Source organism: Actinomycetospora callitridis, assembly GCF_028737265.1.
Lineage (GTDB): Bacteria > Actinomycetota > Actinomycetes > Mycobacteriales > Pseudonocardiaceae > Actinomycetospora > Actinomycetospora callitridis.
This window is the reverse complement of the sequence record NZ_JAQZAK010000012.1, coordinates 1-183996: the sequence shown is the minus strand read 5'-3', so window position 1 is coordinate 183996 and position 183996 is coordinate 1. Positions and strand designations below refer to the sequence as shown.

General features: G+C 72.6%; 178 protein-coding genes, 2 tRNA genes and 2 pseudogenes. 94 read left to right on the top strand and 88 right to left on the bottom strand.

Annotated elements, in window-relative coordinates:
- From PH191_RS27245 to PH191_RS27235, 3 genes are all read right to left on the bottom strand, one after another.
- Nucleotides 1-424: class II glutamine amidotransferase domain-containing protein (locus PH191_RS27245; protein ID WP_476294663.1), on the bottom strand; the 424-nt coding region annotated here is incomplete at its 3' end.
- 251 nt (nt 425-675) lie between these two features.
- Nucleotides 676-1293, bottom strand: a complete 618-nt coding sequence (locus PH191_RS27240; RefSeq protein ID WP_274197760.1) for an NUDIX hydrolase — start codon at nt 1291-1293, stop codon at nt 676-678.
- Nucleotides 1290-1628 (bottom strand): DUF3024 domain-containing protein, encoded by a 339-nt coding sequence (locus tag PH191_RS27235; protein WP_274189005.1) that lies wholly within the window; start codon nt 1626-1628, stop codon nt 1290-1292. The genes PH191_RS27240 and PH191_RS27235 overlap by 4 nt, the downstream gene beginning before the upstream one ends.
- Before the next feature lie 182 nt (nt 1629-1810).
- Between PH191_RS27235 and PH191_RS27230 the strand changes: the two genes are divergently transcribed.
- From PH191_RS27230 to PH191_RS27220, 3 genes are all read left to right on the top strand, one after another.
- A complete protein-coding gene (locus tag PH191_RS27230) occupies nt 1811-2311 on the top strand; it encodes a hypothetical protein (protein ID WP_274197759.1) in 501 nt (166 codons plus the stop codon).
- Between the two features lie 123 nt (nt 2312-2434).
- On the top strand, nt 2435-3013 hold the full coding sequence (locus PH191_RS27225) for a peroxidase-related enzyme (protein ID WP_274197758.1): 579 nt from the start codon (nt 2435-2437) through the stop codon (nt 3011-3013).
- Between the two features lie 9 nt (nt 3014-3022).
- Complete coding sequence (locus tag PH191_RS27220; RefSeq protein WP_274197757.1) at nt 3023-3877, top strand: NAD(P)-dependent oxidoreductase; 855 nt, start codon at nt 3023-3025, stop codon at nt 3875-3877.
- A gap of 81 nt (nt 3878-3958) precedes the next feature.
- Here the strand turns inward: PH191_RS27220 and PH191_RS27215 are convergent, their stop codons facing one another.
- The 5 genes from PH191_RS27215 to PH191_RS27195 all read right to left on the bottom strand — a co-directional run bounded on the left by PH191_RS27215 (nt 3959) and on the right by PH191_RS27195 (nt 11515).
- The gene (locus PH191_RS27215; RefSeq protein ID WP_274197756.1) at nt 3959-5146 is read right to left on the bottom strand and encodes a glycoside hydrolase family 6 protein; all 1188 of its coding nucleotides are present in this window, start codon (nt 5144-5146) and stop codon (nt 3959-3961) included.
- 210 nt (nt 5147-5356) lie between these two features.
- Nucleotides 5357-7315 carry a radical copper oxidase GlxA gene (gene glxA / locus PH191_RS27210; protein WP_274197755.1) on the bottom strand — a complete coding sequence of 653 codons (1959 nt, stop codon included), beginning with the start codon at nt 7313-7315 and terminating at the stop codon, nt 5357-5359.
- Nucleotides 7312-10227 carry a glycosyltransferase family 2 protein gene (locus PH191_RS27205; protein ID WP_274197754.1) on the bottom strand — a complete coding sequence of 972 codons (2916 nt, stop codon included), beginning with the start codon at nt 10225-10227 and terminating at the stop codon, nt 7312-7314. The genes glxA and PH191_RS27205 overlap by 4 nt, the downstream gene beginning before the upstream one ends.
- Before the next feature lie 329 nt (nt 10228-10556).
- A complete protein-coding gene (locus PH191_RS27200; protein ID WP_274197753.1) occupies nt 10557-11120 on the bottom strand; it encodes a metallophosphoesterase family protein in 564 nt (187 codons plus the stop codon).
- Nucleotides 11117-11515, bottom strand: a complete 399-nt coding sequence (locus PH191_RS27195; protein ID WP_274197752.1) for an SRPBCC family protein — start codon at nt 11513-11515, stop codon at nt 11117-11119. The genes PH191_RS27200 and PH191_RS27195 overlap by 4 nt, the downstream gene beginning before the upstream one ends.
- A gap of 107 nt (nt 11516-11622) precedes the next feature.
- Here PH191_RS27195 and PH191_RS27190 point away from each other — a divergent pair, with 107 nt between their 5' ends.
- Nucleotides 11623-13026, top strand: a complete 1404-nt coding sequence (locus PH191_RS27190; RefSeq protein ID WP_274197751.1) for a cytochrome P450 — start codon at nt 11623-11625, stop codon at nt 13024-13026.
- On the opposite strand, the gene PH191_RS27185 is transcribed toward PH191_RS27190, so the two are convergent.
- Nucleotides 13019-14215: an acyl-CoA dehydrogenase family protein gene (locus tag PH191_RS27185; RefSeq protein WP_274197750.1), complete on the bottom strand. Its 1197-nt coding sequence runs from the start codon at nt 14213-14215 to the stop codon at nt 13019-13021. The genes PH191_RS27190 and PH191_RS27185 overlap by 8 nt on opposite strands.
- Nucleotides 14216-14314: 99 nt before the next feature.
- Here PH191_RS27185 and PH191_RS27180 point away from each other — a divergent pair, with 99 nt between their 5' ends.
- From PH191_RS27180 to PH191_RS27170, 3 genes are all read left to right on the top strand, one after another.
- Nucleotides 14315-14743 carry a limonene-1,2-epoxide hydrolase family protein gene (locus tag PH191_RS27180; protein WP_274197749.1) on the top strand — a complete coding sequence of 143 codons (429 nt, stop codon included), beginning with the start codon at nt 14315-14317 and terminating at the stop codon, nt 14741-14743.
- A 146-nt stretch (nt 14744-14889) separates the two neighbouring features.
- Nucleotides 14890-15069 (top strand): YegP family protein, encoded by a 180-nt coding sequence (locus PH191_RS27175; protein ID WP_274197748.1) that lies wholly within the window; start codon nt 14890-14892, stop codon nt 15067-15069.
- A gap of 304 nt (nt 15070-15373) precedes the next feature.
- Nucleotides 15374-15628, top strand: a complete 255-nt coding sequence (locus tag PH191_RS27170; protein WP_274197747.1) for a hypothetical protein — start codon at nt 15374-15376, stop codon at nt 15626-15628.
- A gap of 42 nt (nt 15629-15670) precedes the next feature.
- On the opposite strand, the gene PH191_RS27165 is transcribed toward PH191_RS27170, so the two are convergent.
- Together PH191_RS27165 and PH191_RS27160 are read right to left on the bottom strand one after the other, a co-directional pair.
- The gene (locus PH191_RS27165; RefSeq protein ID WP_274197746.1) at nt 15671-16882 is read right to left on the bottom strand and encodes an acyl-CoA dehydrogenase family protein; all 1212 of its coding nucleotides are present in this window, start codon (nt 16880-16882) and stop codon (nt 15671-15673) included.
- A gap of 13 nt (nt 16883-16895) precedes the next feature.
- Complete coding sequence (locus PH191_RS27160; RefSeq protein WP_274197745.1) at nt 16896-17447, bottom strand: SCP2 sterol-binding domain-containing protein; 552 nt, start codon at nt 17445-17447, stop codon at nt 16896-16898.
- A 75-nt stretch (nt 17448-17522) separates the two neighbouring features.
- Here PH191_RS27160 and PH191_RS27155 point away from each other — a divergent pair, with 75 nt between their 5' ends.
- From PH191_RS27155 to PH191_RS27135, 5 genes are all read left to right on the top strand, one after another.
- Nucleotides 17523-18239, top strand: a complete 717-nt coding sequence (locus PH191_RS27155; RefSeq protein ID WP_274197744.1) for a TetR/AcrR family transcriptional regulator — start codon at nt 17523-17525, stop codon at nt 18237-18239.
- A gap of 170 nt (nt 18240-18409) precedes the next feature.
- Nucleotides 18410-19600: an ATP-binding protein gene (locus tag PH191_RS27150; RefSeq protein WP_274197743.1), complete on the top strand. Its 1191-nt coding sequence runs from the start codon at nt 18410-18412 to the stop codon at nt 19598-19600.
- Between the two features lie 217 nt (nt 19601-19817).
- On the top strand, nt 19818-20153 hold the full coding sequence (locus PH191_RS27145) for a GroES family chaperonin (RefSeq protein WP_274192158.1): 336 nt from the start codon (nt 19818-19820) through the stop codon (nt 20151-20153).
- Nucleotides 20150-22168, top strand: a complete 2019-nt coding sequence (locus PH191_RS27140) for a VanW family protein (RefSeq protein WP_274197742.1) — start codon at nt 20150-20152, stop codon at nt 22166-22168. Before PH191_RS27145 ends, PH191_RS27140 begins: the two co-directional genes overlap by 4 nt.
- Nucleotides 22165-23106, top strand: a complete 942-nt coding sequence (locus PH191_RS27135) for a DUF1206 domain-containing protein (protein ID WP_274197741.1) — start codon at nt 22165-22167, stop codon at nt 23104-23106. Before PH191_RS27140 ends, PH191_RS27135 begins: the two co-directional genes overlap by 4 nt.
- Nucleotides 23107-23113: 7 nt before the next feature.
- Here PH191_RS27135 and PH191_RS27130 read toward each other — a convergent pair whose 3' ends face one another.
- Nucleotides 23114-24001, bottom strand: a complete 888-nt coding sequence (locus tag PH191_RS27130; RefSeq protein ID WP_274197740.1) for a DUF72 domain-containing protein — start codon at nt 23999-24001, stop codon at nt 23114-23116.
- Between the two features lie 31 nt (nt 24002-24032).
- The gene (locus PH191_RS27125) at nt 24033-25892 is read right to left on the bottom strand and encodes an acyl-CoA dehydrogenase (RefSeq protein ID WP_274197739.1); all 1860 of its coding nucleotides are present in this window, start codon (nt 25890-25892) and stop codon (nt 24033-24035) included.
- A 151-nt stretch (nt 25893-26043) separates the two neighbouring features.
- Between PH191_RS27125 and PH191_RS27120 the strand changes: the two genes are divergently transcribed.
- Nucleotides 26044-28428: an FUSC family protein gene (locus PH191_RS27120; protein WP_274197738.1), complete on the top strand. Its 2385-nt coding sequence runs from the start codon at nt 26044-26046 to the stop codon at nt 28426-28428.
- Here PH191_RS27120 and PH191_RS27115 read toward each other — a convergent pair.
- From PH191_RS27115 to PH191_RS27105, 3 genes are all read right to left on the bottom strand, one after another.
- The gene (locus tag PH191_RS27115; RefSeq protein WP_274197737.1) at nt 28371-29681 is read right to left on the bottom strand and encodes a D-arabinono-1,4-lactone oxidase; all 1311 of its coding nucleotides are present in this window, start codon (nt 29679-29681) and stop codon (nt 28371-28373) included. The genes PH191_RS27120 and PH191_RS27115 overlap by 58 nt on opposite strands.
- Nucleotides 29682-29791: 110 nt before the next feature.
- Nucleotides 29792-30340, bottom strand: coding sequence for a DoxX family protein (locus PH191_RS27110; protein WP_274197736.1), 549 nt, complete (start codon nt 30338-30340; stop codon nt 29792-29794).
- Between the two features lie 177 nt (nt 30341-30517).
- Entirely contained in the window at nt 30518-31129 is a 612-nt protein-coding gene (locus PH191_RS27105; protein WP_274197735.1) for a hypothetical protein, read from the bottom strand.
- Between the two features lie 295 nt (nt 31130-31424).
- Between PH191_RS27105 and PH191_RS27100 the strand changes: the two genes are divergently transcribed.
- Nucleotides 31425-33032: an SDR family oxidoreductase gene (locus PH191_RS27100; protein WP_274197734.1), complete on the top strand. Its 1608-nt coding sequence runs from the start codon at nt 31425-31427 to the stop codon at nt 33030-33032.
- A 34-nt stretch (nt 33033-33066) separates the two neighbouring features.
- On the opposite strand, the gene PH191_RS27095 is transcribed toward PH191_RS27100, so the two are convergent.
- A complete protein-coding gene (locus tag PH191_RS27095; protein ID WP_274197733.1) occupies nt 33067-33945 on the bottom strand; it encodes an aldo/keto reductase in 879 nt (292 codons plus the stop codon).
- Between the two features lie 122 nt (nt 33946-34067).
- A complete protein-coding gene (locus PH191_RS27090; protein ID WP_274197732.1) occupies nt 34068-35000 on the bottom strand; it encodes an NAD-dependent epimerase/dehydratase family protein in 933 nt (310 codons plus the stop codon).
- Nucleotides 35001-35069: 69 nt separating this feature from the next.
- On the opposite strand from PH191_RS27090, the gene cutA reads away from it, so the two are divergent.
- Together cutA and PH191_RS27080 are read left to right on the top strand one after the other, a co-directional pair.
- A complete protein-coding gene (cutA, locus tag PH191_RS27085) occupies nt 35070-35417 on the top strand; it encodes a divalent-cation tolerance protein CutA (protein ID WP_274197731.1) in 348 nt (115 codons plus the stop codon).
- A gap of 86 nt (nt 35418-35503) precedes the next feature.
- On the top strand, nt 35504-36727 hold the full coding sequence (locus PH191_RS27080; protein WP_274197730.1) for an MFS transporter: 1224 nt from the start codon (nt 35504-35506) through the stop codon (nt 36725-36727).
- On the opposite strand, the gene dnaB is transcribed toward PH191_RS27080, so the two are convergent.
- The 9 genes from dnaB to PH191_RS27035 all read right to left on the bottom strand — a co-directional run bounded on the left by dnaB (nt 36724) and on the right by PH191_RS27035 (nt 46514).
- Nucleotides 36724-38115 (bottom strand): replicative DNA helicase, encoded by a 1392-nt coding sequence (gene dnaB, locus PH191_RS27075; protein ID WP_420791853.1) that lies wholly within the window; start codon nt 38113-38115, stop codon nt 36724-36726. The two genes, PH191_RS27080 and dnaB, sit on opposite strands and share 4 nt — an antisense overlap.
- 552 nt (nt 38116-38667) lie before the next feature.
- Nucleotides 38668-39117, bottom strand: a complete 450-nt coding sequence (gene rplI, locus PH191_RS27070; RefSeq protein ID WP_274192143.1) for a 50S ribosomal protein L9 — start codon at nt 39115-39117, stop codon at nt 38668-38670.
- Between the two features lie 11 nt (nt 39118-39128).
- Nucleotides 39129-39365: a 30S ribosomal protein S18 gene (gene rpsR, locus PH191_RS27065; protein ID WP_274192142.1), complete on the bottom strand. Its 237-nt coding sequence runs from the start codon at nt 39363-39365 to the stop codon at nt 39129-39131.
- Between the two features lie 90 nt (nt 39366-39455).
- The gene (locus tag PH191_RS27060) at nt 39456-40010 is read right to left on the bottom strand and encodes a single-stranded DNA-binding protein (protein WP_274197729.1); all 555 of its coding nucleotides are present in this window, start codon (nt 40008-40010) and stop codon (nt 39456-39458) included.
- A complete protein-coding gene (gene rpsF, locus PH191_RS27055) occupies nt 40010-40342 on the bottom strand; it encodes a 30S ribosomal protein S6 (protein ID WP_274197728.1) in 333 nt (110 codons plus the stop codon). Before rpsF ends, PH191_RS27060 begins: the two co-directional genes overlap by 1 nt.
- Nucleotides 40343-40478: 136 nt before the next feature.
- On the bottom strand, nt 40479-41441 hold the full coding sequence (locus PH191_RS27050; protein ID WP_274197727.1) for a hypothetical protein: 963 nt from the start codon (nt 41439-41441) through the stop codon (nt 40479-40481).
- A 172-nt stretch (nt 41442-41613) separates the two neighbouring features.
- On the bottom strand, nt 41614-43245 hold the full coding sequence (locus PH191_RS27045) for a glycosyltransferase family 87 protein (protein WP_274197726.1): 1632 nt from the start codon (nt 43243-43245) through the stop codon (nt 41614-41616).
- Between the two features lie 24 nt (nt 43246-43269).
- A complete protein-coding gene (locus PH191_RS27040; RefSeq protein WP_274197725.1) occupies nt 43270-45786 on the bottom strand; it encodes a transglycosylase domain-containing protein in 2517 nt (838 codons plus the stop codon).
- Between the two features lie 320 nt (nt 45787-46106).
- On the bottom strand, nt 46107-46514 hold the full coding sequence (locus PH191_RS27035; RefSeq protein WP_274197724.1) for a DUF5318 family protein: 408 nt from the start codon (nt 46512-46514) through the stop codon (nt 46107-46109).
- Nucleotides 46515-46687: 173 nt separating this feature from the next.
- Here PH191_RS27035 and PH191_RS27030 point away from each other — a divergent pair, with 173 nt between their 5' ends.
- Both PH191_RS27030 and PH191_RS27025 read left to right on the top strand, forming a co-directional pair.
- Nucleotides 46688-47395, top strand: coding sequence for a PadR family transcriptional regulator (locus PH191_RS27030; protein ID WP_274197768.1), 708 nt, complete (start codon nt 46688-46690; stop codon nt 47393-47395).
- A gap of 54 nt (nt 47396-47449) precedes the next feature.
- On the top strand, nt 47450-48526 hold the full coding sequence (locus PH191_RS27025; protein ID WP_274197723.1) for an inositol-3-phosphate synthase: 1077 nt from the start codon (nt 47450-47452) through the stop codon (nt 48524-48526).
- A 317-nt stretch (nt 48527-48843) separates the two neighbouring features.
- Here PH191_RS27025 and PH191_RS27020 read toward each other — a convergent pair whose 3' ends face one another.
- Entirely contained in the window at nt 48844-51747 is a 2904-nt protein-coding gene (locus PH191_RS27020; RefSeq protein WP_420791852.1) for a leucine--tRNA ligase, read from the bottom strand.
- Between the two features lie 152 nt (nt 51748-51899).
- Here PH191_RS27020 and PH191_RS27015 point away from each other — a divergent pair, with 152 nt between their 5' ends.
- Nucleotides 51900-52370, top strand: coding sequence for an SdpI family protein (locus PH191_RS27015; protein WP_274197722.1), 471 nt, complete (start codon nt 51900-51902; stop codon nt 52368-52370).
- A 1-nt stretch (nt 52371) separates the two neighbouring features.
- Here PH191_RS27015 and PH191_RS27010 read toward each other — a convergent pair whose 3' ends face one another.
- A complete protein-coding gene (locus PH191_RS27010) occupies nt 52372-52860 on the bottom strand; it encodes a DUF427 domain-containing protein (protein WP_274197721.1) in 489 nt (162 codons plus the stop codon).
- Nucleotides 52861-52960: 100 nt separating this feature from the next.
- Complete coding sequence (locus tag PH191_RS27005; RefSeq protein ID WP_274192131.1) at nt 52961-53551, bottom strand: YqgE/AlgH family protein; 591 nt, start codon at nt 53549-53551, stop codon at nt 52961-52963.
- Between the two features lie 204 nt (nt 53552-53755).
- Here PH191_RS27005 and PH191_RS27000 point away from each other — a divergent pair, with 204 nt between their 5' ends.
- A complete protein-coding gene (locus tag PH191_RS27000; RefSeq protein WP_274197720.1) occupies nt 53756-55222 on the top strand; it encodes an MFS transporter in 1467 nt (488 codons plus the stop codon).
- Between the two features lie 545 nt (nt 55223-55767).
- On the opposite strand, the gene PH191_RS26995 is transcribed toward PH191_RS27000, so the two are convergent.
- Nucleotides 55768-57243: a CCA tRNA nucleotidyltransferase gene (locus tag PH191_RS26995; protein ID WP_274197719.1), complete on the bottom strand. Its 1476-nt coding sequence runs from the start codon at nt 57241-57243 to the stop codon at nt 55768-55770.
- Nucleotides 57244-57434: 191 nt separating this feature from the next.
- Here PH191_RS26995 and PH191_RS26990 point away from each other — a divergent pair, with 191 nt between their 5' ends.
- The 9 genes from PH191_RS26990 to PH191_RS26950 all read left to right on the top strand — a co-directional run bounded on the left by PH191_RS26990 (nt 57435) and on the right by PH191_RS26950 (nt 69062).
- On the top strand, nt 57435-57863 hold the full coding sequence (locus PH191_RS26990; protein WP_274197766.1) for an NUDIX hydrolase: 429 nt from the start codon (nt 57435-57437) through the stop codon (nt 57861-57863).
- A complete protein-coding gene (locus tag PH191_RS26985; RefSeq protein ID WP_274197718.1) occupies nt 57860-60175 on the top strand; it encodes a DUF6049 family protein in 2316 nt (771 codons plus the stop codon). Before PH191_RS26990 ends, PH191_RS26985 begins: the two co-directional genes overlap by 4 nt.
- 677 nt (nt 60176-60852) lie before the next feature.
- The gene (murJ, locus tag PH191_RS26980; RefSeq protein ID WP_274197717.1) at nt 60853-62652 is read left to right on the top strand and encodes a murein biosynthesis integral membrane protein MurJ; all 1800 of its coding nucleotides are present in this window, start codon (nt 60853-60855) and stop codon (nt 62650-62652) included.
- A 131-nt stretch (nt 62653-62783) separates the two neighbouring features.
- Complete coding sequence (locus PH191_RS26975) at nt 62784-64760, top strand: protein kinase family protein (RefSeq protein ID WP_274197716.1); 1977 nt, start codon at nt 62784-62786, stop codon at nt 64758-64760.
- 61 nt (nt 64761-64821) lie between these two features.
- A complete protein-coding gene (gene sigM / locus PH191_RS26970; RefSeq protein ID WP_274197715.1) occupies nt 64822-65472 on the top strand; it encodes an RNA polymerase sigma factor SigM in 651 nt (216 codons plus the stop codon).
- Nucleotides 65469-66155 (top strand): hypothetical protein, encoded by a 687-nt coding sequence (locus PH191_RS26965; RefSeq protein ID WP_274197714.1) that lies wholly within the window; start codon nt 65469-65471, stop codon nt 66153-66155. The genes sigM and PH191_RS26965 overlap by 4 nt, the downstream gene beginning before the upstream one ends.
- 49 nt (nt 66156-66204) lie before the next feature.
- Nucleotides 66205-67311 (top strand): thioredoxin-disulfide reductase, encoded by a 1107-nt coding sequence (trxB, locus tag PH191_RS26960; protein WP_274197713.1) that lies wholly within the window; start codon nt 66205-66207, stop codon nt 67309-67311.
- Between the two features lie 37 nt (nt 67312-67348).
- Nucleotides 67349-67675 carry a thioredoxin gene (gene trxA / locus PH191_RS26955; protein ID WP_274197712.1) on the top strand — a complete coding sequence of 109 codons (327 nt, stop codon included), beginning with the start codon at nt 67349-67351 and terminating at the stop codon, nt 67673-67675.
- Between the two features lie 229 nt (nt 67676-67904).
- Nucleotides 67905-69062, top strand: a complete 1158-nt coding sequence (locus tag PH191_RS26950; RefSeq protein ID WP_274197711.1) for an N-acetylmuramoyl-L-alanine amidase — start codon at nt 67905-67907, stop codon at nt 69060-69062.
- Between the two features lie 27 nt (nt 69063-69089).
- On the opposite strand, the gene PH191_RS26945 is transcribed toward PH191_RS26950, so the two are convergent.
- The 7 genes from PH191_RS26945 to yidD all read right to left on the bottom strand — a co-directional run bounded on the left by PH191_RS26945 (nt 69090) and on the right by yidD (nt 75351).
- Nucleotides 69090-69773 (bottom strand): GNAT family N-acetyltransferase, encoded by a 684-nt coding sequence (locus PH191_RS26945; protein ID WP_274197710.1) that lies wholly within the window; start codon nt 69771-69773, stop codon nt 69090-69092.
- Between the two features lie 198 nt (nt 69774-69971).
- Entirely contained in the window at nt 69972-71108 is a 1137-nt protein-coding gene (locus PH191_RS26940) for a ParB/RepB/Spo0J family partition protein (RefSeq protein WP_274197709.1), read from the bottom strand.
- On the bottom strand, nt 71105-72022 hold the full coding sequence (locus PH191_RS26935; RefSeq protein ID WP_274197765.1) for a ParA family protein: 918 nt from the start codon (nt 72020-72022) through the stop codon (nt 71105-71107). The genes PH191_RS26940 and PH191_RS26935 overlap by 4 nt, the downstream gene beginning before the upstream one ends.
- Nucleotides 72023-72122: 100 nt before the next feature.
- Nucleotides 72123-72914: a 16S rRNA (guanine(527)-N(7))-methyltransferase RsmG gene (gene rsmG / locus PH191_RS26930; RefSeq protein ID WP_274197708.1), complete on the bottom strand. Its 792-nt coding sequence runs from the start codon at nt 72912-72914 to the stop codon at nt 72123-72125.
- Between the two features lie 57 nt (nt 72915-72971).
- Nucleotides 72972-73556, bottom strand: a complete 585-nt coding sequence (locus PH191_RS26925) for a Jag family protein (RefSeq protein ID WP_274197707.1) — start codon at nt 73554-73556, stop codon at nt 72972-72974.
- Nucleotides 73557-73705: 149 nt separating this feature from the next.
- Nucleotides 73706-74935, bottom strand: coding sequence for a membrane protein insertase YidC (gene yidC, locus PH191_RS26920; protein WP_274197706.1), 1230 nt, complete (start codon nt 74933-74935; stop codon nt 73706-73708).
- Nucleotides 74929-75351, bottom strand: a complete 423-nt coding sequence (yidD, locus tag PH191_RS26915; RefSeq protein WP_274197705.1) for a membrane protein insertion efficiency factor YidD — start codon at nt 75349-75351, stop codon at nt 74929-74931. The genes yidC and yidD overlap by 7 nt, the downstream gene beginning before the upstream one ends.
- A 135-nt stretch (nt 75352-75486) precedes the next feature.
- Here yidD and PH191_RS26910 point away from each other — a divergent pair, with 135 nt between their 5' ends.
- The gene (locus PH191_RS26910; RefSeq protein WP_274197704.1) at nt 75487-76275 is read left to right on the top strand and encodes an FkbM family methyltransferase; all 789 of its coding nucleotides are present in this window, start codon (nt 75487-75489) and stop codon (nt 76273-76275) included.
- Here PH191_RS26910 and rnpA read toward each other — a convergent pair.
- Both rnpA and rpmH read right to left on the bottom strand, forming a co-directional pair.
- Nucleotides 76265-76642, bottom strand: a complete 378-nt coding sequence (gene rnpA, locus PH191_RS26905) for a ribonuclease P protein component (protein WP_274197703.1) — start codon at nt 76640-76642, stop codon at nt 76265-76267. The two genes, PH191_RS26910 and rnpA, sit on opposite strands and share 11 nt — an antisense overlap.
- Nucleotides 76643-76782: 140 nt before the next feature.
- Nucleotides 76783-76926: a 50S ribosomal protein L34 gene (gene rpmH, locus PH191_RS26900; RefSeq protein WP_274197702.1), complete on the bottom strand. Its 144-nt coding sequence runs from the start codon at nt 76924-76926 to the stop codon at nt 76783-76785.
- Nucleotides 76927-77322: 396 nt separating this feature from the next.
- Here rpmH and dnaA point away from each other — a divergent pair, with 396 nt between their 5' ends.
- The 10 genes and pseudogenes from dnaA (at nt 77323) to PH191_RS26850 (ending at nt 91805) form a co-directional block, all read left to right on the top strand.
- The gene (dnaA, locus tag PH191_RS26895; protein WP_274197701.1) at nt 77323-78972 is read left to right on the top strand and encodes a chromosomal replication initiator protein DnaA; all 1650 of its coding nucleotides are present in this window, start codon (nt 77323-77325) and stop codon (nt 78970-78972) included.
- Between the two features lie 730 nt (nt 78973-79702).
- Nucleotides 79703-80941, top strand: coding sequence for a DNA polymerase III subunit beta (gene dnaN / locus PH191_RS26890; RefSeq protein WP_274187559.1), 1239 nt, complete (start codon nt 79703-79705; stop codon nt 80939-80941).
- Between the two features lie 55 nt (nt 80942-80996).
- Nucleotides 80997-81926: pseudogene (gene gnd, locus PH191_RS26885) on the top strand (phosphogluconate dehydrogenase (NAD(+)-dependent, decarboxylating)); the annotation flags it as partial.
- Nucleotides 81927-82026: 100 nt separating this feature from the next.
- The gene (gene recF, locus PH191_RS26880; RefSeq protein WP_274197700.1) at nt 82027-83202 is read left to right on the top strand and encodes a DNA replication/repair protein RecF; all 1176 of its coding nucleotides are present in this window, start codon (nt 82027-82029) and stop codon (nt 83200-83202) included.
- Nucleotides 83203-83230: 28 nt separating this feature from the next.
- Nucleotides 83231-83932, top strand: a complete 702-nt coding sequence (locus tag PH191_RS30010) for a DciA family protein (RefSeq protein WP_337994106.1) — start codon at nt 83231-83233, stop codon at nt 83930-83932.
- 215 nt (nt 83933-84147) lie between these two features.
- Nucleotides 84148-86169: a DNA topoisomerase (ATP-hydrolyzing) subunit B gene (gene gyrB, locus PH191_RS26870; protein ID WP_274197699.1), complete on the top strand. Its 2022-nt coding sequence runs from the start codon at nt 84148-84150 to the stop codon at nt 86167-86169.
- Nucleotides 86170-86356: 187 nt separating this feature from the next.
- The gene (locus tag PH191_RS26865; RefSeq protein ID WP_274197698.1) at nt 86357-87757 is read left to right on the top strand and encodes an MFS transporter; all 1401 of its coding nucleotides are present in this window, start codon (nt 86357-86359) and stop codon (nt 87755-87757) included.
- 190 nt (nt 87758-87947) lie between these two features.
- The gene (gene gyrA / locus PH191_RS26860; protein ID WP_274197697.1) at nt 87948-90455 is read left to right on the top strand and encodes a DNA gyrase subunit A; all 2508 of its coding nucleotides are present in this window, start codon (nt 87948-87950) and stop codon (nt 90453-90455) included.
- Between the two features lie 403 nt (nt 90456-90858).
- The gene (locus PH191_RS26855) at nt 90859-91656 is read left to right on the top strand and encodes a DUF3566 domain-containing protein (RefSeq protein WP_274197763.1); all 798 of its coding nucleotides are present in this window, start codon (nt 90859-90861) and stop codon (nt 91654-91656) included.
- A gap of 75 nt (nt 91657-91731) precedes the next feature.
- A tRNA-Ile gene (locus PH191_RS26850) sits at nt 91732-91805 on the top strand.
- A 91-nt stretch (nt 91806-91896) separates the two neighbouring features.
- Here the strand turns inward: PH191_RS26850 and PH191_RS26845 are convergent.
- The 4 genes from PH191_RS26845 to PH191_RS26830 all read right to left on the bottom strand — a co-directional run bounded on the left by PH191_RS26845 (nt 91897) and on the right by PH191_RS26830 (nt 94931).
- A complete protein-coding gene (locus PH191_RS26845; protein ID WP_274197696.1) occupies nt 91897-92310 on the bottom strand; it encodes a histone-like nucleoid-structuring protein Lsr2 in 414 nt (137 codons plus the stop codon).
- A gap of 115 nt (nt 92311-92425) precedes the next feature.
- Entirely contained in the window at nt 92426-92869 is a 444-nt protein-coding gene (locus PH191_RS26840; RefSeq protein ID WP_274197695.1) for an SRPBCC family protein, read from the bottom strand.
- Complete coding sequence (locus PH191_RS26835) at nt 92869-93741, bottom strand: phosphoenolpyruvate hydrolase family protein (protein ID WP_274197694.1); 873 nt, start codon at nt 93739-93741, stop codon at nt 92869-92871. The genes PH191_RS26840 and PH191_RS26835 overlap by 1 nt, the downstream gene beginning before the upstream one ends.
- Nucleotides 93738-94931, bottom strand: coding sequence for a Tm-1-like ATP-binding domain-containing protein (locus tag PH191_RS26830; protein ID WP_274197693.1), 1194 nt, complete (start codon nt 94929-94931; stop codon nt 93738-93740). The genes PH191_RS26835 and PH191_RS26830 overlap by 4 nt, the downstream gene beginning before the upstream one ends.
- A 128-nt stretch (nt 94932-95059) precedes the next feature.
- Between PH191_RS26830 and PH191_RS26825 the strand changes: the two genes are divergently transcribed.
- The 4 genes from PH191_RS26825 (at nt 95060) to PH191_RS26810 (ending at nt 97438) form a co-directional block, all read left to right on the top strand.
- The gene (locus PH191_RS26825; RefSeq protein WP_274197692.1) at nt 95060-95182 is read left to right on the top strand and encodes a DLW-39 family protein; all 123 of its coding nucleotides are present in this window, start codon (nt 95060-95062) and stop codon (nt 95180-95182) included.
- 7 nt (nt 95183-95189) lie between these two features.
- Nucleotides 95190-95262, top strand: a tRNA-Ala gene (locus tag PH191_RS26820).
- A gap of 92 nt (nt 95263-95354) precedes the next feature.
- Nucleotides 95355-97118, top strand: a complete 1764-nt coding sequence (locus tag PH191_RS26815) for a tyrosine-type recombinase/integrase (RefSeq protein WP_274197691.1) — start codon at nt 95355-95357, stop codon at nt 97116-97118.
- An 89-nt stretch (nt 97119-97207) separates the two neighbouring features.
- Nucleotides 97208-97438, top strand: coding sequence for a DF family (seleno)protein (locus tag PH191_RS26810; protein WP_274197690.1), 231 nt, complete (start codon nt 97208-97210; stop codon nt 97436-97438).
- A gap of 14 nt (nt 97439-97452) precedes the next feature.
- Here PH191_RS26810 and PH191_RS26805 read toward each other — a convergent pair whose 3' ends face one another.
- The 4 genes from PH191_RS26805 to PH191_RS26790 are packed head-to-tail and all read right to left on the bottom strand — an operon-like array spanning nt 97453 to nt 99670.
- Nucleotides 97453-97806 (bottom strand): VOC family protein, encoded by a 354-nt coding sequence (locus tag PH191_RS26805; protein WP_274197689.1) that lies wholly within the window; start codon nt 97804-97806, stop codon nt 97453-97455.
- Nucleotides 97807-97854: 48 nt separating this feature from the next.
- Complete coding sequence (locus tag PH191_RS26800) at nt 97855-98382, bottom strand: DinB family protein (protein WP_274197688.1); 528 nt, start codon at nt 98380-98382, stop codon at nt 97855-97857.
- Between the two features lie 24 nt (nt 98383-98406).
- On the bottom strand, nt 98407-99144 hold the full coding sequence (locus PH191_RS26795; RefSeq protein ID WP_274197687.1) for a methyltransferase domain-containing protein: 738 nt from the start codon (nt 99142-99144) through the stop codon (nt 98407-98409).
- Between the two features lies 1 nt (nt 99145).
- On the bottom strand, nt 99146-99670 hold the full coding sequence (locus PH191_RS26790; RefSeq protein ID WP_274197686.1) for an ArsI/CadI family heavy metal resistance metalloenzyme: 525 nt from the start codon (nt 99668-99670) through the stop codon (nt 99146-99148).
- Between the two features lie 89 nt (nt 99671-99759).
- Here PH191_RS26790 and PH191_RS26785 point away from each other — a divergent pair, with 89 nt between their 5' ends.
- From PH191_RS26785 to PH191_RS26755, 8 genes and pseudogenes are all read left to right on the top strand, one after another.
- Nucleotides 99760-100188 carry an ArsR/SmtB family transcription factor gene (locus tag PH191_RS26785; RefSeq protein WP_274197685.1) on the top strand — a complete coding sequence of 143 codons (429 nt, stop codon included), beginning with the start codon at nt 99760-99762 and terminating at the stop codon, nt 100186-100188.
- The gene (arsB, locus tag PH191_RS26780) at nt 100185-101306 is read left to right on the top strand and encodes an ACR3 family arsenite efflux transporter (protein ID WP_420791850.1); all 1122 of its coding nucleotides are present in this window, start codon (nt 100185-100187) and stop codon (nt 101304-101306) included. The genes PH191_RS26785 and arsB overlap by 4 nt, the downstream gene beginning before the upstream one ends.
- A pseudogene (locus PH191_RS30160) lies at nt 101303-101524 on the top strand (three-helix bundle dimerization domain-containing protein); the annotation flags it as partial. The gene arsB and the pseudogene PH191_RS30160, both read left to right, overlap by 4 nt.
- A gap of 135 nt (nt 101525-101659) precedes the next feature.
- Nucleotides 101660-102016, top strand: coding sequence for an arsenate reductase/protein-tyrosine-phosphatase family protein (locus PH191_RS30155; RefSeq protein WP_420791855.1), 357 nt, complete (start codon nt 101660-101662; stop codon nt 102014-102016).
- 3 nt (nt 102017-102019) lie between these two features.
- Nucleotides 102020-103180: an MFS transporter gene (locus PH191_RS26770; protein WP_274197683.1), complete on the top strand. Its 1161-nt coding sequence runs from the start codon at nt 102020-102022 to the stop codon at nt 103178-103180.
- The gene (locus tag PH191_RS26765; RefSeq protein WP_274197682.1) at nt 103177-103968 is read left to right on the top strand and encodes a helix-turn-helix domain-containing protein; all 792 of its coding nucleotides are present in this window, start codon (nt 103177-103179) and stop codon (nt 103966-103968) included. Before PH191_RS26770 ends, PH191_RS26765 begins: the two co-directional genes overlap by 4 nt.
- Nucleotides 103965-104291 (top strand): YnfA family protein, encoded by a 327-nt coding sequence (locus PH191_RS26760; RefSeq protein ID WP_274197681.1) that lies wholly within the window; start codon nt 103965-103967, stop codon nt 104289-104291. The genes PH191_RS26765 and PH191_RS26760 overlap by 4 nt, the downstream gene beginning before the upstream one ends.
- A 159-nt stretch (nt 104292-104450) precedes the next feature.
- Nucleotides 104451-105014 carry an HD domain-containing protein gene (locus PH191_RS26755; RefSeq protein WP_274197680.1) on the top strand — a complete coding sequence of 188 codons (564 nt, stop codon included), beginning with the start codon at nt 104451-104453 and terminating at the stop codon, nt 105012-105014.
- On the opposite strand, the gene PH191_RS26750 is transcribed toward PH191_RS26755, so the two are convergent.
- Together PH191_RS26750 and PH191_RS26745 are read right to left on the bottom strand one after the other, a co-directional pair.
- Nucleotides 105005-105475, bottom strand: a complete 471-nt coding sequence (locus PH191_RS26750) for an NUDIX hydrolase (protein ID WP_274197679.1) — start codon at nt 105473-105475, stop codon at nt 105005-105007. The two genes, PH191_RS26755 and PH191_RS26750, sit on opposite strands and share 10 nt — an antisense overlap.
- A 4-nt stretch (nt 105476-105479) precedes the next feature.
- Nucleotides 105480-106223 carry an XRE family transcriptional regulator gene (locus tag PH191_RS26745; RefSeq protein WP_274197678.1) on the bottom strand — a complete coding sequence of 248 codons (744 nt, stop codon included), beginning with the start codon at nt 106221-106223 and terminating at the stop codon, nt 105480-105482.
- A 153-nt stretch (nt 106224-106376) separates the two neighbouring features.
- On the opposite strand from PH191_RS26745, the gene PH191_RS26740 reads away from it, so the two are divergent.
- From PH191_RS26740 to mobF, 12 genes are all read left to right on the top strand, one after another.
- Nucleotides 106377-106622 carry a helix-turn-helix domain-containing protein gene (locus PH191_RS26740; RefSeq protein WP_274197677.1) on the top strand — a complete coding sequence of 82 codons (246 nt, stop codon included), beginning with the start codon at nt 106377-106379 and terminating at the stop codon, nt 106620-106622.
- The gene (locus PH191_RS26735; RefSeq protein ID WP_274197676.1) at nt 106622-106849 is read left to right on the top strand and encodes a hypothetical protein; all 228 of its coding nucleotides are present in this window, start codon (nt 106622-106624) and stop codon (nt 106847-106849) included. The genes PH191_RS26740 and PH191_RS26735 overlap by 1 nt, the downstream gene beginning before the upstream one ends.
- Nucleotides 106850-107149: 300 nt before the next feature.
- Nucleotides 107150-107584, top strand: coding sequence for a single-stranded DNA-binding protein (gene ssb / locus PH191_RS26730; RefSeq protein WP_274197675.1), 435 nt, complete (start codon nt 107150-107152; stop codon nt 107582-107584).
- On the top strand, nt 107481-107978 hold the full coding sequence (locus tag PH191_RS30005; RefSeq protein WP_337994105.1) for a WhiB family transcriptional regulator: 498 nt from the start codon (nt 107481-107483) through the stop codon (nt 107976-107978). Before ssb ends, PH191_RS30005 begins: the two co-directional genes overlap by 104 nt.
- A complete protein-coding gene (locus PH191_RS26720) occupies nt 107975-108511 on the top strand; it encodes a hypothetical protein (protein WP_274187525.1) in 537 nt (178 codons plus the stop codon). The genes PH191_RS30005 and PH191_RS26720 overlap by 4 nt, the downstream gene beginning before the upstream one ends.
- Nucleotides 108504-108863, top strand: a complete 360-nt coding sequence (locus tag PH191_RS26715; RefSeq protein ID WP_274197674.1) for a hypothetical protein — start codon at nt 108504-108506, stop codon at nt 108861-108863. The genes PH191_RS26720 and PH191_RS26715 overlap by 8 nt, the downstream gene beginning before the upstream one ends.
- Nucleotides 108864-108889: 26 nt before the next feature.
- Nucleotides 108890-110764, top strand: coding sequence for a type IV secretory system conjugative DNA transfer family protein (locus tag PH191_RS26710; protein WP_274197673.1), 1875 nt, complete (start codon nt 108890-108892; stop codon nt 110762-110764).
- Complete coding sequence (locus PH191_RS26705) at nt 110761-111474, top strand: hypothetical protein (protein ID WP_274197672.1); 714 nt, start codon at nt 110761-110763, stop codon at nt 111472-111474. Before PH191_RS26710 ends, PH191_RS26705 begins: the two co-directional genes overlap by 4 nt.
- Nucleotides 111471-112199, top strand: a complete 729-nt coding sequence (locus PH191_RS26700) for a hypothetical protein (RefSeq protein WP_274197671.1) — start codon at nt 111471-111473, stop codon at nt 112197-112199. The genes PH191_RS26705 and PH191_RS26700 overlap by 4 nt, the downstream gene beginning before the upstream one ends.
- Nucleotides 112196-112552 (top strand): hypothetical protein, encoded by a 357-nt coding sequence (locus PH191_RS26695; protein ID WP_274197670.1) that lies wholly within the window; start codon nt 112196-112198, stop codon nt 112550-112552. Before PH191_RS26700 ends, PH191_RS26695 begins: the two co-directional genes overlap by 4 nt.
- A 5-nt stretch (nt 112553-112557) precedes the next feature.
- A complete protein-coding gene (locus PH191_RS26690; protein WP_274197669.1) occupies nt 112558-113424 on the top strand; it encodes a hypothetical protein in 867 nt (288 codons plus the stop codon).
- 289 nt (nt 113425-113713) lie between these two features.
- Nucleotides 113714-118144 (top strand): MobF family relaxase, encoded by a 4431-nt coding sequence (gene mobF, locus PH191_RS26685; RefSeq protein ID WP_274197668.1) that lies wholly within the window; start codon nt 113714-113716, stop codon nt 118142-118144.
- A gap of 605 nt (nt 118145-118749) precedes the next feature.
- Here the strand turns inward: mobF and PH191_RS26680 are convergent.
- The 3 genes from PH191_RS26680 to PH191_RS26670 are packed head-to-tail and all read right to left on the bottom strand — an operon-like array spanning nt 118750 to nt 119689.
- Nucleotides 118750-118965 carry a copper chaperone gene (locus tag PH191_RS26680; RefSeq protein WP_274197667.1) on the bottom strand — a complete coding sequence of 72 codons (216 nt, stop codon included), beginning with the start codon at nt 118963-118965 and terminating at the stop codon, nt 118750-118752.
- A complete protein-coding gene (locus PH191_RS26675) occupies nt 118962-119447 on the bottom strand; it encodes a DUF2269 family protein (protein WP_274197666.1) in 486 nt (161 codons plus the stop codon). Before PH191_RS26675 ends, PH191_RS26680 begins: the two co-directional genes overlap by 4 nt.
- A 14-nt stretch (nt 119448-119461) precedes the next feature.
- Nucleotides 119462-119689, bottom strand: a complete 228-nt coding sequence (locus tag PH191_RS26670; protein WP_274197665.1) for a hypothetical protein — start codon at nt 119687-119689, stop codon at nt 119462-119464.
- A gap of 93 nt (nt 119690-119782) precedes the next feature.
- On the opposite strand from PH191_RS26670, the gene PH191_RS26665 reads away from it, so the two are divergent.
- From PH191_RS26665 to PH191_RS26655, 3 genes are all read left to right on the top strand, one after another.
- Nucleotides 119783-120385, top strand: a complete 603-nt coding sequence (locus PH191_RS26665) for a TetR/AcrR family transcriptional regulator (RefSeq protein ID WP_274197664.1) — start codon at nt 119783-119785, stop codon at nt 120383-120385.
- Nucleotides 120382-120702: a ferredoxin gene (gene fdxA / locus PH191_RS26660; protein ID WP_274197663.1), complete on the top strand. Its 321-nt coding sequence runs from the start codon at nt 120382-120384 to the stop codon at nt 120700-120702. The genes PH191_RS26665 and fdxA overlap by 4 nt, the downstream gene beginning before the upstream one ends.
- A 344-nt stretch (nt 120703-121046) precedes the next feature.
- A complete protein-coding gene (locus PH191_RS26655) occupies nt 121047-122420 on the top strand; it encodes a phenylacetate--CoA ligase family protein (RefSeq protein ID WP_274197662.1) in 1374 nt (457 codons plus the stop codon).
- Here PH191_RS26655 and PH191_RS26650 read toward each other — a convergent pair.
- Complete coding sequence (locus tag PH191_RS26650; protein ID WP_274197661.1) at nt 122417-122680, bottom strand: SHOCT domain-containing protein; 264 nt, start codon at nt 122678-122680, stop codon at nt 122417-122419. The two genes, PH191_RS26655 and PH191_RS26650, sit on opposite strands and share 4 nt — an antisense overlap.
- Before the next feature lie 202 nt (nt 122681-122882).
- On the opposite strand from PH191_RS26650, the gene PH191_RS26645 reads away from it, so the two are divergent.
- Nucleotides 122883-122996, top strand: a complete 114-nt coding sequence (locus PH191_RS26645; protein WP_274197660.1) for a DUF302 domain-containing protein — start codon at nt 122883-122885, stop codon at nt 122994-122996.
- Between the two features lie 185 nt (nt 122997-123181).
- Here the strand turns inward: PH191_RS26645 and PH191_RS26640 are convergent, their stop codons facing one another.
- The 7 genes from PH191_RS26640 to PH191_RS26610 form a co-directional block, all read right to left on the bottom strand.
- Nucleotides 123182-124678: a multicopper oxidase family protein gene (locus PH191_RS26640; protein WP_274197659.1), complete on the bottom strand. Its 1497-nt coding sequence runs from the start codon at nt 124676-124678 to the stop codon at nt 123182-123184.
- Nucleotides 124675-124890, bottom strand: a complete 216-nt coding sequence (locus PH191_RS26635; RefSeq protein WP_274197658.1) for an SHOCT domain-containing protein — start codon at nt 124888-124890, stop codon at nt 124675-124677. Before PH191_RS26635 ends, PH191_RS26640 begins: the two co-directional genes overlap by 4 nt.
- Nucleotides 124887-125252 (bottom strand): rhodanese-like domain-containing protein, encoded by a 366-nt coding sequence (locus tag PH191_RS26630; RefSeq protein ID WP_274197657.1) that lies wholly within the window; start codon nt 125250-125252, stop codon nt 124887-124889. Before PH191_RS26630 ends, PH191_RS26635 begins: the two co-directional genes overlap by 4 nt.
- Nucleotides 125253-125274: 22 nt before the next feature.
- Nucleotides 125275-126060 (bottom strand): sulfite exporter TauE/SafE family protein, encoded by a 786-nt coding sequence (locus PH191_RS26625; protein ID WP_274197656.1) that lies wholly within the window; start codon nt 126058-126060, stop codon nt 125275-125277.
- Nucleotides 126061-126063: 3 nt separating this feature from the next.
- Complete coding sequence (locus tag PH191_RS26620) at nt 126064-126699, bottom strand: rhodanese-like domain-containing protein (protein WP_274197655.1); 636 nt, start codon at nt 126697-126699, stop codon at nt 126064-126066.
- Nucleotides 126700-126806: 107 nt separating this feature from the next.
- Nucleotides 126807-128216, bottom strand: a complete 1410-nt coding sequence (locus PH191_RS26615; RefSeq protein WP_274197654.1) for an MBL fold metallo-hydrolase — start codon at nt 128214-128216, stop codon at nt 126807-126809.
- Nucleotides 128217-128326: 110 nt separating this feature from the next.
- Entirely contained in the window at nt 128327-128593 is a 267-nt protein-coding gene (locus PH191_RS26610; protein ID WP_274197653.1) for a metal-sensitive transcriptional regulator, read from the bottom strand.
- A gap of 151 nt (nt 128594-128744) precedes the next feature.
- Between PH191_RS26610 and PH191_RS26605 the strand changes: the two genes are divergently transcribed.
- On the top strand, nt 128745-129155 hold the full coding sequence (locus PH191_RS26605) for a DUF302 domain-containing protein (protein ID WP_274197652.1): 411 nt from the start codon (nt 128745-128747) through the stop codon (nt 129153-129155).
- Nucleotides 129156-129162: 7 nt separating this feature from the next.
- Here PH191_RS26605 and PH191_RS26600 read toward each other — a convergent pair whose 3' ends face one another.
- The 7 genes from PH191_RS26600 to PH191_RS26570 are packed head-to-tail and all read right to left on the bottom strand — an operon-like array spanning nt 129163 to nt 136370.
- Nucleotides 129163-130566: an NADH-quinone oxidoreductase subunit N gene (locus PH191_RS26600; protein WP_274197651.1), complete on the bottom strand. Its 1404-nt coding sequence runs from the start codon at nt 130564-130566 to the stop codon at nt 129163-129165.
- 43 nt (nt 130567-130609) lie between these two features.
- Nucleotides 130610-132115 (bottom strand): complex I subunit 4 family protein, encoded by a 1506-nt coding sequence (locus tag PH191_RS26595; protein WP_274197650.1) that lies wholly within the window; start codon nt 132113-132115, stop codon nt 130610-130612.
- A gap of 2 nt (nt 132116-132117) precedes the next feature.
- Nucleotides 132118-133932, bottom strand: a complete 1815-nt coding sequence (locus tag PH191_RS26590; protein WP_274197649.1) for an NADH-quinone oxidoreductase subunit 5 family protein — start codon at nt 133930-133932, stop codon at nt 132118-132120.
- 2 nt (nt 133933-133934) lie between these two features.
- Nucleotides 133935-134240 (bottom strand): NADH-quinone oxidoreductase subunit NuoK, encoded by a 306-nt coding sequence (locus PH191_RS26585; RefSeq protein WP_274197648.1) that lies wholly within the window; start codon nt 134238-134240, stop codon nt 133935-133937.
- Complete coding sequence (locus tag PH191_RS26580) at nt 134237-134797, bottom strand: NADH-quinone oxidoreductase subunit J (RefSeq protein WP_274197647.1); 561 nt, start codon at nt 134795-134797, stop codon at nt 134237-134239. Before PH191_RS26580 ends, PH191_RS26585 begins: the two co-directional genes overlap by 4 nt.
- Nucleotides 134794-135738 carry an NADH-quinone oxidoreductase subunit H gene (locus PH191_RS26575; RefSeq protein WP_274197646.1) on the bottom strand — a complete coding sequence of 315 codons (945 nt, stop codon included), beginning with the start codon at nt 135736-135738 and terminating at the stop codon, nt 134794-134796. Before PH191_RS26575 ends, PH191_RS26580 begins: the two co-directional genes overlap by 4 nt.
- The gene (locus tag PH191_RS26570) at nt 135735-136370 is read right to left on the bottom strand and encodes a hypothetical protein (RefSeq protein WP_274197645.1); all 636 of its coding nucleotides are present in this window, start codon (nt 136368-136370) and stop codon (nt 135735-135737) included. The genes PH191_RS26575 and PH191_RS26570 overlap by 4 nt, the downstream gene beginning before the upstream one ends.
- A gap of 69 nt (nt 136371-136439) precedes the next feature.
- On the opposite strand from PH191_RS26570, the gene PH191_RS26565 reads away from it, so the two are divergent.
- On the top strand, nt 136440-136856 hold the full coding sequence (locus PH191_RS26565) for a hypothetical protein (RefSeq protein ID WP_274197644.1): 417 nt from the start codon (nt 136440-136442) through the stop codon (nt 136854-136856).
- On the opposite strand, the gene PH191_RS26560 is transcribed toward PH191_RS26565, so the two are convergent.
- On the bottom strand, nt 136820-137161 hold the full coding sequence (locus PH191_RS26560) for an NADH-quinone oxidoreductase subunit A (RefSeq protein WP_420791854.1): 342 nt from the start codon (nt 137159-137161) through the stop codon (nt 136820-136822). The genes PH191_RS26565 and PH191_RS26560 overlap by 37 nt on opposite strands.
- A gap of 265 nt (nt 137162-137426) precedes the next feature.
- Between PH191_RS26560 and PH191_RS26555 the strand changes: the two genes are divergently transcribed.
- The 4 genes from PH191_RS26555 to PH191_RS26540 all read left to right on the top strand — a co-directional run bounded on the left by PH191_RS26555 (nt 137427) and on the right by PH191_RS26540 (nt 141469).
- Nucleotides 137427-137708 (top strand): metal-sensitive transcriptional regulator, encoded by a 282-nt coding sequence (locus PH191_RS26555; protein WP_274197642.1) that lies wholly within the window; start codon nt 137427-137429, stop codon nt 137706-137708.
- 126 nt (nt 137709-137834) lie between these two features.
- Nucleotides 137835-138059: a heavy-metal-associated domain-containing protein gene (locus PH191_RS26550; RefSeq protein WP_274197641.1), complete on the top strand. Its 225-nt coding sequence runs from the start codon at nt 137835-137837 to the stop codon at nt 138057-138059.
- Complete coding sequence (locus PH191_RS26545) at nt 138056-139111, top strand: hypothetical protein (RefSeq protein WP_274197640.1); 1056 nt, start codon at nt 138056-138058, stop codon at nt 139109-139111. The genes PH191_RS26550 and PH191_RS26545 overlap by 4 nt, the downstream gene beginning before the upstream one ends.
- A gap of 90 nt (nt 139112-139201) precedes the next feature.
- Nucleotides 139202-141469, top strand: a complete 2268-nt coding sequence (locus PH191_RS26540) for a heavy metal translocating P-type ATPase (protein ID WP_274197761.1) — start codon at nt 139202-139204, stop codon at nt 141467-141469.
- A gap of 71 nt (nt 141470-141540) precedes the next feature.
- Here PH191_RS26540 and PH191_RS26535 read toward each other — a convergent pair whose 3' ends face one another.
- The 3 genes from PH191_RS26535 to PH191_RS26525 all read right to left on the bottom strand — a co-directional run bounded on the left by PH191_RS26535 (nt 141541) and on the right by PH191_RS26525 (nt 143932).
- Nucleotides 141541-142395, bottom strand: coding sequence for a F510_1955 family glycosylhydrolase (locus PH191_RS26535; RefSeq protein ID WP_274197639.1), 855 nt, complete (start codon nt 142393-142395; stop codon nt 141541-141543).
- A 186-nt stretch (nt 142396-142581) separates the two neighbouring features.
- Nucleotides 142582-143229, bottom strand: a complete 648-nt coding sequence (locus PH191_RS26530) for a DUF305 domain-containing protein (RefSeq protein ID WP_274197638.1) — start codon at nt 143227-143229, stop codon at nt 142582-142584.
- 115 nt (nt 143230-143344) lie between these two features.
- Nucleotides 143345-143932 (bottom strand): DUF6153 family protein, encoded by a 588-nt coding sequence (locus PH191_RS26525; RefSeq protein ID WP_274197637.1) that lies wholly within the window; start codon nt 143930-143932, stop codon nt 143345-143347.
- Nucleotides 143933-144039: 107 nt separating this feature from the next.
- On the opposite strand from PH191_RS26525, the gene PH191_RS26520 reads away from it, so the two are divergent.
- From PH191_RS26520 to PH191_RS26505, 4 genes are all read left to right on the top strand, one after another.
- Nucleotides 144040-144612: a hypothetical protein gene (locus PH191_RS26520; protein ID WP_274197636.1), complete on the top strand. Its 573-nt coding sequence runs from the start codon at nt 144040-144042 to the stop codon at nt 144610-144612.
- Nucleotides 144613-144875: 263 nt separating this feature from the next.
- Nucleotides 144876-145904 (top strand): NAD-dependent epimerase/dehydratase family protein, encoded by a 1029-nt coding sequence (locus PH191_RS26515; RefSeq protein ID WP_274197635.1) that lies wholly within the window; start codon nt 144876-144878, stop codon nt 145902-145904.
- Between the two features lie 272 nt (nt 145905-146176).
- Complete coding sequence (locus PH191_RS26510) at nt 146177-146953, top strand: N-acetylmuramoyl-L-alanine amidase family protein (protein WP_274197634.1); 777 nt, start codon at nt 146177-146179, stop codon at nt 146951-146953.
- Entirely contained in the window at nt 146950-147399 is a 450-nt protein-coding gene (locus tag PH191_RS26505; protein ID WP_274197633.1) for a cupredoxin domain-containing protein, read from the top strand. Before PH191_RS26510 ends, PH191_RS26505 begins: the two co-directional genes overlap by 4 nt.
- Before the next feature lie 141 nt (nt 147400-147540).
- Here the strand turns inward: PH191_RS26505 and PH191_RS26500 are convergent, their stop codons facing one another.
- From PH191_RS26500 to PH191_RS26480, 5 genes are all read right to left on the bottom strand, one after another.
- Nucleotides 147541-149196: a DUF418 domain-containing protein gene (locus PH191_RS26500; protein ID WP_274197632.1), complete on the bottom strand. Its 1656-nt coding sequence runs from the start codon at nt 149194-149196 to the stop codon at nt 147541-147543.
- A 161-nt stretch (nt 149197-149357) separates the two neighbouring features.
- Entirely contained in the window at nt 149358-153482 is a 4125-nt protein-coding gene (locus PH191_RS26495) for a Pls/PosA family non-ribosomal peptide synthetase (RefSeq protein ID WP_274197631.1), read from the bottom strand.
- 526 nt (nt 153483-154008) lie between these two features.
- A complete protein-coding gene (locus tag PH191_RS26490) occupies nt 154009-154503 on the bottom strand; it encodes a hypothetical protein (protein WP_274197630.1) in 495 nt (164 codons plus the stop codon).
- Between the two features lie 258 nt (nt 154504-154761).
- Nucleotides 154762-156528, bottom strand: coding sequence for a copper resistance CopC/CopD family protein (locus PH191_RS26485; RefSeq protein ID WP_274197629.1), 1767 nt, complete (start codon nt 156526-156528; stop codon nt 154762-154764).
- Nucleotides 156529-156728: 200 nt separating this feature from the next.
- Nucleotides 156729-157694, bottom strand: coding sequence for an ATP-dependent DNA ligase (locus tag PH191_RS26480; RefSeq protein WP_274197628.1), 966 nt, complete (start codon nt 157692-157694; stop codon nt 156729-156731).
- A gap of 819 nt (nt 157695-158513) precedes the next feature.
- Here PH191_RS26480 and PH191_RS26475 point away from each other — a divergent pair.
- The 4 genes from PH191_RS26475 to PH191_RS26460 all read left to right on the top strand — a co-directional run bounded on the left by PH191_RS26475 (nt 158514) and on the right by PH191_RS26460 (nt 161579).
- Nucleotides 158514-159236, top strand: coding sequence for an RNA polymerase sigma factor (locus tag PH191_RS26475; protein WP_274197627.1), 723 nt, complete (start codon nt 158514-158516; stop codon nt 159234-159236).
- A 70-nt stretch (nt 159237-159306) separates the two neighbouring features.
- Complete coding sequence (locus PH191_RS26470) at nt 159307-159591, top strand: hypothetical protein (RefSeq protein ID WP_274197626.1); 285 nt, start codon at nt 159307-159309, stop codon at nt 159589-159591.
- A gap of 242 nt (nt 159592-159833) precedes the next feature.
- Complete coding sequence (locus PH191_RS26465) at nt 159834-160043, top strand: hypothetical protein (RefSeq protein WP_274197625.1); 210 nt, start codon at nt 159834-159836, stop codon at nt 160041-160043.
- Nucleotides 160044-160526: 483 nt separating this feature from the next.
- A complete protein-coding gene (locus tag PH191_RS26460) occupies nt 160527-161579 on the top strand; it encodes a hypothetical protein (protein WP_274197624.1) in 1053 nt (350 codons plus the stop codon).
- 440 nt (nt 161580-162019) lie between these two features.
- Here PH191_RS26460 and PH191_RS26455 read toward each other — a convergent pair whose 3' ends face one another.
- From PH191_RS26455 to PH191_RS26440, 4 genes are all read right to left on the bottom strand, one after another.
- Nucleotides 162020-162214 (bottom strand): hypothetical protein, encoded by a 195-nt coding sequence (locus PH191_RS26455; protein ID WP_274197623.1) that lies wholly within the window; start codon nt 162212-162214, stop codon nt 162020-162022.
- Nucleotides 162215-162353: 139 nt separating this feature from the next.
- Entirely contained in the window at nt 162354-162785 is a 432-nt protein-coding gene (locus PH191_RS26450) for a hypothetical protein (RefSeq protein WP_274197622.1), read from the bottom strand.
- A 12-nt stretch (nt 162786-162797) separates the two neighbouring features.
- Nucleotides 162798-163421, bottom strand: coding sequence for an ImmA/IrrE family metallo-endopeptidase (locus PH191_RS26445; RefSeq protein ID WP_274197621.1), 624 nt, complete (start codon nt 163419-163421; stop codon nt 162798-162800).
- A 6-nt stretch (nt 163422-163427) separates the two neighbouring features.
- On the bottom strand, nt 163428-163922 hold the full coding sequence (locus PH191_RS26440) for a helix-turn-helix domain-containing protein (RefSeq protein WP_274197620.1): 495 nt from the start codon (nt 163920-163922) through the stop codon (nt 163428-163430).
- Nucleotides 163923-164160: 238 nt separating this feature from the next.
- Here PH191_RS26440 and PH191_RS26435 point away from each other — a divergent pair, with 238 nt between their 5' ends.
- Together PH191_RS26435 and PH191_RS26430 are read left to right on the top strand one after the other, a co-directional pair.
- Nucleotides 164161-164358: a hypothetical protein gene (locus PH191_RS26435; protein WP_274197619.1), complete on the top strand. Its 198-nt coding sequence runs from the start codon at nt 164161-164163 to the stop codon at nt 164356-164358.
- An 80-nt stretch (nt 164359-164438) separates the two neighbouring features.
- Nucleotides 164439-165155 (top strand): toll/interleukin-1 receptor domain-containing protein, encoded by a 717-nt coding sequence (locus PH191_RS26430; RefSeq protein WP_274197618.1) that lies wholly within the window; start codon nt 164439-164441, stop codon nt 165153-165155.
- A gap of 456 nt (nt 165156-165611) precedes the next feature.
- On the opposite strand, the gene PH191_RS26425 is transcribed toward PH191_RS26430, so the two are convergent.
- Both PH191_RS26425 and PH191_RS26420 read right to left on the bottom strand, forming a co-directional pair.
- Nucleotides 165612-167519, bottom strand: a complete 1908-nt coding sequence (locus PH191_RS26425) for an alkyl/aryl-sulfatase (protein ID WP_274197617.1) — start codon at nt 167517-167519, stop codon at nt 165612-165614.
- 282 nt (nt 167520-167801) lie between these two features.
- Complete coding sequence (locus PH191_RS26420) at nt 167802-168215, bottom strand: GtrA family protein (protein ID WP_274197616.1); 414 nt, start codon at nt 168213-168215, stop codon at nt 167802-167804.
- Nucleotides 168216-168303: 88 nt separating this feature from the next.
- On the opposite strand from PH191_RS26420, the gene PH191_RS26415 reads away from it, so the two are divergent.
- A complete protein-coding gene (locus PH191_RS26415; protein WP_274197615.1) occupies nt 168304-169779 on the top strand; it encodes a glycosyltransferase family protein in 1476 nt (491 codons plus the stop codon).
- On the opposite strand, the gene PH191_RS26410 is transcribed toward PH191_RS26415, so the two are convergent.
- Genes PH191_RS26410 through PH191_RS26400 form a run of 3 tightly spaced genes read right to left on the bottom strand, consistent with a single transcriptional unit; the run spans nt 169722 to nt 172148 of the window.
- Nucleotides 169722-170450 (bottom strand): glycosyltransferase, encoded by a 729-nt coding sequence (locus PH191_RS26410; protein ID WP_274197614.1) that lies wholly within the window; start codon nt 170448-170450, stop codon nt 169722-169724. The two genes, PH191_RS26415 and PH191_RS26410, sit on opposite strands and share 58 nt — an antisense overlap.
- Nucleotides 170447-171313 (bottom strand): NAD-dependent epimerase/dehydratase family protein, encoded by an 867-nt coding sequence (locus tag PH191_RS26405; protein WP_274197613.1) that lies wholly within the window; start codon nt 171311-171313, stop codon nt 170447-170449. Before PH191_RS26405 ends, PH191_RS26410 begins: the two co-directional genes overlap by 4 nt.
- 10 nt (nt 171314-171323) lie before the next feature.
- On the bottom strand, nt 171324-172148 hold the full coding sequence (locus tag PH191_RS26400; RefSeq protein ID WP_274197612.1) for an aldolase/citrate lyase family protein: 825 nt from the start codon (nt 172146-172148) through the stop codon (nt 171324-171326).
- Nucleotides 172149-172352: 204 nt separating this feature from the next.
- On the opposite strand from PH191_RS26400, the gene PH191_RS26395 reads away from it, so the two are divergent.
- Genes PH191_RS26395 through PH191_RS26385 form a run of 3 tightly spaced genes read left to right on the top strand, consistent with a single transcriptional unit; the run spans nt 172353 to nt 175974 of the window.
- Complete coding sequence (locus tag PH191_RS26395; RefSeq protein WP_274197611.1) at nt 172353-173390, top strand: iron ABC transporter substrate-binding protein; 1038 nt, start codon at nt 172353-172355, stop codon at nt 173388-173390.
- The gene (locus tag PH191_RS26390) at nt 173387-174928 is read left to right on the top strand and encodes an ABC transporter permease (protein WP_274197610.1); all 1542 of its coding nucleotides are present in this window, start codon (nt 173387-173389) and stop codon (nt 174926-174928) included. The genes PH191_RS26395 and PH191_RS26390 overlap by 4 nt, the downstream gene beginning before the upstream one ends.
- Nucleotides 174925-175974 carry an ABC transporter ATP-binding protein gene (locus tag PH191_RS26385; RefSeq protein ID WP_274197609.1) on the top strand — a complete coding sequence of 350 codons (1050 nt, stop codon included), beginning with the start codon at nt 174925-174927 and terminating at the stop codon, nt 175972-175974. Before PH191_RS26390 ends, PH191_RS26385 begins: the two co-directional genes overlap by 4 nt.
- Here PH191_RS26385 and PH191_RS26380 read toward each other — a convergent pair.
- Complete coding sequence (locus PH191_RS26380) at nt 175962-176717, bottom strand: metal-dependent transcriptional regulator (protein ID WP_274197608.1); 756 nt, start codon at nt 176715-176717, stop codon at nt 175962-175964. The two genes, PH191_RS26385 and PH191_RS26380, sit on opposite strands and share 13 nt — an antisense overlap.
- Nucleotides 176718-176900: 183 nt before the next feature.
- Here PH191_RS26380 and PH191_RS26375 point away from each other — a divergent pair, with 183 nt between their 5' ends.
- Entirely contained in the window at nt 176901-177551 is a 651-nt protein-coding gene (locus tag PH191_RS26375; protein ID WP_274197607.1) for a response regulator transcription factor, read from the top strand.
- Between the two features lie 2 nt (nt 177552-177553).
- The gene (locus tag PH191_RS26370) at nt 177554-178891 is read left to right on the top strand and encodes a sensor histidine kinase (RefSeq protein WP_274197606.1); all 1338 of its coding nucleotides are present in this window, start codon (nt 177554-177556) and stop codon (nt 178889-178891) included.
- A 284-nt stretch (nt 178892-179175) separates the two neighbouring features.
- On the opposite strand, the gene PH191_RS26365 is transcribed toward PH191_RS26370, so the two are convergent.
- Complete coding sequence (locus PH191_RS26365; RefSeq protein WP_274197605.1) at nt 179176-179874, bottom strand: hypothetical protein; 699 nt, start codon at nt 179872-179874, stop codon at nt 179176-179178.
- Between the two features lie 928 nt (nt 179875-180802).
- Between PH191_RS26365 and PH191_RS26360 the strand changes: the two genes are divergently transcribed.
- The 4 genes from PH191_RS26360 to PH191_RS26345 are packed head-to-tail and all read left to right on the top strand — an operon-like array spanning nt 180803 to nt 183767.
- Entirely contained in the window at nt 180803-181963 is a 1161-nt protein-coding gene (locus PH191_RS26360) for a glycosyltransferase family 2 protein (protein ID WP_274197604.1), read from the top strand.
- 17 nt (nt 181964-181980) lie between these two features.
- The gene (locus tag PH191_RS26355) at nt 181981-182202 is read left to right on the top strand and encodes a hypothetical protein (RefSeq protein ID WP_274197603.1); all 222 of its coding nucleotides are present in this window, start codon (nt 181981-181983) and stop codon (nt 182200-182202) included.
- Complete coding sequence (locus PH191_RS26350) at nt 182189-182971, top strand: polysaccharide deacetylase family protein (RefSeq protein WP_274197602.1); 783 nt, start codon at nt 182189-182191, stop codon at nt 182969-182971. The genes PH191_RS26355 and PH191_RS26350 overlap by 14 nt, the downstream gene beginning before the upstream one ends.
- Entirely contained in the window at nt 182922-183767 is an 846-nt protein-coding gene (locus PH191_RS26345; protein WP_337994104.1) for a glycoside hydrolase family 16 protein, read from the top strand. Before PH191_RS26350 ends, PH191_RS26345 begins: the two co-directional genes overlap by 50 nt.
- Nucleotides 183768-183996 lie beyond the last annotated feature (229 nt).

Sequence of the window (183996 nt, the reverse complement as noted above, 5' to 3'; positions counted from 1 at the left end):
GGACCATCGCGCCCTCGGCGACGTCGTGCCCGGCGATGCCCGGGGTCCACACGTGTCCGGGCGGGAACGCCTCCACGTAGGGCTGGTCCTCGGGGTCGAACGCGCGCAGCTCACTGGCGAAGATCGTCGTCCCGCCCAGCCGCGCCCAGTACAGCGGCTTGATCCCGATCGGGTCGCGCGCCACCGCGCCGCGCCCGTCGGTGTGGGCCATCGCCAACGCGAACATCCCGCGCACCTCGTGCAGCGCCGCCGAGCCGTCGCGCAGCACCAGCCGGAACGCCGACTCGGTGTCCGAATCGGTGGCGAACCGGACCTCCGAGAGCACGTCCCGGATGTCCTCGTGGTTGTAGATCTCGCCGTTGCCGACCACGTAGGCCGAGTCCGTGTCATCGGCGATCGGCTGCTTGCCACCCGTCACGTCCATGATCGACAGACGCTGGTGGCCCAGCCACGCGTTCTCCAACTGGATCCGGCCGGTGTCGTCAGGCCCTCGGTGGTGGATTCGAGCGAGCATCCGCTCGCACTTCTCGGCATCGATCGAACCGTAGGCAGCGACGATTCCGCACACGTGTGCTCACGCATCCTCGTATCGGGGTCGTTGTCCAGACAACCACGATCTACGCCGCGACACGCCGTATCGGGGCACGCGTCACGTGGCCTTAACGGTCAAGGTCGTCAGCGCCAGGCGAACACCGGCTGCTCGAGCCCGTCGACGCGCGTGGTCCGCCCGTGCAGCGCGACCTCGCGGAACTGCAGCAGCACGGCGCCGGTGGGGGCGTGGATGTAGTGGCCGACGAGCGGCATCTGCACCACCGGGCGCGGCGATTCCTCGATCGTCAGGTAGCGCGGCTCGACGTCGAGCTCGTCGAACGTGATGTGGAAGAGCTCGGAGACCTCGTCCGGCGAGGGCACGAGGTCGGCGACCGCGCCGGGCCCGGCCATCACCACCGGGGTGATCACGAAGCCGGAGCGGGTCGGGTAGTCGTCGAGCATCCCGAGGACCGCGTCGGGATCGAGGGTGAGCCCGAGCTCCTCGTCCAGCTCGCGGAGCGCTGCGGTGACCGTGTCCTCGCCGGGGTCGACCGAGCCGCCGGGCAGCGCGAACTGACCCGGGTGGTCGCGCAGCTTCGAGGTGCGCCGGGTCAGCAGCACCCCCGGCCCGCGCTCCGGGTCGTCGAGGACGACGACGGCAACGGCCGCCCGGCGCAGGTCGGGGCGCTCGGCGACGCGCCGGTCGTCGCGGTCGTGGCCGCGGACCCGCGCGGCCACCTCGGCCGCGGTGGGAGGCGTCATCCCCAGAAGATGCCGGTCGGATCGGCGTCGATGATGTCGAGCAGCGGCGCGGGCGAGCCGGCCTTCGTCTCGTCCGGGTAGCGGTGCCAGCGTCCGCTGGAGTCCGGCCAGAGCAGGATCCAGCGGTCCTCGTCGGGCACCAGGCGCAGCTGGGCGAGGGGCTCGGTGGTCCAGTTGGTGCCCAGCTCGGGGAACACGGGCGCCCGCCGGACCGAGATCGTGATGCGGCCGGCGCGCTCGGTGTACGAGATGCGCAGCGAGTCCCGCTGCGCTTCGGGCACGCGACGGGCGCACCACTGCCGCACGAGAGCGCGGTGTTCGTCGGGGACCTCCACGGGCGTCACTGTGACACGCCCGCCCCGGCGCCCGGGAGTGCCCCGCACCACTGATCAGCCAACACCCGACGGCAGGGGCCCGACGACCACCCGGTCCGCGCCGGACCGGCGCGGCCTGCCAGCATGCGCCGTCGAGCAGGGCGGGCGAGGCGGGACGACGACCGGGACGAGAGGGGCGAGGCGTGAGCGCTGGGACACGCCGCGGGAGGGCTGCGCGGACCGGTGCCGGCGCGGTCCTCGGGATCGGGCTCGTGCTCGGTGCGGCCGCGTGCGGCGGCGCCGCCCCGCAGCCCGGCGCGGCCCCGCCGGCCGCCGCGACCTCCGCGGCACCCGCGACGCCGGACCCCGCCGTGCGCCCCTACTGCGACACCGTCACGCGCGTGCAGGGCGAGCAGGCCGCACCCGGCGCGGGCCAGGGCGGGGTGCCGACGTCCTCGGCCGCCGCCCGCCAGCAGGTCGCCGACCTCGTCGCCGTCGCCCCGCCCGAGATCGCCGGCGACTGGCGCACGGTGCAGTCGCTGACCGACCAGGCGCTGGCCTCGCTCGCCGACACCGGCGGCGACCCGTCCCGCATCGACCGCGCGACCCTCGACCGTCTCCAGCGCGAGGCCCAGCCCGCGGTGACCCGCATCCAGGAGGTCACCCAGCAGCGCTGCGGCATCACCTTCCGCCCGCCGGGCTGAGGCAGCGCCGCCGCAGCGAGGGTCACCCTCGCTGCGTCACACGCAGCCGAGGCGTCCCTCGCTCCGGACCCCGAGCCCCGCTGACACTGGCCGCCGAGGCGGCGGGGACCTACGGTCGCGCCCGTGACCGATCCCGTCAGCCGCTTCCCCGTCGTCGAGCTCGACGAGCTCCCCGACGACCTCCGCGAGCGCGTCGGCGCCATCGCCGAGCGCTCGGGGTTCGTGCCCAACATCTTCCGCGCCCTCGGCCACCGGCCGGCGGAGCTGCGGGCGTTCCTCGATTACCACGACGCGCTCATGGAGCGGGAGTCCCCGCTGTCGAAGGCCGAGCGCGAGCTGGTGATCGTCGCGACGTCCGGCGCCAACCACTGCACCTACTGCGTGGTCGCCCACGGCGCGATCCTGCGCATCCGCAGCAAGGAGCCCGAGCTCGCCGACCACGTCGGGATCAACCCCTACGGCGCGGATCTCGACCCGCGTCGGCGCGCGATCGTCGACCTGGCGCTGTCGCTGGCCCTCGAGTCGGCCTCGCTCAGCGAGGACGACCTCGACGACGCCCGTGACGCCGGCCTGTCCGACGAGGAGATCTGGGACATCGGGGCGATCACCGCGCTGTTCGCGATGTCCAACCGTCTCGCGCACCTCACCGCGCTGCGCCCCAACGCCGAGTTCTTCGGCATGGGCCGCGAGCCACGGGGGTAGGCCGCGTCCATGAGCACCACGGTCGCAGTACTCGGCACCGGGATCATGGGCGCGGGGATGACCCGCAGCCTGCTCCGCGAGGGGCTCGAGGTCACGGTCTGGAACCGCAGCACCGAGAAGGCGAAGCCCCTCGCCGACGACGGTGCGCGGGTGGCGGAGACGGCGGCCGACGCGGTCGCCGACGCCGACGTCGTGATCACGATGCTCTTCGACACCGACGCCGTGGCGCAGACGATCGAGCCGGTCCTGCCGCGCTTCCGCGACGGCGCCGTGTGGGTGCAGGCCAGCACGGTGGGCATCGAGGGCACCGACCGGCTCGCCGCGCTCGCGCGCGACGCCGGCGTGCACTACCTCGACACCCCGATGCTGGGCACCAAGGCGCCCGCCGAGAACGGTCAGCTGGTGGTGCTGGCCTCGGGTCCGTCGTCGCTGCGGGACACCGTGGCGCCGGTGTTCGACGCGATCGGCTCACGCACCCAGTGGGTGAGCGAGACGATCGGCGACGCCAGCAGGCTCAAGCTCGCCATCAACGCCTGGATCGGCGTCATGGTCAACGGCATCGCGCAGTCGATCGCGCTCGCCCGCGGGCTGGGGGTCGACCCGCAGCAGTTCCTCGACGCCGTCGACGGCGGCGCGGTGAACGCGCCGTACGTGCAGCTGAAGGGCAAGGCGATGATCGACGGCGACTACACGCCGTCGTTCGAGCTCGACGGCGTCATCAAGGACACCGACCTGATCACCGCGGCGCTGCGCGCGGCCGGCGTGGACACCACGCTGGCCACCGCGGTGCGCGACCGCCTCGCCGCCGCGTCGTCCGACGGCCACGGCAGCGAGGACATGGCCGCCGTCGTCCACGCCTACTAGTCCGTCGCGCCAAGGCGTGCAGCACCTGACGCTCCTTCGTCGCGTCATGTGCTCGAACCGCCGGCGCGCTCCGGTGGTCGCCTACGCTCCGGGGGTGTTGCGGGCCAGGTCGAGGGCGTACTGCGGCCAGAACTCGCCGGCCGCGGGGGCGCCGCGGCAGTCGCCGTCGGAGTCGCCCGGCTCCTTGACCCAGAGGAACGCCGCGACCTGCGGCGACCCGGTGTCGCGGGTGGGCGGGGTGCCGAGCGCACGGCCCGGCGGGTTGCACCAGGTCGGCTGCTCGGGCCCGTTGTAGGTGCCGTTGCCGTTGCGGCTGGTGTCGATGACGTAGCGGGCGCCGCCGAGCTGGTCGGAGACCTGGTTGCCGTAGGCCTCGACCTGCTCGGTCTCCATGAAGTTCGCGACGTTCAGGGCGAAGCCGGCGGCGTCCGAGACCCCCGCCTTGCGCAGCCCGTCGGCGAGCTTGCCGATGTCGGTGACGAAGCCCGGGTTGCCGGCGTCGATGTAGACCTCGCCGCCCGCGCCCTTGAGCGTGCGCACCGCCTCGGCCAGCAGCTCCTCGCGGCCCTCCTGCTCGCCCTGGCCCTCGCAGTTGGTCAGCGTCTGCGGGAGCGCGTCGGGCTCGAGGATCACCACCGAGCGGGTGCCGCCCATGCCGCGGGCGAAGGCGTCCAGCCACTCGCGGTAGGCGCCCTCGTCCCCGGCGCCGCCGCTGGAGTACTGGCCGCAGTCGCGGTTGGGGATGTTGTAGGCCGTGAGGACCGGGGTGCGGCCGGCCGCGCGGGCCTGCGACACCACGCCGGCCACCTCGCCCTCGACGCCGCCGGTCTCGCCGGTGGGCCAGATCGCGAGGGGCTGGCGAGCGATCTTCTCGAGTGCCGCGGCGTCCTCGGTCCGTCCCTCGGAGCGCCACTGCTCGATCTGACGAGCGGCGGACGACGACGGGTCCACCCAGAACTCCGAGGCGGCCGGGGAGACCGGCGGGCCGCCCTCGGACCCTCCCTCGCCGGAGTCACCGCTGCAGGCGGCGACGCCGAGGGCGGTGGCGACGACGGTCACGGCGGCCACCCCGGCCACGAGCCATCCGCGGCGGGGCCTGCGGGAGCCACCGCGGCGCTCGGCGGCGCGGGTCTCGCCACCGCGGGCCTCACTGCGCGGCTCGGCACCGCTCGTCTCGGCACCGCGCGGCTCGGCACCGCGCGGCTCGATCCGGATGGGCTCGGTGTCGGCTTCGGGCATCCCCGGCATCTTCTCCGGCAACTTCGACACCTCCGCTCCACCGCGTCGTCCGTGCGTCTCACGTGCCACCGTCGTGCCACCCCCGGGCCGGTCGTCCATTCGGACCTAGGCTCCCAGGCCACCTCGTGACGCCGGTGTGGGGGGAGGCGCCGCCCGTCGCGGCCGGCCGTCCACTCACCCGTCCGTACTGCGCATCGCGACCGTCGAGGTCCCCGACCCGCCGGGAGCGAGCGACCGAGGTCACGATGCGGCCGCCGGCCCGGCCTCCGGTACCTCGACCCAGCGCGCCTGGGACGGCACACCGCGGTCGTCCACGAGGAAGAGCATGTAGCGGCCCGCGGGCGCGATCGTGCGGTCCTCCGGCATGGTCACCGAGACGCCGGTGTCGGTCTTCGTCATGTCCAGCGCGATCGAGCGCTGCCCGACGTCGGTGACGTGCGTCGACGCCATCGGCGCCATGAGTCGGGCGCTGGTGATGCGCGCGGCGTCGGGCGTCGGGACCTCGGCGGTGCGCCCGAGCGCGAGCGTCGTGGGGGCCTCGCCGACCGTCGGCTGCGCGCCGCGGAACAGGTAGGGCGGCGTGTAGATCTCGATGCGCTGCTCGAACGTGCCCGGGATGGTGCCCGCGGCGTCGTCGAACAGCGGGTCCGAGCCGACGACCATGACGCGCCCGTCGGGCAGCAGCATCGACGCCGAGTGGTAGTTCCGGCCCACCTGCGGGTCCGCGGCGTAGTCGAGGGTGTTGGTCTGCGGCCGGTAGAGGCGCGCGTTGTGGTTGTTCGAGTCGCCCTTGCCGCGGTAGTCGCGTGAGCCGTTGCTGATCAGCAGCGAGTCGTCCGGCAGCGTCGTCAGGTTCGGGTAGCGGGTGCCCTCGGGCAGCATCGGCCCCGGCGTCCACGTCGGGTTCGGGCTCTTGAGGTCGATCGTGTCGATCCGGGCGCTCGACCGAGGGCTCTCGCCGACGCCGCCGCCGCCGACCACGGCCACCCGCTGGTTCTGCACCGGGCCGACCCAGGCCGAGCCCGCGGTCTCCAGCAGATCGGGATCACGCATGCCGGGGATCGGCGTGAAGATGTTGTTCTCGAGGTTCCACATGCCCGGGACGCGGCCGAGCTCCGACGAGCCGTACCCGGCGTTCGCGCCGGAGTAGAACAGCTGGTCCTCGCGCGCGGTCTGGAACAGCGCCGGGTAGGTCGGGAAGTACTGGGTGAGGTCCTTGCGCTCGGTCCAGCGCCGGGTGGCCGGGTCGTAGACCTCGTTCTGGCCGTTCAGGATCTCGCCGGTGCCGTCGAGGCCGGAGACCGCGATGACGCTGCCGTCCGCGAGCGGGGTGAGCGTCGGGTACCAGCGCTTGAAGAACATGTCCCCGACGCGCTCGTAGGTCTCCGTGAACGGGTTGAACTCGTAGGTCTCCTCGATGCCCTGGTAGTCCTGCTTCTCCATGGTCATCGCCTGGCCGAGGGCGTAGATGTTCTGCCCCTCGGCGGGGGTGAGCCCACCGACCGAGTACTGCTTCGGTCCGACGGCCACGTACTGCGGGCCGGGCGCCACGGCCTCGGCGAAGACGATGGTCTCGCTGGCGGTGACCGTCGCGCCGCGTCGCGTCGCGACCTTGTTCGCCGGCTGCACCGTGAACGCGTGGCCGGCGCGGTAGACGAGCCCCTCCGGCGACCGGAACTCCGTGCCGGCGGGGAACGAGCGCGGCGCCGCGTCCGGGTCCTCGTTCTTGACCGTCACGCCGCCGGCGGCGTTGACCACCGCGCCGTCGAGGCGCTCGTAGCGCTGGGTGCCGCCCGCGATCAGCAGGTTGCCGTTGCCCAGGAACGTGTGGCCGGCGCAGAACATGTCGTCGGGCGTGGGGACGACGCGGCTACGTCCGGTCGCGGGGTCGTAGACGAGGCTCTTGAAGGTCCCCGCGTTGAACATGTCCTCCTTGTTGCCGGAACCGGCGATGAGGAGGATGCGCCCCGTCGGGAGCACGGCGGCGTGGATCGCGTTGACCTTCTGGTCGTCGGGGAGGTCCACGACGTCCCACTTGCCGAACTTCTCCTTGTACTCCTGGCTGTTGATCAGCTGCTGGTGCCGGAGCTCGGAGATCCACGCCCACGCCGGCGGGACGTTCACGCCGAGCATGACCGCGGGGACGACGACGAGGAGCAGGAAACGCTTGACCCGCCTGGTCAGCCCCTGCTCGATCAACTCGCCTCCGTCCGTCGCCCTTCGATGTCCGGCGGCACCCCCGCGGGTTCCTGCCGGGCGGGACCGGCCACCGCGGCCAGTGCCACCACACGCACGGCGACCGTCGGTGCATTGACCGAGCCGGTGTCGGCCGCGCGGCTCCCACCGTCTCGTCCGTCGTGTCGCTTTGCTGTTTCGTTACCGATGCTAGACCCCACCGAGACCGGCATCACGGCCTCGGTCCCCTCGGCCTCGAGCTCCGCCGGGGTGGAGAACAGCATCGGCGGACGCTCGCGACGCGGGCCGGGGCGCGGGGTCCGCTCGGGACCACGGCCCGGGGCGGCGTCCGGACGGGGTGCCGGCGACGGCGGGGTCGGACGGCCGATCGGGGTCTCGCCCGGGCGTCCGTCGGGCCGCGGCGCGGGCGGCGGCGGGACCGCACCCTGGTGCTCGGCCGCGGGGGCGACGTAGCGGCCGCCGTGCTCGGCGGCCGCCGGACGCTCGCCCGGACGGACCGGCGGGGCCGGGAACGGGCTGGGTGCCGGACGCGGCGTGGGCCGGGGACGCGGTCCCGGGGCGCCGCCGGGGGGACGTGCTCCCGGCGGGACGGCGGACGGTCCGGGCGGCGGGCCGGCGGGTCGCGGGGGACCCTGCGGACCCTGCGGACCCTGCGGACCCGGGTGGGGTCCGGGCCGCGGCGGCTGGCCGGGCTGGCCCTGCGGTCCGGGCTGGCCCTGCGGTCCGGGCTGGCCCTGCGGTCCGGGCTGGCCGGGCTGGGGCGCCGGGCCCGGCGTGGGGCGCGACCGCGGCACCGGCGACGGCGTCGGGTCCACGACGGGGGTGTCGTCGCGGGCGTGGCGACGGCCCGGGGTGGGCCGGGCGTCCGGGCGGTCCGGGACGGGCCGGTCCCGGCGTCCGTCGCGCGGGGTCGACTTCGGGGCGCCGTCGGACCCGGCCCGGCGGTCGCGACCGGCGAGCGAGGCGGTGCGGACCCAGCCGGCGGGCAGGTCGCCCTCGGAGACGGCCCCGGTGCGGTCGGCCTCGCGCGCTCCGACGCCGGCGGGCACGGCCTCCGGGCGGGGCGAGCGGCGGGTGGCGGTGCCGGCCGCGAGCAGGGCGTCGAGCGCGGCGCGCTCGAGGGACTCGGTGGTGATGCCCGAGCGGCCGTCGGGCAGCACGGCGGGCGGCGCGGCGTCGATGGCCGGCTGGCGCCCGACGATGCGCTCGACCAGGCACAGCACGGGCGGCGCGAGGCAGGCGGCCAGCGCCACGGCGGGCCACAGCAGCACCGCGGGCGCGGCGTAGCCCTGCAGGATCGCGAGCACGATCGCGCCGACGAGCAGCGCCGCCCACTGCAGGTGCCGGCGGAAGGTCAGGATGTGGTCGGCGCTGGACGACAAGCCCTTCGGCGTCACAACGAACTTGGCCGGCAGCCGCAGGATCGTGGCGATCAGGGATGCCGCGAAGATCGGCGCCGCGAAGATCGACATGAGCATGCCCTTGATGCCCGAGGAACCCTCGGGCTCGTAGGGGCTGACGTTGTAGCGGCGGTTGCGCAGGTAGACCCAGAGCTGGAACGCGGTCGCGTCGATGTAGAGCGCCAGCCACAGCTGCACCGGCACGACCACGCCCTGGACGCCCAGGGCCAGGAAGAGGCACGCGTTGACCGCGCCGAGCAACCAGCCGATGGCCATCGACGGGTAGAACGTCGTGATCAGGATGTAGTGCAGCGCCCGGCCCGGCGACAGGCGCGGGAGCCGGAAGATCATCTCCTTGAGCAGCACCTCGAAGGTGCCGCGCGACCAGCGCATCTGCTGGGAGAAGAAGTCGCCCCAGGACGACGGTCCCTCGCCGACCGCCAGCACGTCGGGGGTGTACACCGACTTCCAGCGCCGACCGGACGCCGCGTTGCGCCGCGTGTGGAACTTCAGGCCGGTGGCCATGTCCTCGGTGATCGAGTCCGAGAGGCCGCCGACGGCCCGCAGGGCGCTGATCCGGATGGCGTTGTTCGTGCCGACCAGCATCGCGGCGTTGTAGCGGTTCGCCGCACGCTGGATCAGCGAGTGGAACGGGAACTGCTGCGACTCCGCCGCGCGCGTCACGAACGTCTCGTCGTTGGCGTAGCACTGGGGGCCCACGACGTAGGCGACGTCCGGGTCGCGGAAGTAGCCGAGGATCCGCTCGGCGTAGTTGGGCAGCGGCACGTGGTCGGGGTCGACGGAGAGGAAGACCTCGTACGAGTCGCCGTGCTCGGAGACCCAGGCGTTGTAGTTGCCGTGCTTGGTCTTGGCCTTGAACGCGCCCTTGCGCTGGTTGTACTTCCCGATGCCCTTGCGGGTGAAGTGGTTGACGCCCAGCTCGCGGCACATCGCCTTGACGTCCGGGTCGTCCCCCTCGTCGAGGATCCAGACGTCGAGGATCCCGTCGTACTGGATGCGCAGCGCCGCCTGGAGCGTGCCGCGCACGACGTCGATGGGCTCCTTGCTCGGCACGATCGTCGTGAGGAAGGCGATGCGCTGGTCCGGTCGCGGGGGCACGGGCACCGGGTCGCGGGAGATCACCGAGGCGAGCGACAGCGAGAAGACGTTGATCAGCCGCAGGAGCTCCATGAGGCCGATCGAGCCGATGACGATCCAGTTCGCGTAGATCGCGAAGGTCGAGCCGAAGACCGGCGGCCGGTGCGAGGGGTGCAGCAGCCAGAGGAAGAAGAGGGCCTCGAAGGCGAAGTTCAGACCGGCGACGAGCAGGGACCGGGCGACCCGACCGCGACCGTGCACGGCGTCGACCCCGCGGTAGGCCACCCGGTAGGCGCCCTCGGCGGGGTCGGGCTCGCGGATCGGCCCGGCGAGCTGGGAGAACTCCTGGATGCGTCGGCCGACGACGAGTTCGGACTCGTCGACCTCATCCGGGGGTCGCTCGGCAAGAAGGGTCATCGGCCGTTTCGTCTCGATTCTCGCGACACCGAGTGGTCGGTCGTCACGAGCCTCCCGTCGTCGTCACGGCCCCTCACGGGCCCGCGAGGGGCGGTCGCCGCCGACGTGCGGTCCTCCCGTCGGTCGTCTCCTCGCCGGGACCGTTGTGGTCAACGGTCCGGGAAAACGGTAAGGCCATCACCCACCGTGCTCACCCAGGGGGACGTTCTTCGGCCGGTCCGGGCCCCGGCACCCGGCAACATCGCACAACGTTGACCCGTTCGAGGGAGACCGCACCGTCGTCACTCGCAACGACACCCATCCGTGACCGATGACGCACGGTAGTGCCGTCACGACCGACCGGCGCCACCGGGTGGGAGGTCGTGACGCTGCACGGCGGCCAGTCCGCCGTCGCGGATCTCGGCCGTCATGTAGGTGCAGGCGGGCTCACGACGGCGCTCGGTGGGTGACCCGGGGTTGAGCAGACGGACCCCGCCGGGGGTCGTCGAGTCCCACGGGATGTGGCTGTGCCCGAACACGAGGACGTCGACGGGGGTGTCGCCGTCCGGCCCGAACCGGGCGTCGCAGCGGCGCTCGCGTCCCGTGGCGGCGCCGGTCTCGTGGGTGACCGCCAGGCGCACCCCGTCGATCTCGGCGACCGCCGTCTCCGGGAGCCGCGCGCGCACCGCGTCGCCGTCGTTGTTGCCCCAGCAGGCGACCAGGCGCGCCGACCGCTCCTCGAACGCGTCGAGCAGCTCGGGGTCCATCCAGTCGCCCGCGTGCACCACGACGTCGGCGGCGTCGAGCGCCTCCCAGACGGGGTCGGGCAGGACCCGTCGGGTGGGTCGGCGCACGGGGAGGTGGGTGTCGCTGGTGATCAGCAGCCTGGTGGTCGCGGCGGTCACCGCGGTCACCGCTCCAGCAGCAGCGCGTGCAGCGCGACGAAGGCCACCGGGGAGTAGGGCAGGACGACGAGGGCGGGGCCCGTGGTGCGCAGCCAGGTGCGGGTGCGGCCGGCGCCGAGGTCCTCGATGCCGTGGTCGAGGGTCAGGGTGACCGGCCCGACGCGGACCCGCCACGACCAGGTCCGGGCCTGCTCGTCCACGGCGAGGACCTCGAAGGGGACGTGCACCAGCCCGGCCGCCCGCACCGTGCCCTCGAGGCCGGGACACAGCCGGCGCGGTCCCGACCCGGAGACGGTCACACCGGAGATCTGGGGCGCCCAGCGTGGCCAGCGGTCGAGGTCGGCGTAGCGCTCCCACGCCTGGTCGGCGGGGAGCGGTCCCGTGGCGCGGAGGGTCGTCTGCACGGTCGGAGGCGTACCCGCGACGGGCCTGGACGACGAACACATACTCCGAGTATGGTTTCGACGCACTCTGGTACGTCCATGTACCGACCCGACACCGGGAGGCCCCCGTGGCCCTGTCGTCGCTGCCCTCGTCCGTCGCCGCGTCGGTCGGCCGGTCCGTCGCCTCGTCCGTCGCGTCCTCGTCCTTCGGGACGACGCTGCGGTGGGGCGCCACCCACGGGCTCATGCGCGCGGCGATCCGCCGCCAGGTGCGCGCCGGCAACCCGGACGCCCGCCTGCTGCTCGACCCGGTGATGCAGGCCGACCCGTTCCCCCACTACGAGACCCTGCGGTCGTCGTACCCCTTCGCGCCCGGCGCGTTCGCCCGGCTCACCGTCCACCACGACGTGTCGACGGCGGTGCTGCGCAGCGACGACTTCGGCGTCACGCACCCCACGCAGGTCGTGCCCGCGCCGGCGCGGGCGGCCCTCGCCCTGGCCGGCCCGCCGCGGAACCCGGGCCCGATCGAGCCGCCCTCGATGCTCGCGGTCGACGCGCCGGACCACCCGCGCTACCGCAAGCTCGTCAGCCGGGCCTTCACCGCGCGCCGTGTGGCGGCGCTGCGCGAGCGCACCACCGAGGTCGCCCAGGAGCTCCTCGACGACATGGACCGGGCCGCTCGGGACGGCGACGGCCACACCGTGGACCTCGTCGCGCACTACGCGAGCCTGCTGCCGGTCACCGTGATCAGCGAGATGCTCGGGGTGCCCACGTCGATGCGCGAGCAGTTCCTGAGCTGGGGCGACGGCGCGGCCACCTCGCTCGACATGGGCCTGACCCGGCGGGCGCACGCGAGCATGGAGGCCAACCTCGCGGCGCTGAACGACTGGATGCGCGAGCACCTGCGCCGGCTGCGGCGCGAGCCCGGGGACGACCTGCTCTCGAGCCTCGTCGGCGAGGTCGACGACGACGGCGCGGGCCTGTCCGAACAGGAGCTGGTGTCCACGGCGCTGCTCGTGCTCGCCGCCGGGTTCGAGACGACGGTGAACCTCATCGGCAACGGCACCGCGCAGCTCTTCGCCCACCCCGAGCAGCGCGAACGGCTCGTCGCGGAGCCCGACCTGTGGCCGAACGCCGTCGACGAGATCCTGCGCTTCGACCCTCCTGTCGAGCGCACCGCGCGCCGGGCCAGGCGCGACACCGAGATCGCCGGCACCGCCCTGGCCGAGGGTGACCTCGTGGTGACGGTGCTCGCGGGCGCCAACCGCGACCCGCACGTCTTCGCCGACCCGGGCACGTTCGACGTCGCGCGGGCGAACGCGAAGGAGCACCTCGCGTTCTCCAGCGGGCCGCACTTCTGCCTCGGTGCGCAGCTCGCGCGCATGGAGGGAGAGGTCGCGCTGCGCGCCCTGTTCGAACGCCACCCCCACCTCGCGCCGGCCGGCCCCGCGCGTCGTCGTCCGACGCGCATCCTGCGCGGCTACGCGGAACTGCCCGTGCGGTTGGAGCCGGCGGTCGTCCCGATCACGTGAACGCGCTGTGCCCCGTGATCTCGCGCCCGACGATGAGGGTCTGGATGGTCTCGGTGCCCTCGAAGGTGTGGATCGACTCGATGTCGGCCATGTGCCGCATGACGTGGTTGTCGAGCAGGATCCCGTTGCCGCCGAGCATGTCGCGCGCCTCGGCGAGGATCCACCGCGCCTTGCGGGTGTTGTTCATCTTGGCGAGCCCGGCGATCGTCGGTGCGAGGTCGTCGTCCTCGGCGAGCTGCGCGATCTGCATGCAGTAGAGCTGCATCCCGGTCAGCTCCGCGAGCATCTTCACGAGCTTGTCCTGGATGATCTGGTTCGCGGCGAGCGGCTGCCCGAACTGCTTGCGCTCCAGGACGTAGCGCAGCGCGGCGTCGTAGCCGGCGGTGGCGTGCCCGAGCGCCATCCACGCGCACGTGCCACGGGTGGTGGCCAGCACGCGCCCCGTGTCCTTGAAGCTCTCGGCCCCCGGCAGCCGGTCGCGCTCGGGTACCCGCACGCCGTCGAGGCTGACGTCGGCCTGCCACACCGAGCGCATCGAGCCCTTGCGGGGGATCACGGTGCCCTCGTAGCCGGGTGTCGTGGTGTCGACGAGGAAGCCGAGGACGGTGTTGGTCTCGGTGTCCCGCGCCCAGACGACCGTCCGCCCGGCGATGGAGCCGTTGCCGATCCAGCGCTTGCGCCCGTCGAGGATCCAGTCGTCACCGTCCCGGCGGGCCGTGGTCTCCAGCGACACCGAGTCGGAGCCGTGCTCGGGCTCGGTGAGGCCGAAGGCGCCGACGAGGTCGAGGCGGGCCATCGCGGGCAGGAACTCCTGCTTCTGCTCGTCGGAGCCGAGCATCGCGATGGACTTCATCGCGAGCCCCGACTGCACGGCGTGGAACGTCGCGAGGCTGCCGTCGCCGCGGGCGAGCTCCATGGCCACCAGGCCGCAGGTCAGCGGGTCGTGCCCCGGGCACCCGTAGCCCTCGATGTCGTCGCCGACGATCTCGAGGTCGGGCATCCCGCGGATGACCTCCCACGGCATCTCCGCGGCGTCCCACGCCGCGGGCGCCGCCGGGGACACCACGCGGTCGACGTAGCGGCGGACCGCCATGAACGTCTCCCACTGCGCCTCGTTGAAGCGCCGCCGCACGGAGAAGAAGTCCGTCCCGAGGGCCTCGGTGAGCGGCGCGTCGCTGTCGACCGGCATCGCGGATCAGATCCCCTCGTCGGGGCGGTCGGCCCGCCCGCTCCTGACGGCGGTTCCCCGTGGGCGGGGTCACCACGCCCCGGAGCGCAGGATGACGCCATGACCGCACCCGCCGAGACCGATCCGGCGCGGGTCGTCCGCGCCTTCCTCGCCGACCTCGAGCGCCTCGACGTCGACGCCGCCTGTGCCCGTCTGCACCCCGACGTCGTCTACGAGAACGTGTCGCTGCCCCCGGCACGCGGGCGCGAGGCCACCCGCCGGGTGCTCGGCCTGCTCACGAGCCGCGCCACCGGCTTCCGCGCGGAGAACCACCGCGTGGTCGCCGACGGACCGGTGGTGCTCACCGAGCGGACCGACACCATCGAGGTCGGCCGGCTGCGCACCTCGTTCTGGGTGTGCGGCACGTTCGAGGTGCACGACGGCGTGATCACGCTCTGGCGCGACTACTTCGACTGGGCCGCCGTCACCGGGGCGCTGCTCGCGGGGACGGGCCGGGCGCTGGTGTCGCTGCTGCCGGGCCGGCGCTGACGCCCGTCGGTGTACGCCCGATCGCCCCTGGCCACCGCCTCCGGCCGACGCGGGCGGCACGCCCGGACGGGTGCATCCACACCGGGTCCGTTCGCGCTAACGTCCGCCGGCGACCAGCACGTTCAGCACCGAGCGGGAGGATCGTCATGGCGGGCAAGTTCGAGGTGTACGAGGACAAGGCCGGCAAGTTCCGGTTCCGTCTCAAGGCCAGCAACGGCCAGATCGTCGCGTCCGGCGAGGCCTACGAGACCAAGGCCGCCGCCAAGAAGGGCTGCGAGTCGGTCCAGAAGGCCGCCACCGGCGCGCCCATCGAGGAGAGCGCCTGAGCCGTCGACCCCGAGACGTCCACCCTGGGACGTCGACCCTGGGCCGTCGACCTGGGCCGGACCACCCGTTCGGGTGGTCCGGCCGTGTCACGTTCCCCGGTCGTCCGATAGCCTGGCCACACAGCGAGACGGTTGACAGCCCGGCGCAGCCGGAGGAGCGACACGTTCCTCCGAGCCTGGGCCGGTCGACTCCCTGTCCTCCGTCATCCGCGCGGCGCGCACGACCTGCGGCCGCGCGGTCCACGGCCGGGTCACGCTGGACGTTCGTCCACCCCGTCCGTGGTCGTGGCTCCGGGGGGAGTGGATGGACGGACAGGCACACCGCACCGACGGTGAGCGACGCGACGCGGGCGAGTACCTCGTGGTGGTGGTCGATCGCACCGGGCGGTTCCGCGATGCGTACGGGCCCTACGGCCTGACGGCGGCCCACCACGAGGCCGAACGGCGGCGTCACGCCCTGATCGGCGCGGGCGAGTACGCCGCGGACGTGCGGATCGCGCGCCACCACCCGGTGGCGATCCCGCGACCGCGAGGCCACTGGCGCCTCGGCGAGCCCTGAGCGCCCCGGCGCCGACACGGGCGCCGGGGAGCCACGGGGGCGTCAGGCGATGTGGCGCCCCGAGATGGCGCGGGCGATGACGAGCTGCTGGATCTGCTCGGTGCCCTCGAAGATGTCGTAGATCTTCGAGTCGCGGTGCATCCGCTCGACGGGGTGCTCGCGGGAGTAGCCGGCGCCGCCGAGGATCTGGATCGCGCGCTCGGTGGCCCAGACGGCGACGCGGCCGGCCTTGAGCTTCGACATCGATCCCTCGCCGGCCTCGAAGGCCACGCCGTTGCGGCCCATCCAGGCGGCGCGCCACACGAGCATGCGGGCCGCGTCGATCTCGGTCTTCATGTCCGCGAGCGTGAACGCGATCGACTGGTTGTCGATGATCGGGCGGCCGAACGTCTCGCGGGTCTTCGCGTACTCGAGGGCGTACTCGTAGGCGCCCCGGGCGATCCCGATCGCCTGCGAGCCGACCGTCGGGCGCGAGAGCTCGAAGGTCTGCATCGCCGACGAGCCCTTGGACTTCACGCCCTCGCGGGCGCGGGCCAGGCGCTCGTCGAGCTTCTCCTTGCCGCCGAGGAGGCAGGACCCGGGGACCTTGACGTCGTCGAGGAAGACGTCCGCGGTGTGCGACGCGCGCAGGCCCATCTTCTTGATCTTGCGGGTGGACTCGAGACCCGGGGTGTTCGGCGGGACCACGAACGCCGCCTGGCCGCGAGAGCCCAGCGAGGAGTCGACGACGGCCTGCACGACGTGGATGTTGGCGATGCCGCCGTTGGTCGCCCACGCCTTGGCGCCGGTGAGCGTCCACTCGTCCTTGGCCTCGTCGTACACCGCCCGGGTACGCATCGCCGAGACGTCCGAGCCCGACTCGGGCTCCGAGGAGCAGAACGCCGCCACCTTCACGTCGGCGGCGTCGCCGTAGCACTGGGGGATCCACTCGACCATCTGCTCGGGCGTGCCCGAGGAGAAGATGCCGGCGACGGCGAGGGTGGTGCCGAAGATGGCCATCCCGATGCCGCCGTCGCCCCAGAACAGCTCCTCGTTGACGAGCGGAAGGCTCAGGCCCGTCTCGTCACCCCAGAAGCTGGCCAGGGTCTCGAAGTTGTAGAGCTCGATCTTCGCGGCCTCCTGCAGGACGGGCCACGGGGTCTCCTCGCGCTCGTCCCACTCGGCGGCGGCCGGGCGGATCACCTCGGCGGCGAACCCGTGGGCCCAGTCGCGGAGGTCGTCGTGCTCCTCGGACAGCTCCATGGAGAAGGTCATCGCGGGACTCCTGTCACGCCGAGGGGATCGTGAACATCTTCTGCAGCGCCGTCGCGAACCCGACGTCGCCCGAGACCTTGAGCTTGCGCGTCATGAACAGCGTGATCGGCGACGCGTTGTTCGTGACCACCTTGAGGAACTGCACGCCGTCCATCGAGAGCTCGGTGCGCGGCTCCTCGGCGAGTTCCTCGGACACCTCGCAGGTGCCGTGCTGCATCGCCGTCTGGTAGCTGTTGTCACCCCCGCCGGGGGCGCCCGTGACGTGCCAGTGCACGACCTGGCGCTTCGCGCTCGACCCCTTGGAGGAGTAGAACTCGGCCATCCTGCCGAAGATGGCGTCGAGGACGGGCCGACGCACCTCCGAGGACATGACGGCCTCGAGCTGGCCCTTGCCCGTGCTCTTCACCAGCCGCGCGAACAGGGAGGGGTCGATGTCCTTCGCGCCCCCGCCGGCCAGGCCGTCCCGCAGAGCGCCCACCAGCTCTTCCTCGGAGAGGGACTTGGGGTCGACACTGCGCCCCAGCTCGTTCACGTCGATCTTCTCGGGCACGGTCGACTCCGGCATCGTCGCGGGGTATGCGGTACTGGCGGTCCCGCCATCGAGCCCTACTTTACGCATCGGTAGATTGGATTAGCCAGCGTGACCCCCACCGCACGTCCCGCACGGCAGCGTCTCGCTCCCGAGGTGCGCCGGCGCCAGGTGCTCGACGCCGCCGTCGCGGTGTTCTCGGAGCAGGGGTTCCACGGTGCGTCGATGGACGACGTCGCCGCGCGCGCAGGGCTGTCGAAGCCCATGGTCTACGCCCACGGCGGCAGCAAGGACGAGCTGTTCGCGGCGTGTCTGCAGCGGGAGGCCGAGCGCCTCCTGCGCTCTGTCGAGGCCGCATCGTCCGGGGCGGCCACCGAGGACACGTCGAACGACCCCCAGACCCGGCTCTGGCTCGGCCTGCGCGCCTTCTTCCACGCGCTCACCACCCGCCGTGCGGGCTGGACGGTGCTCTACCGGCAGGCGTCGACGGGCGAGTTCGCCGGCGAGGTCGACGCCCTGCGCGGCCGGATCGTCGCCCAGGCGGCCGCCCTCATGGCCGACGGGCTCGGCATGTCGCAGGAGGCCGTGCGCCCGTACGCGCACACCCTGGTCGGGGCGGCCGAGGGGCTCGCGGACTGGTGGCTGACCGGGCCCGCGCCGGTGACCGGCGACGACGCCGCGGACGTCCTCGCCGGCATGCTCATGTCCGCGGCCTGGCCGGGGCTGGACGCGCTGCGCTCCGGCCGGGTCTGGAGCCCGCCGCAGGACCAGCGGACCGGCCAGGAGCGCCGTATCGGGCCGTATCCGCCCGTCTCGCCCGAGGACTAGAGACACGTAGAGAGCGCGATCGCGTTCTCTCGCCCTGTCTAGAACAGGTCGTAGAGAACCCGAGACGACCCGATCCGCGACACGCCGATCGCGATTTCTCGCGAGGTATCGGGCGGACGCTAGAGAGGTCCATACGCTCGTAGCGCCCAGGCCCGACCCGGAGGTGGCGCATGGACCCCGTGCGGAACCCGTACGCCCCCGGCGCGGGCCAGCGCCCGCCGGAGCTGGCCGGACGTGACCGCGAGCTGGGCGCGTTCGACGTGGTCCTCGAGCGGGTCGCGCGCGGCCGGCCGGAGCGCAGCCTGGTGCTCACGGGCCTGCGCGGGGTCGGCAAGACCGTGCTGCTGGGCGAGCTGCGCTCGATGGCGGTCCGCGCCGGATGGGGCGCGGGCAAGATCGAGGCGCGGCCGGACGCCGACCTGCGCAGGCCCCTGTCCGCCGCACTGCACCGCGCGGTGCGCGACCTCGCCGTGCACCACCGCGCCCCCGACCGCGTCGAGGACGCCCTGGGCGTGCTCAAGGCGTTCGCGCTCAAGGCGACGCCGTCGGACGCGAAGATCAAGGACCGGTGGCAGCCCGGCATCGACGTGCCCGTCAAGAACGGGCGGGCGGACTCGGGCGACATCGAGATCGACCTCGTCGAGCTGTTCGGGGTGTGCGCCGAGCTCGCCGCCGACGTCGGCGTCGGCATCGCGCTGCTGATCGACGAGATGCAGGACCTGCAGCTCGACGACGTGTCCGCCCTGTGCGCGGCGTGCCACGAGCTCTCGCAGTCCGGGGCGCCGCTCGTCGTCGTCGGCGCGGGGCTCCCGCACCTGCCGGCCGTGCTGAGCGCGTCCAAGTCCTACTCCGAGCGGCTGTTCCGCTACGTGAACATCGGCCAGCTGGACCGCGCCGACGCCGACCTCGCGCTCACGGTGCCGGCGAAGCGGGAGGACGCCGAGCTCACCGAGGCCGCCCTCGAGGCGCTCTACGAGGTCTCGGGCGGCTACCCCTACTTCGTGCAGGCCTACGGCAAGGCCGCCTGGGACGCGGCGGTGCAGAGCCCGATCGACGCCGACGACGTGCGCATGGCGGCCCCGGAGGCCGGCACCGAGCTCGCCGTCGGCTTCTTCGGCTCGCGCTACGAGCGCGCGACCCCGGCCGAGCGCGAGTACCTGCAGGGCATGGCCGAGCTGTCCGAGGGCCGCGACGAGCCCGTGACCACGGCCGCGCTGGCCCAGCACCTCGCCCGCAAGCCCTCGTCGCTGTCCCCGGCGCGCGACAGCCTTCTGCGCAAGGGCCTGGTGTTCTCCGCCGAGCGCGGCTGGATCGCGTTCACCGTCCCGCACTTCGGGCGCTTCCTCCTGGGCCGCGACTGAGGTCGGACTAGCCCGGACGAGTGAACTCCCGCGGTCCCGGTAACGCGCCCTCCCCGTCCGCCGACACACCCGACGAGCCCCGTGGCGCTGCCGGACCCCCGACCTGGCAGGGCCACGGGGCCTCCCTCGTTCCGGGCCCGTTCCCCCCGTCAGGCCCGCGTGAGGTCTCCGCGGCCCTGACCCGAGAGGCGATCCGGGCGCCCCGTACGATCCCGGCGTGTCGGATCCCAGGCTGGAGATCCAGATGCTCCACGACCGCGTGATGGTCGCGCCCGCCCAGGGCGACGGCGAGCGACGCAGCAGCGGGGGCATCGTCATCCCGGCGACCGCTCAGACGCCCAAGAAGCTCGTGTGGGGCGACGTGTACGGGACGGGCCAGCACGTCCGCAGTGTCGCGGTGGGGGATCGCGTGCTCTACGGCCAGGACGACCACTTCGAGGTCGACGTGTCCGGACGTTCCTTCGTCGTGCTCCGAGAGCGCGACCTGCACGCCGTCGCGAGCGCGACGACCGAGTCGACGAGAAGTTCGAGCGGAACGGGGCTGTATCTGTGACCTCACCCGGGGGCCGCACACCCGAGGAGACGACCGTCGACCCCTCCGTCGATGATCACCATCGGCACGCCGAGGACATCGACGCCACGGCCGACACCGACGGCTCGGGGCTCGACGAGCCGACGCGGTCGATGCCCCCGGAGCGCGGGGCGGTGACCGACGCCGAGCGCACCGAGTGGATTCCCGTCACCGACGACCGGCCGACGGGCCCCCAGGGGCCACCACCACGGGGTCACGGTGCCCACGAGGCCGGCGACGACTCCTCCGGCGACGGGCGACGCCGCCCCCTGCTCATCGGTGCGGCCGTGGTCGGGCTGCTCGCCGTGCTCTACGTCGGCGACCTGCTGATCTCCTCCACCGACGTGCCCCGCGGGGTCGCCGTCGCCGGGGTCGAGATCGGCGGGATGGGCAAGCCCGAGGCCGAGCAGGCGCTCAACGCCCAGCTCGCGGGTCGGCTCACCCAGCCCGTGACGCTGCAGGCCGGGTCGAGCACCGCCACGATCGATCCGCGTGCGGCGGGCCTCGAGCTCGACGTCGAGGGCACCATCGCCCGCGCCGGCGAGCAGCCCTTCAACCCCTGGACGCGCCTCACCTCGTTGTTCGGCACCCGCGACGTGGCCCCGGTGACGCGGGTCAACGGGTTCGCGCTGGGCCAGGCGCTCGACGGGGTCCGCCCGCAGCTCGACCGCCCCGCCACCGAGGGGACGATCCGCTTCGAGAACCTCGAGCCGGTCGCCGTGCAGTCCGTGCCCGGCCAGGTCGTCGACGGCGCGGTCGCCGCCCAGGCCGTCACCGAGCACTGGCTCGACCCGACCCCGGTCGGCCTGCCGATCGTCGAGGCCCCGGTCACGGTGACGCCCGCCGCCATCCAGGAGGCGCTCGACACCGTCGCCCGTCCCGCCGTCGCGGGCCCGCTGACCGTCGTCGGCGACGGGAAGAACGCGACGGCCACCAGCCGCGCGATCACCACCTTCCTGACCTTCCGTCCCGACGGGCAGGGCGGCCTCACGCCCGGCGTCGACGAGCCCGCGGCGATCGCGGCCGTCGAGCCGCAGCTCCGCACCACCGAGACCGAGCCGCGCGACGCCACCCTCGAGTTCGGCGGGACGACGGCGACCGTCGTGCCGGCCGTCGTCGGCCGCGAGATCGACTGGCCGCGGACCTTCGACGGGATCGTCGAGGCGCTGCGCCGCCCGGACGACGGGACCACCCCGCCGATCTTCACCCCGCCGCCGGTGACGCCCGGGGCGGAGCCGGCGTCCCCGCCGCCCGCGACCGGACGCGCGATCAACGCCGTCTACACGACGACCCAGCCGGAGGTGACCACCGAGTCGCTGCAGGCCCTGGGCCCCGCCACGCTCATCGGGGAGTTCACCACCCGGGGCTTCAAGCCCGACTCCGGGCAGAACATCCGGCGGATCGCGGAGATCGTCAACGGCAAGATCATCGCGCCGGACTCGGTGTTCAGCCTCAACGAGGCGTCGAGCCCCCGCAACGAGGCCAACGGCTTCGTCCCGGCCGGGATCATCGATGACGGCGCCCCGGGCCGCGGCGTCGGCGGCGGCGTCTCCCAGTTCGCGACGACGCTCTTCAACGCGGGCTACCTCGCGGGGCTCGACGACGTCGAGCACAAGGAGCACAGCTACTACATCAGCCGCTACCCGGCGGGCCGCGAGGCGACCGTCTTCGAGGGCTCGATCGACCTGCGGCTCGGCAACGACGGGCCGACGCCGGTGTACATCCGCACCCAGTGGACCCCGTCGTCGATCACGGTGCAGCTCTACGGCATCAAGCGCTTCGAGGTGACCTCGGAGCCCGGGCCGCGGGTGAACCCGACGCCGCCCGGGGTGCGCGACCTCGGCGCCAACCCCGAGTGCAAGCCGTCCCAGGGCTCGGAGGGCTTCACGATCACCGACACCCGGGTGCTGCGCGACGTCCGGACCGGCGAGGTCCGTCGTGAGCCGCGCACGGTGCGCTACGAGCCCCAGCCCACCGTCACCTGCAACGGCCCGTGACCGCCTCCGGATCGACGGGCTCGGCGGGCCCGGGGTCGACCGACTCTCGATCGACCGACTCCCGGTCGGCCGGTGACGCGGCGTCCGACGCCGCGTCCCGCGCCGCCGACCGCGCCCGTGGCGAGCTCGCCGGGCTCGGGCGCTCGGGGGAGGGCGAGGCACCGAGCCGCGCGGTCGAGCTGCTCGGACGCGTCGGACTCGTGGGCTACGGGCTCGTGCACGTGCTCATCGGGGTGATCGCGGCGCAGATCGCGCTCACCGGCGGCGGGCAGGCCGACCAGCAGGGCGCCCTGACCGCGATCGCGGCCGAGCCCTTCGGGTTCGTGGTCCTCGTGGTCGTGGTCGCCGGGCTCGTCGCGTTCGGGGCGTGGCAGGGACTCGCGGCCCTCACCGGCTTCCGCTGGGCCTCGGGCTGGGAGCGCACGCAGCGCCGCATCGGTGCGGGCGCCAAGGCGCTCGGGGTGCTCGCGGTGGCCCTCATCGGCCTGCGCCTGCTCGTCACCGGCTCCTCCGGGTCGAGCAGCGGCGGCTCGCAGCAGGCCACCGCGGGGCTGCTCGCGCTGCCCGCGGGCCAGGTCCTCGTGGGCGTGGTGGGCCTGATCGTCCTCGTGGTCGCCGGCGCCACCGCGTGGTCGGGGATCACGGCCGACTTCGCCGAGGACCTCGACTGGTCGCGGCTGCCCGCGCAGCTGCGGCGACCGGTGCGCTGGCTGGGGATCGTCGGGCACGTCCTGCGCGCCGTCGCCTTCGCCGTGATGGGCGTGCTCTTCGGCGTCGCCGCGATCCGGGCCGACCCGTCCTGGGCCGGTGGCCTGGACGGGGCGCTCAAGACCCTCGCGGGCCAGCCCTACGGGCCGCTGCTCCTGCTCGTCGTCGCGCTGGGCTTCGCCGCGTTCGGCCTCTTCTGCGGCGCCGAGGCCTGGGCCCGCCGCGTGTGACCTCCGGTCACCGACACCGCTCCCGCAGCGCGATCGCGTCGAACGGCGCGTGCACCTTGACGTCGTTGTCGAAGTAGACGACGACGTCGCGCCCCGCCGGGGCGGGTGGCGGCGGGTCGTCGGGCGCCACCGTGTCCGCGGACGTCGGGGCCTCGCCGGCGGCCCAGGCGCGGATCGTCGCCGCCCACCGGTCGAGCGCGTCGGGGGAATAGCCGCTGGCGTAGAGCTCGGTGTCGCCGTGGAGGCGGACGTAGACGAGGTCGGCGGTGACGTCGTCGAGGCACGGGAAGGTGCCGGCGGTGTCCGCGACGACGAGCGCGACGCCGTACCGGCGCAGCTGGGCGACGAAGCCCGGGTCGCGGAAGCTGGCGTGCCGCACCTCCATCGCGTGCCGCAGCGGACGGTCCGCGTCGGTGGTGGTCGCGGGCTCGGGGACCTTGTCGGTGTGCCCCTCGGCCAGCGCCGCGGCCTCGGCGGTGGTGCGCGGCAGCAGCCGCAGGAAGTCCTCGATGCGCTCGGGGTGGTAGCCGAGGTTCGGCGGCAGCTGCCACAGGACGGGCCCGAGCTTGGGGCCGAGGGCCAGCGGGCCGGAGGCGAAGAAGTTCGCGAGGGCCTCCTCGACGCCGCGCAGCTTCTTCATGTGCGTGACGAAGCGCCCGCCCTTGACCGCGAACACGAAGTCGTCGGGCGTGCGCTCCGCCCACGTCCGGTAGCTCGACGCGCGCTGGAGGCTGTAGAACGAGCCGTTGATCTCGACGGTGTCGAGGCGCTCGGCGAGATACTCCAGCTCACGACGCTGGACGAGACCCTCCGGGTAGAACACCCCGCGCCACGGCGGGTAGATCCACCCGGAGGTCCCGATGCGTGTCCGCACGTGAGTGTTCCGGGTCGTCATGACGACCCAGAACACTCACACGGCGACGCCATCACAGCGAGGCGACGTCGAGCTCCATGATCGAGTTCTCGGCGCCCTCGACGATCGTGCGGCGGGAGCTGAGCTCGGGCAGCACGTTGCGGGCGAAGAACCGCGCGACGGCGATCTTGCCCTCGTAGAAGTTCCGGTCGCGCCCGGCGGTGCCGGCGTCGAGCACCTCGCCCGCCACCTCGGCCTGCCGCAGGAGCAGCCAGCCGATGAGCATGTCGCCCACGCTCATCAGGAAGCGGACCGCGTGCTGGCCGACCTTGTAGAGGTTCGTGACGTCCTCCTGCGAGGAGGTCAGGTAGCCGACCATGCTGCCGAGCATCGCCTGCACGTCGCCCAGCGCCGTGGCGAGCAGCGCGCGCTCCTCCTTGAGCCGCCCGTTCCCGCCCTCGGCGTCGAGGAACGCCTGCACCTGGCCGGCGACGTGCATCAGCGCCTGGCCGTTGTCCCGGACGATCTTGCGGAAGAAGAAGTCCTGCGCCTGGATCGCCGTGGTGCCCTCGTACAGCGAGTCGATCTTGGCGTCGCGGATGTACTGCTCGATCGGGTAGTCCTGCAGGTAGCCCGAGCCACCGAGGGTCTGCAGCGACTGGATCAGCTGCTCGGACGCCCGCTCGGAGCCGACGCCCTTGACGATGGGCAGCAGCAGGTCGTTGACCTTCTCCGCGAGGGCGATGTCCTCGTCGGACACCGCGCCGCGGTCCGCGTCGGGAGCCTCACCGAAGCGGATCACGTCCTGGTAGGTCGACGTGAACGTGTAGACGGCGCGCAGGCCCTCGGCGTACGCCTTCTGCAGCATCAGGCTGCGGCGCACGTCCGGGTGGTTGGTGATCGGCACGCGCGGCGCGGTCTTGTCCGTCTGACGCGTGAGGTCCGCGCCCTGGATGCGCTCCTTCGCGTACTCCAGCGCCCGCAGGTAGCCCGTCGAGAGCGTGCCGATGGCCTTGGTGCCGACCATCATCCGGGCGTACTCGATGACCTGGAACATCTGGGCGATGCCGTCGTGGACCTCGCCGAGCAGCCAGCCGGTGGCCGGGACGCCGTTGCCGCCGAAGGTGACCTCGCAGGTCGCCGAGGCGTTGAGACCCATCTTGTGCTCGACATTCGTGACGAAGGCGCCGTTGCGCTCGCCCGGCTCGCCGGTCTCGGGGTCGAAATGGAACTTGGGGACGAGGAACAGCGACAGGCCCTTGGTGCCGGCGCGCGCGCCCTCGGGGCGGGCGAGCACCAGGTGCATGATGTTCTCGTTGAGGTCGCCGGCGTCGCCGGAGGTGATGAAGCGCTTGACGCCCTCGATCGACCAGGTGCCGTCGCCGTTGTCGCGGGCCTTGGTGCGGCCGGCGCCCACGTCGGAGCCCGCGTCGGGCTCGGTGAGCACCATGGTCGCGCCCCAGCCGCGGTCGACCATGAGCTGCGCCCAGTGCTTCTGCTGCTCGGTGCCGTTGCGGTAGACGACCGAGGCGAAGTTCGGGCCCGCCATGTACATGAAGACCGGGGCGTTGGCGCCGAGGATCATCTCGCCGGCGGCCCACTGGACGGTGGGCGGGACGCCCATGCCGCCGATCTCGTTGTCGGCCGAGAGCCGCCACCACTCGCCGTCCCACAGCGTGTGGAACGACTTCTTGATGCCCTCGTCGAGGTGGGCGGTGTGGGTCTGCGGGTCGAAGCGCACCGGGTTGCGGTCACCGGACTCGTAGGAGTCGGCCAGCGGCCCCTCCGCCATCGCCGCCACCTCGCCCAGCAGGGCGCGGGCGGTCTCCTCGTCGGCGTCCGCGAAGGGCCCGGAACCGAAGCGGTCCTGGACGCGGAAGACCTCGAAGAGGTTGAACTCGATGTCGCGGACGTTCGCCCTGTAGTGGCCCATCCCGCCTCGCTCCTGTTCACCACGTGGTGTGCGGTCGGCGTCTCTACCGGCCGGTAACCGCAGAGTATTACTCCGGGGTAACCCTGTCGAGATCGGTCTGGGCCACGTCCACCGTGGGAGACTCGCGCGCAGCGTCCCGGACGGAGGAGCGGTGGCAGGCGACGGGCGACGAGGGCGGCGGTCGTTCGACCTCCGGACCTGGCTCGCCGGCGTCGACCCCGGCCTGACGCGCCTGCGCCTCGCGGCGATCGCCGTCACGTCGATGATCGTCGCGGTCGCGGTGGTGGCCGTCCTGCGCGCGCTGCTCGACCCGTCCGAGCCGGTCACGGTCCTGCTGTTCACCGGCGTCCTGGCGATGATCTCGAACCTCGCGGTCAACGAGCCCACCCTGCCGCGCCGGCGCACGACCACCGCGCTCCTGATCCTGCCCGCGGCGGCGAGCACCGTCGCCGGGGCGTTCGTGGCGCCCTACCCGATCGCGTCCGCGGTCTCGTTCGTCGTCGTCATGGTGGTCGCGGTCTGGGTCCGCCGCTACGGGCCACGTGGCTTCGCGCTCGGCATGGCCGCGTTCATGCCCTTCTTCTTCACCCAGTTCCTCAAGGTCGCGCCCGCGCAGGTGCCCTGGCTGCTGGTCGCGGTGGTCGTGGGCGTCTCGTCGACGCTGCTGCTGCGCGGGGTCGTCTTCGCCGAGCGTCCCGCCCGGACGCTGCGGCGGATGGTGACGGCCTTCCGGGCGCGCGCCCACGCGCTGGTCGGCGAGATCGACGACGTGCTGGTGGAGCTGCCGCGCGAGGGCCCGGACGAGGGCGACCTCGAGAGCGTCCGGAAGGCCCGCGCGCGGTTGCAGGAGGTGGCCCTGCTCGTCGAGGACGCCCTCGAGCAGACCACCGCCGGGCGCGTCTGGCCGGGCCTCGACGACGACACGCTCGCGCTGCGGGTCGCGGACGCGGAGCTCGCCCTCGAGCGCCTGTCGGTGGTCGTGCGACGCCTGGCGCTCCCGCCCGCCGACGGCCCGCCCGAGCCCCTCGACCCGGTCGTCGTCGCGGCGCTGCGCACCGGCGTGGGCCACCTGCGCACCGCGCTGGGGGCCGGCACCGACCAGGCGACGATCCTCGAGGCGGCCGCGGACGCCCGCGCCGCGGTGGCCGGGCTCGTCGCCGACACCCGCGCCGGCGGGGAGCGCGTGCAGCGCACCGCCTTCGCCATCCGGCGGGTGGCCGACGCGATCCACCACGCCCAGCTCGACGCCCCGTCGCCCGCCTCGGCGCCGGGGCCGCGGGAGGCGGGGACGCCGGTGGCCGGGACATCCCGCGGCGCCCCGTCGCCGGACGCGCTGGCCGACCGGCCTGAGCCGGGGAGCACGGTCGACGTGCCCGAGCGCCGCCCCGCCGAGGACGACGTGCGGCCCGAGGAGGAGCCGCCGCGCCCCGCGGGCGGGATCGCCGTCACGACGCGCCAGGCCGTGCAGGTCGGGGTGGCGGCGACGCTCGCGATCGTCGTCAGCGAGTCGATCGCGCCGCAGCGCTGGTACTGGGCGGTGATCGCCGCGTTCGTCGTGTTCGCCGGCACCAACAGCCGCGGCGACCTGCTCACCCGCGGCTGGGGCCGGGTCGTCGGCACGATCGGCGGAGTGGTCGCCGGCATGGGGCTCGCCGCGCTGGTGGGCGACAACCAGGTGCTGTCGCTCGTGCTGCTGTTCGTCGGCGTCTTCCTCGCCCTCTACCTGGTGCGCATCTCGCCGGCGATGCTCGCGTTCTGGATCACCGCGGTGCTCGCGCTGGTCTACGGGCTCATCGGCCAGTTCAGCGTCGAGGTGCTCCTGCTGCGGATCGAGGAGACCGCGATCGGGGCGGCCGCGAGCGTCGTCGCCGCCTTCCTCGTGCTGCCGCGGGGGACGCGCGCGGCCTTCGGGGAGGCGGTGAGCGAGCTCGTCGACGCGATCGACCAGGTGCTCGCCGACGCCACCGACCGGCTGGTGGGCCGCCCGACCACGACGTCCCGGCGGGAGGGCGTGCGGGCGATGGACGACGCGCTGGTGACCCTGCGCCAGCGCGCCCAGCCGCTGGCCGTCCCGCTGGCCCGCCGCCGGGCGCGGTCGAGCTACCAGCGGGGCCTGCGGGTGCTGGTGGTCTGCGACGTCTACGCGCGCTCGCTGGCCCGCAGCGCCGACCACGTCACCGACGCGAGCTGGGCCGCGACGCTCGTGCCGGCCTCGGAGCAGGTGCGGGCGAATCTCGACGGGCTGCGCGACGTCCTCGTGCGCGGCAAGCGCGCCTCGGACGGCGGGCAGGTCCGGGCCCGCTCCGCCGAGCGTCTCGTCGACGCCGCGGAGGAGCACGCCGCCCGGTCCGCCGACGATCCCCACCGGCGCACGGCGATGCTCGGGGTGGCCCGCCTCCTGCGCCGCATCGACCAGGCGGTCGTCGGGCTGGCGGTCGATCTGGGTGCCGCCGAGGACCTCGACAGCGACGACGGAGATCAGTCGCCCAGCACCGCCGCCAGCGCGGGGGTGGCGAACACCCGGTCCGGGTCGTAGTCGTCGCGCACCCGCCGGAAGTCGGGCAGTCGCGGGTAGGCGCGGGCGGTGTCCTCGACGGTCCAGTCGGAGCGCGACGCCCAGTGCGGGCGCCCGCCGTGGGCGCGCAGGACCCGGTAGGCCCGCTCGAGCACCGGGGCGTGGTCGGTGCCACGCGGGACCCGCACGGCCACCCAGGCCGTCGCGCGGTCGTGCGCGGGGTGCAGCCAGCCGGACTCGGGCGCGCCGACGCGCAGGCGGACGGGGAGCCCGACCTCGAGGTGGTCGTCGGCGAGCGCGGCGAACAGCTCCCGGGCGCCCTCGGCGAGCGCCGCCCGGGGCAGCGCCCACTCGGTCTGCTCGTAGCGCACCGCGGGCGGGCTGGAGAGCACCCGGTACATCGGGCCGGTGGCCGAGACCCGGCGCGCGAGTCGCGAGACCGCACGGTTGAACCGCGGGACGAGACGGGGCAGGGCACGCTCGACGACCACCGCGCCCCCGAGCGCGGTGCGCCCGGTGGCGCCGGCCACGGTGACCCCGAGGCTGCGCTCGGGCTCCTCGGTCTCCGCGTCCTCGTCGGTGTCCCCGGTGTCGGTGTGCTCGGGCAGCGGCTCGGCCCACCGGGTCAGCGCGGTGCCCGCCGACGGGAACACCGCGGCCTCCGCGACCGGGTGCTCGGCCCAGAACGCCGGGTCGAGGACCTCCTCGACGGGGCGCGGCGCGCGCGTCACCCGGACCCGGCCGGCCGGGACGACCGCGAGCTCGGCCTCGACCACGATGCCCAGCGCGCCCAGCGAGGTGCGGGCGCCGTCGAGGTCGGCCACGGTCACGTCCCGCAGGCGACCCCGGCCGTCGACGAGACGCAGCCCCGCCACGGCCGCGGACAGCGAGCCGTGCGCGGACCCGCTGCCGTGCATGCCGACGGCGAGCGCGCCCCCGACGGTCGGGGCGGCCAGCTCGAGCGGCGCCTCGAGCGCCAGGTCACGGGACGCGAGCTCCTCGTGCAGCTCGCCGACCGTCGTGCCGGCGCGGACGCGGACCGTCGGCCGTCCGGGGCGTCCGCCGATCCCGGTGACCCCGCGGAACGCCGAGAGGTCGACGTGGACGCCGTCGGTGACCGCGAGCGCGCTGAAGGAGTGCCCGGCGCCGATCGGCCGGACGGTCTGGCCCCGCTCCGCCGCGCGCCGCACCACCGCCGACACGCCGCTGTCGTCGAGCGGGCGCACCGTCGCGGTCGGCCGGCACTGCTGGCCTCCGGACCAGTTCGTCCACACGGACGCCACCCTAGGGGCTCGACGCGGGCGGGATCCGCCGGCGCGGGGGACCGCCGTCTCCGGCGGTCCCCGTGGCGGTCCACACAGACCCGTCGCTGCGCTCGCCCGAATCAGGCCGCGAACTTGCCGATCGCGACGTCCACGCTGTCGGTGAGGGTCTGGCGCACCTTGTCGCCGGTGCCCTCGGTCTGGTCGGTGAGGTCGCTCGTCTTCTCGGCGATCTTGCGGGCGGCCCGGCGGCCACGCCAGCCCAGCGACGGCTTCCCCTCGGTGTCCACCGCGGCCAGGATCAGGCCGCCGAGGATGCTGAGGTTCTTGAGGAACTGCTGCTGGTCGGCCGCCTTCTCCGCCGGGTCGGACTTCTCCCAGAACGGGTGACCCGCGACGGTGGTCGGCACCAACGTCCCGGCCAGGGCCAGCGACGCGAGCCGCGGGAACTTGTTGACGGCCAGCAGCACCCCGGCCCCGATCTTGACGCCGGCGTCGATCCTGACCAGCTGGTGGGGCTCGGACGGGACCTGGTCCGGCAGGCTCGGCGCGGCCTTCTCGAGCAGCGGGGTGGCCTTCTGCACCCGCGGCTCGGGATTGAGCAGGGTGTCGACCCCGCCCTTGATGAAGATGGCGGCCAGCAGGGGCCGGGCGAGACGACGGATGAGCACGGAAGCGACCTCCACGGGGCGCGACGACGACGGCGGGACCGGGCACGCCGGAGGACCGACGGGTCCGCGCGGGTGCCGCAGCATAGCTCCGGCCGTTGCTGCCCGACGGCGGCGTCCGCCCGGAGCGCCGGGTCGCCCGGGACGGACGACCCGACGGACCGGTACCCGTCGGCGGCGTCAGCGACGCAGCGCGTGCCGCCCCGACCGGGTCTCCTCGCGGCGCCAGGTGTGGCGCCCGCCCTCGCGGCCCGCGTCCTCGCGGACGTCGTCCATCGGGCGGCGCCGACGCTCGGCGCGGCGGCGCAGCTCGTCCTCCGGGTTCTCCGCGGCCTCGGGGGCCGGCGGCGGGGGCACGGTCGGCACCTCGCGCAGACCGCGTCCGCGGCGCTGCGCCCACTCCTCGTCCTGGATCGGCAGCGCGCCGGAGCCGGGGTGCGGCTCCGGGACGTGCACGGCGTCCCGGTCGCGCTCGCGCCACGACGGCCGCGGGATGTTCCGCGACCGGTCGACGCTCAGCTCGTGGAAGATCGGCGTCGGGTCGTCCCCGAGCGTCGCCAGCGCCCGGTCATCGACCGGCCGTTCCGTGCGCCGTTCCGTGCGCCGCTCAGGCCGTCGCTGGTCGACGACGGGAGCGCTCCCGGCGTAACCCCGCAGCGCACCCGTCCCGGCCCCCGGCCGGTCGAGCGGCGAGGGCTCCTCCCACACCCACGTGTTGTTCCCGTCCAGTCGCCACCCGCCGGCTCCGCCGAGCGCTCCTCCGGACCCCAGGTCGTCACGCCACACCCACACTTCGACCTCCCCGACTACTGATCCATCGGCCCGTCCGCCGTGGCCGCCGAACGGCCGAATGACGTCGAGCATCTGGCTCCCTCAACGGCAGCTCCTGGAGAGGACTTGGGCCCCGGATCCCGCCGACACGGCCATTCGCCCGCGACACGCCGACGGATCCCCCGGCCGGGTGTCACTCCCTGGAGTGCCTCGGGGTTTCAGGAGGGGGTCTCGTTCGAACGGGGTCGAACGGCAACCGCGCGACACCCCTGGTCCGACACTGCGGCCGGAGCGCCCAGGCACCACGATCGACGTCGTGCGATGCGTGGTGACCGGAGCGACGGGATACATCGGCGGGCGCCTCGCCCCGCGCCTGGCGGCGGAGGGCCACGAGGTGCGCTGCGTCGTGCGCGACCCCGCGAAGATGCGCGACACCCCGTGGGCGCAGGAGGTGGAGATCGTCGCGGGCGACGTCCTCGACGAGGCGTCGATGCGCCGCGCCTGCGAGGGCGCCGACGTCCTGTACTACCTCGTGCACTCGCTCTCCGAGCACGGCTTCGCCGCGGTCGACCGCCGCGCCGCGCTGATCAGCGCGCAGGCCGCCCGCGAGGCCGGCGTGTCGCGGATCGTCTACCTCGGCGGCATGCACCCCGAGGGCGTCGAGCTCTCCGAGCACCTCGCGTCGCGCGCCGAGGTCGGCGAGACCTTCCTGCGCTCGGGCGTCCCGACCGTCATCCTGCAGGCGGCGGTGATCCTCGGGTCGGGGTCGGCGAGCTTCGAGATGCTGCGCTACCTCACCGAGCGCCTGCCGGTGATGCTCACGCCGTCGTGGGTGCACCACCGCGTCCAGCCCATCGCCATCCGCGACGTCCTGCACTACCTGGTCAAGGCGGTGACGCTGCCGCCCGAGATCAACCGGACGTTCGACATCGGCGGCCCCGACGTCCTGACCTACCTGGAGATGATGGAGGGCTTCGCCGAGGTGGCGGAGCTGCCGCGACGGACGATGCTGCCGGTCCCGGTGCTGACCCCGCGCCTGTCGTCGCACTGGGTCAACCTCGTCACCCCGGTGCCCCGCTCGACGGCCGTGCCCCTCATCGACTCGCTCGTCCACGAGGTCGTCGCGGCCGAGCACGACATCGACCAGTTCGTGGCGCAGCCCGAGGGCGGGCTCACCGACTTCCACCGGGCCGTCTCCCTGGCGCTGCAGCGGATCAGCTCCGGCCAGGTGGAGACGCGCTGGTCGGGGGCGAACGCGACGTACGCGCCGTCGGACCCGCTGCCGTCGGACCCCGCGTGGGCGGGCGGCACCGTCTACACCGACAGCCGGGAGCGCCACGCGTCCGCGTCGGCCGAGCACGTGTGGCACGTCGTCACCGGCATCGGCGGCGAGCGCGGCTGGTACTCGTTCCCGCTGGGCTGGTGGGCGCGCGGCGTCATGGACCGGCTCGTCGGCGGGGTCGGGCTGCGCCGTGGCCGCCGGGACGCCGACTCGCTCAAGGTCGGCGACGCCCTGGACTGGTGGCGTGTCGAGGAGTGCGTCGACGAGGGGGTCTCACGTCTCGACCCCGACGAGACCGCGCTGGCCCCGGGCGAGCGGCTGCTGCGCCTGCGCGCGGAGATGAAGGCGCCGGGCCTCGCGTGGCTCGAGCTGCGGGTCGCCCCCACCGAGGACGGCTCGATCTACCGGCAGCGCGCGATCTTCTTCCCGCACGGGCTCGCCGGCCACGCCTACTGGTACGTCATCGCCCCGTTCCACGCCCTGGTCTTCGGGGGCATGGAGCGACGCATCGTGGGCGCCGCCGAGCGTGTCGAGCGCGGCGAGGACCCCGAGCCCCCGACCGGCGTCGTGGCCCGTCTCCGCGACCGGCGCTCACGCCGCGACGCCGAGCGCGCCCGCCCCGTGCTGCGCACGGGGACCTGACGCGCCCGGCCCGGCCCGGCCCGGACTCCCGCCGTCAGGAGCCGGCGGCGTCCAGCGTCGCGACGGTGTCGCGGTCGAGCTCGAGGGTCGCGGCCCCGCAGTTCTCCGCGAGGTGATCCAGCGAGCTGGTGCCCGGGATGGGCAGCATCACCGAGCTGCGCTGCAGCAGCCACGCCAGCGCGACCTGCGCCGGCGTCGCACCGAGCGCGTCGGCGGCACGCGCCGCGGCGTGGCCCGGCTCGGCGAGCTTGCCGGCGTCGGCCGGGGCCCACGGGATGAACCCGATGCCGTGGGCGGTGCAGTGGCGCAGCACGTCGTCCGAGGAGCGGTCGACCAGGTTGTAGCGGTTCTGCACCGAGGCGACGTCGACGATGCGCCCGGCCGCCTCGATCTCCGCGACGGAGACCTGGCTCAGGCCGACCTCGCGGACCTTGCCCTCGCGCTGCAGGTCGGCGAGCAGACCGAACTGCTCGTCGGCGGCGACGTGCGGGTCGATGCGGTGGAGCTGGAAGAGGTCGAGGGTCTCCACGCCGAGGCGGCGCAGGCTCATCTCGGCCTCCTGGCGCAGGTACTCCGGGCGCCCGCAGGGGATCCAGCGGTTCGGTCCGGTGCGCAGCAGGCCCGCCTTGGTGGCCACGGTGATCCCGCGGTACGGGTACAGCGCCTCCCGGATGAGCTCCTCGCTGACGTAGGGCCCGTAGGAGTCCGCGGTGTCGACGAAGTCGACGCCGAGCTCGACCGCCCGCCGCAGGACCGCTACCGCGTTCTCCGGGTCCTTCGGGGGTCCCCAGATGCCCTCGCCGGTCAGGCGCATGGCGCCGTACCCGAGGCGACGCACCCGCAGGTCGTCGCCGAGCGTGAACTCTCCGGAGGCAGACACGGGGCCCGTCTCGACAGCGGTGTCGTCGGTCATGTGCTCACCCTTTCCGGCCGTTTCTTGTCCAGCCGTGACCACCAGCCTGGCATCCCCGGCCGCCGTGTGTCGGGGCGCGTGTCCGATGTCCCATCCACAGGGCGCAGACGTCCCCGATCGGATCACGTCGTGGGCATCCACCGGGCCGTGAGCGCCAGCCCCTCGGCGATCCCCCGGGGCGCGAACCCCAGCGCCCGGGCACGGTCGTCGCGCACCCGGTAGCCCCCGATCCGCCCGTAGACCACCGACCGGTCGGCGAAGGGCGGCGCGCCCTCCGGCAGCTCCGAGCCCTGGGGGAGCGCACGGACACGGTGCGTGCTGCCGGCCGCCCCGCAGTAGGTGTCGAGCACCTCCGGGAACGAGGCGACCTCCCCGCACAGGACGTGGCGACGGCCCGTCTCCCCGCGGTCGTGGACGAGGAGCTGGCCCACCGCGACGTCCTCGGCGAGCACCCAGCCGACGCGGGTGTCGACGATGTCGCCGACCGCCCCCCGGGCCGCCGCCGCGAGGAGCTGGTTGTAGCTCAGGGGGCCGCGCGGCGAGGGGCCGTACACGTTGACCACCGTCGCGACGACGGCGTCGATGCCGCCGGCGCCCACCGCGTCCAGCACGACCTCCTCCGCCTCGGCCTTCGTCGTCGAGTACGGGTCGGTCAGCGCGGTGCCCCCGACGGCGTCCTCGTCGATCACGCAGCCGGGACTGTCGGGATCCGGCACGCAGATCGCCGCGCTGGTCGAGGTGTGCACGAGCCGGCGCACCCCGGCGCGCCGGACGGCGTCGACCACCCGCGCGGTGCCGCCGACGTTGAGCTCGTGCGCCTCCAGACCCGGCGCGCCCACCGCCGCGGCGAGGTGGAAGACGCTCTCGCAGCCGTCCATCGCGCGCACCAGGGCCTCGCCGTCGGCGAGGTCGGCGGGCACCCGTTCCACGCCGTCGGGCAGGACGTCCGCGCGCGCCGGGTCGCGCACGACGGCGCGCACCGCGTGACCCCGCGCGTGCAGCAGCGCGACCACGGCCGACCCGACGAAGCCCGTGGCGCCCGTGACGAGGAACATCGCCGCATCGTGACACGGACCGCGCCCGGATCCACCAGCACCGACGACCGGCCACGGGAGGCCTGGCTGATGACCCCTGACGCGACGACCACCCGGGTCGTCCTCACCACCACCGACTCCGCCGACGAGGCGGAACGGCTGTCCCGCGTGCTCGTCGACGCCCGGCTCGCGGCCTGCGTGCAGATCGCCGGACCGGTGCGCAGCGTGTTCCGGTGGGAGGGCGCCGTGTCGGTCGAGGAGGAGTGGCAGCTCTGGCTCAAGACCGACCTCGCGCGCGTCGAGGACCTCACCGCCCGGCTCCTCGCCGAGCACACCTACGACGTGCCCGAGGTGCTCGTCCTGCCCGTGCTCGGTGGGCACGGGCCGTACCTGGCGTGGGTGACGCAGGAGACGGAGCGGAGCGGAGTCGACTCGTGACGCAGGAGACGAAGCGGAGCGGGAGTCGACCCGGTGACGCAGGAGACCGCGCGTTCGGGAGCCGCTGACGGTTAGCCTCGACAACGATGTCGTCGCCGGGGGTCGCTGCGCGCCCGGCGGCGCTGCGCCGTGGCGACCCCGGCTTCCGCCCGATCGCGGTCGGCCTGTTCTGCGCGGGCTTCACGACGTTCGCGATGCTCTACGCGACCCAGCCGCTGCTGCCGGCGCTCGTCGGCGCCTACGACATCACGCCCGGCACGGCGTCGCTGTCGATCTCGGTCACGACGGCCGCCCTCGCGGTCGGCGTCATCCCCGCGAGCGCCCTGTCGGAACGCTGGGGCCGCCGCCCGGTGATGGTCGGCTCGCTGGCCGCCGCCGTCGTGTTCGGTCTCACCGCCGCCGTCGTCCCCGGGTTCGCGCTGCTGCTGGTCTTCCGCGGGCTCGAGGGGCTCGCGCTCGCCGGGCTCCCCGCGGTCGGCATGGCCTACCTCGCCGACGAGATCGACGGCGAGCACCTCGGCGGCGCGATGGGCCTCTACATCGCGGGCAACTCGGTCGGCGGCTTCGGCGGGCGGATCATCGTCAGCGCGATCGCCGACCTCACCGGGTCGTGGCGCTGGGCCCTCGGCGGGATCGCGCTGGTGTCGGGCGCCTTCCTCGTCGCGTTCGTGCTGGTCCTGCCCGCCTCACGCCGCTTCCGCCCGCGACCCGTCGGCGTGGGGGAGCTGCTCGGCGCCGCCCGCGCCCACCTCCGCGACCCCGTGCTGCGCCGCTTCTACGCCGTGGGCCTGCTCGCCATGGGCGTGTTCGTCTGCGCCTACAACTACGTGACGTTCCTGCTGCTCGGCCCGCCGTTCCGGTTGCCCGCGCTCGTCGTCGGCTTCGTCTTCGTGCTCTACGCCGTCGGCACCGCCACCTCGACCCGCGCCGGCCGCCTCGCCGACCGCCTGGGCCCCCGGCCCGTCCTCCTCGGAGCGGCCGGGGTGGGCGCCCTCGGCGCCGCCGCGATGCTCACGACGTGGCTGGGCGTCGTGATCGTCGGCCTCGCCCTGCTGACCGTCGGCTTCTTCGCCGCGCACACCGTCGCCAGCGCCTGGGTCGGCCGCCGCGCCGTGCACGGGCGCGCCGTCGCCTCGGGCCTCTACCTCGGCGCCTTCTACGTCGGCTCGTCCGTCGGCGGGACGCTCGGCGGCGTCGCCTACGGCGCCGCGGGCTGGCCCGCGACCATCGGCTTCGTGCTCGTGCTGCTCGCCCTGCTGGCGGCCGTCGTGTGGCCGCTGCGCGCCGACCGCCTGGCCTCTCCCGCCTAACCCCGGGCGATGTCGCTGAAGCGGCTGTAGTGCAGCTGGTGGGCGACGGTGATGGTGGCCGTCGGGCCATTGCGGTGCTTGGCCAGGATCAGGTCGGCCTCGCCGGCACGCGGGTCGTCACGCTCGAAGGCGTCGGGACGGCTGATGAGCATGACCATGTCGGCGTCCTGCTCCAGCGACCCCGACTCACGGAGGTCGGAGAGCATCGGCTTCTTGTCGGTGCGCTGCTCGGGACCACGGTTGAGCTGGCTGATCGCGACCAGCGGGACCTCGAGCTCCTTGGCCAGCAGCTTGAGTTGACGCGAGAACTCCGAGACCTCCTGCTGGCGGGACTCGACCTTCTTGCCCGAGGTCATCAGCTGCATGTAGTCGAGGATGATCAGCTTCAGGTCGTGGCGCTGCTTGAGGCGCCGCGCCTTCGCCCGGATCTCCATGATCGTCATGTTGGGGGAGTCGTCGATGAACATCGGCGCCTCGCTGATCTCGCTCATCCGTCGGGCGAGACGCGTCCAGTCGTCGTCGGTCATCGACCCGGAGCGCATGTCGGCCAGGCGGATCTTCGCCTCGGCCGACAGCAGGCGCATGACGATCTCGGTGCGGCTCATCTCCAGCGAGAAGAACGCGGAGGTGAGGCCGTGTTTGATACTCGCCGAGCGAGCAAAATCCATTCCCAGCGTGGATTTCCCGATCCCCGGACGGGCCGCCACGATGATCATCTGGCCCGCGTGCAGGCCGTTGGTGACGTCGTCGAGGTCGGTGAAGCCGGTGGGCACGCCGAACGACACACCACCGCGCGAGGCGATGGCGTCGATCTCGTCCATCGTCGGCTGGAGGACGTCCTCGAGGGCCACGTAGTCCTCGGTGACGCGGCGGTCGGTGACCTCGTAGACGGCGGCCTGGGCGCGGTCGACGACGTCGTCGGTGTCCGCCCCCTCGGAGCCGTGGTAGCCGAGCTGCACGATGCGGGTGCCCGCCTCGACGAGGCGGCGCAGGATCGCGCGGTCGGCGACGATCTCGGCGTAGTAGCCGGCGTTGGCGGCCGTGGGCACCGCGGCGATGAGGGTGTGCAGGTACGGCGCCCCACCGATGCGCAGGAGCTCGCCCCGGCGCTCGAGCTCGGCGGAGACGGTGACGGGGTCGGCGGGCTCGCCGCGGCCGTAGAGGTCCAGCACGCACTCGTAGACCGTCTGGTGGGCCGGACGGTAGAAGTCGTCGGGCTTGAGCATCTCGATGACGTCGGCGATGGCGTCCTTGCTGAGCAGGATCGCGCCGAGCACCGACTGTTCGGCCGGGAGGTCCTGGGGCGGCTGCCGGTCGAACTCGGTGGGCGCAGCGCCCTGTCGGTCCCCACCCCGTCCGGACGTCCCCCGATCGTCCAGTACCGCCACGTCGGTCCCCTCCCTCGCCTCGGACGTGTACCCGGCGGGACACGTCCGTCGAACACACGTTCTAGCAGGGCCCACCGACAGCCCCGACGACACCGGACCGGCCGGCGGCGCTGACACGGTCTCCCGACCGTGTCGACCGCACGCTAGGTCCCCGTCGTGCAGGGCTCCAACAGGCCCTGGGGACGCCCTGGGGACAACACCGGGATCGGTCCACCGAGCACACCCCCGCGGTGGGCACGCAGGTGGGGACAACCTGTGGGCAACCCATGATCTCGAACCATCGCCGCAGGTGGAGGACCTGTGGGCGCTGTGGACAACAAGTGGATGAAGGAGACGTCGGCGCGTCGTCCGCCGCGTGTCGTCCGTGTGTTCACCCGGTCGCGCAGCGTCGCGAGCCGAGCGGGGGCCGGGGCTCGCCGGACGGGGGAGCGGCGGTGCGGACGGGTCGAGCCGGAGATTCCCGGCGGGTCCGTGTCCGGACACACGTCGGGCCCGGACCGTCGTGCGGTCCGGGCCCGAAGTGGTGCGAGGGACGAGGCGGAGCCCGACCCGTCAGCCGCCCTGGACGTCGAGGGGGAGATCCACCGCGACGTCGGGGTGCAGGCGGACCGTGACCTTGTGGTCGCCGGTCGACTTGATGTGCCCGGAGATGGCGACGAACCGCTTGTCGAGGTTCGGGCCGCCCTGCGAGCGCACGGCCGCGACGATGTCGGCCGGGGTGACCGAGCCGAAGAGACGCCCGCCCTGGCCGGCCTTGCCGCTGACCGTGACGGTGCCGAGGCCCTGGATCTGCCCGGCGACCTCCTTGGCGTGGTCCAGGTCGCGGATCCGCTTGCCCTCCTGGGTGCGGCGGATCGTGTCGACCTGCTTCTGGGCGCCGCGGGTGGCCACGATGGCCAGGCCGCGGGGCAGCAGGAAGTTGCGGCCGTAGCCGTCCTTGACCTCGACGGTGTCGCCGGGGCCGCCGAGGTTGGCGACGTCGGCGGTGAGGATGAGCTTCATGTCGTCCTCCCTCAGCGCGCGGTCGACGTGTAGGGCAGGAGCGCCATCTCGCGGGAGTTCTTCACCGCGACCGCGACGTCACGCTGGTGCTGCGAGCAGTTGCCCGACACCCGGCGCGCACGGATCTTCCCGCGGTCGGAGATGTACTTCCGCAGGAGGTTCGTGTCCTTGTAGTCGATCAGCTGGTTCTTGTCCTTGCAGAAGGTGCAGACCTTCTTCTTCGGCTTGCGGATCGGCGGCTTCGCCATGATTCCTTCACTTCCAGGCGTGGTGGCCCGCCGCGCCGTGGGGCGCCGGGTGGGCCGATTCGTACAGGTCGATGCGGGCGGGAGCCCAGGTCAGAACGGGGGCTCGTCGTCGTAGCCGCCACCGCTGCCGCCACCGCCGGAGGACCCGGCGGCCGGAGCGGAGGCCCAGGGGTCGTCGCCCCCGCCGTAGCCCCCACCGGAGCCGGAGCCCCCGCCGGAGCCGCCGGAGCCGTAGCCGCCGTTGCCGCCCCCGCCGCCGTAACCGCCGCCCCCGGAACCCCGAGAGGCCTTGGTGACGGACGCGGTGGCGTAGCGCAGGGACGGGCCGACCTCGTCGACCTCGAGCTCGATGACGGTGCGCTTCTCGCCCTCACGGGTCTCGAAGGACCGCTGCTTGAGCCGCCCCTGCACGATGACGCGGGCCCCGCGGGTGAGCGTCTCGGCGACGTTCTCCGCGGCCTGACGCCAGATGTTGCAGCGCAGGAAGAGGGCCTCGCCGTCCTTCCACTCGCCGCTCTGGCGGTCGAAGGTGCGCGGCGTCGACGCCACGGTGAAGTTGGCGACGGCGGCACCCGACGGCGTGAACCGCAGCTCCGGGTCAGCAGTGAGGTTGCCGACCACGGTGATGACGGTGTCGCCGGCCATCAGGCAGCGCCGGCCTTGCCACGACGCCCGGCGAAGGCGGGGTCGCGGCGCATGACCTTGGTGCGGAGGATCGACTCGTTGAGCGCGAGCTGACGGTCCATCTCCTTGACCGTGGCGGGCTCGCAGTTCACGTCGAGGACGGCGTAGATGCCCTCGGCGTGCTTCTCGATCTCGTAGGCGAGGCGACGGCGGCCCCACACCTCGACGTTCTCGACGGTGCCGCCGTCCTTGCGGACGACGTTGAGGAACGTCTCGAGGGACGGGGCGATGGTGCGCTCGTCGAGGCTCGGCTCGAGGATGACGACCAGTTCGTAGTGGCGCACGAGTACCACTCACCTCCTATGGGCTCAGCGGCCACGGACGATCCGTGACAGGAGGGGTTCTCGGTCCGTCCAGGCTACCGAACCGCCCTGCGAGCGCCCTCACCAGGTCCGACGCAGCGGCGGACCCGGCGGTTCCCGGGAATCCTCAGGCGGGGACGGGCGTGCGCGCGGCGACCGTGGTCCCGGCGTCGACCTCGGCCTGCGCGTCGGTGTCCTCGTCGACGGGCTCGTGGTCCCCGGCCACCTCGGCCGTCACCTGGTCCGCGTCCGCCGGCTCCGCGGCGGCCACAGGCGCGGCGGCAGCGCCACCCACGGACGACGGCGTGACCGCGCGGCCGAGGACGACACGGCGCACCGTGAAGGCCGCGACGCCGGAGAGCGCCAGGACCGCGATGAGCGCCGGCACCCCGACCCCACCCTCGGTGAGGGCGTCGACGGGCAGGGCCTGGACCTGGCTCGCGGTGGTGACCGCGCTGGCCGGGTCGTACCCGAGATAGGCGGGCGAGCCGGCGCGCAGCCCCGGGAAGGCGGAGCCGAGCAGCAGGTTCGGGTCGAAGGCGCGCACACCGGGCGCCGGGCCCGCCGCGCCCTTGAGGAACGACGAGGGCAGCGCGCCGAAGGCGGGCGCGAACGCCGGCGCGGCCGCGGCGGCCTGCTGGGGCGTGAAGGTCGGCGCCGCGGCGGCGGGCGTCGGGACCGCTGCCCGCGAGCGCGGCGCGGTCGTGGCCGCCGAGCGCGGGGCGTCGAGCACGGCGCCGGTGGCCCCGCTGAGCTGCTCGGTGGCCGGGCGCAGCGGCGGCGCGGCCTGGGCGACCTGCTCGCTCACGGGCTCGACGACCTGCACCTGGACGCGGCAGAGGATGCCGCCGACCAGCTGCGTGATCGGCTTCATCCCGGTCCGGACCTCGCGCTCGAACGGCAGGCCGAGCGTCGGGATGATCTTGACGGTCTGCCCCTCCTCCGCGCGCACCGTCTCGCCGCAGCGGGCCTCGACGACGTCGTCGGCGGCGGGGGCCGCGACGGCCGAGCCGGCGCCGAGCAGCAGTGATCCCGTCACCAGGCCGCCGGCGATGAGGCTCGTCAGCAGACGGGGAGGACGCACGGCCATGGAGGAGGACCTTTCTGACGAGCCCGGGGAGACCGGGGCAGGCCCCACTGGGGGAGCGGGCCGTCCCGGCGGCACGTGAACCCAACGAGCGAGTAACCCGGTGGTGACGCCCACCCTCACCCGGCTGCCGGAGCGGCCGACGGGCGACACGCCACCGCAGCCGGACCCGCCCTCATCGAGGGACTCCAGTCCCTCCGCGTGCTCGTCCGAACAGCCCAACCACGGGGTCGAGGAGCGCGTCGACCCGGGCCAACCGACGGGCGTCGTCGGGCGCGTCGTCGAGGACACCGCCGTCCGGGTCGTCCAGACCGCGGGAGAACGAGGGGTCCCGCGGCGTGCGGATCGGGTCGTGCTCGGGACGCAGCACCGACCGGACCACGAGCGCCGCGATGACCAGGACGGCGAGGTCGCGCACGAGCACCGAGCCGTAGAACCAGGGCGCGGGCAGACCCTTCGCGTCGGTGCCGAGGTAGTAGTACATCCGCGGCGCCCAGACCAGCGCGTCGAGCACCATCCACGCGAGCAGCGGGCGCCAGCGCGGGTAGGCCAGGACCGCCAGCGGCACGAGCCACAGCGAGTACTGCGGGCTCCAGACCTTGTTCGTCAGCAGGAACGCGACGATGACGAGGAACGCGATCGCGGCGAACCGGGGCCGGCGCCGCGCGCGCACCACGAGCAGGGCGATCGCCAGGCAGCACACCGCGAACAGGACCGCGCTGACCGCGTTGAGCACGGTGGGGTCCTGCCCGGGGGCGAGCTGCCCGTCGAAGCCGCTCCAGCCCGTGAGCCCGGAGACGACGTTGTAGAGCGAGTCGGGGTCGGCGCCGCGCTGGCCGTTGAGGCGGAAGAACTCCCACCAACCCGCCGGCGCCGCGAGGGCCACCGGGAGGTTGACCAGCCCGACCGCCAGGACCCCGGCCGCGGTCGCCTGCGCCCAGGCCCGCATGCGTCCCGCGCGCAGGCAGAGCAGCAGCAGCGGATACAGCAGGAACAGCGGATAGAGCTTCGCCGCCGCGCCCACACCGAGGATCACGCCCGCGAGCACCGGACGGCGCCGTGCCCACGCGAGCATCCCGAGCGTCGCCGCCGCGACGGCCAGGGTGTCAAAGTTGGTGAACGCGTGGACCGCGACGAGCGGTGACACGGCGGCGAGGGCGGCGTCCCAGGGACGCCCGGGTCGCAGGCGCACCACCGCCCAGACGGTCACCAGCCAGGCCAGGGCGAGCCAGAACGCGGAGAGGTCGAAGTAGACGACCACCGCCAGCCCGCCGGGCAGCAGACCGGCCTCGGCGCCGGCGAGCCAGAGGTCGGCGAGGCGGGCGTTGGCCCACTGGAAGAACCCGGTGAGCACCGGGTACTCCATGTAGCGCACCTGCTCCGAGCCGTCGTCGCGACGGTCGACCCAGGACGTCACATAGGGGATCCCGCCGACGTCGAGGCGCTCGGCGGTGTAGAGCGGGACGGTGTCGGAGTAGCACATCGCCACGTACTGGCGGCCGTCGCGCCAGTCGAGCTCGAGCCCGTTCTGGCCGGGGTACTGCTGCAGGCACGGCGCCTTCGCGAACCAGGCGAGCGCGAGGGTGGCGATCGCCAGCAGCATCACCACGCGCAGCGGCGTGAAGTGACGGGCGCGGCCCGCGACGGCGTGCTCGCCGAGCGGGCCGCCCACGACCGCCGAGAGCGACGCGACGAACGGGTCCTCGTGGGTCGGACGGACGCGCTGGTCCGGGCCGAGCGAGGCGGGATCGTGGGTACGGGCACGCCCCGACGTCGGGACACCGCTGCGCGTGGGCGCCCCGGTCACGGCGTGCCGACCTGAGGGCGCGCGTCAGCCACCGCCGCCATCGTCTGGGGCACCAACAGCATCGCCGCCATCATCGAAGAGGCCGCCGTCCGTAGTGGCATTTCCCTGGTCTTGCTGGTCCTGGTTCTGTTGTTGATCGCCCTGGTTCTGCTGGTCGCCCTGGCCCTGGTCGCCGAAGAAGCCGCCCTGGTCGCCCTGACCCTGGTCGCCCTGACCCTGGTCGCCCTGGTTCGGGTCGCCGCCCTGGTCCTGGTTCTCCGGCGGGCACGGCTGGCCCTCGACGCAGCCCGGCTGGTCGGGCGGCGCCGCCGGCGTGGTCTGCGGCGGGGTGCCGATCGGCCGGAAGTCCGAGAACTGCTCGACCGGGTCGCCGCGCAGGGCGTCGTTCATGTAGCCCTGCCAGATCTGGCCGGGCACGCCGCGCCCGTAGATCGGGCGGCCGTCGCCGTTCTTGATCGGGGTGTTGTCGTCGGTGCCGACCCACACGGCGGTCGAGATCGAGGGGGTGAAGCCGACCATCCAGGCGTCGTTGTTCTGGCCGTCGACCGAGGACTGCACGGTGCCGGTCTTGGACGCCACGGGACGACCGCCCGAGAGCGGGATCTCCGAGTGGTCGGCCACCGGCAGCATCGCCTCGACGACGTTGCGGGCGAGCTGCTGGGTCATCCGCGTCTCGCCGGCCGGCGCGCCCGCGTCGAAGAGCACGCGACCGTCGGCCGTCGTCACCCGGCTCACCAGGTGCGGCCGGTGGTAGACGCCGTCCGCCGCGAACGTCGCGTAGGCCGCGGCCATGTCGCTGGGCCGGACCTCGCGGTCACCCAGCGAGATGCCGCCGCTGGGCGCCTCGAGCGGCGCGGAGACGCCCGCCTGGTGCGCCGCATCGGCGACGCGCTGCGGGCCGACCTGCACGCCGAGCTGGTAGAAGACCGTGTTGATCGACTGGGTCATCGCCGTGCGCAGGTCGCAGTTCCCGCAGTTCTCGCCCTCGTTGTTCTCCACCTCGGTGCCCGCGATCGTCTGCGGGCTCGAGCCGTCGAACGTCGTGCCAAGGCCGATCGGGTTGGGATTGCGCTGGAGCCCGGCGAGCAGCACGAACGGCTTGAACGACGACCCGGGCTGGCGCTCGCTCTGCGCGTAGTCGAAGCCGGACCCGTCCTCGCCGCCGTAGTAGGCCAGCACCGCTCCGGTGCGCGGGTCGACCGACACGAGCGCCGTCCGCAGGTTCGCCGGCTGACCGCGCAGGCGTCGTTCGACCGACTCGACGGCCTGGTCCTGCCGGCGCGGGTCGATCGTCGTCGTGACCTGCAGGCCCTCCTGGTTCACCTGGGTCTCGGTGATGCCGTAGGAGTTCAGCTCCGCGCGCACCGCGGACACGATGTGGCCGCGGTCGTTGTCGGGGATGCCGCTGCGCCGCGGCTGCGGCGGGATCGCGGCCGGGAACGTCTGCGCGCCGCGCTCGGCGGCCGGCAGCCAGTTCTGGCCGACCATCCCGTCGAGGACGAAGGCCCACCGCTGCTCGGACATCCCGCGGTCGACCGCCGGGTCCCAGCGCGACGGCGACTGGATCAGGCCCGCGAGCACGGCGCCCTCGGAGACCGAGAGCTGCGAGACGTCCTTGTCGAAGTACGACTGCGCCGCCGCCTGGATGCCGTAGGCACCGCGACCGAAGTAGATCGTGTTGAGGTAGTTGCCGAGGATCTCCTCCTTGCTCTGCTCCTGGGAGATCTTCGCCGCGATCACCACCTCGCGGTACTTGCGCCACAGCGAGTACTCGTCGCCCACGAGCACGTTCTTCACGTACTGCTGGGTGATCGTCGAGCCGCCGCCGCTGCCTCCGGTGGCCTGGTTGAACGCCGCACGCAGGATGCCGACCGGGTCGAAGCCGAGGTTCGAGTAGAACGACCGGTCCTCGGCCGAGAGCACCGCCTGCTGCACGTGCAGCGGGACCTGGGTGATCGGCACCTTGATCCGGTTGCCCTGCTCGGGCACGAGCGAGGCCAGCGAGGTCCCGTTGGCGTAGGAGATCGTCGCGACCTGGTTGTTGGTCGCGTCGTCGGGCGTCGGCACGCGGAAGAAGATCCAGCCGACGGCGAAGGCCAGGACCGGGCCGAGCACGAGCAGCCCGATCAGCAGGAAGACGATGCGCCGGATGCGGCGCTTGCGGCCCTTCGGCTCGGGCGCGGAGCCGTCGCGTCCCGGGCGGCGCCCGCGGGGCGGCTCGTCGTCGTCCCCGCCCCGACCGGGACGGGCGGGGCGCGGGGACACCGCCGTGCCGGACAGGCCGCCGCCCGCCATCGCCGAGCGCGAGGTGGCGGCCGTCGCGGTGGGGGCCATCGCGCGCGTCGCGCTGCCGGTGCCGTTGCGGCTGCCGGTCCGTCCGCTGTCGTGCGTCAGCAGACGCGGCTCGCGGGTCTGGCCGGCTCCCTCGGGGGGCGTGACCGTGCCGACCGCGCTGCGCCGCGTCGCGCCGACGGCCTCGGTGTCGGTGACGGTCGGCTCGTCGAAGGCCGAGTGGTGGGTGGGGTTCTGCGACGGGGGCACCGGGCGCCAGCCTGCGGGCAGGGCGCCGTCGGGGGCGGGGGACTGGGGAGGGCGTGCGGGGCGGCCCTGTCCTCCGTTGCGTGGACCGGGGGAACCCTGCGGAGGACGGGGCGGTCCGGGCGGTGGGCCGGGTGGGCCCTGCGCCGTGCGCGGTGGGCCGGGCGGGGCACCTCGTGCGTCACCTCGCCCGTCTCCGGGGGACGGCGGTCCGGGCGGGGTGGCGCCGGGTCTGGCACCGGGGGGTCGTGCTCCCCCGCGGTCCGTGCGCCGCTCGTCGTCCACCGATCGCCTCCCGGTTCCGGGTGGTTCTCTCCGAACCGTCAGGGCGAGGCGGTCCGGCGCCGCCGGCGGCCCCCTCCCGACGCGTCGTCGGTTCCCAGGACGTATGACTGTACGAGGTGGTTCCACCGGCACGACCGGCAGACCTCCACGACGTGCACGGTGAACTCGCTGATCGCATCCGCCAACCGGCTGATCTCGTCGGCAGACCGGGCGGATCCTGCGGCCCCGCCGAGGCGTTCCCCGAAGATCCAGTGCACCTCGACGAGGGGATCGCGCCGGCAGAGCGGGCAGGTCCGGGTGGTCGGGCGACCGTGGTGCGAGGCGGCCTGGAGCAGGTAGACCCCCGCGTCGCAGGCGTCGGCGGTGGTCACGCGGCCCGCCGACACGTCGGCCAGGAGCGCACGGCGCTGCAACGCGTAGTCGACCACCTGACGGACTCCCGGCACGGGGACCAGCGTAGCCACCACGGCACCGGACGTCCCCTGCTCCGGCGAGGTCCCGACGCCCGGCGCGGGTGTGACGTGATCGTGGATGCCCGACGCCTGATGTATCGGTCCGATATGGTCGGGCGGTGCTCGCGGAGATCGCCGCGGGCGATCCGGTGGCCGAGGGGGTGTCCGTGCTCGAGCTCGCGGTGCTCGGCCTGCTCCACGAGTCGCCGATGCACGGCTACCAGCTGCGCAAGCAGCTGCACGCCCGCCTCGGGACCTTCCGCGCCTTCTCCTGGGGGTCGCTCTACCCGACCCTGCGCCGGCTCCAACGTGCCGGCCTGATCGCCGAGACCGACGAGCCGCCCCCGGACGACACCGCCGACGAGGGCGAGCCGGCCGGGTCCGCCCGGTCGCGGCCGGCCTCGCGGGGCTCGTGGGGGCGACGCGGCCGCCGGACGTTCGAGCTCACCGCCGAGGGCAAGGACCGGTTCGAGGAGCTCCTCGGCGACGCCGGCCCGCAGACCTGGGACGACGAGAGCTTCGGCGTCCACCTGGCCTTCTTCTCGCGGACGCCGGTCGAGGTGCGGATGCGCATCCTCGAGGGACGGCGCCGTCGCGTGGAGGAGCGCCGTGAGGGCCTGCGGTCGACCCTGGGCCGCGCGGGCGAGCAGATCGACCACTACACCCGCGAGCTCCACCGCATCGGCCTGGAATCCACCGAGCGCGAGGTCCGGTGGCTCAACGAGCTCATCGCCGCCGAGCAGGCCGCGGAACCGGTGGCCGACACACGGCCCCCCGGCTCCCCCGATACCGGCCCCGATACCGGCCCCGATCCCGGGCCCGACTCCAGCCCCGACGACGGCGGCACCCGTCCGCCGTCACCCCGCGACGCCTGAGCCCCAGGTCCGTCCGACACCTGTCACCGAGGAAGAGACAAGAGGAGAACTGCCATGGGTTCGGTCCGAGTGGCGATCGTGGGCGTGGGGAACTGCGCCTCTTCACTCGTACAGGGCGTGCAGTACTACGCCGACGCCGACCCGGCCGCGCGCGTGCCGGGCCTCATGCACGTCGACTTCGGCGGCTACCACGTGGGCGACCTCGAGTTCGTCGCCGCGTTCGACGTGGACGCCAAGAAGGTCGGCCAGGACCTCGCCGACGCGATCTCCGCGTCCGAGAACAACACCATCAAGATCGCGGACGTCCCGCCGACCGGCGTGACGGTCCAGCGCGGCCACACCCTCGACGGTCTCGGGAAGTACTACCGCGAGATCATCACCGAGGCCGACGGCGACCCCGTCGACGTCGTCGCCGCCCTGCGCGAGGCCCGCGCCGACGTGCTCGTGTCCTACCTGCCGGTGGGCAGCGAGGACGCCGACAAGTTCTACGCGCAGTGCGCCATCGACGCGGGCGTCGCCTTCGTCAACGCCCTGCCGGTGTTCATCGCCTCCGACCCCGAGTGGGCGGCCAAGTTCACCGCGGCCGGCGTGCCGATCGTCGGCGACGACATCAAGTCGCAGGTCGGCGCGACGATCACCCACCGCGTGCTCGCCAAGCTCTTCGAGGACCGCGGCGTGCAGCTCGACCGCACGATGCAGCTCAACGTCGGCGGCAACATGGACTTCCAGAACATGCTCGAGCGCGAGCGCCTGGAGTCGAAGAAGACGTCCAAGACCCAGTCGGTGACCTCGCAGGTGGACCGCGAGATGGGCAAGGGCAACGTCCACATCGGCCCGTCGGACCACGTGCCGTGGCTCGACGACCGCAAGTGGGCCTACGTGCGCCTCGAGGGCCGCGCGTTCGGCGACGTCCCGCTGTCGCTCGAGTACAAGCTCGAGGTCTGGGACTCCCCGAACTCCGCGGGCATCATCATCGACGCCGTCCGCGCCGCGAAGATCGCGATGGACCGCGGTATCGGTGGCCCGCTGCTCGGCGCGTCGTCGTACTTCATGAAGTCCCCGCCCGAGCAGTACCGCGACTCGATCGCCTACGACCGCGTCGAGTCGTTCATCCGCGGCGAGGACAGCTGACCGCACGCGGGCCTGGTTTTCGCGCGAAGGGCACCTCCAGCCGGAGAGAGCGGCGGGAGGTGCCCTTCGCTGTTTCGTGGTGATCACCGGCGGCGGATGGCCGGAGGCGGGCGGGCGCGCGCCTGGGCGAGTGCCTCCCGGAGCAGCCGCTGGATCTCGATCGCCAGCGCGCCGGCGACGAACCCGTCGACGCAGGCGAGGAATCGGTCGAAACGGCGACGCCCCGCTGGGCGCGACCCCGAAGAGCGAAGGGCACCCCTCGCCGCTCCATCCGGCTGATGGTGCCTTCGCGCGGAACTCGCGGACGCGCTCCGGCGTCAGCGGACGACGTTCACCAGGCGCCCGGGGACGACGATGACCTTGCGCGGCTCGGCGCCCGCGAGCAGCTCGGCGACTTTCGGGTCGGCGAGGGCCGCGGTGCGGACCTCGTCCTCGCCGGCCGCCGCGGGCACGGTGATGCGCGAGCGCACCTTGCCGTTGACCTGGATCGGGTACTCGGTCGAGTCCTCGACCAGCAGGGCCGGGTCGGCCTCGGGGAACGGCGCGAACGCGAGCGTGTCCGGGTGCCCGAGACGCGACCACAGCTCCTCGGCCAGGTGCGGGCACAGCGGCGCGAGCATGAGCACCAGCGGCTCGAGCACCGAGCGGGGCGTGCCGCCCGACGGGTAGGTCTTCGTCAGGTGGTTGGCCAGCTCGATGAGCTTCGCGACCGCGGTGTTGTAGTGCATCGCGGGCAGGTCGGTGCGCACGCCGTCGATCGCGCGGTGCAGCGCGGTGAGGGTGTCGCGGTCGGGCTCGGTGTCGGCGACGCGCAGGTCGCCCGTCTGCTCGTCGATCACCAGGCGCCACACCCGCTGCAGGAAGCGGTGCGAGCCGACGACGTCGCGGGTCGACCAGGGGCGCGAGGCCTCCATCGGTCCGGTGGACATCTCGTAGAGCCGGAAGGTGTCGGCGCCGTAGGCGTCGCACATCTCGTCGGGGGTCACCACGTTCCGCAGCGACTTGCCCATCTTCCCGTACTCCTGGCGCACGGACTCGCCGTTCCACGTGAATCCGGACGCCGCGTCACCCGCCACCTCCTCGGCCGGCACGTAGACGCCGCGCGCGTCGGTGTAGGCCCAGGCCTGGACGTAGCCCTGGTTGAACAGGCGCCGGAAGGGCTCCGAGGACGAGACGTGGCCGAGGTCGAAGAGCACCTTGTGCCAGAAGCGCGCGTAGAGCAGGTGCAGCACCGCGTGCTCGACGCCGCCGACGTAGAGGTCGACGCCGCCCGGGTCGCCCGGCCCCTGCGGACCCAGCCAGTAGCGCTCGACGTCGGGATCGACGAAGCGCTCGGTGTTGTGCGGGTCGAGGTAGCGCAGGTAGTACCAGCAGGAGCCGGCCCACTGCGGCATCGTGTTGGTTTCGCGCAGGTACTCGGTCCAGCCGTGCTCGGGGTCCGAGGCGAGGTCGGCCTCGAACGCGACCCACTCGGTGGCGCGGGCCAGCGGGGACTCCGGCGAGGAGTCCCGGTCGTCCGGCGCGAACGACTTCGGTGAGTAGTCCTCGACGTCGGGCAGCAGGACGGGCAGGTCGGCGTCGGGCAGCGCGCGCGGGATCGAGGGCCCGCCGTCGGTCTCGCCCTCCGCGACGTAAGCGACCGGAAACGGCTCGCCCCAGTAGCGCTGGCGGGAGAACAGCCAGTCGCGCAGCTTGTACTGCACCACCGACTCGCCGGCCCCGCGGGCGGCCAGCCACGCGACGATCGCCGTCTTGGCCGCGTCGACGTCCAGGCCGTTGAGGCTGACCTCGTCGTTCGCGGAGTTGATGGCCACGCCCGCGCCGACGTAGGCCTCGCCGTCGAAGTCCTCCGGCGGCTGCACGGTCCGGCGGATCGGCAGGCCGAAGACGGTCGCGAAGTCCCAGTCGCGCTGGTCCTGGCCCGGCACGGCCATGATCGCGCCGGTGCCGTAGCCCATGAGGACGTAGTCGGCGACGAAGACGGGCAGCGCCTCGCCGTTGACCGGGTTGGTGGCCCACGCCCCGGCGAAGACACCGGTCTTGTCGCGGGCCTCCTGGCGCTCGAGGTCCGAGCGCGACGCGACGACGCTGCGGTACTGCGCGACCGCGTCGGCCGGGGTGTCGGCGCCGCCGGTCCAGCGCCCGTCGAGCTCCTCGCCGGTGGGCGGCGACGGCCAGGCGGCCGGGACCAGCGCGTCGACCATCGGGTGCTCGGGGGCCAGCACGAGGTACGTGGCGCCGAACAGGGTGTCCGGGCGGGTGGTGAAGACCTCGATGTCGCCGGCGTCCGACGCGAAGCGCACCTGCGCGCCCTGCGAGCGCCCGATCCAGTTGCGCTGCATCGCCTTGACCGAGTCCGGCCAGTCGATGCCGTCGAGGTCGTCGGCCAGGCGGTCGGCGTAGGAGGTGATCCGCATCATCCACTGGCGCAGGTTGCGCCGGAAGACGGGGAAGTTGCCGCGCTCGGAGCGCCCGTCGGCGGTGACCTCCTCGTTGGAGAGCACCGTGCCCAGCGCCGGGCACCAGTTGACCGGGGCGTCGGCGAGGTAGGCGAGGCGATGGTCGTCGAGGACGCGGTCCTGCTCGGGACGCGACAGCGTCGCCCAGTCGCGGCCGTCGGGCAGCGCGCGGATGCCCGCCGCCAGCTCCTCCTCGAGCTCCGTGATCGGGCGCGCGCGGTCGGCCTCGGCGTCGTACCAGGCGCCGTGGATCTGCAGGAAGATCCACTGCGTCCACCGGTAGAAGTCGATGTCCGTGGTGGACACCGAACGGTGCTGGTCGTGCGCGAGACCGAGCTGGCGGATCTGCTGGCGGTAGCGCGCGATGTTCGCCTCGGTCGTCGTGCGCGGGTGCGTGCCCGTCTGCACCGCGTACTGCTCGGCCGGCAGGCCGAACGCGTCGAAGCCCATCGTGTGCAGCACCGTGCGACCGGTCATGCGCAGGTAGCGGCCGAGGACGTCGGTCCCGATGAACCCCAGCGGGTGCCCGACGTGCAGGCCCGAGCCGGAGGGGTACGGGAACATGTCCATCAGGTAGAACTTCTCGCCGGCCGGCGCGGGGGGCGGGTTCGGCACGGCGAACGTGTCCGCGGCCTCCCAGCGGTCCTGCCAGCGACGCTCGATCGCTCCGGCGAGCGCGGCGGTGTAGCGGTGGGGCGGCACACCGGAGGCACTCTCGGCGTCGGGTCGCACGTCCGGCGCCACCTCGGGCTCGGCGGTCACGGGGGTTCCTCCTGGTCTCGACCGGCGGTCCTCGCCCTCCGGATGCGGCCGGTCGGCACCTGCCACGGCATCCGCCGTCGACCCGGGGCCACGCCCCGGCAAGGGGGGCACCGCGGATCCCGCGAGGACCACATCGAGCCTACTCTGGGGGTGTGATCGTCCCGGCCCTGGTCCTGACCCTCGCGGCGCTCGTCGTGGGCGGCGCCGGCGCGCTCGCCCTCGTCCACCGGCTGCCCCGCAACCGCGTGCTCGGGGTGCGGACGCTGTGGACCATGGGCAGCGTCGACGCCTTCCGCCGCGCGAACCGTGCCGCCGCGCCGGCGTTCGTCGGCGCGGGCCTGGTCGGGCTCGCGGGGGCCGGCGCGGCGCTGCTGTCGGCGACGACGGTCGCGGGCGTGACGATGCTGGTGCTCGGCGGCCTCGGGCTCGTCGGGCTGCTGGGGGCCGGCGGCATCGTGGGCGCGCGCTTCGCGGCCGCCGAGGAGGCCGAGCACGAGGCCCTCGCCGCCCTGCCGCCGACGTCGTGCATGCCGCCCGAGCCGGCTGAGCCGGACTGCGCACCCGCCGCCGGGGTGTGCGGCGGCTCGTGCGCGATCTGCCCGCGCGACCGGACACAGGCCTGACTCACCAGCCCCAGGTGCCCGGGCTGCCCTTGAAGGGGCCGACGACGTCCGCGGTGATCCATCCGCCGTAGAACCCGCCGGGCTGGGGCTCGACGCGCTCGCCGTCGAGGGTGATCTCGTCGAACGGCGCGGGGTAGAGCGCGACGCGGTCGGCGAGCACGGGGTAGACGGCGTCCTCCGGGTACCACCAACCGACGTCGCGCAGCGGCTCCACGCCGGGCACGACGATGTCGACGTAGCGCGCCGTGCCCTTCCACTCGCACACCGTCCGTCGCTGGGCGGGACGCAGGACGCCCTCGGTGAACGCGGTGCGCGGCAGGTACCAGGTCGGTGGGTGGCTGGTCTCGAGCACGCGGACCACGTCGTCGGTGTCGGCGACGACCGTGCCGCCGTGGGTCACGATCGCGCGCCGGCGCACCGCCTCGGCCCGCGGCGGGCGGGGGTAGTCCCACACCGATTCCTGCCCCGGACCTGGCTCGACACGTCGCACAGCCCTGACGCTAGGCGCGGTCGGCGGCCCCGGCGCGGCGAGCGAACGGGGAGTTCGCGCGCGTAGAAGCAGCGAACAGCGCGTTCGTTGCTTCCGGGGACTAGTTCCGCCGGGGCTCGGCGAGGTGGGTGGCGAGGAGGGCGAGGGGGACGCCCTGGCGGCGCAGGACGCCACCCCAGAGGTCGTAGCCGGGCGGGGCCAGGACGTCGTCGGGCAGGGCGGGGACGACGTACCAGTCGCCGCGCCCGATCTCGCCGGCGAGCTGGCCCCGGTCCCAGCCCGAGTAGCCCGCGAACACGCGCAGGCCCCGGACGCGGGGGGCGAGGTCGTCGGGGTCGCCGTCGAGGTCCACGAGCGCCACGGGGCCGCGGACGCCGACCACGCCGCCGGTGCGCGCCGGGTCCTCGCCGGCGCGCAGGGCCGCGAGGCACAGGGCCGTGCGCTGCTCGACCGGGCCGCCGACGAACACGGCGTGCGGCGTCGAGGTGTGCGGGCCCCACGTGGGCAGGACGTCGGCCACCGAGACCTCGCTGGGGCGGTTGAGCACGACGCCGAGGGTGCCGGCGGGCCGGTGGTCGATCACGAACACGACCGACCGCGCGAAGTTGGGGTCCGTCAGGGTCGGCGCGGCGACGAGGAGCGTCCCCGCCTCGACCTCGGCCTGCTGATGTTCCTCCACACCACTGGCCACGACGCCCATCGTCGCACCGCCGGGAGGGCGGGCGGCAGGCACGGTGGGGTGTTCGGCGGCACGCGTGCCGGGCGCGTCACCGCGCGGTCACACACGGGTGACAGCGGCGTCGCGGGCACCGGGGGAACGGCCGCCGGGGTCTGCGCCGGGCGGACGCCGGAGCACCACGCGGCAGGACCCAACGGACGCGTAGCGTGGGCGCCCGTGCCCGTCGCGTCCGATACGACCGCAACCACGGTCGGGGGCGCGTCGCCGGCCACGGGACGCACCGGACGCCTCCGCGAGCTGCTCCTGCACCCCGGATTCGGCCGCCTGCTGACGGTCCGGCTGGCCGCCCAGTGGGGCGACGGCGTGTTCCAGGCCGCGCTGGGCGGGCTGGTGCTGTTCAGCCCCGAGCGCGAGGCCGACCCGGTCATGGTCGCCCTCGGCCTGGCGACGGTCCTGCTCCCGTACTCCCTGATCGGCCCGTTCGCCGGCGCCCTGCTCGACCGCTGGGACCGGCGGCGCGTCCTCGTGGTCGCGGGCGCCCTGCGCGGCGTGCTGACGCTCGCCACCGCCGGCGTCGTGCTCGCCGGGATCACCGGCCCACCCCTCTACCTCGGCGCGCTGGCGACGATCGGGGTGAGCCGCTTCATCCAGGCCGGGCTCTCCGCCGCGCTGCCCCACGTCGTGTCCTCCGAGCACCTCGTCGGCGCGAACTCCCTGGTCACGACGTCCGGGGCGGTCGCCGCCGCGATCGGCGCCGGCTGCGCCATCGGCCTGCGCGGGCTCCTCGGCCCGGCGGACGTCGACGCCGCGTGGACGACGATGGTCGCGGGCATCGGGTCGGTGGTCATCGTCGTGGTGGCGACGACGATCGCCCGCGGCTCGCTGGGTCCCGACGAGCGCCGCGAGGCCGCGCAGGCCCTGCGCGCGGTGGCCTCGGGGCTCGCCGACGGCGCCCGGGCCGCCCGTGAGGCCCCCGGCGTCGTCGCCGCGTTCTGCGCGGTCGCTGCGCACCGCCTCGCGTTCGGTGTCACGACGCTCGTGGTGCTGCTGCTCATGCGCAACTCGCTCACCGACGTCGGGCCGTTGAAGGCCGGGATCGCCGGCCTGGGCGAGGTGGTGGTGGCCGCGGCCGCCGGTCTCGGCGTCGCCGCGGTGGTGACGCCGTGGCTCACCGGGCGGGTGGGGCGCACCGGCACCGTGCGGATCATGCTCGTGCTCGCCGCGGTAGCCCTGCTCTCGCTCGGCCTGCCGATGACGCTGCCGACGATCCTCGGCGGGTCGTTCGTGCTCGGGCTCGTGGGCCAGGCGATCAAGCTGTGCTCCGACGCCGCGGTGCAGACGGAGGTGGGCGACGCGGTGCGCGGGCGGGTGTTCTCGCTGTCGGACACCACGTTCAACGTCACCTACGTCGCCGCCGTCGCCGGCGCCGCGTTCCTCGCCCCGCCGAGTGGCCGCTCGCCGCTCCTGCTGGCGCTCGCCGCCGGCCTCTACCTGCTCGGCCTGGTGGTGCACGAGCTCGCCCTGCGCAGCCGGGCGTGCGGGCCGGCTCAGGGCGGCACCCAGCCGGCCGCCCCCTCGGCGACCAGCGTGTCCACCGCCCCGTCGGCATCGGTGTCGGTGAGCAGCACGTCCCAGCGGGCCGAGGGCGATCCCGGCTCGGTGGACAGGGCCGACGACAGGTAGGCGAGCTCCGCCCGGCCGTCGTGGTCGGCGTCGACGAGCAGCTGCTCGGCGCGCCCGTCGCCGTCGAGGTCGCACACCACCTCGGTGCCGTCCTCGTGGTCGGCCTCCACGGTCGCGCCGTCGAGCACCCCGTCGCCGTCGGTGTCGACCGCGGGCGCGGCGCTCGCGGACCGGCCGCGCACGTCGCTCCAGGTCAGCGCGGCGCCGGCCGTCGCCGGGCCGGGCCCGGCCGCGAACGGCACGCGCGCGTCCCACAGCCCCCGCCCCGACGGGTCGGCGTAGGCGTGGTCGGGGCGGCCGTCGTCGTCGAGGTCGAGCACCGAGCGGTCGGCGGCGCCGTCGCCGTCGGCGTCCCAGAGGGCGTCGTCGACGCGCCCGTCGCCGTCGAAGTCGAGGGCCACGGCGTCCCGGAGGCCTGCCGGGCCCAGCGCGACGTCGGCGGGGGAGACGTGGTGGTGCACCGGGTCCTGCCCGGTGCCGAAGACGTAACTGATCGCAGGGGATCCCACACGGGGTTCGACGCAGGCGCCCCCCGACCGGTTCCGTCAGCTCTCCGGTTCCCCCTCGTCGCCGGGAGCCCCGATCCCCTCTTCGGCTGCCCACCGCAACAGTTCCGCGCGGGCCTCGTCGTCGTCGAGCGGGCCGCGCTCGAGACGGACCTCCTTGAGGTGCCGCCACGCCCGCCCGACCAGCGGACCCGGCGGGATCCCGAGCAGCTCCATGATCGCGTTGCCGTCGAGGTCGGGGCGGACGCGGGCGAGGTCCTCCTCCTCCGCGATCCGGGCGATCCGCTCCTCGAGGTCGTCGTACGACCGCTGCAGGGCCGCGGCCCGGCGCTTGTTGCGCGTCGTCGAGTCCGAGCGCACGAGCTTGTGCAGCCGCTCCAGCAGGGGGCCGGCGTCGGTGACGTAGCGGCGCACCGCGGAGTCGGTCCACTCGCCCTTGCCGTAGCCGTGGAAGCGCAGGTGCAGGAACACCAGCTGGGCGACGTCCTCGATGACCTGCTTCGGGTAGCGCAGCTCACGCAAGCGCTTGCGGGTCATCTTGGCCCCGACCACCTCGTGGTGGTGGAAGCTCACCCGCGTCCCCGGCTCGACCTTGCGCGTCGCCGGCTTGCCGATGTCGTGCAGCAGCGCGGCGAGGCGCAGGACGAGGTCCGGCCCGTCGGTCTCGCGGCCGATGGCCTGCTCCATCACCGTCAGCGAGTGCTCGTAGACGTCCTTGTGCTGGGCGTGCTCGTCGATCTCCAGGCGCATCGCCGGCACCTCGGGCAGCACGACGTCGGCGAGCCCGGTGTCGACCATGAGCTCGATCCCGCGCCGGGGGTGCGCGCCGAGCATCAGCTTCGAGAGCTCCGCCTGCACCCGCTCCGCGGTGATCCGTCCGAGCTGGGGCGCCATCGCCTCCATCGCCGCGCGCACCCGCGGCGCGACCTCGAACCCGAGCTGGGAGACGAAGCGGGCCCCGCGCAGCAGGCGCAGCGGGTCGTCGCCGAAGGACGTCTCCGGGTCGGTGGGGGTGTCGAGGACGCCGCGGGCCAGGGCGGCGAGCCCGCCGTACGGGTCGACGAAGGTGCGGTCCGGCAGCGACAACGCCATGGCGTTCGCCGTGAAGTCACGGCGGACGAGGTCGCCCTCGACGGAGTCGCCGAACGCGACGACGGGGTTGCGGCTCACGCCGTCGTAGGCGTCGGCGCGGAAGGTGGTGATCTCGCAGGTCACGCCGCGCCGGACGGCGCCCACGGTGCCGAAGGCGATGCCGGTGTCCCACACGGCCTCGGCCCATCCGGACACCAGGGCCTGGATCTGCTCGGGCCGCGCGTCGGTGGTGAAGTCGAGGTCCGGCGACAGCCGTCCCAGCAGCGCGTCCCGGACGCTGCCGCCCACGAGGTAGAGCCGGTGTCCGGCCGCCGCGAACCGCTCGGCGAGGTCGTCGGCGACCGGCGAGTAGCGCAGCATCTCCACCACCGCCGTGTGATCGGCGCCGGTGGACGTGGAGGGGGCCTGGGCGGGAACGGGCACGGCAGGTCACCGTACCGCGACGGCGGGCCGGGGACGGGACACCGGCCGGACACGGGGGCACGACCCGGGCGACACCTCGCCGTCGGACGGCCGACACATCCCCGTCACCGCCCGGGCGCCGTACGATCGCGATCGTGTCCACCCCGTCGCGACGGTCCGGCGACCGGCGCCGACGGGGCTCCCGGCGGCGGATGCGCACGGTCGACGAGACCTCGGCGGGCGGCCTCGTCGTCGACGCCTCCGGCGCCCGTGCCGCCCTCATCGGCCGGCTCGACCGTCGCGGTCGCCTGCTCTGGTCGCTGCCGAAGGGCCACCTGGAGGACGGCGAGACCGCCGAGCAGGCCGCGGTGCGGGAGGTCGAGGAGGAGACCGGCATCATCGCGTCCGTGCGGGCGTTCCTCGGCAGCATCGACTACTGGTTCGTGGCCGAGGACCGCCGGATCCACAAGACCGTGCACCACTACCTGCTCTCGGCCCACGGCGGCGAGCTCTCCGACGCCGACGTCGAGGTCACCGAGGTCGCGTGGGTGCCGCTGGCCGAGCTGGACACGCGGCTCGCCTACGCCGACGAACGCCGGCTCGTCCGGCGCGCGGCCCAAATCCTGGAGGAGTCGGCGTGAGGGCTCCCCGCCGACCGCGGGGAGCCCTCCGTCGTGCCGTCCTCGTCCTCGCGTTCCTGCTCCCCCTCGCCCTGGTCGGCCCGGGTGCCCTGACGGCCCCGGCGGCGGGCGCGGCCGAGCCGCCCGCGGTGGGTGACGAGCCGGTCGCGGTGGTGCTCGACGGCATGGCGCCGCGCGTGGTCACGGCGGACGGCCCCGGCGAGCTGGTGGTCTCGGGACGGGTGGTCAACCGCTCCGCGGTCCCGGTGCGCGACCTCGGGGTGCGCCTGGAGCGCGGCGCGGCCCTGTCCGGCGGCCGGGCCGCGCTCGGCGCGCTCGGCGGCGACGAGTCCTCCCAGGCCGTCCGCACCGGCTTCACCGAGATCGCCGGGGTGCTCGCGCCGGGCCAGGAGGTGCCGTTCACGCGGCGTGTGCCGCTGGTGGGCGACGCCGCCCGCTCGCTCGCCCTCGCCGGTCCCGGCGTCCACCCGCTGCTCGTGAACGCGAACGGTGCCCTCGGCTCCGGTGGCGCGACGCGCCTCGGCGCGGTCCGCCTGCTGCTCCCGGTCCTCGGCGTGCCGGGCGGCGGCCCCGTCGCCGCGCCCGCGATCGGCCGGGCCGCCGGCGTCTCCGTGCTCTACCCGCTGGCCGACCGCCCGCGGCGCGTCCCCGTGGTGCCGGGCGCACCGACCCTGCTCGCCGACGACGACCTGGCGACGTCGTTCGCCCCCGGCGGGCGCCTCGCGGGCCTGGTCGACGCGCTCGGACGCAGCGCGCCCGCGGGGTCCGCCGCCGCCCGGTCGGTCTGCCTCGCCGTCGACGCCGACCTGCTCGAGACCGCCGAGGCCATGAGCGCCGGCTACCGGGTGCGCACGCCGGACGGGGGCTCGGTCGCCGGCGCGGGCGCCGATGCCGCCGGGCGGTGGCTGGACGCGCTGCGCGCCCAGGCCCGCGGGCGGTGCGTGACCGCGCTGCCGTACGCCGGCACCGACCTCGTCGCCACGGCCCGCGGCAACCTCACCGACCTGACCACCGCCGCCGTCGCCACCGGGACGCGCCGCGTCGCCGAGCTGCTCGGCACCACGCCGGTCCCGGACACCGTGTGGCCTGCCGACGGGGTGGTCGACGAGCGCAGCCTCGCCGACCTCACCGGGGGCGGCACCCGGTCGCTGCTCCTCGACGGCGACGCGCTCGAGGGCGGGCTGCCCGCGGGTGCCCTCGGCCGCCTCCCCGGCCCGCCCGGGGCCGCGGCCACCGCCGTCGGCCTCGACCCGCTCGCCGCCACCGCGCTCGCGCCCCGTGCCGGCGGGCGCGACGGCGGCGACTCCACGAGCCCCGCGGGCACCTCGGGCGCCCTCGCCACCCAGGACGCCGTCGGGATCCTCGCCCTGCGCGCGCTGCAGGAGACCCCCGACGACGAGGTCCCGCCCGTCGACGTCGTCGCCCCGCCGCTCGACTGGGCCGCGAGCACCGCCGAGGCGGGCGCCCTGCTCGGCGCCGTCGACGACCTGACGCGGCTCGGGCTCGCCCGCCCCCTCGACCTCGGCACCCTGCTCGGCGGGGTCGGGCCCACGACGCCGCTGCCCGCCACCTCGCCGTCGGCGCCGGCCGACGCGGTCGACGCGATCGGGGAGACGGTGCTCACCCGGGCCGGCGAGGTCCGCGACCGCCAGCGGGAGCTGCTGGCCGCCACCGAGCGCGACGGCGTCGGCGCCCCCTCGCCGTCGGACTTCGTCGAGCCGCTCACCGACGGGGTCCTGCGCAGCCTCTCCGCGGCGTGGCGCGACGACCCGGCGGCCCAGGAGGCCGCGATCGGCGGCGTCGAGCGGCAGATCGACGAGCTGCGCTCGCTGGTGCGGGTCGTGCAGCCCGCCGGCTCCTACTCGCTGGGCAGCAACGACGCGCCCCTGCTCCTCACCGTCGAGAACCGGCTGCCGGTGGCCGTCCGGGTCGAGGTCGTGCTCGAGCCCACGAACGGGTTGCGGACCGGGCCGCTGCCCGTCATCACGGTGCCGGCGTTCGGCAGCCGCCAGGTGCAGGTCGAGGTCGAGGTGACCCGTGCGGGGCAGTTCGCGGTGGACGCGCAGGCCCGGACACCGGGGGGTGAACCTCTCGGGCCCTCGGCTCGTCTGCTGCTGCGATCGACCGCCTACGGCACGATCACGGTGTGGTTGACCGCGTCCGCAGCCGTCGTGCTGGTGATCCTGGCGAGCGTACGGATCGCTCGCCGGGTGCGGGCGGCGCGCCGGTCCCGGCGCAACCACCGTCACCGGGGACCGGGCCCGCCGACCGACGTGCTGGACCTGACGAACCGCGAGCTGCAGAAACGGTGACCTCCCGCGAGCCCGACGAGGACCGCGACGACGCAGGCCCCGCCGCCGACCCCGCTGCCGAGACCGGCCGCGAGGTCCCGGACGTCGTCCCGCCGCCGCCCCCGTCGGACGCGCGCCCCGAGACCCGTCCGGGTGGCCTCAGCGTGCCCGGCGGCCCCGCCGACCGTCCGGCCGCGCCGGTCGTTCCGCCCGGGCCCCCCGCCGGCCCGGCCCCCGCCGGCCCGGCCCCCGCCGGCCCGGCCCCCGCTGGCCCGGCCCCCGCTGGCCCGGCCCCCGCTGGCCCGGCCCCCGCTGGCCCGGCCCCCTCCGGACAGCCCCGCGGCGGGCCACCCGGTCCGCCCGCACGCCCGCCGACACCCCCGCCGGCACCCCCGCACGGGCCCGGACCCGCGGGAGCGCCCGGCGTGCCCCGCCCGCCGGCCGGGCCCCCCGGGCCGCCGCGCACGCCAGGACGGCCCCCGCCGGCCGGTGCCGGACGCCCGCCACCGCCCGGACCACCCCCGGGCCCGCCACCCGGCCCGCCGCCGGGACCGCCCGGTCCGCCGCCGGGCCCCCCGCCCGCGGACCCCACCCGGCCCCTGCCCCGCGGCGGACCGCCGCCCCGCCCTCCCGGCTCGCCCGCCGGCGCGGCCGCCTCCGAACCGTCGACCACCGGTCTGACGGCCCCCACCGCCGCGATGGAGGCGGCCGAGGCCGCGTCCGCCGCGCCCGGGATCCGTGACGAGCGCACCGTGCGCGTCGCCCGTCCGGCCCCGCTCGCCTCGTGGAGCGTGGCCGGCTCGAACGACGAGACCGTCCTGCTCCCGCGCCCGCCGCTCGAGCAGGACGCGCCGGCCGTCCCGGCCCCGCGCTCGCCGGTCGACGACGCCGGCCGCGACGACAAGGCCCTGGTCAAGGCGTCCGGCGGCATGGCCGTCGCCACGCTGGTCAGCCGCCTGACCGGGTTCCTGCGGACCCTCGGGCTGACCGCGATCGTCGGCCTCAACCTCGTCGGCAGCGCCTTCAACGTGGCGAACACCCTGCCGAACATCATCTTCGAGCTGCTGCTCGGCGGCGTCCTGACCAGCGTCGTCATCCCGGTGCTGGTCCAGGCGGCCAAGGAGGACGGCGACGACGGCGAGGGGTTCGCCCAGAAGCTGCTCTCCGGAGCCTCCGTCGGCCTCGCCCTGGCCACCGGGATCGCGGTGGTCGCCGCACCCCTGCTGATCCGGCCCTACCTCGACCCGGGCACCGACCTCGAGCTGGCCACCGACTTCGCCTACCTGCTGCTCCCGCAGATCTTCTTCTACGGCATGGGCGCGCTGTTCGGGGCGATCCTCAACTCGCGGGCCAACTTCGGTCCCGCCGCCTGGGCGCCGGTGCTCAACAACGTCGTCGCGCTCATCGCGCTCGGCATCTACGCCTTCCTCCCGTCGCCCGAGGTGGGCATCTCCACCACGCAGCTGCTCGTGCTCGGGATCGGCAGCACGCTCGGCATCGTCGTCCAGGCCGGCGTGATGCTCCCGGCCATGCGCCGGGTCGGCTTCCGCTGGAAGTGGCGCTTCGGCTGGGACCAGCGGCTCAGCGCGTTCGGCGGGTTGGCCGCCTGGGTCGTGGGCTACGTCCTCGTCAGCCAGGTCGGCCTCGCCGCGATCCTGCGCGTCGCGTCGGGCTCGAGCGACGGCGGACCCGCCGTCTACAGCTACGCCTGGCTCCTCATCCAGGTGCCGTACGGCGTCCTCGGGGTCTCGCTGCTCACCGCGCTCATGCCCCGGATGAGTGCCGCCGCCGCGAACGGCCGCCTCGACCAGGTCGTCTCCGACCTCTCGCTCGGCTCGCGGCTCTCGACGGTCACCCTGCTGCCGATGAGTGCGCTGCTCACGGTGTTCGGCTCGCAGCTCGGCATCGCGCTGTTCAGCATCGGGCGCTCCGGCCCCGAGGGCGCCGCCTCGCTCGGTGGCGCCATGGCCGCGTCGGCGTTCGGGCTGGTGCCGATGGCGGTCGTCATGCTCCAGATGCGCGTCTTCTATGCGATGAACGACGCCCGCACCCCGACGCTCATCATGGTCGTCATCACCGCGGTCAAGGTCCCGATGGCCTACCTCTGCCCGGTGCTCCTGCCGCCGGAGCAGGTCGTGCTCGGGCTGGCCGCGGTGAACGCGTTCGGGTTCGTCGTCGGCCTGGTCGTCGGCAACATCTGGCTGCGGGTGCGCATCGGGCACCTCGACACCCGCCGGGTGCTCCGGACCTTCGTCCTGACCCTCCTGGCCTCGCTCGTGGCCGTCCTCGTCGCCGTGCTCTGCGTCACGCTGCTCGAGCGCCTCGTCGGCGGCGGCGTCTCGCTCGTCCTGCGGTCGTGGCTCGTGCTGGTGGTCGGATCGAGTGTCTTCCTCGTGGTGGTCGCGGTGGCCATGCGCGTGCTCAAGGTGCCCGAGCTCGACCCCGTGGTGTCGCGGCTGCGGCGCCTGGTCGGACGGGGCCGCGCGCCGGCGCCGTGACACGGCGGCGTCACAGCGGCCATCGGGGTGGTCCCGGCCGCCCGGCGCAACCAGGACCGGTGCCCCGGCGTCCCCCGAGGCGGTACCGGAGTCCCGTAGGCTCCGACGTCGTCGAGGGGGAGGTGAGGGACGTGGCCGGCGAGCCGTCGGGGGAGCGCACGTCCACCGGCCCCGCGTCCGACGCGGCCGGGCCCGCGACGCCGGAGCGTGACACGCCCGGCCGCGACGCGCCGCCGACGCCCACCGCGCCGCCCTCCACGCCCGCCCGCACGGGTGTCGGGATCGACGGGCCCACCGCCCACGTCGCCCGCGCCTCCGACCGGCCTGCCGGGGACGGCGGCGCGTCGTCCTCCCACGGCAGCACGAACGGCGCCACCAACGGCAGCACCGGCACCGTCGCTCCCGGCGCGCCGAGCACCTCCGGGGGCGCGGGCCGTGCCCCGCGGGGTCCCGCCGCGCGCAGGCCCGGACCCGGCGGCCCGCCCGGGCCCCCGTCCGGACCGTTCCCGGCGCCGCCCCGCCGCCCCGGCCGCGGCGCCCCGGGGCGTCCGGCCGCCGGGCCGCTGATGCCCGGCACCCTGCTCGCCGACCGCTACCGCCTCGTGGCCGAGGTCGGCCGCGACCGCAGCGCCGAGGCGGCGATGTGGAAGGCCCGGGACGTCATGCTGGAGCGCGACGTCGCCATCACCCTGCTCGTCGGGACGTGGCAGGGCGACGCCCGCGCCTCGGCGGCGCTGTCGCGGGCCACGCGGTCCGCGCACTTCGAGCACCCGCACGCGGCGCGCATCCTCGACGTCGTCCGCCCCGGCGGCAGTCCGCTGCCCACCGGCGTGCTCGGGGCCGCGGTCGCCGAGTGGACCCCGGGCCGCGACCTCGTCGAGCTCGTCGCCGACGGTCCCCTGCGCCCCAGCACCGCGCTGCGCGTCATCGAGCCGCTGGCCGACGCGGTGGCCGCGGCCCACCGCTCCGGTCTCGTCCTCGGCCTCGACCACCCGCAGCGCGTGCGCGTCAGCACGCGGGCGGCGACGCGGCTCGCCTTCCCGATGCCGCGCGGCGAGGCCACGAACGCCGACGACGTCCACGGGCTCGGCGCGCTGCTCTACCTCATGCTCACCGCCCGCTGGCCCGGCCCCGAGGGCAGCCAGGCCCCGGCCGGCCTGCGGCTCGCCCCGCACGCGCCCGGCGGGGGCCCGGTGCCCGCGCGCCAGCTGCGGCCCGACCTGCCGGTCGAGCTCGCCGCGCTGGTCGACCGCACGCTCGACGAGGACGGCGGCATCCGGACGGCGGCCGCGGTGCACCGTCTCGTCACGCAGATGCGCGAGGGCCTCGAGGACGACGGCGTGCTGCTGCCGGTCCTCGAGAACGGCCAGACGATCGACGCCGACGACCCCACCGAGGTGTGGCACGACGACGCCGTGCCCGAGCCCGGCCCCGACCCGGCGCGGCGCCGCAAGCTGCGCATCGGCGTGACCGCCCTGGTCCTCGCGACGCTCGCGATCCTCGGCTTCGTCACCTACCAGGTGATCACCGTCGTGGCGGGCGGCGGCTCGTCCGGACCCCCCGTGGTCGTGATCCCCGAGACCGCGGCGCCCGCGCCGGCGCCGGTCCCCGCCCCCGCCTCACCGTCGCCGGCCCCCGTCTCGCCGCCGCCCCCGGTGGCCGGCGGGCCGGTGCAGCTCTCGAGCGTCGCCGTCTACAGCCCGGCCGGCAGCCCGGACAACCCGACGCGGATCAATCGCGCCGCCGACAACGACCCGTCGACGACGTGGTCCACCTCCGAGTACCGCCAGCAGCTCCCGGCGCTCAAGCCCGGGATCGGGATGATGAGCACGTTCACCACGCCGGCCTCGGTGGCGTCGGTGACGGTGCGCTCGCCCAGCCCGGGAACGCGCATCGAGGTCCGCAGTGCGCCCACCGCCGACGTCCCGCTGGCCCAGACCCAGCTCCTCGGCGCCGGGCAGGTGGAGGGGGACGTGCTGGTCATCCCGCTGCAGGCCGCGCCGCCCACCGGCAACCTGCTGATCTGGATCACGGCGCTGGGGCAGGACGACGACGACCGGTACGTCAGCGAGCTGGCCGACGTCAGCATCCAGCGCGCCGGACCCTGATCGGAGCGGGCTTCCCCGAACGGCCACGGCGGGCGGCGCCCGCTCGCTAGCGTCACCTCCCGTGCCCGACCCGCGCAGCGATCGCGAGCTCCTCGCCGCGCACGTCGCCGGGCAGGACGGCGCCTTCGACGAGATCGTCCGCCGCTACGCCGATCGGCTGTGGCTGCTGGCGTTCCGCACGCTGGACCACCGCGAGGACGCCGCGGACGCGGTCCAGGAGACGTTCGTGTCCGCGCTGCGCGGCGCCGCCCGCTACCGCGGCGAGTCCGAGGTCTCCACCTGGCTCTACCGGATCACGATGAACGCCTGCCTCGACCGGATCCGGCGTCGCCGCACGCGCTCCACCGAGCCCCTCGCCGGCCACGACCTGCCCACCCCGCGGGACGGCGTCGACGACCAGCTCACCCGACTCACCGTCGCGGACGCCCTCGCGACCCTGCCCGACGGCCAGCGCCTGGCCGTGGTGCTCGTCGACGTTCATGGGTTCTCCATCACCGAGGCGGCGCGGATCCTCGGGGTGCGGGAGGGCACGGTGAAGAGCCGCTGTGCCCGGGCGCGGGGCCGCCTGGCGGGCCTCCTGGGCCACCTGCGGCCACGTCACCCGACGACGGTGCCGGGTGACCGGGAGGACGCCGGGAACGGCGGGGCCGCCGGCGACGTCCAAACCACGAGGAGCGCGACCAGGGCCGACCGGACAGGAGGCGGACCGTGACCGACGACCAGCACGCCGCCGACGACCGCGCAGGCGAGCCGCCCGACCTGCCCGACCTGCCCGACCCGGAGGACCCCGCCGTGGCCACCGCGCTGGCCCGCACGCGCGCCGATCTCGCCGCGTACGGCGAGCGCACGCCACCGATGCCCTCCGGCCTGCTCGCCGACATCGACGCCGCCCTCGCGGCCGAGCGCGGCGGGGTGCCCGCCGACACACCCGGACCGACCACCGCCGACTCGCCCGGCCCGGGCCGGCGGACGGGCCGACGCACCGTCCTGGTCCTCGTCGCGGCCGCCGCCGTGGTCGCGGCGGTCCTCGTCGGGGTGCTCACCACCACGGCGCCGGCCGGTGCCCCGGCCCCGAGCGCCCTGCCGACCACCCCGGCCCCCGAGGTGCCCGTCCTGGCCGGGGGCGACGGGCCGTCGGCGCTGCGGGCCGGTCTGGGCCGCTCCGACTACGGACCGCTCGGCGATCCGGGACGACTCGCGGGCTGCCTGGGGGCGCACGGGGTCCCCGCCGGCTCTCGACCGGTCGGCGCACGCCAGGTCGTCGTGGACGGCCGGGCGGGCGTGCTGTTCGTGCTGCCCACCGGGGTGGCCGCCCGGTTCCGGGTGCTCGTCGTGGAGCCCGGTTGCGCGGCCGGGGCACCGCTCACCCTGTCCGACACGCTCGTCGGCCGGTGAGCGGCACCGCACGGGGAATCCTGTGGCCGTCCCGGGCGTTGACGCACACGTGAGCGACCAGACCATCCACGACGTCATCATCGTGGGCTCGGGACCGGCCGGGTACACCGCCGCGGTGTACTCCTCGCGCGCCCAGCTCGACGTGGTGGTCTTCGAGGGCAGCCAGTTCGGCGGCGCCCTGATGACCACGACGGGAGTCGAGAACTACCCGGGCTTCGCGGACGAGATCCAGGGCCCCGAGCTCATGGACCGCATGCGACGCCAGGCGGAGCGCTTCGGCGCGCAGCTGCGGCCGGAGGACGTCGAGTCCCTCGACCTCACCGGCGACGTGAAGTCGGTGCGTGTCAACGGCACCGACCACCGCGCGAAGGCGGTCATCCTGGCGATGGGCGCGCAGGCCCGCTACCTGGGCGTTCCCGGCGAGCAGAAGCTGCTGGGGCGCGGCGTGAGCGCCTGTGCGACCTGTGACGGCTTCTTCTTCCGCGACCACGACATCGTCGTGGTCGGCGGCGGCGACTCCGCGATGGAGGAAGCCACCTTCCTCTCCCGGTTCGCCAGCTCGGTCACGATCCTGCACCGGCGCAGCGAGTTCCGGGCCTCCGGGATCATGCTGGAGCGTGCGCGCCAGGACCCGAAGATCACCATCCGGACGAACACGGTGGTCGAGGAGGTCCTCGGCGACACGACCGTCGAGGGTGTGCGGGTGCGCGACACCGTCACCGGCGAGGAGGAGACGCTGGCCGTGACCGGCTTCTTCGTCGCCGTGGGCCACGACCCGCGCTCCGGGCTCGTCCGCGACGTCGTCGACACCGACGACGAGGGCTACGTCCGCGTGGCGCTGCCCGGCACCGGCACCAACATCCCCGGCGTCTTCGCCTGTGGGGACCTCGTCGACCACACCTACCGCCAGGCCATCACCGCGGCCGGCAGCGGCTGCCAGGCGTCGCTCGACGCCGAGCGCTGGCTCGCCGAGACCGCCGACGCGGCCGTCGACACCGCCCCGCCGCCCACCCCCGGGGTGGACGGTGGGCAGGTGGACGGCCTGGCCTCGATCGGCGCCTCGACCGGGGGCTCCGACACCCCGCGCAGCAACGGTGGTTCGGTGGACGAGGGATCCCCCGAGCCCGCCGGAGACGCCGTTCCCGCTCCCTCCTGATCCCGTTCGACCCGCTCCACCGGAAGGAAACCAGCGCATGAGCGCCCCCGTGAACGTCACCGACGCCACTTTCGCCGACCAGGTGCTCGGCAGCGACAAGCCCGTCGTCGTCGACTTCTGGGCCACCTGGTGCGGCCCCTGCAAGATGGTCGCCCCGGTGCTGGAGGAGATCGCCGCGGAGCACGGCGACAAGCTGACGGTGGCCAAGCTCGACATCGACCAGAACCCGGCCACGGCGCGGGACTACCAGGTCATGTCGATCCCGACGCTGCTCGTCTTCCAGGACGGCAAGCCGGTCAAGCAGATCGTCGGCGCCAAGCCGAAGTCGGTCCTGCTCGACGACCTCTCCGACGTCCTGGCCTGACGGTCCACGTCGGTCTGATCGCTGCCGCTCGTCGCACCGGCGCCGGGGGGCCGCCCTCCGTGGCGGCCGCCCGGCGCTTGGGCGTGTCCGCCCGTCGTGGCCCGACCGTGACCCCCCGCGGCGCCCCGCTGCGCGGCGGGACGGTCCCGGCAGGGCACAATGAGGCGCCAGTGAAGTGCGACCACACCTGGCGCCCGGCCCCCGGGCGCGACGATCGGGAGCGAACTGCATGCAGCTGCTGAGCCGCGGTGACGCCGGCCCGCCGGTCGCCGAGGTCCGCGCAGCACTGGAGGCGCTCGGCATCGTGGAGCCCACGGGCCCCGGCCCGGTGCTGTTCGACGAGCAGCTCGAGCACGCCGTCCGCATCTTCCAGCAGCGCCGTGGCCTGATCACCGACGGCATCGTCGGGCCCGCCACGTACCGCGCCCTGCGCGACGCGCGCTGGGCCCTGGGCGACCGGATGCTGCTGCTCAACGCCGCGTCCCCCCTCACAGGGGACGACGTCTTCGCCCTCCAGGAGCGACTCCTGGAGCTCGGCTACGACTCCGGGCGCGCCGACGGCGTGTTCGGCCGGCAGACCGAGCAGGCCCTGCGCGGCTTCCAGCGCGACTACGGCATGAGCCCCGACGGCATGTGCGGGCCCCGCACGCTGCGTCACCTCGGCTACCTCGGCCGCAAGGTCACCGGTGGCCGCCCGGGCCTGCTGCGCGAGCAGGAGCGCCTGCACCGCGCCGGCCCCCGGCTCTCGGGCAAGCGCATCGTCATCGACCCGGGCCACGGCGGCGCCGACCGCGGCGTGTCCGTGGGCAGCGGGGCCGACGCCATCACCGAGGCGGGGCTGGTCGACGACATCGGCCGCCGCCTCGAGGGCCGCATGGCCGCCGCCGGCATGGAGGCGCTGCTCTCCCACGGCCCGAACGACTGCCCGACCGACGCCGAGCGCGCCGGCTTCGCGAACTCCGCGGGTGCCGACGTCGTGCTCTCGCTGCACGTCGACGCCAACGCGAGCCCCGCCGCCAACGGCCTCGCCGCGTTCCACTTCGGCACCGGCACGGGCGCCACCTCCACGGTGGGCGAGGCGCTCGCGGGCTTCATCCACCGCGAGCTGCTCGCCCGCACCCGCATGCTCGACTGCGGCGTGCACCCGCGGCCCTGGGAGCTGCTGCGTCTCACGCGCATGCCCGCGGTGCGCGTCGAGATGGGCTACCTCACCAACGAGCGCGACCGCGCCGCGCTGCTCGACCCCGGCTTCCGGGACGTCGTCGCCGAGGGCATCCTCGTCGCGGTCAAGCGGCTCTACCTGCTCGGCCAGGACGACAAGCCCACCGGCACCTTCACCTGGGCCGAGGTCCTCCAGCGCGAGAGCAACCGCCCCGCCGGGGTGTGAGCCACCCCCGGCGGGCCGGGAGGTCGGTCAGGACCCCGAGCACACCCGTGCGGGCTGCGGCGACGCCGCCGGGGCCGTCGAGATCGTCACCGAGCCCAGCAGCTGGGCGATGGCGGCCTCGACGTCCTCCTTCCAGTTGAAGCCGGTCTGCATCTCGTAGCGCAGCCGCGGCCAGCGTGCGTGCGGCGCCACGGTCTTGAAGCCGACGTTGCGCAGGAACGCCGCCGGCAGCACGCAGGTCGGTGTGCCGCGCTCGGTGCGACCGTGGGCCTCGGCGCGGGGGCGCTCGGCGTCGTCACCGAACGCCTCGACGGCCTTGACGCCGCGGCGGGTCAGGTCGCGCACGACGTCCTGGACGAGCAGGCGGCCGATGCCCTCGCCGGCGAAGTCCGGCATCACGTGCACGCCGCACAGCAGGACCGCGTCCGCGGAGACCGGCGACGTGGGGAACGCCGCGGCGCGCGGCACCACGTTGGGCGGCGCGAAGAACGCGAAGCCGGCCGGGACGCCGTCGACGTGGGCGATCCGCCCGCAGGAGCCCCACTCGAGCAGGACGCCGGAGACCCAGGCCTCCTTCTCGAGCTCGACCGTGCCGAACTCCTCGGCCTGGTCGCTCAGGTGCGGCGGGATCTCCCAGTACACGCAGCGCCGACACTGCTTGGGCAGCTCCTCGATGTTGTCGAGAGTGACCCCGACACAGCTCCGCGACACGCGACCCGCCTTCCCCGACCGTCTTCGTCCGAGAGGATACGGTGCCCGGTTCGCCGGGTCCCGATCACGGGGTCGCCCGTCCGGACGACCACCTCTCGTGTCGTGCGATGACGCGGCCCCGACCAGGCGCCCGGTCTCTCCGTCGATCTCAGGGCGCCCCCAGATCGACGGAGAGGGCCCCGCCGACCACCCCCGAGGTCAGGAGCCCGAGGAGGGGTCCCGACCCATCAGGCGCGCGATGCGCTCCAGATCGTCCACCGAGCCGAACTCGACGACGATCCGTCCCTTGCGCTGGCCGAGCTCGACCTTCACGCGGGTGTCGAACGTGTCGGAGAGCCGCTCGGCCAGGTCCTGGAGTCCCGGCGCGTGCATCGGCTTGCGCGCCGGTGCCCGCTTGCCCGCGTTCGGCGTGCCGCCGCGCGCGAGCGTGACGGCCTCCTCCGCCGCGCGCACCGAGAGCCCCTCGGCGACGATGCGGGCCGCCAGCTCCTCCTGCGCGCCCGGGTCCTCGAGACCGAGCAGCGCCCGCGCGTGGCCCGCGGACAGCACGCCCGCCGCGACCCGGCGCTGCACCGCCACGGGCAGCCGCAGCAGGCGGATGGTGTTGGTGATGGCCGGGCGGCTGCGCCCGATGCGGTCGGCGAGCTGCTCGTGCGTGACGTCGAACTCGGTGAGCAGCTGCTGGTAGGCCGCCGCCTCCTCCAGCGGGTTGAGCTGGGCCCGGTGGATGTTCTCGAGCAGCGCGTCCCGCAGGAGCGTGTCGTCCGGCGTGTGCCGCACGATCGCGGGGATGAGCTCCAGGCCCACGCGCTGCGCGGCGCGCCAGCGCCGCTCGCCCATGACGAGCTCGTGGGTGAGGGACGGGCCGCCGTCCGCACCCGCCTCGGGCACGGCGAGCTCGCGGACCACGATCGGCTGCAGGAGCCCGAACTCGCGGATCGAGTGCTCGAGCTCGACGAGGGCCTCCTCGTCGAAGACCTGGCGCGGCTGCCGGGAGTTGGGGCGGATCCCGTCGATCCGCACCTCGCGGTACACCGCGCCGGCCACCTCGCCCGAGGCCTCGCCCGGGACCATGGCGGCGATGTCCGCCGTGTTTCCCGTGGAACCATCACCGGTCGTGGCGAGGTCGCCGGGCTCCTCGTCGGACCGTCGGGCGCCGAAGACGACGTCGGCGGCGCGGTTGCCGAGCCCGTGCCGCGACGGGGCGGGGGCGGCGTCCTCCGGCGGGCCGGTGGGGATGAGCGCGGCGAGACCGCGTCCCAGCCCGCCACGCCGCTCGGTGCGCGCGGGTCCGTTCATCGTCGACGGGCCCCCGGCGTCCTGTCGCTCGCTCATCGCGCCCCCTCGGCACCCTCGGTCTGACGACGCACACCGCTGCGCGCGGCGACCTCGCGGGCCGCGTCGAGATAGCTCATGGCCCCGCGCGAGCCCGGGTCGTAGGTCAGCACGGTCTGGCCGAAGCCGGGCGCCTCGGACACCTTGACGCTGCGGGGGATGACCGTGCGGAGCACGACCTCGCCGAAGTGGGTGCGCACCTCGGAGGTCACCTGGTCGGCGAGCTTGGTGCGCCCGTCGTACATCGTCAGCAGGATCGTCGAGACGTGCAGCCGCGGGTTGAGGTGCGACTGCACGAGCGCGATGTTGTTGAGGAGCTGGCTCAGGCCCTCGAGCGCGTAGTACTCGCACTGGATCGGGATGAGGATCTCGGGCGCCGCGACCATCGCGTTCAGCGTGAGCAGCCCGAGCGACGGCGGGCAGTCGATGAGCACGTAGTCGACGTCGAGCCGGTCCAGCGCCTCGGTGGTCAGCGCGTTCTTCAGCCGCGACTCGCGGTTCATCATCGAGACGAGCTCGATCTCCGAGCCGGCGAGGTCGATCGTCGCCGGGACGCAGAGCAGGTCCGGGGAGCGCTCGCAGACCGCGGCGGCCTCGTCGATGGTCATCTCGCCCAGGAGGACCTCGTAGACCGAGGGCGTCCCGCTGCGGTGGTCGACGCCCAGTGCCGTGCTCGCGTTGCCCTGGGGGTCGAGGTCGATCAGGAGCACCCTGGCCCCGTGCAGCGCGAGCGCGGCCGCGAGGTTGACGGCGCTGGTGGTCTTGCCGACGCCGCCCTTCTGGTTGGCGACGGTGATGACCCGGCGCTCGCTGGGGCGGGGGAGACGGTGGTCCTCGGGGTGCAGGACGCGCGCCGCACGGGCGGCCTCCTCCGCGATCGGGGTCAGCCCCTCGTCGCCACCCGGGTAGAGCACCTCACCCGCGCCGAGCACTCCGGCACCGGCGCTCGCGGCGGCGTCGCTGACCGCCTCGCGGACCTTCTCCGCGGACGGGCGCTCGCCGGAGCGAGCGGTTTCACGTGGAACGGTGCGGCCGGACGTCGGTCGATCGGTCACGGGCTCGATCCTTCCTGCCGCGTGCGCGGCGTCCGGCACCGGGGGACGGGCCGCGTCGCTCGCTCCGGCTTACCAGCACGACGGTGGTGGCGGCGTCTCCCACGCCGCACCGCACCACCCGGGGGTCCTCCCCGCCCGCCGCGCGAATCTCCTTCAGGTCGCGCTCCACCTCACCGGCGGCGCTCGCGCCCTTCATCGCCGCCAGGGTCCCACCCGGCCTCACCAGAGGGAGCGTCCAGGTGGTCAGTCGCCCCATCGGGGCCACGGCGCGGGCCGTGACGACGTCGCTCTCCCCGCACTGGCGGCGGGCCTCCCGCTCCTCGGCCCGGCCCCGGACGACGGCGACCGGGAGCCCGAGCTCGGCGATCACCTCCTCGAGCCACGCCACCCGGCGGGCCATCGGCTCGAGGAGCGTGATGTGGAGGTCCGGGCGCGCGAGCGCCAGCGGGATGCCGGGGAGTCCGGCGCCGGAACCGACGTCGACCACGGTGGCGTCGAGCGGGAGGACCTCGCCGACCGCCGCGCTGTTGAGCACGTGGCGTTCCCACAGGCGGGGGAGCTCGCGCGGGCCGATGACGCCCTGGTCCTGACCGGGGCCGGCGAGCATCGCGACGTAGCGCTCCGCGGCCGCCAGGCGGTCACCGAACACCGCCGACGCAGCCGCGGGCGGAGCGGGCACCTCCCCGGCGGCGGTCGGGGCCGGCTCGCCCGGGCCGGCCCCGTCCGCGGACTCCCCACGGGTGGTGCTCATGCCCGTGTTCCACGTGGAACGTCCGGAGCCGGACCCCTCGTGCGCGCCACGGCGTGCTCAGCCTTCTGTCGGGTGGACCACGACGCGACGGCGGGGCTCCTCGCCCTCGCTCTCGCTGCGCACCCCGCTGATCCCGGCCACCGCGTCGTGCACGATCTTGCGCTCGAACGGCGTCATGGGCCGTAGGCGCTGGAGGTGCCCGGTGTCCTTCGCTTCCGAGGCGGCGGTGCGTCCGAGGTCGGTGAGCTCCGACCGGCGCTGCGAGCGCCAGCCGGCGACGTCGAGCATGAGGCGGTTGCGGGTGCCGGTCGACTGCTGCACCGCCAGGCGCGTGAGTTCCTGCAGCGCCTCGAGGACGTCGCCGCGGGCGCCGACGAGCTTCTCGAGGTCCTTGCCGCCGTCCACGCTGACGACGGCGCGCCCGGCCTCGACGTCGAGATCGATGTCCCCGTCGAAGTCGAGGATGTCGAGCAGCCGCTCGAGGTAGTCACCCGCGATGTCGCCCTCGCGGACCAGCTGGTCCTCCGAGCTGCGCTCCGCGCGCGACGCGTCCTCCGGGGGCCTCCCGGTCTCCGCGCCGGCCTCCGCCCCGGTCTGGTCCTCCGCCTGGTCCTGGTCCTGCGACGTCACCGTCTCCGACACGCCGTCTCCTTCCGCCGGGCCCCACCGGGGCCTCTCCTGGCACGCGTCGCGCCGACCGTCGCGCGCGTGCGGGTTCGTGGTCCGGTCCGCGCTGCGGGTGACGCGCGTCGGGCCGGGGTCGCGACGGCCCGGAGGCCGTCCGCGTGGCTCTACTTCTTCTTCTTGTTGTTCGGGCGCTTGCCCTGGCCCGACGACGCGAGCTGTCCGTTCTTGGCGCCCGCGCCGTTGCCGCCGCCCTTGCCGCCGTTCTTCGCGGAGCCGTGGGGGGAGCCGTTGCCGGACCCGTTCGCCGAGCCGTTCGCCCCGACCTTGCCGGGGGAGGCGTTGCCCGAGGTCTGCCGTCCGCCCGAGCGGGCGGGTCCGACCTTGCCGGGGGCACGGCGGCCCGAGCCGCCTCCGGCCTTCTTGTTGGCGGGCTTCGCGCCGGGCTTCGGTGCGGCGCTGGGCGCGGGGCCCTCGACGACCTCGCCGTCGGCCACGAGGTCGTCGCTCACGTCGGCGTCGGCGTCCGCCGCGCGCTGGCGCTGCGGCTTCTGACCGGGCCGCGGGGCGAGCGCGTCACGCTGCTCGCGCGCCTGCTCGCGCTTCTCCTCCTCCTCGCGGGCGATCTTGCGGTAGATGAGGAACTGCTGGGTGAGCGTCCAGGTGTTCTGGCTCAGGAAGTAGATGAGGATCGCGATCGGGAAGAAGACACCGAAGACCAGCAGACCGGCCGGGAACAGCCACATCGTGATCTTGCCCATGATCGCCGCCTGCGGGTTCGCCGCGGCCGCCGGGCTCTGGTGCTGCTGCGAGACGCGCGCGGTGAAGTGGGTGGCGACCGCCGCGAGGATCATCAGCGGGAGGGCCACCGGCAGGACGTGGGCCTGGAAGTCACCGAAGTTGAAGCTGAAGGTGCCCAGCGACTGCATCCCGCCGGCGACCGCCTCGTTCAGCCGCACGCCGAAGATGTCGGCGTTGGTGAACGACTCGATGTCGGCGCGGTCGAAGACGTAGTTGTACGGGTAGTTCGGCTGGAACCCGCGGAGCACGTGGAACAGGCCGATGAAGACCGGCAGCTGCACCAGGAGGGGGAGACAGCCGCCGAGGGGGTTGACCCCGTGCTCCTTCTGGAGCTTCTGCATCTCCTCGGCGAGCTTGGTGCGGTCGTTCTTGTACTTCTCCTGCAGCTTCTTGATCTGCGGCTGGAACTCCTGCATCTTGCGCATCGAGCGCACCTGGCTGATGAACGGCTTGATCAGCAGGGCCCGGAGCGTGAAGACGAGGAAGATCACCGACAGCGCCCAGCCGAGGCCACTGGCGGGACCGAGGAGGAAGCCGAACACCTCGTGCCAGAACCACATGATGGCCGACACCGGGTAGTAGATGAAGTTCAGCACGACTCTCGCTCCTCGGTGTGGGGGTCAGCCCCCGTGTCGGTGGCGCGGCGGGGCCACCCGCACCACGTCCGGTGCCCGCGGGGTGGCACCGGGTCCAGGCCTCCAGGGTGCCAGGGGGCGCACTTGGCCACCCTGACCAGGGTCAACCCCGTGCCGATCACGACCCCGTGGGTGCGCAGCGCGTCGATCCCGTAGGCGCTGCAGGTGGGGTGGAAGCGGCACGAGGGCGGGAACATCGGCGAGATCCAGCGCCGGTAGAAGCCCAGCACCGCGACGAGCACCCGGACCGCGATCGACGGCCGGGCCGCGGGGGTGTCAGCGGGGGTGTCGGGGCCGTCTGCGGGGAGATCCGGGGCGGCAGGAGGCACCGGGGATCCCGTCGCCGGTGCGGCGCGCACCGGTGCTCGGTCCTCCACCGATGCCGTCCTCCTCGTCTCCGACCGGACCGTCCGCCGGGCGGACGACAGTCGTCGCCTCCATGGTGCCTGTCCACGGGCCCGGAAGCGACCGCCGCCCGAACGTGTCCGGAGCACCGTGGGAGCATCCGCGCCGTGTCGATCGCCGGAGGCCCTCCCACCGAACGGACCGCCCGGGGCACCCGCCGTTCGCGCGTCGTCCGCTCCGCCCTCTCGGCCGTCGCCCGCCGGGGCTCGGTCGTCGAGAAGGAGATCCTCGGCCTGGCCGACGTCGTCGGGCCGGGCGACGTCTGCCTCGACGTCGGAGCCGAGTTCGGTCTCTACACGCACGTGCTCGCCGACCTCGTCGGACCCGACGGCGCCGTGCACGCCTTCGAGCCCCAGCACGGGGCCCACCGGGCGCTCGGGCTCGGCGTGCGCGCGGCCGGCCTGTCCTGGGTGTCGCTGCACCGCATCGCCCTCGGCGCGACGCCCGGGACGGCGCACCTCTCGGTGCCCCGGCGACGCGGTCTGCCCGTGCACGGCCGGGCCTACCTCACCGCGGGGGCGCGGGACGCCGGCCCGAACCGCGAGTTCGCCGGGCACCGGCTGGAGTCCGTGGCCGTCGAGACCCTCGACTCGATCGTCGCCGACCTCGGCATCGAGCGCGTGACCCTGGTGAAGGCCGATGTCGAGGGTGCCGAGGGGGCGCTGCTGGACGGCGCCGCGGGCCTGCTCGCGACTCACCGCCCGCACCTGCTGCTCGAGATCGAGGACCGCCACACCCGCAAGTACGGCGTGGGCGCCGACGAGCTCTTCGCCCGCCTCACCGGCGCGCTCGGGTACCGGGCGCACACCTGGTCCGCCGGCAGGAGGATGGCAGGGGCCTGGCGGCCCGTCGCGGGGATCGTCGACACCGAGCGCAACTACCTCTTCAGTCCGTGAGCCGCGGCCCGGTGAGACCCAGCCGCGCGAGGGCGGCGTCGAGGTCGTCACCGAGCTCCGACGAGGTCGCGCCCGCCGCGGCGGGCTGAGCGCGGATCACCAGGTCGGTGCCGGGCGGCAGGCTCTCGAGGCGCGGGCGCAGCAGGTGGCGCAGCTGCCGGCTCACGCGGTGGCGCGTGACGGCCGGGCCGACGCCCCGTCCCACGACGAGGCCGGCCCGGGCGGGGTGCTCCGGTGCGGACGCCGTGGACGCCGTCGGGGCCGCGAGCGCGTGCACCACGAGGCGGCGACGCCCGGCGCGACGGCCCCGGCGCAGCACGAGGCGGAAGTCCTGGGGCCGCGTGATGCGGCGGGGGCGGGGGAGCACGGCAGCGGGAGGGGCGCAGACACGGCACCGACGCGGCAGCACCGGACGACGCGGGGCCCGACACACGACGACGGGACCGCGTCCGGAGGGAGCGGTCCCGTCGAGGAGTTCGTGCCGGCCGCTCGGGCCGGTGGCGCCGATCAGGCGCTGAGCTGGTCGCGGCCCTTGCGGCGACGGGCGGCGAGGATCGCTCGGCCGGCGCGCGTGCGCATGCGCAGCCGGAAGCCGTGCGTCTTGGAACGCCGACGGTTGTTCGGCTGGAACGTGCGCTTGCCCTTGGCCACTTTCGGGTTCTCCTGCTCCCACGCGCCACGTGATCGCGGCGCCACGGTCAGTGCCGACCACCCCTCGGGTGCCGACTCCGGTCGGGACAAGGGTAGCCGGTGGCGGGCCGAGGACGCGCACCCCGGTCGCCGCACGGCCCACACCGCCGTCCGGGGGGAGGTTGTGGGCCCTGCCGGACGCTTGTTAGCGTCCTTCACCCGTCGAGGACGCGGCCTTCGCCCCGCGCTCACCGTGCCGTCGACCGGAACCGAGCCCGGGCGCCGGGGGGCCGCCCCGCACCCGCGCGCCACCGTCCGTACGACGTCGTGCACAGTTGTGGACAGAACTGTGGATGCGTGCGCCTTCGGCCGGTCGGGCGAGCGCACACAGCGGGCAGGGGACGGAGGGGGTGCCCGGTGTCGGACCAGCTCTTCGACCTCGACGAGACCTGGGGCCAGGTCGTCGCCGAACTCACCGCGGGCTCCGTCGAGGGTGCCGCGCTCTCCCCCCAGCAGCGTGCCTGGGTACGGGTGACGCGCCCCCTCGGGCTCCTCGACGACACCGCCCTGCTGGCCGCCCCGAGCGAGTTCGCCAAGGAGGCCATCGAGCGCGCGCTGCGCGACCCGATCGTCGCCGCGCTCTCCCGCCACATCGGCCGGCCGGTCTCGCTGGCGGTGCGGGTGGACCACAGCGCCCGCCCCGCCCCCGAGGTCGGGCCGACCACGTCCCCGCTGCCGCGGCTCTCGATGCCGTCGTCCGACGGCGACCACGCCGGCAACGGGCACCACGGCCCGGACACCGGGTACCTGTCGGCCACCACCTCGTCCCACCGCGCCGAGGCGATCGCCGCGGCCGCCGGGGTCGGGCGCGTGACGCACAACCCGGACCGGTCGCACCCCGAGGAAGAGGTCGACGAGGTCCGCGACGGGCTCGCCGCGGTGCAGGAGATCTGGCCTCCGCGCGGGCCCGGCGAGCCGATGGGCGGGATGCGCGACACCGGCCCCGACCCGGCCCGCGGCGCACCGCGCTCCCAGACACGGCTCAACGAGAAGTACACGTTCGACACGTTCGTCATCGGCGCCTCGAACCGCTTCGCGCACGCCGCCGCCGTCGCGGTGTCCGAGGCCCCGGCGCGCGCCTACAACCCGCTGTTCGTCTGGGGCGACTCCGGACTCGGCAAGACGCACCTGCTGCACGCCGTCGGGCACTACGCCCAGCGCCTGTTCGCCGGCATGCGCGTGCGCTACGTGTCCACCGAGGAGTTCACGAACGACTTCATCAACTCGCTGCGCGACGACCGCAAGGTGGCGTTCCAGCGCCGCTACCGCGACGTCGACGTGCTGCTGGTGGACGACATCCAGTTCCTGGAGGGCAAGGAAGGCACCCAGGAGGAGTTCTTCCACACCTTCAACACCCTGCACAACGCGAACAAGCAGATCGTCGTGTCCTCCGACCGGCCGCCCAAGCGGCTGGAGACGCTCGAGGACCGCCTGCGCACCCGCTTCGAGTGGGGCCTGATCACCGACATCCAGCCGCCCGAGCTCGAGACGCGCATCGCGATCCTGCGCAAGAAGGCCGCCGGCGAGCGGATGGCCGCGCCGCCCGAGGTGCTCGAGTTCATCGCCGACCGCATCGAGCGCAACATCCGCGAGCTCGAGGGCGCCCTGATCCGCGTGACGGCCTTCGCGTCGCTCAACCGGCAGCCCATCGACCTCCAGCTCGCCGAGATCGTCCTGCGCGACCTCATCCCCGACTCCCGCCAGTCGGAGATCACCGCGCCGACGATCATGGCCGTGACCGCCGAGTTCTACTCGGTGTCCATCGACGACCTCTGCGGGCCGGGCAAGACCAAGGCCCTCGCGCTGAGCCGGCAGATCGCGATGTACCTCTGCCGCGAGCTCACCGACCTCTCCCTGCCGCGCATCGGCCAGATGTTCGGCAACCGCGACCACACCACGGTCATGCACGCGGACAAGAAGATCCGCAAGGAGATGGCCGAGCGCCGCCGGACCTACGAGCAGGTCCAGGAGCTCACCGCGCGCATCAAGCAGCGCGCCCGCGGCTGAGCCGCCTTCTCCCACCGTGCGCACCCTCCGGGCCCTGGGCGGGGCCGCCCAGGACGAGCGAGGGCGTCCTTCGCTGCCTCCCACGCAGCCAGGGTGACCCTCGCTCCGGTGCGCTCGTGGCCGCGCCGCCCGCACGGGTCCGGTTCGTCACGCTGCGTCGAGCGATGCCCCTCCTCGGGCGACGCTGTGTGACCACAGGAAGCACCGGCCCCGCGCCGAGTCGTCGCCGATCATCGACGAACACCGAAGTCGGTAGCACATTGCGATCGTTCGACTCCCGATCGACCCACAGCTGGGGACAAGTCTGTGGACATCCGTCCGGCAGCGGTGGAGGGAGATGAGAAAGGAGGGCGCCGGCGGGCTCTGTCCACCGGACACGCCGATCCGTCCCCGGATCCGGGCATCCGCCGCGCCGAGTGATCCCCACGGCGCCGCGCCGCCCCACCTGCGGCGACGTCCGCCGTCCACAGCGTGCACAGGACCTATTACTCCTACTGTCTTTCCCTTCTTAGAGAACTACAGAAGAACAGGTGGTGTGGACGGGTCGATCGGCTCGCCGAACGATCGGGGCCGGAGTACCCGATCGGCTCGGATCGGGACCGGGCCCGGAGTGTCGGACCCCTCCTGCACGCTCTACCGTGATGCACCCGCGCCGGGGTGCGTCCCAGCCGGCAAGTCCAGACCGCCAGCACCACCTGGCACAGACCGGCCCACAGGGGGAGGACCCGCGATGAAGTTCCGCGTCGAACGAGACGCCCTCGCCGACGCCGTGGCCTTCGTCGCCCGCAGCCTCCCGAGCCGCGCGCCGGTCCCGGTGCTCGGCGGCGTCCTGCTCGACACCGAGGGCGACGGCACGCTGACCGTCTCCGGCTTCGACTACGAGGTCTCCGCACGGGTCGAGGTGCCGGCGATGATCGGCGACGCCGGGCGCGCGCTGGTCTCGGGCCGCCTGCTCGCCGACATCACGCGGGCCCTGCCGCCGCACCCCGTCGACGTCACGGTCGACGGGCCGCGCGCCACCATCGCCTGCGGCAACGCCCGGTTCAGCCTCCCGACGATGTCGGCCGAGGACTACCCGCAGCTGCCCGACATGCCGCCGGTCGCCGGGGCCCTCGCGCCCGAGGTGTTCGCCCAGGCCGTCTCGCAGGTGGCCGTGGCCGCCGGCCGGGACGACACGCTGCCGATGCTCACCGGCATCCGCATCGAGATCGACGGCTCGACGCTCACGCTCGCGGCCACCGACCGCTTCCGCCTCGCCGTCCGGGAGTTCACCTGGGAGCCGGGCGAGAGCGCGGGCGGCGGCGAGTCCGGCGAGGTCGCGCTGCTCGCCCCGGCCAAGACCCTGGCGGAAGCGGCCAAGACGCTCACGTCGTCGGGCTCGCGGATCGAGCTCGCGCTGGCACGCGGCGACGGGCTGCTCGGCCTCGCCGGCGGCGGGCGCCGGTCGACGACGCGTCTGCTCGACGCCGAGTTCCCGCGCTACCGCCAGCTACTGCCCAAGGAGCACACGTCGGCGGCGGTGCTCGAGATCGCCCCGCTCGTCGAGGCCATCAAGCGCGTCTCGCTGGTGGCCGAGCGCGGCACCCAGGTCCGCCTGGAGTTCGCCGACGACACCCTGCGGCTCACGGCCGGCGGCGACGACGAGGGCAGCGCGGAGGAGGAGATCTCCTGCCGTTTCGTCGGCGAGCCGCTGACGATCGCGTTCAACCCGGGCTACCTGCTCGACGGCCTCTCCGCGCTGGGCGCCGAGCACGCCCACCTCTCGTTCACGACGCCCAGCCGCCCGGCGCTGCTGCGCCCGGCGATGCCGCCCGGCGAGGACGCGGCCGCCGCGTCCGGCGACGGTGCCGAGCCCGCGGGCGGCGGTGCCACCGCGGTCGAGCCCGGACCGGGTGACGCCGTGGACGATCTCCCCGAGCCCCGTCCCGGGTATCTCTACCTCCTGATGCCGGTGCGGCTGCCGGGCTGAGCCCGAGCCGCCCCGCACCCACACCCGAGCCCAGGAGCCGTCCCAGCGGGCGGCCGACCGAGAGGAACGTGACGTGCAGCTGGGGATGGTCGGGCTCGGACGCATGGGCGGCAACATGGCCGAACGGCTCCGGTCCGCCGGGCACGAGGTCGTCGGGTACGCCAACGACGGGTCCGGTGACGTGCAGTCGCTGGACGAGCTGGTCAAGGCACTCTCCGCGCCGCGCACGGTGTGGCTGATGGTCCCGGCGGGCTCCGCCACCCACTCGACGGTGCAGAACCTCGCCGAGCTGCTCGAGGCCGACGACCTGGTGATCGACGGCGGCAACAGCAAGTTCACCGACGACACCGCCCACGCCGAGCTGCTCGACGGCCACGGCATCCGCTACGTCGACTGCGGCGTCTCGGGCGGCGTCTGGGGCCGCACCGAGGGCTACGGGCTCATGGCCGGGGGCGACCCCGCCGACATCGAGCGGCTGCTGCCGGTGTTCGACGCCCTGCGTCCGGAGGGACCGCGCGAGGAGGGCTTCGTCCACGCCGGCCCGGTCGGGGCGGGCCACTACGCGAAGATGGTCCACAACGGCGTGGAGTACGGCCTCATGCAGGCCTACGCCGAGGGCTACGAGCTGCTCAGCGCCGGCGGCCCCGTGGACAACGTCGGCGCGGTGATGAAGGCGTGGAGCCGCGGCACCGTGGTGCGCAGCTGGCTGCTCGACCTCATGGTGCTGGCGCTCGAGGCGGATCCGCACCTCGACGCGATCACCGGCTACGCCGAGGACTCGGGCGAGGGCCGCTGGACCGTGGACGAAGCCATCAAGCACGCCGTGCCGGCCCCGGTGATCTCGGCGGCGCTGTTCGCGCGGTTCGCCTCCCGCCAGATCGACTCGCCGGCCATGAAGGCGGTCGCGGCCCTGCGCGCCCAGTTCGGCGGCCACGCCACCCACAAGGCGGGCGACGCCGCCAACGAGCCGCCGACAGGCGGCTGACCGGGCCCCCTGGGCGAGCGGAGCGACGGGAGGGCGGCCGGGGGGGCGAGCGGAGCGACGGGAGGGCGGCCGGGGGGCGAGCGGAGCGACGGGAGAGTGGATGTACGTCAGACACCTCTCGGTCACCGATTTCCGCTCCTGGGAGCAGGCCGACCTGGACTTCGCGCCGGGGGTCTCGGTGCTGGTCGGGGCCAACGGCCAGGGCAAGACGAACCTCGTCGAGGCGGTGGGCTATCTCGCCACCCTCGCGTCGCACCGGGTGGCCGGCGACGCCCCGCTGATCCGGCGGGACGCGAGCTCGGCGAGCATCCGCGCGGTGGCCGTCAACGAGGGCCGCGAGCTCACCGTGCAGGTCGAGATCGCGAGCGGGAAGGCCAACCGTGCCCGCGTCAACCGCTCGCCGGTGCGCAGCCCCCGCGAGGTGCTCGGCATCGTGCGCACGGTCGTGTTCGCGCCCGAGGACCTCGCGCTGGTGCGGGGCGACCCCGGCGAGCGCCGCCGCTTCCTCGACGACCTGCTCGTCGCCCGCGCGCCGCGCTGGGCCGGGGCGCGGGCCGACTACGACAAGGTGCTGCGCCAGCGCTCGGCCCTGCTCAAGACCGCCCGCCACGCCCGCGGCGACACGAGCACCCTGGACGTGTGGGACGCCCATCTCGCCCGCGCCGGGGCGGTGCTCGTCGCCGGGCGCCTCGAGCTCACCGCCGCCCTGGCCCCGCACGTGCGGGACGCCTACGCCGCGGTGGCGCCGGAGTCCGAGCCGGTGGGGGCGCGCTACCGCTCGCGCGCCGAGGCGGTGGACGCCCTGGGCGGCGAGGCAGCGCCGTCCACGCCTGAGGAGATCGAGGTGCTGCTGCTCGACGAGATGCGCCGGCGCCGCACCCAGGAGATCGAGCGCGGGGTGTGCCTCGTCGGCCCGCACCGCGACGACCTCGAGCTCACGCTCGGCACGGGCCCGGCGAAGGGGTACGCCAGCCACGGGGAGTCGTGGTCGCTGGCGCTCGCGCTGCGCCTGGGGGCGTTCGAGCTGCTCCGGGGTGAGGGCTCCGAACCCGTCCTGATCCTCGACGACGTCTTCGCGGAGCTGGACGTCCGACGGCGCCGCGCGCTCGCGCGGACCGCGGTGAACGCGGAGCAGGTGCTCGTCACCGCCGCGGTGGACGACGATGTCCCGGATGACCTGCAGGGGGCACGCTTCGTGGTCGATTCGGGCACGGTGCGTGAGATGAGTGCGGCGGCACGGACGACAGGGGGTGCGCCTGGTGGGCCGGACGCGTGACAACGGTGGAGGTCCTGGGGACAGACCTGTGGATGCTGTGGACAACTCCCCGAACAGATCCTCGGGAGCCCCCCGCACCGGCCCGGATCCGGGCCGCGAGCAGGGACGGCGCCCCGGGGACGCTGTCCACACACCCGAACGGCTGTCGGACGGGGGCAATCCGGACGACCGGAGCACCCCTGCGAGCGGGGGCACGGGCGAGGAGAAGCGGGGCGCGGACCTCGCCCGCGACGCCCTCGCCGCCGCCCGGGCCGCGAGCGCCGCGCGTCGTGCCGCCGGCGGGGGTGCGGCGGGGATCCGCAAGCCGGTGCGTCGCACCGGGACGGGCATGGGCCGCCCGCGCCGTCGTGGCTGGTCGGGCTCGGGTGCCGACGAGCGCGACCCGCAGATGCTCGGGCGGCTGGCGTCCCGGCTGTCCGGTGACCGCGGGTGGGCGCCGCGGCTCGCGAACGGGTCGGTCTTCGGGCGGTGGGCCGAGCTGGTGGGCGAGGAGGTCGCCGAGCACGCCCGTCCCGTCTCCCTGCGCGACGGCGTCCTCACCGTCGCGGCCGACTCGACGGCCTGGGCCACCCAGCTGCGCCTGCTGCAGCGCCAGCTGATCGGGAAGCTGGCCGCCGGGCTCGGCGACGGGGTCGTGAAGACGATGCGCATCCACGGCCCGACCGCGCCGAGCTGGCGTCGCGGGCCCCGCCACGTCTCGGGCCGCGGACCGCGCGACACGTACGGCTGACGATCCACGTGGCCGTCCGACGACGGGCCGTCAGAGGCGCGCGGGACGCCTCGCGGCCGGTCGGACCCTCCCGATGGCGATTCGTGCGCCGTGTGACGCGCTGAGCCGCGTGCCCGGGCCGTTCTGGGATGGGTGACCCGGTAGACTGGAGGCAGATGTTCCGCCCGCGCGCGATGCGCACGGGCCGTGTCCACGCGAGGGAGACACCAGAGCCCGTGGCAGCCGCACCGAACTCGGCCCAGAAGAAGAACAACGGGGACTACAGCGCCTCGTCCATCACCGTCCTCGAGGGCCTCGAGGCAGTCCGCAAGCGGCCCGGCATGTACATCGGCTCCACGGGCGAGCGCGGGCTCCACCACCTCATCTGGGAAGCCGTCGACAACTCCGTCGACGAGGCGATGGCCGGCTACGCCAGCAGCGTGTCGGTGACGCTGCAGGCGGACGGCGGGATCGCCGTCGTCGACGACGGCCGCGGCATCCCGGTCGACGAGCACCCGGTGGAGAAGAAGCCCGCCGTCGAGATGGTCATGACCATGCTCCACGCCGGCGGCAAGTTCGACGACAAGTCGTACGCGGTCTCCGGCGGTCTGCACGGCGTCGGCATCAGCGTCGTGAACGCGCTGTCGACCGCGCTCGACGTCGAGATCCACCGCGACGGCCAGATCTGGACCCAGCACTACGACCACTCGGTGCCCGGCCCGCTCAACCAGGTCGGCAAGACCAAGAAGACCGGTACGTCGATCACCTTCTGGGCCGACCCGACGATCTTCGAGTCGACCACCTACAACTTCGAGACGATCTCGCGCCGCCTGCAGGAGATGGCCTTCCTCAACAAGGGCCTGACCATCCACCTGCGCGACGAGCGCAAGCCCGAGGGCGCCGACGCCGACGGCACCGATCTCGACGAGGTCCCGGACGCCGAGGGCTACGTCTCGAAGGTCACGGAGCGCACGTTCCACTACCCGGGCGGCCTCGAGGACTTCGTCGCCCACATCAACCACGCCAAGGACCCGATCCACCGCAAGCCGGTGGGGTTCCAGGCGGAGGGCACCGGCCACCAGGTCGAGGTCGCGATGCAGTGGAACTCGGGCTACTCCGAGTCCGTCTACACCTTCTGCAACACGATCAACACCACCGAGGGCGGCACCCACGAGGAGGGCTTCCGCTCCGCGCTCACCGCGACGGTCAACCGCTACGCGCGGGACAAGAAGCTCATCAAGGACAAGGACCCGGCGCTCACCGGCGACGACATCCGCGAGGGGCTCGCCGCGATCGTGTCGGTGAAGGTCGCCGAGCCGCAGTTCGAGGGCCAGACCAAGACCAAGCTCGGCAACACCGAGGTGCGCTCGTTCGTCCAGAAGGTGTGCAACGAGCACCTCGGCGACTGGTTCGAGTCCAACCCCGCCGAGGCCAAGACCATCATCAACAAGGCGGTCGGCTCGGCCCAGGCCCGGCTCGCGGCCCGCAAGGCCCGCGAGCTCGTGCGCCGCAAGACGGCCGGTGACCTCGGCGGCCTGCCCGGCAAGCTCGCCGACTGCCGCAGCAACGACCCCGAGCGCAGCGAGGTCTACATCGTCGAGGGCGACTCGGCGGGCGGCTCGGCCAAGTCGGGGCGCGACTCGATGTTCCAAGCGATCCTCCCGATCCGAGGGAAGATCATCAACGTCGAGAAGGCCCGGATCGACCGCGTCCTCAAGAACAACGAGGTCCAGTCGATCATCACGGCGCTCGGCGCGGGCATCCACGACGAGTTCGACCTCAGCAAGCTGCGCTATCACAAGATCGTGCTGATGGCCGACGCCGACGTGGACGGCCAGCACATCCGCACCCTGCTGCTGACGCTGCTGTTCCGATTCATGCGCCCGCTCGTGGAGAACGGGCACGTGTTCCTGGCGATGCCCCCGCTGTACAAGATCAAGTGGGGTGGCCGGAACGCCGAGCCGGAGTTCGCCTACAGCGACCGCGAGCGCGACAGCCTGATCGAGGCCGGGCGCGCCGCCGGCAAGAAGATCAACAAGGACGACGGTGTCCAGCGCTACAAGGGCCTCGGCGAGATGAACGCCAAGGAGCTGTGGGAGACCACGATGGACCCGGCGACCCGGCTGATGCAGCGGGTCACGCTGGACGACGCCGCCACGGCGGACGAGCTCTTCAGCGTGCTCATGGGCGAGGACGTCGAGTCCCGGCGCTCGTTCATCACCCGCAACGCGAAGGACGTGCGCTTCCTCGACGTGTAGTCGAGGTCGAGGTCGAATCGAGCCTCGAAGGCCCGGGCGCCGCGGGATGTTTCCCGTGGAACCCGGGCCCTCGTCGTGTGCGGGGTGTGCGGACGGCCCCGTTCCGGACGCTCGTCGTCGTGCACACGGCCCAGTTCTGGGACGGGTTCTTTGCCGGTCCTTGACCTTGTCGTGGGCTGGTCGTCTCATGACCGGGCACCCCGACGACGAGGAGCACGCCATGGTCACCGACGCCTCCGGGCCCGACACCGTCGGCGGCGACCGCCCCGGCCCCTCGCTGCGCGTCCCCCGCAAGGTCGCGATGGCCAGCCTGGTCGGCACCACCATCGAGTGGTTCGACTTCTTCATCTACGGCACCGCGGCCGCGCTGGTGTTCGGGAAGCTGTTCTTCCCGTCCGCCTCGCCCACCGCCGGCACCATCGCCGCCTTCGGCACCTTCGCGGCCGGCTTCCTCGCCCGGCCCTTCGGCGGCGCGGTCTTCGCGCACTTCGGCGACCGCGTGGGTCGCAAGCCCATGCTCGTGTGGTCGCTGCTGCTCATGGGTGCCTGCACGGTGGCGATCGGGCTGCTGCCCAGCTACGGCGCCATCGGCGTCGCGGCCCCGATCCTGCTCGTGGTGCTGCGCATCGGGCAGGGCTTCGGCGTCGGCGGGGAGTGGGGCGGCGCCGCGCTCATGGCCGTCGAGAACGCGCCCCCGAACCGTCGCGGCTTCTACGGGAGCTGGCCGCAGGTCGGCGTGCCGCTCGGCCTCGTGTGCGGCACGGGGGCGTTCCTCATCCTCGACCTCACGTTGACCGAGGAGCAGTTCCTGTCGTGGGGCTGGCGCGTCCCGTTCCTGGCCAGTGCCGCGCTCATCGCCGTCGGGATGTGGATCCGCCTGACCGTGGCCGAGAGCCCGGTGTTCCGCGAGTCCATGGAGACGAAGGCCGCGGCGCGGATGCCGGTGGTCGAGGCGTTCCGCACCTACCCGAAGGAGATCCTGCTCGCCGCCGGGTCGTTCCTCGCCACCAACGCGACCTTCTACGTCGGCTCGGTCTGGCTGGTCTCCTACGCCACGACGACCCTGGGCTACGACCGCACCGAGATCCTCGCGGCGAACACCGCGCTGTCCGCCTCCGACATCCCGATGATCCTGCTGCTCGGCCTGCTCTCGGACTACGTGGGCCGACGACGGATGTTCCTCGCCGGCATGGGGCTGCTCGCGGTGTTCGGCATCCCGTACTTCCTGCTCGTCGGCACGGGCAACCTCGCGCTGTTCATCCTCGGCGGCCTCGTCGTGCAGGCCTGCCGGAGCGCGGTCTACGGGCCGCAGTCGGCCTACTTCGCCGAACAGTTCCCCACCCGCCTCCGCTACAGCGGCGCGTCGCTGGCCTACCAGCTCGCCTCGATCCTCGGCGGGATCGCGCCGACGATCTGCGCCGTGCTGGTGGCCTGGACGGGCAGCCTGATGTCCGTCGCCATCTACGTCGTGGGCATGGCGCTGATCTCCCTCGCCTGCTCGTACGCCATGACCGAGACCCTCTCCCGCGGCCTGCTCGACGACCCGCGGGCACCCCAGGACGCCACCGCGGGCCGCTCCGCCGACTGATCCCCGGGCGCGGTCACGGACGCGGTCACGGACGCGCCGCCGGGGGAACCGGGAGTGCGTCGGCGTCGTCGGTAGAATCGGGTGGTTGGGTCCACGGCCGCGCTGGTCGCGGGCCCGGTGAACGGGCCGCCCCCCTCGAGACGACGCGGTGTCCGCCGCGCCCGGGGCGCCAGAAGGGGAGACCGACCGCGTGACCGAGACGACCCTGCCTCCTGACTCCGGCGAGCGCATCGAGCCGGTCGACATCCAGCAGGAGATGCAGCGCTCCTACATCGACTACGCGATGTCGGTCATCGTGGGTCGGGCGCTGCCCCTGGTGGAGGACGGGCTCAAGCCGGTCCACCGCCGCGTCCTGTACTCGATGTACGACTCCGGGTTCCGGCCCGACCGCAGCTACGTGAAGTGCGCCCGCGTCGTCGGCGACGTCATGGGCAACTACCACCCGCACGGCGACTCGGCGATCTACGACGCCCTCGTGCGCCTGGCCCAGCCGTGGTCGATGCGCTACCCGCTGATCGACGGCCAGGGCAACTTCGGCTCGCCGGGCAACGACCCCGCCGCCGCCATGCGCTACACCGAGTGCCGGCTGACGCCGCTCGCGATGTCGATGCTCGCGGACATCGACGAGGAGACCGTCGACTTCGCGGACAACTACGACGGTCGCACCCAGGAGCCGACGGTCCTCCCGGGCCGCGTGCCCAACCTGCTGATCAACGGCAGCGCGGGGATCGCCGTCGGCATGGCCACCAACATGCCGCCGCACAACCTGCGCGAGGTGGCCGCGGGCGCGATGTGGGCGCTCGACAACTCCGAGGCCTCGGAGGAGGAGACCCTCGAGGCCCTCATGGGCTTCATCAAGGGTCCGGACTTCCCCACCGCCGGCCTCGTCGTCGGCTCCGACGGCATCGAGTCGGCCTACCGCACCGGACGCGGTTCGATCCGCATGCGCGCGGTGGTCGAGGCCGAGGAGGACGCCAAGGGCCGCACGATCCTGGTGGTCACCGAGCTGCCCTACCAGGTCAACCCGGACTCGCTCATCGAGTCGATCGCGACGCTCGTGCGCGACGGGCGCATCGCGGGCATCGCCGAGATCAACGACGAATCGTCGGACCGCGTGGGCCGCCGCATCGTCATCACGCTGCGCCGCGACGCCGTCGCGAAGGTCGTGCTGAACAACCTCTACAAGCACACGCAGCTGCAGTACAGCTTCGGCGTCAACATGCTCTCGATCGTCGACGGCGTGCCGCGCACCCTGCGGCTCGACCAGATGATCCGGCACTGGATCCGCCACCAGATCGACGTCATCGTCCGGCGCACGCGCTACCGCCTGCGCAAGGCCGAGGAGCGGGCCCACATCCTGCGCGGGCTGGTGAAGGCCCTCGACGCGCTCGACGAGGTCATCGCGCTGATCCGCGCGTCGGAGACCGTCGACGTCGCGCGCTCCGGCCTGATGGACCTGCTCGAGATCGACGAGATCCAGGCCCAGGCGATCCTGGACATGCAGCTGCGTCGCCTGGCCGCCCTCGAGCGCCAGAAGATCATCGACGAGCTGGCCGAGATCGAGGAGACGATCCGCGACCTCGAGGACATCCTCGCCCGCCCGGAGCGGCAGCGACAGATCGTCCGCGACGAGCTCGGTGAGATCGTCGAGAAGTACGGTGACGATCGCCTGACGCGTCTCGTCGGCTACGACGGCGAGGTCGCCGACGCCGACCTCATCGCGGTCGAGGACGTCGTCGTCACCATCACGCGCACCGGCTACGCGAAGCGCACCAAGACCGACCTCTACCGCGCGCAGAAGCGCGGCGGTCGCGGTGTCCAGGGCGCGACGCTCAAGCAGGACGACCTCGTGGCGCACTTCTTCGTGTGCTCCACGCACGACTGGCTGCTCTTCTTCACCAACAAGGGCCGGGTGTACCGGGCCAAGGCCTACGAGCTGCCCGAGGCCAACCGCAACGCCCGCGGCCAGCACGTGGCGAACCTCCTCGCGTTCCAGCCCGAGGAGCAGATCGCCCAGGTCATGCACATCAAGGACTACGACGCGGCGCCGTACCTGGTGCTCGCGACGAAGGCCGGCCTGGTGAAGAAGTCGCGCCTCACCGACTTCGACTCCAACCGCGCCGGCGGTCTCATCGGCATCAACCTGCGCGAGAGCGACGAGCTCGTCGGCGCGGTGCTGTGCTCCGGTGACGACGACCTGCTCCTGGTCTCCGCCGAGGGGCAGTCGATCCGCTTCACGGCCACCGACGACGCGCTGCGTCCGATGGGCCGGGCGACGTCCGGCGTCACCGGCATGCGCTTCAACTCCGGCGACGAGCTGCTCTCGCTCGGCGTGGTGCGCGAAGGGACGTTCCTGCTGGTCGCCACCGGCGGGGGCTACGCGAAGCGCACGCCGATCGACGAGTACCCGGTGCAGGGTCGCGGCGGCAAGGGCGTGCTGACCCTGCAGTACGACCGGCGTCGCGGGACCCTCGTCGGTGCCTTGATCGTCGAGCTCGACGACGAGCTCTACGCGATCACGACCAGCGGCGGGGTGATCCGGACGACGGCCAAGTCGGTGCGCAAGGCGGGTCGCCAGACGAAGGGGGTGCGCCTGATGAACCTCGGGGAGACCGGCACCCTGCTCGCCATCGCGCGCAACGCCGAGGAGGCGGCCGATCCCGACGCGGGCGGCCCGACCTCCCCGCCGCAGCCCTGATCCCTGATCCCGTCACCGACCGACGAGACGAGTCCTCGTGAGCACACCGAGCAAGCCGGACGACCCGGACCCCGCCCCGTCGTCGGAGACGTCGGGCAAGGGTGGGGCGCGGACGAGCACCGAGGAGGCCGCTCCGGCGGAGTCGACCACGCGGGTTCCGGCCGTCGAGGACGACGGGAGCCCGAAGGGCTCGTCGGGCACCGCGTCGGGCAAGGGGACGCCGAGCACCGACAAGCCCGGCACGGAGGCACCGGCCACGGAGACGTCCGGGACCTCCCCGACGACTCAGACCTCCGAGGCGCCGGACGCCTCCGGGGAGTCGACGTCCTCCTCCGGCGGCTCGGCCGGTCCGCCGCCGCCGTGGCAGCGCGGCGGCGCGGCCACCGGTCCGCCGTCGGGTCCCGTGCCGAACGCGGGGCGGCCCGGTCCGCGTCCGGCCGGCCCGCCCACCCCGGCCGGGGGCCAGCCGCGGGCCGGCGGTCCTCCCGGTGGCGCCCACCCGCCGTCGGGTCCGTTCCAGCGACCCGGCGGTCCGGGACCGCACGGCGGCCCGGGCGGTCCGGGCGGTCCGGCCAACGGCCGTCCTCCGCAGGAGGGCATGGGCACGCCGGCCGGCGGCATCACCGCCGCCGTGCGGACGTCGGCGCCCACCGGGACCGGCCGCCCCGGCGGCACGGGTGACGGCGGGGGCGCCGGGCAGCCGGCCTCGTCGGGCATCGACGCGCCCACCAACCAGCTCTCCCCGGAGCAGCTGGGCCTGCGCGGCCGCGAGTCCGACGAGCCACGTCGCGAGCCCGACGACGTCGCCGAGCTCGCGGCGGGACGTCCTCGCAGCAGCAAGGCGCCCCGCCGGGCGAGCCTGCAGGTACGGCGCTTCGACCCGTGGTCGGTGCTGAAGCTCGCCCTCGTGCTCGGCGTCGCGCTGTTCTTCGTGTGGATGTTCGCGGTCGGCGTGCTCTACGCCGTGCTCGACGGCATGGGCGTGTGGGCGCAGCTCAACGGCACCTACCAGGACCTCACGTCGGACTCCGGTGGCGGCGGCGAGCTCATCACCGCGGGCGGCGTCTTCGGCGTCGCGGCGGTCATCGGCGTCGTGAACATCATCCTGTTCACCGCGCTCGCGAGCGTGTCGGCGTTCATCTACAACATCTCGGCCGACGTCGCGGGAGGCATCGAGGTCACGCTCTCGGAGCGCGACTGACGGCCTCGGGGCGGGTGCTCCGCGCCCGGTGCCCGTCGGGTACCGTGGCGTTCGCACCCGGGTTCGTCCCCGCGAGGGCCCATAGCTCAGTTGGTTAGAGCGCGTCGCTGATAACGACGAGGTCGCTGGTTCAAATCCAGCTGGGCCCACCCACTCGGTGCCACCTCACCGGACACGAGAACGGCCCCGGAGCATCGCGCTCCGGGGCCGTTCTTCGTCGGTGCTGCGTGGGTCTGCCGGTCAGCCGGAGAACGACGCGGCGTGGTCGGAACCCTTGCGCTGGGCCTCCCAGGCCTCGACCACGTTGTTCGGCACGCGGCCGCGGTCGGAGACCTCGAATCCGTGGCCCTTGGCCCACTCGCGGATCTGCTTGGAGGTCTCGCGGTCGTAACCGCCGGGGGACGTCGCCCGCGGGGTGCCGGTGCCGGCGCCCGAGCGACGACGGCCGTTGCCGCCGGCGGAGGAACGCCGACCGCCGGTGCGGCGCGCGGCGGCGACGTACTCCGCGAGCGCGTCCCGGAGCCGGGCGCTGTTCTTGTCGTCGAGGTCGATCTCGTACGTCACCCCGTCGAGCGCGAACTCGACCGTGGTGATGTCCTCGGCCTCTTCGCCGGTCAGGTCGTCGACCAGGGTGACGATGGTCTTCTGGGCCATGGCGGGCGTGACTCCTCACTTGTCCATGGAATCGACGCGGTGTCGTTCGATGTCACTCGACATTAGCAAAGGAAAGGGCGCCTGATCGCACCGCACTCCTTTCGTGCCCCGGACGTCACTCCCCGGGCGACAAATACGAGACCAGACCGTTCAGTCCGGCGCCGAACACATCGCGGCCGAACAGAGTACAGAGCTGCTCGCTGTCGGCGAGATGGCAGTCGAACACGACGCCCCACACGACGAAGGATTCCCCGGTCGTGGTCACGGGGAAGACCCGGACCGTGGATCGGTAGTCCTCGACCGGGAACGGCGAATCGAGGATCGCGTAGGTCAGACGTCGTTCCCGGTCGTCGAGGGCGACGAGTCGTTCGCGCACGGTTCCGCCGTCGCCGAGGGTCAGACGGCGCACGGCGCCGATCTGGTCGCCGCGCAGGTCGCCCTCCAGTTCGCTGGCCTCGATCGCCGGGACCCAGGACGGCAGACCGTCGAAGTCGCGGATCGCGCGCCACACGGTGTCGACGTCGGCGGGGATGACGGCGCTGCTGGTCACCTCGGGCATCAGGCGTGCTCCTCGTCGTTCGGGTGGTCGTTCGGGTGGTCGTTCCGGTGGTCGGGCCGCAGGGCGACGAACGCCCGGGTCGTGGCGGTCAGGGCCTGCTCGGTGGGCAGGCGCTCCATGCTGCTGGCGCCGTAGAAGCCGTGGCAGGTACGCGTGCGGGACAGGACGTACGCCGCGTCCTCGGGCGACGAGACGGGGCCGCCGTGGACGAGCACGAGGACGTCGTCGCGGACCTCGCGGGCGGCGGCCGCCCATTCGTCGACGAGTGCGACGCAGTCGTCCAACGACTTCGCGGTCTGCGCGCCGATCGATCCGCCGGTGGTGAGGCCCATGTGACACACGACGACGTCCGCGCCGGCGGCGGTCATCGCACGGGCGTCGTCGACGGAGAACACGTAGGGCGTGGTGAGCAGATCCTCGTCGTGCGCGGCGGCGACCAGCTCGACCTCGCGGTCGAACCCCATCCCGGTCTCCTCGAGATTCACCCGGAAGGTGCCGTCGATGAGTCCGACCGTCGGGAAGTTCTGGATGCCGGCGAAGCCGAGTTCGCGCAGCTCGCGCAGGAACCGCGTACGCAGCAGGAACGGGTCGGTGCCGTTCACGCCGGCCAGCACCGGGGTGTGCCGGACGACGGGGATGACCTCGCGCGCCATCTCCACGACGATGTCGTTGGCGTTGCCGTAGGCGAGCAATCCGGCGAGCGAACCCCGCCCGGCCATCCGATATCGCCCGGAATTGTAGATGACGATGAGGTCGATCCCGCCCTCTTCCTCGCAGCGGGCGGACAGGCCGGTGCCGGCGCCGCCGCCGACGATCGGCTCGCCACGACCGACCTTGGCGCGGAGGCGCTCGACGATCTCGGCGCGGGTCACGGGCGTCCTCCGGTGATCTCCTCGAGCGCGGCGACGAGGGTCGCGGCGAACTCGGGGTCGTTGACGTGGTGCGGGCTCTCGACGATCCGGTGGTCGTCGTCGACGCGGACCCGCTCGCGCAGGGTGTCGAACAGCGCGGCGTCCGCCTCGGCGTCGGCGAAGGGCATGCCGGGCGCGTCCAGGGCCGAGACGCCGCCCGTCGGCAGGACGAGGCGCACCGGTCCGGGGCAGGCGTTGAGCTTGTCGGCCAGGAACTCCGCGGCGGCGCGGCACTCCTCGGGGGTCGTGCGCATCAGGGTCACCTGCGCGTTGTGCTCGTAGAGCGTCCGGCCCCGGAACTGCTCGGGCACGGTGTCGGGCGCCCCGAAGTTGACCATGTCCAGCGCCCCGACCGAGCCCACCCACGGCACCCCGGTGCGGGCGATCGCACCGAGACGGTCCTCGGTGGCGGCCATGATCCCGCCGACGACGAGGTCCGCGATCTCCGTCGTGCTGACGTCGACGACGGCCTCGACCAGACGGTCGTCGACGAGCTTCTCCATCGCGCGCCCGCCCGTGCCGGTGGCGTGGAAGACGAGGCAGTCCCAGCGGTCGGCGACCGCCTCGGTCACGGCGGAGACGCACGGCGTCGTGACCCCGAACATCGTCAGCCCGAGCGCCGGCTTGTCCTGCGCCTCCGGCACGGGTGCCGCGATGGCCCCGCCCAGGGCGTGCGCGGCGTTGGACAGCACCCGCCGGCTGATGCGGTTGAGCCCCGCGACATCGGTGACCGAGTACATGAGCGTCAGGTCCACCGAGCCGACGTACGGCGCGACGTTCCCCGAGGCCACCGTCGACACCACGATCTTCGGGACACCCACCGGGAGACGCTGCAGGGCAGGTGTCACGAGGGCGGTGCCCCCGGATCCGCCGAGCGCGAGCACGCCCGCGAGGTCGTCGCGGGCCGGGAGCCACCGCTCCAGCGCCTCGCTCATCGCCGACACCGAGCTCCCGCGGTCGCCGGTGAACGCCTCCGCACCGGCCACCTCCCGCGGCCCGACATCGGCGGCGGTCGCGTCGGGATCGGAGGTGCCGACGTCGACAGTCGTCACCTCGTGACCCGCATCCCGCAGGAGCCTGGCGACGTAGCGCAGCTCCTCGCCCTTCGTGTCGAAGGTGCCCACCACGTAGGCACGACCCGTCCCAGCCATCCGCGCTCCCGTCCACGACACCGTCGTCCGCCGGGACGGTTCCTACCGCCCGCGCCCGGTCGCGCGCGACCGGCGGGCGGCGCCGGCCCCTGAGGTACCGTGAACGGGTCGTCGACGGGAGGAGTGCGGTGAAGACCGTCGTTGCTCTCGCCCTGGCCGCCGGGGCCGCCCTGCTGATCCGACGACAGCGGGACCAGAACCCCGCCAAGGAGGTCTGGCGCGACGCGACGAGGCCGTCGACGTCGTCCTAGCCCCCTCGGGGACGTAGCTCAATTGGCAGAGCACCGCCTTTGCAAGGCGGGGGTTGAGGGTTCGATTCCCTTCGTCTCCACCCACCGTGACCAGCACAGACGTTGGTCCGAACCGGGTAACTTCCTCGCTCGTGGCACGGTTTGTGGCACGAGCTGACCTACCTTCCTGCTCATGGCGAAGGCTGCGCGCCCTTCTTCGCGCGATAAGGGCAACATCGAGCTGCTCCCGAGTGGAGCGATGCGGGTGCGCGTCTACGCCGGCCAGGACCCGGTCACGAAGCGACGACACAGCCTCGTCGAGACGGTTCCGGCCGGACCCAAGGCATGGGAGCGAGCCGAGGAGATCCGTCTCGGCTTCCTCGCCGACATCCGGAAGAGGCGCAACCCGCAGACGACGGCCACCGTCAACCAGCTGCTCGACCGTTACCTCGACCAGCACACCGGCGGCCGTCGCACGGTCGAGGGCTACCGGGAGTACGTCGACAAGCACGTTCGCCCGTTCATCGGCAAGTCGAAGGTCGGCTCGCTCGACGCCGAGATCCTGGATTCGCTCTACGCCGAGATGCGGCGGTGCCGCGAGCACTGCCGCGACCGTCGAGGAGTCGATCACCGCACGACCCACCCTCACGAGTGCGATGTTCGGTGTCGACCGCATCGGTGCCGGTCGCTCGGGGCCGCGACGATCCGCAAGATTCACTACATCCTGAGCGGCGCCTACAAGCGTGCGGTGCGGTGGCGGTGGGTGGGCTCGAGCCCGATGGACCAGGCCGAGCCCCCGCCGGTGCCCGCACCCGACCCGCAGCCGCCGACACCCGAGGAAGCCGCGCGGCTCGTCGCCGAGGCGGGGCGCCGCGACCCCGACTGGGGGATGGTCGTATGGCTTCTGATGGTCACCGGCGCTCGCCGGGGAGAAGTTTGCGGGCTGCGTTGGCGGTACGTCGACCTCGAGCGAGGCGTGATCACGATTCGGCGCGCGATCGCCGAGGTCCGGAGCGAGACCGAGGAGAAGGACACCAAGACCCATCAGCGCCGCCACGTCACCATCGACCCCGGCACCGTCGAAGCCCTCGCCGAACATCGCCGCCGGTGGGAGGAGCGCTGCGCGGCTCTCGAGGTCGAGCTGTCGCCGGATGCGTTCGTCTTCTCACCCTCGCCGACGGGAGCGACGCACCTGACGCCGTCCTCGGTGACCCAGCGGTACAGCAAGATGGCCGACCGGCTCGGCATCGACACCCACCTCCACAACCTCCGGCACTACACGGCGACCGAGCTCATCGCCGGTGGCGTGGACGTCCGCACGGTCGCGGGCCGGCTCGGCCACGGCGGTGGGGGTACGACGACGCTTCGCGTCTATGCAGCATGGGTGGCCGAGGCGGACCAGCGGGCGGCGCAGGGGCTGGCCGAGCGTCTGCCCGAGCGCCCTGCGCCCCCAGAGATCGACGACGTCGAGCGCGCCAAGGCGGACCCGCGATACCCGTTCGAGCACATTGCGGTGGCGCTGCGCGACCGCATCGCCGCCGGCGAGTGGCCGGTCGGCGCCCAGCTTCCGACAGGGAAGCAGCTCGGCATCGACTTCGGCGTCTCGACTGCGACTGCTCAGCGAGCCGTGACTCTGTTGCAGGTCTGGGGTCTCGTCGAGGTGAGTCGTGGTCGGCGACCCAGCGTGCTCGCTCCCCAGGCGCGACTCGACCTAGGTCCTGCTGCGCACGACCCTATCGACGGCTCCTGGGGCAGTGGCTCAGCTCCACCCACGAGCGACGGCCCAGAGGCTGAGCCCACGACCTTGTCGGCGGAGAACGCGCCACGTCCTGATCGTCCGCATGGGTGCGCAGAGTGCATGCCGGACGGGTTCGAGTCCATCGAACAGGTGTACGACGCCGGTAGGTCGGTCAGCAGTCGGGGCCAACAGCGACCTGGTGCACGCGTCCGACATTGATACTGGGAGCGTGAAGGTCGAGCTGCTCTACTTCGTCGGCTGCCCAAACGCGGAGAAGTACCTTCCCCACCTGCGGGATCTCCGTCGCGATGACGAGCCACCAGCTCGTCGAGCGCGAGATCAACGACGAGGCGCAGGCCGTCGCCGAGTCCTTCTTGGGTTCTCCGACCGTCCGCGTCGACGGCCGCGACGTGGAGACTGGAGCCGTCGAACGGACTGACTTCGGTATGTCCTGCCGGATCTATCTGACCGTTGACGGGTCGCGCGGCACTCCTCCTGACGAGTGGGTGCGGCGTGCTCTTGGTGTGGGTGAGCGCTGAGCCGGCCCGTGCGCTCAGTCGCCGCAGCCGAGTCGGATCACGTTGCCGCTCGGGTCGGTCAGCGTGAACTCGCGCATGCCCCACGGCTCGTCCCGAACGTCCGACACCGGCATCTCGGCAGCGGCGAGGGCCTCGTGCAGCGCGTCGATGCCCGGTATGTGCAGGTAACAGCCCGCCATGTTGGCTGAGCTGTCCATTTCAGGGCGATGGTCCAGGTGGATCACCTCGCCGCCGAGATGGCGCACGAAGGCGTAACCGCCGCCCTCGTACTGCTCGACCGTCAGGTGGGGAAGCCGCGACCAGAACTCCAACGCTTCGTCCATGTCCCTGACCGGGAGGATCGGGATGGCCACCAGGCGCGGGGTCATGGCGCTCAGTGTCCCTGGAGGCCACCGGGTCCTGGAGCGCGTAGTCGTTCACCGCTGCTCGTTCGGCTCGAGGGTGAGCTGTCGGCGGTGGAAGTCGAAGTGCTGGGTGGGGAAGCGGTAGACGTCGGCGAGGGTCATGTACGGCCTGAAGAACGGGTCCCAACGTGTGGGGTAGTGCATGCCCCGGGAGAGGTCGGCGTCGGTCTCGGCGTCGAGGCGGCGGTGCAGGGCGTCGATGACGCGGTCGAACAGGGCGGTCTGTCCGCGACGGCCCAAGGTGGTGCCGCCGGCCCAGGAGCCGAGGAAGTTGGCGACGTCGAACGGGCGGGTGCCGGCGTCGAGGACGGCGGCGTAGGCGCGGCTCACGCCGGGTGGCAGCCGGCCGAACAGCCGGACGAGGTTCCCGAGAGCCCGGATGATCAGGTAACCGAGCAGCATGTGGAACAGCAGCTGCTGGTTGGTCCACCGGGTGCCGTCCGAACGGCGCTTCAAGTCGGCAGGTGTCGCCTGCGCGTGCAGCTCGTGGAAGGCCGACCGCGCGCGCTCAAGCTCCTGGTGAACCGCCTGCCGGTCCATCCAGGGAGTGTGCGCCTGGCTGGATCAGGGGCGCGAGGCCTGAATGATGGCTGAGAAGACGCCGGCGGCGACCTCACCGGTGGCGGTGACGGCGACCTCGGTGAGCCCGGCCTCCTCCATCTCGGCGCGGTAGGCGCTCCGACCCAGGACACCGGTGATGGCCCCGACCGATGCGGCCGCTTCGTCGAGGGTGGCCGGGTCAGCGTGGTCGTCGCCGACGAGATCGGACACCCCGACCCGCCCGCCGGGTCGCAGGACGCGGGCGATCTCGGCGAACACGGCTGGCTTGTCCGCCGACAGGTTGATCACGCAGTTGGAGATGACGACGTCGACCGAGGCATCCGGCAGCGGGATGGCCTCGATGTGCCCGCGCAGGAACTCGACGTTGGTGGCGCCGGCCTCCCGGGCGTGCTCGCGGGCGAGGCCGAGCATCTCGTCGGTCATGTCCAGCCCGTAGGCGAACCCGTCGGGCCCCACGCGGCGGGCCGAGAGCAGCACATCGAGGCCGGCGCCGGAACCGAGGTCGAGCACGGTCTCCCCGGTGACAAGCTCCGCGACCGCGAGCGGGTTGCCGCAGCCCAGGCTGGCGGCGCCTGCACCCCCGGCGTCCGCGAGCTGCGCGGGGTCGTAGGCGTCGCCGCACAGACCCGTCGGGTCGGCCTCCGAGCAGCTCGGTGTCCGGCCGGCGCGGACCTGGCCGGCCGCGGTGGCGTAGCGGGCGCGGACCCGCTCGCGCGCACCGGCTGACCCGTCCTGCGTCATCTCACGCATCCGCACCAGACGCGGTCTTGGCTTCGGTGACGGTCACGCCGGGCTCGATCGGCGCCTCGTCGTGCGAGCAGCAGGCGGTCTGGCCGGTGGCGCTCTCGGCGCTGGCGTCGTCGGGCATCGTGGTGATGATCCCGTTGGTGCCGAAGTCCTGGGAGTCCTCCTTGACGGTGTAGACCTCCCACGGCTCGTGGCCGGGGCCCTGCACCCACACCTTGTCCTGGCGGGCGTAGCAACAGGTGGTGTCGTCCTCGACCTGCGTGAACAGGCCCAGAGTCGAGAGGCGCTCGGTGGCGTCGTGGACCTCGTCGGTGGACGCGACCTCGACCCCGAGGTGGTCCATGACCGTTGGACGGTCCGCCTCGCCCTCGAGTAGCACCAGCTTGAGCGGTGGTTCGGAGACGGCGAAGTTGGCGTAGCCGGGGCGGCGCTTGGCCGGCTCCACCCCGAACAGCGACGAGTAGAAGCGGATCGAGCCCTCCAGGTCGGAGACCCGCAGGGCGAGCTGCACACGGGACATAATGTGCCTCCTAGTGTTCATCTCTTGTTTCGACGTCTGTCGAGGCAGCCAACCTTGCGCCTCGTTTCGACGGGTGTCAAGGTAGATGCATGTCAAAGCAGGGTGACGAGGAGCGGGTGCTGGCCCAGCTCGCCGAGGTCGTGAGGTGCTGCGAGCCGCTGGCCCGTGAACCGCTCTCGGCGCAGCAGTCGATCGAGCTCTCGCGGGTGTTCAAGGCGATGGGCGACCCGGTGCGGCTGCGGCTGCTGTCGCTGATCGCCTCCCACGTCGGCGGCGAGGCGTGTGTCTGCGACTTGACCGACGTGTTCGACCTGTCGGGCCCGACCATCTCGCACCACCTGAAGGTGCTGCGCGAGGCCGGGCTGATCACGGGCGAACGCCGGGGTACGTGGGTGTACTACCGGGTGCGCCCTGAGCTGCTGGCGACCGTGTCCGCGGTGCTCGTGCCCGCCACCGCCCAGGACTCGCCCGCCGCGGTGCCTGCCGGCCGCGAGGCCCTGCCGGTGGTCGAGGCGTGAGCACCGAGAACCTGACCTCGAACGACCCCGGAGAGGCCGGCGTCGTCGCCAAGCTCTCCACCCTCGACCGGTTCCTGCCGATCTGGATTCTCGCCGCGATGGCCGTGGGCCTGCTCGCGGGCCGGCTGATCCCCGGCCTTGGCGAGGCCCTGGGCGCGGTCGCGATCGACGGGGTCTCGCTCCCGATCGCGCTCGGGCTGCTGATCATGATGTATCCAGTGCTGGCGAAGGTCCGCTACGACCGCCTCGACACCGTCACCGGCGACCGTCGGCTGCTGATCTCCTCGCTGATCCTGAACTGGCTGATCGGACCGGCGCTGATGTTCGCCCTGGCGTGGCTGCTGCTGCCCGACCTGCCCGAATACCGCACCGGGCTGATCGTCGTCGGGCTCGCCCGCTGCATCGCCATGGTCATCATCTGGAACGACCTCGCCTGCGGCGACCGCGAAGCCGCCGCCGTGCTCGTCGCGCTCAACTCCGTGTTCCAGGTGATCGCCTTCGGCGCCCTGGGCTGGTTCTACCTCGCCGTGCTGCCCGGCTGGCTCGGGCTCCCGACGGCCGGGCTCGACGTCTCCGCCTGGGCCATCGTCCGCTCGGTACTGATCTTCCTCGGCATCCCGCTGCTCGCGGGCTACCTGACCCGGCGATTGGGAGAGCGGGCGAAGGGACGGGCCTGGTACGAGGACCGCTTCCTGCCGCGCATCGGGCCGTTCGCGCTCTACGGGCTGCTGTTCACCATCGTCGTGCTGTTCGCCCTGCAGGGCGATGCCATCACCAGCCGGCCCCTCGACGTCGTCCGGATCGCCCTGCCGCTGCTGATCTACTTCGCGCTGATGTGGGCCGGCTCCTACGCCCTCGGACGCGCCGTCGGGCTCGGCTACGAACGCACCACCACGCTCGCGTTCACCGCCGCGGGCAACAACTTCGAGCTCGCCATCGCCGTCGCCATCGCCACTTGGGGCGCCACCTCCGGCCAGGCCCTCGCCGGCGTCGTCGGCCCGCTCATCGAGGTGCCGGTCCTGGTCGCGCTGGTCTACGTGTCGCTGTGGCTGCGACGCCGACTCTTCCCGCCCCGCACCGGGGACGTGGAGCCCACCGGATCAGGAGCACGCGGATGAGCCACGACGCCGTCCAACCCGACCCCACCACCGGCCCGGCGAGTCCCGTCGTCCCGCCACGACGCGACCTCGAGGCGCTGAGCCTGCTCTCCGCCGACCACCACCTCGCCCACACCGCCGAGGTGCTCGCCGAACGCTTCGCCGGAGTGTTCTCCCCTGAGACCGTCGCGGCCTGCCTCGTGGAATCGCACGAGCTGCTCTCCACCACCGCGAGAATCACGAGCCACCTGACCGTCCTCTCCGAGCGGTTCGCCCGCGAGCGCCTGACCGCCGCCGCCCAAGCCCAGGGAGCACTGGTGTCCGACGTCCCCGAGGTCCTGTTCGTCTGCGTGCACAACGCCGGCCGATCCCAGATGGCCGCTGCCCTGCTTGATCACCACGCCCAGGGCACGGTCCACGTCCGCTCCGCCGGCTCCACCCCGGCCCACGAGATCAACCCCGCGGTCCGCGAGGTCATGGCCGAACTCGGCCTCGACCTCTCCCGCGAGTTCCCCAAGCCGCTCACCACCGACGTCGTCGAAGCCGCCGACGTCGTCATCACCATGGGCTGCGGCGACGCCTGCCCGATCTTCCCCGGCAAGCGCTACCTCGACTGGGAACTCACCGACCCCGCCGGCAAGGGCGCCAACGACGTCCGCCCCATCCGCGACGACATCGACCAGCGCGTCCGCGAGCTGCTGACCGAGCTGGTACCCGCGCGCACCATGTGACCCGTGGCCGACACCGGCGCCGCCACAGCGGGCAAGAGACGCGCGCTGACCGGCGCCGTCCTGCTCGACCTCGCCGTCAGCCCGCTGTTCGCCTGGGACGTCTTCACCGACTCCCTCGGCCGGGACCTCGGCGTCAGCCACGCACTGCTGGCCGGCGTCTTCTCCGTCGGCCTGGCCGCCTTCATGCTCGGCGTCCTGGTCGGCGGACGGGCCGCGGACACGTTCCCGCCGCGCCGGCTCGCGCTGATCGCCCTCGGCGGCACGATGCTCGGCCTGCTGGGCAGCGCCGTCGCCTCGTCGGTGGTCGTCCTGTTCCTGACCTTCGGCGTCCTGGTCGGCGGCTCCACCGGACTCGGCTACGCCACCGCCGTCCGCGTCGCCGGAACCGTCGCCTCCGGACGCGGTCTCGCCCTCGGCCTGGTCGTCAGCGCCTACGCCGCCGGCACCGCCGTCCTCGCCCCGCTTGCATCAGCGCTGCTGGCCGCCGTGGGTCGCAGCTGGACCTTCGTGGTCCTCGCCGGCACGCTCGGAGTCCTGCTCGCCATCGCGGCCACTCTCGTACCTGGCGCCGCGCCCACCTCGCGTCGACCGCGCGACCGCAGCGTCCGACCGATCCGCCCGAGCCGACCCGTCATCGCGCTGTGGCTGGCCTTCGGCCTCGGCAGCGCTCCCGCTCTCGCGGCCTTCGCCCAGGCCGGAAGCCTCGCCGGAGACGTGGCCGTCGTGACGCTCGCGGTGGTACTGCTCAACCTCGGCAACTTCGCCGGCCGGCTCATCGCCGGCCCCCCTCTCCGACCGCATCGGCCGGCGCGCCGCACTCCACGCCAACTCGGCGCTGCTCGTGCTCGCCTGCATCCCCCTGGCGCTCGGCGCGAGCGGACCCCTCGCCCTGGCTGCCCTGCTCCTGCTCGGCACCCAATACGGGGCGCTCTCGACCCTGACGCCAGCAGCCACCTCGGACGTGGTCCCGCCCGAACGCTTCGGCACCACCTAGGCCTCGTGTTCACCAGCTGGGGCATCGCAGGCCTCGTCGCACCCGTCGGCGCGGCCACGCTCGCCCCGCAGCTCGGCTACGACGGCGTCTTCGTCGCCTTCCTCGTCGTCGCGACCGGGGCCTGGGCATGTGTGCTCGCGTTCACCCGCCTGACCCGGTCTCGAGCTTGACCTTCGAGTCGACTTCGAGGTTTAGCGTCGATGAGGTGAACGGGTTGAAGGTGTCTGAGTTGGCGAGTCGCAGCGGGGTCCCGGCGAGCACGGTGCGCTTCTACGACTCGGAAGGTCTCCTTCCCGCGCGGCGATCGTCCTCGGGCTACCGCCTCTTCGACGACGACGCGGTGGACCGGCTGAACTTCATCGGCACGGCGAAGAGCCTCGGTCTGCCGCTGCCCGAGATACGTCGTCTGCTCGACCCGTGGGAGCACGGCCTGTGCTCGGACGTCCAAGGGGAGCTCGCGCCACTGCTGGAGCGCCACCTCGCCGACACTGAGGAACGCATCGCCCAGCTCCGCGACTTCGCGGGCCGGCTCCAGCGCGCCCAGCAGCAACTCGCGGCCATCGATCGGGACGGTCCCTGCGACCCCTCCTGCGCCTTCCTCGGTCAGGACCATCCGACAGCGCCCAACCTCATGGCGCTGCCCCTCGCGTCTACGAACGACGGTCCCGCCATCGTCTGCACCCTCGACGGCTCCGAGCGCACCGAGCGTGCCGACCGGTGGCAAGCGGCTCTCACCGCGGTGACAGGTCGGGTCGCCATCCCGGACGGGGTCAGGTTGACCTTCGACCCGGCGAGGGCCCACGTCGGCGAACTCGCCGAGCTCGCCGCGGCCGAGTCCGGTTGCTGCAGCTTCTTCGACCTCAGCCTGCACTTCGCCGACCCACCCACCATGGAAGTGCGGGCACCGGCAGACGCCCTGGTCCTCGTCCACGAGCTGTTCGGCGAGCCCGACGCGTGACGCTGCGATCGATCGCTCTCTTCGTCGTCGCGGCGCTGTTCGAGATCGGCGGCGCCTGGTTGGTCGGGCAGGCCGTGCGGGAAGGACGGGCCTGGTGGTTCGCCGCTCTCGGGGTGCTCGCACTCGGCCTCTACGGCTTCGCCGCCTCGTTCCAACCCAACGCCCAGTTCGGCCGCATTCTTGCCGCCTACGGCGGCATCTTCGTCGCCGGTTCGCTGGCCTGGGGCATGGCGCTCGACGGCTACCGACCTGACCGGTTCGACGTCATCGGCGCAGCGGTGTGCCTGGTCGGAGTAGGGGTCATCATGTACGCCCCGCGGTGACGGGAGCGCTCCGACTGGGAGTACGAACTGAGAGGCGAGAGCTCGTGCGGGCGGGCTCGAGAGCTCGGCACCAGCTCAACGGGTCCGTCGAGGTGGGACGGATACCGACGTCTCCGTCGAGATGACGCACGCGAGCCAGCCGCCTCTAGGCTGCTTCAGATGTCTCTCGAGCCGTCGGATGCCGAACAGCAGGCACGGCACCTCCTCGCAGAGGCACTACCCCGGCGTTGGTCCCATGTGGTTGCCGTTGCCGGGAAGGCTCGGCTCATGGCGCGCGAACTCGGTGAAGACGGCGAGCTCCTCGAGGCGACGGCCTGGGTGCACGACGTCGGGTACGCGCCCGACCTCGCGGGCACCGGTTTCCATCCTCTCGACGGAGCGCGCTACCTCCGCGACCACGGCGCTCCGCAGCGCGTCGTCGACCTCGTCGCCTTTCACTCGTCGGCATGGGCGGAGGCCGAGGAGTTCGGCGTTGCCGACGAGCTCGCCGAGTTCGAAGACGAGCGCACCCTGACCCGCGATCTGCTCTGGTACTGCGACATGACCACCGGGCCGGACGGCACGGACCTCGACTTCGAGGACCGCATGGCTGAGGTGCGGGAGCGCTACGGCCCCGATCACTACGTCACGCGCGCGCTGGATGCCGGCATGGACGAGCGCCGGGCGGCGATCAGTCGATCGCGTGTGTGGCTGACGGCGGTCGGGCTCGCGGATCAGGTGTAGTACGGCGGGGCGTCGGTTCGGAACCCATGGTCGATCCGGAGGCGGATCGACGGGTGGACCTCGATGCCGGCGAGCTCCGCGCGTGGCACCCACACGACCTCGCTCGACTCGTCGCTCGTCCGTGGTGCGCCGGCGACGGGCCGAGCTCGGAAGCAGATGGAGAACTCCTGACGGACCTCGCCGTCGTCGTAGGCCATGACATGGTCGGGATTGGAGTAGATGCCGACGAGGCTCGTCACCTCGACAGTCATCCCAGTCTCTTCTTGGGTTTCGCGGACAACCGTTTGAGTCATCGTCTCACCGAGTTCGTGGCGGCCGCCCGGAAGGGCGTAGTAGCCGTTGTCGGTGCGACGGATCATCAGCAACTGAGCATCCTTGTCGAGCACGAAAGCGCTGACCGCGATGACGATGCTGTTCGGTCGGGGAGCGTCCGGGTCGTTGAAGTGATCGGTTCTGGCCATGCCGCTACCACTCGGCCGGCTTCGACTGTTCCCAGACGTCCACGAAGCTGCCCTCGTAGGTGTCGAACACGTCGCCGGCAGCCAGTTTCCGGAGATGCATTGCCGGTGCGTGCGGACCTGGGACGCCGAAGACGTGCATGTTCACGATCATCTCATCGTCGAACCGGAAGATCGAGTTGTAGAGCGTGGTCTCGTGGAAGCGAAACTCGACGCCCTCGGTGCGGAGGAGCGGTCGATAGCTGACGAGGCCGTACCGGATGCGCGCCCCCAGTACCCCGAGGCCGAGCTTCTCCTCCGCGCTCCGGCGCTCGGTGGCCTCGCTCTCGGGCGCGCCGAAGGCGATCCGCACCGCGACGCCGGCCTCCGCCTTGGCCTTCAACGTCGCGATGAAGCTCGGACGCTCATGGAGGAACTGCCCAGCGTGCACCAGTACGTCGATCCGTGCTGACGCCCGCAGCAGCAGGTCATCCCACAGGCGGGCAGGCACGTCGCTGCGGTGCGGGAAGGTCTCGACGATCTCCGAGGTCGCGGCCTTCTTCTGTCGCTGAGCCGGCACGGCGGCGGGCCACAGGTAGGACTCGCTCCGCCCCACCAGAGCAGCCAGCGCACCTCGATGGCGGGGGTACGGAACCCGATCCTGTGTGAGCCACCGTTCGACGGTCTTCGCGTCGACGCCGACCTGATCGGCTGCGGTGGAGGTCGAGTGCCCAGCGTGCATCAGGGCGTCACGGAGACGCTCGTTGGCCATCTCGGACCTCCGTGCCTTGCCTGGGGACGACTTTATTCTAGCGAAGACGTCCCTAGTTGTCCCGCCTGATGGTGTAGGCGTCCCCTGCTTTTCTCGCACTCTTGCGTTGCCTCGCCGCCACTCGGTGAGCACGGAGGAGCTTCGGAGGACACCGTGACACTCAATGAAAGGACTGCGACGGCGCCGACGTTCTACGACGTGGCCGAGGTCGCCGCAATGTTCAAGATGTCGCGCATGACGGTCTATCGCGCGATCAACTCCGGTGAGCTGCGGGCGATCCGTATCCGTGGTCGGGTGCTGATCCCTGCTGCGGTGATCGATGGACTCGTCGCGGAAGCGACGGCCGAGCGATCGGACGGCGATTCCTCGCTGCTGGGAATGTTCCGTGGAGAGCGGTGATGAGTGTCGGGCTGCTGATTCTCTTCGCGATACTGGGCGCGTTCATCTGCGCGAAGACCCGGTCCGCCGCTGGTGCCGTGGTGTTCTCGCTCGTTGCCCTGGTGCTGTTCATCGGCACACCGGCCGGTCAGGGCCTGCCGGGAGTGATCGGCGGGTTGATGTCGGCCGTGGATCAGGCCACGACGCCTGCCTTGACGGGCGCTTCGGAGACGACCACCGACGGCTGAAGGCTGCCGCGACCTGAGGCGCTCAAGGCCGCGCGGCCACGAACCGAGGCGGAGCGCCGCCGACGACGCCGAATCGTTGGGTCCCGCCGAGCGTGAGCGAGCCGTTCCTCCCGCCTCAAGGGCGCCTGCGGCGCCGCTGCGCGGCCGGACGAGCCCGGCCCTTGACCCCGGAGACCTCGACGCCCCGCGGCGCCCGCACGCGGGGTGGAGGCAACCAGGACGCCTCCACCCGCAACCGGCGGGACCCCACCGCACCCACCTGTGCGACCGACGCAGCTGATCACTTCTGAGGAGAACGACATGAACGAGACGACGCTGACGATCGTCGGCAACCTGACCGATGCCCCGGACCTGCGGTACCTGCCGAGCGGGGCAGGGCGAGCAGGGTTCACGGTCGCCTCCACACCCCGGCGCTTCGACCGCCAGCAGGGCACGTGGACCAATGGCGATGCCCTGTTCCTGCGCTGTGTCGCATGGGGCCCGCTTGCGGAGCACGCCGCAGAGTCGCTGGACAAGGGCGACCGAGTCGTGGTGACCGGTCGGCTGCGGCAGCGGTCGTTCGAGACCGCCGAGGGCCAGCACCGGCAGCTGATCGAGCTCGAGGTCGACGACCTCGGGGTGTCGCTGCGTTATGCCACGGCACGCCCTCAGCGCACGACCGCGCCTGCCGGCCGCGCCGGCGACCCGGAGAGCGCTGAGGCCTCGGCGGAAGAGCTGGTGGGCGGCCATGGCTGACACGAACTGGCAGGTTCGCGCGGCGTGCCGGGGCGTGGATCCGGAGCTGTTCTTCCCGGAGCCGTCGGACGAGCCCCTGGTGCGCACGCAGGTCGCGGCGGCGAAGGCGGTGTGCCGGCGCTGCCCCGTGCGGGAGCAGTGCCTGGCCGAGGCGCTCGAGCGTCTTCCACACGGAGTCGCCGGTGGGTTGACCGAGCACGAGCGTCGACGAGCTCGGGCGCAACGCGAACGCCCCGGGGCGCGAAAGCCGCGGTGGCTGCTTCTCCTCGACGCCGGGTCCTCCTACTCGGAGGTTGCGGCCGAGTACGGGGTGAGCGTCCGCACCATCGCGCGTTGGGCCTCCCGCCTCCCCTCCGAGCAGTCGGCGCCCACTCAAGGGGCTGATCCCCGATGAGCGCGCTCGAGGTGAGTCGACGCGAACAGGCGGCGTGGAGGACCCGCGAGCTCGTGCGCGAGGTGGCGGTCACCGCGTTCGACGCAGCCGAACACCAAGAGCCGATCGAGGGCTTCCACGGGCTCTCCCGTCCCGTGCTGGACGACCCGCTCACCGGAGTGCGGGCGGGACGACTCGTTGCCGACGTCGCGATCGGGGCGCTGCGGAACTCAGCGCTGCGCGCTCGGAGCGCCGGCCACAGCTGGGACGCCATCGGCCATGCCCTCGGGCTCCCCGCCGACGCCGGCGGGAGCACCCGCGATGAGGCGGCGTGGGAGTGGCTCATCGAGCACCGACCTCCACCACCCGCGGCCGGCGTTCAGCTGACTTCAGCGGTGTGGACCTGCACGACGTGCCGCGGTCGGGTCCGCGACACCGGGCCGTTCGCTGCACACCCCGACGACCGGGAGACCGGCCATCACGACGACTGCGCCCGCCGCGCGGCGGCACTCGAGGTGTGGCGCCACGACGTGGAAGGAGACACCGATGCCTAGTCGCAGGCCGGCGCCCAGTGCACGAGTCGGTGAGCCGGCAGAGACGACGCGGCCGCTGCTGCTGGGGGTCGAGCTGGTCCGCGCGGATGTCGCGGCCCCGGTCCTCGGTCTCGTGTTGGGGGACGCGCCGTGCGGTGGGCCGATCACGTGGGCCCTGTTCGTCGACGCGGCGCTGGTCGGACGCACCGACGAGGCGATGACCGACGAGGCCGCCCAGGTGTGGGCGAAGCGCATGACGGGGGAGGGAACGCAGTTCCAGCTCGCCCGCGCTGGCGGCGGCTACTGGCTCGCACACGCCGGCCCAGGCGTGCCTGTGGGCCCGCAGCCCGGCGAGAGCGGGGGGCCGTCATGATCTCGACGCTACTGATCCTGGTGCTGATGGTCGGGTTGACCGCGCTGCTGGTCATCCGCGGCGCGATCCGTCAGGCGCTGGTGTGCGGGGCGTTCACGAGCTTGCCGGCGACGACGCTGGTCCAGGCTCTGCCCTGGCCCGTGTGGGTCATCGCCGGCGCGGTGTTGCTGCTGCTGGGCTGGCACCGCTGGTCACGCTCGCGCGCCACCGTGCTCCGGTGGTCGGCGCGGTCCCGGCGCCGCGCCGGGGTCGCCTCAAGCTTGGACGTGGCCCGTCACGCAGGAACGGTCGCGACCCGCCGACGGGCGTGCACGGTCCGCCCCTCGCTTGCGTCATTGTCGCGGCGGGAGCGACTGGGTGTGCCGACCAGCGCAGTCGGTGTCGAGCTGTGCCGAGTCGGGGTGCAGCGAGTGTGGTCCTCGATCGAGGACGTGACCCTGGTCTTCGGCGGGCCACGCACCGGGAAGACAGGCTGGCTCGCCGGTCGGGTCCTCGACGCCCCCGGCGCCGCGGTCGTCACCTCCACCCGCACCGACCTGCTCGAGCTGTGCGCCCCGATCCGGCAGAAGACCCGCGGGCCGGTGTTCGTGTTCAACCCGGTCGGGCTCGGCGGTCTGCGCTCGACGATCAGCTTCGACCCGCTGACCGGATGCACCGACCCGGTGACCGCGATGGAGCGGGCCACCGACATGGTCTCCGCGACCTCGAGGGCGGGCAGCGGAGACGCGGAGCGATGGGACGCCCAGGCCCGCCGGGTGCTCGCGGCCCTGTTGCACGCGGCCGCGCTCGGCGGCGGGTCGATGCGCGATGTCCTCGGCTGGGTCGCCGACAACGCCCGCGCCGCCCGCGAGGTGCCGGCGCTACTGCGGCGCAGCCAGGTGGAGTCCTTCGAGAAGGCCGCGGAGCAGTTCGTCGAGACCAACGACCGCACCCGCACCTCCATCACCAACTCGATCATGCCGGCGCTGGGGTGGCTCAACCATCCCGACGCCGCAGCCGCCGCAGCGCCGACCGACCAGCCCTTCGACGTGGAGGAGCTGCTCTCCTCGCGGGCCACGGTGTTCCTGCTCGGCGCCGAGGAAGCCGACACCGGGTCGCTGGTATGCGCCCTGACCGGGCACATCGCCCGCGAGGCCCGTCGGCTCGCGGTCGCCAAGCCGTCGGGGCGGCTCGATCCGCCGCTGCTGCTGGCCCTCGACGAGGCGGCGCTGATCAGCCCTGTCCCGTTGGAGAACTGGACCGCAGACATGGGAGGGCGCGGGGTCACGATCATCGCGCCGTTCCAGTCCCGAGCCCAGCTGCTGGCTCGCTACGGGGAACACAAGACCGCCACCATCCTGAACAACACCGGCTCGGTCCTGCTGTTCGGCGGCACCCGCGACCAGGCCGACCTGCAGTTCTGGTCGACCCTGGCCGGCGAGCGCGACGAGCGGATCACCACGACGGACCTGCACGGACGTGTGGCGTCGCGGACGGTGCGCAAGGTGCCGGTGCTCGCGGCGGCGCAGCTCGCGAACCTGCCTGCCGGGAAGGTCGTCGTCTACAGGCGGGGGATCGCCCCGGTGATCGGGCGAGCCCGCATGGCCTGGACCCGATCGGACGTGCGTGCCCAGCGGCAGCTTGTCGCGACCGGATGGCGAGGCCGCTGTCAGCGGGTGCGTGCGTGGGCTGACGTCGGCGTCGCAGCGCTGCGGCGCCGGGTCTCCGCTCCACGCCACCGAGGTCCCGCGATCGGCGCCTGGTGGTACCGGCTGGTCACCGCCCGCCGACGCACGACTCCGGGTCCCACCCCGCGCTCGGAGGACGCGCGGCCACTGGTGATCGACGTCGACCCGGTCGCCCCACCCGTGCTCGGCGAGCAGGACCGCAATCACCACGGTGAGAGGACGTGGATGAGATGACCACGCCGTACACGACACCCGATCCGACGAACGGCCAGCTGACCGGCGCGCAGCACGTGGCCTACCTCGACAGCCGCCCTGACGAGACCTCGCCGTTCAACCCGTCCGCGGAATACGGCGATCCGGACTGGCGCGAGCCGGCCTCGGACGAGGAAGCCCTGGCGCGCACCGCGTGGCTCGAGGAGAACGCCGCATCCGCGCCGGGCTGGTCCCAGCCGCCGACCACCGAGGTCGACGATGCCCTCGACGCAGCCCGCCAGCGGGCCGTCCATTCCGATTGGGCCCACGACCACGACCCGCACGCGTGGGCGGAGTACCGGCGGCTCGAAGCCCTCGCCGAGCTCGCCCCGCCGCCTGAGCAGGACGCCCTCGCCGACCTCGTAGACCGGCCCGGCGATGACCGCGGGCCGTTCACTGACACCCAGGGACGTCGGTGGTCCTCCACCGGTGCCTGGGCGGCCGGAACCTGTGACCCCGCCAAGGCACACGACACCACCCACCCGGACGACCTCGAGCGGCTGCGTCAGCGCATCGAGGACCTGCGCGCCTCGATCGCCGCCCGTGAGGCGAGCGCCGAGGGCGTGGTCGACGGTGAGGAGCGACGCGACCAGCTGGCCCGCTGGAACGACGACGACCACTGCGCCACGGGTGCGATCTCGGACGTACAGCGAGAGACGCAGGGCGACGGCGAGCCGGGGTGGGACCGATGAGCCGCCGCCCACCTGGACAAGCCGGCGGCGGGAGCGACGGCGACGCATTCGCCCGGGTTGAGGCACTCGCTGGCCTCGCCCGCGAGGTCGACGGGCTGCGCCGTAGCCTTGAGGAGCTCCTCGGGACACCGACGCGGGTCGATGACCTGGCGCGCACCGTCGCCCAGCTCGCCGACGCCGTTGCAGCCGCGCCGGCGCGACCTGGCCCGACCGTTGCGCCGTCCTGGCTGGCCGCACCCACCGACTCCGAAGCCCTCGCAGCGCTGCTCGACGAGCTGTGCCGGTGGCTGCACGCGATCTTCCTGCGCTACCCCGACGGTGCCGCGGTCTTGCCCGAATGCTGGCTCTGGCACCCCGACGTCGTCGAGGAGCTGCTCTGGCTCATGTACGCCTGGCGCGCCGCCTACGAGAGCCGGGGAGCCTCGGTGCAGCTAGCCGGGGACTGGCACGATCGCCAACGCCCCGGGGTCGTCCGTCGACTGCGCACCGCGGCCGGCTCGTGCTCCCGAGAACGCCACCAGACCCGACCCGGCTGGAACAGCGCGCCTCTCGGAGCCAGCCCGGTGCCCGGCGCCGAGGCCGCGACCTCGATCGCCTGGTGGTGGGCCGCCGCCCGCGACGACGCGCCCCCGGAGCCGGGCTCCAACGATCCGGCGGAACGCACCGGTTCCGGTATCAGCGCAGCCGTCAACGGCACCTCCCCGCGCAGCGGTTGGTCTCGATGAGCGCCGCCGGCGAGGCCGAGACCCGCGTCGAGCAGCGAGCCCGCGAAAAGGTCGAACACGCTGAATGGGACCGGCTCAGCGACATCTACTTCGCACACATGAATGCGATCGCGCCCGACCAGTTCCACTGCTTCTGCGGCTCCCTCGACGACCTCCGCCAAGCGGTCGCCGATCTGGACCGGCAAGCAGCGCGCGACCCGGCGAGGCAACCCACCGCGGCCCAGGCCGCCGAACACCGTGCCGCCCGCCAGGACGACGAACAGTCCCACCAGAGCCGCCACGAGCAGCTTGCCCGTTGGCATGGCGAAGACCGCGCCGGCGAGCACGCCGCCGCCGACGCGGACGCCGGGTGAGGCCGGTGACCGAGAACCAGCTCGAACCCGACGCCTCGGTAGAACGGGTGTCCCCATCGGGAGCGAAGGGCGCGCTCCTGTGGCTTCCGGGACTGGCCGTCGCGCTCGGCGCAGCCATCGCGACCGCCCACGGCCTGTTCGAGGTCGCCGTCGCCGCCCGGGTACCGACCGGGATCGCCTGGCTCTATCCGCTGATCACCGACGGGCTCGCGCTGGTCGCCTATAGCGCCACCGCCCGGCTCCGCGACGGCGCAGCTCGCTACGCGTGGGTTGTCGTCGTCACCGCCGCCGGGCTCTCCGGGCTCGCCCAGGCCACATACCTCGCCGGCGGACCCACCGTCGAGGTCGCGCCCGCACTGCGCTTCGGGGTCGGCGCCTGGCCGGCCGTCGCCGCAGCCGTGGTCGCCCACCTGCTCTACCTCCTCGCCACCGCCGACCCATCGACGGAGCGAGCCGTTCAGCCGCGCCGGGACCGCAACGAGGCGCTCGACGAGGTGGTCGTTCAGCGCAGCAGCGTTCAGACCGGGCCGTTCACTGCTCCCGCTGTTCAGCCCGAGGCCCTCCCGCCACCCGTACAGGCGGCGCCGAGCGGCGCAACAGAATCAGCCGACCACCGCGATGCAGGAGACGCCTCTGGCGATCCGCCGCGGTCGAGGCCTGCGTCCTCGCCCGCTCGCGACCGGGCTGAGGCCGCCGCGTCGCGGCACGCCCAGCGCCACGGCGCCTGGCCCACCGTCTCCGAGCTCGAGACCGCCGCCGGCGTGTCCCGAGGCACCGCCGCCGTCGCGCTCAAAGCGCTCCGAGACCGACCGCTGCCCCTCCACCTGATCAACATCACCGACCCGAACACCACCGACGAGGCCCAGCCATGACCATCGAAGCGCCGATCACCACGACCAGCAGCACCGACCACGACCAACGACAAGGACAAGAGCAAGAACCAAGAGCACGACCACTTCCCGACACCGATCACTACGCCGAACAGACGACCAGACACGACCAACAAGACACCAAGACGAAAAGATCAAGGGAAAGATCAGAAGACGCACACCTAGGCATCACGATCCGAGGGTGGTGGCCGGCCTTCGGCCGGCTAGAAGAGCCGTCTGCCGCTGAGGTCTGCCCGGACACGCCTCTGTCGATCTTCGCGAGGTCGTCCGGATGCTGAGTGTCTCGTCTGGCTACTCGCCGGACTACCTGCTCAACGAAGTCGCGACCGGCCGCGAGTCCTACTACACCGGTGCGGTCACCGACGGCGAGCCGCCAGGCCGTTGGTGGGGCGCCGGCGCGGAGAAGCTCGGTCTGAGCGGGCTCGTCGATGCCCAGGACATGCGCGGGATCTACGAGCGCTTCCTCGACCCACGGCACGACGGCTTCTCCGACCCGGAGCGGTGGGACGAGGTCCCGACCCTCGGGCATACCGGACGGCGCTACGCCAGCGAGGATGAGTTGTACGCCGCCGCGCTTGAACGAGAGCCCGACGCCAGCGCTGAACGCCGTGCTGAACTACAGGTCGAGGCGGGCAAGCAGGCTCGCCACAACGTCGCCTTCCTCGACGCCACGTTCAGCGTTCAGAAGAGCGTCACCGTGCTGCACACCGCGTTCGAGGCCCAGGAGGTCAAAGCCTGCAATGCCGGCGACGAGGACACAGCAGCGGCGTGGGGCGAGTACCGCCAGGCCGTCGAGGACGCGATCTGGGCGGGCAACAACGCAGCTCTCACGTACCTGCAGGACAAGGCCGGCTACGCCCGCGTCGGGCACCACGGCGGCGCCGCCGGGCGATGGGTCGACGCGCACGGCTGGGTCGTGGCGTCGTTCTTCCAGCACGACTCCCGCGACCACGACCCGCAGCTGCACATTCACAACCCGATCCTCAACCGCGCCCCAGGTGACGAGGACGACGAGTGGCGCACCCTCGACTCGCGGGCGATCCACAAGTTCCGGCCCGCCGCGGCCGCGGTGGGCGAGCGCACCACCGAGGAGCACCTCGCCCGAGCGCTCGGGCTGCGCCTCGCGATGCGCCCGGACGGCAAGGCCCGCGAGGTCGCGGGTATCGACGACACGGTCACCGACCTGTTCTCCTCGCGGCGCCGCGCGGTGACCGAGAAGGCCGCAGAGCTGATCGGCGAGTTCGAAGCGCACCATGATCGGGAAGCCAACGGCCTCGAGCGCGACCGGCTCTCGCGGCAGGCCACCATGGCGACCCGCCAGGCGAAGTCCCACGACGGAGAGACACGCACCCAGTTCCTCGACCGTGTCGACGCCCAGCTGCGCGGCGAGGTCGCCGGCGGGTTGCGCGCCGTCGTCGACGACGTCCTCAGTGCGCGTGAGCAAGACAGGCCGGCGGCGGGAAAGTGGTCACCGAAAGAGGTCCTCGAGACCGCGCTGGCCGATGTCCAGACCCGCAAAGCCGCCTGGACGCGCGCCGACCTCACCCGCGCGATCAACGATGCCCTGCCCGACACCCTCGGACTGACCGACGGCGGCGACGTGGCCGGCCTGCTGGACTGGCTCACCGACGAGGGGCTCGCGCTCTCGACCCCGCTCGATGCCGCCCGACCCGGCGATGCCGCCCTACCCGATGAGCTCCGTTTGGCGAACGGCCGCTCGGCCTATGACGCTCCCGGCGCGAATCTCTACGCCACCCCCGATCACGTCCACACCGAACGCGCGATGACCGCCGCCGCCCGCCGCGGGGACGCCGCCGCGACGCCGGCTGTGATCGCGGACCGGTTCCTCGGTCGGCTCCGGGAGTCTGGCCGCGAGCTCGGCGTGGATCAGGCCGCCGCCGTGCGTGGGGTCCTTACCTCAGGAGCGCGGATCGAGACCCTCGTCGGACCCGCTGGGACAGGCAAGAGCTTCGTCGTCGGCGCCCTCGCCAGAGCCTGGTCGGATCCCGGGCTCCGGGGCGCCGCCGCGGGCCGCGTCTTCGGGCTCGCCACCAGCCAGATCGCCACCGGAATTCTCGCCGACGAAGGCCTCGATGCCCGCAATGTCAAACGCTGGCTCGGCACGCAAGACCGTCTCGCGGTAGGCGCGCAGGTGGACGACACCTCGAGGTGGCGGCTGCGGGCGGGTGACCTCGTCGTGGTCGACGAGTCCGCGATGACCGACACCGCGGCCCTGGCCGCGATTCACGGGCACGTGGATGCCGCCGGGGCGAAGCTTCTCCTGGTCGGCGACCACCGCCAGCTCGCCGCCGTCGGAGCCGGCGGGGCCATGGACCTGCTCGCCCACACTGGCGCGCGTTACGAGCTCACCGAGACCCGCCGCTTCCGTGAAGACTGGGAAGGGCCAGCGTCTCTGCGCCTGCGCGACGGCGACGACACCGTGCTGCGCGACTATCACCGCCACGGGCGACTCGTCGACGCCGGCACCCTCGACGATGCCGAGGCCTCTGCCAGCCGCGCCTGGCTCGCCGACACCCTGGCCGGGCGGCACTCGGTACTCGTGGTCGACACCAACGAGCGAGCCGACCGGCTTGCCGGCGCGCTGCGCGCTGAACTGGTCCGCCTCGGACACGTCGAGGAGCAGGGCGTGCCGCTGGGACGGGACGGCAACGACGCCGGTGTGGGCGACCTCGTCGCCACTCGCCGCAACGGCTGGGAGCTCGCCGGGCATGAGGGCAATCGACGTGGGCCGATCAATCGGGAGACCTACCGCGTCACCGCCGTCGGCGAGGACGGCTCGCTGACCGTGGCCCCCGTCCACGGCTGCGGCTCCGAGGGCGCTGAGGTTCTCGGCGACCCGATGGTTCTGCCCCGCGACTACGTCGCCGCCGACGTGGCGCTGGCCTACGCCGGCACCGTCCACGCGACCCAGGGTCTCACCGTCGACACGAGCCACCTCGTCGCCGGATCAGGCACGAGTCGCGCCGCGAGCTACGTCGGGCTCACTCGCGGCCGAGCGTCCAACACGGCCCACGTCGCCACCATCTCCGGACCCATCGATCCCGCCGACGGCTCGCCCGGAGATCACTCCCTGCACCGCGACCCGGTCGCCGTGATGGCCGGGATCGTGACTCGCGACGACGGCATGGAGTCCGCCTCCGCGCTCACGACGGCGACCGAGTCCGCCACCGAGGCCGGCAGCACCCGCACCGCTGGGGAGCTCTTCAGCGATGCCGCGCACCTGGCCGCTACCGAGCGCACCGGGCGCTGGCTCGACGAGTTGGTCGTCCAGGGCGCCATCACCGGTCACGATCGCGCCCGTCTCGCCGCCGAGGACGGCGCCGCCTCGTTGACGCGCATCCTGCGTCGCGCCGAACTCGCCGGCCACGACCCGGAGAGCATCCTGCGCGAAGCAGTCGCCGACCGGCCCCTCGCGGGCGCGCGCAACCTCACCAACGTCGTCCATGGCCGCATCCGCGACGCCCACACCTTCGATCCCGAGGGCCGCACCTGGACCGACTGGACCCCGACCACTGGCCGGGCCGACTGGGACCGCTATCTGACCTCGCTCGCCGAGGCTGCCGATCGACGCAGCGCCGAGATGGGCGAACAGCTCGCCACGGCCCCGCCACGGTGGCTCACCGATGCTCTGGGTCCGGTTCCCGACTCGCTCGCGGAGCGCGACCAGTGGCAGGACCGGGCGAGGTCCGTCGCCGCCTGGCGCGAGCTCAGCGGCCACGACGCCGACGAGGATGCGCTCGGTCCCGCGCCGGGCCCCGGCAAGGTCGAGGCCTACGCCGCCTACCGTGCGGCCTGGCGCGCCCTCGGCCGCCCTGAGATCGATCGCGAAGAGCTCGAGCTCTCAGACGGCCAGCTCCGGATGCGCGTGCGTGCCCACGAGCGCGAAGCTGCTTGGGCGCCCCGATATGTCGCTAATGAGCTCGCCGGCACCCATCAGGCCGCCACTCGTGCCCAGGAGGACGCGCAGCTCCGGCGGGCTGAGGCCGACGCCTCCACAGCCCCCGACGACCAGAGCCGGCTCCACGGCGAAGCCCAACAGACCGCGACCCTCGCCGGTGCTCTCGAAGCGCGTGCCGCCGAGCTCAGTGAGCTCGACGAGGCCCGCTCCCGGTGGCTGGCCCACACTGCTGGCACCCGAGCCGCCGCCGAACGTGCCAAGGCCGAGCTCGCAGCCCGCCATGCCGATGACGCCGAACCTGAGCAACGCACCACCGCGGCCGAGTGGCTCGCTGCGCACCGAGCAGAGATCGCAGCCGACGAGACTCACCGTGAGGTCACCGACGACGACGTCACGGACCGTCCGAACGACCTTCACCAGCACGAAGACGAGGAGGTGGACCGCGCCCCCGAGGACCGCGACGACGAGGACCACGAGGTCGAGGCGAGCGGGCCCGACATCCGAGAGGTGGCTGCCTCGGAGCCGAGCCCCGTGGCCGAAGACCACGTGCGCGTACCCAGCGCCGACGAGACGTCAGCAGCCGTCGAGAAGGCGAACCGCGCGCTCGCCGAGATCCGCGCTCGCGAGGACGCCGACGCACGAGAGGAAGCCGATTACCGGGCGGAGCAGCTCACACACTGGCAAGCCCGCGACGAGGAGGTCAAGACCTCCGATCCCTCGGACGAGTCTGTCGATGTCACCGACGCCGAGGGCGCCGGCGACCTCGACGAGGTCGACGCGTGAACCACGTCGCTACTTCTCGATCGACACCTGGACCTCGAGCGGTGGAGGACCCTGACGACGCCAGGCCCACCGAAGCGTCGCCCGCACTCCCTCACACCAGCCAGGTCGAGACCGCGCGAGGTGCGGGCGAGTCTCCTCGAGCCGTGCGGCGGCGAGCCACTCCGCCTCGATCAATTCCTCGTACGCCATCGCCGTCCGTCGCGTGGCAGGTGCCGGCGTGGAGTCGGTCAGGCCGTTCGCGAGGCGGGACGGTGCCGTAGCGAGCCATCGGCACGTGGCCGCCACGCCAGCCGCGTACCAACCCTCACCACCCCGAGACACGTCATGGTGATCTCGGTCGGATGCCGCACGCCAGACCGCCACGAACTCGCTACGAGGTACGCGGACGTTGCGTGCGGGAATGGCCGCGACGTCTGCGTCGGTCACCTCCATGGCCGACACGGTGACACCTTGCACCGACACCTGGAAGTCCGATTCGTGCTCTGTGCTCAGAAGTGATCGGCCTTGCGTCCCGATGTGCCCTGGCTGAACATTCGGCTGAGCCCCCGACCCGGAGGGCGAGCGGCCGGGTTACCGTCCGCTTATTCGGCACCCACGGAGGAGCATCACATCATCATCATGTCGTGCATGCCGGGGATCGTCAGCCCGGGAACGGCGGTCGGGGCGACGAGAACGACGATTCCGATGAAGACGAGAAGTGCCGCCGTCCCGTAGGTGACCAGGGAGCGCCACGGTGCGATCTTCTCGACGGCGATGAGGACGGCGACGAACGCCATCCACAGGATGCTCATGACGCCGAGGGCGAACAGTGCGTTTCTCAACCTCCTTGAGAGGAGTGCGCACCGATCGCGACCACCCGGCCACGTGGCTTGTAGATGTTGAGCACCGCGACAACGAGGAGAACGACGAGGCCGGCGGCGGGGTGGAAGACGTCGCCACCCAGGTGGAGCAGCTCTTCCGGTGCCGCGACCGATGCACTGCGCGCGGCTTCGCTGACGTCCCGCATGTGCAGCACCGTGATCAGTGTGGCGAAGCCCGTCAAGACAAGACTGATCACCACCCACCAGTGCTGGAAGAGCCCCCATGCGGTGCTCACTGAGATCGCCAGCCCGGTGAGTAGTGCGGCCACAGCGAGAGGCACCACGACGGTCCACCCCAGAATGTTCAGCATCGACCACGCACTGCGGATCGTGGCCAGTTCGCCACTCGAACCGGCGACGATTGCGACGGCAAGGTACGAGACCGCAGCGCCCACCCACCCGACCGAAGCCACGAGATGCACCGTCAGCAGGCCCAGTCGCACTCTGCGATCGAGCATCACGCGCCTGCGCTTCCCACGTCGACGGTCGCCGTCTGGATGTCGTCCAGGGACGCACCGTGCAGCGAGGGTCCGTGAGAGGGTGCGCGGAGAACCGTGTGGGCAAGCAGGAGGAGCGCCACGGCGAGAACGACCAGCGCGAACACCTTGACCCAGCGCGGCACCAGCACCCCGCCTCGATCGACCTGGTCCTGAGTCGTGTCCGGCTCTCGAGCTTCGTCGGGCACGCCCACCTCCTGCGACTGCGTTTTGCGATACATTGTGTCTATACCGTGACGCTTTGTCGACACCCATCGGTGGTGCCGCGGTAGGTTTGCGGCGTGCCGAAGCTCTGGGACGAGACCGTCGAGTCCCACCGCCGCGTGGTCCGCGAGACGGTGGAGGACGCCGCCTGGTCGCTCGTCACCGAGCACGGACTGAGGGCCGTGACCATGGCCAAGGTCGCGGCAGCCGCGGGGCTCTCTCGCGCGACGATCTACAAGTACTTTGCCGACGTCGAGTCGATCCTCGCGGCCTGGCACCAGCGGCATGTCGACGTGCACGTTGCGCAGCTGACAGCTCTGAGCGAAGTAGCCGACGAACCGGGACGCGTCCTCCGATCTATTCTCGCCGCCTACGCTGAGATCGTCGCCCAACGGGGCCAGCACGGTCCCGAGCTCGGCGGGTTGCTCCATCGCGCGGGCGAACACAGGAACAGCGAGGAGCTGGTCGACGAGCTCCTGCGCCGAGTGCTCACGTCCGCCGTCGATTCAGGTCAGGTTCGGGCGGACATCGGGGTCAACCGCCTCGTCAGCTACTGCAGACACGCGCTGGGTGGGGCGGCCGAGTTCCTCTCGACGGAGGGCGTTGATTGCCTGGTCGAGCTCACGCTGGCGGGGTTGAGGCCAGACAGTGCGCGGCAGGAATCCTGCGAGGCGCGATGACCTACGTGATCGCCGAGCCCTGCGTCGACATCATCGACCGCTCGTGTGTCGAGGAGTGTCCCGTCGACTGCATCTACGAGGGCTCCCGCATGCTCTACATTCAGCCCGACGAGTGCGTGGACTGCGGCGCCTGCGAGCCGGTCTGCCCGGTCGAAGCCATCTTCTACGAAGACGATGTGCCCGACGCGTGGGCCCATTTCGCCAGGATCAACGTCGAGTTCTTCGACGAGCTGGGTGCCCCCGGCGGTGCGGCACGGGTCGGAGTCGTCGGCCATGACCATCCCGACGTCGCGTCGACGCCGTACCGCCTCGGATGATCCACATCGCCGACGGCGACGGCACGAGGCGGCGACGAGAGAGGGCCCAGGCCGGCGACGACGTCTTGGCCATCAGGACCGGCATGGCGGTTGCGGACGAACCCTGAGCTTCGCGAGGTCAGCAGCACCCGGCCAGCGTCTCTGAGTCCGCGGCGACGAGCGGCGGGCCAGGGGACGCATGGCTGCGCGTCGCGGACCGGGCCCGCGGGCTCTGCGGACTCCCGGCCCTCACGCCCGCCACGGCAGAAGAGGCCGCTGGGCGCCAAACGTCGGTCGGACGGCCCTGTTTCATGTCCTGTGAACGGCCAGGCTCGGCCCCGTCGTTTCAGCCGAGGGAGACATCGATGGCCCAAGGGTCGAACCCGCACCGAGTCCGCAACTCCACGCTGGTGGTGCGGGTCCTGGCTCGTCGGCAGCGTCTGCGGCGTCGGGATCGCTGGAGCCGGGGTGCGTTGCTCGCCCATCAGTCTCGCGCACTCACCGAGCTGCGGGCCTTCGCCTGTGACCGGTCATCGTTCTACCGGCGGTTTCACCGAGGCATGGGCGATGCGCCGCTGGGTGAACTGCCGGTGTTGACCAAGGCGGTCGTCATGGAGCACTTCGACGAGGTGTGCACGCGGCCGGAGATCCGCATCGCCGACGTGGAGCGCTACCTCCAGTCCGCATCGGTCGACGAACTCCTGGGCGGTCGCTACTACGTGGCGGCCACAGCCGGCACGACCGGTCGACGGGGCGTGTTCGTGTGGAGCCCCGCGGAGTGGGTGAACGTTGTCGCGTCCTACAACCGGGCGTTCGACTGGGTTGGCTCCACCGCCGGGCTGACCCGTCGCGTGAGGACCGCGGTGGTGAGCTCGACGAACCCCTCGCATCAGTCGGCGCGGGTGGGCGCCTCGGTGCACAGCCGCTGGTTGCCGACCCTGCGCCTGGACGCCGGTGACCCGCTGCCGACCCTCGTGGAGCGTCTCAACAGCTGGCAGCCGGAGCTGTTGATCGCTTACGCCTCGATGCTGCGCTCTTTGGCCGTGGAGCAGCTCGCTGGTCGTCTTTCCCTCGCCCCGGGGTTCGTGTTCTCCGCGTCCGAGGTGCTCACCGCGTCGACCCGCTCGCTGGCCGAACGCGCCTGGGGTCGCGGGCCCCACGATGTCTACGGAGCTACCGAGACCTCCGGCATCGCCGCGGAGTGCGGCGAGCACCGGGGGATGCACGTTTTCGACGATCTCGTTGTGCTCGAGGTCGTCGACCACGAGAACAGGCCCGTTCCCGCCGGCCAGTACGGGGCGAAAGTGCTGGTCAGCGTCCTGTTCTCGCGCACCATGCCCCTGATCCGTTACGAGATGAGCGACAGTGTGAAGCTCGCCGTCGATGGCGATTGTGGGTGCGGACGGCCTTACACACTGCTCGAGGGCATCCAGGGCCGCCTCCAGGAGACACTGCGCTTCGTGACGCCCGACGGCGGCACCCGTGACGTCCAGCCCGTCACGTTCCACCACGTCATGGACACCGTCACGGCCGCGGGCTGGCAGATCGTCCAGCGGCCGGCCGGCCTCGACGTCCTGCTCGCCCGACCCGGCGACGTCGACACCTCGGTCCTGGCAGCATCGCTGAGCTCGGCTCTGGAGGCCCAGGGCGTCGTCGCGCCTTCGGTGACGGTTCGAGCCGTCGACGCCGTCCCGCACACCGCTCTGGGGAAAGCGCCCCTGATCGTGCGAGGAACCTAGGGCTCGGCGCGCGGGCTCGTCCCGGCGGCCATCACGTCCAGACGACGCCGGTACTCGTCTTCGTCAATCTCTCCGCGCGCGAAGCGCTCGTTGAGGAGTTGCTGGGGCGTCGGTCGCACGGTGGCGACCTGGCCCGCACGCCCGAGGTAGCGGATCAGGGCGACCATCCCAAGGATGATCAACGCCCAGAACAGCACCATGCTGACGGTCATCAGCCCATAACCCCAGCCGTTCATGCCGGGCCCGTACCACCACATCATGTTCCTCGACCTTCCTCTCGTGCCCACTCCGGGCCCGCCGACCGCCGAGAGCCGGAGCTGTCGCACGACGCGCCTCGGGTGGACGAAGCCAGCCTCGGTGGGCCCCGGGGAGACGGGCAGAGCCCGCGGTCCACGGCACAGCGAGTCGAAAGACCCTCCGCTGCGGCGCCAACGGTCCCTGTCCGGACGACTCTTACTCTGGGTGACGATCGTCAACAGCCTCAGCACCATGGACGTCCAAGCCACCCCGCAGCTCTCGGCCAACCCAGAGGTCGGGCCCCTGCTGCCCTGCAACATCACCGTGCGTCGCGCCTAGGTCCGCTGAAACGTCCAAGCCGCCGACCTCGGAGCCCTGCTCCGTGTTGCCGCCGGAACCGACGTCGAGCTGCGTCAGCCCGTGTCCGACGCCGACACCCGCCTGCGAGTCGCGCTCGACAGCCCACCACGACGGTAGGTAGCGCCCACCCCGCGCGATCGCGGCGACCGTGGGAAGCGTCGACGTCAGCTGACGGCGATCGTGCCCATCATCCCGGCGTCTTCGTGATCGAAGATGTGGCAGTGGTAGACGCTGCGGCCCGGCAGCACGGTGAACGGGATGCGTAGCCGGACCCAGCCGCCGGCCGGTACGAGCACGACGTCCTGCGAGGTGCCGGTGGTCGGGGTGCCGGCGCTGTCGGCGAGAACCTCGAACGGCCAGACGTGCAGGTGGAACGGGTGGGCCATCGGAGTGGGGTTCGTGACGGTCCATTCCTCGACGGCGCCGAGTGCCACGGTCTGGTCGGTCCGCAGAGGATCGTAGGCGCGACCGTCGAAGCCGAAGCTCATGCCCTGGCCACCCGAGCCCGTCCCACCTGGGCCCATCCCGCCGCCCATCCCCATGGTGAACGTGAGCCGGCGAGCTCCGGTCGTCGCGCCCGCGTCCGGCGCGGGGCCGGGCGGGAATGTCGGCAGCGCGCTCGGAGCTCGGGCGGGGCCGCCGGTGGTCAGCGTGGCCAGGACCTCGGTCTCCCCACCGACGGCCGGCCCGCCCATCATGCCCATCGCGCGACGCGGCTCGGTGGAGGCGGTCAGCGGGAACGTGCCGGGTCGGTCGGGGCGGACGAGCACGTCGGCGCGGTTGCCGGGGGCGAGCTGGACAGTGTCCACGCCGCTGGCGGTCGGCAGGGTGATCCCGTCGAAGGCGATGCGGGTCAGCGGGTGGGCGTCGAGGTGGAGGTTCAGGGTGCGTGAGGTGGTGGCGTTGATCAGTCGCCAGCGCTGCAGGTCGCCGCTGGCGGCCGGGATGACGGGCTGGTGCTGGCCGTTGAGCAGCAACAGCTCTCCTTGCCGACCGACCATTCGGGTGGCGGGGTCGGTGGCTGCGGGCCCGCCGGTGTCGAGGGTGGTGTCGGTGATGAGCAGTACCCGCTCGGCCGCGACGGCGGGCTCGGGGGCGTCGTCGACGATGAGGGCTCCGGCCAGGCCGGCCAGGAGCTGGTCGGCGACGTAGCCGTGGGCGTGGGGGTGGTACCAGAACGTTCCCGGGGGGTGGCTGTCGGGGATGGCGATGCGATAGTCGAACGTCTCGCCGGGTGCGATGTGGATGAACGGATTGTCGGAGTTGCCCTCGGGGGAGACCCGCAGGCCGTGGGTGTGCAGGTTGGTGGGTTGGTCGAGTCCGTTGCGCAACCGCACGGCCAGTTCATCACCGGGCCGCAGTCGCAGGGTCGGGCCCGGGCTGGAGCCGTTGTAGCCCCAGGCGGAGGCGGGGCGCCCGGCGAGGGACGCGCCAGGTGCGGCCGTCAGGTCGACGGCGAGCTGGCCCTGGCGGCTGGCGAGTTCGGGCGGGAGACCCAGCGGCTCGCCGCTGGGCAGGACGGAGGCCGTCCGCGTGGTGTCGGAAACCCCGAGGGTCGCCCATCCCGTGGCACCGGCGGTGACGGCGGCGGCGCCGAGCCCGAGCAGCCCGAGGGCTTGTCGGCGGCTGATCGGGTGCCGGGGGGCGGAGCGCCCGGTCATCGGAGCTGGCCGCGACGGTGCTGGTAGTCGTCGTCGTCGATCTCGCCGCGGGCGTACCGCGCGTCGAGCAGCTCGCGTGCGGTGGACGTGCGGTTCGCGGTCGGTATGGGGCGGCGACGCACCAGGACGATCGTCCCAACGGCGATCATGGCCAGCCCGATGACGATCAGCAGCGGCCACAGCCAACCCAGCATCGGCAGGGAACCCATCATGACAACTCCTCCTTCTTCGGGTGAGGCTGAACCGACGGGCGCTGGTCGATGAGGGTCGGACGGCCCGACTCGACCCAGGCGCTGGTCCCGCCCGCGACGGACCACGCGTCGATACCGGTGGTTCCGAGCTGTTCGGCCGCCACGGCACTACGTCGTCCGGACTGGCAGATCGCTGCGATCTGCGCGCCGCCTCGCAGCTCGCCGAGGTGATCGGGGAGCTCGTCGAGGGGGATGTTGACGGCTCCGGGGACGTGGCCGGCGGCGTACTCGGCGCGGTCCCGCACGTCGAGCAGCATCGGGGGGTTCGGGTCCTGACGGGCGGCGGCGAGCTCGTCGACGGTGATCTCGCGGATGTTGGTCATCGGTGCTCCTTCGGTGGGTGGGTCAGTCGATGAGGGTGGTGAGGGCCTGGGTGGTGACGCCGGCGGCGACGAGCAGGACGAGCACGGCGAAGCCGCGGCGCAGGACGGCGGCGGGGACGCGGCGGGCGAGCCGCCCGGCGGGGAGGGACACGACGATGGCGGCCAGGGCGAACGCGGCGATGACTGGCCAGTTCATGGCGGCGTCGGCGTCTCCGGCGACGAGGTAGGGAATGAGCCCGGCCACGGAGTTGATGACGATGACGACCAGTGACGTCGCCACGGCGACGGGCGTGCGCAGGCCGAGGGCGATGATCATGGCGGGCACGAGCAGGAATCCGCCGCCGACGCCGAGCAGCCCGGTGAGGAATCCGACGGCGAGCCCGGTGGCGATCGCGCGCGGCAGGCAGCGGCGCCACGCGACCCCGCCCCCGGGGAGGTCGCAGACGCCGCCGGTCTCGTCGGTGGCGCGCAGCATCCGGACCGCGGCCAGGACCATGATCGCAGCGAACGCGAGCAGCAGGACGCGCTGGTCGAACTGGTGGTTGACCACGCCGCCGAGCACCGCGGTCGGGACACCGGCGGCGCCGATGACCCCGGCCAGACGCCAGTTGACGCCCCGGCGGGCGCGAGGTGCGACCGCGACCACGGACGCCGTTCCGATGACCACGAGTGAGGCCGGGACGGCGGCGGAGAGCGGCAGCCCGAGGCCGTAGACCAGGGCGGGGACGGCGAGGATGCCGCCGCCCCCGCCGACGAGGCCCAGCAGCGCGCCGACCACGGCGCCGAACAGTGCGGCGAGCCCGAGCATCGGTCAGCGCTCCGGGGTCCGCCGCGCCACGCGGTCGAGAGCCTCGATGGCGGTGGGCTCGGTGCGGTCCCGGTTCCAGGGCAGCCGCGCGAGGGCGGCGCCCATGGCGCAGGTGTCGGTGAGTGCGGAGACGGTGAGCCCGGTGCCGATCCCGGCGGCGAGTAGCCGTGCTTTCGGCGAGATGAGCCGCCCGGCGGCCAGGCCGGTGATGACGAGCGCGCCCGCGGCGAGGCGTACCTGGCGTTCCAGGGCCCAGGCGGGTCGCCCGCGGACGACCTCACCGCCGGCGGCGTCGAAGGCGCCGACGCCGCCGGCCAGAACGCGGGCATGGGCGAGGCCGACGGCGGCGAGGTGGTGGCGGGCCTGCTCGGCGCGGACACCGGACTGGCAGACCAGGACGACCGGGCCGCCGTCGGCGAGGTGTCCGGCCAGCTCGTCGGTGTGCTCGGCCAGGGTGGGCAGCGGCACGTGGTAGGAGCCGCGGATGTGGACCGCGTCGTACTCGGCGGCGCTGCGCACATCGAGCACGAGGGGCGCGACGCCGGATCTGGAGGACCAGGTCGCGAGTTCCGCGCTGGTGATGGTGAGGTGTTCAGCCTCGGTCGTCAGGGCTGTGGTCGTTGGGGTGGCGGAAGCCATGGGGTCCTCTCGTGGAGCGGGGGAGGGGCGGCCCGGTCCTGCCCGGCCGGGCCGCCCGCGTGCGTGGGGCCTCCTCGTGGAGGGCGCACGCGTGATCTGCCGCGCGGTCAGCGCGCGAGAACGGGGGCTTGGTCGTGCGCGATGGGCAGTCCGGCCTCGGTGGCCTGAGGCCAGTCGTCGTTGATCACGATCAGTTCGCGGGCGCGGCCGGGTTCAGCGGCGAGCAGGGAGGCCGCGACCGAGGCGCGGTAGCCGGACCCGCAGTAGATCCACACCTCGCCGTCGGGGACCTCGTGGCGGCGGGTCAGCAGCTCGTGCAGCGGGATGTGCAGCGACCCGGCGACACCGCCGCCGACGCGCTCGTTCTCGGTGCGTGCGTCCACCACGGTGACCGCCTCGGGATCACGGGTGAGCAGGCCGGGGAAGTCTGAGACCTGATAGGAGGCAAGCGGTGCGTCGTCGGCCAGGGTCTCGAGGGGGCCGGTGGCCGCACCGGCGAGTCGGTCGATGCCGATGCGCACGAGCTCGCGGCGGGCGTCGGCGACCTGCTCGCTGGTCTCGCCGACGAGGGTGAGCTCGGCGTCGTCGGGCAGCAGCCACCCGAGGTAGGTCACGAAGGGCTGAGCGAGCTGGAAGCTCAGCGAGCCGACCAGGTGCCCGGCGGCGAACGCGGTGCGCTCGCGCAGGTCGACGACCCACTGCCCCGCGGCGATGCCGGCCTCGAGGCGGGCGCGCAGCTCGACGGGCCCGACCGGCTCCGGCGCCGACAGGTCGACCGGCGCGGGGCCGGCGGCGTTGGTGGGGGCCATCCGCGCGTAGTAGGCGGGGTAGGCCCCGAGCCCGGCGATCAGGGTGTCGACGAAGTCCTGCTCGCCCTGGATCAGCGCCGGGTTGGCCGTCCGCTGCTGCCCGACGGTGGAGGCTTCGCCTGAGGGCGGGGTCGCCGAGCAGAAGCTGCCGAATCCGTGGGTCGGGTACACCACCGCGTCGGCGGGGAGCTCGTCGACCAGGCGGCGGACGGAGTGGTACTGGGCGTGGGTGAGCTCGACGGTGTCGGCGGGGGAGACGAGGTCGGTGCGCCCGGTGGTGCCGTAGAGCATCGAGCCGCCGGTGAACACCGCCGTCACCGCCCCCGACCCGCTGGCCTGGGTTTCGGTCAGGGCGTAGGACAGGTGGTGGTGGGTGTGCCCGGGGGTCGCCAGTGGCTGCAGCCGCATCGATCCGACCGCGATGTCCTCGCCTTCGGTGATGGGTGTGTAGTCGAAGGCGACGCGTTCCCGGGCGTCGATCAGGTAGGCCGCGCCGGTGCGGTCGGCGAGCTCGAGCCCCCCGGTGACGTAGTCGTTGTGGATGTGGGTCTCGGCGACGTGGGTGATCTGCACGCCGAGCTCGTCGGCCAGGGCGAGCACGCGGTCGATGTCGCGCTGCGGGTCGACGACCACTGCGACGCGCCCATCGTGGGCGAGGTAGCTGCGGTCACCGAGGCTGGTCGTGGCGATGGTCTGCACATCGATCATGAAGGTTCCCTACCCGGTAGGGTATCTACCGTTGCTGAGTCGGTCGGGTGTCGGCGGTGGCGCTCGCTGTGTCGAGCGGTCCGCCGGTGGTCCTGCGGGTCAGGTCCGGATCAGGCCAGGGAGAGGAAGAGCTTCTCCATCTCCGCGACGTCCACGGCGCGCTCGCCGTCGTCGGTCTCGGTCATGCAGTGCCGCAACCCGGTCGCGATGATCTTGAAGCCGGCCTTGTCGAGGGCGCGGGCCGCTGCCGCGAGCTGGGTGACGACGTCCTTGCACTCGCGGCCGTCCTCGATCATGCGCACGATCCCGGCGATCTGGCCCTCCACGCGACGCAGCCGGCTGACCACATCGGTGAGCTCGGCGACCTGAACCTGCATGGTGGACTCCCTCTGGCATGTGGGCTGACGCCCTGTACAACCGAATGTACCCCAGGGGGTATGCCGGATAACCACGTGTCCGCAGTCACGGCGACGGGAAGGCCTCCGACGCCGGCATCATCACCCCAACGCGGAGGAGGAACGCCGAGCCATGTCCGACATCGCCCACACCGTCGAGGTCGGCCTCGAGCACCCGGCGGCGGTCGAGGCCGTCACGGCAGCGCTCGCTGATCAGGGATTCGGGGTGCTGAGCACCATCGACGTCCAGGCCACCCTGCAGGCCAAACTCGGCGAGCAGATCGACGCGTACACCATCCTCGGCGCCTGCAACCCCGCGCTCGCCCAAGCGGCGCTCTCGGCCAACCCGGAGGTCGGGCTTCTGTTGCCCTGCAACGTCACCGTGCGACGCGCCGAGGGTCGCACCATCGTGCAGGCCGTCGATCCCGGAGCCCTGCTCGGTGTTGCCGCCGACAACGCAGGGCCGGACCTGGGCGAGACCGCGTCCGACGCCGGCTCCCGACTGCGAGCTGCGCTCGACAGCCTCACCACCACGACCGCGTAGGAGTCGGTCACGAGGCGGCCAACAGGGGCAGGATCAGGCCGGCGGCGACGCCGAGGATCAGCGAGAGAGTCGCGGCGGTGACTGCGCCGTGGCGCGCCGTGCGGGATTCGCCGCTCTCGTCGGCGAACTCGGGCGGCTCGTCCCGGTACAGCGGGGCGACCCATCGCAGGTAGTAGAAGAGCGAGGCCACGGTGTTGACCGCGGCGAGCACGACGAGCCAGGCCATCCCGCCGTCGAAGGCGGCAGCGAACGCGGTGAGCTTGCCGACGAACACTGCCGTGGGAGGTGTGCCCACGAGCCCGAGCAGGCAGACGACAAGGGCGGCCGCGAGCAGGGGGCGACGACGGCCGAGCCCTCGGAACTCGTCGATGGCGCGAGCAGGGTGTGCGGCGACCACGGCGAAGGCCCCGATGTTCGTGAGCGCGTAGGCGGCGAGATAGTAGAGTAGGGCCGGCTGGGCCTCGGGCGTCCGGGCCGCCACGGCGATGATCATCAACACGTAGCCCACCTGGGACACGGTCGAGTAGGCGAGCAGCCGCAGGACCGACGTCTGGGCAAACGCGGCGAGGTTGCCCAGGGTCATGCTGATCGCGGCGAGCACCGCGACCAGTAACGGCCAGGGGACGACCTGCTCGGGCACGGCCAGGAGAAGACGCCACGTCGCGGCCAGCGCACCGATCTTGGGGATGGTCGTGAGGACGGCGGCGACCGCCGGAGGCGTGCCGTCGGTGACGTCGGGGACCCAGAAGTGGGCGGGGACGGCTCCGGCTTTGAACGCCAGGCCCGCCAGCACGGCGACGAGGCCGACGGCTGCCGGCCCCGCCGCGCCCGTCACGAGCCCCTCGGGCAAGGCGTCGTAGCTCGTCGAGCCGGTAGCTCCGTACATCAGGGTGGTGCCGGCGAGCATCGTGACTCCGGCGAAGGCGCCGGAGAGGTAGTACTTGAGCGCGGCCTCGGTGGTCGCGCCCGTCTTGGCCCAGCCGGCCAGGGCGTAGAGCGGCACGCTGGCCAGCAGGAACGCGGCGAAGAGCAGCATGAGATCGCCGGCCCCGGCCATCAGCACCGCTCCGAGACCGCCGAGCAGGACGAGCGCGGCGAACTCGCTCTCGCGGGGGTGCCCGGCCACGGCGTCGCGGGAGAGCCAGAGGACGAGGCCGACCGCGACGAGCACGATCGCGCGTACCGCGTGGGTCGTCGTGTCGAGGACGTAGGTCTCGAAGGTGGTGCTCGACGGCTTCGTGGCGGCCACGACCGTGGCGACCAGTCCGACCATCACGGCGACCAGCGCGAGGGCCCGCACGCGGCCCTGCCGGCGGCGCGGTGTCCACGCCCCGACGATCACGGCGAGCACCGCGCCCGCGAGCAGCGCCAGCTCGGGGATCAGTGTCGTGGGGTCCTCGTTCATCACCATGGCTGCTCCCCCTGACGGGGCGCTGACGGCGCCGACTCGGCCTTCACCGGGCCACCAGCTCGTTGACCGCCCGCGCCGCGGGCTCGACCAGGTCGAGAAGAAATCGCGGTACCAACCCGATCACGGTGGCGAGCAGGAGCAGCGGGACGACGGCCGCGAGCTCGCGAGCCCGGAGGTCGGGGAAGGGACGCGGCGTGCCGGGCGCATCGGGGAAGCGCACTTCGCCGAGCAGCATCCGGGAGAGAGCCACCAGGAACAGTCCGGCGGTGAGGAGGATGCCGACGACGGCGACCGCGGTCGCCACCGGCGTCGCACCCAGCGCGCCGGTGAAGATCTGGAACTCGGCGATGAACCCGGAGAAGCCGGGGAGCCCGAGTGAGGCGAAGGCGGCCACCGCGAACAACCCGGCGAACCGCGGCGTGCGCGCCGCCAGGCCACCGTAGGCACCCATGTCGTAGGTGCGGCCACGTTCGTGCAGCGCGCCGGCGAGCAGGAACAGCGCCCCGGTGATCAGCCCGTGCGACACCATCTGGGTCACCGCGCCCGTGGTGGCGAGCTGCCGAGCCTGCGCATCGGTTTCGGCGACCAGGCCCGCGGCGCCGACGCCGAGCAGCACGTAGCCCATGTGGTTCACCGAGGTGTAGGCGATCATGCGCTTCAGGTCGGTCTGGGCGAGCGCGACCAGCGCGCCATAGACGACCGAGACCACGCCGAGCACCACGACCACACCGGCGAACTGCCGCCACGACGCCGGCAGCAGCGGCATCGCGATGCGGACGAAGCCGTAGGTCCCCATCTTGAGCAGTACCCCCGCCAGCACGGCCGAGCCCGCGGCCGGGGCCTCGGTGTGTGCCGGCGGCAACCAGGTGTGGAACGGCACGAGCGGGGTCTTCACCGCGAGCCCGACACCAATGGCGAGCAGCGCGGCCCCGGCCAGTGGGCCGCCGGCCGCGAGCGGATTGAGGGCGGCGAGCGCCGGGATGTCGAAGGTGTGCGGGGTGGCCGCGAGGTAGATGAGGATGAAGCCCAGCAGCAGCGCGAGCGAGCCCAGGAACGTGTAGAGGAAGAACGTCAGCGCCGCCGACCGTGCGCGCGAGCCGTGACCCCAGCCGGCGATGACGAAGTACATGAACACGATCGACAGGTCGAAGAACAGGAAGAACAGGATCAGATCCAGGGCGACGAAGACACCCACGCTCACGGTCTGCAGGGCCAGGAACAGCAGCACGTAGGACTTCGGACGTCGGTCCTCGCGCAGCGAGTAGATCGCTGTCGCGGTGAACACGACGACCGTCATCGCCACGAGCGGCAGCGAGAGCCCGTCGACCCCGAGGTGGTACGAGATGCCGGCGCTCGGGATCCACGCGACCTGTTCGACGAATCCGTAACCGCTGGTGGGCAGCTGCAGCCACATGACGGCGACCAGCACCAGCTGCAGGAGCCCGGTGACCACCCACGGCACGGTGTAGCGGCGCGGTGTGCTCGTGGCCGGGAGCGCGGTGAGCGCGAGCGCGACGACGACGGGAAGGAACACGAGGACGGAGAGCATCGTCAGCTAACCCCGATCAGGAGCACGGCGAGGGCGGCCAGCACGCCGAACCCGACGGCGGCCTGGGCGTAGTACTGGTGCAGCTGGCCCGTCTGGGGCCGGCGGGCGGTGCGGCCGAGGGCTCGAGCGCCGGTGGCCACCCCGTCGACGCCCCGGTCCAGACCGCGCTCGAGGTGGCGGTCGACCTCATCGGCGGTACGCGTGACGCCGCGACCGGCCCCGAGGACGACGCGGTGGTGGAACGAGTCGTCGAGGCGGGCGAGCAGGACGGCGAGCCGCAGCGTCGGCCGGACCGCAGCCGCGAGAGCGATCTGCTCGAGGTGCAGCCACGAGAGGAGTGCCGCAGGGGCCGGGAGCCGGCCGGCCACGCGCCACGTCACCCCGAAACCGATGACGGCGATCGCTCCGGAGGCGACCAGCTCGAGGACGGTCGGCTCGGGAGCCGGCCGGAGGATGTCCGGGCCGAGAGCGAGCAGCCCTGCACCTGCCGCGGCCCCCGCGAGGGTCACGGCGACGACGGCCTGGACCCGCAGCCCGGCACGTCCGACGGTGCCGTCCTGCACGGTGGGAGGCGAAAGCCGCCACACGAACCACACGGCCTTGGCGGCGTACCCGGCCGAGACCAACCCGGCGGCCAGACCGACGATGTAGAGCGCAGGGCCGCTCGCCGCCGCGCCCGCGAGGACGGCGTCCTTGCTCACCCACAGACCGGTCGGTGGCACTCCGGCAAGGGTCACGGCACCGACAGTGAACGCTGCGCCGAGGACGGGGTATCGGCGCGCTGCCCCCTGGAGGCCGTCGAGTCGGCGGGTGCCGACCCGCACGAGCCACGCGCCGGCTACCAGGAAGAGCAGGCTCTTGGTCGCGGCGTGCGCGACGGTCTGGAGGACGCCGCCAGGCACGGCGCCGACCCCGGCGGCCAGCACCATGAACCCGATCTGCGCGGACGTCGAGGCGGCGAGCAGTTGCTTGAGATCGCTCTGGGCGAGCGCGACGAGGCCGAGCAACAGCGCGGTCCCCACGCCGACCCACGCCACCAGGGGCCCGGCCCACCCGGTCGCCTCGAGGCCCGCACTCGTCCGCAGGAGCAGGTAGGCCCCGGCGGCGACCATCGTCGCGGAGTGCAGCAGCGCCGACACCGGGCTCGGACCGTGCATCGCCCCGGAGAGCCAGAAACTGAACGGCAGCTGCGCGGACTTACCGAGCGCGGCGACCACGATGCCGGCGACCGCGAGGTCCCGCCACCCACCGGCCACGTCGGGCAGCGCGTCGATCGCGAGCGTCGACACACCGCCCGCGAGCACCGCACCCGCGGCGAGGTAGAGCCCGAGGTCCGCGGTGCGCGTGGTGAGGAACGCGGTCCTGGCGCCCCGGGCCGCCGCGGGGTCGCCGGTGTGGTGGGCGATGAGGGCCCAGCTGACTGCGCCCATCACCTCCCACGCGGCGAGCAGCGGCGGGAGCGTGGTCGCGGTGACGGTAGCCAGCATCGCGGCCGCGAAGACGAGCACCAGGCCGACGAAGCGTCCCGACCCCAATGCCGGATCGCCCGCGGCGAAGGCCAGCACCGCGAGCAGGGCGAGCGCGACGAGCACGACCATGACCGCCGAGAGGTCGTCGACCGCGAAGCCGACGGCCACGCCGTCGAAGAGCGGCAAGCGAGCCTGCGGCCGCCGCAGCGTGGCGGCCACCGCCAGGCCCACGGTCGCCGCGGCGACCGTGAGTCCCACGGGGACGACGAAGCGCAGAGGGCGCACCACGATCAGCGCGATCCCGGCCGCGAGGGGGACGAGCAGCAGGGCGCCGAGGAGAACGCTCATGGTCAGCCCCGCAGCTCGGCGGCGTCGTCGGTCATGTCGATGCGCTTCGCGCGATAGATCGCGGTCGTGACCGCGAACCCGGCCGCCATCTCGATGGCCATCGCCGTGACCACGATGACGATCAGCACCTGGCCCCCCGTGCCGGCCGGCGCCAGGAAGTACCAGAACGCCGCCGCCCCGAGGATGACCCCGTTGAGCAGGAGCTCGAGGCCCATCATGAGCATGACGATCGACTGCTGGGTCAGTGCCCCGAACAGCCCGACGGAGACCAGCGCCGCGGCGACGACGAGGAAGGCCTGCAGGTTCATCGCCCGACACCGCCCCGGTCCCGGTCGTCGGACTCCGGCGCGTCGAGCTCGTCGCCCAGCCGGTCGTAGCGACCTCGGCCGGCGGCCAGCACGACCGTGCCGACGATCGTGGCGAAGAGGGTGACCCCCAAGGTCATCATCGTGAGCATCTGACCGCTCATGAGGCTCTGGCCGAGGGCCATGGTGAGGTCCGGTGCCGGCGCGCCGCCGCGGACCGGCCAGTCCACGAGGAGCGCGCCCCCGGCGAGCGCGACGAACGTGGTCGCCGCGATGACGGCTGCTCCACGGGTGTTGTGGAACATCGACATGGGCATGAGCCCGGCCGGGTTCATCATGTACATGATCATGAAGACGGCCATCACGACCATTTCGATGACCATCATCAGCACGATGACCACGCCGAGGTACTGCAGTCCGGTCATGAGGACGAGGCCTGCGACGGCGAGGAACGAGAGCAGCAGCAGGAACGTCGCGCGCGCCATCGAGTCGACGCGGAAGACCAGCGCGCCGGCCACGACGGCGGTCACGGCGAGGACCACGAACAGGGCTGTCGTCATGAGAGACCTCCTTCGCCGAGCCCGACGAGGGTCACGACGAGGGCCTGGGCGATGGTGGCCGGCGTGAGGACCACCAGGGAGAACTCGGTCCAGCGCTCCATGCGGATGGTCGGAATCCGGTGGCGCAGCGCAACGAGCGCCGCGAGCACGGCCAGGGTCTTCACCAGCACCCAGGCCCACGCCGGCAGCCACGGGCCGTGCCCCCCGCCGAGGAACAGCGGCACCGCCATGGCCGCTGCCGCGACCAGCAGGAGCCACCGTCCGGTCATGAAGACGAGCCGGTCAACCCCCCCGAGCTCTGCCGCCGCCCCGCCGGCGATGTCGCGGTCGAGGGGCGCGCCGAACGGGCCCCAGAACGCCATGGCCGCCACGCTGAGCAGGAAGGCCACGAACGCCACCGGCATGATCACGACGAACCACAGGTCCTGCTGGGCGGCGACCACGTCGGTGACACGCAGGCTCTGCGCCCCCACCGCGGCCGTGATGAGGGCGAACATGTGCGGGAGCTCCCAGGCCAGGCCCTGTGCCACGAATCTGTAGCCACCGATCAGCGACAGCGTGCTGTTGGCGCCCCACCCGACCAGCCACACCGCGGCCCACGCGAACACCTCCATCGCGTTGAACCACACGATCCCAGCGCCGAGATCCGCCACGGGGCGCAGCCCGAGCGGGACGACCACGGCGGCCAACAGCGCGGCGATCGGGAGGACCGCGCCACCGACGCCGCGCAGCAGTTCGTCCCCGGCCACGGCGCGCCGGCGTTGCCCCACGAGCAGTCGAAGGGCCTCGCGACCGGGCAGAGCGGCAGCGACGGTCCAGGGAACCGGGCGTCCCGCCGCCCGCCCGGCGACGACGGCATCGGCGGCGACGGCCGCCCACGCGACGGCGAGCAGGAGGACCGGCAGGAGGACCGACCAGCCGAGTGGCAGTGCGACGCTCACGACGCACCGCCCAGATCCGTCGGCCGCGTCAGAGCCGGCTGGGGGAGCGGGTCCGCGACGGCGACGATCAATCTCGCCGCGGCGAACTCGGCGCCGACCAGTCGGGCGTCGAGCGCCGCGAGGTCGACCGCGACCGGTGCCTCTCCGCGGCCCCCTGCGACGGCGGCCCTGGCCGAGAGCAGCTTGTCGTCAAGGGCCCCGAGAACCTCGCTGCGCCCGCCCTCGGCGGAGCGGAGCATCCACCGCAGGAGCCGCGACCGCCGGACCCGCCGGCGCAGGTCGTCGAGCTCCTCGAGAACGCCCGCGCTGCTGCCCCCGCCGAAGAGCACGGCGTCCCGCAGTCCGCGGGCTCGCGCGGCCGGGCCATCCCAGCCGGCGAGCGCAAGGACGCGCGCCGCGGACTCGAGCGCTCGGGCCGCGGCAGGCAGGCGCTCGGTGGCATCGAGGTCGTCGAGGTCGACGAAGCGCGAGCGTGCCTCCTGGATGACGTCGCCCTGCAAGACGACATCGACGACCAGCCCGCTCGGCCACTCCGGCAGCACGGGACCGAGCGGGACGTGCAGCTGATCGAGGGCGAGCCCGTCGCGGTCGTCGCCCAGGTCGGCCATCGCCAGCCCGCCGGGCAGCTCCATGCCGCCACCGTGGTGATGCCCGCCGTCATGGTCCTCGTGCCCGGAGCCCTGCTCGTGGGAGGAGTCGTCGTGCTCGTCGTGCGCACCGGACAGAACGCTGGGGCGCTCCGAGCGGAGACCGTCGCGAGGTGCCCCAGCCCTTTGGGCCGAGAGATCCTGCAGGACGGTCACAGCATCGTCGAGCGCTGTGGTGACCTCGTCTTCGTTCCGGACGTCGAGCCGCGCCCGAGGCGCGGGCACGGTTGCCCACACATCGTCGACAACGGCCCTGAGCTCGCGCCCGGGTTGGCCGACGACGACGAGGACATCAGTGTCGGCCGGTGCCATCGCATTGGTCCAGTGGCGGCGACCGACCTCTTGCTCGACGCGCGCCCGAAGTCGATCGGTGCCGATGCCGCCGATGATCAGGACGTGGGGCCGCCGGGCGGCGACGCGGAGAAGCGCGTTCCTCAGGTCCATCGGAGCGCCCCCTCGCGCCAGGCGTAGAGCACGCCGGCCATGAGGAGCGCGAGGAAGCCGAACATCTCGACCACCGCCGCCGGACCCATCCGGGCGACGACCAGAGTCCAGGGGTACATGAAGATCATCTCCATGTCGAAGGCCAGGAAGACCATGGTCACGACGTACCAACGGACGTGGAACCGGGAGACGGGGTGCTCGAGCGGCGGCAAGCCGCCGGCGTGCGGCATCACGTTCGTCAGCGGCGGTGCGACGCGGAGAATCCGCGCCAGCGCCCGCACTCCGGCGACCAGCAGTACGCCGACGGCAAGCAGTACGAGCGCCGGTGCCAGCTCATCCACGACGACTCCCCTCGCGACCGTTCCGCTGATACCCCTGGGGGGTAAACGTATCGTGAGAAAGATAGGGGGTAGGGGTATAAGGCGCAAGCTTCTCTGGACGTCGACTCCGTCCTGAATCCTCTCCGCGTGACGGACCGAACAGCTCGCAACTGCACCTTCGTCTCGGGATCGCGCCGCCCAAGGCAGCGTCCGCCGGGCGCCTGTTGACAAGTAACCCCCGGGGGGTATGTTCGAAGTCAACGAGAGGAGCTCGGTGATGAACGGTTACGCCGCGGAGAAGGACGCGTACCTGAAGCGGTTGCGCCGCATCGAGGGGCAGGTGCGCGGCATCGCCAAGATGGTCGACGACGACAAGTACTGCATCGACATCCTGACCCAGGTCTCTGCCGCGACCAGCGCCCTCGAGAACGTCGCGCTCGGCCTGCTCGACGACCACCTCAGCCACTGCGTGGCCGAGGCTGCCGCGCAGGGCGGCGACGTGGCGAACGAGAAGATCTCCGAGGCCAGCGCCGCGATCGCGCGACTCGTCAAGTCCTGATCGCCCTCGAGAGGGACGGCCCTGCCCGTCCCTTCCCGCCAGCTTCGCGCCCGCCCGCCTCTGGCGGAAGCGCGAACCGATCCACCTGACTGTCATCGGGCGGTCGACGAGAACGGAGACGACCCCATGAGCGAGACGAACACCTACACCGTGACCGGTATGACCTGCGATCACTGCGTCGCGTCGGTGCGCGAGGAGGTCGGCGAGGTGCCGGGCGTGTCGGAGGTCGACGTCGATCTCGCTACCGGTCGTGTGGTCGTGACGGCGGCGAGCCCGGTCGACGACGACGCGGTGCGGGCCGCGGTGGAGGAGGCCGGGTACCAGCTCGAGGGCTCGGGGAGGACGTCGTGAGCACCACGAGCACGGAGAGGACGGAGCCCCGGGCGGTCCGCCCCGCCGATCCCCTCGAAGGGCGAACTTCGGCGCGTCCCTCGCGGCGCTCACGGCTCGATCGCCCCGCTTTCCGTCTCGTCGGCTTCGCGCTCGCGCTCGTGCTCGCACTCGCCGCGGGGGCCACCGCCGCCGCGTTCGCAGGACCCACGCCGGTCCCCGCGGCGGTGCCGCCACCCGTCCCTGCACCTGCACAGGGGCCGGCCGTTGCCAGCGCCCCGACCGCGGCAACGGGCGCCAGCGGCCTCGCCGTCTCCCAGGGCGGCTACACGCTCGACGTCCTCGCCGCACCGGCACAGGCCGGCAGCCCCGGCGAGCTGGCCTTCCGCGTCCTGGGTCCGGGCGGTGCGCCGGTGACGGCGTTCACCCCGACCCACGACAAGCGACTGCACCTGATCCTGGTGCGACGCGACCAGAGCGGCTTCCAGCACCTCCACCCCGTCATGGACCCGGGCGGCACCTGGCGCACCACGACGGCCCTCGCCGCCGGAGACCACCGAGTCTTCGCGGACTTCGCGCCGGACGGGCGCAGCGAGGCGATGACCCTCGGGCGCGACATTGCGGTCGCCGGCGACTACCGCCCGGCGCCCCTGCCGCCCCCGTCCACCACGGCCACCACCGCGGACGGCTACACGGTGACCCTGACGGGCGCCCTCGTCCCCGGCACCGCGAGCCCGGTGACCCTGTCGGTCTCGCGGAACGGCGCGCCGGTGACCGACCTGCAGCCCTACCTCGCCGCGTACGGCCACCTCGTCGCCCTGCGGACCGGCGACCTCGCCTACCTGCACGTGCACCCCACCGGCAGCCCCGGGGACGGGCGCACCCCAGCAGGACCGGCGATCGAGTTCCTCGCCGAGGTGCCCTCGGCCGGGCCGTACCGGCTCTACCTCGACTTCGCCCACCAGAGCGTCGTTCGCACCGCCGAGTTCACCGTCGTCGCCGCGACCAACCCGGGGACGCCGGTCAGCGCCCCGAGCGGACACAGCGAATCGAGCGCACCGCATGGCCACTGACCACCGTCCGTCGAGCGTCGAGGGCGACCTCTCCGAGGCCGCCCAGGAAGGACACGCAGGATGAGCACCGTCACCGAGAACGCTCGCGCGATGGCGCAGGACGCGGCAACGACGCACGAGGTCGAGCTCGTCCTCGGCGGCATGACCTGCGCGTCGTGCGCGAACCGCATCGAGCGCAAGCTCAACAAGCTCGACGGGGTCGAGGCCACGGTCAACTTCGCCACCGAGAAGGCACGCGTCGCCGTCACGTCCGACGTGACCGCCCAGGACCTGATCGGCGCGGTCGAGGCGGCCGGCTACACGGCGTCCGTCCCGACGCCACCGTCGGCGGAGGACAGCGACGGCGAGGCCGGCAAGAATCGCGACGGCGAGGCGGACAGCCTTCGGACCCGGCTGCTCGTCTCGCTCGTCCTCTCTGTCCCCGTGGTGGTCCTCGCCATGGTGTCGGCGGTGCAGTTCACCTACTGGCAGTGGGCCTCGCTCGCGCTCGCCGCCCCGGTGATCGTGTGGGGTGCCCTGCCGTTCCACCGCGCCGCGTGGGCCAACCTTCGCCACGGCACCGCGACCATGGACACGCTCATCTCGCTCGGCACCCTCGCCGCTTTCGGCTGGTCGCTCTACGCGCTCTTCCTCGGCACCGCGGGCGTGCCCGGAATGGTCCACCCGTTCGAGCTGTCCATCGCGCCGACCGACGGTGCCGGCAACATCTACCTCGAGGTCGCGGCCGGGGTCACGACGTTCATCCTGGCCGGTCGCTGGTTCGAGGCCAGGGCCAAGCGCCGCGCCGGAGCCGCCCTGCGCGCGCTGCTCGAGCTCGGCGCCAAGGACGTCGCGGTGCTCCGCGACGGCGTCGAACGCCGGATTCCGGTGGAGCGACTGGCCGTCGGCGACCGCTTCGTAGTCCGACCCGGCGAGAAGATCGCCACCGACGGCGAGGTCGAGGAGGGCAGCTCGGCGGTCGACGCGTCGATGGTCACCGGTGAGTCGGTGCCCGTCGAGGTCGGGGTCGGTGACGCGGTCATCGGTGCGACCGTGAACGCGGGCGGTCGTCTTGTCATCCGCGCGGCGCGGGTCGGTGCGGATACCCAGCTGGCCCAGATGGCGCGTCTGGTGGAGGACGCCCAGACCGGCAAGGCCGCCGTCCAGCGCCTGGCCGACCGCGTCTCGGGCATCTTCGTCCCGATCGTCATCCTGCTCGCGGCCGCCACGCTCGGGTTCTGGCTGGTCGCTGGGGTCGGGGCGGCGGCCGCGTTCACCGCAGCCGTCGCGGTTCTGATCATCGCCTGCCCCTGCGCGCTGGGCTTGGCCACACCGATGGCGTTGATGGTCGGCACCGGTCGGGGCGCAGCGATGGGCATCCTCATCAAAGGCCCGGAGGTCCTCGAGTCCACCCGTCGTGTCGACACCGTCGTGCTGGACAAGACCGGCACGATCACCGAAGGCCGCATGTCGCTGGTCGACGTGCACCCCGGCGCCGGGGTGGACGTCGACGACGTCCTCCGGCTCGCGGGCGCCCTCGAGGACGCCTCGGAGCACCCCATCGCCCGGGCCATCACGACCGCGGCCCGCGGCCGCTCGGACCGGCCACTCCCCGCCGTCGGGGAGTTCGCCAACGACGAGGGCCTCGGGGTGCACGGCACCGTCGACGGCCACGCGGTCCTCGTCGGCCGGCCCCGCCTGCTCGAGGACTGGTCGGTGCCGATCCCCGCCGACCTCATCGAGGCGAAGTCGGACGCCGAGACGCACGGACACACCGTCGTGGCCGTGGCGTGGGACGGCGCAGCACGCGGCCTGCTCTCCGTCGCCGACACGGTCAAGGAGGGCAGCGCCGACGCCGTGCGCGACCTGCGAACGCTCGGCCTGACCCCGGTTCTGCTCACCGGTGACGCGGAGCCCGCAGCGCACGCCGTCGCCTCGGAGGTCGGGATCGACCCGGAGCGGGTCATCGCCGAGGTCATGCCCGCCGACAAGGACGAGGTCATCGCCCGCCTCCAGGCGGAGGGCAAGGTCGTGGCCATGGTCGGCGACGGTGTCAACGACGCCGCCGCGCTCGCACGAGCCGATCTCGGGCTGGCCATGGGCACCGGCACCGACGTGGCGATCGAGGCCAGCGACCTCACCCTGGTGCGCGGCGACCTGCGGGCCGCGGTCGACGCCATCCGGCTCTCCCGCCGCACGCTGTCCACCATCAAGGGCAACCTGTTCTGGGCATTCGCCTACAACACCGCAGCGCTGCCCCTGGCCGCGGCCGGGCTGCTCAACCCGATGCTCGCCGGGGCCGCCATGGCGTTCTCGTCGGTCTTCGTCGTGGTCAACAGCCTGCGCCTGCGTCGCTTCCGCGCCCTCGCGACCGGATGACCTCGCCGGACGCCCGCCCATCACCGACTGTGGGCGGGCGTCCGCGCCGGTCCGCCGAGGCCGGTCCCAGGTCACGTGCCCATCGTCGCCAGGGTGGTGAACGTCCGGCCGCCGTCTCGGCTCTCGTGGACGCCCCCTGCGGTGGCGGCGAGCACGCGCTCCTGCCCGACGGCGGTCAGCGATTGCGGTCGACCGCCCGGGACGGTGGCGCGCGGGAGCCAGGAGGCACCCCCGTCGGGGCTCGCGAGGAGGCGGGCGTCGGTCGTCAGCCCGAACAACTCGCCGTCCGGCGCCCACGACAGGTACGCCATCTGGGGGGCGAGCTCCACGACCGGAGCGGGCGTGCCCGGAGCAGACGCGGCGGAGCCGTCGACGGCCGCAATACCGCCGACGACCGCCAGCACCAGGTGGCCAGGTCGGTGCGGGTCGGCAGCCACATCAAGTGCCGGTGGCGCCGGCCATGCCTCCCACCGCACACCACCGTCCTGACTGAACCGCACACTGCCCTCGGCATCGACTCCGTAGATGCCTCCCGGCCCCTGGGCCAGAGCGTGGAAGTCGACCTCGCCACTGAGGGCGATGGTCTGCCAGGACAGCCCGCCGTCGGTGCTCCGGACGAGTCCGAGGGGGTTGGGGGTCGCCTCGAGAGGCGAGGGGTGGCCGCTCGCGAGGAACACGCCGGGTCCCACGACGAGGAAGCCCATCAGGTCGCGGTTCGCGGCCGCTGACGTACCGACCTTCTCGAGGCCGGTGGGGCCGGCCCGGAACAGGCCGCCGTGCGTCGCGACGTAGAGACCGCCGTTGAGGGGGTCGATCCCGAGGCCATGGACGTGACCGAGCACGGACGGCGACGGCTCTGGGCGCCCACTGGCGGTGTCGTCGCGAGTGCACGCAGCGCCGAGGACGGTCGGCAGGATGACGACCACGGCCGACACGGTCGCCCGACGGAGCCGGTAGCGCCGAGGCGTTCTGGTCAATTCGCCTCCTCTCGAGGCAGGGGACGCCGCCGCGCGCGAGTACGCGGCTGCCGATGGAGCCGGGTCCGGGGACGGGCGCCCACGCGCCGAGCCGTGGGGGGAGACGGACGGCCGCGGCCGCCCGTCCCCGGCCGGTCAGACCCTGCTGAGCAGGGCCTGCATCTCGGAGATCTCCTGCTGCTGATCGGCGACGATGGCGCCGGCGAGCTGCTTGGCCTGCGGGTTCAATCCCTGGGCCTGCTCGGTCTGGGCCATCTGGATGGCACCGTTGTGGTGCTCGATCATCATCTGCAGGAACATCCGGTCGAAAGCCGGGCCGGACTGCGCGGCCAGCTGCTGCATCTGGGCCTCACCCATCATCCCCGGCATGGGCATGCCACCCATCGGCATCCCGGGCATGCCCGGCATACCAGGCATCGCCGTGCTTCCGGGCTGCGGCTGCGGTGCTCCCCACGCGGCGAGCATCTGGTTCATCTGCTCGATCTCGGGGCCCTGAGCCTGCTCGATGCGAGCGGCCAGATCCTTGACCTCTTGCGACGCTGCGCGCTCCGAAGCCTCCGAGGACATGGCGATGGCCTGCGTGTGGTGGGGGATCATGCCCTGGGCGAACATCATGTCCGCCTCGTTGTGCTCGGGCGAGATCGGCGCCACGGCCGACTGGGACGAGACCGGCGCCGAAGCGGGGGGACCGCCCGCCGGGGCGGTCGACGAGCCGGAACAACCCGCGGTCAGGACCGCGGCGGTGGCGGCGGCGATGACGCCGCCGACGAAACGTGCACGCACGAGGAATCTCCTTCGGCTGAGCACCGGCCGATGCGCACCGGCCGGTGCTGAGGACAGGGCTCGGCGCCGCTGCACGGTCGCGTCTTATCGACGCGCGTGCAGGCGGTGGGCCGGCCTACAGCCGAAGGAGTTGGAGCTCCGCAAGCCTTGACGAGGTCGGTGGAGCGCGCGGTTCAGCGGCCGCCGTGCGACCACGCTCGGCGGTTCCGCGCTGCGGTAGCCGCCACCACGAGGCAAGGAGGACGAGCACGAGGAGCAGGACCGCTGCCCCGAGGAGCGCCACGAGGCACATGTGGAGCAGCGACCCCGAGTGGTCGTGACCGCCACCGTCGGGGTGCTGGTGCAGGACGGCGGCACTGCTCTGCACCACCACGCCGACCTGCGTGCCGGGCGCCCTTCCCTGCTCGCTGCCGAAGGCCGCGTCCGGGCCCGGGGCAAGGTCGTGATCATGGTGTGCGATCGGTGCGGCTGCGGCGGGTTCGGCCATCGAGTGAGCGACGGGCCCGCCCTGCGGTGGACCCGGGCTCGCGTGCTGGTGAGCTCCCACGACGTGGTGCATGAGGACAAGCCCGAGTGCGATCACCAGGAGAGCGAGCCGGCCGGACCAGCTGGCCAACACTCGCCCCGACACCGCGTTCGAGCGGCGCCGCGAGCTGCCGTGCCAGCGGATCACGCCGCCGACGATACCGAAGACGACCGGCACGCCGAGGGCGCTCCTGCACCTGGTCGGCGTCGCGGGTGACGAGACCCGTGACCCTGGGCTGCGAGCAGCTCGGCTGGCCACCACCATCGAGTGCTAGCGTCCCCGCCGTGTCCGGTTCGGTGGCGACGCAGCGTGACCGCTCACGCCTGCGCTCAGCTCTACTGGTCGCGTCGTCCGTGCTGGTGCTCATCGTCGCGGTCGGTTTCGACCTGCTCGCCGACGAACCCCCGACCCATGCCCTCGCAGTGGGGCTGGTCGCGTTGGTCGTCGGCATCGGGCGCCTGTGGTTGCGGGGGCGGTTTCAGGGGACCTTCGCGGCTGCCAACATCGCCGTCGTCGGGCAACCTGCAGTGCATGCGCTGGGCAAGGTGACCCAGGCCGGTACCGAGTGGCTGCCGCACTCGCACGGATGGCCCCAGAGCGTCTCGACCGTCGCGCTCCACGTCGTCGTCGCTCTCCTCGTCGTTGCCGTCGCCGCGAGCGAACCCGCATGTCGCTACGTCGTCTCCACGGTCGTGCTCGTGCTCGCCCGGGTCCTGCACGTCCCCGCAACGCCGATCTCGACGTGCGTCATCACGACCGAGCGCGGTGCCGGACCCCGAGCACGCGAGCATCAACTGCTCTTCTCCCGACAGGTTCACCGACGCGGGCCTCCGATGCGCCCCGTGCTCGCCTCCTGATCGACGGCTGACCCCACTACCTCCGAGGCTCCTGCCTCGCGAGGACGGCGGACGCGCCTCGGGGATGTCCCGCGCGCCACGCAACTCCGTATTGATCATCGACGCGAGCTTCGCAGGAAACCGTCGGCGCCGGGTGCACACACGCACCCGCCACCCCTGTGAGGACCTCACTCATGCCTGGCACTTTGGCTGCGAACCTTCCCCGTCCACGGCCAGCCACGACCTTGTCCGACATCCCGAGCCTGGCCTCCCGTCGAGTCCTGGTGACCGGAGCCCGCGGCTTCATCGGCGGGCATCTCCTCGCGCGGCTCCTGGACGTCGACGCAGAGGTGCACGTTGTCGCCCGTCCGGGCCGCGCTCCGTCCGGCACCTCGCGATACGGCCTTCCCGGGCGTCGGCGCGCGACGTGGCACGAGGCAGACCTCGCCGACGCCGACGCCGCCGACCGCATCGTTCGGAAGAGCAACCCGGAGGTGGTTCTCCACCTGGCCAGCACCGTCGCAGGCCACCGCAGTGCCGACGTCCTGGGCACCATGCTCGAGAACAACACGCGGGCCGCAGTGAACGTGATGGCCGCGGCGCACCGCTTGGGCAACAGGAGGGTCGTCCTCGCCGGCTCGGTGGAGGAACCCCGCGCGGGCGAAGCGCCGTGCTCGCCCTACGCCGCGGCGAAGGTCGCGGCGACTGCCTGTGCTCAGCTGTTCCACCAGCAGTGGGGGCTTCCGGTGACCGTCCTGCGCCCTGCCATGGTCTACGGGCCGAGCCAGCCCGACGAGACCAAGCTGCTCCCGTACGTTGTCGGAAGCCTGCTCGAGGGTCGTGCACCGCGCTTGAGCAGCGGGACGCGGCCCATCGACTGGGTCTACATCGACGACGTGTGTGACGCGTTCCTGCTCTCAGCCGTCCACCCCTCGGCGCCGGGACTCGTGGCCGACATCGGATCGGGCACCTCGACCACCATCGCGGACACGGTGCAGATGGTGGCCACGCTCACCGGCTACGAGGGTGCCTTCGGGTTCGGCGACGTCGCGGACAGGGCGAACGACGTCGCCCACATCGCCGACCCACTACCCGCCCTCGACGCTCTGGGCTGGCGCTCCACCACGTCGCTCACGCAAGGCTTGACCCAGACCGTGCACTGGCACCTCACACGCCGCGACGCTGATCACGAGTGGGCCGGTGTGCCGGGGAACGTCTCAGGACAAGGTCGGGAGCCTGTTCCGGCTCCATGCGCAGGGCCGCACGTGATCGCCTCCGATCGAAAAGGACCGGCCCCGGTGGGGCGAACGTGACTTCTCGCCGTGACGACCGCACCCCGACGGAGCCGATCTGCCGCCCGAGAACGACCCGTGTGGCGGGAAGTGCAGCCGGAACGGCTGGTCTACGCGAGGACGAGAATCGAAATCGGCGACGTGGTCGGTCTGGCCATCGACAGGCCCGTCGGCAGCTCGGTGCATTGCGCGGACTCCTTGCCGCGCTCGTGGGGGCCACCCTCGCTGCGTGGTCGGTCCTGAGCGCCCAGTTCGTGAGCGAGACTCCGCTACCGGAGGAAAGACCGACAGCGATGCCGGCAACGCCGTCGTCGCTCGATGCTCGGTCGTTCGCTCCGGGCGGATGCATCGCCTTTCCGTCCGGCCCTGCATCACGCGGCACGGTCCTGGTGGACGCAGGGCATGGTGGGCCTGATCCCGGTTCCCTCGGTACAACGCTCGACGGCCGAACCGTTGCCGAGAAGGATCTGACCCTGCCAGTGGCCCTCTCCGTGGCCTCTCGCCTACGAACGGCCGGATTCACCGCGGTGCTGTCGCGTTCGACGGATGAGCTCGGCAGCACGATCGAGCCCGGCGACGTGCTGAACGGCTCACTGACGACTGCCGCGAGCCAGGAGGACCTCGTCTCCCGGGTGCGGTGTGCCAACCTCGCGCGCGCCGACGCGCTCGTCTCGGTGCACTTCAACTCCTTCGACGATCCCGCGGTGACGGGCTCGGAGACCCTGTACGACATCGACCGCCCGCTCGCTCCCCGCAGCCGCGCGCTCGCTCAGTCACTGCAGACCAACATCCGCGCCGGCTTGGCAGCACTCGGCGAGCCGTCGGCCGACCGCGGGGTCATCGACGACTCGTCGGGCAGCGAAGCCGGCGGCGGCGATCTCGTCCTCCTCGGGCCCGGCGGCCCTGGCTCGAGTGATGAACCCAGCGCCATGCCGGGAGCGCTCGTCGAGCCCCTGTTCCTGACCAACCCGGGCGACCTGACGGCGGTGGCGACTCCGCGGGGCGTCGACATCCTCGCGGGTGCGATCAGCTCCGGCGTCGAGGACTACCTCGACGAGGAGCGCCGATGACGCGCGAGGAGGCACGAAGGAGCCGGAGAGCGTCAGTGCTGCTCATGGGAGCCGTGGTGGTCGGTCTCGTGACGGGATGCGGAGACACGGTCGCCCCAGCTGCCGTGCCCCCCAGCGCGACGCCGGCTGCGCCTTCCTCTGGAGCGAGCGACGACGATGCTCCGCCGATCGCGTCACCGCCGAACGGCACGGTCGTCTCGATCCTCTTCGAGCGGGGCCGACTCGCTCGGAAGTCGGATCAGGTCGAAGTCGGAAGGGGCAGCACGGTGTTGCTCGCGGTGTCGACCGACGTCGCGGACGAGATTCACCTTCATGGCTACGAACGCGTTGCCCCGACCAATCCGGGAGATCGAGCTGTCCTCCAGTTCACGGCGGATCGGTCGGGCGTCTACACCGCAGAGCTCGAACGCAGCGGTGTGAGGCTGCTCGAGGTCACCGTCTCTTAGCGATGGTCCCACCTCGCAGTGGCCCCACCGCTCGCGGCGGAGGAGAGCACGACCTGCGAGGCGGGCACCGACGACGCCCACTCGAGCCACGCCCTGCAGACCTCCGCCGAGCTCGACGCGGTGCCGCGCCAGACCGCGGCCTCAGCCTTCATCGCCGGACTCGGCCCCGTCGTTCTCGGGCTCCGGCGCGTTGGCGGCGTCACCGGAGTCGGGAACTGTGGGTTCACCGGCCGCGGGGTTGCCTGCCGTGTCGCCGTCAGCGCCTTCGACGGCTCCGGGCTCCTCGGCCGGGGTCTCCTCGGCCGTCTCGGATCCTGCGCTCGTCGCGGCGGCAGTGTCCTGCGACGCAGGGAACGCGAGGGCGACGCCGGCGCCTGCGGCCACCACGACGACGAGGACCGTGACGGCGAGCGCGGACTGGAGCCGGGAGCCGACGCGGTGACGGACGGCCGTGGTCGGGGCTGTCGTTCGGGACGGGGCGGCGATGACGGCGTCGACCAGCTTCGCCACGCCGGTCTCCAGCGGTCCACGCCCGACGCGCCGCTGCCAGAGCGCCCCGACGGCCAGGGCGGCGACGACCTGGAGGAGGAAGAGGACCCACGGGCCGCTCTCCGGGGCCAGCCCGGTGACCACGACGTGCAGGACGTAGAGGGTCAAGGTCATCGACCCGGCCGCCGCGAGGGGGCCTCGGGCAGCGCTCAGGACCCGGGCGGGCGTGCCGGAGGCGGAGCGGGCGATCAGGCCGTCGAGCAGCAGCATCGAGCCGAGGACCGCCAGCGAGGTCCCGATGGTGCGGGCGAGGTCGAACGGGGTGGAGGAGTGCGGCAGGGTGACCGCGAGCCACGACCAGCTGGTGGTCGGCGTGACGCCGTTGGGCCCCTCGGCGGACAGGGCGGCGAGCTCCTCGGACGAGAGGCCGGGGGTGGCGAGAAGCTGCTCGATCCCGCCTGCGGCCTGCAGGATCAGGCTGGAGGCGACGGTCGCGACCACGGCGAGCAGGACCCCGCCGCCGGCGAGTGCGGCGGCGACGCGGGGGCTGTCGAGGCGGAGACGGCCGACGGCGACGCCGATGCAGAGGTAGGCCAGCCAGGGCCAGACCGGGTAGGCGCCGGTGAACATCAGGGTGGTCAGCAGCCCGGCGGGGTCGGTGACCAGCATGGTGAAGGACGGGTCGAGCAGCTCGGTGGGCGGCAGCTGCGCCCGCAGCAGGAACCCGGTGACGGGGGCGAGGACCGTGAGCACCGCGCCGAGGACGACCAGGACGCGGGTCGAGAGGAACACCAGCGGAACGGCGAGCACGAACAGCACGCCGTAGTAGGTCAGGATCACGTCGATGCTGGCGAGCGCAACCTGGCCGAGGGCGAGTCCGAGCGACCCGATCGCGAGGCCCCGCACCACCAGGCGCAGGGCGTAGCGGCGGGCGGGCTCGGTGCCCAGCTCGAGGCGGCGCCGTCCGGTCAGCATCGCGACCGAGAGTCCGGCCAGGACCCCGAACAGCGCCGCGGCGGGACCGTTGACCAGCCGCCCGACCATCGTGGGCTGGCCGCCCTCGGCGAGGGGAAGCGTGTGGGCGGCGATCATCCCGAGCAGCGCGATGCCGCGAGCCGCGTCGACACCGCGGACCCGCGAGGCCGAGGACGTGACGACTGCGGCGGCCGCGGCGAGCGGTCGTGTCAGGACGAGCTTTACCGTCGGTGGGTCGATCGACGACGAGGCGGGCCGCATCGCCGGGAAGCGATTGGTGACCGCGCCGGCCGAGGTCGGAGTCCGCGGATGCGGCGGGACCGTCGTGATCATTGCGGGCTCCTTGCGCCTTCAAGCGGTGACAAGAGAAGCCTCCGCCGTTCGAGGTCGGCGCAGAATCACCGCGTCGGCACAGAGCTCGACCATCGAGGTCAGGGTCTTGTCACCTCGAGGCAACTGTCTGGCTGACCCGAAGCGCGGTCACCTCACCGACGTCAGGCCATGGACCGCGCGGGGTTGCCGCCCCAGCGTTCGCCGGCGGCGACGTCCTCGCCCTTCATCAGGAAGGTGTCGGGAGCCAGGACGGCGGCGTCGCCGACCGTGGTGCCGTAGTGCACGAAGGAGTTGACGCCGAGGGTGACACGCGCACCGATCACCACGACGTCGGACTTGAAGGCGCCGTCCTCCTGCGAGTGGCACTGGATGACCGAGTTCTCGCCGAGGGTGCACTCGTCGCCGATCGTGGTGAAGCCGCGCTCGATGATCGACGCGCCGTCGTCGAACACGCGCTTGCCGATGTGCACGCCCAGGAGACGCCAGATCCAGGACTTGAACGGCGTGCCGTTGAAGAGGCGCATCCAGCTCGGGGACGGGACCTTCCAGTACCGCTCGTGGCGCCAGAACGCTCTGTCGTAGATCGAGCAGCCGTCGGGAGCGAAGGTCTTCAGTCGCGCCGCGGCCCGTTCGACCACGACGAACCAGACGATGGTGATCGCGATGATCAGCGCCTCGGCAAGGACCACCTCGAGGGCACCGAGACGCACGGGCAGGGACGCGACGACGGCCACGGCGACGAGCACGAAGAAGCTGAACAGCCACCGGACGAGCAGGTGCAGGGCGACCGTCACGGTGTTGTGGCGGTTCTTGCGGACCATCGCCCGGGCGAGGACCGCCGGATCGCCGGCCTCGAGCGCGCTGTCGCGCGCCACGGTGCGAGGGATCTCGAAGCTGGGTGATCCGAGCAGTCCGACGCCCGTCCGGACCGGCCCGTCGACCGGGACGGCGACCTTGGTGGCCAGGAGGCAGTCGTCGCCGGTGCGCCCCTGGGGTGGATAGGCGATGTTGTTGCCCAGGAAGTTGCGGGCTCCGATGGTGGTGGCCGACACCCGGAACGAGGTGGGCGAGTACTCGGCGTTCATCACCGACAATCCGTCGGCGACCACGGTGTCGCGCCCGATCGCGGTCAGGAACGGGTTCTCGTGCTTGACCGTCATCCCGAAGTTGGAGCCGGTCTGGGTCCACGGGCGCAATCGGTAGCCGATGGCCGTGAGGTAGTAGGGGATCGCGGAGCTGTCGCCGAACAGTTCGACGAACGCTTTGACGTTGCTCAGGGCAGCCACGGTGCGCTGCTGCCAGTACCGCAGCCCGTAGAGCGGATACGGGCGGTCGGGTCGCAGCCCAAGAGCGACCAGACGCGGCAGCGTCGTCACCATCGCCAACCCGACCACCATGGCGCCGAGATAGAGGACCGTGCTCAGGATGAGGGTCTGCACCCAGTAGCCGCCGGTGGCGACGGCCCCGACCGGTGGCTCGAAGAGTGCCTCGACCTGCGGGGCAGCCGCATGCACGAGGGCGGCCACGGCGATCGTGGCCGGGAGTGCCACGAACAGGGCGACGGCGAGCGTCGCGGCGGGGTAGACGAGGCGGCGCAGCCGGCCACAGCGGATCGGCGGAACGGTCGGGACGGTGATCGCGGCGCGACGCCCCGGCGAGCCGTGCCACGTCTCGCCGGCGGGGACGGACTGCCCCGGGTGGAGCGACGAGCTGTGGCTCAGCACCGAGCCGTCGGCCATCGAGGTCTGGACGTCGAGCACCGTCGATTCGCCGATGACGACGTTCGCACCCAGGGACACGCCACCGATCTCGATGTGCCCGTCGTGGGCGCGGTAGCAGGAGACCGACGCGTCCTTGCGGATCAAGGTGCCGCCCCCCACCGAGAACAGGTCGGTGGCGACGGGGACCTGGCGGGTCAACAGGACGACCCCCGGACCGATCTTCGCCCCGAGCGCACGGAGGTAGAGGCTGTAGGCGGGCGTGCCGGTGAACATCACCATCGGGTTCGTCCTGATCAGGACCTTGATGACCCAGAAGCGCAGGTACGCGGGGCTCCAGACCGGGATCGAGGTCGGTCGCCATCGTCCGACCAGCACCCACTTGAGGACCACAGGGAGCGCGACGAGCCCGAGGAGACCCAGGCCTGAGATCCCGACGGCGCGCAGGTAGAGGTCGAGGAGTCCCATCGCCGTCGTGGCCCAGCCGTAGGCCCAGGTCAGGAAGATCGCAACGACGTAGGTGTAGGTGAGGAAGAGCAGGAGTTGCGCCGCGCCGCAGAGGACCATCGCCAGGGCGCCGGCGCGCGGTCCGGTGGACGCGGGCGAGGGAGGCGCCACGGCGACGGTCGACCGCGGTTCGGCAGGTCCACCTGCGGGAGCGAGGGAGGCCGCCAGGCTCGCCAGGGTGGTGTGGGCGTAGATGTCGGGCATGGCGACCGCCGGCAGGCCGGGGTCTTTGCGGACCTTGGCGCAGAAGCGTGCCATCAGCAGCGAGTCGGCGCCGAGATCGTCGAAGAAGTGGGCCCCGGGCGCCACGGTCTCCAGGCTCAGGACCTCGCCCAGGATCGTCCCGAGCCGGGCCTGGATGTCCGCGGCTCCCGCGCCCTGGTCCGACGACGGGGCCAACGCCGTCGTCAGGGCCGCGAGCGTCGGGTTCTGATAGATGTCCTGCATCGCCACCGAGGGCAGCTGTGGGTGCTTGCGGACCTTGGCGCAGAAGCGCGCCATCAGCAGCGAGTCGGCGCCGAGATCGTCGAAGAAGTGTGCGCTCGGCGGGATGGTGTCGCGCCCCAGGATCTCGTTCAGGATCGCGGTGAGGGCAGCTTCGACGGCGGGCGCGTCGGAAGCTCCCGTGGACGGGGCCGGCGCCGACGGCGCAAAGCCCTGCGCCGGAGGCGGTGGGCTCGCGCGCTCGATCCGGTGCGGTGGTTGATGGGGTGGGGTGCGCCCGGGCTGGCGACGGGGCGTCCCTGGCGGGGCGCCCGGCGCAGGCGGCGCACCGGGTGGCTGGCGCATGACGACCGTGCGGCTGGACCTGCGCCGGAGCGCGGACTTCGGCGGTGGCTGGGCGTTCCCCGGGTGGTCGCGGACGCCGCGGCCTGCGCTGCCGTTGAGTCGGGCGATCCGTTCGACCTCGCCGTCCGCGGTGATCCGCCCGAGGTCGCCGGTGCGGAACACCCGACCCGCCGGTGTCGCGTCGAGGAAGGCCTGACGTGTCAGGTCCGCGCGTCCGACGTAGCCGCGAGCGACGCCGAAGCCGGTGATGCCGATCTCGCCGACCTCGCCCGGCGGCAGGACGCGAGTCGGATCGTGGGCGTCGAGGACCACGACCCCGTACGTGGGGAGGGGACGCCCCAACGTCGGCGCGCGGTCCGCGTGCAGCTCGCTCCAGAAGGCGGCGACGGTGGTCTCGGGCGGCCCGTGCAGACCGACGAGCCGCCGCCTCGGCCGTTGCCACGCCTCCAGAAACTCTCGAGGCCGTTCCACACCGCTGACCAGGAGCAGCCGTATACGGGGGAGCTCGACGTCGATGCCGACAAGCTGGGCGGGGTCTGCGAGGAGCACCGTGACTCCCCGGTCCCGCAGGAAACGGCCCAGTGCAGGTCCGCGCAGGTCCGCGCCGACCGGAGGGGTGACGACCGTGGCGCCACGGGACCACGCCAGCCACGTCTCGAGCACCGCGAGGTCGGAGCCCCGGCGCGGGTCGTGGAAGACGCGGTCGGACTCGCCGATATCCACGAGTTCACCGACGACCTGGACGAGGTTCGTCACCGCGTGATGGCCGATGGCGGGCACTCGCAGCCCACTGCCGGCACCGTCGGCGTGGACGACGATGTAGGCGGGCGACTCGAAGGGCGACGTCCGCCAGGCCTCGGGCAGACGGCGAACGTCCTCGGCGTCGACCCGAGCGGCGACCCGGTCGAGGTAGACCGCGTCGACATCTGACGCGTCGAGCCGCGACGCCGCGACCGCATCGGTGATGACGAGACTGGTGCCCGACGCGTCGAGTACCGCGGCGAGACTCTGATTCGAGAGTGTGGGCGCGACAGGCACCCAGGCCGCGTCGAGCTTTGCGACGGCGACCTGGGCGACGAGTGCGGCGATCGGCCGCTCGAGAAGGATCGCGATCCGGTCCCCGGGCCCCACCTTGCGCCCGTGCAGGAAGCGGGCCAGCCGGTTCGCGGACATGTCGAGGTCGTCGTAGGTGAGTGACCCCTCCGCCGCCTCGATGGCGCGGCACCCGGCTCGACCGAGGCGCCGGAACTGGTCGCAGCGCCGCTGCAGCATCAGCGCGAGCCGGTCCTCCGGCGACGTCCGGGGTCGCGGCGCTCCGTGATCGTCTCCGTCGACCGGCTGCTGAGATCGGACTCGCGACTGGACGAGCGCGGCGGTGCTGCGACCGAGACGGAAGGTGCGTGTGGCCCCATCGTCGGAGTGATCAGACCTGGTCATCTCAGGTCGACCGGTCGAGTCGCGGAGGAGCGGACAGGGCACGGGACGAGGGCGTTCCGACGGTGGGCACGGTGACTCCAAGAAGGCAGGAGGAAATGAGCGAACGACGAGGGAAAAGAGCGCGGCGGCCCGCAGCGATCGCGTCCGAGCCTCGACCGACGGTGGGCGGCTACTCGACGCGGTGTGAATCGCTCGAAGACCGGCCGCTGAACCATCTGGCGACCCGACCGACCGCGCGGTGCCGCGCTCAGATGCCAGCCTCGAGGCGGGACGAGGCCCGAACTCCTGGCATCACGGCCTGCGACGCCGAAGTCGGTAGGTCGTGGCGGGCTAGGCCGCGACGTCCTCCGTGGGCCTGCGCCTAGGGAGCAAGAGCGACGAGCACGGCGGGCGGACCGCGCCTCTCCGGCAGACGCGCGCGCAGACGCTCCTTCGGGCGGCGAGTCGGTGGCCCGACCCGCGGCGTGACCGAGGCGTACCGAAGCGGCCCAACCGTACGGAGCACGATGCGCACGAGACGGCGGAAGCGAGCAACGAGCGCACGCCCGGCCGCGTCGACGGCCGCAGTCAACGCCGTGAGCACTACGAACAGCGCGACGTGGAAGGCAATGAGAACGAGACAGGCGAACGCGCTGTGATGCGCCGCGAGAGCGTGCGAATGCGTGAGCTCACCGATCATGTGCATGATCGGCTGGCCGATGACCATTGTCCCGGCGAGGCACAAGATGGACGTCACGCCGCCCGCACACGCCGCCCGCACCACGCCGGCGGCGACGACGAGGATGGCGAGGGCCCAAACGTGATCGGTGGCGATCGTCGAGGTGAGGGTGGCGATGGTCGCGAGTGCGACGGACACCGTGGCCAGTGTCGCTACCGCTTGCCACCGCGCGTCGCGGAGTCCCGACACGGTGTCACCCCTTTGCGGCGATTTCGCCTACGCTCCGCAAGGTAGACCCTGGAACGTCCGTCGGGCCAGACGCGAGCTCGATTCCGGCCATTACGGGCTGTACCCCCGCCTGCAGGGCGAGGGCAAGGTCGTCGAGATGGTGGGCGACGGGTGAACGACGCTCCTGCGCTTGCCCGCGCCGCGAGCGATGCGTTCGTCGTGCGTCCGTTACAGCGGGGCCGCTACCAGCGCGACGGTGAGGCCCGCGACGGCCAGCAGCAGTCCGGCTTCGACGAGCACCGTGGCGCGAAACCACCGGCCCGCATCCCGACCGGAGTCAAGGGCCGGGACCACACGCCGATTGTTGTAGAGCCCGATCAGACCGACCAGCCCGACGAGCGCGACCTTCGCGAGCAGCATTACGCCCCAGGTGGTGGACACCAATTGGTTGGGGCTCTCGAGGATGGTCGCGGCCAGGGCGGTGCCGGCGATGCCCACCACGAGCACCGCGACCGCCGCCGGAACGGAAAACCGTGCCGCCGCGGCGGCCAGGCCGGGCGCCCGCCTCTGCCGGAAGCGCGCGACGACCAGCACCGCGAGCGCCACCACTCCACCGACCCATACTGCGGCCGCGAGGGTGTGCAGGAAGTCCGCGGCGATGGTGATCGCACGGGGCCCCGCTGTCGTGGTGTGCCCGTCGAGGAGGAAAGCTCCGAGCAGCAGGGCGCTGGCCACGAGTACCACCGCGGGACGGCTGCGCCCTCGCGACACTCGCACGACACGATCGCCGTTGTCGTCGCCCGCGGGCGGACCTCCCTGCGGACCTCCCGCCGGAGCATCGCCCGCAGTAGAGCCCACGGCGAGCGCGACGCGGGGAAACGGGATGGTGTGACTCTCCGCCGGCGTCCACAGGGAGGGCACCGGGCTGCGAGCCTCGGCTGTCGCGGCGGCGCGATGCCGCGGGAAGGTGTGGTTGGTGTCCGCCATGGACCCGCCCGTGGGCACGAGGACCCGCGCCGCGGTTGTCCCGGTGGCGCGATGTCGCGGGAAGGTGGGGTTGGTGTCCGCGCTGGCCGTGCCGGCGGGGACGAGGATCCGCGCCGCTGTCGACGCGGAGGTCTGTGGCGTCCGGTGATGGGCCGCGCTGCGGGCCCGTCGAGCGACTGGGGCCGGGACCAGGACGACGAGAACGACGAGAACCAGCGCCCCGGCGGCTTGAGCCAGGATCGCCCACCCCGTCGCAGTTCCGCCCACGGAGCTCAGGAGCTCTCCCGGCGTGAGGGCCGCGACCGAGCCACCGCCAAGCACCATCGTCAGGCCCACGGCCTGGACCAGCGCTCCGAGCAGGACCGCGGCGGCGGCTACCCGTACCAACCGGGCAACGGTGCCGACGTCGGCCGGGGTGCCGACCAGAGCGGTGAACGCGAAGGCCAGGGCGCCGACGGCCACCAGCGCCCCGACGTAGCCGAGGTACCTGCCCACGCCCGCCACGAGCTGGGCCATTGAGTCGTCGGGCCGGGCCAGTGCAGCGGTCAGGTCCGGGCTCGGCTGGTCGGAGGACACACTCGGGTTCGCATCCGCCCCAGTCGGCAGGGCGGGCGGGGCGCCGGTGACAAGAAAAGTCAGCGTCCCAGACATGGCGTGGGTGTCGGGCGCTGCGAGCGTCCAGGCGACGCCGTAGTTGCCGTCGGTCAGGGCCTGGGCGGGCGTCACGACCCAGGTCACCCCGCCGTCGGGGCTGCGCACGTCGGCGACCATCGCCCGTCCGCTCCCGTCGACCAGCTCGAAACCGTCTCCGACGGGCTGCCCGGCCTCGGTCAGGGCGAAAGTGATTACGCCACGTGGCCCGGTGACAACCTCACCCTGCACAGGGGAGGTCCCCGCGATCCCGAAGTGCGCGAGAGCGGCCGGGGCGGTCCAGAGAAGGGCGAGCAGCGATACGGCGACGACCGTCAGACCCCGGGTGACGACCGTCGCCCGTCGACTCGCACGCATCGCGTCATGATGCCGTTCACCGTAAAGGGATCATCAAGCGGGCAGCAGTGCCCACGGTGAGTGCATGCCCATCGAGCTGTCGCTGTCCATCACCACCCCGCCTCCTCGGCGTCGGTTGCTGCCGGCCCTGACGCGTCCGAGATCGGCGGAGCTGGTCTGTTCGGATGGCGCACTAAGGTGGCTCGCGGTCGGAAGCGCGGTCAGGCCGTGTCGGCTGCCAGGTCGTCGGGGGCGAGGTCCGAGCGCAGGCGCAGGTACCTGGTGGCGTGTCGCCATCGGCCCTGCTCGAAGGCGGTGTCGACCTCGACCTCGACCACGAGCTCCGGCTCGACCTGGGTGTACTCGATCTCGCCGCCGGGAGTCTGTCCGAATCGGCTGGAGGGCAGCCGTGGCGGCCAGGGGTGCTCGGTGCGCGGCGGTCTTAGCAGACTCCGCAATTCGGCGCGCGCCGCGAGAGGAAACGGGCTGGTGCGGCCGACGACGCGAAGCCGGCCGCCTCGGTAGTGGCCGAGGACCAGGGCTTCGGGTTGCTCGAGGCTTCCGAACACGCCGCCGATCACGGCCTCGGCGGAGTCGCGGGCGCGCAGCTTCTGCCAGCTGCGGGCGCCGGGGCGGTAGCGCTGGTCGCGGCGCTTGGCGACGACGCCCTCGATGCCAGGCGGTTGGTCGCGCAACCACGCGCCCGCAGCTCGCGGGTCGATGGTCATGGGCATGAGCCCGACTCCGCGAGGCGCTTCGTTCAGCACCGCCTCAAGGACTGTTCGGCGTTCGTCGTACAGGGCGGGTCGCAGGTCGTGGCCGTCGTGGTGGAGGACATCGAAGGCGACCAAAGACGCTGGCGTCTGGTCGGAGAGCTGCGTGGTGCGCGCTGGCAAGGAGTACCTCAGGCGTTGCTGCAGCGCGGCAAAGTCCACGCCTCCGCCGCCGGGGATGACGAGCTCGCCGTCGAGGACGAGCCCCGGTGGCAGGAGGCGCGCGGCCGCGACGACCTCCGGGAAGCACCGGCCGAGCGGCTTGGCGCGCCGGCTGTCGAGCCGCACGTCGCCGAACTCGCTGATCGAGAGCAGGCAACGGAACCCGTCGAGCTTGGGCTCGTAGGCCCACGGTCCCTCGGTCGGGAGGACGTCGACCGACCGCGACAGCATCACCGCGACCTTCTCGACCACCGCAGGAGTCTCACCGAGGGCCGGTCGGCTCGGCCACCGGTGGAGTCCGTCTCACACCGACCGACACGTCCATTCCTCGCTGCCTTACGACACCGAGCACGTGCAGCACCACGTCGTCCGGCCGTCGTCGTCCCGCGAGCAGGGGTGTGCCCTGCCGCCGAGGGACTACAGCGGAAAGTCGGTCTTGTCCCGCCGGGGGCCTTCATAGCCAGCGGGCAGCGGACCGGGGAACTGCGGAGCCGGCTCACGGATCGTGTCTTGCACCAGGCGCTGCGCGGCGCGGGCCGCGTGCTCCCACACCCGCGGCGAGGTCGGACGCTCGCGCCAATCCTCGGCGAGCGTCTCGAACAGAGCGCCGACCGCGTCCGCCGATTCGCGGTCGAGGCCGCGAACCCGCCGGGCTCGCGTTCGCGCACCACCGCGGCGGCTTCGATCATCTGCTCGGCCTCGAGCCGACGCTGCTCGCGGCGCCGAAGCTCGGCTGGCTGAACCACAACACCACCTCCTGGATAAGGCGAGTCGAGCGTCCTTCCGCGGGGGAAGCGCAGAACGCCGTCAGCCTGGCATGAGCGGACGACAACGGGGCGCCTCGTCCTGCTCGCTCATCGACCTCTGGCTGGCACCGATCCGGGCCCGCCCATTGCTGAGTACGCGCTGCCAACGGAGAGCTCCTCACGGCCGGGCGGCCAGGGCGCCTTCGGCGCGAGGTCGACGCCGCTGCGCGGCGGCCGGTGCTGGAGGGCCCCGGGAGCTTGATCGGGCCGTTCCTCCCGGTCAAGGGCGCTGCGCGTCGCTGCGCGACCAGCCTCCGGCTGGCCCTTGACCGCGAGCCTCCACGGCCCGCTCGGCGCCCTTCGGGCGGTGGAGGCAGCAAGCGCCTCCGCCCACCGCCCCGGGGCCCACCAGCCCCGACCCCTCTTTCGGTCGGAGGCCGCAATGACCACCCAGCCCAACGCGGACCCGCGTACCGACGCCGAGCTGCTCGCCGACTACGTCGCCGGGGACACCGACGCACTCGCGGTCCTCGTGCACCGCTACCAGCGTCTGCTGTTGTCGCTGGTCCGCCGACTGTCGTGGTTCGAGCCCGACCCGGAGGCTGTGGTGCAGAACGTGTGGCTGCGGGTGCTGCAGGGCGCGGGCACCTTCAACGGACGATCGAAGGTGTCGACCTGGCTGCACCGGATCGCCGTCAACGAGACCATCAACGCCGCTCGGCGCCGCAAGGCGAACCGCGCGATGCCTTTCGGCGAGCTCTACAAGTCCCACGACAAGCCCGAGCGCACCGACCCCGGCGACCCCTCGCTAGCGGTCATCGACCGCGAGCACGCGGCGGCCGTGCTGCCCGACCTGCTCTCGCTGCTGCCCCGCGATCAGCGCCTGGTACTCGAAGTGCTCCACCTCGACGGGCTCACGAACGAGGAGGCCGCCGAACTGCTCGGGGTGGCCGTCGGCACCATCAAATCCCGGGCTCATCGCGCTCGCACCAGGATCCTCGCTCACCTTGCGACGGAGGATCGTCTGGAGGCCCGGGCTGGTCGGTGAGGGTCGCTCGCCGTTCCCGCCTGCTCTGCGATGGTGGGAACGGCGGGCTCGCGGGCAACGTCAGACCATCATGACCACTCACCACGCCAGCTCGCGCTCCATCGACGACACCGAGGGCGGCGCCGGGGGAGACACCTTCCGAGAGGCGATAGGCAGGCTGTTCGCCGCCGCCCTGAGCGGCGATCGCCACGCGGAAGCCGCCCTGCACGTGATGGGCGGCTTCGACGACATCGCACATCGCGCCTCCTGGGCGCTACTTTCTGTCGACGAGGTCCCTGCTCTGCCCACCCCGCCCGACGTGCTCGCGAGCATCGACCGCACTCTCGCCGCACTCCGGGACCCGCTAGTGGTGTGACAAGCGAGGCGAAGTGCTAGCCACCGATGCGGGGTATCGGGCGCATGGCGTGGGCGACTGCAACCAGTGAGGTGGTCGCCAACTTCGGCGTACTGATTGCGGCCGTCACGCCGGCGGTGCTGTCCGTTCGGGCGCGGCGGCAACGGCAGCTACGCCACAGCGACCGGCCAAGGCGGTGACCCGAGGCGACCAATTGCGCGAAACCGCCGATGTCGACTTCTGTAATGAGGCACGGTGCCGTCGTGGCACACGATGCGAATGGCGGTTCAGACGACTTCGACGCTTTGGGGGAGGCGGTCGACGAGGCGATGGACACGCCCGGGCCGCTGGAGTGGGGCGGCGTGATGCGGGCTGCGTGGTTCGGCGTCGATCCCGATCCCGACGCTCCTGCGCCCCGAGACATCGTGGACCGGGGCCATCTGGGCCACCCCGACGACCAGGATTCGGGCTAGCAGCCGGCCATGTGTTCCGTCGAATCCCCCGCCTCCGGCCACCGGAACGCTAGGTCCGTCCCGGTGCCTCGTTGCCTGCCTGTCGAGCAGTGCGGGCCCGAGGGGGCCGTCGCCATGGGATACGCCGTGACGTCGTGGGCGATCTCAAGTGTTCGCTTCGTCCGGTCCGGGTCAGGTTGTCCGATGGGGCCGGCGAGCACCTCGGCGAGCGCGGCAGGGCGTCGTCGTTCCGGCTGCGTTCGGCGGGCTGCTGGTCAGGGTCGCCTCTGACGAGGCGCAGCGGCGGCGTAATCGTTGGGGTGGCGGTCACGAGGCGTGCCGCAAGAGGGCGTAGGCGACTAGCCTTTACCGCCGTGTCCACGTGCGGGGCGGCAGCGACGTTGGGAACAGCGCGAGCCGTCACGACTCAGAGGCGAAGTTCGTCAGCAACGCTGCAATCCAGATCTCATCATGACATCACCTGAAGCGCCGCTACATAAGGCCATGGAGATGGGAGGGGTCGACTTCAAACCCTGGTTAGGTCGCGGTCTAGGTGAGGATAGGTGCTTCGTCTGCAACCTTGCCCTAGACGAGACAAGTCGGAGCGTAGAGGACGTCTTCCCAAAGTGGCTTCAGCGTCGGTTCCCGGCGTGGCGTGATCGGGCGCTAATGCTACTTCCGAATCTAACTGGGTTGCCCCTTCGCCACTTTGCGATTCCCTGTTGCAAGAAGTGCAACAACGAGCATCTCAGCAGGCTGGAAAAGTCAGTCCAGCAAGCGTTTGATCTCGGCCCGGCCGCCGTAGAACGGCTGGGCGAGAGAACACTTCGGGGCTGGACCGTGAAGATCGCTTATGGGTCTAGACGCAACGACCTTCGACTGCGCTCGGATATCCGAGACCGCAATTCGAGTACTATAGCGACTGTGAAAGACCTAGAGGGTCTCGCGCACCTCCACGACCTGCTCCAAGAGTGTCGAGGAGTTGCCTACGTTCCGAACGGACACTCGACTTTCGCCACCTTCTTAGCGCAAGAGAGTGGCTGTGAGCTGTGCGACTTCGATGCAATCATCCCCTTGGGCTGGCCGTCGCCGGTAATTCTGAGGTTGGGGAAGGTGGTCGTCGTTGGAGCGATCGACGATCGCGGACTTCTCAACGGGCTTATGACGTCGCCTCTCTTCGCTGTGCTCCGCAAGACTCCCCTACATCCGATTCAAGTGCGGGCCTTGGCCGCAATGATTATTGCCCGATCTGCAAGGCTGAATCCGCAGGCGGCACCGTTGAAGTATGGTGTCTCTGAAAAGAAGCTATGGATCGCGCGCGCTGAGGCGAACAACCGCCTACCAAAGACCCTCAAGAACGACGCGCCTTCGGCGGATACGGTTCTGGCCAGCCTGCTCAATGAAACTGAGGGGATGGTTAAGGAACAAGGAGGAGCGCTCGGACTCTTACGGGTCCGCGAGGGCCACCCTACCTATATTCCATTCCGGCACGACGAGCGCAGCCTATCCGCCGTAGAGAGGACCGCACTGCTTCCGAATAGCGCCGACTTGTTCTAGCTTCCCCTGGGTAGTCCGGAGCGGGTCAGCCATAATCGACCAAACTCGACCCCTCGCGTCCCCGCCACGCTCCGGTGATCACCCGGCGGTCCGCACAGTGGCGCCTCCGAGACAAGGACGAGCAGGTAGTCAGGACTCGACGTTAGGGGGCGGCCTCGAGGGTCGGGTTCGCGTCGGTAAAACGAAGTAGCAGTCTGGCTTCGCAAACTCAGGGGAGGGTTCCGTGTAGTCAAGTTCTTAGTTCGGGAAGCGGCGACCAATCCTCTTAGTCAACAGTGACTCAGGCTTCCGGTACCGCGTTGATAGTTCAGGCGCGTCGAGGAGCGAGCCCTTTCCCGACGCGAGTTGGTAGGAGTAACTGGCGCCCTGAACAGGATAGGTGCGGTAGTCGAAGCTGGAGGTCCGAGACTGCTCGATCGTCGTCGGACCTGTCGGTGGGATCAGGTCCGCGCAGGACCGGTGCTCGGGTTGATGCTCGTCGAACTTCTGTTTCGCGTCGCGATATTCACCATCGCTCCACCTCCCATCATCGCGACGCCCGCCTTGGACGCCTCCAGCATGCTGGTGTGTGCGAGGTTGCTGTCGATCCACATCGCGCCGGCCGCGAAGACCACCACCGCAGCGATGAGCCACACGAGCCGACCGAGAAACTTCCGCGTACGAGCCCGACCGCCTTTCCCGCGAGAACGCCCCACTTGCGCAGGCCTGATCCCGCCGACCCCTCAATCGTAGCGGGCTACGGGTAGGAGTCGGCAAGGACGGCACGCGGCAGATTCAGAGCCCCTGGTCGTTCCAGAAGGTCGCGATCATCGGGGGCATCGCCATTGGCTTGCTGCTGCTCCTCACGATCAGGACCGCCACGAACACGAAGGCGGCGCCGAGCGCGCCCCTGGTCGTGTTGCTGCTCTTGCTCGGGGTCGCCGCGATGGTGGGCGTCGCCGTGAGGGTGATCCAACGCCGTGAGGATCGCTGCAGCGCCGTCGTCGCTCGCGCGGTCGTTCGAGACGGGTCTGCCGGTGCAGGAAGCCGGCGCCGCACATCCTCGATGGCGAGAAGACCGAGCCGCGGGTCAATCACGCCATCGACATCGAGCGCGCCATTGATCCGGCCCGCGCTAACGCGCCTCCACGTGCGCTTCGCTGGTCGTTCGAGGTCCAGGAGCAGAGTGGCCAGCGGGCCGCCGGCCTCGGTCGCGACCTCGGCCAAGAGCCTGACCGCCTACGCTTGTGGCTCTCCTGCTGTCCGCCGACTTCGACCGCGGGAGGCCTGCATGCGTGCTCCACTCGCATTCATGCGATATCGCGCCATGTCGGTGGTGACGTGGGTGCGTTCAGCAAGAGCGCTGTCGGGCTCCTGGTTGCGTGCGGCCTGCAGTAGGAGTGCGCGGGGAAGCAGGAGGCAGCTAGCGAGCCAGTTGGCTTCTTCCTCTTGCTCGGGGTCGCAGGTGAGGAAGGGGTAACCGGCGATGGTTTTGACCTCACGGAGGGTGTGGCCGAGGACGAGGTGGCCGAATTCGTGGGCGACGTCGCTGCGGGTGCGCCCGTGGGTCTGGGCCTCTTGAGCGGTGAGGACCTCGCCGGTCTCGTAGACCACAGGATTGTAGATGACGACAATTCGACCGTCTTCCATGTGGAAGGTGGCCGCGGAGAAGGCGCCGGGCTGCTCGCGATGGAGGTCGAGGAAGGGTTGGACATCGCCGAGCACGCGGTGCCCGGCGAGGACCTCGACCTTGAGGTGGGTGGCGAGGCGGGGCAAGTGGATCGTCTCGATGTCCGAGCAGCCCGCCGCCGTGCGGAGATCGGCGGCATGGCGTTCGGCCTGGGCCTTAAAGCCTCGTCGCACGGCCGCCTAGTCCTTCTCGTGCCAACCGTAGTTGGTGCCGACGGCGTCGTCAGCGTGCACCGCCGACTGCATACTCTCGAGGAGGTCGCCGATCTGGCGCGCAGCGTGCGGGGTGAACGTCTTGCTTGCGCGCAGGCTGACTCGCGTGTCGGCTGAGGCGGCGGCCAGGTTCGCGTAGAGGTCGCTGACGAGCTCCGCGATCTGGTTCGCGGCCTTCTCAGTGAGTCGCGGGTCGTTGTGGAGGCTGACGCGGATCGCGTCGGTGGTGCTCTGTGCCCGCTCCCGGTGCGTGGCGCCGAACACCTCGGACGGGTCGAGGCCGATCCAGGTCACGAGACGGCCAAAGTTCGCCAGATCAGGTAGGTGACCTTTCTCCACGCGCGAGAGCGTGTTGAGCGGGACGCCGGACTCCTCGGCAGCCGCGCGGAGGCTTAGGCCGCGCTCGCTGCGGTAGTCCCCGACCAGTCGACGCAACTCGTCGATGTCGACGGGGTTGTCCACTCGACGTGCCTCCTCGTCCAGCTCGCTCCAAGCGTGCGGGTCACCGTAGAGAGCAACGATCCGACACGCCGGGTGGAGCGCTCTGACCTGCGGCAGCGACGCCTGTACCTAAATAGTGACACACGAAAGCGCGTGATCCGCTAGTCTCCCGGCCGACACCGAATCGAGACCGCCGCCGAGCCGGCTCACGTGAGACCACCTCGCGAGGCCGCATACCCAGCAGCGACAGGAGGGCGTCATGCCCAACCGCTCCGCCAAGACTGGCCGCTACATCAGCAACGCGGCCGCCGCCCGACGCCCGCGCACCAGCGTGCGCGAGAAGCCCGGACCGAACCAGTCCACCGCGACTGCGCACCGCTCCGCCTCGAGCGGGCGCTACGTCACCGGGCGTACTGCCAAGCGCGACCCTGGCGGCACCGTCACCGAAAACAGTTGAGCGCCGTCGACTGACGCGAACGGACAAGGGCCCGTCTGCTCCCCTCACGTACGGGCCACCCGAGTAGAAGGGCCCCCGAGATGCCCAAGGGATTCACCTCCGGTGAGTTCAATCGGAAGATGCGAGCGGCGCAGCGCAAGGCTCAACACGACGCGGAGGCCGCCGCCAAGCGGGCACAGCGCAAGGCTCAGCACGACGCAGAGGCGAGCGCGAAGCGTTCGAACCGGGACCTTGAGAGGCGGGTCACCAAGGCGATCAAGGACGGCAACCGCGACGCGGAGCGAAGGGCACGGCGCCTGCAGGATCGCGCGGCACGCGGCGAGGTCTCCCCACCTGAGCAGGACCTGCTGCATGATTTCCAGAAGTCACTGGCGGAGCAGTCCTCCCAGGAGAACGATCTGTTCTTGAGCTACACCCGCTCCGACGGATGGCAGGTCGCCGGTTCGCTATACGAAGGATTGCGCGCCCACGGCGTGACCGTCTGGTTCGACGAACGCGCGATGCGCCTTGGCCAGAGCCAGGCGCTCCAGATGGATCGCGGGCTGACCACCGCCCGTGGTGGCGTAGTGCTCCTCACCCCGGCCTACCTTGAAGGACGGTTCTGGCCTGAGCGCGAACTCGCCACTTTGCTGCATAAGCCTACCGTCGTGCCCGTTCTGCACGAAGTGACGTTCGGTCAGGTGGCGGCATACAGCGCGATCCTCGGCGATCTGCACGGCCTGTCAACCGAGCACCACACTCCGAGTGAGATCGCTGCCCTCATCTCCGAAGCGGTCCTCGACGAGGACGCTGCCTGACGCGTCGCCAACGATGTCGCGACGTCGATCCAGGGGGTACGCCTCGTCCACCGTGGCCTCTGTCTCGCACGCGTTGGCTTGAGCCAGAGGGTTCAGACCTCGTGGCACGCCGCGTGGCACGAAACGAGGGCTGTCGGCGATGCTGAAGGGCATCGAGTGACGTCCGGCGGGGACGTTGTTGCTGGCAGAGGCCCTGGGCTACGGGGTCGGCCATCTTTGCAAGGCGGGGGTTGAGGGTTCGATTCCCTTCGTCTCCACCCACTGTGACCTGCGATGACGTTGGTCCGACGGAGCGAACCTCGGCCGACGTGACACGGTTGTGACACGACGGCCCGGCTTCCGCGTCATGGCGAAGGACAGGCACCCTCGCAAGCGCGACCAGCGGGCTCCGCGCGACCTCGAGACCCCACGGCGGGACGGCATGCCTGCCGTGCTCCCCGATTCCCGTCGTGCGGCTCAGGGGGTCACGATGGCGAAGCCGGGGTCGGGCGGGTCGAGCACGCCCAGCAGCGTGGTGAGGGTGTCGTCGGCCCCGTCGACGGTGAGGTCTCCGGAGGAGGTCAGTGCCTCGGCGGTGGTGGCGCCGCTCAGCATCGCGAGCAGCGACGATCGCGCGACAGTGATGCGGGCGTCGGCGCCCGCGCGGTCGGTGCCCTCGCCGTGGGTGAGCACGCCGTTGGCGAGCCGGGACCAGTAGGCGACCGAGGTGCCGTCCCGGGTCAGGGTCCAGTCGATCGCGAGCTGGAGGTGCCAGGCCTTGGGGCCGTCGATCTGGATGGCGATGCTGTCGAAGAGCTGGCCGAGGCTGAGCTGGGCGAGCATGTCGGGGGAGGCGGTCACCGTCGGGGTCCCGGTGGTGCCCCCGCGCAGCTCGTAGGCGCCCGAGAGGTAGAAGTTGCGCCAGGTGCCGTTCTCGGAGCCGAACCCGAGCTGCTCGAGGGCGGCGGCCTGCAGCTCGCGGGCGTCGGTGTTGGTGGGGTCGGCGAACACGAGGTGGCCGACGAGCTCGGCGACCCAGCGGAAGTCCCCGTTCTCGAAGGCGCGCCGGCCGGCGGCGAGTACGGCGTCGGGCCCGCCGACGGCCTCGACGTAGCGGCGTCCGGCGGGCTCGGGCGGGTGGCGCCAGAGGTTGGCCGGGTTGCCGTCGAACCAGCCCATGTAGCGCTGGTAGATCGCCTTGACGTTGTGGCTGATCGACCCGTAGTAGCCGTGGGTGTTCCAGGCGTCCTGCAGGGCGGGCGGCATCTCGAGGGTCTCGGCGATCTCGGCGCCGACGTGGCCCTTGTTGAGCAGCCGCAGGGTCTGGTCGTGCTGGTAGGCGTAGAGGTCGCGCTGCTCGGAGAGCAGGCGCACGATGCGGTCGCGGCCCCAGGTCGGCCAGTGGTGCGAGGCGAACTCGACGTCGGCGACGTCGGTGAACAGGTCGATGGCCTCGGTGAGGTAGTGGGCCCAGACGTGCGGGTCGCGGACGAGCGCACCGCGCAGGGTGAGCAGGTTGTGCAGGGTGTGGGTGGCGTTCTCGGCCATGCACACCGCGCGGCGGTCGGGGAACAGGAAGTTCATCTCGGCCGGCGCCTCGGTGCCCGGGGTGACCTGGAAGACGATCCGGACCCCGTCGAGGACCTCTTCCTGGCCGGTGTGCGTGATGTCCGTCGTCGGCGGGATGAGTGTGACCGTGCCGGTCGAGGTCGTCATGCCCAGACCGGCACCCATCTGACCCGCCGGGCCGGGGGGCAGGGCCGCGCCGTACATGTAGGCGGCGCGGCGGGCCATGGCGGTGCCGGCGTAGACGTTCTCGGCGACGGCGTGCTCGACGAAGCCCTCGGGGGCGAAGATCGGGACACGTCCGGCGGCGACGTCCTCGCCCGACACGACGCCCCGGACACCGCCGAAGTGGTCGACGTGGCTGTGGGTGTAGATGACGGCGGTGACGGGGCGGTCGCCGCGGTACTCGCGGTAGAGGCCGAGCCCGGCGGCGGCGGTCTCGGTGGAGATCAGCGGGTCGATGATGATGACACCGCGGTCGCCCTCGACGATCGTCATGTTCGACAGGTCCATCCCCCGGACCTGGTAGATGCCCTCGGTCACCTCGTAGAGCCCGTGCATCGCGACGAGCTGGGCCTGCCGCCACAGGCTGGGGTTGACCGAGTCGGGCCGGGAGCCCGAGAGGGTGGGGGCCCAAGTCTCGGCGTTCCACACCACGCGTCCGTCGTCCGCGTGGACGAGGCCGCCGGGGATCGACCCGAGGTAGCCGCGTCGGGCGTCGTCGAAGGCGACGCCGTCGGTGAAGGGGAAGCGCGCCTCGAGGGCGGAGGCCGCCTCCACGATCTCGGGACGGGCGCTCGGAACGGGGCTGTCGGTCACGGTGTCCTCGATCCCAGGTGCAGACGGTCGTGGGCGGCATGACGCCGGGGCTGCGAGCCTGACGCACCCCGCGGGTGGTGCCCTCACCCACAGCGGGTGGGCCGGCGCGCACTCACCGGTGCGGCGGCCCTCGGGAGGGTCGAAACCCCGACACGAGGGAGGCTCCCGGGTCGCGGAGACCGATCACCTGCGCCGGATCGCTCACCGGGCTCATCGACCGCGACGACCACCGACCTCATCCGCGTCAGTGGTCCTGACTCGGCGGCTCCGAGCTGTCGATGATCAACGGAACACGACGCCACGGAGGAGCAGGAAGTTGATCGTCGTCCCCAGACCCTGGGAGACGCACCACGCGCCGGCCGTGATCCACGGCGCGGCCACGACGGCCGGGAGCACCGCGAGCGCCAGTCCGTGGGTGATCAGCACGACGGCGAAGGTCGTGGCGTAGAGCAGGGCGGTCCACCCGAGCGCCCCCCGCACGCCGGGAGTACGGAACGTCCAGCGTCGGTGGAGCACCGCGACGAGAGCGGTGCCGACGACGTAGGACAGGACGCGCGCGACGTGCGGGTCGCCCCCGACGCGCACGGCCCCGAGGTACAGCCCCAGGCTCAACGGCAGCACGACGAGGCCGGTCACGAGGAACCGGGCGCCACCGTCGACGAGACCCTGCCGCGCCACCACCGGCTCCACGGTCACCCCGACATCCTGGCGTCGTTCCCGACGAGCCGCGAGCCCTGTCCGCGAGATCGTCCGCACCGGCGACCCCGCCTGACACGATGGGCTCGTGGACGACGGCCGCGCGGCGACCGGGACGCCCGTGCGACGTCGGGCGGCGGTGGGGGAGTCGCCGTCGGCGCAGGTGGTCGCGCTGGTCCCGCCACTCGTCGCCCTGGTCGTCGGGGCGGTGATCCTGTCCCGCGGCACCGGGCTCTGGTACGACGAGCTCTTCTCGACCGAGGTGGCGCGCCGGCCTCTCGCGGAGATCCTGCGCGCGGCGTGGGAGGGCCGCGGCACCACCTGGTACCTGCGCGACATCCCGCCGTCGTACAACCTCCCGTGGTACGTCGTGGCGCACACGGTCCTGCTGCTGCCGGGCACCGACGGCGACCTGACCCTGCGGCTCGTCGCGCTGCTGTCCGGCGCGGCGGCGTCGGGCGTCCTGGCCGTCGCGGTGGCCCGTCTCGCGAGGGACCGGCGGGTCGGGCTCGTGGCGGGGCTGGTCACCGCGCTGAACCCCCTGGTCCTGGAGTGGAGCGTCGAGGCGCGGTCGTACGGGCTCGCGCTGCTGGCGACGGCGGGGACCGCCTACGGGCTGGCCCGCTGGCTGGACCGCGCGCGGTACGGGCTGGTGGTCTTCGGGCTGTGCGCGGCCGGAGCCGGGCTCGCGCACTGGTACGCGCTCCTGCCGGTCGCCGGGCTCACCGTCGCCGGGATGGTGCTCGCCCCGCGGCGTGCAGTGTGGCTCGCGCTTGTCGCGCTGGCGGCCGCGGCGCCGACGCTCGGGCTCGTGGCGATGAACCTCGGGACCGTCGCCGACCGCAACGCCGCGCTGCTCTACGACACCGCCGGGCAGCTGCCGCTGTTCGCGGCGTGGCGGTGGTCGGGCAAGAGCGTCGTCCTGGCCGTGGTGGTCGCGGCGACCGCGGCGCTCGGTGTCTGGCGGGCGCCGGCGCGGCTGCTCGTCGTCGTGATCGGCTGGCTGGCCCTGCCCGTCCTCGCCCTGCTGATCGCCGAGACCGAGTACCGCCCGATCTACGAACCGCGCTACGTGCTGCCCGCGCTGCTGGGCCTCGGCGTGCTGACGGCCGCCGGCGTGGCCTGCTGGCCGTGGCGGATCCGCGGACGGCGCGGGGGACCGGCGGCCGTGCTCAGCGCGGTCCTCGTGGTGGCCTCGCTCGTCGTCGCCGTCGGGCTGCGACAGGCCCCGCCCCGCGAGCGTGCCGACGAGGTGGCGGCGATGATCGCGGCCACCCACCGCCCGGGCGACGTCGTCATGGCGGGCGACCGCCAGTCGGCGCTCGGCCTGGAGCACTACGTGCGGACCCGCCATCCGCAGATGGCCCCCGACCTGCGCGTCCCGCCGATCGTCGCGGCGCCGGACGCACCGGTGGTCTGGTACGTGCGCGTACGGATCATCCACGGTGAGACGGGACCGGTCGACGGAGACGTCCTGCTCGCCTCCTCGGGGAGGCGCGTCGAGGGTCAGTGGTTCCTGCGCGCGACCTGGACCTCGCTCGTCGTCCAGCGCTGGGTCCGCTGAGCGGCGCACCACCGCAGGGTCCGCACGGACTGTCGCACGCGGGCTCGCGAGGTCCAGGCCGACGCCCCGACGGGACGGGACGCGCGGACGACGGGGCGGGACGCGAGGCGGAGGCCCGCTCCGGACGGGGTCCGTGGACCGAGCGCCACCACGACGCTGGGGGCGCCGTCGCCCGCGGCGGAGAGGACGGCCTCGCGTGCCCGTGGCCCGAGGACGACGAACGCACCCGCATCGTGCGGCAGACCTGTGAGTGCGGCGACCAGCCGGCGGTGGAGCCGACCCGTGAGGCGGCGGCCGGACGTCTCGTAGGCCCCGCGACGTCCGCCGAAGACGACGTCGCGGTCGGGCAGCTCCGCGAGCAGGGCGGGCAGCGCCTCGGGCGGGTCCTGGAGGTCGCCGTCGAGACAGACCCAGGCCGCGGCTCCGGGCTCGTCGGCGAGCCCCCGGCGCAGCGCGGCGTGCTGCCCGACGTTCACGGTGAGCTCGGTGACGCGGACGCGGGGGTCGCGGAGTGCGAGGTCCCGGGCGACGGCGCCGCTGCCCTCCGGGCACGCGTCGACGACCAGGCGCACCCGCCAGACCCGTCCGTCGAGGGCTGCGGCGACGCGGCTCACGAGCTCCTCGAGCGTCGCGCCGTTGCGGTGGACCGGCACGACGACGGCGACCGTCACGCCGCCACGAGATGGTCGGTGCGCCAGGTCCGGCGCAGGCCGTCGACGAGGTCGACCGACGCCTCCCAGTCGAGCAGGTCCCGGGCCCGGGAGGGGTCGGCGACCCAGTGCCCGGTGTCCCAGTCACGACCGGGATGAGCGCCCACGTCGACCGCGATCCGCCGACCGGTGGCCCGCTCGGCGAGGGCGACCAGCTCCTCGTTCGCGGTCTGCACACCGGTGCCGAGGTTGACGACGAGGCCCGGGGGCAGGTCGTCGGCCCCGGCGGCGCGCACGCACGCCTCCACGACGTCACCCACCCACACCCAGTCCCGCCGTCGCCCCGGAGCCGTGAGCGGCACACGCCGGCGACCTGCCGCGGCGGCGAGCACGACGGGGACGAGGCGCGCCGGGTGGTCGCCGGGTCCGTAGACCTGGAAAGCGCGGAGCACGGTGGCGCGCACCCCGCGCTCCGCGGCCGCGGCCAGCAGCATCAGCGAGCCTGCCGCCTTGGTGCCGCCGAAGAAGCTCGCCGTGCTGAGCGGCGCGTCCTCGGCCAGCGGACGGTCGCTCGCGGCGTACTCGGTGGAGGAACCGAGACGCACGACCGCCCGGCAGCGCGGCCCGAGCGCGTCGATCAACCAGGGACTCGTGTTGACGGCCGTGGTCGCGGCGCGTGCCCGGGCGTCGTGGCGGGAACGCGCTGCGGCCAGGCTGAACACGACGTCGGGGTCCGCCGCACGCACCGCGGCGGCCGCGGCGACGGGGTCGCCGAGGTCGACCCGGTCCCTCGTGAGCGCGGTGACCGTCCACCCGTCCGCGTGCAGGCGGGCGACGAGGTGGCGTCCGACGAAGCCGCCTGCGCCGGTGACGAGCGCGTGCACCCGGACCGCCTCAGGCCGGCACGGGCGCGGCGACACCGACGGGCTCGCACGCCGCGACCGCGCGCGCGAACGCCTCGTGGTCGCTCGCGCGCCGGTGGGCGTCCCGGGTGCTCGCCAGTGCGAGGGCGGTGTGGATGCGCGCGATCTCGGCGGCGGGATCGCGGTCGGCGGTGTCGGCGTGGAACGAGCGCCGCAGGAACGTGAAGTCCACGCCCATGCGGTCCATCTCGGCCATGAGCAGGGCGCTCGGGACCGGGTCGCCGGCGTCGGGTCGGGTCAGCCCGGCGACCCCGAAACGGTGGCCTGCCGCGGCGACGCGGTCCCGCACCTGCGCGACGGTGCCGTCGACCATCGGCGCGAAGAGCCCGGCCGGCCTCCCACCGCGGGCGGCGCGGTCGATCCGCAGGTCGTTCAGCCCCACGTACACCCGCGACAGCGGCCGGCCCACCAGGGCGTCGACCGCGTCGACCGCGTCCTGGGTCTCGATCATGGCGGCCACACCGCACCGCCCGCCGGCGAGGTCCACCACGTGGGCGAGCTCCTCGGGCCGGCGGAGCATCGGCACCAGGACCTCGTCCGCGCCGGCCCCGACCGCCCGCTCGACCTCGGCGGCGGTCCACCGACCCACCGGGTTGATCCGGCAGATGACGCTCGCTGCGGTGGCGGACCGGACCGTGCGCAGGTCCCGCGGTGTGTCGTGGTTGATCTGCGTGCCCTCGCCGAGCTGCCGACGGGCCTTGCCGCGCCGCTCCCAGTCGATCACCGCGCCGGCGGCCCCGCCGGCGACCAGGCGGGCCACGCCGGGGCCGGACGTCGAGAAGACGAAGAGGTCCACGGTTCTCCCAGCTCGCCGGAGGACTTAGCGCAGCCTCATCCACCGTTGACTCGATCGGCGCAACGGATACACAACCTGGCACGGCGAAAAGTCCAGCGAACAACCGATTTTGGGGGTGTACGGGACGAATCGGCCAGGGTTGGTTAGGTAAGGCGTGCCTATCGACCATCCGGGTCGTCACGCGCTGTACGAGGAGGCGCGGAGATGGTCGAGCAGGGGCGATACGGCCGGTTCGCCCGGGTCGTGGTCGCGACCGTGGCCGGTGCCGCGCTGCTCGCCGTGGCCGCGTGCGGGGGCGCGCCGGCGCCCGAGGACCGCACGCTGACGCTGTACAACGCCCAGCACGAGGACCTCGGCCGGTTGTGGGTGGACGAGTTCACGCGGCAGACCGGTATCCCGGTGCAGATCCGCAAGGGCGGCGACTTCGAGCTCGGCAACCAGCTGGTCGCCGAGGGCGCCGCCTCGCCGGCCGACGTGTTCATCACCGAGAACTCGCCGGCGATGTCCCTGGTCTCCGGCGCGGGCCTCTTCGCGCCGGTCGACCCCGGCACCCGCGCGCAGGTGCCGGCGCAGTACTCGTCGAACCGCGGCGACTGGGTGGGGATCGCGGCCCGCACCACCGTCGTCGTCTACAACCCGAGCCTGGTGGCCGCGGACCAGCTGCCCGCCTCGATCCTCGACTTCGCCCAACCGGCGTGGCGAGGCCGGATCGCCTTCCCGCCGGGTGGCGCCGACTTCCAGGCCATCGTCTCGGCGGTGGACGCGCTCAACGGCGACGCCGCGACCCAGCAGTGGCTGGACGGTCTCAAGGCCAACGGCCGCACCTACCAGAGCAACACCGCGACGATGCAGGCGGTGAACCGCGGCGAGGTCCCGGCCGGGATCATCTACCACTACTACTGGTTCCAGGACCGCGCGGAGTCGGGCGCGAACAGCGCGAACACGCAGCTGAAGTTCTACACCGACGGCGACGCCGGCGGGTTCCTGTCGGTCTCCGGCGGCGGCGTCCTCGCCTCGAGCCGCCGTCCCGCCGAGGCGCAGCAGCTGGTCGCGTTCCTCGCCGGAGCCGCGGGTCAGCAGGTGCTGGCACGGTCGGAGAACCTCGAGTACACGGTCGGCGCGGGGGTCCCGGCCAACCCCGCGCTCAAGCCCTTCTCCGAGCTGCGCCCGCCACCGGTGGACCTCAACGCGCTCAACGGACCGAAGATCGTCCAGATGATGCAGCAGGCCGGCTTGCTGTGACCCTCGCTCGTCGACGAGCGCTCGCGGCGGCTCCGCTGCGGGTCGCCGTCGCGGTGACGGCCGCGCTGCTCGCCCTCCTCCCGGTCGGCTACATCGCCGTGTCCACGGTCCTCCTCGGGCCACGGGGGGTCGTGGACCTGGTCTGGCGGCCCCGGGTCGGCGAGCTCCTGGTGAACACGACGGTGCTCCTGGTCGCGACGGCGTCGGCGTGCGTCGTCCTCGGCACCGCGACGGCGTGGGTCACCGAGCGCACCGACCTGCCCGGTGCCCCGGTGTGGGGCGCGCTGTTCGCCGCCCCGCTGGCGGTGCCGGCGTTCGTCAACAGCTACGCCTGGGTCTCGGTGCTCCCCGGGGTCGACGGGTTCGTCGGGGCCCTCGTGGTGACGACCATGTCCTACTTCCCCCTCGTGCACCTCCCGGTCGCGGCGGTGCTGCGCGGCATGGACCGCGACCACGAGGACGTCGCCCGCGCCCTCGGGCTGTCGCCCCGAGCGGCGGCGGTGCGCGTCGTGCTCCCGGCTCTGCGCCCGGCGATCGCCGGCGGGGCGCTCCTGGTCGGACTGCACCTGCTCGCGGAGTACGGCGCGCTGGCGCTGCTGCGCTACCCCACCGTCACCGTCGCGATCTACGACCTCTTCGAGTCGACGTTCGCGGGCCCGGCCGCGGCGATGCTCGCCGGCGTGCTCGTCGTGCTCTGCCTGGTCCTGCTGACGGCCGACATGGCCCTGGTCGGGAGGGCGCGTCAGGCGCGGGTCGGTGCCGGGGCAGCTCGGCGCCGGGCCCGGACGCCGCTCGGTGGGGCGAGGCTGCCGGCGCTCCTGGCCGTCGGCCTGCTCGTCGTCGCCGCACTGGGGGTGCCCCTGGCGAGCCTCGCCCGATGGCTGCTCGAAGGGAGGTCGACGACGGTCGATGCGGCCGCGCTCGCCGTGGCGACCGTGACGTCGATCGGACTCGGGCTGCTCGCCGCGGCGGTCACGACGGCACTGACCTTCCCCGTCGCCTGGCTCGCGGTGCGGCGACCCGGCCTGCTCTCGCGCGTGCTCGAGCGCACCGCACACCTCGGCAACGCGCTGCCCGGGATCGTCGTCGCCCTGGCCCTCGTGATCGTCGCGATCCGGCTGGTGCCGGGCCTGTACCAGACGACGCCGCTGCTGATCACCGCGTACGCGATCCTCTTCATGCCCCTCGCGCTCGTGAACCTGCGCGCGGCCCTCGTGCGCGTGCCGCCCGAGCTCGAGGAGGTCGCCCACGGGCTGGGCTCGCCGCCCGTCGCGGTACTCGCCCGGGTCACCGCGCCGCTGCTCGCGCGGGGTGCGGGCGCCGCGGCGGCCCTGGTGTTCCTCGCCGTCTCGACCGAGCTCACGGCCACCCTGCTCCTGGCGCCCACGGGCACGTCGACGCTCGCCACGGCCTTCTGGGGGCAGGCGACGGCGCTGTCCTACGGGGCGGCGGCGCCCTACGCCGCCATGATGATCCTCATCTCGGTGCCGGCGGCCTTCCTCCTCACCCGCCAGGTCCACGCCGGGGTGCGGGCGTGACCGGGGTGGTGGTCGAGGGCGTCACGAAGGCCTTCGGCGTGACCCCCGTGCTGCACGGCGTCGCGCTCGAGGCCCCGCCCGGCACGCTGACGGCCGTCCTGGGCCGCTCCGGGTGCGGCAAGACGACCCTGCTGCGCATCGTCGCCGGCTTCGAACGACCCGACGCGGGCACGGTGACGCTGCACGGCCGCACCGTCGCGAGCCCGGGACGGGACCTGCCCCCGGAGCAGCGCGGCATCGGCTACCTGACACAGGAGGGCTCGCTCTTCCCGCACCTCACGGTCGCCGCGAACGTCCTGTTCGGCCTGCCCCGACGCGAGCGTCGCCGCGGCGGCGGTCGGGTGGCGGCGCTGCTCGAGACCGTCGACCTCGCTCCCGAGCTGGCCGATCGCCACCCCCACGAGCTCTCGGGCGGCCAGCAGCAACGGGTCGCGCTCGCCCGCGCCCTCGCCCCGGAGCCCGCCGTCGTCCTGCTCGACGAGCCCTTCTCCTCCCTCGACGCCGGACTGCGGGCGGACACCCAGCGGGCCGTGGCGAAGGCGCTGGCCGCCGCCGGCGCCACCGCCCTCCTCGTCACCCACGACCGCGCCGAGGCGCTCGCGCTGGCCGACCAGGTGGCGGTCATGCGCGACGGGGTCATCGCACAGGTCGACGCGCCGAGCGCGATCTACCGGGATCCGGTCGACCCCGGGGTGGGCGTGCTCGTCGGGGACGCCGTCCTGCTCGACGGCCGGTGCGACGACGACGGCACCGTCTCCTGCGCCCTCGGGGTGCTGGCGGTCCGCGGCGCCCGTCACGGCGCCGCGCCGGCGGTCCGGGTGCTCGTCCGCCCCGAACAGCTGGTGGTCGGCCGGGACTGCCCGGGCGTCCCGGCGCGGGTCCGGACCCGCGAGTTCCGCGGCCCGGACGCCACGGTGGAGCTCGCGCTCGGCGAGGGCGACGGCGCCGTGGTCGTCGCGGCACGGTTGCCCGGTGACTCCGAGGTGCTGCCCGGGGACGACGTCTCCGTGTCGGTCCGTGGCGCCGTCACCGTCTACCGGGTCTGACGGAACCGCGCGGCGCCCGCCGATCGCTCCGTCCCGACGGACCGTGGCCGCTCCTCGTGGCGTTCGACCAGGAGCGACCGACCGGCGAGGGCGGGGACGACGACGGTCCCGTGCCGTCCGGCGATCCGCACGCCGTCCTCCTCCCGGTGCCCGGCGAGGACGATCTCCACGGTGTCCCCGGGCAGGGCGCCGACGTCCAGCAGGGCGAGGAGGAGGTCCCGGTCGGTCTGCAGCCGCTCGGGGACCCGGCCGAGCGTCACCCGGCACCTCTCGTCGCCGGCCGCATCGACGAGGGGGACGAGGGCCGGTCGGCCGTCCTCGGGGTGCTCGTGCCCGACGGCACCGGCCGGCGGGATCGGGCAGCCGAACGGGCTCCACACGGGGTTCCCCAGTCGCCCGGCGATCTTCCGCTCGGCGTCCCCGCCGATCACGTGCTGCCATCGCGACGCCTCGACGTGGGCGAGGTCCCAGGACAACCCGACCACCTCGAGGAGGAAGGTCTCCGCGAGCCGGTGCTTGCGGATCACCGCCGCCGCGTGCGCCCGACCGCGCGGGGTCAGGGCGAGGTGCTTCGCCGGCGACACCACGACGAACCCGTCGAGGGCGAGACGGTCGACCTGCTGCCACACGGTCGGCCTGCTGATGCCGAGCCGTCGCCAGAGCTCCTGGTGTCGAGCAGCCACGCCCTCCTCCTCGAGCTCGAAGAGGATGCGGAGATACATGCCGGCGGCGTCGAGGAACATCTGGCGACGGTCACTGTGGGACGGCTCCGCAGGGACCGTCCGCCGGCGTGGAGCACTCGCCATCGCACGACTCCGTCCCGGCCGTGACCTGCCGCGGAGCCGCCGGACGGCCGCATCGAGCAGCAGCGGACGCAGGTGAGGCTAGCCTGACCGCGAGGGGCCACAGCTCCCTACAATGAGGGGGTGCAGAGGACGGAGTCGGACGCGCTCGCGGTGCGCTCGCCGACCGCGAGGACCGTCCTCGTGGTGGATGACCACCGTGTCTTCACCGACGCTCTCCGGCTGAGCCTCGAGCGGCAGGAGGACGTGTCCGGCGTGACCGTCGCGCACTCCGCGGGCGAGGCCCTGGCGCGTGCCCGCCGCACCGGGTTCGACGCCGCCATCGTCGACCTCGACCTCCCGGACGCACCGGGAATCGAGGTGGTGTCCGCGCTCAAGGAGATCCAGCCCGACGTGCGGGTGATCGTCCTGACGGCCTACGGCAGGCCCGACCTCGCCGAGCGGGCCACGGCGGCGGGTGCGGCGGCGTTCCTCACCAAGGAGGGCACGCTCGACCGGGTCCTCACGGCCCTGCGGACGTCCGGGCCCGAGCGGCGGACCGTCGACGCCGGCGACGCGGGGCGGAGCGATCTGACCCATCGCGAGCAGGACGTCCTGCGGCTGTTGGGGCAGGGCCAGGACCCTTCGAGGATCGCGACGGAGCTGGGCATCTCCCTGCACACCGTCCGCGGGCACGTCAAGGCCGTCATGGCCAAGCTGGGCGCGCGCAGCCAGCTCGGCGCCGTGGTGGCCGCGCACCGCCGAGGCCTCATCAGCGTCGGCTCGAGGTACTGACCGTGTCCGGCGAGCGACCGACCCGGAGGGCGCTGCTCCGCCACGCCGCCGTCACCGCGGTCGTCGTCCTGGTCGCCGTCGTCTCGATCACATCCGGTGTCGCGGTGTTCGCCCGGCAGGACGTGTACCGCGAGGCCGAGGACGCCGCCCGCCAGGTGGTCGGGGCGGTCGGCGGTGCGGTCTCCCGACACGATCTGTCGTTCCCGGTCGACCCGGCGACACGTCGGGAGCTCGACGTCGCTCTCGGCCCGTTCCTCGCGAGCGGGATCACGTCGCGGGTCAAGATCTGGTCGGCGCACGGCCCGACGGCCCGGATCGTGTACTCGGACGAGCCGAGGGTCGAGGGCGAGACCATGCCCGTGGAACGGCTCCAGGACGGCGGTCCGCTGATCCAGCCCGTGCCGGACGATCCGGAGCACCGGTTCGAGATCGCCGGGTCCCGCTCCTTGCTCGAGGTCTTCACCTCCTTCGAGGACGCCACCGGTGCCGACGCGTCGCTCGAGCTCTACGTCGCGGTCGACGAGGAGGCCGCGGCCTGGGACGCGGCCCGGCCCGTGGTGGCGGTGACGGTGGCCGGCCTGCTGGTGCTGGCCCTGGCCACCCTGCCCGCCTCGCTGGTGTACGCCCGGCGGGCCGCACGTCGGGACGCCGAGCAGCGTGCGGCGCGCGACTACGCGTTCGCCGCCGCGGAGACCGCGCGACAGGAGATCGCCCAGCGCCTCCACGAGGGCGTCATCCCGGACCTGGCCGGCGTCGGCCTGCTCCTCGAGATCGCGCAGGCCGAGGACGACGGGGCCCGGTCGAGGTCCTCGGTCCTCGGCCACGCGCACGAGCTGCTCTCCGACGAGATGCAGCAGCTCCGGGTCCTGCTGGACGACCTCGTCCGTCCGACCGTCGAGCTGAACGGGCTCACGGAGGCGCTGCGCGAGCTCGCCACCAGGATGTCGACCCCCGGCTCTGCCGCGATCACGGTCGAGGGGCCCGCCGACGCCTCGCCGTCCGAGGCGGACGCGATCGTGCTCTACCGGGTGGCCCACGAGCTCATGCGCAACGCGGTCCGGCACGCCGGGGCGTCCCGCATCGAGGTCACTGTCGCCGTGGCCCGCGGCGACGAACTCACCCTCGGCGTGGTCGACGACGGCGACGGGTTCGACGTCGACGCGCCGCCAGGTCCGGGGCATGTCGGCCTGCTGCTCGTGCGGGGCGTCCTCGCGGATCGCGGTGGTCGCCTGGAGCTCACGAGCGAGCCGGGCCGAGGAACGGCGGCCGTGGTCCGGATGCCGCGGGCCGATGCACCCCGGCGTCACCGGCGGCGGCTCACCGGGACGATCGGCTACTGAAGCGAGAGCGTTGCGGTCGTCGTGGTGCGGACGGCGGCGACGGTGAGGTCGGGTCTCCGGGCGGCAGGTGCGCGTGCCGTCACGGAGACCCGACCTCGACGGGCCACGGCGAGGGGGTTCGCGCCCGTCACGGGCGTATCGCCCGTGAGCTCGCTGGCGTTATCCAATCGTTACCTCCGTCGCCGTCGGCGTGCACCCCAGCGAGGTCCTTGCTCCGTCGCCACGGGTCCGGCAAGGACGCGAGTTGGGCACCGGGAGCGACGGGGAGTCGGCGACCCGTCCGCCTACAGCAGCCCCCGCGAGACGAGCTCGACTCCCTCGACCGTGATCCGGTGCGCCCGACCCGAGCCCCCGGTCACTCGGCTCCAGCTGCGGACCTCGAGCGTCGGCTCCGTCGTGCTCGTCGCCCAGCGGCAGGCGAAGCCCCCGTACATGCCGGGAACCCCCACCCACATCGTCGCCGTGGGGTGTTCGAGCAGCGGCCCGAGCTGCGGTGGCCGTAAGCGCCGCCCCAGCCGCCGCGTTCGCACCTCGACCAGCGCGCGCAGGAAGATCTCGAGATCAGCCGACGTGTCCACGTCGAGCGTCGTCGCGATCTCCGGACGTAGTTGTTCGGCCAGCCCGGTGTGTCCGAGCCGGCGCGCGATCGCTTCGGCGGTCTCCCCGCCGTCCGCAGTGCGCAGTGTGCGCCAGGCGCCGCGCGCGACGAGGTCGTCGACGACATCGCGGTGTGCTCCCTGAGTCGCTGCGTGGTGCAGCGGAGCCATCCCGCTCGCATCTCCCACACGCAGAGCGTTGGCGTTCAGCGCCGCCGGCAGGTCGTCGTCGGTCCGGTCGAGCAGCGCCGCCACATGAGCCCAGTGGCCCTCCTCGACCGCGTCGGAGAAGGCGTCACGGAGTGCCAGCACGTCGGGCTTGAGGTCGGAGCGCTCGAGGACGGAGTCCCACGAGAGCCGCGTCTCGGCCAGGGCAGGTCGGACCATCTCCACCACCCTGTCCGGCGGCGACATGTGTGTCTGTCCGCCGGTCGGACTGCTTCGTTGCCCGATCTGCTCGACCGCGAATCCGCTCGTCGCGGTGTCGGCCCGGCATCTCGGTGCCGCTGCCCGGACGAGAAATGAGCGCGAGGCAGCAAGACCGGCACGCTTGTGTGGATCACCGGATCGTCAGCACGAGGACCAATCGTACCGCCATTTGCGCGATCGTCCATTTGCAGCCGATCTGAGATCAGTCCGCGTCCAGAACATCGCGGCCATGACCCGAACACGAGCCCAGTCGCTGCCGAATGCACCAACTTCTCCCGGAAGTCAATTGATCAGGTAACGATCAGGGGCGATGCATTGATACCGCTGTGTCACCGCGGTCTCGGTCGAGAAACGGCCTCGCGATGAACGAGCGGCGTCGTCAGTGATGGCGCCGACAGCGCGGGAACACCACGAGGCTCGGGGGGCTCTTGTGCGGTGGATCGAAGGTGTCGAAGGCACGCGTACCTGCTCAGGGCGGTCGCCGAGTCACAGGAAGCGCGACGACCAATCACAAGATCGGTCCGCACCGCAGATTCTCACCGTCGCGGATCTCATGACGGATGGTCGCAACTCGCACGTGCGAGATGACGCTTTACGTTCGCGGGGTCCAGGCGTGGCGACCTGCGACGCAGTGACTGTTCGGATCGCTCGACCGTTGCTCGAGGATCTCGGCCCGGCGGCGTCGCTGGCCACTGAACGCCTCCCCGTGCCGCACATGAGAAGCCACATCCCACGTCCTGCGGGTTCTGCTCGCATCGGAGCTCCGGCGGCTCGGCGATCGCCATGGCACGTCGCCGACGCCGCGCCACATCGACCGGACAGCGCGTCCCCCGCGGCATTGCCCCATCAGTCTCGTGGTCGGCATCGGTTCCCCGCCGACGAGGAGATGGTGAACGGTCGGACGACGGTACTGGCGGAGGTCGTCCCGAAGAAGCGGACGGTGGCGTTGCGGGAGGGCGACGCGCCTCGTCGTCGCGACGCGTCCGAGGCGATACCGCGTCCGGTCACGGTGGCGATCCTGCCGGCCCACAACGAAGAAGAGATCATCTCCACCGCGGTGCAAGCCCTCATGGACCAGACCGCACAGCCCGACCGCGTCATCGTGGCCTCCGACAACAGCACCGACAGCACAGTCGAACGGGGGCGTGCCGCCGGCGCCACGGTCCTCGAGACGGTGGGGAACGGCGACAAGAAGGCCGGAGCGCTCAACCAGGTCTTCGATCAGCTGCTCCCGACGCTCGATGACGACGACGTCGTCCTGGTGCAGGACGCTGACAGCAAGCTCGACGCGCACTTCCTGGAAGCGGCGACCGCCTACTTGGATCGCGGCTACGGCGCGGTCGGAGGCATCTTCCGGGGCGGACCGGGAGGTGGATTCGTCGGGCACCTGCAGCGCAACGAGTACGCCCGCTACGCCCGGGACGTCGATCGCCTCGACGGCAAGTGTCTGGTCATCACCGGTACCGCGGCGCTGTTCCGGGTCCGGACGCTGCGGGAGATCTCGGCAGCGCGGCTGTCCGGCAAGCTTCCGCCGGGCAACGGTCGCGGAGGTGTCTACGACACCACTGTGCTCACCGAGGACAACGAGCTGACCTTCGCCCTTCTCCACCTCGGACACCGCGTCATCTCGCCGTCGCGGTGCACGCTGGTGACCGAAGTGATGGAGTCGTGGAGTGCGTTGTGGAGGCAGCGGCTCCGCTGGAAACGGGGTGCCGTCCAGAACTGCATGCAATACGGGTTGACGGGCGTCACCTGGAGATACTGGGGCCGTCAGATCGTCACGTTCCTCGGCTGCCTCGTCTCCGTGGCCTACATCGGCTCACTCGTCTGGGCGCTCAGTGCCGGAGCCATCTACATCCACGCCTTCTGGCTCTGGGTGACACTGATCTTCGTCGTCGAACGAGTCGTCACCGTTCGTCACCGCGGATGGCGGCAGATGGTCCTGGCGGCAACGATGTACGAACTGGTCATCGATTACTTCCTCCAGGTCTGCCACATCAAGGCCTACTTCGACGTACTGCTCGGCAAGACCGGCACCTGGAACTGAGACGGAAAAGGGAGCATATGTACAACCTCGGCGTGGCGCCGGTCGCGATGGGCGTGGGCGCAGGAGCAACGTTGCCGTTCCTCGAGATGTCACCGTTCTGGATCGTGCTGGCCACCTTCGCTCTCGTGGCGTGCGCCAGTGCCATCAGGAGGGTGCTGCCCAAGATCGTCGTCGAGGATCGGGGCCACCAAGCTCCCGTGCAGCGGGACCGGCGCGCAGGAAAGCATGCTCGACGGTGACTCCCGCCGGCGTGTGCTGTGGCGGGCCGCGATGGGCCTGCTGCTGGCGGTGACACCCTTCATCAGCGCGTCGGCCATCGCGTCGCCGAGCCCCTCGCCGTCGTCGGTCACCACCTCGCCGGACCAGCGCGGAGGATGTCCGCACGGATACGTCGCCCTGAGTTTCGACGACGGCCCCGACCCGACCACCACGCCACGGCTCGCCGAGATTCTCACGGCCCACCGCGCGCGGGGAACGTTCTTCGTCGTCGGTGCGATCGCAGCGGCGCATCCGGACATCATCCGCCGGCTACGGGTGGACGGGATGATCGTCGGGAACCACTCCTACGATCACCCGTTCCTCGATCAACTCGGCGCCGACGATGTTCGTCGAGAGCTCCAAGAGACCAACGACGTCCTCGACGGCCTCGCGGGTCCGGCGCCGGTGCTCTTTCGACCGCCCTACGGCCGTACCAACGAAACGGTCGAGACGGCTGCTCGGAGCCTGGGAATGACCGAAGTGCTGTGGACCCACGACTCCGATGACTACGAGGGCGCTTCCGCTGAACATCTGATCGAGGTCGCACGCAGGGCGAAGGACGGTGACGTCCTGCTGTTTCACGACGGGCTCCGAAGCACCGTCGACGCAATACCGCGGATACTCACCGACCTGACGGCGAGGGGCTTGTGCTCAGGGCAGATCGTGCCATCAACGGTACCCAAGCGGGCCTGGGTAGAGTATGCCGGTGAGGATCGGACGTTCTACTTTGCGAGGACCACCCGGTGGTAGCCCGCAGCTGATCACCCTCACGGCACTCCTCGTCATGGCCCTCTCCACAGCGTGCGGTGGCGTTCCGATCTTCTCACCGCCCCCCGAGTACACGTTCGTCGAGGACTTCGATGGTCCGGCGGGTACGGGACCCGATGAGTCCAAGTGGACATTCGATGTCGGCGGAGGCGGATGGGGCAACGGCGAGCTCCAGACCTACACCCGGTCTCGCGCCAATTCCTTCCTCGACGGGCGCGGGCACTTGGTCATTCGCGCAACAAGGACGACTCTCCCTCGACCCGGGAACGCCGAGGAGATCGTCTATCACTCCGCGAGGCTCAAGACAGTGGACCGATTCGCGCAGAGATACGGACACTGGGAGGCCAGAATGAAGATCGAGAGCCGCCCGGGGCTCTGGCCTGCGTGGTGGATGCTCGGGGACAACTACCCGGTGGTCGGCTGGCCCCGCAGTGGAGAAGTGGACATGGTCGAGGATTACGGCTTCTCCGCCGTGGAGTCGAGTGTCCACACCTCGCGAGACGTTCCTTCCATCACCAGCTACTCCGGGGGAACCGCCAACGACTCCACGTTCCACACCTTTCGCATGGACTGGTCACCTGAAGGCGTGGCGTTCGCCCGCGACGATGTTCCTTACGCCGGGGTCAGCTGGGCCCCGGAGGATCCGAATGTCCCCATCGACCCGCCGCAGCCGATGTTCATGCTGCTCAACCTGGCCGTGGGCGGAACCATCGGAGCCCCGCCCCCCGAGGTGGCCTTCCCTGTCGATCTGGTCGTCGACTACGTCAAGGTGTGGTGATAGTCGGCCTTGGATCAGACGATGTAGCGACACACGCGCCGGCGCGTCTGTGAGCTCGCGAACGGAGCCGGTCCGCGGGGGTGCGGGCTCTGACTCGACACGGCCGCGTGGTGTGGGGTGCGGGAGGAGGGCCCAGTCAGAGATGGACCTTTCCGGAGACCCCGGGCGTGGTGGCGCCGCCCACCCACAGGTCGTTCCCGACCTGCTCGACGTGCACGCGGCCGCGTCG

Excerpts from the sequence above, each read along its gene's own strand:
- ssb (WP_274197675.1), top strand. The coding sequence starts at position 107,150 with ATGAACGAGACGACGCTGACGATCGTCGGCAACCTGACCGATGCCCCG.
- PH191_RS27165 (WP_274197746.1), bottom strand. The coding sequence starts at position 16,882 with ATGACCTTCTCCATGGAGCTGTCCGAGGAGCACGACGACCTCCGCGAC.
- PH191_RS26940 (WP_274197709.1), bottom strand. The coding sequence starts at position 71,108 with ATGAGCGAGCGACAGGACGCCGGGGGCCCGTCGACGATGAACGGACCC.
- PH191_RS26800 (WP_274197688.1), bottom strand. The coding sequence starts at position 98,382 with ATGGACCGGCAGGCGGTTCACCAGGAGCTTGAGCGCGCGCGGTCGGCC.
- PH191_RS27220 (WP_274197757.1), top strand. The coding sequence starts at position 3,023 with ATGAGCACCACGGTCGCAGTACTCGGCACCGGGATCATGGGCGCGGGG.
- PH191_RS26350 (WP_274197602.1), top strand. The coding sequence starts at position 182,189 with ATGCTCGACGGTGACTCCCGCCGGCGTGTGCTGTGGCGGGCCGCGATG.
- PH191_RS27090 (WP_274197732.1), bottom strand. The coding sequence starts at position 35,000 with ATGTTCCTCGTCACGGGCGCCACGGGCTTCGTCGGGTCGGCCGTGGTC.
- PH191_RS27130 (WP_274197740.1), bottom strand. The coding sequence starts at position 24,001 with ATGACGACCCGGAACACTCACGTGCGGACACGCATCGGGACCTCCGGG.
- PH191_RS26365 (WP_274197605.1), bottom strand. The coding sequence starts at position 179,874 with ATGGTCCGACCTGCCCTGGCCGAGACGCGGCTCTCGTGGGACTCCGTC.
- PH191_RS26435 (WP_274197619.1), top strand. The coding sequence starts at position 164,161 with ATGCCCAACCGCTCCGCCAAGACTGGCCGCTACATCAGCAACGCGGCC.
- PH191_RS26810 (WP_274197690.1), top strand. The coding sequence starts at position 97,208 with ATGACGAGCCACCAGCTCGTCGAGCGCGAGATCAACGACGAGGCGCAG.
- PH191_RS26610 (WP_274197653.1), bottom strand. The coding sequence starts at position 128,593 with ATGCAGGTTCAGGTCGCCGAGCTCACCGATGTGGTCAGCCGGCTGCGT.
- PH191_RS27180 (WP_274197749.1), top strand. The coding sequence starts at position 14,315 with ATGACCGCACCCGCCGAGACCGATCCGGCGCGGGTCGTCCGCGCCTTC.
- PH191_RS26380 (WP_274197608.1), bottom strand. The coding sequence starts at position 176,717 with ATGTTCCTCGACGCCGCCGGCATGTATCTCCGCATCCTCTTCGAGCTC.
- recF (WP_274197700.1), top strand. The coding sequence starts at position 82,027 with ATGTACGTCAGACACCTCTCGGTCACCGATTTCCGCTCCTGGGAGCAG.
- PH191_RS26345 (WP_337994104.1), top strand. The coding sequence starts at position 182,922 with ATGCCGGTGAGGATCGGACGTTCTACTTTGCGAGGACCACCCGGTGGT.
- PH191_RS27025 (WP_274197723.1), top strand. The coding sequence starts at position 47,450 with ATGGGTTCGGTCCGAGTGGCGATCGTGGGCGTGGGGAACTGCGCCTCT.
- PH191_RS26395 (WP_274197611.1), top strand. The coding sequence starts at position 172,353 with ATGGTCGAGCAGGGGCGATACGGCCGGTTCGCCCGGGTCGTGGTCGCG.
- PH191_RS27050 (WP_274197727.1), bottom strand. The coding sequence starts at position 41,441 with ATGGCCGTGCGTCCTCCCCGTCTGCTGACGAGCCTCATCGCCGGCGGC.
- PH191_RS26950 (WP_274197711.1), top strand. The coding sequence starts at position 67,905 with ATGCAGCTGCTGAGCCGCGGTGACGCCGGCCCGCCGGTCGCCGAGGTC.
- PH191_RS26805 (WP_274197689.1), bottom strand. The coding sequence starts at position 97,806 with ATGACCCCGCGCCTGGTGGCCATCCCGATCCTCCCGGTCAGGGACATG.
- PH191_RS27185 (WP_274197750.1), bottom strand. The coding sequence starts at position 14,215 with ATGCCGGTCGACAGCGACGCGCCGCTCACCGAGGCCCTCGGGACGGAC.
- PH191_RS26790 (WP_274197686.1), bottom strand. The coding sequence starts at position 99,670 with ATGTCCCGTGTGCAGCTCGCCCTGCGGGTCTCCGACCTGGAGGGCTCG.
- PH191_RS26580 (WP_274197647.1), bottom strand. The coding sequence starts at position 134,797 with ATGACGACAGCCCTGTTCGTGGTCCTCGCCGTGACCGCCGTCGTGGCC.
- PH191_RS26555 (WP_274197642.1), top strand. The coding sequence starts at position 137,427 with ATGAACGGTTACGCCGCGGAGAAGGACGCGTACCTGAAGCGGTTGCGC.
- PH191_RS27150 (WP_274197743.1), top strand. The coding sequence starts at position 18,410 with ATGGACCCCGTGCGGAACCCGTACGCCCCCGGCGCGGGCCAGCGCCCG.
- PH191_RS26570 (WP_274197645.1), bottom strand. The coding sequence starts at position 136,370 with ATGGAGCTGCCCGGCGGGCTGGCGATGGCCGACCTGGGCGACGACCGC.
- PH191_RS26755 (WP_274197680.1), top strand. The coding sequence starts at position 104,451 with ATGTCTCTCGAGCCGTCGGATGCCGAACAGCAGGCACGGCACCTCCTC.
- PH191_RS26705 (WP_274197672.1), top strand. The coding sequence starts at position 110,761 with ATGACCACGCCGTACACGACACCCGATCCGACGAACGGCCAGCTGACC.
- PH191_RS26505 (WP_274197633.1), top strand. The coding sequence starts at position 146,950 with ATGACGCGCGAGGAGGCACGAAGGAGCCGGAGAGCGTCAGTGCTGCTC.
- PH191_RS26360 (WP_274197604.1), top strand. The coding sequence starts at position 180,803 with ATGGTGAACGGTCGGACGACGGTACTGGCGGAGGTCGTCCCGAAGAAG.
- PH191_RS26460 (WP_274197624.1), top strand. The coding sequence starts at position 160,527 with ATGGAGATGGGAGGGGTCGACTTCAAACCCTGGTTAGGTCGCGGTCTA.
- PH191_RS26510 (WP_274197634.1), top strand. The coding sequence starts at position 146,177 with ATGCCGGCAACGCCGTCGTCGCTCGATGCTCGGTCGTTCGCTCCGGGC.
- PH191_RS26750 (WP_274197679.1), bottom strand. The coding sequence starts at position 105,475 with ATGGCCAGAACCGATCACTTCAACGACCCGGACGCTCCCCGACCGAAC.
- rplI (WP_274192143.1), bottom strand. The coding sequence starts at position 39,117 with ATGAAGCTCATCCTCACCGCCGACGTCGCCAACCTCGGCGGCCCCGGC.
- PH191_RS27095 (WP_274197733.1), bottom strand. The coding sequence starts at position 33,945 with ATGACCGACGACACCGCTGTCGAGACGGGCCCCGTGTCTGCCTCCGGA.
- cutA (WP_274197731.1), top strand. The coding sequence starts at position 35,070 with ATGACCCCTGACGCGACGACCACCCGGGTCGTCCTCACCACCACCGAC.
- PH191_RS26735 (WP_274197676.1), top strand. The coding sequence starts at position 106,622 with ATGAGTGTCGGGCTGCTGATTCTCTTCGCGATACTGGGCGCGTTCATC.
- PH191_RS26695 (WP_274197670.1), top strand. The coding sequence starts at position 112,196 with ATGAGCGCCGCCGGCGAGGCCGAGACCCGCGTCGAGCAGCGAGCCCGC.
- PH191_RS26540 (WP_274197761.1), top strand. The coding sequence starts at position 139,202 with ATGGCGCAGGACGCGGCAACGACGCACGAGGTCGAGCTCGTCCTCGGC.
- PH191_RS27205 (WP_274197754.1), bottom strand. The coding sequence starts at position 10,227 with ATGACCCTTCTTGCCGAGCGACCCCCGGATGAGGTCGACGAGTCCGAA.
- PH191_RS26355 (WP_274197603.1), top strand. The coding sequence starts at position 181,981 with ATGTACAACCTCGGCGTGGCGCCGGTCGCGATGGGCGTGGGCGCAGGA.
- PH191_RS26650 (WP_274197661.1), bottom strand. The coding sequence starts at position 122,680 with ATGATGTGGTGGTACGGGCCCGGCATGAACGGCTGGGGTTATGGGCTG.
- PH191_RS26430 (WP_274197618.1), top strand. The coding sequence starts at position 164,439 with ATGCCCAAGGGATTCACCTCCGGTGAGTTCAATCGGAAGATGCGAGCG.
- PH191_RS26700 (WP_274197671.1), top strand. The coding sequence starts at position 111,471 with ATGAGCCGCCGCCCACCTGGACAAGCCGGCGGCGGGAGCGACGGCGAC.
- PH191_RS26655 (WP_274197662.1), top strand. The coding sequence starts at position 121,047 with ATGGCCCAAGGGTCGAACCCGCACCGAGTCCGCAACTCCACGCTGGTG.
- PH191_RS26630 (WP_274197657.1), bottom strand. The coding sequence starts at position 125,252 with ATGACCAACATCCGCGAGATCACCGTCGACGAGCTCGCCGCCGCCCGT.
- PH191_RS27170 (WP_274197747.1), top strand. The coding sequence starts at position 15,374 with ATGGACGGACAGGCACACCGCACCGACGGTGAGCGACGCGACGCGGGC.
- fdxA (WP_274197663.1), top strand. The coding sequence starts at position 120,382 with ATGACCTACGTGATCGCCGAGCCCTGCGTCGACATCATCGACCGCTCG.
- PH191_RS26615 (WP_274197654.1), bottom strand. The coding sequence starts at position 128,216 with ATGATCGATGTGCAGACCATCGCCACGACCAGCCTCGGTGACCGCAGC.
- PH191_RS26640 (WP_274197659.1), bottom strand. The coding sequence starts at position 124,678 with ATGACCGGGCGCTCCGCCCCCCGGCACCCGATCAGCCGCCGACAAGCC.
- mobF (WP_274197668.1), top strand. The coding sequence starts at position 113,714 with ATGCTGAGTGTCTCGTCTGGCTACTCGCCGGACTACCTGCTCAACGAA.
- PH191_RS26625 (WP_274197656.1), bottom strand. The coding sequence starts at position 126,060 with ATGCTCGGGCTCGCCGCACTGTTCGGCGCCGTGGTCGGCGCGCTGCTG.
- PH191_RS26720 (WP_274187525.1), top strand. The coding sequence starts at position 107,975 with ATGAGCGCGCTCGAGGTGAGTCGACGCGAACAGGCGGCGTGGAGGACC.
- PH191_RS26865 (WP_274197698.1), top strand. The coding sequence starts at position 86,357 with ATGACCGGGCACCCCGACGACGAGGAGCACGCCATGGTCACCGACGCC.
- PH191_RS26840 (WP_274197695.1), bottom strand. The coding sequence starts at position 92,869 with ATGCCCGAGGTGACCAGCAGCGCCGTCATCCCCGCCGACGTCGACACC.
- PH191_RS26595 (WP_274197650.1), bottom strand. The coding sequence starts at position 132,115 with ATGCTCTCCGTCCTCGTGTTCCTTCCCGTCGTCGTCGCGCTCGCGCTC.
- PH191_RS26585 (WP_274197648.1), bottom strand. The coding sequence starts at position 134,240 with ATGAACCTGCAGGCCTTCCTCGTCGTCGCCGCGGCGCTGGTCTCCGTC.
- PH191_RS30005 (WP_337994105.1), top strand. The coding sequence starts at position 107,481 with ATGCCACGGCACGCCCTCAGCGCACGACCGCGCCTGCCGGCCGCGCCG.
- PH191_RS26635 (WP_274197658.1), bottom strand. The coding sequence starts at position 124,890 with ATGATGGGTTCCCTGCCGATGCTGGGTTGGCTGTGGCCGCTGCTGATC.
- trxA (WP_274197712.1), top strand. The coding sequence starts at position 67,349 with ATGAGCGCCCCCGTGAACGTCACCGACGCCACTTTCGCCGACCAGGTG.
- murJ (WP_274197717.1), top strand. The coding sequence starts at position 60,853 with ATGGAGGCGGCCGAGGCCGCGTCCGCCGCGCCCGGGATCCGTGACGAG.
- rpsR (WP_274192142.1), bottom strand. The coding sequence starts at position 39,365 with ATGGCGAAGCCGCCGATCCGCAAGCCGAAGAAGAAGGTCTGCACCTTC.
- PH191_RS26815 (WP_274197691.1), top strand. The coding sequence starts at position 95,355 with ATGGCGAAGGCTGCGCGCCCTTCTTCGCGCGATAAGGGCAACATCGAG.
- PH191_RS26795 (WP_274197687.1), bottom strand. The coding sequence starts at position 99,144 with ATGACGCAGGACGGGTCAGCCGGTGCGCGCGAGCGGGTCCGCGCCCGC.
- PH191_RS26845 (WP_274197696.1), bottom strand. The coding sequence starts at position 92,310 with ATGGCCCAGAAGACCATCGTCACCCTGGTCGACGACCTGACCGGCGAA.
- PH191_RS27240 (WP_274197760.1), bottom strand. The coding sequence starts at position 1,293 with ATGACGCCTCCCACCGCGGCCGAGGTGGCCGCGCGGGTCCGCGGCCAC.
- rsmG (WP_274197708.1), bottom strand. The coding sequence starts at position 72,914 with ATGAGCACCACCCGTGGGGAGTCCGCGGACGGGGCCGGCCCGGGCGAG.
- dnaN (WP_274187559.1), top strand. The coding sequence starts at position 79,703 with ATGAAGTTCCGCGTCGAACGAGACGCCCTCGCCGACGCCGTGGCCTTC.
- PH191_RS26495 (WP_274197631.1), bottom strand. The coding sequence starts at position 153,482 with ATGCTGCAGCGGCGCTGCGACCAGTTCCGGCGCCTCGGTCGAGCCGGG.
- PH191_RS30155 (WP_420791855.1), top strand. The coding sequence starts at position 101,660 with ATGGCCGCTGCCCTGCTTGATCACCACGCCCAGGGCACGGTCCACGTC.
- PH191_RS26485 (WP_274197629.1), bottom strand. The coding sequence starts at position 156,528 with ATGCGTGCGAGTCGACGGGCGACGGTCGTCACCCGGGGTCTGACGGTC.
- PH191_RS27080 (WP_274197730.1), top strand. The coding sequence starts at position 35,504 with ATGTCGTCGCCGGGGGTCGCTGCGCGCCCGGCGGCGCTGCGCCGTGGC.
- PH191_RS26500 (WP_274197632.1), bottom strand. The coding sequence starts at position 149,196 with ATGATCACGACGGTCCCGCCGCATCCGCGGACTCCGACCTCGGCCGGC.
- PH191_RS26710 (WP_274197673.1), top strand. The coding sequence starts at position 108,890 with ATGGTCGGGTTGACCGCGCTGCTGGTCATCCGCGGCGCGATCCGTCAG.
- PH191_RS27160 (WP_274197745.1), bottom strand. The coding sequence starts at position 17,447 with ATGCCGGAGTCGACCGTGCCCGAGAAGATCGACGTGAACGAGCTGGGG.
- PH191_RS26600 (WP_274197651.1), bottom strand. The coding sequence starts at position 130,566 with ATGGTGATGAACGAGGACCCCACGACACTGATCCCCGAGCTGGCGCTG.
- PH191_RS26470 (WP_274197626.1), top strand. The coding sequence starts at position 159,307 with ATGACCACTCACCACGCCAGCTCGCGCTCCATCGACGACACCGAGGGC.
- PH191_RS26785 (WP_274197685.1), top strand. The coding sequence starts at position 99,760 with ATGTCAAAGCAGGGTGACGAGGAGCGGGTGCTGGCCCAGCTCGCCGAG.
- PH191_RS26620 (WP_274197655.1), bottom strand. The coding sequence starts at position 126,699 with ATGGCTTCCGCCACCCCAACGACCACAGCCCTGACGACCGAGGCTGAA.
- PH191_RS26590 (WP_274197649.1), bottom strand. The coding sequence starts at position 133,932 with ATGAGCGTTCTCCTCGGCGCCCTGCTGCTCGTCCCCCTCGCGGCCGGG.
- PH191_RS26715 (WP_274197674.1), top strand. The coding sequence starts at position 108,504 with ATGCCTAGTCGCAGGCCGGCGCCCAGTGCACGAGTCGGTGAGCCGGCA.
- PH191_RS27125 (WP_274197739.1), bottom strand. The coding sequence starts at position 25,892 with ATGGGCCACTACAGGGCGAACGTCCGCGACATCGAGTTCAACCTCTTC.
- PH191_RS26745 (WP_274197678.1), bottom strand. The coding sequence starts at position 106,223 with ATGGCCAACGAGCGTCTCCGTGACGCCCTGATGCACGCTGGGCACTCG.
- PH191_RS26550 (WP_274197641.1), top strand. The coding sequence starts at position 137,835 with ATGAGCGAGACGAACACCTACACCGTGACCGGTATGACCTGCGATCAC.
- PH191_RS26990 (WP_274197766.1), top strand. The coding sequence starts at position 57,435 with ATGCGCACGGTCGACGAGACCTCGGCGGGCGGCCTCGTCGTCGACGCC.
- PH191_RS27175 (WP_274197748.1), top strand. The coding sequence starts at position 14,890 with ATGGCGGGCAAGTTCGAGGTGTACGAGGACAAGGCCGGCAAGTTCCGG.
- PH191_RS27060 (WP_274197729.1), bottom strand. The coding sequence starts at position 40,010 with ATGGCCGGCGACACCGTCATCACCGTGGTCGGCAACCTCACTGCTGAC.
- PH191_RS26605 (WP_274197652.1), top strand. The coding sequence starts at position 128,745 with ATGTCCGACATCGCCCACACCGTCGAGGTCGGCCTCGAGCACCCGGCG.
- PH191_RS26830 (WP_274197693.1), bottom strand. The coding sequence starts at position 94,931 with ATGGCTGGGACGGGTCGTGCCTACGTGGTGGGCACCTTCGACACGAAG.